Annotated in this window: 152 protein-coding genes (1 of these 152 running past the window's edge); 58 read left to right on the top strand and 94 right to left on the bottom strand. The window is 65.1% G+C overall.

Annotated elements, in window-relative coordinates; translation table 11 throughout:
- Positions 1-484, bottom strand: the 5' portion of a protein-coding gene (gene mobA / locus PF66_RS12810) for a molybdenum cofactor guanylyltransferase MobA (protein ID WP_054062893.1). The gene continues 134 nt to the left of window position 1, outside the view; only the first 484 of its 618 coding nucleotides appear in the window; the start codon lies at positions 482-484; the stop codon falls past the left edge of the window.
- Between the two features lie 121 nt (positions 485-605).
- On the opposite strand from mobA, the gene moaB reads away from it, so the two are divergent.
- The 3 genes from moaB to PF66_RS12795 all read left to right on the top strand — a co-directional run bounded on the left by moaB (position 606) and on the right by PF66_RS12795 (position 3694).
- Positions 606-1145: a molybdenum cofactor biosynthesis protein B gene (moaB, locus tag PF66_RS12805; protein ID WP_054058804.1), complete on the top strand. Its 540-nt coding sequence runs from the start codon at positions 606-608 to the stop codon at positions 1143-1145.
- 22 nt (positions 1146-1167) lie between these two features.
- The gene (glp, locus tag PF66_RS12800) at positions 1168-2355 is read left to right on the top strand and encodes a gephyrin-like molybdotransferase Glp (protein ID WP_162491343.1); all 1188 of its coding nucleotides are present in this window, start codon (positions 1168-1170) and stop codon (positions 2353-2355) included.
- Positions 2356-2545: 190 nt separating this feature from the next.
- Entirely contained in the window at positions 2546-3694 is a 1149-nt protein-coding gene (locus PF66_RS12795; protein ID WP_054061461.1) for an acyl-CoA dehydrogenase family protein, read from the top strand.
- Between the two features lie 12 nt (positions 3695-3706).
- Here PF66_RS12795 and PF66_RS12790 read toward each other — a convergent pair whose 3' ends face one another.
- From PF66_RS12790 to PF66_RS12710, 17 genes are all read right to left on the bottom strand, one after another.
- Positions 3707-4255, bottom strand: a complete 549-nt coding sequence (locus PF66_RS12790; RefSeq protein WP_054061460.1) for an adenine phosphoribosyltransferase — start codon at positions 4253-4255, stop codon at positions 3707-3709.
- A gap of 90 nt (positions 4256-4345) precedes the next feature.
- Positions 4346-5080, bottom strand: coding sequence for a fumarate/nitrate reduction transcriptional regulator Fnr (fnr, locus tag PF66_RS12785; protein ID WP_054061459.1), 735 nt, complete (start codon positions 5078-5080; stop codon positions 4346-4348).
- 107 nt (positions 5081-5187) lie between these two features.
- Positions 5188-6570 (bottom strand): oxygen-independent coproporphyrinogen III oxidase, encoded by a 1383-nt coding sequence (gene hemN / locus PF66_RS12780; RefSeq protein ID WP_054061458.1) that lies wholly within the window; start codon positions 6568-6570, stop codon positions 5188-5190.
- A gap of 91 nt (positions 6571-6661) precedes the next feature.
- Entirely contained in the window at positions 6662-7345 is a 684-nt protein-coding gene (locus PF66_RS12775; RefSeq protein ID WP_054062891.1) for a sulfite exporter TauE/SafE family protein, read from the bottom strand.
- Complete coding sequence (gene ccoS / locus PF66_RS12770) at positions 7338-7556, bottom strand: cbb3-type cytochrome oxidase assembly protein CcoS (RefSeq protein WP_054061543.1); 219 nt, start codon at positions 7554-7556, stop codon at positions 7338-7340. The genes PF66_RS12775 and ccoS overlap by 8 nt, the downstream gene beginning before the upstream one ends.
- 22 nt (positions 7557-7578) lie before the next feature.
- Complete coding sequence (locus PF66_RS12765) at positions 7579-10029, bottom strand: heavy metal translocating P-type ATPase (RefSeq protein WP_054062890.1); 2451 nt, start codon at positions 10027-10029, stop codon at positions 7579-7581.
- Positions 10030-10061: 32 nt separating this feature from the next.
- Positions 10062-10601, bottom strand: coding sequence for a FixH family protein (locus PF66_RS12760; RefSeq protein WP_054062889.1), 540 nt, complete (start codon positions 10599-10601; stop codon positions 10062-10064).
- Positions 10602-10612: 11 nt separating this feature from the next.
- Entirely contained in the window at positions 10613-12028 is a 1416-nt protein-coding gene (gene ccoG / locus PF66_RS12755) for a cytochrome c oxidase accessory protein CcoG (protein ID WP_054061070.1), read from the bottom strand.
- A gap of 312 nt (positions 12029-12340) precedes the next feature.
- A complete protein-coding gene (gene ccoP / locus PF66_RS12750) occupies positions 12341-13315 on the bottom strand; it encodes a cytochrome-c oxidase, cbb3-type subunit III (protein WP_054061069.1) in 975 nt (324 codons plus the stop codon).
- Positions 13312-13497: a CcoQ/FixQ family Cbb3-type cytochrome c oxidase assembly chaperone gene (locus PF66_RS12745; RefSeq protein WP_026145428.1), complete on the bottom strand. Its 186-nt coding sequence runs from the start codon at positions 13495-13497 to the stop codon at positions 13312-13314. The genes ccoP (PF66_RS12750) and PF66_RS12745 overlap by 4 nt, the downstream gene beginning before the upstream one ends.
- Before the next feature lie 6 nt (positions 13498-13503).
- Positions 13504-14112 (bottom strand): cytochrome-c oxidase, cbb3-type subunit II, encoded by a 609-nt coding sequence (ccoO, locus tag PF66_RS12740; RefSeq protein ID WP_017905624.1) that lies wholly within the window; start codon positions 14110-14112, stop codon positions 13504-13506.
- Positions 14112-15554 carry a cytochrome-c oxidase, cbb3-type subunit I gene (gene ccoN, locus PF66_RS12735; RefSeq protein ID WP_054061068.1) on the bottom strand — a complete coding sequence of 481 codons (1443 nt, stop codon included), beginning with the start codon at positions 15552-15554 and terminating at the stop codon, positions 14112-14114. The genes ccoO (PF66_RS12740) and ccoN (PF66_RS12735) overlap by 1 nt, the downstream gene beginning before the upstream one ends.
- Before the next feature lie 334 nt (positions 15555-15888).
- Entirely contained in the window at positions 15889-16827 is a 939-nt protein-coding gene (gene ccoP, locus PF66_RS12730; protein WP_054061067.1) for a cytochrome-c oxidase, cbb3-type subunit III, read from the bottom strand.
- On the bottom strand, positions 16824-17018 hold the full coding sequence (locus tag PF66_RS12725) for a cbb3-type cytochrome oxidase subunit 3 (protein ID WP_337959421.1): 195 nt from the start codon (positions 17016-17018) through the stop codon (positions 16824-16826). The genes ccoP (PF66_RS12730) and PF66_RS12725 overlap by 4 nt, the downstream gene beginning before the upstream one ends.
- A gap of 3 nt (positions 17019-17021) precedes the next feature.
- Entirely contained in the window at positions 17022-17630 is a 609-nt protein-coding gene (gene ccoO / locus PF66_RS12720; protein WP_054061066.1) for a cytochrome-c oxidase, cbb3-type subunit II, read from the bottom strand.
- A gap of 10 nt (positions 17631-17640) precedes the next feature.
- Positions 17641-19065: a cytochrome-c oxidase, cbb3-type subunit I gene (gene ccoN, locus PF66_RS12715; protein WP_054061065.1), complete on the bottom strand. Its 1425-nt coding sequence runs from the start codon at positions 19063-19065 to the stop codon at positions 17641-17643.
- Between the two features lie 210 nt (positions 19066-19275).
- Positions 19276-26703, bottom strand: a complete 7428-nt coding sequence (locus PF66_RS12710; RefSeq protein WP_152973010.1) for an Ig-like domain-containing protein — start codon at positions 26701-26703, stop codon at positions 19276-19278.
- A 157-nt stretch (positions 26704-26860) separates the two neighbouring features.
- On the opposite strand from PF66_RS12710, the gene PF66_RS12705 reads away from it, so the two are divergent.
- Positions 26861-27520, top strand: a complete 660-nt coding sequence (locus tag PF66_RS12705) for an alpha/beta fold hydrolase (protein WP_054062888.1) — start codon at positions 26861-26863, stop codon at positions 27518-27520.
- 39 nt (positions 27521-27559) lie between these two features.
- On the opposite strand, the gene PF66_RS12700 is transcribed toward PF66_RS12705, so the two are convergent.
- The 3 genes from PF66_RS12700 to PF66_RS12690 all read right to left on the bottom strand — a co-directional run bounded on the left by PF66_RS12700 (position 27560) and on the right by PF66_RS12690 (position 32173).
- A complete protein-coding gene (locus tag PF66_RS12700) occupies positions 27560-28291 on the bottom strand; it encodes a hypothetical protein (RefSeq protein WP_054062887.1) in 732 nt (243 codons plus the stop codon).
- A 40-nt stretch (positions 28292-28331) separates the two neighbouring features.
- On the bottom strand, positions 28332-29696 hold the full coding sequence (locus tag PF66_RS12695; protein ID WP_152973009.1) for an addiction module component: 1365 nt from the start codon (positions 29694-29696) through the stop codon (positions 28332-28334).
- Positions 29697-30274: 578 nt separating this feature from the next.
- Positions 30275-32173, bottom strand: a complete 1899-nt coding sequence (locus tag PF66_RS12690) for a hypothetical protein (RefSeq protein WP_054062885.1) — start codon at positions 32171-32173, stop codon at positions 30275-30277.
- Between the two features lie 380 nt (positions 32174-32553).
- Here PF66_RS12690 and PF66_RS12685 point away from each other — a divergent pair, with 380 nt between their 5' ends.
- On the top strand, positions 32554-34773 hold the full coding sequence (locus PF66_RS12685) for an autotransporter outer membrane beta-barrel domain-containing protein (RefSeq protein WP_054062884.1): 2220 nt from the start codon (positions 32554-32556) through the stop codon (positions 34771-34773).
- Positions 34774-34844: 71 nt separating this feature from the next.
- On the opposite strand, the gene PF66_RS12680 is transcribed toward PF66_RS12685, so the two are convergent.
- The 4 genes from PF66_RS12680 to acnA form a co-directional block, all read right to left on the bottom strand.
- The gene (locus PF66_RS12680) at positions 34845-36269 is read right to left on the bottom strand and encodes a hypothetical protein (protein ID WP_241494341.1); all 1425 of its coding nucleotides are present in this window, start codon (positions 36267-36269) and stop codon (positions 34845-34847) included.
- A gap of 768 nt (positions 36270-37037) precedes the next feature.
- Positions 37038-38603, bottom strand: a complete 1566-nt coding sequence (locus tag PF66_RS12675) for a methyl-accepting chemotaxis protein (protein WP_054060390.1) — start codon at positions 38601-38603, stop codon at positions 37038-37040.
- Positions 38604-38817: 214 nt separating this feature from the next.
- Positions 38818-39609: a CPBP family intramembrane glutamic endopeptidase gene (locus PF66_RS12670; protein ID WP_054062882.1), complete on the bottom strand. Its 792-nt coding sequence runs from the start codon at positions 39607-39609 to the stop codon at positions 38818-38820.
- Positions 39610-39728: 119 nt separating this feature from the next.
- On the bottom strand, positions 39729-42470 hold the full coding sequence (gene acnA / locus PF66_RS12665; protein WP_054062881.1) for an aconitate hydratase AcnA: 2742 nt from the start codon (positions 42468-42470) through the stop codon (positions 39729-39731).
- 220 nt (positions 42471-42690) lie between these two features.
- Here acnA and rlmM point away from each other — a divergent pair, with 220 nt between their 5' ends.
- Together rlmM and tusA are read left to right on the top strand one after the other, a co-directional pair.
- Entirely contained in the window at positions 42691-43758 is a 1068-nt protein-coding gene (rlmM, locus tag PF66_RS12660) for a 23S rRNA (cytidine(2498)-2'-O)-methyltransferase RlmM (protein ID WP_054062880.1), read from the top strand.
- Positions 43759-43784: 26 nt separating this feature from the next.
- Positions 43785-44036, top strand: a complete 252-nt coding sequence (tusA, locus tag PF66_RS12655; RefSeq protein ID WP_017905604.1) for a sulfurtransferase TusA — start codon at positions 43785-43787, stop codon at positions 44034-44036.
- A gap of 169 nt (positions 44037-44205) precedes the next feature.
- Here the strand turns inward: tusA and PF66_RS12650 are convergent, their stop codons facing one another.
- Positions 44206-45600: an MATE family efflux transporter gene (locus PF66_RS12650; RefSeq protein ID WP_054062879.1), complete on the bottom strand. Its 1395-nt coding sequence runs from the start codon at positions 45598-45600 to the stop codon at positions 44206-44208.
- 192 nt (positions 45601-45792) lie between these two features.
- Between PF66_RS12650 and pdxB the strand changes: the two genes are divergently transcribed.
- Complete coding sequence (gene pdxB / locus PF66_RS12645; protein WP_054063117.1) at positions 45793-46935, top strand: 4-phosphoerythronate dehydrogenase PdxB; 1143 nt, start codon at positions 45793-45795, stop codon at positions 46933-46935.
- 95 nt (positions 46936-47030) lie between these two features.
- Here the strand turns inward: pdxB and PF66_RS33180 are convergent, their stop codons facing one another.
- A complete protein-coding gene (locus PF66_RS33180) occupies positions 47031-47207 on the bottom strand; it encodes a PA1571 family protein (protein ID WP_054060385.1) in 177 nt (58 codons plus the stop codon).
- Positions 47208-47446: 239 nt separating this feature from the next.
- Between PF66_RS33180 and PF66_RS12635 the strand changes: the two genes are divergently transcribed.
- Entirely contained in the window at positions 47447-49240 is a 1794-nt protein-coding gene (locus PF66_RS12635; protein ID WP_162491342.1) for an ABC transporter transmembrane domain-containing protein, read from the top strand.
- Positions 49241-49299: 59 nt separating this feature from the next.
- Here PF66_RS12635 and PF66_RS12630 read toward each other — a convergent pair whose 3' ends face one another.
- The 8 genes from PF66_RS12630 to PF66_RS12595 form a co-directional block, all read right to left on the bottom strand.
- The gene (locus PF66_RS12630) at positions 49300-49581 is read right to left on the bottom strand and encodes a pyrimidine/purine nucleoside phosphorylase (RefSeq protein ID WP_054058295.1); all 282 of its coding nucleotides are present in this window, start codon (positions 49579-49581) and stop codon (positions 49300-49302) included.
- Positions 49582-49815: 234 nt separating this feature from the next.
- Positions 49816-50358 (bottom strand): exonuclease domain-containing protein, encoded by a 543-nt coding sequence (locus PF66_RS12625; protein ID WP_054058296.1) that lies wholly within the window; start codon positions 50356-50358, stop codon positions 49816-49818.
- A 69-nt stretch (positions 50359-50427) separates the two neighbouring features.
- Complete coding sequence (locus PF66_RS12620) at positions 50428-52389, bottom strand: acetyl/propionyl/methylcrotonyl-CoA carboxylase subunit alpha (RefSeq protein ID WP_054062877.1); 1962 nt, start codon at positions 52387-52389, stop codon at positions 50428-50430.
- Between the two features lie 134 nt (positions 52390-52523).
- Positions 52524-53315 carry an enoyl-CoA hydratase/isomerase family protein gene (locus tag PF66_RS12615; protein ID WP_054062876.1) on the bottom strand — a complete coding sequence of 264 codons (792 nt, stop codon included), beginning with the start codon at positions 53313-53315 and terminating at the stop codon, positions 52524-52526.
- Positions 53312-54469: a citronellyl-CoA dehydrogenase gene (gene atuD / locus PF66_RS12610; RefSeq protein ID WP_054061497.1), complete on the bottom strand. Its 1158-nt coding sequence runs from the start codon at positions 54467-54469 to the stop codon at positions 53312-53314. The genes PF66_RS12615 and atuD overlap by 4 nt, the downstream gene beginning before the upstream one ends.
- Positions 54470-54491: 22 nt before the next feature.
- Positions 54492-56108: a geranyl-CoA carboxylase subunit beta gene (atuC, locus tag PF66_RS12605; protein WP_054062875.1), complete on the bottom strand. Its 1617-nt coding sequence runs from the start codon at positions 56106-56108 to the stop codon at positions 54492-54494.
- Positions 56109-56111: 3 nt separating this feature from the next.
- Complete coding sequence (locus tag PF66_RS12600; RefSeq protein ID WP_054063116.1) at positions 56112-56981, bottom strand: SDR family oxidoreductase; 870 nt, start codon at positions 56979-56981, stop codon at positions 56112-56114.
- Positions 56982-56993: 12 nt separating this feature from the next.
- Positions 56994-58784, bottom strand: a complete 1791-nt coding sequence (locus PF66_RS12595) for an acyclic terpene utilization AtuA family protein (protein WP_054062874.1) — start codon at positions 58782-58784, stop codon at positions 56994-56996.
- Positions 58785-58950: 166 nt separating this feature from the next.
- Between PF66_RS12595 and PF66_RS12590 the strand changes: the two genes are divergently transcribed.
- Positions 58951-59574 carry a TetR/AcrR family transcriptional regulator gene (locus tag PF66_RS12590; RefSeq protein WP_054057585.1) on the top strand — a complete coding sequence of 208 codons (624 nt, stop codon included), beginning with the start codon at positions 58951-58953 and terminating at the stop codon, positions 59572-59574.
- Positions 59575-59737: 163 nt separating this feature from the next.
- The gene (locus PF66_RS12585) at positions 59738-60490 is read left to right on the top strand and encodes a substrate-binding periplasmic protein (protein ID WP_192842677.1); all 753 of its coding nucleotides are present in this window, start codon (positions 59738-59740) and stop codon (positions 60488-60490) included.
- Positions 60491-60523: 33 nt separating this feature from the next.
- On the opposite strand, the gene PF66_RS12580 is transcribed toward PF66_RS12585, so the two are convergent.
- The gene (locus PF66_RS12580; protein ID WP_054057587.1) at positions 60524-61072 is read right to left on the bottom strand and encodes an RNA polymerase factor sigma-70; all 549 of its coding nucleotides are present in this window, start codon (positions 61070-61072) and stop codon (positions 60524-60526) included.
- A 306-nt stretch (positions 61073-61378) separates the two neighbouring features.
- On the opposite strand from PF66_RS12580, the gene PF66_RS12575 reads away from it, so the two are divergent.
- Both PF66_RS12575 and PF66_RS12570 read left to right on the top strand, forming a co-directional pair.
- Entirely contained in the window at positions 61379-62137 is a 759-nt protein-coding gene (locus PF66_RS12575; RefSeq protein ID WP_054062873.1) for a thioesterase II family protein, read from the top strand.
- 211 nt (positions 62138-62348) lie between these two features.
- Entirely contained in the window at positions 62349-75362 is a 13014-nt protein-coding gene (locus PF66_RS12570; RefSeq protein ID WP_054062872.1) for a non-ribosomal peptide synthetase, read from the top strand.
- A gap of 209 nt (positions 75363-75571) precedes the next feature.
- On the opposite strand, the gene dsbG is transcribed toward PF66_RS12570, so the two are convergent.
- From dsbG to dsbD, 3 genes are read right to left on the bottom strand one after another with little or no spacing between them, the layout of a single operon-like run.
- Complete coding sequence (dsbG, locus tag PF66_RS12565) at positions 75572-76348, bottom strand: thiol:disulfide interchange protein DsbG (RefSeq protein ID WP_054062871.1); 777 nt, start codon at positions 76346-76348, stop codon at positions 75572-75574.
- Positions 76324-77193 carry a TlpA disulfide reductase family protein gene (locus tag PF66_RS12560; protein WP_054062870.1) on the bottom strand — a complete coding sequence of 290 codons (870 nt, stop codon included), beginning with the start codon at positions 77191-77193 and terminating at the stop codon, positions 76324-76326. The genes dsbG and PF66_RS12560 overlap by 25 nt, the downstream gene beginning before the upstream one ends.
- Positions 77193-78944, bottom strand: a complete 1752-nt coding sequence (gene dsbD / locus PF66_RS12555) for a protein-disulfide reductase DsbD (protein ID WP_054062869.1) — start codon at positions 78942-78944, stop codon at positions 77193-77195. The genes PF66_RS12560 and dsbD overlap by 1 nt, the downstream gene beginning before the upstream one ends.
- 180 nt (positions 78945-79124) lie before the next feature.
- On the opposite strand from dsbD, the gene PF66_RS12550 reads away from it, so the two are divergent.
- From PF66_RS12550 to PF66_RS12530, 5 genes are all read left to right on the top strand, one after another.
- The gene (locus PF66_RS12550; protein ID WP_054060514.1) at positions 79125-79799 is read left to right on the top strand and encodes a response regulator; all 675 of its coding nucleotides are present in this window, start codon (positions 79125-79127) and stop codon (positions 79797-79799) included.
- Positions 79796-81121: a sensor histidine kinase gene (locus tag PF66_RS12545; protein WP_192842781.1), complete on the top strand. Its 1326-nt coding sequence runs from the start codon at positions 79796-79798 to the stop codon at positions 81119-81121. The genes PF66_RS12550 and PF66_RS12545 overlap by 4 nt, the downstream gene beginning before the upstream one ends.
- Before the next feature lie 98 nt (positions 81122-81219).
- Positions 81220-81696: a GNAT family N-acetyltransferase gene (locus PF66_RS12540; protein WP_054062868.1), complete on the top strand. Its 477-nt coding sequence runs from the start codon at positions 81220-81222 to the stop codon at positions 81694-81696.
- 212 nt (positions 81697-81908) lie between these two features.
- Complete coding sequence (locus PF66_RS12535) at positions 81909-83321, top strand: aspartate aminotransferase family protein (RefSeq protein WP_054062867.1); 1413 nt, start codon at positions 81909-81911, stop codon at positions 83319-83321.
- A gap of 83 nt (positions 83322-83404) precedes the next feature.
- Positions 83405-83623, top strand: coding sequence for an MbtH family protein (locus tag PF66_RS12530; protein ID WP_017905458.1), 219 nt, complete (start codon positions 83405-83407; stop codon positions 83621-83623).
- Between the two features lie 100 nt (positions 83624-83723).
- On the opposite strand, the gene PF66_RS12525 is transcribed toward PF66_RS12530, so the two are convergent.
- From PF66_RS12525 to PF66_RS12490, 8 genes are read right to left on the bottom strand one after another with little or no spacing between them, the layout of a single operon-like run.
- On the bottom strand, positions 83724-84686 hold the full coding sequence (locus PF66_RS12525) for a metal ABC transporter substrate-binding protein (protein WP_054062866.1): 963 nt from the start codon (positions 84684-84686) through the stop codon (positions 83724-83726).
- On the bottom strand, positions 84687-85586 hold the full coding sequence (locus tag PF66_RS12520; protein WP_054060509.1) for a metal ABC transporter permease: 900 nt from the start codon (positions 85584-85586) through the stop codon (positions 84687-84689).
- A complete protein-coding gene (locus PF66_RS12515) occupies positions 85583-86335 on the bottom strand; it encodes a metal ABC transporter ATP-binding protein (RefSeq protein WP_054062865.1) in 753 nt (250 codons plus the stop codon). Before PF66_RS12515 ends, PF66_RS12520 begins: the two co-directional genes overlap by 4 nt.
- Positions 86332-87261 (bottom strand): metal ABC transporter substrate-binding protein, encoded by a 930-nt coding sequence (locus PF66_RS12510; protein WP_054060507.1) that lies wholly within the window; start codon positions 87259-87261, stop codon positions 86332-86334. The genes PF66_RS12515 and PF66_RS12510 overlap by 4 nt, the downstream gene beginning before the upstream one ends.
- A 41-nt stretch (positions 87262-87302) precedes the next feature.
- Entirely contained in the window at positions 87303-87878 is a 576-nt protein-coding gene (locus tag PF66_RS12505) for a DUF6162 family protein (protein ID WP_054060506.1), read from the bottom strand.
- Entirely contained in the window at positions 87875-88231 is a 357-nt protein-coding gene (locus PF66_RS12500; RefSeq protein ID WP_054062864.1) for a hypothetical protein, read from the bottom strand. The genes PF66_RS12505 and PF66_RS12500 overlap by 4 nt, the downstream gene beginning before the upstream one ends.
- Positions 88228-88767: a hypothetical protein gene (locus PF66_RS12495; RefSeq protein ID WP_054060504.1), complete on the bottom strand. Its 540-nt coding sequence runs from the start codon at positions 88765-88767 to the stop codon at positions 88228-88230. Before PF66_RS12495 ends, PF66_RS12500 begins: the two co-directional genes overlap by 4 nt.
- Entirely contained in the window at positions 88764-89972 is a 1209-nt protein-coding gene (locus tag PF66_RS12490; protein ID WP_054060503.1) for a PepSY-associated TM helix domain-containing protein, read from the bottom strand. Before PF66_RS12490 ends, PF66_RS12495 begins: the two co-directional genes overlap by 4 nt.
- A gap of 288 nt (positions 89973-90260) precedes the next feature.
- Here PF66_RS12490 and PF66_RS12485 point away from each other — a divergent pair, with 288 nt between their 5' ends.
- The 6 genes from PF66_RS12485 (at position 90261) to PF66_RS33430 (ending at position 127767) form a co-directional block, all read left to right on the top strand.
- Entirely contained in the window at positions 90261-91244 is a 984-nt protein-coding gene (locus PF66_RS12485) for a TauD/TfdA family dioxygenase (protein ID WP_054060502.1), read from the top strand.
- A 167-nt stretch (positions 91245-91411) separates the two neighbouring features.
- Positions 91412-94825: a non-ribosomal peptide synthetase gene (locus tag PF66_RS12480; protein ID WP_054062863.1), complete on the top strand. Its 3414-nt coding sequence runs from the start codon at positions 91412-91414 to the stop codon at positions 94823-94825.
- Positions 94822-102654 (top strand): non-ribosomal peptide synthetase, encoded by a 7833-nt coding sequence (locus tag PF66_RS12475; RefSeq protein ID WP_054062862.1) that lies wholly within the window; start codon positions 94822-94824, stop codon positions 102652-102654. The genes PF66_RS12480 and PF66_RS12475 overlap by 4 nt, the downstream gene beginning before the upstream one ends.
- 38 nt (positions 102655-102692) lie before the next feature.
- Positions 102693-109250, top strand: coding sequence for an amino acid adenylation domain-containing protein (locus PF66_RS12470; RefSeq protein ID WP_425357895.1), 6558 nt, complete (start codon positions 102693-102695; stop codon positions 109248-109250).
- Position 109251: 1 nt separating this feature from the next.
- Positions 109252-117189: a non-ribosomal peptide synthetase gene (locus PF66_RS12465; protein ID WP_054062860.1), complete on the top strand. Its 7938-nt coding sequence runs from the start codon at positions 109252-109254 to the stop codon at positions 117187-117189.
- Between the two features lie 15 nt (positions 117190-117204).
- Entirely contained in the window at positions 117205-127767 is a 10563-nt protein-coding gene (locus PF66_RS33430) for an amino acid adenylation domain-containing protein (RefSeq protein ID WP_081009840.1), read from the top strand.
- A gap of 294 nt (positions 127768-128061) precedes the next feature.
- On the opposite strand, the gene PF66_RS12455 is transcribed toward PF66_RS33430, so the two are convergent.
- The 5 genes from PF66_RS12455 to pvdM form a co-directional block, all read right to left on the bottom strand.
- Positions 128062-130560: a TonB-dependent siderophore receptor gene (locus PF66_RS12455; protein WP_054062859.1), complete on the bottom strand. Its 2499-nt coding sequence runs from the start codon at positions 130558-130560 to the stop codon at positions 128062-128064.
- 248 nt (positions 130561-130808) lie between these two features.
- Entirely contained in the window at positions 130809-132473 is a 1665-nt protein-coding gene (locus PF66_RS12450) for a cyclic peptide export ABC transporter (protein ID WP_054062858.1), read from the bottom strand.
- An 82-nt stretch (positions 132474-132555) separates the two neighbouring features.
- Complete coding sequence (locus PF66_RS12445; RefSeq protein ID WP_054060706.1) at positions 132556-133455, bottom strand: formylglycine-generating enzyme family protein; 900 nt, start codon at positions 133453-133455, stop codon at positions 132556-132558.
- Positions 133456-133511: 56 nt separating this feature from the next.
- Complete coding sequence (locus PF66_RS12440; protein ID WP_054060705.1) at positions 133512-134801, bottom strand: aminotransferase class V-fold PLP-dependent enzyme; 1290 nt, start codon at positions 134799-134801, stop codon at positions 133512-133514.
- Positions 134802-134890: 89 nt separating this feature from the next.
- On the bottom strand, positions 134891-136222 hold the full coding sequence (gene pvdM, locus PF66_RS12435) for a pyoverdine-tailoring dipeptidase-like protein PvdM (RefSeq protein WP_054060704.1): 1332 nt from the start codon (positions 136220-136222) through the stop codon (positions 134891-134893).
- Between the two features lie 179 nt (positions 136223-136401).
- On the opposite strand from pvdM, the gene PF66_RS12430 reads away from it, so the two are divergent.
- Entirely contained in the window at positions 136402-138021 is a 1620-nt protein-coding gene (locus PF66_RS12430; RefSeq protein ID WP_054062857.1) for a hypothetical protein, read from the top strand.
- A 159-nt stretch (positions 138022-138180) separates the two neighbouring features.
- On the opposite strand, the gene PF66_RS12425 is transcribed toward PF66_RS12430, so the two are convergent.
- The 3 genes from PF66_RS12425 to PF66_RS12415 are packed head-to-tail and all read right to left on the bottom strand — an operon-like array spanning position 138181 to position 142711.
- Positions 138181-139554, bottom strand: a complete 1374-nt coding sequence (locus PF66_RS12425) for an efflux transporter outer membrane subunit (RefSeq protein WP_054062856.1) — start codon at positions 139552-139554, stop codon at positions 138181-138183.
- Between the two features lie 7 nt (positions 139555-139561).
- Positions 139562-141535, bottom strand: coding sequence for a MacB family efflux pump subunit (locus PF66_RS12420; protein WP_054062855.1), 1974 nt, complete (start codon positions 141533-141535; stop codon positions 139562-139564).
- The gene (locus PF66_RS12415) at positions 141536-142711 is read right to left on the bottom strand and encodes an efflux RND transporter periplasmic adaptor subunit (protein ID WP_054062854.1); all 1176 of its coding nucleotides are present in this window, start codon (positions 142709-142711) and stop codon (positions 141536-141538) included.
- Between the two features lie 277 nt (positions 142712-142988).
- Between PF66_RS12415 and PF66_RS12410 the strand changes: the two genes are divergently transcribed.
- From PF66_RS12410 to PF66_RS12395, 4 genes are all read left to right on the top strand, one after another.
- The gene (locus tag PF66_RS12410; protein ID WP_054062853.1) at positions 142989-143471 is read left to right on the top strand and encodes a sigma-70 family RNA polymerase sigma factor; all 483 of its coding nucleotides are present in this window, start codon (positions 142989-142991) and stop codon (positions 143469-143471) included.
- A 497-nt stretch (positions 143472-143968) separates the two neighbouring features.
- A complete protein-coding gene (gene mgtA, locus PF66_RS12405; protein ID WP_054056555.1) occupies positions 143969-146734 on the top strand; it encodes a magnesium-translocating P-type ATPase in 2766 nt (921 codons plus the stop codon).
- Between the two features lie 27 nt (positions 146735-146761).
- Positions 146762-147478 carry an MgtC/SapB family protein gene (locus PF66_RS12400; protein ID WP_054056556.1) on the top strand — a complete coding sequence of 239 codons (717 nt, stop codon included), beginning with the start codon at positions 146762-146764 and terminating at the stop codon, positions 147476-147478.
- A gap of 235 nt (positions 147479-147713) precedes the next feature.
- Positions 147714-148340: a response regulator transcription factor gene (locus PF66_RS12395; RefSeq protein WP_054056557.1), complete on the top strand. Its 627-nt coding sequence runs from the start codon at positions 147714-147716 to the stop codon at positions 148338-148340.
- Positions 148341-148343: 3 nt separating this feature from the next.
- Here PF66_RS12395 and dkgB read toward each other — a convergent pair whose 3' ends face one another.
- The 3 genes from dkgB to PF66_RS12380 all read right to left on the bottom strand — a co-directional run bounded on the left by dkgB (position 148344) and on the right by PF66_RS12380 (position 153626).
- The gene (dkgB, locus tag PF66_RS12390; RefSeq protein WP_054062852.1) at positions 148344-149147 is read right to left on the bottom strand and encodes a 2,5-didehydrogluconate reductase DkgB; all 804 of its coding nucleotides are present in this window, start codon (positions 149145-149147) and stop codon (positions 148344-148346) included.
- A gap of 263 nt (positions 149148-149410) precedes the next feature.
- On the bottom strand, positions 149411-152485 hold the full coding sequence (locus PF66_RS12385) for an efflux RND transporter permease subunit (protein ID WP_054062851.1): 3075 nt from the start codon (positions 152483-152485) through the stop codon (positions 149411-149413).
- A 1-nt stretch (position 152486) separates the two neighbouring features.
- On the bottom strand, positions 152487-153626 hold the full coding sequence (locus tag PF66_RS12380; RefSeq protein WP_239687882.1) for an efflux RND transporter periplasmic adaptor subunit: 1140 nt from the start codon (positions 153624-153626) through the stop codon (positions 152487-152489).
- A 245-nt stretch (positions 153627-153871) separates the two neighbouring features.
- Between PF66_RS12380 and PF66_RS12375 the strand changes: the two genes are divergently transcribed.
- Positions 153872-154738 carry a pirin family protein gene (locus PF66_RS12375; RefSeq protein ID WP_054062850.1) on the top strand — a complete coding sequence of 289 codons (867 nt, stop codon included), beginning with the start codon at positions 153872-153874 and terminating at the stop codon, positions 154736-154738.
- 77 nt (positions 154739-154815) lie between these two features.
- Positions 154816-156279, top strand: a complete 1464-nt coding sequence (locus PF66_RS12370) for a mechanosensitive ion channel domain-containing protein (protein ID WP_054056561.1) — start codon at positions 154816-154818, stop codon at positions 156277-156279.
- Between the two features lie 124 nt (positions 156280-156403).
- Here the strand turns inward: PF66_RS12370 and PF66_RS12365 are convergent, their stop codons facing one another.
- The 3 genes from PF66_RS12365 to PF66_RS12355 all read right to left on the bottom strand — a co-directional run bounded on the left by PF66_RS12365 (position 156404) and on the right by PF66_RS12355 (position 160431).
- Positions 156404-158836, bottom strand: a complete 2433-nt coding sequence (locus PF66_RS12365; RefSeq protein ID WP_054056562.1) for a TonB-dependent receptor — start codon at positions 158834-158836, stop codon at positions 156404-156406.
- Between the two features lie 132 nt (positions 158837-158968).
- Positions 158969-159934 carry a FecR domain-containing protein gene (locus PF66_RS12360; RefSeq protein WP_054062849.1) on the bottom strand — a complete coding sequence of 322 codons (966 nt, stop codon included), beginning with the start codon at positions 159932-159934 and terminating at the stop codon, positions 158969-158971.
- Positions 159934-160431 carry a sigma-70 family RNA polymerase sigma factor gene (locus tag PF66_RS12355; RefSeq protein WP_054056571.1) on the bottom strand — a complete coding sequence of 166 codons (498 nt, stop codon included), beginning with the start codon at positions 160429-160431 and terminating at the stop codon, positions 159934-159936. Before PF66_RS12355 ends, PF66_RS12360 begins: the two co-directional genes overlap by 1 nt.
- A gap of 153 nt (positions 160432-160584) precedes the next feature.
- Here PF66_RS12355 and PF66_RS12350 point away from each other — a divergent pair, with 153 nt between their 5' ends.
- Positions 160585-161850 carry an AAA family ATPase gene (locus PF66_RS12350; protein ID WP_239687883.1) on the top strand — a complete coding sequence of 422 codons (1266 nt, stop codon included), beginning with the start codon at positions 160585-160587 and terminating at the stop codon, positions 161848-161850.
- A 5-nt stretch (positions 161851-161855) separates the two neighbouring features.
- Complete coding sequence (locus PF66_RS12345) at positions 161856-162602, top strand: hypothetical protein (RefSeq protein WP_054056565.1); 747 nt, start codon at positions 161856-161858, stop codon at positions 162600-162602.
- 6 nt (positions 162603-162608) lie between these two features.
- On the opposite strand, the gene PF66_RS12340 is transcribed toward PF66_RS12345, so the two are convergent.
- Positions 162609-164045 carry a PLP-dependent aminotransferase family protein gene (locus PF66_RS12340; RefSeq protein ID WP_054056566.1) on the bottom strand — a complete coding sequence of 479 codons (1437 nt, stop codon included), beginning with the start codon at positions 164043-164045 and terminating at the stop codon, positions 162609-162611.
- Positions 164046-164219: 174 nt separating this feature from the next.
- Between PF66_RS12340 and PF66_RS12335 the strand changes: the two genes are divergently transcribed.
- Both PF66_RS12335 and PF66_RS12330 read left to right on the top strand, forming a co-directional pair.
- The gene (locus tag PF66_RS12335) at positions 164220-164660 is read left to right on the top strand and encodes a carboxymuconolactone decarboxylase family protein (RefSeq protein WP_054062848.1); all 441 of its coding nucleotides are present in this window, start codon (positions 164220-164222) and stop codon (positions 164658-164660) included.
- Between the two features lie 103 nt (positions 164661-164763).
- Positions 164764-165654 carry a hypothetical protein gene (locus PF66_RS12330; protein WP_054062847.1) on the top strand — a complete coding sequence of 297 codons (891 nt, stop codon included), beginning with the start codon at positions 164764-164766 and terminating at the stop codon, positions 165652-165654.
- On the opposite strand, the gene PF66_RS12325 is transcribed toward PF66_RS12330, so the two are convergent.
- The 3 genes from PF66_RS12325 to PF66_RS12315 are packed head-to-tail and all read right to left on the bottom strand — an operon-like array spanning position 165651 to position 168641.
- On the bottom strand, positions 165651-166475 hold the full coding sequence (locus tag PF66_RS12325) for a sulfite exporter TauE/SafE family protein (protein WP_054062846.1): 825 nt from the start codon (positions 166473-166475) through the stop codon (positions 165651-165653). The genes PF66_RS12330 and PF66_RS12325 overlap by 4 nt on opposite strands.
- Positions 166472-167740, bottom strand: a complete 1269-nt coding sequence (locus PF66_RS12320) for an NAD(P)/FAD-dependent oxidoreductase (RefSeq protein ID WP_054062845.1) — start codon at positions 167738-167740, stop codon at positions 166472-166474. The genes PF66_RS12325 and PF66_RS12320 overlap by 4 nt, the downstream gene beginning before the upstream one ends.
- A gap of 16 nt (positions 167741-167756) precedes the next feature.
- Entirely contained in the window at positions 167757-168641 is an 885-nt protein-coding gene (locus PF66_RS12315) for an MBL fold metallo-hydrolase (protein ID WP_054060249.1), read from the bottom strand.
- A gap of 257 nt (positions 168642-168898) precedes the next feature.
- Between PF66_RS12315 and PF66_RS12310 the strand changes: the two genes are divergently transcribed.
- Positions 168899-170230: a sigma-54 interaction domain-containing protein gene (locus tag PF66_RS12310; protein WP_054062844.1), complete on the top strand. Its 1332-nt coding sequence runs from the start codon at positions 168899-168901 to the stop codon at positions 170228-170230.
- Between the two features lie 125 nt (positions 170231-170355).
- A complete protein-coding gene (locus tag PF66_RS12305; RefSeq protein WP_054062843.1) occupies positions 170356-171153 on the top strand; it encodes a GNAT family N-acetyltransferase in 798 nt (265 codons plus the stop codon).
- A gap of 49 nt (positions 171154-171202) precedes the next feature.
- On the opposite strand, the gene PF66_RS12300 is transcribed toward PF66_RS12305, so the two are convergent.
- Together PF66_RS12300 and PF66_RS12295 are read right to left on the bottom strand one after the other, a co-directional pair.
- Complete coding sequence (locus PF66_RS12300) at positions 171203-171658, bottom strand: RES family NAD+ phosphorylase (RefSeq protein WP_054060251.1); 456 nt, start codon at positions 171656-171658, stop codon at positions 171203-171205.
- Positions 171655-172104 (bottom strand): antitoxin Xre/MbcA/ParS toxin-binding domain-containing protein, encoded by a 450-nt coding sequence (locus PF66_RS12295; RefSeq protein WP_054060252.1) that lies wholly within the window; start codon positions 172102-172104, stop codon positions 171655-171657. Before PF66_RS12295 ends, PF66_RS12300 begins: the two co-directional genes overlap by 4 nt.
- Positions 172105-172342: 238 nt before the next feature.
- Between PF66_RS12295 and PF66_RS12290 the strand changes: the two genes are divergently transcribed.
- From PF66_RS12290 to PF66_RS12280, 3 genes are all read left to right on the top strand, one after another.
- A complete protein-coding gene (locus PF66_RS12290; protein ID WP_054062842.1) occupies positions 172343-173284 on the top strand; it encodes a hypothetical protein in 942 nt (313 codons plus the stop codon).
- Positions 173281-174216, top strand: coding sequence for a hypothetical protein (locus tag PF66_RS12285; RefSeq protein ID WP_054062841.1), 936 nt, complete (start codon positions 173281-173283; stop codon positions 174214-174216). Before PF66_RS12290 ends, PF66_RS12285 begins: the two co-directional genes overlap by 4 nt.
- Positions 174217-174600: 384 nt before the next feature.
- Positions 174601-176100 (top strand): sensor domain-containing diguanylate cyclase, encoded by a 1500-nt coding sequence (locus PF66_RS12280; RefSeq protein WP_054060255.1) that lies wholly within the window; start codon positions 174601-174603, stop codon positions 176098-176100.
- 12 nt (positions 176101-176112) lie between these two features.
- On the opposite strand, the gene PF66_RS12275 is transcribed toward PF66_RS12280, so the two are convergent.
- Positions 176113-177579 (bottom strand): MFS transporter, encoded by a 1467-nt coding sequence (locus PF66_RS12275; protein WP_054062840.1) that lies wholly within the window; start codon positions 177577-177579, stop codon positions 176113-176115.
- 214 nt (positions 177580-177793) lie between these two features.
- On the opposite strand from PF66_RS12275, the gene PF66_RS12270 reads away from it, so the two are divergent.
- Positions 177794-178408, top strand: a complete 615-nt coding sequence (locus PF66_RS12270) for a biliverdin-producing heme oxygenase (RefSeq protein WP_054062839.1) — start codon at positions 177794-177796, stop codon at positions 178406-178408.
- On the top strand, positions 178405-180651 hold the full coding sequence (locus PF66_RS12265) for an ATP-binding protein (RefSeq protein WP_054062838.1): 2247 nt from the start codon (positions 178405-178407) through the stop codon (positions 180649-180651). The genes PF66_RS12270 and PF66_RS12265 overlap by 4 nt, the downstream gene beginning before the upstream one ends.
- A 37-nt stretch (positions 180652-180688) precedes the next feature.
- Here PF66_RS12265 and PF66_RS32000 read toward each other — a convergent pair whose 3' ends face one another.
- Complete coding sequence (locus PF66_RS32000; protein ID WP_081006064.1) at positions 180689-180850, bottom strand: DUF2986 domain-containing protein; 162 nt, start codon at positions 180848-180850, stop codon at positions 180689-180691.
- A 104-nt stretch (positions 180851-180954) separates the two neighbouring features.
- Here PF66_RS32000 and PF66_RS12260 point away from each other — a divergent pair, with 104 nt between their 5' ends.
- The gene (locus PF66_RS12260; protein WP_054060259.1) at positions 180955-181671 is read left to right on the top strand and encodes a class I SAM-dependent methyltransferase; all 717 of its coding nucleotides are present in this window, start codon (positions 180955-180957) and stop codon (positions 181669-181671) included.
- A 161-nt stretch (positions 181672-181832) separates the two neighbouring features.
- On the opposite strand, the gene PF66_RS12255 is transcribed toward PF66_RS12260, so the two are convergent.
- From PF66_RS12255 to PF66_RS12245, 3 genes are all read right to left on the bottom strand, one after another.
- Positions 181833-182615 carry a hypothetical protein gene (locus tag PF66_RS12255; protein ID WP_054062837.1) on the bottom strand — a complete coding sequence of 261 codons (783 nt, stop codon included), beginning with the start codon at positions 182613-182615 and terminating at the stop codon, positions 181833-181835.
- Positions 182616-182731: 116 nt separating this feature from the next.
- Positions 182732-183751: an NAD(P)H-quinone oxidoreductase gene (locus PF66_RS12250; protein ID WP_054062836.1), complete on the bottom strand. Its 1020-nt coding sequence runs from the start codon at positions 183749-183751 to the stop codon at positions 182732-182734.
- A 12-nt stretch (positions 183752-183763) separates the two neighbouring features.
- Entirely contained in the window at positions 183764-185200 is a 1437-nt protein-coding gene (locus PF66_RS12245; RefSeq protein WP_054062835.1) for an NAD-dependent succinate-semialdehyde dehydrogenase, read from the bottom strand.
- A 263-nt stretch (positions 185201-185463) separates the two neighbouring features.
- On the opposite strand from PF66_RS12245, the gene PF66_RS12240 reads away from it, so the two are divergent.
- A complete protein-coding gene (locus PF66_RS12240; RefSeq protein ID WP_054062834.1) occupies positions 185464-186393 on the top strand; it encodes a LysR family transcriptional regulator in 930 nt (309 codons plus the stop codon).
- 3 nt (positions 186394-186396) lie between these two features.
- On the opposite strand, the gene PF66_RS12235 is transcribed toward PF66_RS12240, so the two are convergent.
- Positions 186397-187290 (bottom strand): LysR family transcriptional regulator, encoded by an 894-nt coding sequence (locus tag PF66_RS12235; protein ID WP_054062833.1) that lies wholly within the window; start codon positions 187288-187290, stop codon positions 186397-186399.
- A 94-nt stretch (positions 187291-187384) separates the two neighbouring features.
- Here PF66_RS12235 and PF66_RS12230 point away from each other — a divergent pair, with 94 nt between their 5' ends.
- Both PF66_RS12230 and PF66_RS12225 read left to right on the top strand, forming a co-directional pair.
- Positions 187385-188572 (top strand): MFS transporter, encoded by a 1188-nt coding sequence (locus PF66_RS12230; protein WP_054062832.1) that lies wholly within the window; start codon positions 187385-187387, stop codon positions 188570-188572.
- A 63-nt stretch (positions 188573-188635) separates the two neighbouring features.
- Positions 188636-189322 carry a phytanoyl-CoA dioxygenase family protein gene (locus tag PF66_RS12225; RefSeq protein WP_054060266.1) on the top strand — a complete coding sequence of 229 codons (687 nt, stop codon included), beginning with the start codon at positions 188636-188638 and terminating at the stop codon, positions 189320-189322.
- Between the two features lie 48 nt (positions 189323-189370).
- Here the strand turns inward: PF66_RS12225 and PF66_RS12220 are convergent, their stop codons facing one another.
- Both PF66_RS12220 and potE read right to left on the bottom strand, forming a co-directional pair.
- Positions 189371-191656: an Orn/Lys/Arg decarboxylase N-terminal domain-containing protein gene (locus PF66_RS12220; RefSeq protein WP_054062831.1), complete on the bottom strand. Its 2286-nt coding sequence runs from the start codon at positions 191654-191656 to the stop codon at positions 189371-189373.
- On the bottom strand, positions 191649-193049 hold the full coding sequence (gene potE / locus PF66_RS12215; protein ID WP_054060268.1) for a putrescine-ornithine antiporter: 1401 nt from the start codon (positions 193047-193049) through the stop codon (positions 191649-191651). The genes PF66_RS12220 and potE overlap by 8 nt, the downstream gene beginning before the upstream one ends.
- A 223-nt stretch (positions 193050-193272) precedes the next feature.
- Here potE and PF66_RS12210 point away from each other — a divergent pair, with 223 nt between their 5' ends.
- From PF66_RS12210 to PF66_RS12200, 3 genes are all read left to right on the top strand, one after another.
- Positions 193273-193773, top strand: a complete 501-nt coding sequence (locus tag PF66_RS12210) for a sigma-70 family RNA polymerase sigma factor (RefSeq protein ID WP_054060269.1) — start codon at positions 193273-193275, stop codon at positions 193771-193773.
- A gap of 40 nt (positions 193774-193813) precedes the next feature.
- Positions 193814-194797 (top strand): FecR family protein, encoded by a 984-nt coding sequence (locus PF66_RS12205; RefSeq protein ID WP_054062830.1) that lies wholly within the window; start codon positions 193814-193816, stop codon positions 194795-194797.
- Between the two features lie 132 nt (positions 194798-194929).
- Entirely contained in the window at positions 194930-197344 is a 2415-nt protein-coding gene (locus PF66_RS12200; RefSeq protein WP_054063115.1) for a TonB-dependent receptor, read from the top strand.
- A 57-nt stretch (positions 197345-197401) separates the two neighbouring features.
- Here PF66_RS12200 and PF66_RS12195 read toward each other — a convergent pair whose 3' ends face one another.
- The 3 genes from PF66_RS12195 to PF66_RS12185 form a co-directional block, all read right to left on the bottom strand.
- Positions 197402-198553 carry an MFS transporter gene (locus tag PF66_RS12195; RefSeq protein ID WP_054062829.1) on the bottom strand — a complete coding sequence of 384 codons (1152 nt, stop codon included), beginning with the start codon at positions 198551-198553 and terminating at the stop codon, positions 197402-197404.
- 132 nt (positions 198554-198685) lie between these two features.
- Positions 198686-199837, bottom strand: coding sequence for a M14 family metallopeptidase (locus PF66_RS12190; RefSeq protein WP_054062828.1), 1152 nt, complete (start codon positions 199835-199837; stop codon positions 198686-198688).
- A 552-nt stretch (positions 199838-200389) separates the two neighbouring features.
- Entirely contained in the window at positions 200390-200758 is a 369-nt protein-coding gene (locus PF66_RS12185; RefSeq protein ID WP_054062827.1) for a DUF6124 family protein, read from the bottom strand.
- Positions 200759-200886: 128 nt separating this feature from the next.
- Between PF66_RS12185 and PF66_RS12180 the strand changes: the two genes are divergently transcribed.
- The gene (locus PF66_RS12180) at positions 200887-201543 is read left to right on the top strand and encodes a LexA family protein (protein ID WP_054060333.1); all 657 of its coding nucleotides are present in this window, start codon (positions 200887-200889) and stop codon (positions 201541-201543) included.
- Positions 201544-201677: 134 nt separating this feature from the next.
- Here PF66_RS12180 and PF66_RS12175 read toward each other — a convergent pair whose 3' ends face one another.
- The 7 genes from PF66_RS12175 to PF66_RS12145 all read right to left on the bottom strand — a co-directional run bounded on the left by PF66_RS12175 (position 201678) and on the right by PF66_RS12145 (position 210452).
- Positions 201678-203621: an acetyl/propionyl/methylcrotonyl-CoA carboxylase subunit alpha gene (locus tag PF66_RS12175; RefSeq protein WP_054062826.1), complete on the bottom strand. Its 1944-nt coding sequence runs from the start codon at positions 203619-203621 to the stop codon at positions 201678-201680.
- Positions 203621-204433, bottom strand: a complete 813-nt coding sequence (locus PF66_RS12170) for a gamma-carboxygeranoyl-CoA hydratase (protein WP_054060331.1) — start codon at positions 204431-204433, stop codon at positions 203621-203623. Before PF66_RS12170 ends, PF66_RS12175 begins: the two co-directional genes overlap by 1 nt.
- Before the next feature lie 185 nt (positions 204434-204618).
- Entirely contained in the window at positions 204619-206226 is a 1608-nt protein-coding gene (locus PF66_RS12165; RefSeq protein WP_054062825.1) for a carboxyl transferase domain-containing protein, read from the bottom strand.
- Between the two features lie 11 nt (positions 206227-206237).
- Positions 206238-207401: an isovaleryl-CoA dehydrogenase gene (locus tag PF66_RS12160; protein WP_054062824.1), complete on the bottom strand. Its 1164-nt coding sequence runs from the start codon at positions 207399-207401 to the stop codon at positions 206238-206240.
- A gap of 672 nt (positions 207402-208073) precedes the next feature.
- Positions 208074-208973, bottom strand: coding sequence for a hydroxymethylglutaryl-CoA lyase (locus PF66_RS12155; RefSeq protein ID WP_054060328.1), 900 nt, complete (start codon positions 208971-208973; stop codon positions 208074-208076).
- Positions 208974-209021: 48 nt separating this feature from the next.
- Entirely contained in the window at positions 209022-209405 is a 384-nt protein-coding gene (locus PF66_RS12150) for a MerR family transcriptional regulator (RefSeq protein ID WP_054060327.1), read from the bottom strand.
- A gap of 117 nt (positions 209406-209522) precedes the next feature.
- On the bottom strand, positions 209523-210452 hold the full coding sequence (locus PF66_RS12145; protein ID WP_054062823.1) for a LysR family transcriptional regulator: 930 nt from the start codon (positions 210450-210452) through the stop codon (positions 209523-209525).
- Between the two features lie 152 nt (positions 210453-210604).
- Between PF66_RS12145 and PF66_RS12140 the strand changes: the two genes are divergently transcribed.
- Positions 210605-211834, top strand: coding sequence for an acyl-CoA dehydrogenase (locus tag PF66_RS12140; protein WP_054060325.1), 1230 nt, complete (start codon positions 210605-210607; stop codon positions 211832-211834).
- Positions 211835-211928: 94 nt separating this feature from the next.
- Here PF66_RS12140 and PF66_RS12135 read toward each other — a convergent pair whose 3' ends face one another.
- Both PF66_RS12135 and xthA read right to left on the bottom strand, forming a co-directional pair.
- Complete coding sequence (locus PF66_RS12135; RefSeq protein WP_054062822.1) at positions 211929-213263, bottom strand: substrate-binding domain-containing protein; 1335 nt, start codon at positions 213261-213263, stop codon at positions 211929-211931.
- A 135-nt stretch (positions 213264-213398) separates the two neighbouring features.
- Positions 213399-214211, bottom strand: coding sequence for an exodeoxyribonuclease III (xthA, locus tag PF66_RS12130; RefSeq protein ID WP_054060323.1), 813 nt, complete (start codon positions 214209-214211; stop codon positions 213399-213401).
- A 192-nt stretch (positions 214212-214403) separates the two neighbouring features.
- Here xthA and PF66_RS12125 point away from each other — a divergent pair, with 192 nt between their 5' ends.
- The 3 genes from PF66_RS12125 to PF66_RS12115 all read left to right on the top strand — a co-directional run bounded on the left by PF66_RS12125 (position 214404) and on the right by PF66_RS12115 (position 220522).
- Entirely contained in the window at positions 214404-215054 is a 651-nt protein-coding gene (locus tag PF66_RS12125; RefSeq protein ID WP_054060322.1) for a GNAT family N-acetyltransferase, read from the top strand.
- A gap of 66 nt (positions 215055-215120) precedes the next feature.
- Complete coding sequence (locus tag PF66_RS12120) at positions 215121-216848, top strand: autotransporter assembly complex protein TamA (protein ID WP_054060321.1); 1728 nt, start codon at positions 215121-215123, stop codon at positions 216846-216848.
- Complete coding sequence (locus PF66_RS12115) at positions 216845-220522, top strand: translocation/assembly module TamB domain-containing protein (RefSeq protein ID WP_054062821.1); 3678 nt, start codon at positions 216845-216847, stop codon at positions 220520-220522. The genes PF66_RS12120 and PF66_RS12115 overlap by 4 nt, the downstream gene beginning before the upstream one ends.
- A 148-nt stretch (positions 220523-220670) precedes the next feature.
- Here the strand turns inward: PF66_RS12115 and PF66_RS12110 are convergent, their stop codons facing one another.
- Complete coding sequence (locus tag PF66_RS12110; protein WP_054062820.1) at positions 220671-221675, bottom strand: aldo/keto reductase; 1005 nt, start codon at positions 221673-221675, stop codon at positions 220671-220673.
- A gap of 124 nt (positions 221676-221799) precedes the next feature.
- Here PF66_RS12110 and PF66_RS12105 point away from each other — a divergent pair, with 124 nt between their 5' ends.
- Positions 221800-222711: a LysR family transcriptional regulator gene (locus PF66_RS12105; RefSeq protein ID WP_054062819.1), complete on the top strand. Its 912-nt coding sequence runs from the start codon at positions 221800-221802 to the stop codon at positions 222709-222711.
- 54 nt (positions 222712-222765) lie between these two features.
- Here the strand turns inward: PF66_RS12105 and PF66_RS33175 are convergent, their stop codons facing one another.
- Positions 222766-222921, bottom strand: a complete 156-nt coding sequence (locus PF66_RS33175) for a hypothetical protein (protein WP_192842770.1) — start codon at positions 222919-222921, stop codon at positions 222766-222768.
- A gap of 177 nt (positions 222922-223098) precedes the next feature.
- On the opposite strand from PF66_RS33175, the gene PF66_RS12095 reads away from it, so the two are divergent.
- The gene (locus PF66_RS12095; RefSeq protein WP_054060316.1) at positions 223099-223287 is read left to right on the top strand and encodes a hypothetical protein; all 189 of its coding nucleotides are present in this window, start codon (positions 223099-223101) and stop codon (positions 223285-223287) included.
- 83 nt (positions 223288-223370) lie between these two features.
- Here PF66_RS12095 and PF66_RS12090 read toward each other — a convergent pair whose 3' ends face one another.
- The gene (locus tag PF66_RS12090; protein ID WP_054060315.1) at positions 223371-223748 is read right to left on the bottom strand and encodes a fe2+ zn2+ uptake regulation protein; all 378 of its coding nucleotides are present in this window, start codon (positions 223746-223748) and stop codon (positions 223371-223373) included.
- Between the two features lie 299 nt (positions 223749-224047).
- On the opposite strand from PF66_RS12090, the gene PF66_RS12085 reads away from it, so the two are divergent.
- Entirely contained in the window at positions 224048-226375 is a 2328-nt protein-coding gene (locus PF66_RS12085; protein WP_054062818.1) for an acylase, read from the top strand.
- A 52-nt stretch (positions 226376-226427) separates the two neighbouring features.
- On the opposite strand, the gene PF66_RS12080 is transcribed toward PF66_RS12085, so the two are convergent.
- Both PF66_RS12080 and PF66_RS12075 read right to left on the bottom strand, forming a co-directional pair.
- On the bottom strand, positions 226428-227423 hold the full coding sequence (locus PF66_RS12080; protein WP_054062817.1) for a FecR family protein: 996 nt from the start codon (positions 227421-227423) through the stop codon (positions 226428-226430).
- 140 nt (positions 227424-227563) lie between these two features.
- On the bottom strand, positions 227564-228478 hold the full coding sequence (locus PF66_RS12075) for a LysR family transcriptional regulator (protein ID WP_054060312.1): 915 nt from the start codon (positions 228476-228478) through the stop codon (positions 227564-227566).
- 86 nt (positions 228479-228564) lie between these two features.
- On the opposite strand from PF66_RS12075, the gene PF66_RS12070 reads away from it, so the two are divergent.
- Positions 228565-229491, top strand: coding sequence for a carbon-nitrogen hydrolase family protein (locus PF66_RS12070; protein ID WP_054062816.1), 927 nt, complete (start codon positions 228565-228567; stop codon positions 229489-229491).
- On the opposite strand, the gene PF66_RS12065 is transcribed toward PF66_RS12070, so the two are convergent.
- Both PF66_RS12065 and PF66_RS12060 read right to left on the bottom strand, forming a co-directional pair.
- Positions 229482-230039, bottom strand: coding sequence for a GNAT family N-acetyltransferase (locus PF66_RS12065; RefSeq protein ID WP_054060310.1), 558 nt, complete (start codon positions 230037-230039; stop codon positions 229482-229484). The two genes, PF66_RS12070 and PF66_RS12065, sit on opposite strands and share 10 nt — an antisense overlap.
- Before the next feature lie 72 nt (positions 230040-230111).
- Complete coding sequence (locus PF66_RS12060) at positions 230112-230579, bottom strand: LEA type 2 family protein (RefSeq protein WP_054062815.1); 468 nt, start codon at positions 230577-230579, stop codon at positions 230112-230114.
- Positions 230580-230686 lie beyond the last annotated feature (107 nt).

Genomic DNA, 230686 nt, shown 5'->3' with positions numbered 1-230686 from the left:
TGACCTGTCGCGGGCTGCGCTCGCCTGCCGCCCAGGCGCGTTCGAAGGCGTCGGCCAGCGCCACCGGGATCACGCAGAACAGCGGTTCCCAGTATTCGCCCTGGCGCACCATCAGCGGCCGCTGTGGGTGCTCGCCGGCCACCTCGAGCATGCTCTGCAGCAGTGACCGATCGACCTGTGGCACATCGCAGGGCAGCACCAGCAGATGCGGGTGACGTGCCACCGCCAGGCCGGCGCGAATCCCGGCCAGGGGCCCGGGGAAATCGCTGCTGTCGTCGCTGACCAGGCGATCGGCATAGACCGCATAGCGTTCCTGGTTACGGTTGCAGGAAATGATCAGGTCGTCGGTCAGTGGCCGCGCCGTGGCATGCAGATGGGCGATCAATGGCTGGCCTCGCCAGGGCAGCAGGCCCTTGTCCCGGCCGCCCATGCGTTGGCCGCGGCCGCCGGCCAGGAGCAGGATGGAGAAGTCGGTCAGCGGCATGGCGGGTCTCGAAGGCGATGGTCGTGCCACTCAAGGAGCGCACTTGTAACAGGCAACGCTGTGATATAACACCGGCCTGTTTTTCCGACAACGCATTCTTCCATCACATTGGACCGAGCCTATGAAAGCCAAGGCTGATACCCCTTTTGTACCGCTGAATATCGCGGTCCTGACTGTCAGTGATACCCGTACCCTGGAAACCGACACCTCCGGGCAGGTCTTCGTCGATCGCCTGACTGCCGCCGGTCACCACCTGGCCGAGCGGGTGCTGCTCAAGGACGACCTGTATCGGATCCGTGCCCAGGTCGCTACCTGGATCGCCGAGGAGGTGGTCCAGGTCGTGCTGATCACCGGCGGCACCGGCTTCACCGGCCGTGACAGTACCCCGGAGGCGGTAACCTGCCTGCTGGACAAGCAGGTCGACGGTTTCGGCGAATTGTTCCGGCAGATTTCCGTGGCCGATATCGGCACCTCCACCGTGCAGTCGCGGGCCCTGGCCGGCCTGGCCAACGGCACGCTGGTCTGCTGCCTGCCGGGTTCGACCAACGCGGTGCGCACCGGCTGGGACGGCATCCTCGCCGAACAGCTGGACTCGCGTCACCGCCCCTGCAACTTCGTTCCACACCTGAAACAGGCGGCGCCTTGTGAATCCCGCGGGTAAGCCGGGCAAGAGCGGTGCGCTGATGCCGGTCGAAGTCGCCTTGGCCCGGCTGCTCGAACTGGCCGAGGCGGCGCCGATCCGCGAGGTCGAGCGCCTGTCGCTGGCGGCTGTCGAGGGTCGGGTGCTGGCCGAGGACCTGGTCTCCAGCCTCGATCTGCCGCCCTGGCCGAACAGTGCCATGGATGGTTATGCGCTGCGCCTGGCCGACTGGCAGGGCGAGCCGTTGCCGGTCAGCCAGCGGATTTTCGCCGGGCAGGCTCCGCAACCGCTGCTGCCTGGCACCTGTGCGCGGATCTTCACCGGCGCGCCGGTGCCGGCCGGCGCCGACTGCGTGGAAATGCAGGAAAACGCCGAGGTGCAGGACGATCAGCGGGTACGTTTCACCCAGCCGCTCAAGCCACAGCAGAACATCCGGCCCCAGGGCCAGGAAACCACGGTCGGCGAACGGGTCTTGTCGGCGGGCACTCGCCTGGGGCCGGTGGAGCAGGGGCTGGCGGCCTCACTCGGCTGTGCCGAACTGGAGGTGATCCGCCCGGTGCGCGTCGCGGTGCTGTCGACCGGTGATGAACTGGTCGAGCCGGGCCAGCCGCTGGGGGCAGGGCAGATCTACAACAGCAATCGGGTCCTGCTCTGCAGCTGGCTCAAGCGGCTGGGTTGCACCGTGGTCGATGCCGGAATCCTGCCAGACGATCTGCCGGCTACCCGCCAGCGCCTGGCGGAGCTGGGGGATGTCGACCTGATCCTGTCCACCGGCGGCGTGTCGGTCGGTGAAGCGGACTTCCTCGGCATCGCCTTGCGCGAGGCCGGCGAACTGGACCTGTGGAAACTGGCGATCAAGCCGGGCAAGCCGCTGACCTTCGGGCATTTTCGCGGGGTGCCGGTGATCGGCCTGCCGGGTAACCCGGCGTCGACCCTGGTGACCTTTGCGCTGCTGGCGCGCCCCTACCTGCTGCGCCGCCAGGGTGTGCAGGAGGTCGAGCCGTTGCGCTTGCGGGTGCCGGCCGGGTTCGCCTGGCCCAAGCCCGGCAATCGCCGCGAATACCTGCGTGCACGGCTGGAGAAGGGCCGGGCGATCATCTACCGCAACCAGAGCTCCGGTGTCCTGCGCAGTGCGGCGTGGGCCGAAGGGCTGGTGGAAGTGTTGGAGGGGACCACGCTGGTGGAGGGCGATTGGCTGAACTTCATTCCCCTGAGTGAAGTGCTCGGCTGACAGTCGCCAAGCGCTTCGCGGGCAAGCCACGCTCCTACAGGCCCAAGCCGGGCATCAGACTTGCGTACGACTCGGGCCTGTAGGAGCGTGGCTTGCCCGCGAAAGCATCCTCAATATCACCGCATGCAAGGGACTTGAAAACCAAGCAAGCGCTAGGTAAGTTCTCTGGGTCTTCCCAGGGAGCTTGCCCATGTCTGCCTTTCAGGAATACTTCAACCCCGGCCATCAACTGATACGCGACAGCGTCAGGCGTTTCGTCGAGCGGGAAATTCTTCCGGACATCGAGCAATGGGAAGAAGCCGAAGGCTTCCCCCGCGAGCTTTACCTCAAGGCTGGTGCCGCCGGTATCCTCGGTATCGGTTATCCCGAGGTGCTGGGCGGCAGCCATGAAGGCGATCTGTTCGCCAAGGTCGCGGCCAGCGAGGAACTGATGCGCTGCGGCTCCGGCGGCCTGGTGGCGGGCCTCGGCTCCCTGGATATCGGCCTGCCCCCCATCGTCAAATGGGCGCGACCGGAGGTGCGTGAGCGGGTGGTGCCGGCCGTGCTGGCCGGCGAGAAGATCAGTGCCCTCGCAGTGACCGAGCCGGGCGGCGGATCGGATGTCGCCAACCTGCAGACCCGTGCCGTGCGCGATGGCGACTGTTACCGCGTCAGCGGCAGCAAGACCTTCATCACCAGCGGCGTGCGCGCCGACTATTACACCGTGGCGGTACGCACCGGCGAGCCGGGTTTTGGTGGTATCAGCCTGTTGCTGGTCGAGAAGGGCACACCGGGTTTCACCGTCGGCCGGCCGTTGAAGAAGATGGGCTGGTGGGCGTCGGATACCGCCGAACTGTTCTTCGACGATTGCCGGGTACCGCTGGGCAACCTGATCGGTGCCGAGAACATGGGGTTTGCCTGCATCATGGGCAACTTCCAGAACGAACGCCTGGCCCTGGCGATCATGGCCAACATGACCGCCCAGCTGGCGTTGGAGGAAAGCCTGAAATGGGCGCGAGCACGCGAAGCCTTCGGCAAACCCATCGGCAAGTTCCAGGTGATCCGGCACCGCCTGGCCGAGATGGCGACGGCCCTGGAGGTATCACGGGAATTCACCTATCGCCAGGCGGCGAAGATGGCGGCAGGGCAGAGCGTGGTCAAGGAGGTGTCGATGGCGAAGAACTTCGCCACCGATACCGCCGAACGGATCACCCACGATGCGGTGCAGATCCTCGGGGGCCTCGGCTATATGCGCGAGAGCCTGGTGGAGCGGTTGTACCGCGACAACCGCATCCTCTCCATCGGCGGCGGTACCCGCGAAGTGATGAACGAGATCATCGGCAAGCAGATGGGGCTCTGAGCCCACCGGCCGTTACTTTTCCGCCAGCGAGAATTGGGTCAGGCAGTAGGTCGGCACGTTCATGTCGTTCAGCCGCCGGGAGCCGCCCAGCTCCGGCAGGTCGATGATCGCGGCGGCCTCGAAGACCTTGGCGCCCATGCGCCGGACCAGGTTGGCGGCGGCGATCAGGGTGCCGCCGGTGGCGATCAGGTCATCGAAGATCAGCACCGAATCGCCTTCGCACAGGCTGTCGGCATGCACTTCGAGGAAGGCCTCGCCGTATTCGGTCTGGTAGCCCTCGGACAGGACATCCGCTGGCAACTTGCCCTGCTTGCGGAACAGGATCAGCGGCTTGTTCAACTGGTGGGCGATGATCGAGCCGATCAGGAAGCCGCGGGCGTCCATCGCGCCGATGTGGCTGAAGTCGGCTTCGACATAACGGTGGATGAAGCTGTCGGCCACCAGCCGGACCGCCCGTGGCGACTGGAACAGTGGCGTGATGTCGCGGAAAATCACGCCCGGTTTCGGGAAATCGATAACCGGGCGGATCAGGGATTTGATGTCGAAGGTGTCGAAAGCCATCGTCGCAGGTTTCCTGGAGAGCGGTAGGTGCCCAGTATACCTGCGACGGTGCCCAGTGGCCTGTGCGAATTGGTCAGGCCGGCCGCCGGATCAGCTTTCCAGCGAACCGCCGGCGAGGGCACAGAGCTGGATCGGGTCGAGGATGTGCACTTCCTTGCCTTCGGCGGCGATCAGTTCGCTGCCCTGGAAGCGGGTGAACACCCGCGAGACGGTTTCCACCGCAAGGCCCAGGTAGTTGCCGATCTCGTTGCGCGACATGCTCAGGCGGAACTGGTTGGCGGAGAACCCGCGGGCGCGGAAACGGGCCGAAAGGTTGACCAGGAACGTGGCGATCCGCTCGTCGGCGGTCTTTTTCGACAACAGCAGCATCATCTGCTGGTCGTCGCGGATCTCCCGGCTCATCACCCGCATCAGTTGGCGGCGCAACTGCGGCAGTTGCAGGGCCAGTTCGTCCAGGCGCTCGAAGGGAATCTCGCACACCGAAGTGGTTTCCAGGGCCTGGGCCGATACCGGGTAGGTCTCGGTGTCCATCCCCGACAGCCCGACCAGTTCGCTGGGCAGGTGGAAACCGGTGATCTGTTCCTCGCCGCCGTCGCTCAGGCTGAAGGTCTTCAGTGCGCCGGAGCGCACGGCGTAGACGGAGCCGAAGGTATCGCCCTGGCGAAAGAGGAATTCCCCTTTCTTCAGCGGGCGGCCGCGTTTGACGATTTCGTCCAGCGCATCCATGTCCTCCAGATTCAATGAAAGTGGCAGGCAGAGAGGGGCCAGGCTGCAATCCTTGCAGTTGGCCTGGCTGTGGGCGCGCAGCTTCACGGGCTCGGACATTTCTTGAATCCTTGTGGGAAATCACACATAAGCCGTAAGGGTACCCCAGCAGGGCTTGTTCAGGCCAGCCTGCGCCAAAATGGCGCACCCCTACGAAAGTGTAATTTTCAGATCACCCGGGAGAAGCGCTGGCGATTCTGCTGTTCCAGGTAGGCATCGAATACCATGCACACCGAGCGTACCAGCAGGCGCCCGGCGGGCAGAACGGTGAGCCGCTCGTTGTCCAGCTCGATCAGGCCATCGTCGGCCATGCCCATCAGGCGTGGCCAGAGTTCGGCGAAGTAGCCGCGGAAGTCGAGGGTGAACTGCTGCTCGATCCGGGCGAACTCCAGGCTGAAGTTGCAGATGATCTGCTGGATCACTTCCCGGCGCAGCCGGTCGTCGGCGTTGCACAGCAGGCCGCGACTGGTGGCCAGTTGCGCGCTGGCCAGGGTGTTCTGGTACTGGTTCAGGTCGCTGCTGTTCTGGCAGTACAGGTCGCCGATCTGGCTGATGGCCGACACGCCCAAGCCGATCAGGTCGCAGTGGCCATGGGTGGTGTAGCCCTGGAAGTTGCGCTGCAGGGTGGACTCTTCCTGGGCGATCGCCAGTTCGTCGTCCGGCAGGGCGAAGTGATCCATGCCGATGTAGCGATAGCCGGCGGCGGTCAATTGCTCGATGGTGCGATGGAGCATTTCCAGCTTGTCGGCCGGAGCCGGCAGCTCATGGCTGTTGATCCGCCGCTGGGGCAGGAAGCGCTCGGGCAGGTGGGCATAGTTGAACACCGAAAGGCGGTCCGGCTGCAGGTTGATCACTTCGTCCACGGTGCGGGCGAAATGTTCCGGGGTCTGCTTGGGCAGGCCGTAGATCAGGTCGATATTGATCGAGCGGAATTGCAGGGTCCGCGCCGCCTCGATCACCGCACGGGTTTCATCCAGGCTCTGCAGGCGATTGACCGCCCGCTGCACGCTCGGGTCGAGGTCCTGCAGGCCGATGCTGATCCGGTTGAAGCCCAGCTCGCGCAACAGGCCCATGGTCGACCAGTCGGCTTCCCGCGGGTCGATCTCGATGCCGTAGTCGCCGGAGTCGTCATCCAGCAGGTTGAAGTGCTGGCGCAGCCTGGCCATCAACTGGCGCAGTTCGTCATGGCTGAGAAAGGTCGGCGTGCCACCGCCGAAGTGCAACTGCTCGACTTTCTGGTTCGGGTCCAGGTGGCAGGCCACCAGCTGGATTTCCTGTTCCAGGCGCTGCAGATAGGGCTGGGCGCGGCCGCGGTCCTTGGTGATGACCTTGTTGCAGGCGCAGTAGTAGCAGATGTTCGCGCAGAACGGCACATGCACATACAGCGACAGCGGCCGCGAGGCCTTGCGGCTGTCGCGCAGGGCGTGCAACAGGTCGAAGGTGCCGACCTGGCTGTTGAATTGTACGGCGGTGGGGTAGGAGGTGTAACGCGGTCCCGCAAGGTCGTAACGGCGAATAAGATCAGAGTCCCAACGAATGGCGTCGAGCATGCGGGCGTTCCCCCGGATTGGCTGCAATGCCCGGAGTCTAGGGGGATCGCGACGCAGGCATGTTGATTTGTATCAAGGGTCTCGGAGCCGCTCAGTGCCCCATCAACCAGTGCTGGTGCGGTCCCGGCAGGGTCCACAGGCCGAACAGCATCACCAGCAGGCCGCCGCCCAGGCGTACACCGCGTTTGCGCAACAGCGCCGTGACCCGTTCCGCCGCCAGCCCGGTCGCCAGCAGCACCGGCCAGGTGCCCAGGCCGAAGGCGAGCATCAGCAGCGCGCTGTCCAGCGCGTTGCCGCGGCTCGCCGCCCACAGCAGCGTGCTGTAGACCAGGCCACACGGCAGCCAGCCCCAGAGCGTACCCAGCAGCAGCGCACGGGGCAGGCTCGACACCGGCAGCAGGCGATTGGCAACCGGTTGGATATGCCGCCACAGGCCGCGGCCGAGAGCTTCGATGCGGGTCAGGCCACTCCACCAGCCGGCCAGGTACAGGCCCATGCTGATCAGCAGCAGGCCAGCCACGACCCGCAACGCCGCCGCCGCCGGGCTGCTGGCCACCGCCCAGCCGGCCAGCCCGGTGAGCAGGCCGGCCGCTCCGTAGCTGAGCACCCGCCCGAGGTTGTAGGCCAGCAGCAGGCGCAGGCGTCGCGCCCGTTGTTCGCGGGGGATCGCCAGGGTCAGGGCGCCCATCAGGCCGCCGCACATGCCCAGGCAATGACCGCCGCCGAGCAGGCCGAGGATCACCGCGGAAACCAGCAGTGGCACCAGTTCAGGCATGGGGCGGCGTCCGCCGATCGCGCTCGTTGCCCGTACCGTCGGCCTCGTCGATGGCGGCCTTGTGGTTCGGGTCCTGGTCGTCGAACAGGATGCTGTGGGCCGGGCCGTCGAGGTCGTCGTACTGGCCGCTGTCCACCGCCCAGAAGAAAATGTAGACGGCGATGGCGACGATCAGCAGTGCCGCCGGGATCATCACGTAGAGTGCTGGCATCTTTACTCCAGGCCCGCCCGGTTCAGGCCGGTTGCGGGCGGGTTTCGGTCAGGACGTGGTCGCCCTGCGGGCCGGGCAGGCGAGTCAGGCGCAAGGCGTTCAGCACCACCGTCAACGAGCTGATGGACATACCGACCGCCGCCCATATCGGCGTGATCCAGCCGAGGGCGGCGAACGGCAACATGAGCCCATTGTACAGTGCCGCCCAGGCCAGGTTCTCGATGATCACCCGACGGGTCCGGCGGGCCAGGTCGAAGGCCTGCACCAGGGCGTCGAGGCGGTTGGACAGCAGCACGGCGTCGGCACTGGTCTTGGCCAGGTCGGTGGCCGAGCCCATGGCGACGCTGATGTCGGCCGCGGCCAGCACCGGCACGTCGTTGACCCCGTCCCCCAGCATCAGCACCTTGCGGCCCTGCTGCTGCAATTGCCTGAGCACCTGCAACTTGTCATCCGGGCTCAGCCCGCCACGGGCCTCGTCGATCCCCAGTTGCGCAGCCACGTCGGTGACCATCGGCGAACTGTCGCCGGATAGCAGCAGGGTGCGCCAGCCACGGGCACGGCAGGCCGCGAGCAGGTCCGGGGCATCGCCGCGCAGCCGGTCGTCGAGGACGAACCAGGCCAGCGCGCCCTGGCGGTCGCCGAGCAGCAGCCACTGTCCGCTGGCATCCGGCGCTGTCGGCAGGGCGCAGCCGCTGAGTTCACAGACGAACTGCGCCTGGCCGATCCGCAACCACTGCGCGCCGACCCGGCCTTCCAGGCCGCGTCCGGGTGTACTCAGGACGTCTTCGGCGGCTTGCGGGGCACGGCCGAAGGCCCTGGCGATCGGGTGCTCGGAGCGGTTCTCCAGCGCCGCGGCCAAGGCCAGGCAGCGTTCGCTGTCCAGCGCTCCCAGCGGGTGGATGGCGCGCAGCGCCAGGCGGCCTTCGGTGAGGGTGCCGGTCTTGTCGAAAATCACCGTGTCGATCTGGTTCAGCCCTTCGAGCACATGCCCGCGGGTCAGCAGCAGGCCGAGCTTGTGCAGGGTGCCGGTGGCCGCGGTGAGGGCGGTCGGGGTGGCCAGCGACAGGGCGCAGGGGCAGGTCGCCACCAGCATCGCCAGGACGATCCAGAACGCCCGCTGTGGCTCGACCTGCCACCAGAGCAGGCCGATGGCCACGGCGGCGATCAGCGACAGCAGCAGGAACCATTGCGAGGCGCGGTCGGCGATCTCCGCCAGGTGCGGCTTCTCGCTCTGGGCCCGTTCCAGCAGGCGGACGATGGCCGACAGGCGAGTGTCCTGGCCGAGGGCGAGGATCTCGACCGTCAGGGCGCCTTCGACGTTCAGCGTGCCGGCGGTGACCGCCTCGCCCGGGCCACGTGGTTGCGGCAGGTATTCGCCGGTCAGCAGCGATTCGTCGATGCTCGACTGGCCCTGGAGAATCCGGCCGTCCGCGGGTAGCACGGCACCGGGATGCACCAGCACCTGGTCACCCAGGCGCAGTTCATCGAGCAGGATGCGTTCGCTCTGGCCGTCCGCCTGCAGGCGCAGGCAGGACGCCGGCAGCAGGTTGACCAGTTGCGCGGTGGCCGCCGCCGTGCGCTCGCGGGCGCGTCGTTCCAGATAGCGGCCGGCCAGCAGAAACAGGGCGAACATGCCCACCGCATCGAAGTACAGCTCGCCGACGCCGCTGATCGAGGTCCAGATCCCGGCGCAGTAGGCGCTGCCGATCGCCAGCGAGACCGAGACGTCCATGGTCAGGTGGCGGGTACGCAGGTCGCGCAGGGCGCCGCGAAAGAACGGCGCGCAACTGTAGAAGACGATCGGGGTGGTCAGGAACAGCGCGACCCAGCGCAGGATGACATGCAGCTCCGGGCTCAGGTCGATATTGAATTCCGGCCACGTGGCCATGGTCGCCATCATCGCCTGGAACCACAGCAGGCCGGCCACGCCCAGCTGGCGCAGGGACTTGCGGTTCTCGGCGGCCAACTGTTCGCTGGCGCGGTCGGGTCGATAGGGGTGGGCGGCGTAGCCGATCTGCCGCAGTTCGGCCAGCAGGCTGCTCAGCGGCAGCTGGCTGTCGGCCCAGCTGACCTGCAAGCGGTGATTGGACAGGTTCAGCCGTGCCTCGGCCACCGCCGGCAGGTTGCGCAGGTGCCTTTCGATCAGCCAGCCACAGGCCGCGCAACTGATGCCTTCGATCAGCAGGGTGGTTTCGGCCAGTTCGCCGTCGTGACGGACGAAGGGCTGCTGCACATCGGCGCGGTCGTACAGCGCCAGTTCATCCGGCAGTTGCACCGGCAGGACGTCGGGGTTGGCGGAGGTCTCGCTGCGATGGCTGTAGTAGTGCTCCAGGCCGCCGGCGACGATGGCCTCGGCCACGGCCTGGCAGCCCGGGCAGCAGAACTCGCGGGTCTCGCCCAGCACTGCGGCGGTGAAGCGGCTGCCCGAGGGGACGGGCAGGGCGCAGTGGTAACAGGGGAGTGGGGTGGTCATAAGTGATGTGGGTCGATCGATTCCGTGCGCGGTCAGTTGTCGAGGTCTTCGGCACCCTTGAGCGGCTCGTCGCCCAGCAGCAGGTCGCGGTCATGGCTGACCTGCTCTTCCTCGAACATCCGCCAGGTCTTGCCGTCCTGGGTACCCAGCAGTTCGACGAAGCGCCGGCCCTCGACCTTGTCGCTCAACTGGCCGATGTAGCGGCCCTGTTCGGTCTGGCTGCGGTTGAGGCTGATCTTGCGATCCTTCTCCGGCTGGGTCGGCGAGATCAGGTTCAACTCCAGGGTCGCAGGCGTGCTGTCGCCGCTCAGGCGCAGGTCGACCTCACCGGTCACGTCGTCGAAGTGCACGTTGGCGCGCATCTTCAGCGACTGGGCCAGCAACTCGCGGTCCAGGGAACGGTTGATGCCCTTGCCGGCCTCGTAGTAGTTGTCGTTGACCAGGTTGTCCGGGTTCTTCACCGCGATGGTCACCATCGACAGGGTCAGGGCGACCGAGCAGGCCAGGATGCCGATGATGATCCACGGCCAGAGGTGCTTGTACCAGGGGTGGGTGGCAGTTGCGACGGACATTGTGGCTTCCCTTAGCGGATTTGCGGGCCGATGAACCGGCTCTTGGCTTCGACGTGAACGCTGGCGTCATCGGCGTCCCTGAGGATGAATTTCACCTCGTTGGTGCTCGACGGCAGTTGCTCGGGAGAACTGGAGAGTTCCACCGGCATGCTGAAGATCTCCCCGGCCGGCACGCGGATCTCGCGCCGCCCCTGCAGGCGCAGGTCGGGCAGGCCGGCGGCATCGAGCACGTAGGTGTGGTCGCGCTGGTCCTTGTTCATGATCTTCAGGCTGTAGACGTTCTCGATCCGACCCTCGGCATTTTCGCGATAGAGGACGCGGTCCTTGCTGACGTCGAAGCCGACCAGCGAGCGCATGAGGAACGCGGTGATCAACAGACTGATCATCGCCAGCAGCACCACCGCGTAGCCGATCAGGCGAGGGCGCAGGGTGTGGGTCTTCTGCCCGGACAGGTTGTGCTCGGTGGTGTAGCTGATCAGCCCGCGCGGATATTCCATCTTGTCCATGATGCTGTCACAGGCGTCGATGCAGGCGGCGCAGCCGATGCATTCGATCTGCAGGCCATCGCGGATGTCGATGCCGGTGGGGCAGACCTGCACGCACATCGTGCAGTCGATGCAGTCGCCCAGGCCCTGGGCCTTGTAGTCGGCGCCTTTCTTGCGCGGGCCACGGCCTTCGCCACGGCGCGGGTCGTAGGAGACGATCAGGGTGTCCTTGTCGAACATCACGCTCTGGAAGCGCGCGTAGGGGCACATGTAGATGCACACCTGCTCACGCAGCCAGCCGGCGTTGCCATAGGTGGCGAGGGTGAAGAAACCGACCCAGAAATACGACCAGCCATCGGCTTGCCCGGTGAAGAAGTCGATCACCAGTTCGCGGATCGGCGAGAAGTAGCCGACGAAGGTCATGCCGGTGACGAAGCCGATCAGCAGCCACAGGCTGTGCTTGCTGAACTTGCGCAGGAACTTGTTGGCGCTCATCGGCGCCTTGTCGAGCTTGATGCGCTGGTTGCGATCCCCCTCGGTGACTTTCTCGCACCACATGAAGATCCAGGTCCAGACGCTCTGCGGGCAGGTGTAGCCGCACCAGATGCGCCCGGCGTAGACGGTGATGAAGAACAGGCCGAAGGCGGCGATGATCAGCATGCCCGACAGCAGGATGAAGTCCTGGGGCCAGAAGGTCGCGCCGAAGATGAAGAACTTGCGTTCCGGCAGGTTCCACCAGACGGCCTGGTGGCCGCCCCAGTTCAGCCAGACCGTACCGAAGTAGAGCAGGAACAGCACGGCGCCGCCGGCCATCCGCAGGTTGCGGAACAGCCCGGTGAAGGCTCGGGTGTAGATTTTTTCGCGTGAGGCGTAGAGGTCGACGGCGTTGTTCTGTTGCTTGGCAGGCGGAGTGACGTCGTGTACCGGAATCTGATTGCTCATCATTGCATCCCACGGCAGGGGGAAAATGTCGCGGTCAGTACGTGCCGACCGTGATCGGATAGCGTTGAAGCTTAGTGCAGTGGCTTAATGATACGCCTCTGCCCCGGCTCAACGGGTGCGACCTTTGGTCGCGTTGGGTGAAAGCTCGGTATGGTGTAGCGAATGTAACAAAGCATGACTCAGATCAATTGACTATAGGCCAAGGCCGTGGCTGGCATGTGCCGATTCTGGCGGGCGTGAGGGCCCTGCACCATGAAAAAGGCCCCGTCGGTCCATGCCGGCGGGGCCTTTGTCGTTGCGGCAAGCCGGGGCTTATTCGGCGGGCTTGTCGTTACCGTGGGACAGGCTGTAGACGTAGGCCGCCAGCAGGTGGACCTTGTCGTTGCCCTGGGTCTGCTCCTGGGCCGGCATCTGCCCCTGGCGACCGTAACGGATGGTCTGTTGCAACTGCGCGAAGCTCGAACCGTAGATGAACGCGGCCGGGTGCGTCAGGTTCGGTGCGCCCATGGCCGGGGTACCCTTGCCTTCCGGTCCATGGCAGGCCACGCAGTTGGCGGCGAACAGCTTCTGGCCATTGACCGGGTCGGCCTTGGCGCCTTCCGGCAGCTTGCGACCGTCGAGGTTGGTCAGCACGAACGCGGCGACATCGGCCACGCCCTGCTCGCCGATCACCTCGGCCCAGGCCGGCATCACCGCATGGCGACCGCCCATGATGGTCTGCTTGATGGTCTGCGGGTCGCCGCCCCAGCGCCAGTCTTCATCGGTCAGGTTGGGGAAGCCATAGGCCCCCTTGGCGTCTGAACCGTGACACACCGAGCAGTTGGAGGCGAACAGTCGCCCACCCATCTTCAGGGCCTGCGGGTCCTTGGCCACTTCCTCGATGGGCATGGCGGCGTATTTGGCGAAGATCGGCCCGAATTTGGCATCCGACCTGGCCATTTCCTTCTCCCACTCGTGCACGCCGGTCCAGCCGGTCTGGCCGTTGGCGAAGGGGGTCTGCTTCTCGTTGTCCAGGTAGTTGTAACCTGGCAGTACCCCTTTCCAGTTGCCCAGGCCCGGGTACAGCACCAGGTAGCCGAGAGCGAAGATCAGGGTGCCGACGAACAGCATGAACCACCATTTCGGCAGTGGGTTGTCGTACTCCTCGATGCCGTCGAAGGAGTGGCCGACGGTCTCGTCGGTCTGCTCGGCGCGCTGGCCCTTGCGGGTCGACAGCAGCAGCCAGGTCAAGGCGAAGATGGTACCCAGGCTGAGGACTGTGACGTACAGACTCCAGAACGTAGTCATTCTTTGTTACTCCTAGAAGCTTGCTCGACGTGCTTGATGGCTTCGGGATCGTCCGCGAAAGGCAGCAAGGTCGCGTCTTCAAACTCCGCCTTGCGCTTGGGGCTGAAGACCCACAAGGCCAGGCCGACAAAGGCCACCATCACCACGAGGGTGCCAAGGCCACGAATCATCCCGATATCCATGAACAATCACCGTTTGCTTTTGATGATGGTGCCAAGGCCTTGCAGGTAGGCCACCAGCGCGTCCATTTCGGTCTTGCCCTTCACGGCATCCCTGGCACCGGCGATGTCTTCGTCGGTATAGGGCACGCCGAGCGAGCGCAGGACTTCCATCTTCTTCGCGGTGTCCTTGCCGTCGAGCTTGTTTTCCACGAGGAACGGGTACGCCGGCATTTTCGACTCGGGCACCACGTTGCGCGGGTTGTACAGGTGCGCGCGGTGCCAGTCATCGGAGTAACGACCGCCGACACGGGCCAGGTCCGGGCCGGTACGCTTGGAGCCCCACAGGAACGGGTGGTCCCAGACGCTTTCACCGGCTACCGAGTAGTGCCCGTAGCGTTCGGTTTCGGCGCGGAACGGCCGGATCATCTGCGAGTGGCAGCCGACACAACCGTTGGCGATGTAGATGTCGCGGCCTTCCAGTTCCAGGGCGGTACGTGGCTTCATGCCTTCGACCGGCTTGTTGGTGACGTCCTGGAAGAACAGCGGGACGATCTGGGTCAGGCCGCCGATGCTCACGGCGATGACCATGAAGAAGGCCAGCAGGCCGATATTCTTCTCGACTACTTCGTGCTTCATCAGTGGGCTCCAACGACAGCGATCTGAGCGGCGGCTTCAGCTTCAGCCGGGTTCGAGGCGCGAACGGTACGGAAGGTGTTGTAGGCCATCAGCAGCATGCCCGTGGCGAAGAACGCCCCGCCCAGGGCGCGGACGATGAAGCCGGGGTGGCTGGCCTGCAGCGCTTCGACGAAGGAGTAGGTCAGCGTGCCGTCGTCGTTGATCGCCCGCCACATCAGGCCCTGGGTGATGCCGTTGACCCACATCGAGGCGATGTAGAGCACCGTGCCGATGGTCGCCAGCCAGAAGTGCGCGTTGATCAGGCCGACGCTGTGCATCTGCTCGCGGCCGAACAGCTTGGGAATCATGTGATAGACCGCACCGATGGAAATCATCGCCACCCAGCCGAGGGCGCCGGCGTGGACGTGGCCGATGGTCCAGTCGGTGTAGTGCGAGAGCGAGTTGACGGTCTTGATCGCCATCATCGGACCCTCGAAGGTCGACATGCCGTAGAACGCCAGGGAGACGACGAGGAAGCGCAGGATCGGGTCGGTGCGCAGCTTATGCCAGGCGCCGGAGAGGGTCATCATGCCGTTGATCATGCCGCCCCAGCTCGGGGCCAGCAGGATGATCGACATGGCCATGCCCAGCGACTGGGCCCAGTCCGGCAGGGCGGTGTAGTGCAGGTGGTGGGGACCGGCCCAGATGTACAGGGTGATCAGTGCCCAGAAGTGGACGATGGACAGGCGATAGGAGTAGATCGGGCGTTCGGCCTGTTTCGGCACGAAGTAGTACATCATCCCGAGGAAGCCGGTGGTGAGGAAGAAGCCCACCGCGTTATGCCCGTACCACCACTGGATCATCGCGTCGGTCGCGCCGGAGTAGGCCGAGTAGGACTTGAAGAAGCTCACCGGCAGCGAGGCGTGGTTGACGATGTGCAGCATGGCGGTAACGATGATGAACGCACCGTAGAACCAGTTGCCGACATAGATGTGCTTGGTCTTGCGCTTGATGATGGTGCCGAAGAACACCAGGGCGTAGACCACCCAGACGATGGCCAGCAGGATAGCCAGCGGCCATTCCAGTTCCGCGTATTCCTTGGTGGTGGTGTAGCCCAGCGGCAGGGTGACCAGGGCGCCGACGATCACGGCTTGCCAACCCCAGAAGTGGAAGGCCGCGAGGCTGTCGGAGATCAGTCGCACCTGGCAGGTACGCTGCACCACATAGTAGGAGGTGGCAAACAGTGCACAACCACCGAAGGCGAAGATCACCAGGTTGGTGTGCAGCGGGCGCAGGCGTCCAAAACTCGTCCACGGCAGACCGAAATTCAGCTCCGGCCAGACCAGTTGAGAGGCAATGAAGACTCCGAGCCCCATGCCAAGGATCCCCCAGACCACCGTCATGATGGCGAACTGGCGGACTACCTTATAGTTATAAGCAGTCTGACTTATTGCTGTGCTCATTCTAAGGTTCCACGGTTTGGGTATAGTTATTAGGGGTGAAAATCGGCCGCAAGTATGGATAAAGAGTAGGGTCATTGCAACGCGCCATGACCTGGGTCAATACCTTGCGACGCTGATTCTGCGGCCTTTCCATGCTCGGTGTAGGGTCAAAACGCGCGCTCGCGAAAACCGTGACCGACCGGTTGACGAGGGGTTGCGGATTGATCGAGGTTTGGAAAGCTTAGTACCGATTCCCGGGAGTGGGTAGGCAGAGCGAAACCGAGGTGCGACACTCGGTCGCGCAGGGGAGGGGAACTGCCGCATCCTGATCGATGCGGCAGGAAATATCCGGTATTTATTGAGCTTTGTTTTCTCCTTGACTGCCGTGGGAAAGGCTGTACACGTAAGCGGCCAGCAACTGCACCTTGTCGTTGCCGAGCAGTTCGCTCTGGGCCGGCATGTGGCCCTGGCGACCGTGGCGGATGGTCTGCTGCAGTTGCGCCAGGCTGGTGCCGTAGATGAACGCGGCCGGTGTGGTCAGGTCCGGTGCGCCCATGGCCTGGGTACCCTGGCCGGTGGCGCCATGGCAGGCGACGCAGTTGGTGTTGAAGACCTGCTGGCCGGCGGCCAGGTCCGCGCCGTTGCCTTCCGGCAGCGGCAGCTTGCCCAGGCCGTGGCGCACATAGGCGGCGACGTTGCGCACACCGTCCTCACCGAGGATGTCGCCCCAGGCCGGCATCGCCGCGATGCGGCCACCCATGATGGTGGTCTTGATCGTGTCGGCACTGCCGCCCCAACGCCAGCTGTCATCGGCCAGGTTCGGGAAACCGTAGGCGCCCTTGGCGTCCGAGCCGTGGCAGACCGCGCAGTTGGAAGCGAACAGGCGTCCGCCCATTTTCAGCGCCTGTGGATCCTTGGCCACTTCTTCCACGGGCATGGCCGCGAACTTGGCGAAGATCGGCCCGAACCTGGCATCGGCCTTGTCCATTTCCTTTTCCCACTCGTGCACGCCGGTCCAGCCGTTCTCGTAGCCGGGCAGGATGCCTTTCCAGTTGCCCAGGCCGGGGTAGAGGATCAGGTAGCCGACGGAAAACACCAGGGTGCCGGCGAACAGCATGAACCACCACTGCGGCAGCGGGTTATCGTACTCCTCGATGCCGTCGAAGCTGTGGCCCATGGTCTGGTCGACGCTGCCCTTGGTCTCGCCCTTGCGCGTGCCGATCAGCAGCCAGGTCAGGCCGATCAGGCTGCCGATGGTCAGTACGCAGATGTACGTACTCCAGAAGGTGGTCATGGCCGGTTGCTCCTTGTTGCAGGGTCTTGTTCAGGTGTTTCGGGCAATGGATCGTCGGCGAACGGCAGCATGCGTGCCTGGGCGAACTCCGGATTGCGCTTGCCGTTGAACACCCAGATGGCGAGGCCGACGAAGGCGATCATCACCACCAGGGTGCCGAGGCCGCGGATCATTCCGCTACTGATCTCCATGGCTCACCTCTTGCTCTTGATCGCGGTGCCGAGCACCTGCAGGTAGGCGACCAGCGCGTCCATCTCGCTCTTGCCCTTGAGGCTGGCGACGGCGCCGGCGATGTCGTCGTCGCTGTAGGGCACGCCGAGGGTGCGCATGGCGCGCAGCTTGGTTTCGGTGTGGCTGCTGTCCAGGGCGTTGGCGACCAGCCACGGGTAGGCCGGCATCTTCGATTCCGGTACCACGTTGCGCGGGTTGTACAGGTGCGCACGGTGCCAGTCGTCCGAATAGCGGCCGCCGACCCGGGCCAGGTCCGGGCCGGTACGCTTGGAACCCCACAGGAACGGGTGGTCCCAGACGCTTTCACCCGCTACCGAATAGTGCCCGTAGCGTTCGGTCTCGGCGCGGAACGGCCGGATCATCTGCGAGTGGCAACCGACGCAGCCTTCGCGGATGTAGATGTCGCGGCCTTCCAGTTGCAGTGCGGTGTAGGGCTTCATGCCTTCGACCGGCTTGTTGGTGACGTCCTGGAAGAACAGCGGGACGATCTGGGTCAGGCCGCCGATGCTGACGGCGAATACCATCAGCAGCATCAGCAGGCCGACGTTCTTTTCGATCACTTCGTGTTTCATGGCGAACTCCTCAGGCCATCTGCGCGTTGGCGGTGACGGTGGCAGGTGCTGCACCGCGCACGGTGCGCCAGGTGTTGTAGGCCATCAGCAGCATGCCGCTGAGGAAGATGGCACCGCCGATCAGCCGCACGATGAAGCCGGGATGGCTGGCCACCAGGGTTTCGACGAAGGAATAGGTCAGCGTGCCGTCCTCGTTGACCGCGCGCCACATCAGGCCCTGGGCGATACCGTTGACCCACATCGAGGCGATGTAGAGCACGGTGCCGATGGTGGCCAGCCAGAAGTGCGCGTTGATCAGGCCGACGCTGTGCATCTGCTCGCGGCCGAAGACTTTCGGGATCATGTGGTACAGCGCGCCGATGGAGATCATCGCCACCCAGCCCAGCGCCCCGGCGTGCACATGGCCGATGGTCCAGTCGGTGTAGTGGGAGAGAGCGTTGACGGTCTTGATCGCCATCATCGGACCCTCGAAGGTCGACATGCCGTAGAACGCCAGGGACACCACGAGGAAGCGCAGGATCGGGTCGCTGCGCAGCTTATGCCAGGCGCCCGAGAGGGTCATCATGCCGTTGATCATGCCGCCCCAGCTGGGTGCCAGCAGGATCAGCGACATCACCATGCCCAGCGACTGGGCCCAGTCCGGCAGGGCGGTGTAGTGCAGGTGGTGGGGACCGGCCCAGATGTACAGGGTGATCAGCGCCCAGAAGTGCACGATGGACAGGCGATAGGAATACACCGGGCGTTCGGCCTGCTTGGGCACGAAGTAGTACATCATCCCCAGGAAACCGGCGGTCAGGAAGAAGCCCACCGCGTTGTGCCCGTACCACCACTGCACCATGGCGTCGGTGGCACCGGCGTAGAGCGAGTAGGACTTGGTCAGGCTGACCGGGATTTCCAGGTTGTTGACGATATGCAGGATCGCCACGGTGATGATGAATGCGCCGAAGAACCAGTTGCCGACATAGATGTGCTTGGTGGTGCGCTTCATCACCGTGCCGAAGAACACGTAGGCATAGGCGACCCAGACGATGGTGATCAGCAGGTCGATCGGCCATTCCAGCTCGGCGTATTCCTTGGAGCTGGTGTAGCCCAGCGGCAGGCTGATGGCTGCCAGCAGGATCACCAGCTGCCAGCCCCAGAAGGTGAAGGCCGCCACCTTGGGCGAAAACAGCTGGGTCTGGCAGGTGCGCTGCACCGAGTAGTAGGAGCTGGCGAACAGTGCGCAGCCGCCGAAGGCGAAGATCACCGCGTTGGTGTGCAGCGGGCGCAGGCGGCCGAAGCTGGTCCACGGCAGGTTGAAGTTGAGTTCGGGCCAGACCAATTGGGCCGCGAGGAAAACCCCGAGCCCCATACCGACGATGCCCCACACCACCGTCATAATGGCGAATTGGCGGACCACCCGGTAGTTGTAGGCGGTACTGATTGAAGTGTTCATGGTTCCCCATCCACGGTTCGGGCCAACGCGCAGACGGCCTGCCAGGCGGCCTGCATGTCCGGCCCGGAGTTATAGGCAGACTAAAGCAAGCCAAGCATGGGCAAATAGCCAGCGGCGGGTATTGACGGGGGTCAATGGGCTCCGCCATGGAGCCCGGGTGCAGGCGTGGGGCGTCGTCGCAGCGGGCTGCGCGACGCCCGGATCAACGGATCAGGTGCAGGGCAGCAGCCTGCTGCCCAGGCCCAGGCCCGAGGCATGGTGGGTCAGGGTCACCAGGCCGAGGTCGACGGTGAGCCCGGGGTGGGGGATCTCCGCCACGTCCGGCTTGCGCATGTCCAGCACCAGCAGGATCAGGCCCAGCGTGCCTTTCTTCGCGGTCATCGACCAGGTGAACTTCTCCGTGCTGTGCTGCAGTGGCCAGCGATTGCCATAGAGCCTGCGAATGGCCTTGAGCTCGTCGATGTCGGGGAGCCTCAGGCCCTTCATCGTGGCGTTCTCGGTCGTGTCATCGCTGTTGGCGACGCCGAGGTCGTAGCACAGCATCACACCGTACACGTTGACCTGGTATTTCTTGAACTGCCCGGCCTTGTCCCGCACCACGATATGCGTGCTGCCGTTGCTGCGTACCGTTACCCGGCCATTGCGGTCGACTGCGGCGACCTTCGGATTCTCGCTGCTGTAGGTGTAGCCGGGGACTCCGCCGCTGGGCACCCGCTGGACCCAGGTGCCCGGGCCGAATTCGGGCAGCACCTGAGGGTGGCAGGGGATCAGGAATATCTGGCCGTGCAGGTTGACCGGGCTGGTATCGAGCAGCAGTTCAGGCACGCGCATTTTCGCCCGCACCGTCAGGGTCAACCGTGGGAAGAGTACGGCCGTGGTTTCGTCGGCACTGCCATCGAAGCTCGCCTTGAGGGTCAGCGTCAGGCCGCTCAGGTCCCGCAGGCTGTCGAGCCCGCTGCGTGGCAGCTTGCCGTGAATGACGTCGGAGATACTGGTGATTTCCTCCGCCTTCCAGAGCGTGAAACGATAGGGCGTACCATCGTTGCGGGTGCCTTCGACCTGCAGCCAGACCCGTTGCCCGACCTGGATATGCGGCCACTTGCCGACCTCCACGGTGGCATCTGCGCTGAAGGTGTTCAGGTCCAGCAGCCGATCCCTGGCCTCGCGAACCTCGGGGGCCGGCAGGTTTCGCGGCAGCAGCACCGACAGTGGCAGGACCTCGGACGGTGACGCCACACTGCCACGGGTGAGGGTATAGCCGACATCCACGTTTTTGCCGATGTTGGCGCTGACCGCGGTGACCGGGGCGAAGAAGGCCAGGCTGCCGCTGTCGCTGCCCGGTTGCGCCGGCAGCGTCGGCGTGCCGTTGCCCGCAGTCCCGCGCCAGTAGGCCTGGACGCTGTCGCTGCCCTGCATGCCGGCATAGCGCACGTCGATGGTCGCCCCGCGCTGGGCCAGTTCCGGTAGCAGGAACGTGCCGCCGGCTTCACGGACCCTGGGCCTGGGCAGATCGAGCGGGCCGGCACTGACCGGCAGGTAGCGCGGCAGCGACGGGAAGCTGTCCCCGGCGCTGGTGGTGACTTCGTAGTGCAGGGTGACCGAGCCACCGGCCAGCACGCTGACCTTGTCGTCGGGAATCAGGAACTGGATGTCCTTGTCGATGTCCTCCTCGCGCAGGGTGATCGTCCGGTCATACGGCACCTCGCTGCCGCTGGCCGTCCGGCCGAGCCAGGTCAGCTTGACCTGCTGCCCGGCGGCGATGAAGTCGTAGGGCTCGACATGGGCGATCACATTACGGAATGCCGGGTCGAGCACGTTGCCGTTCTGCTCGGCAAGCGGCACCCGCGGCGGCTTGAGGGTGCGTGCCCGGCCGGTGATCCACAGCGGCCGGCTCTTGGAGCGACGGCTGGGCTGGCCGGCGATGTCGACATAGTAATAGAAGCGGGCCAGGCCACGGAGAATGGCAATGAACTGCTCGTAGGGGACCATGAAGGAGACGAAGGGGTCGCTGTCGTGTCCGGGGCTGCTCTGGGTATGGGGCAGCAGCTGCTGGCCCTCGGCATCCTCGCGCTCCACCACCAGGCGCACGGTATGACCGCTGTTCATCCCTTCGTAGCGCAGTACCAGCACCTGCACGTCGGCGCCGTCGAGTTCGTCCAGGTTCAGCATCATGCCCTGGGCCTTGGGAACCACCGGTGCGAGCAGGGACGGATCGCCGATCCCGACCTCGATGAGTGCCGGCCGTGACCATTGCGACCAGTTGCCCACCTCGTCGCGGATCTCGTAGCGCACGATGATCGAATCGGAGTTGCCGGCATCCCGGATGATCTCCGGATCGATGGGGATCACCACTTCGTCGCTCGGCTCCATCAGCTCGGGGTGCTGCACGTGGCGACCATGCCAGGACACCAGGATCCGGTCGCCACGGGCCATGTTCGCATAACGCCTGACCACCACGCTGACGCCCTCGGGGTCCTCGATCACCCCGGGCGGCAGCACCTGGGGCAAGGCGAGTTTTTCGTTCTCGCAGAGGGTGGCGCCGTTGCCGGCCTTGCACGAGCGTTCGGGAGCACCGGGACTGTCGAGCTTGACCCGCACCGTCTGCCGGCCTTCCTCGGGCGTACCGCCGGGAAAGGGGGTGAGCACATAACGCACGGTCGTGGTCCCGGAGGTGATCCAGCGGGTTTCGACTTTCAGGGTGATGTGCCCACTGCTGGGCGTGTTGCCCTGGACATGGGTGGCGACGGGGTTGGGATGAGTGCCCCAGTACAGCTCTATCCTGTCCTTCGGCTGCAGTTGCAGCGGCCCGACCAATACCGGCAGGGCCCGCTGCGGGTCGATGACATCGGTCGCGCCCACGCCCAGTTCATGGAAGCTGTTGATCAGCGGGGGTGTCAGTGCCCGTGCGGTCCTGGACAGGCGGGTGGGGAGACTGGCCAGCGGTTTCCAGCTGGGCTCCACCGGGCCTGCCTGTCGCCACTGCCCGCTGGTGACCAGCACGCTGAGGTTGCCGGTGGCGGCGACCTTCTGCACGAAGGCGGCATCGGGCAGTTCGATCACCTGATGCTCGGCCGAAGAACCGTTCTGCGCGGGCAGGCCCGTGGCGCACAACTGGCGTTGGGCGGCGGAGCCAAGCGGGGTGTACTTGAGCAGCGCACCATCCGCCGCGGAGAGATACAGCCCCCCGAGATAGGTCCCCTGGTTCTCCAGGGTCCGGGTGGCGAAGCAGATAAAGGTGACGGAAAAGAAGTCGAGCACCGCCGTACGCTCGGTGCCCAGGTAGGCCGGGCCCGTGGCATGGGCGATATGCAGGCTGTGCAGGTCATAGGTGTGGTCGAATGTCAGCGGCAGGCGCTCCTGGTCCAGTTCCTGGGCCTTGGTCGCGGCGATGGCGCGAGTGACCTTGACCTCCCGCTCATTGCTGAACGGTTCGATGACCGCGTAGCAGTGACTGGCCTGGCAGCGATAGGTCGCACTGACCACCAGTTGCTGATGCCGACGCTCGATCCGCCGATGGCTGTAGCGTGCGGCGTCGTCGGCGTGATTGAACAGCGGGCCGACTTCATAGCGTTCCGGTTGCCTGGCCGCTTGCAGGGCGGGGTCCCAGTTCGTGCCGATCGGGCCGCGTGCCGACCAGAAGCTGCCGCTGCGCAATACCTGCAGCTTGCCGCCGGCCGCGACCTGGCGCAGGTAGGCCAGCGGAGCCAGGGTGCCCTCCTCCAACTGGCCCTGGGTCGGGATGCCATCCGAGGCGAAGACCGCGCCCTCGGCGGTCTCGTCCTGCTTGGGAAACACCTCGACCTGGTATTGCAGCAGGGCTCCATCAGGGATCGACAGGTAGAGCTTGACGCTCGATTCCAGCCCGGGTGTCTGGGACACGGGGCAGACGCCACGGGCGGTGGCGATCAGGTGGGCAAAGTCGCGTGCACCGATGAAGTGGCGATAGGTCGGGTCGGCCAGCAGTCCGGTCGTACCTTGGCGGACCGGTGGGGCGACATAGACCCCGTCGAAGTCGTAGCCCTGGGCAATCATCTTGAACAGGTCGACATGCTCGGGAAACACCCGGTAGCGGTTGAACCGGGACCCGCCATCGGCGACGGCAGCGGTCGAGACATATTCCTCGCGTCCGGTTTTCCTGAAGATGAAACCGAACAGCGTCTCGTCCGACTGGCCTGCCGCGGCCAGGGCATGGCGCAGGGCATCCTGGGCGTCGATATGCACCGGGCTCAGGTCCGGGAAGGCCGTGGCGTGTCCGTGATTGCTCGCCTGGCGGCTGTTGCCGGCGCGAAAGCCGTCGGCGCTGGCATTCAGGCTGGAGACCACACCCTTGTGGACCCAGATCGCGCCCGGTACCAGCACCAGCAGTTCACCGGCCTGCAGCAGGTCCCGGGCATAGGTGGCCAGCACGCCCTTGTCATCCGCCCTGGCACTGCTGATCCGCCGTTGCAGGGGGTTGTCCATCACCTGCAGCGGGCGGTCGGCGGGCGGTGACAGCTGGTTGAACAACACCTGCTCATGGGCGGAGCCGCTGGCCGTATAGCGAATCAGCGAGCCGTCGCTGCCCGAGAAATAGCGGTAGGGGATCGAGTCGCGTTCCCTGATCGCCTGGTGGAGGTCCCAGGTGCGGAACAGATTGAGGTAGAGCTCGGCTTCGTCCTCGGGCAGGTGGAAGTCGATGGTGCCCAGGCCCGAGTGGTAGACGCCGACCACCTTGTGGTTTTCGGGGAAGAACGCCGCCTTGACGTCCTTGGGGAAAACCCGCTGGTGGTCGAAGACCGCCGTCGGCGACAGCCAGGGTTCGGTGGCGACGAACAGCCCGTCCGGACGCTGCAGCACCAGGCCGCCATGGACTTGGTCGTGACGATGCGGAATCTGCCCATGGGCATGCCGGGCGGCATCGTCGGCGCGGGAGAACACCGGCCCCAGCAGGCGGCGCTGGAAGTGCTGGTAGGGCTTCCAGGTGTCGCTGACCGGCCCTTCGCGATCCCACAGTTCGCTGCTCCTGAGCACGCTCAGGCTGCCGGCACGGGCCAGGCCATGGACGAAATGGCGAACTTCCAGGTTGCCCAGGGTCACCTGTTCGCCGAGGCTCGGCTCGCTGCCCTGGCGCTTGAGCAGCAGGTCGTCGGCCTCGGCATCCCGTGACAGGTACTTGAGCCAGGCGCCCTCGCGGGTGCTCAGGTAGAGGGGCAGCGCTTCGTCGAGCGGATCATCCGGGCGCAGATAGGGCAGGGCGGCGGCAAGATCGATGGGGTTGAAGACATTGCGGTACTGCCAACTGTCCCCGGCAGGGACGGGGTCGGGATACAACGCGGCGCTGTAGCTGATGGCCGCCAGCTCGAAATCGGCCGGCAGGTCGGGATGGCCCATGGCATTCGTGCCGAATACCGCGGCCGGGGAAAACGGCGGCGTGCCGGCCACGACCGGTTCGCAGGCGACGTATCGTGCCCCTTGCCGATGCTTGAGGATGAAGCTGATCCGCTGTTGCGGGTGCTGGCCATCGAGGCGTTGCAGGGTGTGGCGGGCGGCGGCTTCCAGGTTGTCGAACAGCGGCCCCAGGGCCGGCCTCGGCTGATCGAGCGGTGCCACGATGGGATTGGGGGCCCAGTTCGCTGGCAGCTTGCCAGGCTTGCCCCAGTAGCGGTCGCCCCGGACCAGGTAAAGGCCCTGGGTCTTGGCCAGCAGCCTGATGAAATCGCTGGGCAGCAGTTCGCCCTTTTCCAGTTGTTCCTCGATGGCACTGCGGCCAGAACGGGCCTTGGGCAGCAGACGGATGACCAGTTGGTCCTCCTCCTGGCTGTCGCTGGGCAGGTACTTGACCAGGTTGAGGTCGCTCATCAGCACATAGAAGGCCTGCAGGCCCGCGGACCGGCCGGCGATGGTGGCTAGTACTTCCTGGGCGGTGATGCTGCGGTGAGCCAGGCGGAACTCATCCTCGGGCAGGTTCGCCAGTGCTCCGGAACGCTCGACATTCCTCAGGTTGATGTTGGAGCGATACACGGCATGCAGCCGATGCCCCGCCGGGAAGGCGGGAAGGCCGGTTTCCGTGCTGGGATAGAGCTGGCTGGCGTCGAACAGCCGGCCTTCGGTGAAACGCGGTTGTGTGGCGACGAAGCTCTGGTCCGCGCGTTGAAAGATCAAGCCGCCCATTTGCCGGGCGTGGCCGCCCAGAGTGATCTGCTGGGCATAGCGCGCCGCATCATCGGCCGAGAGAAACGCCTGGCCCAGTTCCGGTACGGGGCTGTCGGCGAAGGGTTGCCAGGTATCGGCCGGCACCCTGCCGGCGCGATTCCACAGGCGGCTGCCGACCAGTACCCGCAGGGTCCCGGCTTCGGCCAGGCGGCGTACCCATTGCGAGGTCGACAGCTTGCCATTGAGCAGTTCGCGGTTGAAGCGCTCGGCTCGCGCTTGCCAGTCGGCGCGTTCGGGGAGCAGGGCCCGTTCCAGTTCGCTGTCCCCGGACTGGTAGGACAGCAGGGCGCCATCGGCGGTACCCAGGCACAATGGCAGGGGCGCTCCGCCCTGGGGGCGCAGGCGCCGGGCCTGGTCGAGACCGGCGAGCAGGTCGTGGGGGCGCAGGGTGTTTTCATACAGCCAGTTTTCCTCTGGCGGCGACTGCCCGGGCAGGCCGTCGGCCTGGGCGTACAGGCCGGCCAGCACCACTTGCGCTGGCAGCGCCTGCAGGCCGATGGGGTCGAACAGCGGGCCGGCAACGGCGACCGGCTCGGTGGCGCGGAATTCGTCCTTGTGTGGATGCTTCACGATCAGCGATTGTTGTCGGTGCCGGCCCTTGAGCCCCACCTGGCCATGGATATGCCGCACAGCCTCATCGAAGCTGACGAAGGTTCGGCTCAGGGCCGACGTGGGTTGATCCTTGCGTGCCTGCGTGGTGCGGATCCCGGCAGCGTCGGGTTTCCAGGTGCTGGTGATGCGCTGCGCCGGGCCCCAGAAGGCATCGCCGCTGACGATCGACAGCTCGCCGGCCTCGGCAACCTGGTGAATCAGGGCCAGTGGCGTCAGTGTCCGCTTGTCCAGGGCCGAAACCAGCGGCGCAGGCAACTGCAGCAGATGACCGAGGATGGCCGAGGGGGCCTGCAGGCCGGCCTGGAGTGCCTGCTCGGCTTTCGAGTCGCTGGAAAGGTAACGCAGCAGCACGCCGTCGCCGACGGCCAGATAGCATGTCGCGAACCGCGCACGCAGGCTGATCGCCTGCTGCAGATAACCGATCTTGTCGGAGAAGCCCGAAGCCAGCGCCTGGTGGATCTGCTCGTCCTCGGACAGGCTGGCGGCGGGTGCGGTGTCGCTGTAGGACACATAGCCAGCCTCGATCCGGTGGCCCGGGGGCAGTTCGCTGTCTTGCGGCACGGAGGGCCACAGGCTGGCCGTGCTACCCTGGCGGGCGGTGAACTCCTGCGGGGTGCTGGCGTGAAACAGGCCCTGGGCGTCCCGGGTGAGCAGCCCCCTGAAGCGGATATCGGTGCTGAATTCCGAGGCCTGGTAGGCGGCCCGCAGCTGGATGCACTGGTGCCTGGCATCGAGCATGGCGGCATCGAGGGTCGCGAAAGCGGCGCCGAATGCCGATACAGCCCGGGACGAGGCGGTGGAGCGGGAATCGCTGAGCGACGGTTCTGAGGTCATGACATTACCCGTTGACGGAAAGAGAGGCGGGCATCGGCGCCCAGGGGCGCTGGCCCGAGGCTTCTGAGTGTTCAGAAGGTGGGCGGTCATTCTCGAAAGATCCCCGTTGCGGGGGGCGTTACATATCTAGTGGGTGCAGTGAACGATGAGGAATGAGATGGGCGAACAAGCATGGCCGGGGCACCAGGGCTGGCTGCATGATCGGGCGGCCGCTGGCGAATCGGCGCCGACCCTGATCCTGGCCCATGGGGCCGGGGCACCGATGGACAGCGATTTCATGAGCCTGATGGCCGCGCGCCTGGCTGCGCAGGGTGTCAATGTCCTGCGTTTCGAGTTTCCCTACATGGCGCAACGGCGCCTGGATGGCGGCAAGCGCCCGCCCAATCCCCAGGCCAGGCTGCTGGAGTGCTGGCGCGAGGTCTTCGAAACGGTGCGCCAGCAGGTCCGCGGGCCGCTGTTCATCGGCGGCAAATCCATGGGCGGACGCATGGCCAGCCTGCTGGCTGACGAGCTTGGCGTACAGGGATTGGTCTGCCTCGGCTATCCGTTCTACGCCGCCGGCAAACCGGATAAGCCGCGGGTGGCGCACCTGGCCGACATCGCCACGCCGACCCTGATCGTCCAGGGCGAGCGTGATGCCCTGGGCAACCGTCAGGCGGTGGCGGACTATGTGCTGTCGCCGCGTATCGAGCTGTGCTGGCTGACTGCCGCCGACCACGACCTCAAGCCGCTCAAGGCCAGCGGCTTCAGCCATGCGCAGCATCTGGACAGGGCCGCGCAGCAGGTTTGCGCATTCATTCTGCGCCAGAGCGCATAGGGCCGGCAGCCCCGGGTGGGACTGCCGGCGGCACGGCGGTCAGGCTTCGAGGTCGACCACGACCCGCGTGGCGGGCGAGTGCTTTGACCAGTTGCCGACCACGTCATGGATCTCGTAGCGCACCGGCAGGCTGGGCGAACTGCCGACGGCTTCGACGATCTCAGTCGGGACAGCGATGAGCAGGTTGCGGTTCAAGTGCTCCTCGCCCAGGGGCGGGTAATCGATCCTGCGATCATCCCAGGCCACGCTGATCCGATCGCCCACGCTCATGTTCAGGTAGGGCGCCACGATCACGCTCACACCGTGGGGCGATGTGATCACGCCGGCCGGCTGTATCTGCGGCGCTTGCAGGGCCTCGTTCTCGTAGGGGGTGGCCGGGTCGATGTCGACGCCGCCGGGGATCTCCAGTTTGACCCGGATGAGGGTGATGTCGGAGTCTTGCCAGGTTCCGCCCGGAAACGGTGTGAAGCGAAACCAGACGGGCACGGGCTCCCTGCCGGACTGGATATCCCGGATGTCCACCGCCAGGGTGACGAAGTCGCTGATCGGCGGCTCGTCCATGGGGTGTTCGTAGGTGCTGACGGGACGGGCGGCATCTTTCCAGTACAGGTCGATGCGATCCCCGGGCTCGAGGTCCAGGGGGCCAGCCAGCACTGGCAGCGGTTTCGCCGGATCCTGTGTGTCGACTGTACCGACGCCACCTGGATTGGCACTGAGTACGACCGGTTGATCGAGTTTTTTCAGATTTTGCGGATTGATGTTCACGGACATGATCGTGTCTCCGTAAGTGATGGAATAGGGAGTCAGGGGCTCAGGCACCTGTCGGACAGGCACCGCTCACGCGCATGTCCACGTAGGCACTCTGGCGTTGCGAATGGCCGGTTCCGGTAATGCTGTCGACGCTGAAGGTGGCCTCGGCGTGGCCGTAGCAATGGTTGTCCAGCACTGCCCTGGGCACGCGCAGGTCATAGCCGTTGCGGACCTGCTCCTCGGTCAGCGGGTTGGAGGTGTGCGGCCACCGGATCTTCCTGTTGCCGCCCGCCAGACGGTCGAAACCTTCGTAGAGGAAGTGGATGACATCGCCCTGCCTGATATTGAGATAGGGGGCGATATGCACCGGTGCGCCGTCACGGCCGTTCACCGTATTGATGGCGCCGTGTTCGTTCAGGTCGGTGAACTCCGGCGCGTCGGGCCCCGGCCGGCCACCGGGCAGTTCATCCCAGTTGCGCACGATGATGCCTTGCTCGGCGGATCTTGAGGTGTTCGGATTGCCGGCCTGGACGATGCCGTAGTGGACACGGATATCGGTGCCGGTGCCCAGTGGCCGGAAACGCTCGCCGGGCACCGTCAGGTTCAGGTCGCGGCCGGCGCTGACATCGCTGGCGGTGATGCGATAGGCAGGCTCGAACATCGCCTGCCCGCGCCAGTACAGCTGCAGTTCCTGTCCTTCGATGAAACCGGTGTTCCAGATAATGACGGCCTTGGCATCGCGCTCGAAATCGTCCGGGGAAATGAGGTTGTCCTCCCCATCGGGCGAGGCACCACGGATCAGCGGCTTGCGCAGCTCACCGGGCACCGGCAGTCGGGCCTTGACCACGATATCCTTTGGCCGCGAGTAGCCCATCACATGTCCCTCGCGACTGAGCTCATACTCCAGGCGGATATCCCCATCGCCGGCTTGCTCGATGCTTTTGAAAGGCACGTCGATGTGCAGGATGATCGGTTGTCCAAAGGCATCGAGGGGGAAGGGACCCAGCTCCACGCTGCCCCAGTGCAGGAGAATCCGGTCATCGGCCTGGACCGGTTCCGAGGTAGGAATCGTCACTTCGACACCGGCTTGTGCCTGTTCGTGGTCGATAGGCTCGACGTAGCCGTCGATGATCGGTGCCGGCAGGTCGGTGACCGGCTCGTTGAGCAGCAAGCGGACGTTGACCGCGACCGAGTCCCTGGAGAGGTTTCCGGCCCGGTCGGTGACGCTGTAGTGCACCGGTCCGTTGAAGTCTCCCAGGGATTCGAGAAAGGTGCGGGGAAACTCGACGATCACCTGCCGAGGTTCCATGTCATCGTCCTCGACCAGGGCGTCGGGACCCTCGGTGGCTCCCCAGAAGGTTCTGACCCGGTCGCCGATGGCGAAGCCGGTGTAGCCGTGGACGATGCCCGGTAGTACATCATCCATGTCGGTCAGCTCTTCGGAGGTGAGGCCATCGCGGACCTCGGGCGGGAACTCCAGGGGGGCGAGGGAGGGGAGGCCGGGGGCGGTGGTGTCGATTTCAATCGAGGTAGGAAAAGATGAGGTCGTACTATTGTTGTCGGTATTACGTACCAGATAGGTAAGTTGATATTTTCCTTCTTCCAGTGCGTCGACTGGAAGATAGAGCGTGAGTATCTTTCCGGGGACGTCATCTTCCTTGATCGGAGTTGGTTTGCCTATGGGGGTATTGTTCCAGTATAGCTGATAGTCCTCTTTCGTATCGGCGTTATCCCATACCGGGAAGTTTACAGGAACAGGTGCGTTCAGGACGTCTATGGGCAAGAGGCCTTCACCGTCGTCAAGTGCGGATTCGACCCTGGGTTTTTCCAAGGCTGGTTCAATGGTTTTCTGATCGGATGGATTATTCATATCATTTTATCCTGAGTGGTTTTTAATCAAGTACTGCGTGGTGCAGGCACGGGCAGGTTACGAAACCTGCCGCGTACTCTTGATGGTTCTTTATTTAAGAAAACGGCTGTTCTAGATAACTTGCTGCCTGGCCGTTATCGACAGCCGAGACCTGGGCGGCTCATGTCTACTCGCACGTCGGCAACCGCGGAAGTTGCAGGTCCCTGATTGTGCTCCGGCTTGGGCTCGACACGGAAAATGGCTTCTGCCCGACCTACGCAAAGAGCGCGCAATATTGTGTCTGGTATCTGGAAGCTATAACCGTTGACGATGTCCCATTGGTCCAGTTCGCGTTGAGCGGTATGGTGAGCTTCCGGAATCGGGTTATTGCTCTTGTCATAACCGTCAAAGGTCATGTGGATCGTGTGCCCCTGCTTGATGTTGTCATAAGGGTCGACGTGCAATGGCGTACCATCCGGGTTCTCGATAGGGCCCACGACACCGCCAGGGGTTGTCCGGGTGAAGCGAGGAGGCGGCAGCCCGAGTTCTCCGCCGGGTTGTTCGAGTTTTGAACGCACTGCCACGTTTTGCGTGGGCGCCCCGGCGGGGTTCGGATTGCCAGTGCGGGTCACGGTGTAGCTGACGGGAATGGCGGGGCCGGTGCCCTGATCCTTGAGTATCTGGTTGAGAACCGGGATAGTGAAGTCCACTCCAGCGTCGAAGTCGGACTGCTTGATTTCATACCAGCGCAGAACCTCCTGCTCTCCCCATTTCAGGTTGAGGTAGTCCCCGGCACGTAAACCCGTTACCCAGCGGAAGATGGCTCGCGCATCGAGTTCGTAATCATCCGGGTCGATCAGGTTGTCCTCGACATCAGGGTTGCCGCTGGTGCCCTGGATGGTTAGTGGCCGAAGGTTTTCCTCTGGCACAGGCAAGGTCAGGAATACCTCCACCTGCTTGGTGAGAGAGGTTCCCACCAGTTCGTTCTCGCGACGGACCTCGTACATGACGTTGACCTGTCCTTCCGGAATCAGGTTGATCACATCGAACTGCAGAACGGGCTCCAGAACCGGATCATTGTTTTCGTCGCCCTGGCGCAGTTCCAGTTCCGGCAACGGGTTGCCATCGCCCCAGAACAGCCTGATCCGGTCACCCGGAGCAGCCCCGTCGTAGTGTGGAATGCCTACGGTTACGCCAGTCTTGGCGTCCTGGTAATCAATCAGACCGTCGTCGGCCTGTGCCACAATCGGAGCTGGCAGGTCGTCCGGGATGTCGGCCAGCAGGAGCCTGATATAGGAAGGCTCGGAACGAGGGGAGATATTCAGCGCGCGGTCGGTCACGAAGTAGGTTACTTCGGCTTCGTTGCTGCCAATCTGGGCTTCGACCTGTTCGAGAAAGGCACGGGTGAAGGACAGGGTGACCCGTTCATCTTCCACATCGGCCCAGCGCACCAGGACACTGGGGCCCTCGATATTGCCCCACCAGGTCTGGATGGTATCGCCGTCGGCCATGGTGCTGTAGCTGGTGACCAGAACGTCCAGCTTGTTGCCCAGTGCGGTCAGCTCTGCGGAGGTCAGCCCACCTTCCACTTCCCGCGGAAAGATCATCGGGCCGTGGAAAGGCAAGCCAGGTGCGGTCTGGTCGATCTCCAGCAGGTATTCAAAAGAGGGCTCGGCTAGACCGTTATCGTTGTTCTTGAATTCATATGCCAACCTGTATTTTTTGTCAGTCGGGTTGAACGGATCTCTTTTTTCTACCAGGTATTCCTGTGGGACTTGCAACTTCAAACGTCTTGTTGGGTTGTTAAGGTCATCTTGCGTTACATCTTCCCATTCATCGGTAAGTTCTTTGCCATCCCACAGCAATCTGTAGGAATAGTGTAGTCCTGCATCGTCTGGAAGCGGGAAAGTGACATCCAGCGGAGAGTTCAAGGCAGTGATTGGTAACAGGCCATCCGTAAATGCCAGCGGTACGTCTGGTTGCGGATATCGTTCGAGTTCGCTTCTGGTATAGCCATCGAGGTTCAGGCTGATATGGGTCTTTGTATTGCACATTTTATGTTTCCTTATTAAATGGAAAAGATTTTAATTTTTTGAGCGAAGTCGTGCCGCCCGCCGTAGGTGAGGTTTTTAGGCTTTCCGCAGGTGAGCAGACTTCTCGATGGAGTAAGTAAGGGGGCTCTATGTGGTTTTGAAGTAATCGACTTTTTTGAGGGGTGTCAATGATTTTTTTGCAGAGGGGTGGGTATTTTTATATGAGGATTTTCTGTAGGAACTTGCTTATGTGTTTTCGGGAATTTGCTTGTGAAGTGTGGGGAGAGGTTTCGTGTTAACGCTGTTTTTCCCTGAGCAGAATGCTTCTCTCCAAACTCATGCGAGGGAAGTATATGTTGTATCGGAGAAAAATGAGCACGGGCTTTATTCATAAAACCGGATTGAGGGTCATAGGGTTGTCCTGTGGTGCAAGCCTGAGCTTTCAGGTTCACGCGACCCAAATCGACAATAGCAATGGAACAGACGGTACGGTAAGCAATCGCATTGAAACCCTGAATGCCTCCAGCCCGGTTGAGTCCTGGCAGGTAATCAACCGTGGCGTGTTGCAGATATTCGATGGTGCGGTTACCAACTCGGTCAGCGTCACGGGAAATAGCAGCGGGTTCTCCGATGTCCAGATCAATAATGGGACGGTGAATGGAGCATTATCGTTGTCCCATGGCCGGGCGACGATCGTCAATGGGACGATCAACAATGCCAATGGCAGGGCATTGCAGGTCGGTACCATCATGAATGGTGGATCGCCACTGAGTTCCAGGGCGAGTCTGCGGGACAGCAGCGTCTCCGGCATGGGAATCGGTGCGATCGTATCTCCTCTGGGTGAACTCACGCTGGATCATTCAACGGTGACTGCCGTGGCCGGGGCAGGGAATGATGGCGAGGCTATCAGGCTGGCGGGCAGTACATTGCAGATGACCAATGGCAGCTATGGGCGAGGGGAGTCGGTTGGCCTGCACATCATAGGTGATACCAGCGGCCCTGGAGCACCGATACCGATTGATGCGACGTCCCAGGTTGTCCTCGACAACTCAACGCTGGAGGGGCTGATCGGGCCGGCCATCCGGGTCGTCGATGGGGCGGAGGCAGAGATCGTTGTCCAGAACGGTTCCAGTCTGCTGGCCGGAAACGGCCTATTGCTGGATGTCAGGGAGAACAGCACCGTCGGTTTCAGTGTTGGCAATTCAGTCCTGAGCGGCGACCTGGTCGCCGATGACACCAGCACCCTGGACGTCACCCTGCAGAACAATGCCCAGCTCACCGGCAACCTGGTCAACACCAACAGCGTGGCCATCAACAGTGGCGCGAACTGGACCCTGGTCGCCGATGCCGAGGTCAAGTCGCTGTCCCTGGGCGGCGGTAGCGTGACCCTGGGTTCGGCCGACCAGTTCCGCACTCTGTCGCTGGGCGAGCTGTCAGGTACCGGCATGTTCAACATGCACGTCAATCTGCTGGACAATACCGGCGACCTGCTGAGTGTCAATGGCCAGGCCAATGGCGAGTTCCTGCTCAATATCGAGAACACCGGCCAGGAACCCAACTCGCCGGAGATCACACCATTGCATGTGGTGCATACCGAAGGCGGCGATGCCTGGTTCGATGTGGTCGGCGGCAGTGTCGACCTGGGCGCCTATTCCTACCTGCTGGAAAGGCAGGGCGACGACTGGTTCATCGTTGGCTCAGGCAAGACCATCAGCCCTTCGAGCCAGGCGGCTCTGGGACTGTTCAGCGTCGGACCGACGATCTGGTATGGCGAATTGGCGACCTTGCGCAGCCGCATGGGGGAAATTCGTACCAGCGGCGAGGGCGGCGGCTGGATCCGCGGTTACGGTAACCAGTACAACATCACCGCGGATGCAGGGTTCGGTTACAAGCAGCGTCAGAAGGGCTTGTCCCTCGGCTTCGACCTGCCCGTGCCGGTCAGCAACGGGCAACTGCTGGTCGGTGCCATGGTCGGTCACAGCGAGTCCGACCTCAGTCTCAGCCGGGGGACCGCCGGTTCGGTGGACAGCGGTTATATCGGGGCCTATGGCACCTGGTTGATGGACGAAGGTTATTACCTGGATGCCGTCGCCAAGTTGAACCGCTTGCGCAACAAGGCGGATGTGGCGATGACCAACGGCGTCAAGGCCAAGGGCAGCTACGACAACTTTGCCTATGGCGGCTCGCTGGAGTTCGGCAAACACATCAAGCTGCAGCAGGATGTGTTCATCGAACCCTATGCGCAACTATCGACGGTCATGGTCAAGGGAGAGCGCTATACCCTGGACAACGGCCTGAGAGCGCAGAACGATCATACCCAGTCGGTACTCGGCAAGGCGGGAGCGACGCTGGGGCGCAACCTGCAACTGGCGGATGGCGGCTTGTTGCAGCCCTATCTCAAGGCAGCCCTGGTCCATGAGTTTTCCCGTAGTGGCAATACCGTGAAAATCAACGACGTGTCGTTCGACAACAGCCTGTTCGGCAGCCGCGCCGAGCTGGGGGCGGGTGTTTCCGCCGCCTTGTCGAAGAACCTGCAGTTGCATGCTCATGTCGACTACATGAAGGGCGAGCACATCGAGCAGCCTTGGGGGGTGAGCGTCGGCGTGCGCTACGGATTCTGATTCCTGGCCTCTCCTGACCCATGAAAAAACCCTCGACGACGCCTCGTCGAGGGTTTTTTCATGGCCGACGCTCAGCGCACCTTGACCGGCGTGCGGGACGAGATATACACATCAGCCGGCAACGAGGTGGCTCGTCCCAGGCTGTTGCTCACCTCGTAATGGGCCCGGCCACGGCCGTGCTCCACGGCCATCAGGCGTGCCAGCGGCACCCGGAAGCGATAGCCGTAGCGCAGGTCGCGGCCGGTGACCACGTGTTCGCTGGTGTAGGTGGCCTTGTCGATCGGATTACCGCCCGTCAGGGCATCGAAACCGCAGAAACGCAGGAGGATACGGTCACCTTCCTTCATGTTGCGGTAGGGTGCGACGTGTACCACGGTGCCTTCCGGATCCTTGCGCGGGTCGACCACATTCAACACGCTGGCACCGCTGAACACCGGTTCCATCAGCCCCTCCTCACCGCCCGGCAACTGGATCTGGAAGATCACCGCCACCAACTGCTTGGGGGAGTAGGAGGTATTCGGGTTGCCCTCGCGGGTCACGGTGTATTGCACACGGATATCCACCCCGCAGCCCTGCTCGACGATCAGGCTGTTCGGCACGTTGATCACCAGGTAGCAGCCGCTGTTGACGTCCTGCTGGGTGATGGGGCGAACCAGCGGATGTTCCGCCTTGCCCCAGAACAGGTTGATCCGGTCACCGGCCCGGAAGGCGTCGCGCCAGGCGATGACGACGTCGGCGGCCAAGTGTGCACTGTCTTCGTCCAGGTAGTTGTCCAGGGTCTGGGCGTCCGGATTCTTGCTCTTGACCACCGGTGCGGCCAGGGCCTCGTTGACCAGGGTCTTGGGCGTCGGGTCCTGGGGGCCGGGCAGTTGCAAAAAAACCTCGAGCTCCAGGTCCGGGGAGACGAAGGTCTCGCCATTGCGGCAGACCTGGTAGGTCACCCTGGCCGGACCATCGCCGTGGCGGGAAATGGACAGGTAGGTGACCATGACGTTGAGCAGCAACGGCTTGCCCAGCTCATGGACGCTGATTATCCGCTTGCCGCCGACCGGTTCGCCATTCCACAGCACGCGGATTTCGTCGCCGATGGCGACATGGTCATAGGTCGGCACGCCGATCTTCACCCCCAGGCGCGCATGCAGGTCGTGAATCTGGCCGTCCTCGATCTTCAGCGGTATGGGGGCCGCCAGGTTGGCCGGCAACTCTTGCAGTTGCAGCTTGAGCAGCGCCGATTGCGAACGTACCGAAACGTTCCCGGCCCGGTCGCGAACGCTGTAGCTGATGGCGAACTCGCCGTTGCCCAGTTGCTCGAGGAAGTTTCGCTCGACGGTGAGTTGAACTTTTCCGCTACCGAGTTCCTCGGGCTGGACCGTGTGGCTGGGACCGGCATGTTCGCCCCAATAGCTGTGTATGACATCTCCCCATTTCATATCGAAGTAGCCCGGGACAGTGGCGGTGAGTTGGTCGCCAAGTTCGATCAGTTCGCTGTTGGTCAAGCCATCGAGAGCGATACTGGGTAGGATGACTGATGCAAGAAGTTCACCTCCGGGCGGTGTGCGGTCTATAAGGATCGGAGTGATATGAGAGTCACTTGATAGCTCGCTATAAATATCATACGCCCTATACTGAAGCTCGTTTCTACCCTCTTCGGACAGGTATTCACTTGGTAATGCCAAGGTGAGTTTGTCGCCTGTCTGGTAACCGGGCAGAGGGGTAGGGGTTCCAACCAGCACCCCGTTCCAGATCAATTGGCAGGTTTCGTCGGCACTGACATCGTTCCAGAGAGTCACCGTGACCGCCAGCGGTTTGTCCAGGTCCGTTGCCTGCAAGAGTCCGTCTTCGGGGGCCGCGGCTCCCACGTATGGAGCTTGCAGAAAAATGGGTGAGCTTTGAGTCTCCAAGTCCTTCATTAGGATATTCCTTTTATCTGATTGAGTGTTGTCAGGCATTTCCCACGATCAGACGCGTTACAGATTGTTTTGAGAGTTCTGCGCCGATACGTGTGCTTTTGGCAAATAATGCATTCAGGTCTGAAACGCTATCAGTTGGTTATGCGATATAGTGCCAGGTACTCAACGAATATTAAGTCTTGGGTGTTGTCAAGAGTTTTGAATTTTTTGTTTGATGTGTAGTTTTTCTGTAAGTGCCAAGTTTGTTCCTTTGAGGAAATTTCTTACTTATAAAAGGGAACCATTTAATTTTATTACGGACAATAAAAAACCCGATGCCTTTCGGTCATCGGGTCTTCTCTATTTTACTTGAAACTATCGGTTGAAACGCTCCACCAGCGAATATTGCGTATGGGCCGTGTGGGTCAGTTCCTCGCTCAGTTGCGCCGAGTTGTGCGCCTGCTCCGAAGTCTGGTCCGCTAGTTGCGCGATGGTGCTGATGTTGCGGCTGATCTCCTCGGCCACCGAGCTCTGCTCCTCGGTCGCGGCGGCGATCTGGGTGGTCATGTCGGTGATATTGGCCACCGCTTCGCTGATCCCCACCAGTGCCTCGTCAGCTTCCAGTACCCGTGCCACGCCTTCCTGGGCCTGGCGATGGCCGGCGTCCATGGTCTGCACGGCGGTGTTGGCGGTCTGTTGCAGCTTGGCGATCAGGGCGTGGATCTGCCCGGTGGATTCGCTGGTGCGTTGCGCCAGTTGGCGCACCTCGTCGGCCACCACCGCGAAACCGCGGCCCATCTCGCCGGCACGGGCCGCTTCGATGGCAGCGTTCAGTGCCAGCAGGTTGGTCTGGTCGGCGATGCCCTTGATCACGTCGACCACGCCGCCGATTTCATCGCTGTCCTTGGCCAGTTGGGTCACGGTACCGCCGGTTTCACCGACCACCACCGACAACCGCTCGATGGCTTCGCGGGTTTCTCCGGCGATATCGCGGCCGCGACTGGTCAGGCGGTTGGCTTCCTGGGTGGCGTCGGCCGTGCGCTGGACGTGGCTGGCGACTTCCTGGGTAGTGGCCGCCATCTGGTTGACGGCGGTCGCCACCTGCTCGGTTTCCTGGCGCTGGCGATCGAGGCCGCTGGAGCTCTTCTGGGCCAGGTCGTCGGACTGCCTGGCCTGGGCGTTGAGGTGCTCGGCGGTGTCCTGCAGGCGGGTCAGGCAGGTTTTCAGACGCGCTTCCTGGCTGAGGATCGACATTTCCAGGCGAGCCTGGGCGCCGCGGCTGTCGGTGTACATCTGGGCGATCAGCGGGTCCGAGGTGGTCTGCTCGGCCAGGCGCAGCAGGCGCTTGAGGCCGCGTTGCTGCCAGCTCAGGCCCAGCAGGCCGAGCGGTACCGAGAGCGCGGCGGCAAGAGCGAAGCCCCAGTGGGAGTTGAGCCACACGCCGATCAGGAAGCTGACCTGGCTGACCAGGATGAAGGGCAGCCAGTCCTGGACGATCGGCAGCCACTTGTCCCGGCGTGGAATCGCCGACTTGCCCTGGTTGATGCGCAGGTACAGCGCTTCGGCCCGGCGGACCTGTTCGGCGGTGGGCTTGACCCGCACCGATTCGTAGCCAACCACCTGGTTGCCTTCGAAGACGGGGGTCACATAGGCGTTGACCCAGTAATGGTCACCGCTCTTGCAGCGATTCTTGACAATGCCCATCCATGGCAGGCCTTGTTTCAGAGTGTTCCACATGTGCTCGAACACCGCCGTCGGAACATCCGGGTGCCGCACCAGGTTGTGCGGGGCGCCGATCAGTTCGTCACGGGAGAACCCACTGATTTCGACGAACGCGTCGTTGCAGTAGGTGATCACGCCTTTGGCATTGGTAGTGGAAATCAACCGTTGCTGAGCGGGAAAGGTGCGTTCACGTTGGGTAATGGGTTGGTTATTCCGCATGGTTTTTCAATCCGCAAGGCTTTGACAGGTTGTCGGCATGACAGGGGAAATATTAAATATATTTTTCAACTTTCATGACCGTTTCACAATTTGGCTCTTGCGTACTCGCACTCGTCCTTGAATACGAGTCGAACACGCTGGAAATTAAAGAGTTCAGCCGTTCATCCGGCTTTTCATAGAACGAAAGTACCAGTTGGTACTTTCGTTCTTGTTATCACGGTTGCAACATCGGATAAGTAAAGAATACGAAGTGCACGCTATTAAGCGCGACATGGGCCAGGACGGCTGCGGCCAGGCCCCCATAGCGATAGGCCAGACCATAGCCGATGCCAGCCAGTGTCGCCAGCAGCACCCATTGCCAGCCCGCACCGGCGTGCGCCAGCCCGAAAATCAGCGCAGCCCCCAGTAAGGCCAGGGTTTCGCCCCGTGGAAAGGATTTGAAACAGCGGCTCAGCCCGCCCTGAATATAGCCACGAAACAGGATTTCCTCGACCAGGCTCACCAGCAGCAGGTTGTTCAGCAGCCACCAGCCACCTTGCTCGGGCCATTTCGGCGCCCAGTTGACGATGCCCAACAGGCAGGCGCACCCCAGGGCGAGCAGCGAGGTCATGGCCCAGGCGCTGGTCGCACTGAGCAGCACGCGTCCCGGCGTACGGCGATTGACCAGCCAGGGACAGACCAGCAGCAGCCAGAAGCCGATCAGCGGTTTATCCAGATTGAGGTAGAGGGTGAACGGCACGGCCTCCGGGGTCAGGCGCAGGGCGTTGATCACCCGGCCGTTCTGGAAGCCCGGCAGCCAGTGCAGGGCCAGCGCGACGGCCAGCAGCACGAACAGGCCATGTCCCAGATAACCGGCCACGCGGCTGCGGGTCTGCAGGACGGCCGCGCCGCTGATGAGCAGCAGGGCGAAGGTGAACAGGCTGGGCAGGCCCAACTGGCCGACGCTCAAGGCCAGTGCATAACCCAGGGAAAGCAGGGCCAGATAAGGCCAGGGCAGGACGGACATGCAACTCCTTGTATGTCAGGCGGGCAGGGCGGGTCATGATAACCCGTGCCCCGCCCCTCCTGACCAATGAAAAAGCACTGGCCAGGCCAGTGTTTTTCCAAATGTTGCCTTCGCAGTCCTCAGGCGGCGATCAACTGCCGCAGAACGTAATGCAGGATGCCTCCCGACTTGAAGTATTCGACTTCATTGAGCGTGTCGATGCGGCACAGCACTTCGATCTCGCGCGACCGGCCATCTTCACCCTTGATGACCAGCCTGAGGTTCATGCGCGGTTGCAACGGGGCGCCGCCCAGGCCTTCGATACTCAGGGTTTCCTTGCCGGTCAGTTGCAAGGTCTTGCGGTTTTGCCCGGCCGGAAACTGCAGCGGCAGCACACCCATGCCCACCAGGTTGGAACGGTGGATGCGTTCGAAGCTCTCGGCGATCACTGCCTTGACCCCCAGCAGGTTGGTACCCTTGGCCGCCCAGTCGCGGCTGGAGCCGGTGCCGTATTCCTGGCCGGCGATCACCACCAGCGGCGTACCCTCGGCCTGGTAGCGCATGGCGGCATCGTAGATCGCCAGCCTTTCCCCCGAAGGGATATGCAAGGTATTGCCGCCTTCCTCGCCGCCCAGCATCTCGTTGCGAATACGGATGTTGGCGAAGGTGCCACGCATCATCACCTCATGGTTGCCGCGCCGTGAGCCGTAGGAGTTGAAGTCCCGTGGCTCCACGCCCTGATCGCGCAGGTAGCGTCCGGCCGGGCTGTCGACCTTGATGTTGCCGGCGGGGGAGATGTGGTCGGTGGTCACCGAATCCCCCAGCAATGCCAGCACCCGGGCGTCCCGGATGTCCTCGATCAGCGGCAGCGGGCCGTCGATGCCGTCGAAGAACGGCGGGTGCTGGATATAGGTCGAATCGGCCTGCCAGGCATAGGTGGCGGCCTGCGGCACCTCGATGGCCTGCCACTGGGCGTCACCGGCGAACACTTCGGCGTATTCCTTGTGAAACATGTCGGTGTCGACCCGGGCCACGGCATCGGCGATTTCCTTCTGGCTCGGCCAGATATCGCGCAGGTACACCGGCTGGCCATCGCTGCCGGTGCCCAGCGGCTCACGGCTGAGATCGATGCGCACGCTGCCGGCCAGGGCGTAGGCCACCACCAGCGGTGGCGAGGCCAGCCAGTTGGTCTTGACCAGCGGATGCACCCGGCCCTCGAAGTTGCGGTTGCCCGAGAGCACCGAGGCGACGGTCAGGTCCGATTGCTGGATGGCCTTCTCGATCGGGTCCGGCAGCGGCCCGGAGTTGCCGATGCAGGTGGTGCAGCCGTAGCCGACCAGCGCGAAGCCCAGCTCATCGAGGTAGCGGCTCAGGCCGGCGGCCTGGTAGTAGTCGGTCACCACCTTGGAGCCGGGCGCCAGGGAACTCTTGACCCAGGGTTGGCGCTTGAGGCCCTTTTCCACGGCTTTTTTCGCCAGCAACCCGGCGGCCATCATCACGCTGGGGTTGGAGGTGTTGGTGCAGGAGGTGATGGCGGCGATCACCACGGCACCGTCCTTGAGGCGATGGGTCCGGCCTTCGTAGCTGTAGTCCACGCCGCCGACCAGGTCGGCATTGCCGACCGCCACGCCACCGCCGCCCTCGCTTTCCAGGCGGCCCTCCTCCTTGCTGGCCGGCTTGAGCTGCAGGCCGATGAAGTCGCTGAAGGCCTGTGCCACCTTGGGCAGCGGTACCCGGTCCTGCGGGCGCTTGGGCCCGGCCAGGCTGGCTTCGACGCTGCCCATGTCCAGTTCCAGGCTGTCGCTGAACTGCGGTTCCTGACCCGGCAGGCGCCACAGCCCCTGGGCCTTGCTGTAGGCCTCCACCAGATCGACGGTGGCGGCGGGGCGGCCGGACAGGCGCAGGTACTCCAGGGTGACCTCGTCGACCGGGAAGAAACCGCAGGTGGCCCCGTATTCCGGGGCCATGTTGGCGATGGTCGCCCGGTCCGCCAGAGGCAGTTCGGCCAGGCCGTCGCCGTAGAATTCGACGAACTTGCCGACCACGCCCTTCTTGCGCAGCATCTGGGTGACGGTCAATACCAGGTCGGTGGCGGTGATACCTTCCTTGAGCTTGCCGGTCAGCTTGAAGCCGATCACCTCGGGAATCAGCATCGACACCGGCTGGCCGAGCATCGCCGCCTCCGCCTCGATGCCACCCACGCCCCAGCCGAGTACACCGAGGCCGTTGATCATGGTGGTGTGGGAGTCGGTGCCGACCAGGGTGTCGGGGAAGGCATAGGTGCGGCCGTCCTCGTCACGGGTCCAGACCGTGCGGCCGAGGTATTCGAGGTTCACCTGGTGGCAGATCCCGGTGCCCGGCGGCACCACGCTGAAATTGTCGAAGGCGTTCTGGCCCCAGCGCAGGAAGGCGTAACGCTCGCCGTTGCGCTGCATCTCGATATCGACGTTCTCGCCGAAGGCCGCGGGGCTGGCGAACCGGTCGACCATCACCGAGTGGTCGATCACCAGGTCGACCGGCGACAGCGGGTTGATCCGCTGCGGATCGCCGCCGGCCTTGGCCACGGCGGCGCGCATGGCGGCCAGGTCGACCACTGCTGGCACGCCGGTGAAGTCCTGCATCAGCACCCGGGCCGGGCGGTACTGGATTTCCCGATCGGAACCGCGCGTCTGCAGCCAGGCGGCGAGGGCCTTGATGTCTGTGTCGGTGACGGTCTTGCCGTCCTCCCAGCGCAGCAGGTTTTCCAGCAGGACCTTGAGCGACATCGGCAGCCTGTCCAGGTCGCCCAGTGCGCGGGCGGCCTCCGGCAGGCTGAAATAGTGGTAGGTCTTGGTGCCCACCTGCAGGGTTCTAAGGGTTTTCAGGCTATCGAGAGATGACATGAATGACTCCTTGAGGCCCGCACGGCACGGGCCGGGTGGTACAAGCAGAGCCTTGAATCTAGCCCTGTTCGAGTGATCTGGCTAATCACTGGACTGTCGGGGGGAGTCCAAGGTTCCGAACTCGGCTATCATGCGCGGGTTTGCAGGCGCCGTCGTGCGGCATCCGGGCCTGCCGATCGCCAGGCCTCCTCGTTACAGTTGTCCAGCTCAGGAATTTTTTGTGAACACCCTCTTCATGCACTGCCGGCCCGGCTTCGAAGGCGAAGTCTGTTCCGAAATCGCCGAACAGGCCGCGCGCCTCGATGTGGCCGGTTATGCCAAGGCCAAGCCGAACAGCGCCTGCGCCGAATTCGTCTGCGCCGACGCCGCCGGCGCGGCCCGGCTGATGGCCGGCCTGCGCTTTGCCGAACTGATCTTCCCGCGCCAGTGGGCCCGTGGCCGTTTCCTCGATCTGCCGGAAACCGACCGGATCAGCGTGATTCTGGAAAACCTGGCGGACTATCCGGTGTGTGGCAGCCTTTGGCTGGAAGTGCTCGATACCAACGACGGCAAGGAGTTGTCGAATTTCTGCAAGAAGTTCGAGGCACCGCTGCGCAAGGCCCTGCTCAAGGCCGGCCGGTTGCTGGAGGACGCCGGCAAGCCGCGCCTGCTGCTGACCTTCAAGAGTGGCCGGGAAGTCTTCCTCGGCATGGCCGACGCCGGCAATTCGGCGATGTGGCCCATGGGCATTCCGCGCCTGAAGTTCCCCAAGAATGCGCCAAGCCGCTCGACCCTCAAGCTGGAGGAGGCCTGGCACCACTTCATTCCCCGTGACCAGTGGGAAGAGCGCCTCAACGGCGACATGACCGGCGTCGACCTCGGTGCGGCGCCTGGCGGCTGGACCTGGCAACTGGTCAACCGCGGCATGCTGGTGACCGCCATCGACAACGGCCCGATGGCCGAAAGCCTGATGGACACCGGCCTGGTCCAGCACCTGATGGCCGACGGTTTCACCTACAAGCCGAAGCAGCCGGTGGACTGGATGGTCTGCGACATCGTCGAGAAACCGGCGCGTACCGCGGCCATGCTGGAAAGCTGGGTCGGCGAGGGGCACTGCCGGGAAGCGGTGGTCAACCTCAAGCTGCCGATGAAGCAGCGTTATGCCGAGGTCCGTCGCCTGCTGGACCGCATCGACGAAGGCTTCAGGGCTCGCGGGATCAAGGTGGCGGTCGGTTGCAAGCAGCTCTATCACGACCGCGAGGAAGTGACCTGCCATCTGCGTCGACTGGACGTGAAAAAGCCGCGATAATGCCGCATCGGTTTCAGGAGTTAAGAATGACCCAGCCTTACGACCCCAACGTTGACGGCACCCTCGACGCCACCGGGCTCAACTGCCCCGAGCCGGTGATGATGCTGCACCAGCATATCCGCGACCTGCAGCCGGGCGGCCTGCTCAAGGTGATCGCCACCGACCCGTCGACCCGCCGCGACATCCCCAAGTTCTGTGTGTTTCTCGACCATGAGCTGGTGGAACAGCGGGAAGAGGCGGGCACCTACCTGTACTGGATTCGCAAGAAGGCCGAATGACCCCTGGCCGCTGTGCAGGCGTGAAACCTGCGCAGACCCTTGTAGGAGCCTGGCTTGCCAGCGAAGCCTCCAGCGCCCTTGAGGCCGTGTTCGCTGGCAAGCCAGGCTCCTACAAGGATCGCGCCAGACCGTTGGCTCCCCGTCACAGGCCCTGTCGCGGCCCCGGCATCTACGCCCGGCTCATCCTGATCCGCTTGCGCGAACTGCGCGCCAGGCGGATCGACAGCATCACCGCCGCACACGACAGTCCGACGATCAGCCCCTCCCATAATCCGCTCGGACCGCTCGGTGCGCCGAACCAGTCGGTCAGCCCCAGCGCATAACCCACCGGCAGGCCGATGCCCCAGTAGGCGAACAGGGTCAGGATCATCGTCACCCGGGTGTCCTGGTAGCCGCGCAACGCCCCGGCCGCCGTGACCTGGATCACGTCGGAGAACTGGAACAGCGCCGAATACACGATCAGCATGGTCGCCACCTGGATCACCACCGGATCGCTGGTATAGATGGTCGCGATATGCTCGCGAAATAGCAGCATCAGGCTCGCGGACACGCAGCCATAGGCCAATGCCGTCGCCACCCCGACCCCGGCGGTGAAGCGTGCCGCGCGCGGTTGCTCGCGGCCCAGGGCCTGGCCGACGCGAACGGTGATCGCCATGCCCAGGGAGTAGGGGACCATGAACACCAGCGAACTGATGTTCAGGGCGATCTGGTGTCCGGCCACTACATGGGCACCGAGGCTGCCGATCAGCAGGGCGATCACCGCGAAGATGCTCGATTCGGCGAACACCGCGATACCGATCGGCAGGCCGATGCCCAGCAGGCGCTTGATCACCGTCCAATCCGGCCAGTCGAAACGGCTGAACACCTGGCTCGGTTGATAGACCTTGGCCCAGCGCACCCAGCCGGCCATGCCCAGCAGCATCACCCACATCACGATCGCCGTGGCCCAGCCGCAGCCGGGTCCGCCCAGGGCCGGTACGCCGAGATGGCCGTAGATGAACACGTAGTTCAGCGGAATGTTCAGCGCCAGCCCGCACAGGCCCAGGACCATGCTCGGCCGGGTGCGACCCATGCCGTCGCTGCAGCAGCGCAGCACATGGTAGAGCGCCACCGTCGGCAGGCCGGTGCCGATGCCGCGCAGGTAGTCCATGCACGGCCCGATCAGTTCCGGGTCGACCTTCATCAGGTGCAGGATCGGCTCGGCGTTGTACAGGACCGCCCCGGCGCCGAGGCCGACCACCACGGCCAGCCACAGCGCCTGGCGCACGATCGGGCCGATCTGCTCCGGCGTCCCGGCGCCATGGCGCTGGGCGACCTTGGGCGTGGTGGCGAGCAGGATGCCGGTCATCAGCAGGAACACCGGTACCCAGATCGAGTTGCCCAGCGCCACCGCGGCCAGGTCCCGCGGGCCGACGCGGCCGGCCATCACCGCATCGACGAAGCCCATGGCGGTGTGGGCCAGTTGGGCAATGATGATCGGCAGGGCCAGTCCCAGCAGATTGCGCATTTCCAGCAGGGCTCGTGCCGGGCGGCCGAGGGCAGGGGTATCGGTAACGGTGCTCACCAGTGATGTATCCAAGTATTGCGGGGAAAGCTGCGGAGTTTACGCCTTGACGCAACGGTCAGGAAATTTCCTCTGTAGGGCATTTGTAATGACGCTGACCGTAAGCCGGGATTTTCTCTGCCGATGATCGCCCGCCGACTGGTGGCGGCGGGCGATCTGCGCCAAACTGCCGGCCTGCCAAAGGAGCCCGCCATGCTGATTGTTGCCGACGAGAATATTCCCCTGATCGATGCGTTCTTTGCCGGTTTCGGCGAGATCCGCCGTTATCCGGGGCGCGCCATCGACCGCGCGGCGGTGGCCGAGGCCGATGTACTGCTGGTGCGTTCGGTGACGCCGGTCAGCCGCGAACTGCTCGAAGGCAGCCGGGTGCGCTTCGTCGGTACCTGCACCATCGGCACCGACCACCTGGACCTGGCGTACTTCGACGAGGCCGGCATTCACTGGTCCAGTGCGCCCGGTTGCAACGCCCGCGGGGTGGTCGACTACGTGTTGGGCAGCCTGCTGACCCTGGCGGAAATCGAGGGTCTTCCTTTGGCCAGCCGCACCTATGGCGTCATCGGCGCCGGCGAGGTCGGTGGGCGCCTGGTCAAGGTGCTGCGTGGCCTGGGCTGGAAGGTGCTGGTCTGCGACCCGCCACGCCAGGCGGCCGAAGGTGGCGATTATGTCGACCTGGAGCAGATCCTCGAACACTGTGACGTGATCAGCCTGCACACTCCGCTGACCCGTACCGGTGATCTGGCGACCTGGCACCTGCTCGACCGGGAACGCCTGCAGCGACTGCGCCAGGGGGCCTGGCTGATCAACGCCGCCCGCGGTCCGGTGGTGGACAATGAGGCCCTGCGCGAGGTGCTGCTGGACCGCGAGGACCTGCAGGCGGTCCTCGACGTGTGGGAGGCCGAGCCGCAGGTGGATGTCGAGCTGGCCGCGCTCTGCGTGCTCGGTTCGCCGCATATCGGCGGCTACAGCCTGGATGGCAAGCAGCGTGGCACGGCGCAGATCTACCAGGCCTACTGCGCCTTCAGCGGCCAGCCGCCGGTGGTTCGCCTGGAGGACCTGCTGCCCGCACCGGGCCTGGCGCAAGTCACCCTCAACGCCGACAGCGACCCGGCCTGGGCCATGGCGATGATCTGTCGGGCGGTGTACGACCCGCGCCGCGACGACGCGGATTTCCGCCGCAGCCTGGTCGGCAGCGTCGCCGAACAGCGGGCGGCGTTCGACCTGTTGCGCAAGCATTACCCGCAGCGTCGCGAGATCGAGGGGCTGGCGGTCAGGATCAACGGCGAATCCGAGGAACTGCGGCGCATGGTGCTGGCGCTGGGCGCCGTGCTCGTCTGATCTTGCCCACGACCCCGGAGCGCGGTGCATCTCACCGCCAGGCAGGCAGAAAAAACCCGGCATCAGAGCCGGGTCGATAAAAAGAGTTCGGGCTATCAGTCTTGCTGCGCAGGCTTGACCAATCGCTGTTCCAGTTCGCGGCAGGCGTTCTGGATCATTTCCTCGGTGATCGGGACTTCACGTCCGGCAGCGTCGATAATCGCACAGCCCAGTGCCTCGGGCTTGGGATGACGAATCACCGGGATCTGGTTAGTGCTGTGTTGCAAGTCCATGGCCTGTCTCCTCATCAGGTGCCTATCGAGTTTATATCCGCGGCATGACCAGGCTGTGACACCGTCGACAACAGCGGGCCGCGTGATTTCAGTGCAACAGAAACCACAGGTTCCCGCCAGCCGCACGTTAGACCGATCGTCTCTAGGCCCTAGTATTCCCGGTCATAATTAACCTGACTGATTGCGTTTCACGAAAGTTCACTCGAACTTGGGTGTAGGCTCTGTGCATCGCACAACGGATTCCCATCATGCTTTCTGCTCGTCAACGCCGGGCCATGCGCCTGGCCAGCCAGTTCGTCGCCCCCTATCGCTGGCAGACGGTGGCGGCGCTGCTGGCGCTGATCGTCACCGCCGGCATCACCCTGTCCATGGGCCAGGGCATCCGCCTGCTGGTGGACAAGGGCTTCATGACCCAGTCGCCGCACCTGCTCAATCAGTCCATCGGGCTGTTCCTGCTGCTGGTGCTGGGGCTGGCGGTGGGCACCTTCACCCGGTTCTACCTGGTGTCGTGGATCGGCGAGCGGGTGGTCGCCGATATCCGCCGCCAGGTGTTCAACCACCTGATCTACCTGCATCCGGGCTTCTACGAGAACAACCGCAGTTCGGAGATCCAGTCGCGGCTGACCGCCGACACCACCCTGCTGCAATCGGTGATCGGCTCCTCCCTGTCGCTGTTCCTGCGCAATGCGCTGATGGTGATCGGCGGCGTGGTGCTGCTGTTCGTCACCAACCCCAAGCTGACGAGCATCGTGGTGATCGCCCTGCCGCTGGTGCTGGCACCGATCCTGATCTTCGGCCGGCGGGTGCGCAGCCTGTCACGCCAGAGCCAGGACCGCATCGCCGATGTCGGCAGCTATGTGGCCGAGACCCTCGGCCAGATCAAGACCGTGCAGGCCTACAACCACCAGGCGCAGGATGAACAGCGCTTCGCCGCGACCGTCGAACAGGCCTTCCAGACCGCCCGCAGGCGTATCGTCCAGCGCGCCTGGCTGATCACCCTGGTGATCGTGCTGGTGCTCGGCGCGGTGGGGGTGATGCTCTGGGTGGGCGGCATGGACGTGATCGCCGGGAAGATTTCCGGCGGTGAACTGGCGGCCTTCGTGTTCTACAGCCTGATCGTCGGCAGTGCCTTCGGCACCCTCAGCGAGGTCATCGGCGAACTGCAACGGGCGGCGGGCGCCGCCGAGCGGATTGCCGAACTGCTGCAGTCGAGCAATGCCATCACGGCCCCCGCCGACGGCGGCGTACGCCTGGCCGAGCGGGTCGCCGGCAACCTGGTGCTGGAAAACCTGCGCTTCAGCTACCCGTCGCGTCCGGACAGCCATGCCATCGACGGCCTCGATCTGAGCGTCAGGGCTGGCGAAACCCTGGCGCTGGTCGGGCCGTCGGGGGCAGGCAAGTCGACCCTGTTCGACCTGCTGCTGCGCTTCTACGACCCGCAACAGGGCCGCCTGCTGCTCGACGGCCAGCCGCTGACCCAACTCGACCCGCTGGACCTGCGCCGCTGTTTCGCCCTGGTGTCGCAGAGCCCGGCGCTGTTCTTCGGCAGCGTCGAGGAGAACATCCGCTACGGCGACCCGACGGCCAGCGACGGGCAGGTCCGCGAGGCGGCGCGGATCGCCCATGCCCACGACTTCATCATGCAGATGCCCCAGGGCTACCAGACCCATCTGGGTGATGCCGGGCTCGGCCTGTCCGGCGGCCAGCGCCAGCGCCTGGCGATCGCCCGGGCGTTGCTGGTGGATGCGCCGATCCTGCTGCTGGACGAGGCCACCAGTGCCCTCGACGCCCAGAGCGAACACCTGATCCAGCAGGCGCTGCCGAGCCTGATGCAGGGCCGCACCACCCTGGTGATCGCCCATCGCCTGGCCACGGTGCAGAACGCCGATCGTATCGCGGTGATGGATCAGGGCCGGCTGGTGGCGATCGGTACCCATGCCGAACTGATTGCCAGCAACCCGCTGTATGCGCGGCTGGCGGCGTTGCAGTTCAATGCCCGGGGCACTGAGCCGGGCGTGGTGACCACGCCGTAGCTGAAACCTCCATGAAAAACGGCGCCCTTGGGCGCCGTTTGGGTATTACCCGCCAGAACTCAGCGGTATTCGCACAGGTAGGCGGTTTCCACGGCGACCTTCAGCTGGAACTTGCTGTTGGCCGGCACATTGAACTGGCTGCCGCTGGCGAAGGTTTCCCACTCGTTGCTGTCGGGCAGCTTGACGGTCAGGGCGCCGGAGACCACGTGCATGATTTCGCGCTGGGCGGTGCCGAACTCGTATTCGCCCGGAGCCATGACGCCGATGGTGGCCGCGCCTTCGGCTTGTGCGAAGGCAATCGACTTGACGGTGCCGTCGAAGTACTCGTTGACTTTAAACATGGGCGATTCCTCGAAATGAGCTGAAAAATGGGGCCGGCCAGTATGCCCAAGCCGCCTGCTCCCGTCACCTGCTGCCGATCCGATTGAGCCCTGCGAGCAGGGCTTGTCGGGGCGCCGAACCGCCTGCTCCTACAGGGTGTGTCGTGCGTGAAATGTATATACGCCGCCACCCTGTAGGAGCAGGCGGTGCGGCGACCCGACTTGCCGGCGAACCGCCAACGGCGGCCATTCTCCTCAAACCGGCAGAATCAATGGCAGCAACCGCGCAGTATTACGCGCATCCTCCAGCGCCCGATGCTGTTGCCCGCTGAACTGCAGCCCCGCCAGTTGCAAGGCACCGTTGAGCCCCAGTGGTTTCTGCAACTTGCGCGCCTTGGCGAAACGCTGCTTGAGGTTGGCATGGGGCACCTGGCTCAACAGGCTGGTCAGCCGCAGTTGCTGCCAGTCCTGTTCCAACTGCCGCCGATCATAGTCGCCCCAACTGGCCCAACCCTCCAGTCGCGCCTGATGCTGGCCGAGCCAGCGCTCGAAGGCCTCCCAGACCTCCGCCAGCGGCGCGGCGGTGTCGATACTGGCCTGGCTGATATGCGTCAGCTCGCGGCAGAAGGGGGTCAGCAGCGGCCGGCGCAACGGCCGTACAAAGCGCTGGAAGTGGTCCAGCTCCCGGCCCTCGCGGTTGACCAGGGTGGCACCGATTTCGATGATTTCCATCTCCGCCAGTGGCCAGCCCCCATCATCCGTCGTGGCTTCCAGATCAATCACCAGCCAGTGGGGCATCTCGAGCTCCGAAGACAGCATCCTAGTCCGCCTCAAGCGTAGCCAATGCCAGCCAATCCGCCTAGCCGCTCATTCTACCACCAGCAGAACCTGCCGGCTTTTCACCTGGTCTCCCCGGTTGGCCTGGACCCGCCGCACCACGCCGTCGATAGCGGCCTTCAGCGGATGTTCCATCTTCATCGCCTCCAGCACCATCAGCAATTGGCCCTTGCTGACCGTGCTGCCTTCGCTGACCAGCACGTCGACGATCGCCCCGTCCATCGGTGCCTTCACGGTGCCCGAGCTTGCCGCGGCCTGGCCTTGCGTGACCGCCAGGCTCAGGTCGCGCAGCAGCAGGTTGCCCGGGCGGGTGAACAGCCAGAGCTGTTCGCCGTCCAGCCGATACGCGTAGCGTCGCCTCACGCCGTCGAGTTCGGCCGTGACCCAGCGACCGTCGCATTCCAGCAGCCGGACTTCGACCTGCTGCCCGGCGTGGCTGACCAGCAGCGGTGCGTCGTGCCGGGCGAGCAGTTGCAGGTCGATTGCGGTCTCGCCCAGCGCCAGGCGATAGCGTCGTGGGACACCGGCATTGTTGCGCCAGCCGCCGAGCCCGGCGCCATGTGGCATAGCCCCGGCCTGGTAGAACAGCGCGGTGGCCAGCGCCAGTTCACGGCTCGACGGCTGATAGGCTTGCAGGCTCGGGTCGGCATCCAAGTGCCCGGCGATGAACGCGGTGCTGAAGTCGCCGGCGGCGAACGATGGATGGCGCAGCAGGCTCGCCAGCAGCCGCTGATTGCTCGCCAGACCCAGCAGCACGCAGTCCTCGACCGCACGCAGCAGCCGGCGCCGGGCTTCCTCGCGGGTTGCGCCATGGGCGATCAGCTTGGCCAGCAACGGGTCGTAGAACGGGCTGACCGCCTGGCCCTCGAGCAGGCCATGATCGACCCGCACGCCTTCCGAGCGGGGCGGCTCCCAGCCCAGCACCTGGCCGGTCTGCGGCAGGAAGCCATGGGTCGGGTCTTCGGCGTACAGGCGAACCTCGATGGCATGGCCCTGGAGCGTGACCTGTTCCTGGCGCAGGGGCAGCGGCAGCCCTGCCGCGACGTCGAGCTGCCAGGCCACCAGGTCCAGCCCGGTGACCAGCTCGGTGACCGGATGTTCCACCTGCAGGCGGGTGTTCATCTCCAGGAAGTAGAAGCGCCCGGAGGTATCGAGCAGGAACTCGACGGTCCCGGCGCCGACGTAGTTCACCGCCCGCCCGGCCTGCAACGCCGCCTCGCCCATGGCCTGGCGCAGTTCGGCGGTCATGACCGGGCAGGGCGCTTCTTCGACGATCTTCTGGTGACGGCGCTGGATCGAGCAGTCGCGTTCGCCGAGGTACAACAGGTTGCCATGGCTGTCGCCGAACAGCTGGATCTCCACATGGCGCGGTTCGATCAGTGCCTGTTCGAGAATCAGCTCGTCGCTGCCAAAGGCGTGCAGCGCTTCGGAACGGGCGGTGCGCAGTTGTTCGGCCAGTTGTTCGGGCCCGTGGACCAGGCGCATGCCGCGGCCACCCCCACCGGCGCTGGCCTTGATCATCAGCGGGTAGCCGATCCGTTGCGCCTCGCGGGTGAGCGTCGCTTCATCCTGGGCGGCACCCTGGTAGCCGTCGATACAGGGTACGCCGGCGGCGAGCATGGCGATTTTCGACTGGCGCTTGCTGCCCATCAGCTCGATGGCCGCGGCGTCGGGACCGATGAAGACGATTCCGGCCTGCTGGCAGGCGCGGGCGAAATCGGCGTTTTCCGAGAGAAAGCCGTAACCGGGGTGGATCGCATCGGCACCGCAGCGGTGGGCGGCGTCGAGCAGGGCCTGGCTGTTGAGGTAGGACTCGGACACCTGCGGCGCGCCGATGCACAGGGCTTCATCGGCCAGTTGCACGTGGCGGGCAGCGGCGTCGGCCTGGCTGTAGACGGCGACGGTGCGATAGCCCTGGGCCTGGGCGGTGCGGATGATCCGGCAGGCGATTTCGCCGCGATTGGCGATCAGGATCTTGTTGAAGGCGGGCATGGCGGCTGTCCTTTGGTTAGGTGTTGAACATTCGGGCCTTTTCGCGGGCAAGCCCTGCTCCTACAGGAGTGGAGTTGCCCATGACTTTCGGGTACACCCAGACCTCGTAGGAGCAGGGCTTGCCCGCGAAAGCGTCAACCGGCCCACCGCGGCTCGCGCTTCTGCACGAAGGCCAATGTCCCCTCGACGCCTTCCGCCCCGGTCACCGCCTCGGCGAACCAGTGCGCCGCCTGGTCGAGCGACGCCCCCAGCGGCTGTTCATCCAGCAGCAGCGCCTTGGTCGCCGCGTTGGCCCCCGGCGCGCAGCGCAGCACCTGGGCCAGCACTTCAGCAAGGCGCTCCTCCAGCCCCTGGGCATCGCGCTCGACAACATGCACCAGCCCCAACCGCGCCGCCTCGTTACCGTCGAAACGCGCCGCGGTCAGTGCCAGGCGCCGGGCCTGGGTCAGGCCGATGCGCCGCACCACGAACGGCGCGATCTGCGCCGGCAGCAGGCCGAGGCTGGTCTCCGGCAGGCCGAAGCGGGCGTCATGGGTGGCCAGTGCGATATCGCTGACACAGGCCAGGCCAAGGCCACCCCCCAGTACCGCGCCCTCCAGCAGCGCGATCACCACCTGTGGCTGGCGCTGGGTTTCTTCCAGCAACGCCCCGAAGGCCCGGTTCAGTTCCGCGTAGGCCTGCGCCCCCTGGGCCCGGGCCTCGGCCATGTCCCGGATATCGCCACCGGAACAGAAATGGCCGCCGGCCCCGCGCAGCACCAGGGCGCGTACGCCGCGGTCCTCGCGCACCGCAGCCAGCACGCGGCGCAACTCGGCGACCATCCGCAGGCTCATTGCATTGCGACTGTCCGGGCGGTCGAGGGTGATCTGCAGCACGCCGCCACGAACCTCCAGGCGCAGGGTCTGGCAGTCGGGCAGGGTACTCATGATTTTTTCCCCGGCAGGATGCCCATCAGCTTGCAGATGATGCCCAGCATGATCTCGTCGGCACCGCCACCGATCGACACCAGGCGCACGTCGCGATAGGCGCGGGCCACCGGGTTGTCCCACATGAAACCCATGCCGCCCCAGTACTGCAGGCAACTGTCGGTGACTTCCCGGCCCAGCCGCCCGGCCTTGAGCTTGGCCATCGACGCCAGGCGGGTGACGTCGCGCCCCTTGATGTACTGCTCGGTGGCCTGGTAGACCAGCGCCCGCAGGCACTCGATCTCGGTGGACAGTTCGGCGAGACGGAAATGGATCACCTGGTTGTCGATCAGCGGGCTGCCGAAGGTCCGGCGCTCCCTGCAATAGGCGATGGTGCTGTCGACGCAGTACTCCAGGCCCTTGATCATGTTCGCCGCGCCGAACAGCCGTTCCTCCTGGAACTGCAGCATCTGCATCATGAACCCGGCGCCTTCCTGGCCGATGCGGTTGCGTTGCGGCACGCGCACGTCGTCGAAGAACACCTGGGCGGTTTCCGAGCTGCGCATGCCGAGCTTGTCCAGATGCGGGCTGAGGCTGATACCGGGGCTGTTCATCGGTACCATGATCAGCGACTTGTTCACATGCGGCTTGTCGTCCGAGGTGTTGGCCAGCAGGCAGATGAAGTCGGCGCTCGGCGAGTTGGTGATCCACATCTTGCTGCCGTTGATCACGTAGTCGTCGCCGTCCTTGCGCGCCTGGGTCTTGAGCCCGGCGACGTCGGAGCCGGCGCCGACCTCGGAGACGCCGATGCAGCCGACCTGCTCGCCGCTGATGGCCGGGCGCAGGAATTCCTCGCGCAGTTCATCGGAGCCGAAGCGGGCCAGGGCCGGGGTGCACATGTCGGTCTGTACGCCGATGGACATGGGAATGCCACCGCAATGCACGGTGCCGAACTCTTCGGCGGCGACGATCGAATAGCTGTAGTCCAGGCCCATGCCGCCGAACTTCTCCGGCTTGGAAATGCCCAGCAGGCCGAGTCCGCCGGCCTTGTGAAAGATCTCGTGGATCGGAAAGCGCCCGGCCTTTTCCCATTCCTCGACGTGGGGGTTGATCTCATGGTCGACGAACTGGCGAACGGTACGGCGCAACGCTTCATGTTCCTGGGTAAAGATCATGGTTGTCGTTCTCCTGTGAGCGTTAGAAGCGCGCCACGCCAAAGCTGTTGGCCTGCAACGGCCTGACCTCGGCCTCGTGGCAGATATCCAGCAGATAGCCCAGCAGTGTGCGGCTGTCGCGTGGGTCGATCAGGCCGTCGTCCCACAGGTTGGCGGTGCCATAGAGGGCGGTGGACTGGCTGTCGAGTTTCTGGGCGGTCATCTGTTCGAGCATGTCGAGCATCTTTCCCTCGACGGCCTGGCCTTCCTTGAGCTGCCGGGCCTCGGTGACGATTCGCAGCACCTTGCCGGCCTGGGCTGCGCCCATCACCGCGGTGCGGCTGTTGGGCCAGGCGAAGATGAAGCGCGGGTCGAGGCCGCGGCCGCACATGGCATAGTTGCCGGCGCCATAGGAGCCGCCGACGACGAGGGTGAGCTTGGGCACCCGGGCATTGGCCACCGCCTGGATCATCTTCGCGCCATGCTTGATCACGCCCTGCTGCTCGGATTCGGTGCCGACCATGAAACCGGTGGTGTTGTGCAGGAACAGCAAGGGCGTGTGGCTCTGGTCGCATAGCTGGATGAACTGCGCCGCCTTGGCCGCGCCCTGTGGGGTGATCGGGCCGTTGTTGCCGATCACCCCACAGGGGCGGCCGTGGATCTGCAGGTGGCCGCAGACGGTCTGCGCATCGAACTCGCCCTTGAATTCCAGGAACCGCGAGCCATCGGCCAGGCGGGCGAGAATCTCGCGCACGTCATAGGGCTTTTTCGGGTCATCGGGAATCAGCCCCAGCAGGTCGTCGATCGGGTAGAGCGGTTCGGCGAAAGCCGGTGCGGGCGCCTGCGGCAGCCGCGCATTCCACGGCAGCGCGGCGACGATCTCGCGGGCCAGACGAATGCCGTCGGCATCGTCCTCGGCCAGGTATTCGGCCGTGCCGGCCAACTGGGCATGCATCTGGGCGCCACCCAGCTGCTCGTCGGTGGCGATTTCGCCGGTGGCGGCCTTGAGCAGTGGCGGCCCGGCGAGGAACAGCCTGGCCTTGCCGCGCACCACCACCACGTAGTCCGACAGCCCCGGCTGGTAGGCGCCGCCAGCGGTCGCCGAGCCGTGGACCACGGTGATCTGCGGCAGGCCCATGGCCGACATCCGGGCCTGGTTGGCGAAGCAGCGCGCACCCTCGACGAAAATCTCCGCCGCATAGTTCAGGTTGGCACCGCCGCTTTCGGCCAGGGTGATCACCGGCAGCCGGTTTTCCATGGCGATCTGTTGCAGGCGCAGGGTCTTCTTCAGGCCGCTGGGGGAAATGGTCCCGCCCTTGATCGCACTGTTGTTGGCCACCACCAGCAGGCGTACGCCGCAGACGTAGCCGATCCCGGCGATCAGGCCACCACCGGCCTGGCTGCCGTCCTTGTCGTCATGCAGTTTGTAGCCGGCCAGGCTGGCCAGTTCGAGGAACGGCGCACCGGGGTCGAGCAGCAGGTTCAGGCGTTCACGCGGCAGCAACTGCCCGCGGCTGGCGAACTTGTCGCGGGCCTGTTCGGCCTTGTCCAGCAGCTTGCGCTCCAGTTGGCGGAGCTGTTCGAGGCTGGCAAGCAGGGCGTCGCGGTGGCGGGCGAAATCGGCGCTGTGACGGTCGAGCTGGGATTCGATCACCGGCATGGTTCACTCCTTGTCCTTGAGCACATCCGGCAGGTAGGCCCGATGGAAACCGTTGTACGACTCGCTGTTGCGCGCCGGTGACAAGGGCCAGGCACGGCTGCCGAGGCTGGCGGCGCCGTCGATGCGCAGGGTGGTGCCGCTGATGAAGGCGGCCGCCGGGCTGAGCAGGAAGACGATCGCCGCGCTGACTTCCGATTCGGTGCCGATGCGCTTGAGTGGCACATGCTCGCGCAGGGTCGGGATGATCTGCCTGAACGCTCCCTCGTAGGTGTCCATGCCGCTGGAGGCGATCCAGCCCGGCGCGACGGCATTGACCCGCACCCCGGCGTGGCCCCACTCGAAGGCGGCGGTCTTGGTGAAATTGTCCATGCCGGCGCGGGCGGCACCGGAGTGGCCCATGCCGGGCATGCCGCCCCACATGTCGGCGAGCATGTTCACAATGCTGCCACCCTGGCGGCTCATGGACTGGTTGAAGACCTCCCGGGCCACCAGGAAGCCGCCGACCAGGTTGGTGCGCAGCACGGTCTCGAAGCCTTTCTGGTTGATCGAGGCCAGGGGGGCCGGGTATTGGCCGCCGGCATTGTTGACCAGCCCATGGATCGGGCCATGTTCGGAAATCAGTTCGGCGACCAACCGCTTCACGGCGTCCTCGTCACGGATATCACAGTTTTGCCAGGCCGCGCTGCCGCCATCTTCGACGATCTCGGCGGCGACCTGTTGCAGTTTTTCCGCCTTGCGCCCCACCAGCAGTACGCGGGCGCCGAGGGCCGCCAGTTCGTGGGCGGTGCAGCGGCCGATACCGCTGCCGCCACCGGTGACCAGGATCGTCTGGCCGTTGAATAGATCGGGTTTGAACACGGAAGCATAGGCCACGGTCACGGTCCCTCAGGCAAGTTGGTCGGCAAGCTGTTGCGGTACGGCGATCGGGTATTCCAGCAGTTGCTGGGCAAAGGCCTTGCCCTGCGGGTCGATGCGCAGGCTGGCGACTCCGCCACCGCCCAGGGCGTTTTCCAGGAGGAAATTCAGGCTGTGGCTGCCGGGCAGGTACCAGCGTTCGACGCGCCCGAGCAGAGGGTCGAGCACGTGGCCCATCCAGTCGACGACCGCGGCCGGGGTCAGCGCCGCGGCAATCCACGGCAGGTATTCCGGGCGCCGGGCCATGACGCCGATGTTGCTGTGATTGCCCTTGTCGCCGGAGCGGGCCACCGCCAGCCGGACCAGTGGCACGCTGGTCTCGGCCGGGCCTTGCGGCAGGGGCGGCGGGAGATCTTCGGCAATTCCGGACGGCTCGAAGGCCGGCAGCACGGGCAGGGCGCACGGGTGCGTCTGTTCACCGATACGCACGCCCAGCTCGCAGATCTGCTTGTCGACCAGGAACGAAAACAGCCGGATCAGCGGGTACACCGTCGGCCGGCCACCGACGATCCCGGTCAGGCCCGGCGCCATGCCCGTGGCAGCCTGGGCGATTTCCCGGGAGAACAGGATCAGCGCCTGCTTGCTCGGATGGCGCACGGCGAGCTTGATCACCACTTCGCGGCTGTCCTGGCGTCGGCCATGGGGGCCGTAGCTGGCCTCGCTGCCCAGCAGTTCGATGTTCACCTCGCTGTAGGGGGCCCAACCGCGTAGCTGGAACATCTGCGAGGTCTTGTCGATGATTGCCTGGCTGACGCGGCGGGCCTTGTCCACGGCATCGATGCCGGCGATCAGGCAACTGGCGGTGCAGCGGAAACCATCGGCCCAGGTGGCGCTGACCTTGTACTGCCCGGTGGGCGGCAGGCCCCTGGCACCCTGTACGGCGACGACGTTCTCGGCCCGCTGGACCAGGCTCACCCGGGTGAAGTCGCAGATCACATCCGGCAGCCGGTAGGCCCGTGGGTCGCCGATTTCGTACAGCAGTTGCTCGCCGACGCTCAGCGGTGAAACCAGTCCGCCGGAGCCCTCCGGCTTGCTCACCAGAAAGTCGCCATCGGCACCAACCTCGACGATCGGGAAACCGATATGTTCGTAGTCCGGCACGTCGCGCCAGTCGGTGAAGTTGCCGCCGGTACATTGGGCGCCGCATTCGATGATATGCCCGGCCAGCGCCGCCTGGGCCAGCTTGTCGTAGTCGTCCCAGGCCCAGCCGAATTCATGCACCAGAGCCGCGCTGACCACTGCGCTGTCCACCACCCGTCCGGTGATCACGATGTCCGCGCCCAGGCGCAGGGCCTCGACGATGCCCGGTGCGCCCAGGTAGGCGTTGATGGAGACGCACATCGCTGGCAGGGGCGCGCCGCTGAACATTTCGGTGATGCCATCGGCGGCCAGTTGCCGGGATTTCGTTTGCAGGTCGTCACCCAGCAGCACGGCGATCTTCAAGGGCACACCGGCCTTGTCGCAGGCCTGCTGCAACGCGGCGGCGCAGGCCTGCGGGTTGACCCCGCCAGCGTTGCTGATGACGCGGATCCCCTGTCGGGCGATATCCCCGAGCAGCGGTTCGAGCACCTCGACGAAGTCCGTGGCGTAACCGGCCTGGGGATCCTTCATGCGTGCCCCGGCCAGGATCGACATGGTGATCTCCGCCAGGTAGTCGAACACCAGGTAGTCCAGCCTGCCGTGCTCCACCAGCGGCCGCGCGGCGGTGGAGGTATCGCCCCAGAAGGCACTGGCACAACCGACACGAACCGTCCTGTTCATTCGCACGATCTCCGCAAGAGTTGGAACGAGGCTACCAAGCAAGCGCTTGGTTTGTAAACCCCGTTCGCCAGTTTGCCCCAAGCGCTTGCTTGGGCGCCTCTGTCGGCTTAAATTGCGCGCGCAACCTCCCGGTTTCCGGGCGTGTACCAGAATTGAGGAGAATGCCGTGAACGAGCAACAAGCCCAGCAGGTCATGGGGGATCTGGTGCAGGCGGGGCAACTGACCGATCCGGACAGCGCCCGTGGCAAGCTGCTGCAAACCGCCGCGCATCTGTTTCGCAACAAGGGTTACGAGCGCACCACGGTGCGTGATCTGGCCAGTGCCATCGGTATCCAGTCCGGCAGCATCTTTCATCACTTCAAGAGCAAGGACGAGATCCTGCGGGCGGTGATGGAGGAAACCATCCTCTACAACACCGCGCTGATGCGGGCGTCCCTGGCCGAGGCCGACACCGTGCGCGAGCGGGTCCTGGCGCTGATCCGCTGCGAGTTGCAGTCGATCATGGGCGGTACCGGCGAGGCCATGGCGGTGCTGGTCTACGAGTGGCGCTCACTCTCGCCGCTGGCCCAGGCCAAGGTCCTGGCGCTGCGCGATATCTATGAGCAGATCTGGCTGCAGGTGCTCGGCGAGGCCCGCGATGCCGGCTATATCAAGGGTGATGTGTTCATTGTCCGGCGCTTTCTGACCGGCGCCCTGTCCTGGACCACCACCTGGTTTCGCCCCCAGGGCAGCCTGACCCTGGACCAGCTGGCCGATGAGGCCTTGGCATTGATTCTCAAGGACAGCTAAGTGCGTGTTGTGCAAGTGATTAATTCACCGGCGTGAAGTTGTCTAAGTGAACAAAAGCGCCTAGCTTAGTGATAACAACGATATTTATCCGAGGTGGTTGGTCTTGAAGCTTTCGCCAGTACGGACGGCGTTCCGGGTTCTAGGGTTGGCGCTGGGCTTGCTGATGGTCCAGCCGGTCTCGGCGGCGCAGGAAGTCAGGATCGGCGCCGCCCACTTCCCTCCCTATACCATTCGACCTGAGCAGGGCGTCGATACTGGCGCGCTGCCACTTCTGGCCGAAGCCCTCAATGCCCTGCAGAGTGACTATCACTTCGTGCTGGTGCCGACCTCGATTCCCCGGCGCTTTCGCGATTTCGAGGATGGCCGCACCGACATGGCGATCTTCGAGAATCCGGAGTGGGGCTGGAAGGACATCGCCCATGTCAATGTCGACATGGGGCTGGAGGATGCCGAGGTGTTCGTCGCCCAGCGCAGGCCGGATCGCGGCCAGGGCTATTTCGCCGATCTCAAGGGCAAGCGGCTGGCGTTGTTCAGTGGCTATCACTACGAGTTCGCGCAGTTCAATGCCGATCCCAAGTACCTGGCCGAGACCTACAATGCGACGTTGACCTACTCGCACGACAGCAACCTGTTGATGGTGTTGCGCGGGCGCGCGGACATCGCACTGGTGACGCGCTCGTATCTGTTCGACTACCTGAGCCGCAATCCGGGCACGGCCAAGGAGTTGCTGATTTCCGACCGGATCGATCAGGTCTACCACCACTATGCGTTGTTGCGGCCGAAGGCGCCGATCAGTGGAGAGGCGTTCAGCCAGTTGCTGGAACGCCTGCGCGGCAATGGGGAGTTGCTGAAGATCTTCCAGCCCTATCGGATCGAGGTGATGCCCACGACCAATGCGGTCAATCGCCACCTCTGATGAGGTGGGACTCCCGGGCCGTGGTGGCGCGGGTCAGCGCCGGGCGAGGTGGTCGCTGCGGTGGGCCGAGACCTTGCGGCAATGCACCAGCGCATCGCGAATCATGAAGTTCACCAGGGTTGGCGAGACGCCCAGTTCCTTGGCGATGTCCTTCTGCGGCACGCCGTGCAGGCGATACATCTCGAACGCGTAGCGGGTGCGCTGCGGCAGCTCGGTCAGCGCGTCGGCGATGTGTTCCAGCGTCGAGAAGTTGATGTGCGAGGTTTCTGGCGAAGCACCGTGGATGACCACGTTCAAGCCTTCCTCTTCCGGGCCTGCATACTTCAGTTCCAGAGCCTGCTTGCGATAGTGGTCGATCGCCAGGTTGCGCACGATCTGGAACAGGTAGCTGAGCTGGGCCTTGAACGACGACGTGATCTGCGGTGCCGACTGCAGGCGGAAAAACGCGTCCTGTACCACGTCTTCGGCGCGCGACCGGCAGCCGGTGATGCGCGCGGCGATCTTGACCAGAATCAGGCGGTTGTCGACAAACGCCTGGAGTAACGGTGAATCACACCTGCTTGTGGATACTTGTTCCGTCATGGAAATCACCTTGTTTCGAATAGGTCGTAGGCCGAGCGCCTGTAGGCGTCTGGCTACACATCGAGCGACAAATTATGCTTAATGATAATGATTGTCAATTGAGAAGTAGAACTAATGATGCCTCGTAGTGCGTTACTGGATCATGACGCACCTTTTCGGCCCTGACGTACTCGTCGTCGGCGCAACGCCGGGGACTAATTATTTGCCATTGCCATCCGTTCTCAGTTGACAGGCCGGGCGAGCGACCCGGTCAAGGATCGAGACCCGTGAGGAGGGCGCAATGGTTAATCGCAACGGTGGCTGGGCATGAGCACCTCCCTGAGCCTTCGCCTGTTCTGTCTGCCTTATTCCGGCGCCAGTGCCATGGTCTACAGCCGCTGGCGCCGTCATATGCCGCAGTGGCTGCAGATACGGCCGCTGGAGTTGCCCGGTCGCGGCATGCGCATGAACGAACCGCTGCAGAGCGACATCGTCCGGCTGGCCAACCAGTTGGCGGATGAAATCGCCGCGGAACTGGAGGGTCCCTATGCGTTGTTCGGCCATAGCCTGGGCGGCCTGCTGGCCTTCGAACTGGCTCACGTGCTGCGTTCACGTGGGTTGCCGGCGCCACTGGCGCTGTTCACTTCGGCCACGGCCGGGCCCTCGCGGCGCGATGTCAGCGAATACGCCCAGGCCAGGACCGACGAGCAACTGATGGCGCGCTTGCGCGAGCTCAAGGGGACGACCGAAGAGACGCTGGCCAACCACGACCTGATGCAACTGATGCTGCCGATCCTGCGCGCCGACTTCCTGTTGTGCGGCAGTTTCCGGTACGGCACCCGCGAACCGCTGGCGATGCCGATCCACGTGTTCGGCGGCAGGCAGGACAGTGTGCGGACCGACGAACTGCTCGACTGGCAGGTGGAAACCACCACCGGTTTTTCCCTGGACATGTTCGAGGGGCACCACTTCTACCTGATCGATCAGGAAACCGCCCTGTTGCGTCACTTGCGCCGCTATGCCGATGGGCACCTGTCGCGCTGGCGCAACAGTGCGGCCCGCCAGTTGGCCCAGGCCGCCAGCTGACGCCCCTGCTGCGCCGCGGGCGCAGCCTTTTCCACGAATCCCATTTGCTAGGGCCTGTGGGAAATGTTTTCGAGTGAAGGCCAGGCAAGGCGAAAACCGGCGAGCGCAATTGACTGGAGTCAATGAACACTCCGAGCCGGTTTTCAACGCAGCCTGGGTGAGCGCAGATACATTTCGTACAGAGCCTGGCCGACTCCAGGCAGGAATCCCCATGATTGACGCGTTCGAACTCCCCAACACCCTGGCCCAGGCCCTTCAGCGCCGTGCACTGCAGACCCCGGACCGACTGGCGCTGCGGTTTCTCGCCGAAGACAAGGAGCAGGGCGCGGTCCTCAGTTACCGCGACCTCGACCTGCGGGCACGGACCATCGCCGCCGCCCTGCAGGCCAATGCGCAACTGGGGGATCGGGCGGTCCTGTTGTTTCCCAGCGGCCCGGACTATGTCGCGGCGTTCTTCGGTTGCCTGTACGCCGGAGTGATCGCCGTGCCGGCCTATCCGCCGGAGTCGAGCCGTCGTCATCACCAGGAGCGGCTGCTGTCGATCATCGCCGATGCCGAGCCGCGCCTGGTGCTGACCAGCGCCGACCTGCGCGAACCGTTGCTGCAGATGGACGAGCTGTCGGCCGCCGATGCGCCGCGACTGCTGTGCGTCGACACCCTCGACAGCGCGCTGGCCGACAACTGGCGTGACGCCGGCGTGCAGCCGGACGACATCGCTTTCCTGCAGTACACCTCCGGTTCCACCGCGATGCCCAAGGGCGTGCAGGTCAGCCACGGCAACCTGGTCGCCAACGAGGTGCTGATCCGCCATGGCTTCGGCATCGACCTCAATCCCGACGACGTGATCGTCAGCTGGCTGCCGCTGTATCACGACATGGGCCTGATTGGCGGGCTGCTGCAGCCGATCTTCAGCGGCGTGCCGTGCGTATTGATGTCGCCGGCCTACTTCCTCGGTCGACCGCTGCGCTGGCTGGAGGCGATCAGTGAATACGGCGGCACCATCAGCGGCGGCCCGGACTTCGCCTACCGCCTGTGCAGCGAGCGGGTCAGCGAAACCGCGCTGGCGCGGCTCGACCTCAGCGGCTGGCGGGTGGCCTATTCCGGGTCCGAGCCGATCCGCCTCGATACCCTGGAGCGTTTCGCCGAGAAGTTCGCCCCCTGTGGTTTCAGCGAGCAGAGCTACTTCGCTTCCTACGGCCTGGCCGAAGCCACCCTGTTCGTCGCCGGTGGCCAGCGTGGCCAGGGCATTCCCGCGCTGCGGGTCGATGAAGCGGCGCTGGCGCAGAACCGTGCGCAGCCGGGCGATGGCAGCCCGATCATGAGTTGCGGCACCAGCCAGCCCGAGCATGCGGTGCGGGTGGTCGAACCGGCCAGCCTGCAGGTGCTCGGCGAAAACGCCGTCGGCGAAGTCTGGGCCGCCGGCCCGAGTATCGCCCACGGCTACTGGCGCAACCCCGAGGCCTCGGCCAAGACCTTCGTCCAGCACGAGGGGCGGACCTGGCTGCGCACCGGTGACCTTGGCTTCATGCGCGAGGGCGAGCTGTTCATCACCGGACGCCTGAAGGACATGCTGATCGTGCGTGGGCACAACCTGTACCCGCAGGACATCGAGCAGACCATCGAACGTGAGGTGGACGTGGTGCGCAAGGGCCGCGTCGCCGCCTTTGCCGTGACCCGCGATGGCCAGGACGGCATCGGCATCGCCGCGGAAATCAGCCGCAGCGTGCAGAAGATCCTGCCCGCCGACGCGTTGATCAAGCTCATCCGTCAGGCGGTGGCCGAGGCCTACCAGGAAGCGCCGAGTGTGGTGGTCCTGCTCAATCCGGGCGCCTTGCCGAAAACCTCCAGTGGCAAGCTACAGCGTTCGGCCTGCCGCAACCGGCTGGCTGACGGCAGCCTCGACAGCTACGCACTGTTTCCCGACCAGACTGCTGCGTCGGATGAAGTTTCCGAGACCGTGGTCGATGAGCTGCAGGCGCTCATCGGGCGGATCTGGCAGGAACAGCTGCAAGTGGACAAGGTCGCGGCCGACGACCATTTCTTCCTGCTGGGCGGCAACTCGATCCTCGCCACCCAGGTGGTCGCTCGCCTGCGTGAAGCGCTGGGCATCGAGCTGAACCTGCGCCTGCTGTTCGAGGCGCCGACCCTGGGGGCCTTTGCCGCCCAGGTGGCCCGCCAGCAACAGGATGGCGGCGCGGCCCAAGGTACCATCGTGCAACTGTCGCGCAGCCAGGAGCTGCCGCAGTCCCTGGCGCAGAACCGCCTGTGGTTCCTCTGGCAACTGGACCCGCAGAGCAGCGCCTACACCATTCCCGGTGCCCTGCGCCTGCGTGGCGAGCTGGATGAGGCGGCGCTGCGCAACAGCTTCGAACGCCTGATCGAGCGCCATGAATCCCTGCGTACCCGCTTCTACGAGCGCGATGGCCAGGCCATGCAGCGCATCGACGCCAGCGCCGCGTTCGACCTGCAACTGATCGACCTCGGCGACCTGCCGACGGACCAGCGCGAGGCCCGCGCCCGGCAGATCCGCGAGGATGCGGCGCGTACCCAATTCGACCTGGAGAAGGGCCCGCTGTTGTGGGTGACCCTGGTTCGCCTGGACGACCAGGAGCACCAGTTGCTGGTGACGATGCACCACATCATCGCCGACGGCTGGTCGCTGAATATCCTGATTGACGAATTTGCCCGACTGTACGCGGCCGCTGCCCAGGGCCAGGTGGCCGAACTGGCCCCGTTGCCGTTGCAATACGCCGACTATGGCAGTTGGCAGCGCCAGTGGCTGGCCCAGGGCGAAAGCCGGCGGCAACTGGCGTACTGGAAAGAGCAACTGGACGGTGAGTTGCCGCGCCTCGACCTGGCTACCGACCACCCGCGTTCGGCACAGAAGCGTCACAGTGCAGCGCGCCTGAACCTGCGCCTGGATGCCGCCCTCAGCGCGGCGGTGCGCCAGACCGCCCAGGCCTGCGAGTCGACGCCGTTCATGCTGCTGCTGTCGGCGTTCCAGAGCCTGCTGTTCCGCTACAGCGGCCAGCGCGACATCCGCATCGGTGTGCCGAGCGCCAACCGTCCGCGCCTGGAAACCCAGGGCCTGATCGGTTTCTTCATCAATACCCTGGTACTGCGCGCCGGGCTGGAGGCGCGGTTGCCGTTCGTCGAACTGCTGGCGCAGACCCGCCAGGCCACCCTCGACGCCCAGGCCAACCAGGACCTGCCGTTCGAGCAACTGCTCGAAGCCTTCCCCGAGGCGCGCGAGCAGGGCCTGTTCCAGGTCATGTTCAACCACCAGCAGCGCGACCTGGGCGCCTTGCGTCGGTTGCCGGGGCTGCTCGCCGACGAGTTGCCGTGGCACAGCCGCGAAGCCAAGTTCGACCTGCAACTGCACAGCGAGGAAGATCGCAGCGGCCGCCTGAGCCTGGCCTTCGACTACGCCGACGAGTTGTTCGACGAGGCGACCATCGCCCGTCTGGCCGAGCATTTTGTCAGCCTGCTGCAACAGGTCACCCGCCAGCCGGAGCAGGCTATCGGTGACCTGCAACTGTTGACCGCCACTGAGCGTGAGCAGCAGGCCGCGTGGGGTGTCGCTCCCTGCACCCCGGCCGGCGAGTGGCTGCCGGAACTGCTCAACCGCCAGGCACAACTGACCCCGCAGCGTACCGCCCTGGTCTGGGACGGAGGCCGCCTCGACTTCGCCGAACTGCATGCCCAGGCCAACCGGCTGGCCCACTACCTTCGCGACAAGGGCGTCGGCCCGGATGTGCGGGTGGCCATCGCCGCCGAGCGTTCGCCGCAACTGCTGATCGGCCTGCTGGCGATCATCAAGGCCGGCGGAGCCTATGTGCCGCTGGACCCGGACTACCCGCGCGAGCGCCTGGCCTACATGCTCGTCGACAGCGGCGCCGAACTGCTGCTGACCCAGAGCCACCTGCTTGACAGCCTGCCGGTGGCGGCGGGTGTCAGCGCGGTGGCGATGGACCTGCTCAAGCTCGACAACTGGCCGAGCCAGGCGCCGGGCCTGCACCTGCACGGCGACAACCTCGCCTACGTGATCTACACCTCCGGTTCCACCGGCCAGCCCAAGGGCGTCGGCAATACCCACGCGGCATTGGCCGAGCGCCTGCAATGGATGCAGGCGACCTACGCCCTGGACGCCGGCGACGTGCTGATGCAGAAGGCGCCGATCAGTTTCGACGTCTCGGTCTGGGAGTGCTTCTGGCCGCTGATCACCGGTTGCCAACTGGTCATCGCCGGCCCGGGCGAACATCGCGATCCCTATCGCATCGCGCAACTGGTGCAGACCTTCGGCGTAACCACGCTGCACTTCGTGCCGCCGCTGCTGCAACTGTTCATCAACGAGCCGCAGGTGGCCCGGTGCGCCAGCCTGCGCCGGCTGTTCTGCGGTGGCGAGGCGCTGCCGGCCGAGCTGCGCAACCGGGTACTGGAGCAGTTGCCACAGGTTCAACTGCACAACCGCTATGGCCCGACCGAAACCGCGATCAACGTCACTCACTGGCACTGCCAGGCGAGCGATGGCGAGCGTTCGCCGATCGGCCGGCCGCTGGGCAACGTGACCTGCCGGGTGCTCGATGCCGAACTGAATCCGCTGCCCAACGGTGTGCCGGGAGAACTGTGCATCGGCGGGATCGGCCTGGCCCGTGGCTACCTGGGTCGCGCCGGGCTGACCGCCGAGCGTTTCGTCGCCGACCCGCTGGGCGCTGCCGGCGAACGCCTGTACCGCACCGGCGACCGCGCGCGCTGGGCCGCCGATGGCGTGCTGGAATACCTCGGCCGCCTCGACCAGCAGGTCAAGCTGCGCGGTTTCCGTGTCGAGCCCGAGGAAATCGAGGCGCGCCTGCTGGCGCTGGAAGGCGTGACCCAGGCCGTGGTGCTGGTACGCGACACGCTGGCCGGTGCCCAACTGATCGGCTACTACACCAGCCCGGGCAGCAGGGTGGCTGAACAGCAGCAGAGTGCTGCGCTCAAGGCTGCCCTGGCCGCCGAACTGCCGGAGTACATGGTGCCGGCGCAACTGCTGCGCCTGGATGAAATGCCCCTGAGCCCCAGCGGCAAGCTGGACCGCAAGGCCCTGCCGGAACCGCAGTGGCAGGTGCGCGAACACATCGAACCGGTGACTGCGCTGCAGCAGCAGATCGCTGCGATCTGGCGCGAAGTGCTGGGCCAGCCGCAGGTCGGTCTGGGCGACGATTTTTTTGCCCTTGGCGGTCATTCGCTACTGGCCACCCAGATCATTTCCCGTACCCGCCAGGCCTGCGATGTCGAGCTGCCGCTGCGGGTGCTGTTCGAGGCACCGGAGTTGGGCGCGTTCGCCGAGCAGGTGCAACAGCTCCAGGCATCCGGCCGCCGCAACCAGCAGGCGGCCATCGGCCTGGTCGATCGCAGCCAGACGGTGCCGCTGTCCTACTCCCAGCAACGCATGTGGTTCCTCTGGCAGATGGAGCCGGACAGCCCGGCCTACAACGTTGGCGGCATGGCGCGCTTCACCGGCGTGCTCAATGTTGCCTGCTTCGAGGCCGCGTTGCAGGCGCTGATCCAGCGCCATGAAACCCTGCGCACCACCTTCCCGAGCCGCAACGGTGTGGCCCACCAGCAGGTTTCGGCCGAAACCGCGGTACGCCTGGCCTGGAAGGACTTCTCCACCCTCGACCGTGAAGCGCGTGAGCAACGCCTGCAACAGCTGGCCGACAGCGAGGCGCACCAGCCGTTCAACCTGGAGACCGGGCCGCTGCTGCGGGCCTGCCTGGTCAAGGCCGCAGAGCAGGAGCACTACTTCGTCCTGACCCTGCACCATATCGTCACCGAAGGCTGGGCGATGGACATCTTCGCCCGTGAACTGAGCGCGCTCTACGAGGCCTTCATCGACCAACGCCCGTCGCCGCTGCCACCGTTGCCGGTGCAGTACCTGGACTACAGCGTCTGGCAACGGCAGTGGCTGGAGTCCGGCGAGCGCCAGCGTCAGCTGGACTACTGGACTGCGCAACTGGGCAACGAACACCCGCTGCTCGAACTGCCGAGCGACCGCCCACGGCCGCCCGTGCAAAGCCACCGTGGCGAGCTGTACCGCTTCGACCTCAGCGACGAGCTGGCCGCCCGGGTACGTGCCTTCAACACGCAGCAGGGGCTGACCCTGTTCATGACCATGACCGCTGCGCTGTCGGTGCTGCTCTACCGCTACAGCGGCCAGACTGACCTGCGCATCGGCGCGCCGGTGGCCAACCGCATCCGTCCGGAAAGCGAAGGGCTGATCGGCGCCTTCCTCAACACCCAGGTGCTGCGCTGCCAGCTCGACGGGCAGATGAGCGTCGGCGAGTTGCTCGAACAGGTCCGGCACACCGTGATCGAAGGCCAGTCCCACCAGGACCTGCCGTTCGACCACCTGGTGGAGGCCCTGCAGCCGCCGCGCAGTGCCGCCTACAACCCGCTGTTCCAGGTGATGTGCAACGTCCAGCGCTGGGAGTTCCAGCAGAGCCGGACCCTGGGCGAGATGCGCGTCGAGTACCTGGTCAACGATGCCCGCGCGACCAAGTTCGACCTCAACCTGGAAGTCACCGACCTCGACCATCGCCTGGGCTGCTGCCTGACCTACAGCACCGACCTGTTCGACGAGCCGCGCATTGCCCGCATGGCCGCCCACTGGCGCAACCTGCTGGAGGCGCTGATCGGTGACCCGCAGCAGCGCCTGAGCGAGTTGCCGCTGTTGCAGGCCGACGAGCAGCAGGCGCTGTTCGCCAGCCTGGGGGCGGAAGCCGGCGAGCAGCGGCTCGACCAGTGCATCCATCAGTTGTTCCGGCAACAGGCCGAGGCTCGTCCCGACGCGCCGGCACTGACTTTTGCCGGCCAGACCCTCAGCTATGCCGAGCTCAATGCCCAGGCCAACCGCCTGGCCTGGCGCCTGCGTGAGCAGGGCGTAGGCCCACAGGTGCGGGTCGGCCTGGCGCTGGAGCGCTCGCTGGAGATGGTGGTCGGCCTGCTGGCGATCCTCAAGGCCGGTGGCGCCTATGTGCCGCTGGACCCGGAATACCCGCTGGACCGCCTGCACTACATGATCGCGGACAGCGGCGTCGGCCTGCTGTTGAGCCACCGTGAGCTGCTGGAGGCCCTGGGGCCGCTGCCGGCCGGTGTCGCGCAGTGGTGCCTGGAGCAGGATGGCCCGGCGTTGGCCGGCTATCCCGCCGAGGAACCACCGTTCATCAGCCTGCCGCAGCACCAGGCCTACCTGATCTACACCTCCGGCTCCACCGGCAAGCCCAAGGGCGTGGTGGTATCCCATGGCGAAATCGCCATGCACTGCCAGGCGGTGATCCGTCGTTTCGACATGCAACCGGACGACTGCGAACTGCATTTCTATTCGATCAACTTCGACGCCGCCACCGAGCGCCTGCTGGTGCCGCTGCTCAGTGGCGCCCGGGTGGTGCTGCGGGCCCAGGGCCAGTGGGACGCCGAGGAAATCTGCCAACTGATCCGCCAGCAGCAGGTCAACATCCTCGGTTTCACCCCGAGCTACGGCAGCCAACTGGCCCAGTGGCTGGCGACCCAGGGGCAGATCCTGCCGGTACGCATGTGCATCACCGGCGGCGAGGCGCTGACCGGCGAACACCTGCAACGCATTCGCGCGGCGTTCCAGCCGAGCCTGTTTTTCAACGCCTACGGGCCGACCGAGACCGTGGTCATGCCACTGGCCAGTCTGGCACCGCAGCAGTTGGAAGAGGGCGCGGGCAGCGTGCCGATCGGTACGGTGGTCGGTGCGCGGGTGGCGTACATCCTCGACGCCGACCTGGCCCTGGTCCCGCAGGGGGCCACCGGTGAACTGTATGTGGGCGGGGCCGGCCTGGCCGTCGGTTATCACCAGCGTCCGGCGATCACCGCCGAGCGTTTCGTCGCCGATCCGTTCGGTGCCGAGGGCGCGCGCCTGTATCGCACCGGTGACCTGGTGCGCCAGCGGGCCGATGGCCTGGTGGAATACATGGGCCGGATCGACCACCAGGTGAAGATCCGTGGTTTCCGGATCGAACTGGGGGAAATCGAGAACCGCTTGCTGGAGCATGACGCGATTCGTGAAACCGTGGTGCTGGCGCTGGATGCGCCTGGCGGCAAGCAACTGGCCGCCTACCTGGTCAGCGATGTCGCGGCGCAGGACGACGCACGGCAACTGCAATTGCGCGAAGCGCTCAAGGCGCACCTCAAGAGCCAGTTGCCGGACTACATGGTGCCGACGCACCTGATCCTGCTGGAAAGCATGCCGCTGACCGCCAACGGCAAGCTCGACCGTCGGGCACTGCCAGCACCGGACCCCGAGCTGAACCGCCAGCAGTACGTGGCGCCGAGCAACGAGCTGGAGCAACACCTGGCCGGCATCTGGCGCGAGGTGCTGAACGTCGGCCAGGTCGGCCTGAACGACAACTTCTTCGAACTGGGCGGCGACTCGATCCTGTCGATCCAGGTGGTCAGCCGTGCGCGGCAACTGGGCATTCACTTCAGCCCACGCGATCTGTTCCAGCACCAGACCGTGCAAAGCCTGGCGGCGGTGGCGACCTACAGCGAGCGCATCACGGCCGAACAGGGCCTGCTCGGCGGCGAGTCGAGCCTGACGCCGATCCAGCACTGGTTCCTCGACAGCGACATCCCCGAACGCCAGCACTGGAACCAGGCGCTGGTGCTGGAGCCGGTCCGTGCCCTCGAACCCCGTGCCCTGGAGCAGGCCCTGGCGGCCCTGCTGGAGCATCATGACGCGCTGCGCCTGGGCTTCACCGTCGAGGCGGGCCAATGGCGTGCCGAATACCGCGTGCCGGACCAGGCCACTCTGCTGCAACAGGTGCAGGTCACGGCGCTGAGTCAGTGCACGGCACTGTTCACTGAGGTGCAACGCAGTCTCGATCTGCAACACGGGCCGCTGCTGCGCGCGTTGCTGGTGGATGGCCCGCAGGGCAAGCAACGTCTGCTCCTGGCGATTCACCACCTGGTGGTCGACGGTGTGTCCTGGCGCGTGCTGCTGGAAGACCTGCAGAACGCCTACCGCCAGGTACTGGCTGGCGAAGCGGTGCAACTGCCGGCGAAAACCAGCTCCCTGCGCGACTGGGCGAACCGCCTGCAGGCTTATGCCGGCAGTGAATCGCTGCGTGAGGAGTTGGCGCTGTGGCAGGCGCAATTGGCCGGTCCGGCCCTCGACCTGCCGTGCGAACGCCCTGAGGGCGGCCGGCAGAATCGACATGCCGAAACCGTCAGCGTGCGTCTCGATGCGACGCGCACCCGGGCCCTGCTGCAACAGGCACCGAGCGCCTACCGTACCCAGGTCAACGACCTGCTGCTGACCGCCCTGGCGCGGGTGATCTGCCGCTGGACCGGCCAGCCGTCGGCCCTGGTACAACTGGAAGGCCACGGCCGCGAGACCCTGTTCGACGAGATCGATCTGACCCGCACCGTCGGCTGGTTCACCAGCGCCTACCCGGTGCGCCTGACGCCGCTGAACATCGAGGAAGCGGCCGGGCAGGGCGACTCGATCAAGGCGATCAAGGAGCAACTGCGCGGCGTGCCGCACAAGGGCCTGGGCTACGGCGTGCTACGCTACCTGGCCGAGCCGTCGCTGCGTGAGGCGATGGCGAGCCTGCCGCTGGCGCCAGTCACTTTCAACTACCTGGGACAGTTCGACCAGAGTTTTGGCGACGAGGCGCTGTTCCGGCCGCTGGAAGAGTCGGCGGGCGAAGCCCATGGCGCCGAGGCACCCCTGCCCAACGAACTGAGCATCGACAGCCAGGTCTACGGCGGTGAGCTGGTGCTGCGCTGGACCTTCAGCCGCGAGCGCTTCGACAATACGACCATCGCCGAACTGGCCGAGGCCTACCTGGGCGAACTGGGCAGCCTGGTCGAACACTGCCTGCGCGACGACGCCGGCGGCCTGACTCCGTCCGACTTCCCGCTGGCCCGCCTGACCCAGGCGCAGTTGGATACGCTGCCGGTGGCCGCCGCGCAGATCGAGGACGTCTACCCGCTGACGCCGATGCAGGAAGGCCTGCTGCTGCACACCCTGCTGGAGCCGGGGACCGGCCTGTACTACATGCAGGACCGCTACCGGATCAACAGCGAACTCGACCCGCAGCGTTTCGCCCAGGCCTGGCAGGCGGTGATCGCCCGCCATGAAGCCTTGCGTGCGTCGTTCTGCTGGAACGTCGGCGAGGACATGCTGCAGGTTATCCACAAGCCCGGCGGCACGCCGTTCGAATACCTGGACTGGAGTGCCGAGGCCGAGGAGCAACAGGAACCTCGTCTGCAACATCTGCTCAAGACCGAACGCGAGGCCGGTTTCGATCTGCTGCGCGAGGCGCCGTTCCACCTGCGCCTGATCAAGGTCGGGGAGGCGCGCTACTGGTTCATGATGAGCAACCACCATATCCTGATCGATGCCTGGTGCCGTTCGCTGCTGATGAACGACTTCTTCGAGATCTATACCGCCCTGGGCGAAGGTCGTGAAGCGCAGTTGGCACCGCCGCCGCGCTACCGCGACTACATCGGCTGGCTGCAGCGCCGCGACCTGGCCGAGGCCCGGCGCTGGTGGAAAGGCAACCTGCAGGGCTTCGAGCGTGCCACCCCGATCCCGAGCGACCGACCGTTCCTGCGTGAACACGCCGGCGACAGCGGCGGCATGGTGGTGGGCGACCGCTACACCCGTCTCGACCCGCGTGACGGTGCGCGCCTGCGGGAACTGGCGCAGCAGCACCAGTTGACAGTCAACACCTTCGCCCAGGCGGCCTGGGCCCTGGTCCTGCGCCGGTTCAGCGGCGATCGCGACGTACTGTTCGGCGTCACCGTGGCCGGGCGTCCGGTGGAGATGCCGCAGATGCAGCGCACCGTCGGCCTGTTCATCAACAGCATCGCGCTGCGGGTGAAGTTGCCGGAGGAGGGTGCCGGCTGCAGCGTGCGCGACTGGTTGCACGGACTGCTGGAGCGCAACATGGAGTTGCGCGAGTACGAGTACCTGCCGCTGGTGACCATCCAGGAGCAGAGCGAGCTGCCCAAGGGCCAGCCGCTGTTCGACAGCCTGTTCGTGTTCGAGAACGCGCCGGTGGAAGTCTCGGTGCTGGACCGGGCGCAGAGCCTCAACGCCACCTCGGACTCGGGGCGTACCCACACCAACTTCCCGTTGACCGCGGTCTGCTACCCGGGCGACGACCTGGGGCTGCACCTGTCCTACGACCAGCGTTACTTCGAAGCCGAAAGCGTCGAACGCCTGCTGGGCGAGTTCAAGCGCCTGCTGCTGGCGCTGGTGGAGGGTTTCCATGGCGACATGGACGAGTTGCCGCTGGTGGGGGCCGAGGAGCGCGAGTTCCTGCTCGAGGGTTGCAACCAGAGTGCCCGTGAGTACCCGTTGGAGCACAGCTATGTGGCGTTGTTCGAGGCGCAGGTCGCCGCGCACCCGCAACGCATTGCCGCGACCTGTCTCGACCGGCAGCTCAGCTACGAGCAGTTGAACCAGGCCGCCAACCGCCTGGGCCATGCCCTGGTGGCCGCCGGGGTCGTGGTCGACCAGCCGGTGGCGCTGCTGGCCGAGCGCGGTCTGGATCTGCTGGGAATGATCGTCGGCAGCTTCAAGGCCGGCGCCGGCTACCTGCCGCTGGACCCGGGCCTGCCGAGCCAGCGCCTGAGCCGGATCATCGGGCTGAGCCGCACGCCGTTGCTGGTCTGTACGGCAGCCTGCCGTGCACAGGCCGAGGCGCTGCTACAGGAACTGAACGGCGAACGGCCACGACTGCTGGTCTGGGAAGACGTGCAGCAGGGTGCGTACCCGCTGGTCAACCCGGGCATCCACAGTGGGCCGGACAACCTCGCCTACGTGATCTACACCTCGGGTTCGACCGGCCTGCCCAAGGGCGTGATGGTCGAGCAGCGTGGCATGCTCAACAACCAGTTGAGCAAGGTGCCGTACCTGCAACTGGCCCCGTCGGACGTGATTGCCCAGACCGCTTCGCAGAGTTTCGACATCTCGGTCTGGCAGTTCCTCGCCGCACCGCTGTTCGGGGCGCGGGTGGACATCGTGCCGAATGCGATTGCCCATGATCCGCAAGGGTTGCTCGAGCATGTCCGGCAGCAACGGATCACCGTGCTGGAAAGCGTGCCGTCACTGATCCAGGGCATGCTGGCCCTGGACCACATCAGCCTCGACGGCCTGCGCTGGATGCTGCCGACCGGCGAAGCGATGCCGCCGGAACTGGCGCACCAGTGGCTGCTGCGTTATCCACAGGTCGGGCTGGTCAATGCCTACGGCCCGGCGGAGTGTTCGGACGACGTGGCGTTCTTCCGCGTCGATCTGGCCTCGACCCGTGGCAGCTACCTGCCGATCGGCACGCCGACCGACAACAACCGCCTGTACCTGCTCGACGGTGCCGATGAACTGGTACCGCTGGGGGCGGTGGGTGAGTTGTGCGTGGCCGGCACCGGTGTCGGTCGCGGTTATGTCGGCGATCCGCTGCGCACGGCCCAGGCGTTCATCCCGAACCCGTTCGGTGCGCCGGGCGAGCGGCTGTACCGCACCGGCGACCTGGCACGTCGGCGTAGCGATGGCGTGCTGGAGTACGTCGGCCGGATCGACCATCAGGTGAAGATCCGTGGTTATCGGATCGAGCTGGGGGAAATCGAGGCGCGTCTGCGCGAGCAGCCGGAAGTTCGCGAAGCGGCGGTGGGTGTCCAGGAGGGCGTCAACGGCAAGCATCTGGTCGGCTACCTGGTGGCGACCGACTCGGCGCTGGGCCAGGCCGACTGCCTGGACCGGATCCGGCAGCGCCTGCGCGCCGAACTGCCGGAATACATGGTGCCGCTGCACTGGCTATGGTTGGAGCGCCTGCCGCTCAACGCCAACGGCAAGCTCGACCGCAGGTTGTTGCCGGCGCTGGAGATCGGCCAGTTGCAGGGCCTGGACTACCTGGCACCGCGCAACGAGCTGGAGCAGACGCTGGCGGCGATCTGGGCCGAGGTGCTGAAGGTCGAACGGGTCGGTGTGCGGGACAACTTCTTCGAGCTGGGCGGGCATTCGCTGCTGGCCACGCAGATCGCGTCGCGGGTGCAAAAGACCCTGCAGCGCAATGTGCCGTTGCGGGCGATGTTCGAGTGCAGCACGGTGGAGGAGTTGGCCGGCTATATCGACGGTTTGCAGGCCGATGGGATCAGCGAGGAGAAGGTCGATCGGCTGAGCGACCTGATGGCGGAGCTGGAGGGGTTGTAAAACCCTGAGACACTTGCCGATCGCTCCCATGCTCTGCGTGGGAGCGTCAACTGGCTGCATTCCCGAACGATCGATACTACGGGTTCGGGCACCCCGCGTGCCTGTAGGAGCGTGGCTTGCCCGCGAAAGGGCCCTCGAGGCTGCCAAAAGCTTCGCGGGCAAGCCCTGCTCCTACAGGTGTGGGGTCGTGGCCGATATCGCCGGCAGGGTTACTTCGGCCCGAGAATCTTCACCAGCTTGTCCGGCGACGGCGCGCCCTGTTGCTGTTGCAGGTCGCCATTGGCGTCGAGGTAGAAGATCGACGGCGTGGCCGACAATTCCAGCTCATCCATCAGCTTCGTGTTGGCATCGAGCTTGGCCTGGATATCTGCCGGAATCTTCGCCAGCGGCTTGAGCGAACTGCCCTTGCCGGCCTTCTCATGGTCGTGCAGGGCCTGTTGCGGGTCCTTGGCGGCGAACAGCGCGGCCGCCTTGGCCGGGCTGTCTTCACGGATGATTCCGACCATGATGTGCCGCAACTGCACCTTGCCGGACTCGACCCAGGGCCGGGCCTGCTCCCAGAACATGTTGCAGTAGGGGCAGTTCGGGTCGCTGAACAGATAGACGATGCGCGGTGCATCCTTCTTGCCGTCCTCGATCCAGTTGCTCTTTTCCATCTGGCCCCAGACCTGCCTGGACATCGGCCCGTACACCAGTTTCTGCAGCGGCGCCTGGCTCAGGTCCTTGCCGTCGGCGTCATACAGGTTGCCGGCGATCACATGCTTGCCATCGGCCGTCAGGTACAGGGCCATGCCACGGTTCTGGTACTGGGCGGCATAGCCGCGCAGGCCGGCGGGTGCATCGAAGCTGCCGACGATTTTGGCGCCCTTGGCTTCAATGCTCCTGATCGGCGCGGGCAGTTCCTCGGCCCGGACGGGCGCCTGCAGCAGCAGGGCGCCGATGGCGCTGCCCAGGGTCAGGTTCAGCAGATGGCGGTGGAAGGGCATAGCGGGTTCCTTGCTGTGGCCGGAACGGCCTTGTTGGGGTGTGGCGGACCGAAGTTCTCCAGGGCGCGTGCCAGGCTGGCCTCGGACAATTCGCCCAGGTGGCTGCCGAGCAGTTGGCCTTCGGCGTTGTACATGAGGGTGGTGGGCAGGGCCATGGAACCGACGCTTTGTGCCAGTTGGCCGGTGCCATCGAACAGCACGTTGTCGAGGTTCAGGCCCTGGGTCATGAGGAAGGTGGTTACGCTTTGCATGCTCTCGGCCTGGTTGACGAACAGGAAGGTCACGTCCTGGCGCTCGCGCTGGGCCTTTTGCAATACCGGCATTTCCCGGCGGCAGGGTGGGCACCAGGTGGCCCAGAGGTTGATCACCAGCGGCCCGCCCTGGTAGTCGCTCAAACGCACCGTCTGGCCGTCGGCATTGAGCAGGGTAATGGCCGGCAGGCGGGAGCCTTGCTCGTAGAATGTCGTGGAGAAGCTCGCCAGCAGCCAGAACGCCAGGCCGCTACCCAGGCCGAAGCCCAGCGGCTTGCGCAGCGCCGGCCGGCGCCAGGCCCACGCCACGGCGCCGAGCACGATCGCCAGCAGGCCGGGCCAGGGCAGGAAACCGCCGTCACGGATATCGAGGACCTGCAGCGGATCGTTGCGGAAGTAGCTCCAGTAGGCGATCACGAAACTGCCACGGGCAGCCAGCAGGCCCAGGATGAACAGGCTGAACAGCACCGACTCCGGGTTGTCGCCACCGCGTTTGGCCACCCACCAGCCAACCAGCGTCGCCAGGGCGAGGGCCAGCAGCAACAGCAGATGGTTGATCGACAGGGCGAAGGTTCCGAGGGTCAGGGTCAGCATTAGCGGGCATCCCGTGTGCTATTCCAGTTCTGCAGGAAACCGCCGGCGTCGATTTCGCCGGTGATGCGGCTGGCCCGGCGCTCGCTGCCATCGGGGGCGATCCACAACAGGGTCGGCGGGCCGGGCACTTCGAAGCGGCCCAGCAGTGCCTGGCTGGCGGCGTTGTCGTGGGTCACGTCCAGGCGCACCAGGTGCACATCGCGCAGGGCCGCGATCACCTCGGGCTTGCCGAACACCTGTTTCTCCATGACCTTGCACGACACGCACCAGTCGGCGTAGTAATCCACCAGCGTCCACCGACCGCCGGCCTTGGCCGCGTCCAGTTCACGCTGCAGCGCGGCCGGCTCGCTGACGGTGACGAAGCTGGCAGGGTTCACCGCGCTCTGGCCGCTACCCCCGGTGTAGACCTGCAGCGGACGCCACAGGTCAGTGCCGCCACCGGCGGCGCCGATCACCAGCAGGCTGCCCCACAGGCCCAGCAGCAGGCTGAGGCAGGCAGCCGACAGCGCCAGGCGCCCGGGCTGCCGTGCCAGTACCCAGAGCGAGCGGGCCACCACCAGCGCCAATGCACCCCACAGGCCGAGCCACAGCGATTCGTGCACCACCGGCCGAATCATCACGATCGCGGTGCCGAGGAACAGGAAGCCGAACAGCGCCTTGACCCGGTCCATCCACAGTCCCGGCTTGGGCAGAAAGCGATTGCCCACGGTCACCAGCAGCAACAGTGGCAGGCCCATGCCGATGCCCAGGCTGAACAGCACCAGGCCGCCGAGCAGCACGTTGCCGCTCTGGGCGATGTACAGCAGGGCGCCGGCCAGCGGCGCGGTCATGCACGGACCGACCAGCAGCGCCGACAGCGCGCCGATGATCCCGGCACCGACCAGGCTGCCACCGCGACGACCCTGGCCGGCGCGTTCCAGGCGGTCGCGCACGGCCCCGGGCAACTGCAGTTCGAAGAAACCGAACATCGGCAAGGCCAGCACCACGAACAGGGTGGCAAAGCTGCCCAGCAACCAGGGCTGTTGCAGGAAGGCCTGCAGGTTGCCGCCGAGCAGCGCGGCGAGCACGCCCAGGCCGGCGTAGACCAGCGCCATGCTCAGCACATAGCTGCCGGCGAGGGCGAAACCGCGCCGTGGGCTGGCGCCGCTGCCGACCACGATGCCGGCGAGAATCGGCAACATCGGCAGGGTGCAGGGGGTAAAGGCCAGCAGCAGGCCGAGGCCGAAGAAGGCCAGCAGGCTCCAGCCCAGCGTCTGCTGGCTCAGGCTGCTGGCCAGGGACTGGTCCCGGGCTTGTGCCGGCTGGCTGGACGTTGCCGCTTTCTGTGGTGTTGTCGCCAGGTCGCCGAGATCGACCACCTGGGTCTGGGGCGGGTAACACAGCCCGGCATCGGCGCAACCCTGCCAGCCGACGTTGACCTTGCCACGGGCATCGGCCGGGATCAGCACTTCCAGTTCGGTGCGATACACCGGCTGGTCGCCAAAGAATTCATCGCTGTGCGCCAGGGCCTCGGGCAGCGCGGGGCGGTGCCCCGGGTCCAGGCCGTCGAATTTCAGGCGCTTCTGATACAGGTAGTAACCCTCGCTGATCTGCCAGTACAGGCGGGTCTGACCGGAGGCCAATTTCTCCGAATTGAAGACGAAAACCTGATTGGCCGGGGGGAACTCCGGCTTTTTCACCGCGAACGGATCGTTGCCGGCCTGGGCCAGGCTGGCGAAGATCAGGAAAAAAAGGGGCAACACCCAACGCATAAAAAAGTCCTTGGTGCACAAGCTTGTCCGGCCAAGAGTGCTGGCCAGCGATTAACCGATCATTAACCCGCCCCAGCGGTTGCTGTGGCGGGCGCGAACGTTACTATCTTTACGGAGTCACGGCATAATCGCCGCTTAATCCGTCCGGGTTTCAATGGACATATTTGCACAGGTAACCCCATGCACGTACTGGTTTGCGAAGACGATGAGTTGATTGCCAGCGGCATCGTCGCCGGCCTTGCCGCCCAGGGCATGACCGTGGAGCATGTCGCCACGGCGGCCGCGGCGCGGGCGATGCTGCGTGCGGCGCAGTTCGACGTGATGGTGCTCGATCTCGGCCTGCCCGACGAGGACGGCCTGCGGCTGCTGACCCAGTTGCGCAGCAAGGGGCTGGAACTGCCGGTGCTGATCCTCACTGCCCGCGATTCGGTGACCGACCGGGTCGACGGACTGCAGGCCGGTGCCGACGACTACCTGCTCAAGCCGTTCGACCTGCGCGAACTGTTCGCCCGGCTGCAGACCCTGCTGCGCCGGGTCGCCGGGCGCAGCGTCAACCTCATCGAGCACGGCCCGCTCAGCTACGACCCGAGCAGCCGGGTGACCACCCTGAATGGCCAGTCGGTGGACCTCTCGCGCCGCGAGCAGGCGCTGTTGCAGGCGCTGTTGCACAACCGTGGCCGCGTGCTGTCCAGCGAGCAGCTCAAGGACAGCGTCTATGGTTTCAGCGACGAGCTGGAAAGCAACGCTCTCAACGTGCATATCCATCATCTGCGCCGCAAGCTGGGCAACGGCATCGTCGAGACCGTACGCGGCCTGGGCTACCGCCTCGGGCCGGCGGGTGACGGAGAAGCATGATGAGCCTGCGGCTGCGCCTGAGCCTGACCATCGGTTCGGCGTTCATCCTGATCTGGGCCCTGGCCGCGACCTGGATGCTCAGCGACCTGCGCCACCAGATGATGTTTTCCCTCGACCAGCGCCTGGTGGCTTCGGCACGGATGGTGGCCGGGCTGATGGAGCAGTTGCCGATGATGTCGGGCAGGGGCGATGTCACGCATTTCAGCTCCGAGCAGCTCAATATCACCGGCGGCATGGCCTGCCAGGTCAGTTCCCTGCGGGGGGAAGTGCTGGCCCGCAGCCATAACAACCCCGAGCAGGCCCTGGAGGCCCACAGTGTCGGCTTCCATGACCAGATGATCGATGGCGCGCCATGGCGTACCTTCACCCTGGTACGGGGCGATATCCACATCACCACCGCCGACCGTCAGGTCGAGCGCGAGGCTCTGAACCTGTCGGTGCTGCTGGCGGCCTCGGTGCCGGTGGGTGTTGCGCTGCTGGTCTGCCTGTTCCTGCTCTGGCTGGGGCTCGGCCAGGGGCTGGCGCCGCTCAAGCGCATGCGCGACGCGCTGAAGCGACGCAGCCCGGATTCCCTCGAGCCGTTGCAGATCCATCCGTTGCCCAGCGAGTTGAAACCCCTGCTGGAAACCCAGAACCAGCTGTTGCAGCGCATCGGCAAGGCCATCGAGCGCGAACGCCGGCTGACCGGCGATGCCGCCCATGAGCTGCGCAGTCCGCTGACGGCGATCAAGACCCACCTGCAGGTGGCGCGCATGACCGAAGGTGCGGCCCGCGACCAATCCCTGGCCCATGCCGAGGCGGGGGCCGACCGCCTGCATCGGACCCTGGAACAGTTGCTGCTGCTGGCCCGGGTCGAAGGCAGCCTGTCGTTCGACGACGGCGTGCAATGCACCGCCGAACAGGTGGCGCGCCTGGCGATCCAGGATTCGGCCAACGGCGACCGGCAGCGTATCGAGTTGCACCTGCAGGAGCCTTGTTCCTCGGCACCGCTGGAAATGCCGTCGACCCTGTCGATTGCCGCCTTGCGCAACCTGCTGGACAACGCCCTGCGCCACACGCCGGGGGATGCGCCGGTGGAGTTGAACGTGGAAACCACCGGCAATCGCGTGCGCTTCCAGGTGCGCGACCATGGTCCGGGTATCGCCGAGGATGACCTGCAGCACCTGACCCAGCGCTTCTGGCGTAACGGCAAGAGCACCGGTTGTGGCCTGGGCCTGGCGATCGTCCAGGCGATCGTCCAGCGCTGCGGTTGCGTGCTGCATTTCGACAGCCGGCCGGACGGCCTGCGGGTCGAACTGACCATGCCCCTGCAGGCCACATAGTGGCCTGAAAAATCCTGTCACCGCGCCCGGCTCGCCCGGGCGTGGCCCATGGCAGTATCGTCTGACGCCTGTCGCTCAACGGATTGAGGTCATGCGCCATGGACACTGCTATCGACATTCGCCCGGCCGTCGCCGCCGATGCCGGGATCATCAGCCGGATACTCCTGCGCTCGATCCGGATCGGCTGTTCGCTTGACCATCGCAACGAGCCCGCGCGGGTCGAGGCCTGGACCCGCAGCCGCAGTATCGGGCATGTGCGGCCCTGGCTGGCCGATCCACGCCTGTACCTGAACCTGGCCCATCTGCGGGGCAAGCCGGCGGGCGTGGGCATGGCGCGTGACGATGGGCGCATCCTGTTGTGCTACGTGCAGCCGGAATGGTTTCGGCGTGGCGTCGGACGGGCGCTGGTGGCCGGGCTCGAAGCCTGGCTGGCGACGACAGGGCATGGCACGGCATGGCTCAACAGCACCCTGACCGCCGAGGGTTTCTACCGGCAACTGGGGTATCGGCAGACGGAGCGGGCGTTCAGTGCCATGGGGCTGACCGCGATTCCCATGTGCAAGCCGCTGGTTTGAGGGGCCTGTTCGCGGATTTATTCGAGAACAGGCCAGCAGCAACCCGAGGCAGGATATCTCCCCCAGACGCTGCTTCGACCCACTCAAAAATCCCCCGGCAGGTGTAAATCCCTGCCTCGCTGGTGCGTTTCCAGAACATGCAATCCGCGCGCACGTGTCCGCGCGCGGATCAAGGTTTTGGCCACCCCACCCGCGTATTGAGGGATCGAGAGATGTCAGTCGCTACCAGCCTTATCGAAAAGCCGCCGGTCCATGCCGACCAGCCCACGGCGGAAACACTCTACCAGTTCGACGAATCGCCGCTGCTGGCCCGGCAGAGCCGCCAGGAGTCCAATGCGCGCAGCTACCCGCGGCGCATTCCCCTGGCACTCAAGCGGGCCAAGGGCCTGTATGTCGAGGATGTCGAAGGCCGTCGCTTCATCGATTGCCTGGCGGGTGCCGGCACCCTGGCGCTGGGGCACAACCATCCGGTGGTGATCGAGGCGATCCAGCAGGTGCTGGCCGATGAACTGCCCCTGCACACCCTCGACCTCACCACGCCGGTCAAGGACCAGTTCGTCCAGGACCTGTTCGGCCTGCTGCCCGAAGCCCTGGCCAGGGAAGCGAAGATCCAGTTCTGCGGTCCGACCGGTACCGATGCGGTGGAAGCCGCCCTCAAGCTGGTACGTACCGCCACCGGGCGCAGTACCGTGCTGTCGTTCCAGGGCGCCTACCACGGCATGAGCCAGGGCGCGCTGAGCCTGATGGGCAGCCTGGGCCCGAAGAAACCGCTGGGTGCGCTGCTGGGTAACGGTGTGCAGTTCCTGCCTTATCCGTACGACTACCGCTGTCCGTTCGGCCTCGGTGGTACGGCCGGGGTCAAGGTCAACCTGCATTACCTGGAAAACCTGCTGAACGATCCCGAGGGTGGCGTGCAACTGCCGGCGGCGATCATCGTCGAAGCGGTGCAGGGCGAGGGTGGCATGATCCCGGCGGACCTCGACTGGCTGCGCGGCCTGCGTCGGATCACTGAGAAGGCCGGCGTGGCGCTGATCGTCGACGAGATCCAGAGCGGATTCGGACGTACCGGCAAGATGTTCGCCTTCGAACATGCCGGTATCGTTCCGGACGTGGTAGTGATGTCCAAGGCCATCGGCGGTAGCCTGCCGCTGGCGGTGATGGTCTACCGTGACTGGCTCGACACCTGGGCACCCGGTGCCCATGCCGGGACGTTCCGTGGCAACCAGATGGCCATGGCCGCAGGTTCCGCGGTGATGCGTTATCTCAAGGAGCATGATCTGCCGGCTCACGCGGCGGCCATGGGTGAGCGCCTGGGCGAGCATCTGCGCCTGTTGCAGCGCGATTTCCCGCACCTGGGGGATATTCGTGGACGCGGGCTGATGATGGGGGTCGAACTGGTCGATCCGGATGGCACCCCGGATGCCCAGGGGCATCCACCGGCCTTGCCGCGCCTGGCGCCGTTGCTTCAGCGTGAGTGCCTCAGGCGTGGCCTGATTCTCGAACTGGGCGGGCGGCATGGCGGGGTGGTGCGTTTCCTGCCGCCGCTGGTGATCACTGCCGCGCAGGTCGACGAAGTGGCCCGGATCTTCGGGCAGGCCCTGGAGGCCGCGCTGCTCCAGCTCTAATTTTTTACCGGGGCCGAACGTCTTCAACTACACGAGTGCCACGCAACTGGCGCGGCCTCAACCCACTCTCATGGAGAACCGCAATGACTTCAGTATTCGACCGCGATGACATCGTCTTTCAGGTGGTGGTCAACCACGAGGAGCAGTATTCGATCTGGCCGGACTACAAGGCGATCCCCAATGGCTGGCGAGCCGTGGGCAAGAGCGGCTTCAAGAAGGAGTGCCTGGCCTACATCGAGGAAGTCTGGACGGACATGCGGCCCTTGAGCCTGCGCCAGAAGATGGACGCCCAGGTGGCCTGATTGCCACCCTCGAAAAAGGAAAGGCACCGGTGAAGGTGCCTTTTTTGTTGGGTGCGCGAATGGGCCCTTAAGCCCACCGAAAAACTCACAGGTACCCAGGCTAGATCGGCGCCAGGGTATCCAACACCTGCCTGATCGAGCCTTCAAGCGCCGTCAGCGGGTCAACGCTTTCGGTTTCGAGCACCAGCAGGGTACTGCCGGCCTTGGCTATCGCCGCCTTCACCGTTTCCGGCGGCTGGCGGTGGTCCAGCACCAGCTTCACATCGGCATCCTTGAGGGTTTCGCTCAACTTCGCCAGGGCCTCGGGTGTCCACTGCTCGTCGCTGCGCGCATCGACCTGGATCAGCTCCAGGTTGAGCCCGCCCACCAGGTAGTTGAAGCGCTCGGAGAGGCTGAGCACACTGAGGTTTTCGGCCTTGGCCAGGCGTGTCTCGCTGTCGGCGCTGAGCTTGAGCAGGCGCTGCTTGAAGGTCGCCAGGTTGCTCTCGATCCTTGGCTTGGCGGCGGGCGCCAGGCGCACCAGATCGGCAGCGGTCACGTCGGCCATGCGCCCCAGGTTGTTGCTCGACAGCCACGGCTGGCTGTTCAGACCGTCGGTGCCCTTGCCCGGCTGTACCGCGATGCCCGGCAGACCGCCGTCCACCGGACGTGCGGCGTCGACCTCGACAATGCGCACATTGCTGCGTCGGGCCATGATGTACAGCGGGTCGTCGGGCCACAGCGAGCGCAGGCCGATCACCGCGTCGGCCTGGTTGGCCAGCTTCTGCAGGGCCGGCGCGCCACGGCCGCTGAAGTAGGCGCTCTGGCGGCTGCCCGGCAGGTTGGCGTCGGCGGCACGCTGCAGCTCGACGCCACTGTCCTTGAGCAGGATCTCGCCCAGGCCATAGGTGACCGGCAGGCTGGCCAGAATGCGCACCGGCGGGTTTTCGCTACTGGCGTGCAGGGCTACCGTGCCCAGGCCGTGATTGGCGTTGATCGGCATCGGTGCCTGGCTGGAGAACGATACGCTGCTGTACAGGCCGCCCAGCAGCAGGGCCAGGGCGAGGGGGCGAAAATTCGGCATTTATCCAATATTCCCTTTGAGACTGGGCACGGTGCCACGAGCGATCGCCGCCAGGGCGAAGGCGATACCGGCCATCAGGATGATCGCCGCGCCGGACGGCACGGGCAGGTCGAACAGGATCGGCAGCAGGATGCCGCTCAGGGTGCTGACGGTGGCGATCGCCACGGAAATCCAGAAGAAGCCCTTGAGCGATTGGCTGAGCAGGCGGGCGGCAGCGGCCGGAATCACCAGCAAGGCACCGACCAGGATCGCGCCGATGACCTTGACCGCGGCTACGGTGATCAGGGTCACCAGCACCACGAACAGGTAGTCGAGGGCCTTCACCGCGACGCCGCGCACCGCCGCCAGTTGCGGGTTGAAGCTGGCCAGCATGATGCGGTTGTACAGCGGCAGGCTCAGGCCCAGCACCAGCGCGCCGACCACCAGCAGCACCAGCAGGTCGTTGCCGTTGACCGTCAGCACCGAACCGAACAGCACGTTTTCCAGGATGTGCACGTTGATCTTGCCGGCCAGCACCAGCAGCAGGCTGGCGCCGAGGGCCAGAGACACCGAGAGGAACACTCCGATCAGCGTGTCCGGGGCCAGCCCGGTGCGGTTGCGCAGGTAGTTGAGCAACACGCCGAACAGCAGGCAGTAGCCGAACAGGCTGCCGTAGGGGCCGGTGTAGGGCTCGCCGAGCAGGATACCGATGGCCACACCGGTCAGCGCCGCGTGGCCCACCGACTCGGAGAAGAACGCGAAACGCTTGACCACCACCAGGGTGCCGAGGCCGCCCAGCACCGGGCCGATCAGCAGGCCGGCGAGCAGCGCGTTGATCACGAAACCGTAGGCCAGCGCGGCTGGCAGCAGGCCGTCGGTGGCCCAGCCCTGGATCATCAGGCGAAAGGCTTCATAGCTCATGGTCGGACACCCTCGCTGCGTGGATGGGTGGAAAACAGCGTCAGCAGGCGCTCCGGGGTCAGTGCCTCGGCAGGTGTGGCATCGAACAGGATGCGCCGGTTGAGGCCGGTGACCCGGTCGGCCAGGCGCTTGACCGCCTCCAGGTCGTGTTCGATCCACAGCACGGTGATGCCGGCGCGGCGCCAGTCGCCGAGCAGGCGCTCGAACACCTGAATGCCGGCTTCGTCCAGCGCCGACATCGGCTCGTCAAGCACCAGCAGTTGTGGCGGCGGGATCAAGCCCTGGGCCAGCAGCACCCGCTGGCGCTCGCCACCGGACAGGGCGCCCATGCGCCGCTTGCGCTTGTCCTGCATGCCGACCCGCTCAAGTGCCTCGCCGATGGCCCCGGCGAAATGCCGGGACAGGCCAAGGAATGCCGGGCGACGCTGGCACATGGCAGCCATGAAGTCGTCGACGGTCATCGGCAGGCCGCGGTCGAATTCCAGGGCCTGGGGAACGTAGCCGATGGTGCCCGGTGCGCCTTGCCATTGCAGGCTCAGGCGACCCTGGTGCGGCATCTGCCCGAGCAGGGTCTTGATCAGCGAGCTCTTGCCGCCGCCGTTGGGGCCGACCAGGGCGTGCACGTGGCCGGGACGGACCTGGAAGCTGACGTTGTCGAGAATGGTGGTGCGGCCCAGGGTCAGGCCGATCGTGTCGAAGTCCAGGGTCGGCCCGCTGGCGACGCGCTCGATGCTCTCGGCGGCGGTCATGCGCCAGCCTCCTGGATCGCCCGGACCACGGTGTCGAGGTTGTTGCGCATTTCCTTCTCGTACTTGTCGGCGGTGTAGTCGCCATAGGAAATGTGCGACAGCGGGTAGAGCTTCACCCCGGACTCGCGCTGGATGGTCTCGACATAGGTGGACGGGAAGTCCAGTTCCGAGAAGATCACCTTCACATCCAGCTCGCGCAGTTGGTCGATGGTCTTCTTCAACTGGCTCGGGCTCGGCTCGATGCCATGGGCCGGCTCGACCACCGCGGTGACCTCCAGGCCGAACTCGCGCAGCAGGTAGTCATAGGCCGCATGCACGGTGGCTACCCGCAGGTCGGCGTTGGGCGCCTGGGTCAGCTTGGCCAGGGCGTCGGCGCGCAGCTGGCGCAGGCGCTTGCCGTAGGCGCGGGCGTTGGCGGTATAGAATTTGGCGTTGTCCGGATCGAGCTTGCCCAGCTCGCGGGCGATGTTGTTGACCTGGGCGATGGAGGCGCTGATGGACAGGAAGGTGTGCGGGTTGACCACCTTGCCGGCGCCGCGGGCGGCGATGCCGGTGGCGGCCAGCAACGGCACGTTCTCGTTGGCCTCGATCAGCGGGATCTGCGGTTTTTCACTGGCCTCGATCATGCGATCGGCAAAGTCGTCGTGACCGACTCCGTTGAGCACGATCACGTCCAGGGTACCGATACGCTTGATGTCCTCGGCCCGTGGCTCATAGGCATGGGGGTTGAAACCGGCTGGAATCAGCGGCACCACTTCGGCCTTGTCGCCGACGATGTTGGCGACGTAACTGTAGTAGGGGTGCAGGGTGATGCCGATGCGCAGGCGCTTGGCGGTGTCGGCGTGGACCTGGAAGGTCGACAGGAGCGGTGCGAGCAGCAGGGCCAGGAGCAGGCGACGGCGGCTGAACAGGGCTGAAATGGACATGAGAGGACGATCTTCTCCGGGTTAACGGTCTTTGGAGCGGCTCAGTGCCGGTGCTGGCGGGTCACGCCGGCGTCGAATTGCGCGACCACCTGCTGCCAGCCGGCGGCGATCAGGGCGCTGTCGGTGAGGTCGCCGGGCGCGGCCGGGCCGTTGCCGCGGCTGAGCCAGATATCCGGCGCGGCGTTGGTGTCGTTGCCCACCCGCATCAGGAACGAGCCGGCCGTCGTCGTGACCTGGCTCAGGCCGAGGTAGGCATGCTGCTCCAGCAACTGCCAGGTGTGGCCGCCGCGGCTGACCGAACTGGCATCCTGGACGAAGGGCGCAAAACCTTCTTCGGCCAGTTGTGCGGGGGAGGGCAGTGCCTGCTGGTCCTGCTGCAACAGGCGGATCTCGTCGAGGGTGACCCGCAGGTCGGCGTAGATGCCCTGTTCGCCCGGCGTGAGGTCACGGCGGGCGTCCAGTTGATGGGGCGCGAGCGCGGCGACATCCGGTTTCTCGCCGTGCAGCGCCACCACGGAACCGGCGACCAGCAGCACGATCAGGCAGAACAGCAGCACATAGAGGGTTTCATGGCCGGCACCGGCGGGGCGCACGACCTGGGTGGTGGATGTACTCATGGGGTTTCGATGTCCGCCTTGTCCACTTCCACGACGTGGCCGGGGCCGGCGTCGAACAGCACGTAGAAGTCGCCATCGGGTTTCTTGAAGGTCCGCGTCGAGTCATCGCCCAGCTTGCCGGGCAGCAGCACGGTTTCGTCATAGCCGATCACGTCCAGGGTGACGCCAGCGGCGCCGCTGCCATCGGAAAAACCGCCCTTGCACTGGATCTGCTCGGCGTCGATCTGCTTGCACTCGCACATCGGGTTGTGGGCCCAGGCATTCAGGCTGAAAGCGGCGGCTGCCAGCAGTGCGCTACCGGCCAACGACTGGCGCAGGATGCGTGGGGAGAGGAAGCGAGGTCGTGGGCTCATGGGCGGGCACCTTGTTTTTTCAGCCAGGCAATGGTTTGTGGCGAAGCCTTGCTCAGGGGGACGGAGGCCTGGTGTACCGAGCCGTCCCAGCCTTCGAGGGTGACCCACAGCTCGGCGTCGTCGGCGGTGTTCTGCGGGATCGGCACGACGGCGCCCATGCGGTAGGGGGTGCCGAAGAAAATCACCCCGGCTGCCCGCAGGCTGCGGGGCTTGCCGACGCGCAGGTAGGTGGCCTTGACCTGCCCGACGCACTGGGCGCAGAGCGTGGCATTGAAACTCTTGAAGTAGCCGGCGGGACCATCGCGGCGCGGCGCTTCATCCCACAGCTCGGCCAGTTGCAGGCTCCAGGGCCCGGCCTGCAGCTCGTGGACGTGCTGGCCCAGTCCGGTGTCGCCACGAAACAGCGCCGCGTCCGAGAAGTAGCGCGGCATGAAGCCCAGCGGGATCAGCACCAGCAGAATGTTCAGGTGAAAGCGCCACTTGTGCCAGAGGCGGTTCAGGGGCGAGATCGGATGTGCTGCTTCAGCCTTGCTCACAGGTTGACCTCCGGAGTTTCGGTGCCGAGGGCGCTACGGGGCCTGGCCTTTTCGGCCCGTTCGGCCTTGTTGCCGCGTTTGAGGGCATTGAGCGTGGCCAGGGCGGTACGCTTGCTCCAGATCAGCAGGCCGCTGAGCACCATCATGCTCAGCAGCAGGCCGAAGAAGAACCAGATCAGCTTGACCCACAACCCGCCGAAGTCACCGGTGTGCAGCGGGCGCATCGACTCGGTGACGAACTCCAGGCCCGTACGGTCCGACAGCAGGCGCGACTGCTCGATCTTGCCGGTGTAGGGGTTCAGTTCCAGGGTCTGGTACATCAGCGGGTACCAGCTGCGGCCGCCGACCTCGAAGGCACTGTAGGCATTGCCCGGCAGGCTGATGAAACTGGCGTCCAGCCCGGGAACCCGCTCCTGGGCGATACGCAGGGCCTCGTCGGCACCGAGCCGGGGTGCCGGTCTGCCATCGGGCATCAGTGGCGCACTGTCGTGGGAGATGATGGCCGGGATGGGCCGGGTGGCGATGCTGACCTGGTTGTCGGCGAGAATGGCCTGGATCAGGAACCAGGTGCCGGTGATGGAGATTACCGCGATGAACCAGATCGACCAGATACCGCTCAACCGATGGAAGTCACCCCAGAAGATCCGGGCCCCATGGTTGAAGCGCAGGGTCGGCTTGAAAAAGCCTTTCCAGAAGCGTTTGTACACCACCAGGCCGGTGATCAACGAAGCCAGCATCGGTATCCCCAGCAGCGACACCAGGTACCAGCCCCAGCTGTAGCCGTCGGTGAACGGCACCAGCCACCAGCCGTGCAGGGCGCGGGTGAAGTTCTTGAAGTTGAACGGCGGGCTGATGCCCTGGATCACCCCGGTATAGGGGTTGACGTAGACCGTCACCGAACGTCCGTCCGGGTAGCCGATATCGGCCAGCAGGGCGAAGTGGCTTTCGTCCGGGCGCTGGATCGACTGCACGATCAACTCGGGCTCATTCTTCTTGATGGCGGCCAGTACCTGGTCGTAACTGAGCAAGGGCGCGTCATCGCTAGGCTTGCTGGCGCGGATATCCGGGTTGGCCAGCCAGACGATCTCCTGGCTGACTACGGCCAGGGTGCCGGTGACGCAGACGATCAGGACAAAGAACCAGATGGGTAGCGCCAGCCAGCTATGGACCAGGAACCAGATTTTCGAACGTGACTTCTTGGACATGGAAAGCGGATTCTCGACATCGGAGGAGGGTGCGGGGCCTGAGAGGGAGCCGCGCACCCGAAAAAACCGGTCGTGGCTTTTGCCTACGCGAACGGCTGCATCTTGATGAGACGAATGAGCGGGCAAAAAACGCAGGGCTATATGAAAGTAAATGTTTCAGCGGCCGACAGCCGGCGTCCGGTACCGGCTAATTTTCCCCCTCGACCATCCGTTCCCTCCTGTGAAACCCGCTGTATCCCGCGTTCGGGCGTTGGGGCGGCGGCCGAGGATCAAGGGAGAAGAGTCGTCATGAACAATGCGTTGAGTTTGGATATCCGGCCGTTGCTGACCGGTTCGGGCACCTTGCCCATGCTGATCCAGGCGCCTGAGCCCGGGCTTGACCTGCGCGAGGCATTCGCCGAGTGCAAGGTGCTGATCGACCAGCACCTGTATCGGGCTGGTGGTGTGCTGCTGCGCGGTTTCGAGGTCGGCGGCGCCGAGGCCTTCCGCGAGTTCGCCGCGGCTTTCGGTCACCCGCTGCTCAACTATGAGTTCGGCTCGACTCCGCGCAGCAACGTGACCAAGGGGGTGTACACCTCCACCGAATACCCGGCGCACCAGAGCATCCCGCTGCACAACGAGCAGGCCTACACCCTCGAGTGGCCGATGAAGATCTGGTTCTACAGCATGATCGCGGCCCAGACCGGTGGCGAAACGCCGATCTGTGACAGTCGGGAAGTCTATCGCCGGGTGCCGGCACGGATTCGCGAACGGCTGGTCAGCAAGGGCCTGATGTACGTGCGCAACTACGGCAACGGCCTGGACGTGGACTGGAGCCAGGTGTTCAACACCGAGGACGAGGCGGTGGTCGAGGCCTACTGCCGGGCCCACGCCATCGAATGCGAGTGGAAGGATGACGGCGAGTTGCGTACCCGCCAGCGGTGCCAGGTGGTGGCGCATCACCCGGTGACCCGGGAAATGGTCTGGTTCAACCAGGCGCACCTGTTCCATGTTTCCAACCTGCAGCCCGAGGTGCGCGAGACGCTGCTCGATGTGGTGGACGAGGAGGACCTGCCGCGCAACGTCTACTACGGTGACGGCTCGGCCATCGAGGTCGACCTGCTCGACGAGGTGCGTGGGGTGCTGGACGAATGCACCATCAGCTTCCCCTGGCAGGAAAACGACGTGCTGATGCTCGACAACATGCTCGCCGCCCACGCCCGTTCGCCATTCACCGGCAAGCGCAAGGTGGTGGTGGCGATGGCCGAAGGCTATTCGCAACCCGCCGGTTGACGCCGTTCGTCCCGATTGCCGCATCGATCCGCAGATTTCTACCACTCTCCTTCGCCCTACCCGAGAAACCGCCGGCCGGCACGCTAAATCCTCGGGTTGGCGGTTCGTCCTTGTTGATACGACCAGGCCCCACCGGCCGTGCCGCCGATCAGCAAGGACCCTCTCACATGAAGCCCCAAGACGCACAGAAACTCGCTCGCCGTTTCATCGAGCTGCCCCAGGACAAGCGCAGTCTCTTCCTGGCTGCCATGGATCGGGAGGGGGTCGACTTTTCGCTGCTGCCCATCGCCGCCTGCGAGGGTGTCGCCGAGCGGGACGGCCTGTCCTACGCCCAGCAGCGCATGTGGTTTCTCTGGCAGCTCGATCCCCGCAGCGCGGCCTACAACCTGCCGATGGCGGTGCGCTTGCAGGGGCCGCTGGACCTGGCGGCGCTGGAGCAGGCCTTCAGTGCCCTGATCGCCCGGCACGAATGCCTGCGCACCACCTTCGGCCAGGACGGTGAGCGGGCGTTCCAGCGGGTCGCCCCGGCGAGGGCGGCGACGGTACGGGTTGACGATCTGCAGCAACTGGACGAGGCGCAGCGTCGTGTCCGTGCCCGGCAGATCATGGCCGACGAGGCCGGACAGGCGTTCGACCTGCAGCAGGGACCCCTGCTGAGCATCCGCCTGCTGCGCCTGGCCGAACAGGAACAGGTGTTGTTGCTGACGCTGCACCACATCATCGCCGACGGCTGGTCGATGAACATCCTGATCGAGGAATTCAGCCGTTGCTACGACGCCTGCGTGGCCGGCTCCACGGCCGAGCTGTCGGCCCTGGCCGTGCACTACCGTGACTACGCACTGTGGCAGCGCAGCTGGCTCGAAGCCGGCGAGCAGGCGCGGCAACTGGCCTACTGGCGCGAGCACCTGGGGGAAGAGCATCCGGTGCTCGAACTGCCCACCGACCGGCCGCATCCGGCCCAGGCCAGCCATCGTGGTGCGCGCCTGGAAGTGCGGGTCGACAGCGACCTGCGCCAGCAGCTCAAGGCCCTGGCCCAGCGTCAGGGTGTGTCGCTGTTCGTGGTGCTGCTGGCCTCGTTCAAGAGCCTGCTGCATCGCTACAGCGGCCAGAGCGATATCCGTGTCGGTGGCCTGATCGCCAACCGCACCCGCAGCGAGACCGAAGGCCTGATCGGCTTTTTCGTCAACACCCAGGTGCTGCGCAGTGAAGTCCGTGGCCAGACCCCGTTCGTCGAGTTGCTGCACAGTCTGCGCCAGGCCGCCGCGGGCGCGCAGGCGCATCAGGAACTGCCGTTCGATGCGTTGATCGAGGCCCTGCAGCCGGCCCGTAGCCAGAGCCACAACCCGCTGTTCCAGGTGATGTTCAACCATCAGCCGCTGGTTACCGACGTACAGGGTCGGCAATTGGCGAGTGGGCTGCGGGTTGCCCTTCTGGACGAGGAACAGGGCGTCGGGCAGGGCCGCCAGCATGCGGCCGCCAGCGACCTGATGCTGGAAACCCGCGAGGAGGGCGAGCAACTGTTTGCCGCGTTCACCTATGCCACCGATATTTTCGACGGCGCGACCATCGAACGCCTGGCCGGCCACTGGCGCAACCTGCTGGTCGCCGTGTGCCGCGATCCGCAGCAGCCGATCGGCCAGTTGCCGATGCTGGCGGCAGAGGAAGTCGCCGACCTGCTGGGCCGTGGTGACGAGAGGGAGGTACCCGCGGACAGCCCGTTGTCGATGGTGCAGTTGTTCGAGGCCCAGGCCCGCCGTACTCCCGACGCTACCGCGCTGATCCTGGCCGACGCTGCCCAGGCGCCGAGCCTGAGCTATGCCGAACTGAATCGCCGGGCCAACCGCCTGGCACACCTGCTGCGTGGTCACGGTGTCGGCCCGGAAGTGCTGGTGGGTCTGGCGATCGGCCGCACACTGGACCTGGCCGTGGCCATTCTGGCGGTACTCAAGGCGGGCGGTGCCTATGTACCGCTGGACCCGCAGATGCCGCCGGCGCGTCTGGCCCATGTGCTGCAGGACAGTGGCCTGAAACTGCTGTTGACCCACAGCCAGTGGCTGGATGGGCTGCCACCGCTGGGCGATGTCGAAGCCCTGTGCCTGGACCGGATCAATGATGGCGGTTATGCCCAGGCCGATCTGGAACTGGCGCCGGCCCCGCAGTCGCTGGCCTATGTCATCTACACCTCGGGTTCCACCGGACGGCCCAAGGGCGTCGGTATCAGCCACCAGGCGCTGGCGGAATTCGTCGCCCGGGCTACGGAGTACAGTGAGTTGCTGGCGAGCGACCGGGTTCTACAGTTCGCCACCAGCAGTTTCGACGGTTTTGTCGAGCAGTTCTTCCCGCCGCTGAGCCTGGGCGCCTGCGTGGTGCTGCGTGATGAACGGTTGTGGGACAGCACCACGCTACACGAGGCGATCCTGCGCCATGGCATCACCCTGGCCGACCTGCCGGCCGCCTACTGGCACCTGCTGGTACAGGACTGGGCGGCCCGCCCACCCGCCGGTTATGGCGCCCTGCGCCAGATCCACATCGGCGGCGAGGCCATGGCCGTCGACGGCCTGCGTCTGTGGCCGCAGGCCGGGTTGGGCGGCGTGCGCCTGGTCAATACCTATGGCCCGACCGAGGCGACCGTGGTCTCCAGCACCTATGACTGCACCGGGCTGTCGGCCGAAGCGGTGTCCTGGCGCGGCGTGCCCATCGGTTTCGGCCTGGCCCGGCGGCGCCTGCTGGTGCTCGATGGCGACCTCGAACTGCTGCCCCGGGGTGCTGTCGGCGAGTTGTACATCGGCGGGCCGGGGTTGGCTCGCGGCTACCAGGGCCAGCCGGCCCTCAGTGCCGAGCGTTTCATCGCCGATCCCTTCACCCCGGGTGAACGGCTTTACCGCACCGGCGACCGCGCGCGCCTGCGCGAGGATGGCGCGGTGGAGTACATCGGGCGGGTCGACCATCAGGTCAAGGTCCGCGGTTTTCGTATCGAGCTGGGTGAAGTCGAGTCGCGCCTGCTGCAATGTCCCGGCGTGCGGGAAGCCGCGGTACTGGCCCTGCCTTTGGCCGGAGGCACGCAACTGGTCGGCTACCTGGTGCCCGACCAGGCCCTGGAACCGGCGCAGCAGAGCCTCTGGCGGCTTGAGGTCAAGGCCTCCCTGCAGGGCCGCCTGCCGGACTACATGATCCCCTCGCACCTGCTGGTGTTGCCGCGGATGCCGCTGACCCCCAGCGGCAAGCTGGACCGCAAGGCCCTGCCGGTGCCCGATCCGAGCCAGTTGCAGGCCAGCTACCGCGAGCCGCAGACCGAGACCGAACGTTGCCTGGCGACTATCTGGGAAGAGGTGCTGCAGGTACCCCGGGTCGGGCTCGACGACCACTTCTTCGAGTTGGGTGGCCATTCATTGCTCGCGGCCCAGGTGATCGCCCGGGTCAAGACCCGTCTGGAGGTCAGCCTGCCGCTGCGCAGCCTGTTCGAGAAACCCCTGCTGAGCGAACTGGCCGCCGAGTTGGCGATGCTGGCGCAGGGCGCTGCAGATAACGACTGGGCCGACATGGAACAGTTCATGAGTTCGTTGGAGGAGTTTGGAGCATGAGTGGCAACCCTGCGGTACGTATCGCCAAACGATTCATCGGCCTGCCCCTGGCGCAGCGTCGGCAGTTCCTGGCGAAGCTGAGCGAGGAGGGCAAGGATTTCAGCCTGTTGCCGATGCCGGTCAGCCGCCATGAGGTGGCGCGGATCCCCTTGTCCTATGCCCAGCAGCGCCTGCTGTTCCTCTGGCAGCTCGACCCCGGCAGCGCCGCCTACAACATGGCCGCCGGTCTGCGCCTGCAGGGTCGGCTTGACGAATCGGCCCTGCAGCGCGCCTTCGAGCATATCGCCTTGCGTCATGAAGTCCTGCGCACGGTGTTCCAGGTCGACGGCGAGCAACCCTGCCAGGTGATCCTCGGCCACCTGGGCGTGCCGCTGAGCAGGCTGGACCTGTCGGGTTGCGCCAGCGAGACACGTGAGGCCGAGCTGGCCGAGCGGGTGAGGGCGATCACCGCGCAACCCTTCGACCTGCTCAACGGACCATTGCTGCGGGCCAGCCTGATCCGGCTGGCCGCGGACGAGTGGGTGCTGGTGGTGAGCATGCACCACATCGTTTCCGATGGCTGGTCGATGGACGTGATGGTCAGGGAGTTCGTCCAGGCCTACCAGGCGTTCAGCCAGGGACGCGAGCCGGGCCTGGCGCCCCTGCCGTTGCAGTACGCCGACTATGCGATCTGGCAGCGCAGCTGGCTGGAGGCCGGCGAGGGTGAGCGGCAGTTGGACTACTGGCGTCGGCAACTGGGCGACGAGCAGCCGCTGCTGGACGTTGCCGCCGATTTCCCACGGCCGCCGGCGCAGAGTTTCGAGGGCCGGACCCTGAAGTTCGACTTCGGCGTCGAGCGCTCGCGGCAACTCAATGCCTTCGCCCGCGGCCAGGGCATCAGCCTGTTCATGCTGGTCCTGGGCGGTTATTCGCTGTTTCTTTCGCGCCAGTCCGGCCTGCGCGACATCCGTGTCGGCGTGCCGAACGCGAACCGCGGCCGCCCGGAAGTCGAAGGCCTGATCGGCTTTTTCGTCAACACCCAGGTGCTGCGTTGCGAGGTCGACGAGCGCCAGAGTTTCCTTGAACTGCTGGGCCACCTGCGCGAAAGCAGTTTCGGTGCCCAGGCGCACCAGGAGTTGCCGTTCGAGCAACTGGTGGATGCCCTGGCACCTGAGCGCAACCTGGATCACAACCCGCTGTTCCAGGCCAAGTTCAACCAGAACGTCGGCATGCAGAAGCAGCGCTCGATGCAGTTGCCGGGTCTGAGCGTGGCGGAATACCCACTGCACAAGGACGGTACGCACTTCGACCTGGCCCTGGATATCACCGATGACGGTACGCTGATCCATGGCGAGCTGACCTATGCCAGCGACCTCTACCGGCACGCGACGGTCGAGGGTTTCGTACCGGCGCTGCTGGCGCTGTTCGATGCCTTGCTGCAGGCGCCGCAGGCACCGCTGTTCAGCCTGAATCAGCCGGTTCCATCACTGCCGGCCGCCAGCCCGGAGCCCGCGCCGCTGGTGCTGCGGCACTGGGACGCCCAGGTTCGTCGCCAGCCCGAGGCGCTGGCGGCCCGTTGCCTGGAGCAGACCTTGAGTTTCGCCGAACTGGACCAGGCCGCCAACCGCCTGGCCCACCACCTGCGTGCGCGGGGTGTGGGCATTGGCGAGCCGGTCGCGGTGCTGATGGAGCGTTCGCTGGACTGGCTGACCAGCCTGCTGGCCATTCTCAAGACCGGTGCGGTGTACATGCCGCTCGACACCAAGGCCCCGGATACACGTCTGCGGCAGATGCTCGAACGGGCCGGGACACGTCTGCTGTTGTGCGCCGCAGGCGATGCACGGCTCGCCGACCTGGTACCGTCCGGGTGCGGCGCGCAGGCCTTCACCCCGGCGGACTGGGACGAACAGCCAGCCGCTGCGCCATCGCTGGAGTTGTCGGCGCAGTCCGCGGCCTACGTGATCCACACCTCCGGCTCCACCGGCCAGTCCAAGGGGGTGCTGGTCAGCCATGGCGCATTGGCCAGTTACGTCCAGGGCCTGACGCAACGCCTGGACCTGGCGCCAGGCGCCAGCATGGCACTGGTCTCGACCATCGCCGCCGACCTGGGGCACACCATGCTGTTCGGCGCCCTGTGCGGCGGTCGTACCCTGCATGTGCTGCCCGAGGCCCTGGGCTTTGACCCGGACGGCTTTGCCCAATACATGAGCGAACATCGGGTCGGCATCCTGAAAATCGTTCCCGGGCATCTGTCGGCCCTGCTGCAGGGCGGTCGGCCGGCGGACGTCCTCCCCGAACATGCGCTGATCGTCGGCGGTGAGGCCTGCGCGCCGTCACTGGTGCGCCAAGTGCGCGAACTGAAGCCGGCCTGCCGCTTCATCAACCACTACGGGCCCAGTGAAACCACCGTGGGCGTGCTGACTCACGAAGTGCTCGCCGACGCGTCGCTGGAGCGTGGCATCGCCCTCGGCCAGCCGCTGCCCGCTGCCCGGACCCTGGTACTGGACGACGTGCTCAACATCGCCGCTGCGCAGGTACCGGGCGAGCTGTACATCGGTGGCGCCAGCGTTGCCCTGGGGTATCTCGGGCAGCCGGGGCTGACCGCCGAACGCTTCCTGCCGGATCCTTTTGGCGAGCCGGGCAGCCGGGCCTACCGCAGCGGTGACCGGGTGCGCTGCAACCGCCAGGGCCTGCTGGAGTTCATGGGGCGCAACGACGACCAGGTGAAGATCCGGGGTTACCGTGTCGAGCCCGGGGAAATCGCCCGGTTGCTGCAGGGCTTCGACGCCATCGCCCAGGCGGCGGTGCTGGCGCTGCCGATGGAAGACGACGCCGCGCGCCTGCAACTGGTGGCCTACTGCGTGCCGGCGGCCGGCGTGGTGTTACAGGTCGAAGACCTGCGCCAGCGTCTGCAGGCGTGCCTCAGCGACTACATGGTGCCGACGCAGATCCTGCTGCTGGAACAGCTGCCGTTGACCGCCAACGGCAAGCTGGACAAGCGGGCGCTGCCCAAGCCGGGTCCGGTCAAGCAGCAATACGCTGCTCCGGAGGGGGAGATCGAGGAGAAACTGGCCGCGGTCTGGGCCGATGTGCTCAAGCTCGAGCGCGTCGGTCGCCACGACAACTTCTTCGAGCTGGGCGGCGACTCGATCCTCAGTCTGCAGATCATCGCCCGGGCCAAGCGCCAGGGGCTCAAGCTCAGTCCCAAGCAATTGTTCGAGAAGCAGACCATCGCGCAACTGGCAGCGGTGGCCAAATTGATCGAGAAGAAGACGGCTGCCGAGGCACCGCGGCGGATCAGTGGCGAACAACCGTTGCTGCCGATCCAGGCGCGCTTCTTCGATATGGACATTGCCCAGCGCCAGCACTGGAACCAGTCGGTGATGCTCAAGCCGTTGCTGGCACTGGAGGCCACCCACCTGGAGGCGGCGCTGGCCAGTCTGCTGGAGCATCACGATGCCTTGCGCCTGAGCTTCGTCGAGCAGGCTGGACAATGGCAGGCGCGTTATCGCTCCACCGGCGCCAGTGTCCTGTGGTCGCGGGAGCTGGAGGATGTCGCCGGGCTCGGCGCCTTGGCCGATGAAGTCCAGCGCAGTCTCGACCTCGAAGACGGCCCGCTGTTGCGTGCACTGCTGGTGCACCTGCCCGAGGGGGAGCAACGCCTGCTGCTGGTGATCCATCACTTGGTGGTCGACGGCGTGTCCTGGCGGATACTGCTCGAGGATCTGCAGAGTGCCTACGCCGCCATCGCTACCGGTCGCGCCGTGCAACTGCCGGCCAAGAGCACTGCGTTCCAGCTCTGGGGCGAGCGCCTGCAGGCCCATGCGCGTAGCGAGGCGCTGGCGGCCGAGGCTGATTACTGGCTGGACAACCTGGACGGTGCCGCTGCGCAACTGCCCAACGACCATCTGGAGAACCCGCTCCCCGGCATCGGCCACGCCACCTCGCGGCTGAACAAGGCACTGACCCGGCAACTGCTCAGCGTTGCCCCGGCGGCCTACCGCACCCAGATCAACGACCTGCTGCTGGCCGCCCTGGCCCGGGTGCTTTGTGACTGGAGCCGGCAGCCGTCGGTGCTGATCCAGCTGGAAGGCCACGGTCGCGAGGACCTGTTCGACGACCTCGACCTGAGTCGTACGGTCGGCTGGTTCAGCAGTCTGTTTCCGGTCCGCCTGACTCCGCAGGCCGATCCGGGCGGTTCTATCCGTGCGATCAAGGAGCAACTGCGAGCGGTGCCGAACAAGGGCATTGGCCATGGCCTGCTGCGCTACCTGGCGGACACGGATTTCGCCCGCCAACTGCAGGCCCTGCCCGAAGCCCGGGTGACCTTCAACTACCTCGGCCAGTTCGACGGCAGCTTCGACCAGGCCGAAGGGGCGCTGTTCGTGCCCAGCGGCGAAAGCAGCGGCGCCAACCAGGCCGAGGAACGGCCGGCCAATTGGCTGAGCCTCAACGGCCAGGTGTTCGATGGCGAGCTGGAACTGGACTGGGGCTTCAGTCGTGCGCTGTACCAGCCGTCGACCATCGAGGCCCTGGCCCGGGCCTATGAGCAGGAACTGGCGCGCCTGGTCGAGCATTGCAGCCAGGGCGGCCAATTGGGCGTGACGCCGTCCGACTTCCCGCTGGTGAAGCTGACTTCGGCACAACTGCAGCGCCTGCCGGTGGCCATGGCGGATATCGAGGACATCTACCCGCTGTCGCCGATGCAGCAGGGCATCCTGTTCCATGCGCTCGACGAACCGGACGGCGCGGCCTACACCAACCAGTTACGGGCCGATGTGCGGCACCTGGAGGTCGAGCGGTTCCGCGCTGCCTGGCAGCAGAGTCTGGATGGTCATGAAGTACTGCGCTCGGTGTTCGTCTGGCCGCAGGAGTTGGCAACGCCGCTGCAGATCGTGCGACGCCAGGTCGAAATGCCGCTGGTGGTGCATGACTGGCGCGAGCGCGGTGATCTGTCGGCGGCCCTCGATCAACTGGCGCAAGATGACCTGGCGACCGGTTTTGAACTGGGGCAGGCCCCTCTGTTGCGCGTGACCCTGGTGCGCACCAGTACCAGTGATTATCACCTGATCTACACCAGCCACCACATCCTGATGGACGGTTGGAGTACGTCGCAATTGTTCGGTGAGGTGCTTCAGCGTTATGCGGGAGCCACCATTAGCCGGGGTGCCGGCCGTTACCGTGACTACATCGAATGGCTCGGCCAGCGTGATGCCCGTGTCAGCCAGGCATTCTGGGCATCGGCGCTGGCCGACCTGCAGGAGCCGACCCGACTGGCCAATGCCGTCGTTAGCCGACAGGCGCTGGCTGTCGGGCATGGCGAGCATGAGCATGGTTTCGGTACCGTGCTGACCGCTGACCTGAATCGCTTCGCCCGCGAGCACAAGGTCACCCTCAACACCCTGGTACAGGCCGCCTGGCTGGTGCTGCTGCAGCGTTACACCGGCCAGGACTGCGTGGCCTTCGGGGCCACCGTGGCGGGGCGGCCAACCGATCTGGCCGGGGTGGAGCAGCAGATCGGCCTGTTCATCAACACCCTGCCGGTGGCGGCCTCGCCCTCGGCGCAGATTCCGGTGGTGGCCTGGCTGCAACAGGTACAGGACCTCAACCTGGCGTTGCGTGAGCACGAGCATACGCCGCTGTACGATATCCAGCGCTGGGCCGGGCTCGGTGCGGGCGGGCTGTTCGACAGTCTGCTGGTGTTCGAGAACTACCCGATGGCCGAGGCGCTCGGCCAGGCTTCGGGGACGGGTCTTGCATTCTCGGCCATCAGCCGTCAGGAACAGACCAACTACCCACTGACGCTGGTGGCCGTGACCGGCACCGAGCTGAACCTGGAACTGAGCTATGATCGGGCCTGCTTCGACGCACCGACCGTGGCGCGCCTGGGGCGTGAGCTCGAGCACCTGCTGCGGGCCTTCATGGCCGCGCCGCAGCAGGCACTGGGCAACCTGGAACTGTTGGCCGGCGAGCCACGCCAGGCGGCGCTGGACTGGGGCAAGGGTACCGTCACCGCGGTGGATTCGCGCGACGTGGTCACCCGGATCGATGCCCAGGTACTGGCCCAGCCGCAGGCGCCGGCGATCCTGTTCGCCGGGCGCGAACTGGACTACGCCAGCCTGGATCGCAGTGCCAATCGCCTGGCCCACAAGCTGCGCGAACTCGGCGTAGGGCCGGAAGTGCGGGTCGGTGTCTGCCTGAGCCGCACCCCACGGATGATCGTCAGCCTGCTGGCGATCCTCAAGGCCGGCGGCGCCTATGTGCCACTGGACCCCGAGTATCCGCAGGAGCGTCTGCTGCACATGCTGGAGGACAGCCACGCGACGGTGCTCTTGAGCGAGCCGCGCCTGCTGCAATACCTGCCCCGGAATCTGTCGTCGCAGGTGCTGCTGGTGGAGGAGGGCGAGGACTGGCTGCAGGCCTATCCAGCCCAGGCTCCCGCCGTTTCGCTCCAGCCGCAGAACCTGGCCTATGTCATCTACACCTCCGGCTCCACCGGCAAGCCCAAGGGCGTGGCGATCAGTCACGGCAACCTGGCGGCGCTGATCCAGTGGTCCGTTGGGGTTTATGGCATCGAACAGTTGCGTGGGGTGCTGGCCTCGACGTCGATCTGCTTCGACCTGTCGGTGTGGGAGATCTTCGTCACCCTCGCCGCGGGCGGCTACCTGGTGCTGGCGGACAACGCCCTGGCCCTGGCCGACCTGCCGCAGCGCGAGCGGGTCAGGCTGATCAACACCGTGCCGTCGGCGATCGCCGCGCTGCAGCGTGCCGGGCAGATCCCGGCGTCGGTGCGCACCATCAACCTGGCCGGCGAGCCCCTGAAACAGACGCTGGTGGACAGCCTGTATGCCAGCACGGCGGTCAGCCAGGTCTACGACCTGTACGGGCCCTCGGAAGACACCACCTACTCGACCTTCACCCTGCGCAGCGCCCGGGGCTCGGCGAACATCGGCCGGCCGCTGGACAACACTGACGCCTACCTGCTCGACAGCCAGTTGCTGCCGGTGCCGGCAGGGGTGGCGGGGGAGTTGTACCTGGCCGGTGCCGGGGTGACCCGTGGCTACCTGATGCGGCCGGGGCTGACCGCCGAACGTTATGTGCCGAACCCGTTCGGCGCCGCTGGCGACCGTCTGTACCGCACCGGCGACCTGGTGCGCCAGGGCGAGCGGGAGCAGATCGAATACATCGGGCGGGCCGACCACCAGGTGAAGATCCGTGGCTTCCGTATCGAGCTGAGCGAAGTCGAGGCACGCCTGCTGCAACAGCCGGCAGTGCGCGAGGCGGTGGTCCTGGCCCAGGACGGTGCGGCGGGCAAGCACCTGCACGGCTACGTCGTGGCGACGCAGGCCGGTGATGATGCGCGAGCCTTTGTCGACGGCCTGCGCAATACGTTGGCCGGGCAATTGCCGGCGCACATGGTGCCGAGCCACCTGCACCTGATCGACGCCTTGCCGCTGACCCCCAACGGCAAGCTCGATCGCCAGGCGCTGATCGCCCTGGGCGGCAACCCGTTGCAGACGCACTACCAGGCGCCGCAGACGGAGCTGCAGCGCGAGGTCGCCAAGCTCTGGCAGGAGGTGCTGGAGGTCGAGCGGGTGGGCCTGGGCGACAACTTCTTCCAATTGGGTGGCCATTCGTTGCTGGCGACCCTGGTGGTGACGCGGATTGCCGAGCGCCTGGGTGACAAGGTCGCGCTCAAGGAGTTGTTCGCGGCGCAGACGCTACTTGCCTTCTGCGAACGCATCGAGGCCCTGCGCGGTGGTTTGTCGCCTGCTCAGGATGAATTGGCTAAATCGCTGGAGGCCCTCAAACGTCTATCCCTCGATGATCTGGAAAAACTGGTTTCCTGACCGGTTTCTTGACTGATTTTTGTAAGAGGGAACAACGCGTGCAGGAGTTAATCGAGTCGGTAGGGCAACTTTCGGCGATGCAGCGAAAGGGGTTGGCCGCTCTGCTCAGGCAGAAGGGCATCAACCTGTTCGAGATCGCGCCGGTGTTCAAGCGCGCGGCCGATGAGCCGCTGCGCCTGTCCTACGCTCAGCAGCGCCAGTGGTTCCTCTGGCAATGGGCGCCGCACAGCGCGGCGTACAACATTGCCATGGCCCTGCGCCTGCAGGGTCGGCTCGATGTGACGGCGCTGCAGGGCAGCCTGCAGGCCCTGGTGGCGCGTCACGAGCCCCTGCGCACGGTATTCACCGAGACCGACGGGCAGCCGCTGCAGGTGGTGCTGCCGGCCGGCACCTTCGAGTTGCCGGTCGAGCGCCTGGCGGCCGGCGCGGGCGACGCGCAGGTCCAGGCGTTCGTGCTCGAGCACGGCCAGGCCCCCTTCGACCTGCGCAATGGCCCGCTGATGCGGGCCGCGTTGTTGCGGGTGGCGGACGACGAGCACGTGCTGGTGCTGACGTTGCACCACATCGTCGCCGATGGCTGGTCGCTGCAGGTGATGATCGAAGAGCTGGTGCAGTGCTATCAGAGCCTCAGCCAGGGGTTGACCCTGGAGCTGCCGGCCCTGCCGATCCAGTATGCCGACTATGCGTTGTGGCAACGCCACTGGATGGAGGCGGGGGAGCAGGAGCGTCAACTGGCCTACTGGCAGCAGCAACTCGGCGGCGAACAGCCGGTGCTGGAGTTGCCGACCGATCATCCGCGTCCCGTGTCCCGCAGTTTTGCCGGGGCGAGCTGCAACCTGACCCTGGAACCGGCCCTCGGCGATGGGCTCAAGGCCCTGGCCCGACGCGAGAGCGTCAGCCTGTTCAGCGTGCTGCTCGCCTCGTTCCAGGCCCTGTTGCATCGTTACACCGGCCAGGCCGATATCCGGGTTGGCGTGCCGGTGGCCAATCGCGAGCGGCCGGAGATCGAGCGCCTGATCGGCTTCTTCGTCAACACCCAGGTGCTCAGGGCCGAGGTCGATGGGCAACAGACCTTCGAGCAGCTGCTGCGCCAGGTCTGGCAGACCGTGCAGCAGGCCCAGGCCCACCAGGACCTGCCCTTCGAACAACTGGTCGAGGCCCTGGAGCCGGGCCGCAACCTGAGCCACAGTCCACTGTTCCAGGTGATGTTCAATCACCAGGCGCAGAGTCGGCTCAAGTCCGGCACCGATCTGGACGGCCTGCGGATCGAGCCGCTGCAATGGCAGAGCCAGACCGCCCAGTTCGACCTGGTGCTCGACACCAGCGAGAAGGCCCATGGCATCGAGGCCGTGTTCAAGTACGCCACCGACCTGTTCGAGCCGGCGACCGTCGAGGCCTTGCTACAGCACTGGGCGAGCCTGCTGCGGGCGATCGTCAGCGATCCGCGCCAGCGCATCGCCGAATTGCCGTTGCTCGATGCGGCGCAACAGCAGCAGGTGCTGGCGCGCTGGAATCCGGCCCCGCAGGTGCATCCGGTCGGGCGCTGCCTGCATCAGTTGATCGAGGACCAGGCCGAGCGGCGTCCCGATGCGGTCGCCGTGGTCTGTGCCGGCGAGCGGCTGACCTATGCCGAACTCAATGCCCGGGCCAACCGCTGGGCCCATCGGCTGATCGCCCGTGGCGTGGGCGCCGACGTGCGGGTAGGCGTCGCGGCCGAGCGTTCGCTGGAAATGATCGTGGCCCTGCTCGCGGTGCTCAAGGCCGGTGGTGCCTATGTACCGCTGGACCCGGCCTATCCCGAGGAACGCCTGCGTCACATGATTGATGACAGCGGCCTGAAACTGCTGCTGGCCCAGGGGCATCTGCTGGAGCGTCTGCCGGTGCCGACCGAGGTCGAGTGCCTGGATCTGGGGAGCGCCGGGGCGGATGGTTGCGAGGATAACCCGCAGGTCCGGGTCGATGTCGATAACCTGGCCTATGTGATCTACACCTCCGGTTCCACCGGCAAACCCAAGGGGGCGCTGCTGCCCCACAGCAACGTGCTGCGCCTGTTCGACGCCACCCGGCACTGGTTCGGCTTCGACAGCCAGGACAGCTGGACGCTGTTCCACTCCTACGCCTTCGATTTTTCGGTCTGGGAAATCTTCGGCGCCCTGCTCCATGGTGGCCGGCTGGTGGTGGTGCCGTACGCGGTCAGCCGTTCGCCCGAGGCCTTCCATGCATTGCTGTGCGACGAGCAAGTGACGGTGCTCAACCAGACCCCCTCGGCCTTCAAGTCGCTGATGGCGGTGGCGCTGGCGTCGCCGCGCGAACTGGCGCTGCGCCAGGTGATCTTCGGTGGCGAAGCCCTGGAGGTGCAGAGCCTGCGCCCCTGGTTCGAACGTTTTGGCGAGCGCGCGCCGACCCTGGTCAACATGTACGGCATCACCGAAACCACCGTGCACGTGACCTACCGGCCGTTGTCGCTGGCCGACCTCGACCAGTCGGCGGGCAGCCCGATCGGCGAGCCGATCGTCGACCTGTCCTGGTACCTGCTGGATGATGCCCTGAACCTGACACCGCCGGGTTGCATCGGCGAGCTGTATGTCGCCGGTGCCGGCCTGGCGCGTGGTTACCTGAACCAGGCGGGGCTGACGGCCACGCGTTTCGTCGCCAACCCTTTCGATCCGCAGGGAGGGCGGCTGTATCGCACCGGCGACCTGGCACGCCTGCGCAGCGACGGGGTGGTCGACTATATCGGCCGCCGCGACCAGCAGGTCAAGATCCGCGGCTTCCGCATCGAGCTGGGGGAAATCGAAGCGCGGTTGCAGGGGCATGATCAGGTCCGCGAGGCCGCGGTGCTGGCCCTGGACGGACAACTGGCGGCCTACCTGGTACCGAGCGATGCGACCCTGCTGGCCGATGCCGAGCGCCAGGCCGCGTGGCGAGGGACGCTGCGCGACTACCTGAAACGGCATCTGGCCGACTACATGGTCCCGGCCCACCTGATGCTGTTGCCGGCCTTGCCATTGACCGCCAACGGCAAGCTCGACCGCAAGGCCCTGCCGGCTCCCGACACCGCGCTGTTGCAGCAGGCCTATGTCGCGCCGCGCAGCCTGCTGGAGCAGCAACTGGCGGCGATCTGGAGCGAAGTGCTCAAGGTCGAACGGGTGGGGCTGGGCGACAACTTCTTCGAACTCGGCGGTCACTCGCTGCTGGCGACCCAGGTGATCGCCCGGGCACGGCAGGTGCTGGGTATCGACGTGGAACTGCGCAGCCTGTTCGAGACCCGTGACCTGGCCGCTTTCGCCGAGAGTGCCGGGCAGGGGGGCGGCACCTCTGCGCCGGCGTTTGTCGCCGTCGATCGCCAGACGCCTTTGCGGCTGTCCTATGCCCAGCAGCGCCAGTGGTTCCTCTGGCAACTGGAGCCGGACAACAGCGCCTATCACATTCCGGCCGCCCTGGCCCTGAACGGTCGCCTCGACCCGCAGGCGCTGCGCCGCAGTTTCGAGGCGCTGGTCGAGCGGCACGAGAGCCTGCGCACCACCTTTGCCCAACGCGATGGCGAGGCAGTCCAGGTGGTGCATCCGGCAGCGGCCTTCGATCTGCCGGTCGAGGTGCTGGGCGATATCGATGCCGCGGCCCTGATGACACGCATCGACCGTGAAGTGCTGACACCCTTCGACCTGCAGCAGGGGCCGTTGCTGCGTGCCCGGCTGCTGCGCCTTGGCGACGAACGCCATGTGCTGGTGGTGACCCTGCACCATATCGTCTCCGACGGCTGGTCGATGCCGATCATGGTCGATGAGCTGATCGAGGCCTATGTGGCCTTCAGCCAGGGCCAACGGCCGCAACCCAAGCCGTTGCCCTTCCAGTACGCCGACTATGCCCACTGGCAGCGCGACTGGATGGAAGCTGGCGAGCAGGCCCGGCAACTGGCCTACTGGAGCGATCAGCTGGGCAGTGAGCAGCCGGTGCTGGAACTGCCGACCGATCGGCCACGGCCATCGTTGCAGAGCCATGCCGGTGCCCGTACCCAGGTCGAACTGGATCGTGCGCTGGTCCAGGGGCTCAAGGGCATCGCCCGGCAGCAGGGCGTGACCCTGTTCATGTTGCTGCTGGCCTCGTTCCAGGCCGTGCTGCATCGGCATTCGGGGCAGAACGACATTCGCGTCGGCGTGCCGGTGGCCAACCGCGGCCGGGTGGAAACCGAAGGGCTGATCGGCTTCTTCGTCAACACCCAGGTACTGCGTGCCGAGTTCGACCTGCATACCCGCTTCGACCAGTTGCTGCAGCAGGTCAGGCAGGCGGTTCTGGGTGCCCAGGCTCACCAGGACCTGCCCTTCGAGCACCTGGTGCAGGCCCTGCAGCCGGAGCGCAGCCTGAGCCACAGCCCGCTGTTCCAGGTGATGTACAACCACCAGACCGAACTCAAGGGCGCGGTGCGACCCTTGCCGGGCCTCGAGGTCGAGGCACTGGACAGCGGCAGCCATACCGCCCAGTTCGACCTGACCCTGGACACCTTCGAAAGCGAGGAGGGCCTGCGCGCATCGCTGACCTATGCCACCGCGCTGTTCGACGCGGGCACCATCGAGCGCCTGGCCGGCCATTGGCGCAACCTGTTGCAGGCCCTTGTCAGTGATGGTGTGGAGCAGGCGGTCGCCGAACTGCCGCTGCTCGATGTCCGGGAAACGCAGCGGGTGTTGCAGGACTGGAGCCGGATCGAGGGTCATTACCCGGCCGAGCAGTGCGTGCACCAACTGATCGAGGCCCAGGCAAAACGCACTCCCGAGGCGGTGGCGCTGGTTTTTGGCGAGCAGCAGTTGAGCTATCGCGAACTGGAAGGCCAGGCCAACCGCCTGGCCCGCAAGCTGCGGGACATGGGCGTCGGCCCGGAAGTGGCGGTGGGTATCGCGGTCGATCGCGGGCTGGACATGGTGGTTGGGCTGCTGGCGATCCTCAAGGCCGGCGGCGCCTATGTGCCCCTGGACCCGGAATTCCCCGAGGATCGCCTGGCCTACATGATGCAGGACAGCGACATTCGCCTGCTGCTCAGCCACAGCCCGCTGCTGGCGCGGTTGCCGCTGCCGGCGGGGTTGCCGGTGCTGTGCCTGGACCAGGCCGGGGACTGGCTGCAGGGTTACGACGAGCAGCCGCTGGCGAGCCCGGCCCAACTGCACAACCTGGCCTATGTGATCTATACCTCCGGTTCCACCGGCAAGCCCAAGGGCGTGGCCATCGAACACCACGCCCTGAGCGCCCACTGCCAGGTGGCCATCGAGTACTTCCGCCTGGTGCCGCAGGACCGCGTGCTGCTGTTCTCCACCCTGAACTTCGACGGTTTCGTCGAGCAACTGTTCCCGGCCCTGTGCCGTGGGGCGGGTGTGGTGGTGCGTGGCAACGAGGTCTGGGACAGCACCACCTTCCAGCGCGAGGTGCTGCGTTCGGGCATCACCGTGGCCGACCTGAGCACCGCCTACTGGTACCTGCTGGCCCAGGACTTCTGTCGCCTGGGGTTGCGTGACTTCGGTGCGCTGCGCCAGGTCAGCGCCACCGGCGAGGCGATGCCGGCCGAGGGCATCGGCCTGTGGAAGCAGGCAGGCCTCGAACCTATCCGCCTGCTCAACACCTATGGCCCGACCGAAACCACCATTACCGCCAGTTACCTGGAGTGCGGGCCCTACGTGCGCGGCGAGTTGCCCCGGCCGGTGCTGATGCCGATCGGCCGACCACTGGGCGCACGGCGCATGTACATCCTCGACGCGGCGTTCAATCCGGCGGTGCAGGGCGGCAGTGGCGAACTGCTGATCGGCGGAGCGCTGTTGGCTCGTGGTTACCACCAGCGTCCGGCGCTGACCGCCGAACGCTTCATCCCGGACCCGTTCGACGAGCAGGGTGGTGGTCGGCTGTACCGCACCGGCGATGTCACCCGTTATCGCGACGAGGGCCTGATCGAGTACGTGGGGCGTATCGACCACCAGGTGAAGATCCGTGGCTTCCGCATCGAGCTGGGCGAGATCGAGGCGCGCCTGCAGGAGCATGTGCAGGTGCGCGAGGCCCTGGTGATCGACATCGACGGGCCGTCGGGCAAGCAGCTGGCGGCCTACCTGGTGCCCAACGACCCGGCGCTGGCCCTGGCCGACGCGGCCACCCAGCAGGTTCTGCGCGGGCAATTGCGCGACTACCTCAAGGCCGGCCTGCCGGACTACATGGTCCCGGCGCACCTACTGGTGCTGGCGCAGATGCCCATGACCCCCAACGGTAAGCTCGATCGCAAGGCCCTGCCCAAGCCGGACCCGAGTCTCTGGCAGCAGGACTATGTGGCCCCACGCAGCGAGCGTGAGCAGCAACTGGCGGCGATCTGGGCCGAGGTGCTGCAGGTCGAGCGGGTGGGCCTGCACGACAACTTCTTCGAGCTGGGCGGCCATTCCCTGCTGGCGGCCCAGGTGATCTCCAGGATTCATTCGGGTCTTGGCATCGACATTCCTCTGCGACTTATTTTCGAGAAACCGCAATTGAACGAATTTTCCCAAGCATTTGAAGACGCGGGCCTGGCCTTGACCGATGACGGGCTGTCCGACATCGAACGCATGATGAACGAAATGGCGGAGGCCTGAGATGGACAAGACCACAGCACAACGGATTGCCCGGCGCTTCGTCGGCCTGCCGCTGGAACAGCGCCGCCAGATCCTGCAGAAAATGAGCGAGAGCGGGCAGAGCTTCAGGCTACTGCCGATCACCGAAACCCGTCATGACGTTGCACGGATTCCACTGTCCTACGCCCAGCAGCAGATGTTGATCCTCTGGCAACTGGACCCGGACAACAGCGCCTACAACGTGCCCATGGCGGTGCGCCTGAGCGGCCCCCTGGACGAGGCGGCGATGAGCCGCGCGCTGGCCCTGCTGGTGCATCGCCATGAAGCCCTGCGCACCCGTTTCGTCTCGGTCGAAGGCGAGTTCCACCAGGAGATTCTCGACGAGTCGCAGGTCGTCCTGCAGCGGGTGGACATCGCCGGGGAACCTGCCGGAAACCGTGAGGCGCGCCTGCAGGAGCGGGTGGCCGCCGAACTGGCGACACCATTCGACCTGTTGCAGGGGCCGTTGCTGCGGGTGCGGCTGTGGCGCCTGGACGAGGATGAGCACGTCCTCACCCTGTGCATGCACCACAGCGTCTCGGATGGCTGGTCGGGCGAGCTGCTGGTACAGGAATTCATCCGCTTCTACCTGGCCGAGGTGAACGGCAGCCCGGCGGGGCTGGCGCCGTTGCCGATCCAGTACGCCGACTACGCGATCTGGCAACGTGCCTGGCTGGAAGCCGGCGAGGGCGAGCGCCAACTGGCCTACTGGAAGCGGCAACTGGGCGAGGAACAGCCGCTGCTGGAGCTGCCGCTGGACCATGAACGTCCGGCGGTGGCCAGTCATCGGGGGGCCATCGTCCGCACCAACCTGCCGCCGCAACTCTCGGCACAGCTCAAGGCCCGCGCCCGGCAGAACGGCCAGACCGTGTTCATGCAGGCCCTGGCGGCGCTGGCCGTGGTGCTGGCGCGCAGCAGCGGCCAGGCGGACATTCGCATCGGCGCGCCGAATGCCGGGCGCAACCGCGAGGAACTGGAAGGGCTGATCGGCTTCTTCATCAATACCCAGGTGCTGCGCATCCAGGTGGATGAACGCGACAGCCTCGAACAGTTGCTGGAACAGGTCAAGCAGGTGGTGAGCGGCGCGCAGTCCCATCAGGAACTGCCGTTCGAACAACTGGTCGATGCCCTGGCACCGGAACGCAGCCTGAGCCACAACCCGCTGTTCCAGGTCAAGATCAACCAGAACGTGCTGGCCGCGCGCAGCAGCGCTGCCCCGGTCCAGTCGGCCTTGAGCGTCGAGGCATTCGCCATTGGCGTGGCCGATGCACGTTTCGACCTGGCCCTGGATTTCACCGATGCCCCGGAGGGCATCGAGGCCGAGTTCACCTACGCCACCGACCTGTTCGAGGCCGGCACGATCGAGCGTCTGGCCCGGGCCTGGCAACAGGTGCTGGAGCAGATGGTCGGCGCCGCCCAGGCGCCGCTGCTGGAGCAGCCGGGCGCGGCCGCCGAACACCCGGCTGCCGCCCAGGCACCGTTCCCCTGCGCGGACTTCCTCGCGCTCTGGCAGCAGGGCCTGCAGGCCGGGCGTGGCCAGCCGGCGCTGCGCTGCGGTACGCAACTGATCGACTATGACGAACTGGAGCGCCGCTCCAACCAACTGGCGCGTCTGCTGCTGGCCGAAGGTATCGGCGCCGGGGCTGTGGTTGCACTGTGCCTGGAACGCTCCGTCGACTGGGTGGTGACCTTGCTGGCGGTGCTCAAGACCGGTGCGGTGTACTTGCCGCTGGATAACCGCCAGCCGGCCGAGCGCCTGCAACAATTGCTCAAGGACAGTGCAGCGGCGCTGCTGATCCATGCTCCGGGCGATAGCCTGGCGGCCGGCCTGGGCGTGTGCCCGGCGCTGGCGCCGGTCGCCCAGCAATGGGCCGACCAGGACGATTCGGCACTGGCGCTGCAGGTCGATCCCGAGCAGCCGGCCTACATCATCTACACCTCCGGTTCCACCGGGCAGCCCAAGGGCGTGCTGATCAGCCATCGCGGCCTGGCCAACTACGTGCAGGCGGTGTTGCAGCGCCTGCAACTGGCGCCCGGCGCGAGCCTGGCGCTGGTCTCGACCGTTGCCGCGGACCTGGGCCATACCCAGCTGTTCGGGGCCCTGGCCAGCGGCCGGCTGCTGCACCTGATGTCCCATGAACATGCCTTCGACCCGGACAGCTTCGCCGCCTACATGCACGAACACCAGGTCGATGTGCTGAAGATCGTCCCCAGCCACCTGCAGGGGCTGTTGCAGGCCGCTCGTGCGGCTGATGTGCTGCCACGGCAACTGCTGATCCTCGGTGGCGAGGCCAGCAGTTGGGCGTTGATCGAACAGGTCCGCCAGCTGGCGCCGGATTGCCGGATCATCAACCACTACGGCCCGACCGAGACCACCGTCGGGATCCTCACCCATGAAGTGCGCGAGCGCCTGGACGGCTGCCGCACGGTGCCGGTCGGCCAGCCGCTGGCCAACGACCGGGCGCAGGTGCTGGACGCCTACCTGAACCCGGTGGCCGAGCGTGTGCCGGGCGAGCTGTACCTGGGCGGTGCCGGCCTGGCCCTGGGGTACCTGGGGCAGGCGGCGCTGACCGCCGAGCGTTTCGTGCCCGATCCCGCGGCGCAGCAGGGCGAACGCCTGTACCGGGCCGGCGACCGTGCGCGCTGGGTCGATGGCCGGGTGGAATACCTGGGGCGTGCCGATGACCAGGTGAAGATTCGTGGCTACCGGGTCGAGCCGGGCGAAGTCGCCCAGCTGTTGCTGGGGCTCGACGGCGTGGCTGAGGCGGTGGTGCTCGCGCTGCCTCTGGAGAGCGATGCCACGCGCCTGCAACTGGTGGCCTACTGCGTGGCCACGCAAGGCCTCACCCTGCAAGGCGAGGCGTTGCGCCAGCAACTGCAGGCAGGGTTGCCGGAATACCTGGTACCGGCGCACATCGTGGTGCTGGAGCGCCTGCCGCTGACCGCGAATGGAAAGCTGGACAAGCGCGCCTTGCCCGTGCCGGGCGCGACCCAGCAACGTTATGTCGCACCGATGGGCGAGATCGAGGAGAAACTGGCCGCGGTCTGGGCCGATGTGCTCAAGCTGGAACGGGTCGGCAGCACGGACAACTTCTTCGAACTCGGTGGCGACTCGATTCTCAGCCTGCAGATCATCGCCCGGGCCAAGCGCCAGGGGCTCAAGCTCAGTCCAAAACAACTATTCGAGAAGCAGACCATCGCGCAACTGGCGACGGTGGCCAAGCTGATCGAGAAGAAAACGGCCGTCGAGGCGCCGCAGCAGGTCAGCGGCGAGCAGCCGTTGCTGCCGATCCAGGTGCGGTTCTTCGAAACGGCTATCCCCGAGCGGCATCACTGGAACCAGTCGGTGTTGCTCAAGGCCCGCGAAACCCTGCAGGCCGCTCATGTCGAGCGGGCACTGGCGACGCTGGTCGAGCAGCACGACGGCCTGCGCCTGAGCTTCGAGGCGCAGGCTGATGGCTGGCGGGCCCGCTACCGGTTGGAGCAGCCGGCCGGGATGTTGTGGGTACGCGATCTGTCGTCGACTGCCGAGCTGGCCGCACTGCTGGACGAGGCACAACGCAGTCTGAACCTGACACAGGGGCCGCTGCTGCGTGCGGTGCTGGTCAACCTGCCGGCGGGCGGGCAGCGCCTGCTGCTGGTGATCCACCACCTGGTGGTCGATGGCGTGTCCTGGCGTGTGTTGCTGGAGGACCTGCAATCGGCCTACGTGGCGATCGCCCAGGGCCAGGCGCCGGCCCTGGCGGCCCGCGGCAGTTCGCTCAAGACCTGGGCCGAGCATTTGCACCAACATGCGCAGAGTCCGCTGATGGAGCAGGAACTGGCCTACTGGCAGGAGCAGTTGCGCGGCGTCAGCGACGCCTTGCCCTGTGACCGCCCGGAAGGCGGGCAGCAGCGGCGCCATGCCGCCTCCGTACAGACCCGCCTGGGGAGCGAACTGACCCGGCAGTTGCTCCAGCAGGCGCCCGCCGCCTATCGGACGCAGATCAACGACCTGCTGCTCACCGCCCTGGCGCGGGTCATCGGCCGCTGGACCGGGCAGCCCGACACGCTGATCCGTCTTGAAGGGCACGGCCGTGAAGACCTCTTCGACGGACTGGACCTGAGCCGCACCAGCGGCTGGTTCAGCACCCTCTATCCGGTCCGGCTGAGCCCCGAGGATTCGCTGGGCGGTTCGATCATGGCGATCAAGGAGCAACTGCGTGCGGTGCCGAACAAGGGCATCGGCTACGGCCTGCTGCGCTACCTCGGCACGCCGGCGGCGCGCCAGGCCCTGCAGGGCCTGGCCGAAGGCAGCATCGTCTTCAACTACCTGGGGCAGGTCGAGCAGGGTGTCGACAAGGACAACGGCCTGTTCCAGCTCGCCGGCGAGGACAGCGGCCAGGGCCAGGACGCGGCGGCGCCACTGGGCAGCCTGATCAGCATCAATGGCCAGGTGCAGGACGGCGAGCTGGCATTGCACTGGGAGTTCAGCCGCGAGGTGTTCGACACGTCGACCCTGCAGCGCCTGGCCGACGAGTATGCCCGGGAGCTGGAGGCGCTGATCGTTCACTGTGCCGCGGGCGCCGGCCAGGGCGTGACCCCATCGGACTTCCCGCTGGTTCGCCTGAGCCGCGAGCAATTGCAGCGCCTGCCGGTGGCGGCGCAGGACATCGCCGATATCTATCCGCTGTCGCCTATGCAGGAGGGCCTGCTGCTGCACACCCTGCGTGAAGCCGGCTCGGGTATCTACCTGATGCAGTACTGCTACCTGATCGACCACGATATCGACCGGCAGGCCTTCACCCGGGCCTGGCGCACGGTGGTCGAGCGGCATGAGGTACTGCGCACCTCGTTCTGCTGGGATGTCGGCGACACCCTCGTGCAGATCGTCCGGCGCACGGTCGCCCCGGATATCCGTTTCATGGATTGGCAGGGCGTGGATGCCGCCGACTACGAAGCCCGCCTGAACGCGGAGCTGAGCGCCGAGCTGCAACAGGGCTTTGACCTGGCCGGTGAGGTGCCGTTCCGCCTGCGGTTGATCCAGCTGGGGCCGCAACGCTATGGCTTCGTCCTGAGCAATCACCATATCCTGCTCGATGCCTGGTGCCGCATGGGGATCGTGGCGGAGTTCTTCGAACTGTACGCTGCCGAGGTGGAAGGGCGCGCCATGCAACTGCCGCTGCCACCGCGCTATCGAGACTTCATCGCCTGGCTGCAGGGGCACGACGAGCAGGTTTCCACGACGTTCTGGGAACGCGAGCTGGCCGGTTTCGAGCAGCCGACCGCCTTGCCGTTCGACCGCCTGATCAGCCGCGATGCCGGTACTTCGTCGACCGGCGACTGCCTGACCCGCCTCGGCAGCGAACAGACGCAGCAATTGTCCCGCATCGCCCAGTCCAGCCAGTTGACCCTCAATACGCTGGTGCAGGCGGCCTGGTCGGTGGTGCTGCACCGCTACAGCGGCGAGCGCGACGTGCTGTTCGGTGTCACGGTTTCCGGGCGTCCGGTCGAGCTCCCCGAAATGCAGGCCACGGTCGGGCTGTTCATCAACAGCATTCCGTTGCGCGTACGGATTCCCGGCGCGCACGATCCGCAGACGGTCAAGGCCTGGCTGCAGGGGGTGCAGGCGCACAACCTCGAGCTGCGCGAGCATGAGCATCTGCATCTGGTGACCATCCAGGGGCGCAGCGAGGTCGGTAAGGGCCAGGCGCTGTTCGACAGTCTGTTCGTGTTCGAGAACGCGCCGATCGAAGACAGCATCGGTGAACAGGCCGATAGCCTGAAGATCGAGTCCGGCTCCTCGCGGACCCACACCAACTATCCGCTCACTGTGGTGATCTACCCGGGCTCCAGCCTGGGGCTGCACCTGTCCTATGACCAGCGCCTGTTCGAGCAGGCCACGGTCGAACGCCTGCTGGGCGACCTGCGCGAGGTGCTCCAGGCGTTTGCCGAGGGCATCGACCGGGACTTCCAGGACCTGGTGGCGACCTTGCAGGCGCCGCTGGCGCTGGGCCGCGATACCGACGATGCGCCTGGCGCCGACCTCGACCAGGGTTATGCGCAACTGTTCCGCCGCACCGTACAGCGGGTTCCACAGCAGGTGGCGGCGACTTGCCAGGGGCAGGGCTGGACCTACGCCGAGCTGGATCGGCACAGCGACCGCCTGGCGGTGGCGCTGCAGGCCAGCGGGGTGGTGGCCGACGACCTGGTGGCGGTGCTCGGTGAGCGCGGTCTGCCGCTGCTGGGCATGGTGGTCGCCGGGTTCAAGGCCGGTGCCGGCTACCTGGGCCTGGACCCCTCGCTGCCGGCACAGCGACTGGCGGATATCCTCTCCCTCAGCGGCAGCCGCGTGCTGGTTTGCAGCAGCGCCTGCCGGGCGTTGGCCGAGCAGTTGCTGGCGCGTATCGACGAAGCGGCCCGGCCGCGGCTGCTGGTCTGGGAGCAGGTGCTGGAGCAGCCGGCATCCGCTGCGTTGCCGGCGGCCCTGCCGGCGATCACTGCCCGCCACCTGGCCTACGTGATCTTCACCTCGGGTTCCACCGGCCTGCCCAAGGGCGTGATGGTGGAACAGGGCGGTATGCTCAACAACCAGTTGAGCAAGGTGCCCTACCTGGGGCTGACCGAACAGGATGTGATCGCCCAGACCGCTTCGCAGAGCTTCGACATTTCCGTCTGGCAACTGCTGACCGCCGCACTCTGCGGGGCCCGCGTCGAGATCGTGCCCTCGGTCATCGTCCAGGACCCGGCCGCGTTGCTCAGGCATGTGGAACAGACCGGCATCACCGTCCTTGAAGTGGTGCCGGCGCTGATCCAGGGGCTGCTCGACCAGCCGGTGGCGCGACTGGCGAGCCTGCGTTACCTGCTGACCACGGGCGAGGCGATGGCCCCGGCGCTGGCTGAGCGCTGGTTGCGCCAGTACCCGGACATTCCCTTGATCAACGCCTATGGTCCGGCCGAATGCTCCGATGACGTGGCCCTGCACCGGGTGCAGTTGCAGGACCGTGAGCGCGCCTATCTGCCGATCGGCCTGGACACCGATCACAACCGGCTGAGTGTGCTCAACGATCTGCTCGAACCGATGCCGGAGCGCGCCACGGGCGAACTGCATATCGCTGGCCTGGGGGTTGGCCGCGGCTACCTGGGCGACCCGAAACGTACGGCCCTGAGCTTCGTGCCCAACCCGTTCGGCCAGACGCCGGGCGAGCGGCTGTACCGCACCGGCGACCTGGTTCGGCGCCGGGCTGCCGACGGCGTGCTGGAGTACGTCGGGCGTACGGACTACCAGGTGAAGATCCGTGGCTTCCGTATCGAGCTGGGCGAGATCGAGGTGCGCCTGCAGCAGCATGCCGCGGTGCGCGAGGCGGTGGTGGTCGACATCGATGGCCCGGGCGGCCGGCAACTGGCGGCGTACCTGGTGCCCAGGGACAGCGGCTGGACGGCGGACGATGTCCCGGCCTTGCGTGATGGGCTCAAGGCACACCTCAGGGAGCACCTGCCGGAGTACATGGTGCCGACACACCTGGTGGTGCTGGAGCGGATGCCGCTGACCGCCAACGGCAAGCTCGACCGCCGGGCCTTGCCCAAGCCGGACGCCAGCCAGCTGCAGCATCGCTATGTGGCGCCGCAGACCGAGCAGGAGCGGCAGCTGGCCGATATCTGGGCCGATGTGCTGAAGGTCGAGCGGGTGGGGATGGATGACCACTTCTTCGAGCTGGGCGGGCATTCGCTGCTGGTCATGCAGGTGATGGTGCGCATCCGTGACCAGTTGCAGATCGAGGTGTCGCTCAACGAGTTGTTCGAGCTGCCGGTGCTGGCGGACTTCAGTCGCGCGGTCCGGCAGAAAACCGGCCAAAGTGGCCAGGCCCAGGATGAATTGGCTAAATCGCTGGCCGCCCTCAAACGTCTTACTGCGGAGGAAATCGATAATTTGATCGCATAGCGGGAGAACATCAAAGTGCAAGAGCTGCTCGACTCCGTAAAATCGCTGTCCATCCGCGAGCGCAAGGCGCTCTCGGCGTTGCTCAAGCGACAAGGGGTGAACCTTTACGGGGTGACCCCGATTTTCAGACGGGAGTCAGAGTCGTCTTCGGCGCTGTCCTACGCCCAGCAACGCCAGTGGATTCTCTGGCAACTGGAGCCGGGCAGCGCCGCCTACAACCTCCCCACGGCCTTGCGCCTGAAGGGCAGCCTGGACACCGAAGCCCTGCGCCGCAGTTTCGAGGCGCTGATCCGGCGCCACGAAACCTTGCGCACCACCTTGCGCGAGGACGCCGGGCAGGTGCTGCAGGTGATCCACCCGGCCGATGTTTTCACGCTGGCGCCGGAGCGCCTGGCGTCCCCGCTTTCCGACGATCCCGATGAACAGATCCGCGCCTGCGTGGAGGACGAGGTGCAGCGGCCCTTCGACCTCGAGCGCGGGCCGCTGATGCGGGTTCGCCTGCTGCGGATCGCCGAGCAGGACCATGTGCTGATCCTGACCGTGCACCACATCGTTTCCGACGGCTGGTCGATGCCGATCATGGTCGACGAGCTGGTCCGCCTCTACGACGGTTTCCGCCAGGGCCGCGAGGTCGAACTCCCCGCCCTGCCGATCCAGTACGCCGACTATGCCCAGTGGCAGCGCGACTGGATGGAGGCGGGCGAACAGGAACGCCAGCTCGGCTACTGGAAGGGCCAGCTGGGTGGCGAGCAACCCGTGCTGGAACTGCCCGTCGACCGACCACGTCCGACCCAGCCGAGCCTGGCCGGACAGAGCCTGGCCATCGACCTGCCACCGGCACTGGCCCAGTCCCTCAAGGCGGTTGCCCGGCAACAGGGCGTAACCCTGTTCATGCTGTTGCTGGCCTCGTTCCAGACCCTGTTACACCGTTACTGCGGCCAGACCGACATCCGCGTCGGGGTGGCTATCGCCAACCGTAGCCGTGTGGAAACGGAAGGGCTGATCGGTTTCTTCGTCAACACTCAGGTCCTGCGGGCCGAGATCGACGCCCAGGCCCCCTTCGCCCAGTTGCTGCAGCAGGTGAAGAAAACCGCGCTCGACGCCCAGGCCCACCAGGACCTGCCGTTCGAGCAACTGGTGGAGGCCTTGCAGCCCGAGCGCAGCCTGAACCGCACGCCGTTGTTCCAGGTGATGTTCAACCACCAGACCCAGGTCCGAGGCGAGGCGCGCGAGCTGGCCGGCCTGCGTGTCGAGGGCCTGGCCTGGGAGAAACGCACCGCCCAGTTCGACCTGACCCTGGACACCTTCGAAAGCGACGAGGGCCTGGGGGCGGCGTTCACCTACGCGAGCGACCTGTTCGAGCCCGCCACCATCGAGCGCCTGGCCAGGCATTGGCGCAGCCTGCTGGCAGCCATCGGTGCGGACCCGCAACAACGTATCGCCGCGTTGCCGATGCTGGACCCGGCGGAGCGGCAACGCACCCTCCAGGCCTGGAACCCGGCACCGGCGGCGCACCCCGCCACGGCCTGCGCCCATGAGCTGATCGAAGCCCAGGCCCTGCAGGCACCGGATGCGCTGGCGGTGACCCATGGCACCCGCAGCCTGACCTATGGCGAGCTGAACCGCCGGGCCAACCAGCTGGCGCACTATCTGCGCGCCTGTGGCATCGGCCCGGACGTGCTGGTGGGCCTGGCGGTGGACCGCGGCCTGGAGATGCTGGTCGGCCTGCTGGCGATCCTCAAGGCCGGCGGTGCCTACGTACCGCTGGACCCGGATTACCCCGAGGATCGCCTGGCGTACATGATCCAGGACAGCCACATCCGCCTGCTGCTGACGCAGAGCCACCTGGCGGGCCGCCTGCCGGTTCCCGACAGCGTGCGCAGCCTCTGCCTGGACCAGGAAGGCGACTGGCTGGAAGGTTATCCACAGCAGAACCTGCCGACGCTGACCGACCCCGACAACCTCGCCTATGTGATCTATACCTCCGGCTCCACTGGCAAGCCCAAGGGTACGCTGCTGCCGCACCGCAATATTCTCCGGCTGTTCCAGGCCACTGACGAATGGTTCGGGTTCGGGCCCCAGGACGTCTGGACGATGTTCCACTCCTATGCGTTCGACTTCTCGGTCTGGGAGATCTTCGGGGCGCTGATGCACGGCGGTCGCCTGGTCATCGTGCCGCGCGATGTCAGCCGTTCGCCGCAGGACTTCTACCCGCTGCTGCTCAGTGAGGGGGTCACGGTACTGAACCAGACGCCTTCGGCGTTCAAGCAACTGGCACGGGTGGCCTGCGAGGCGCCGCCGTCGTCTGCGCCGCTGGCCCTGCGCTACGTGGTGTTTGGTGGCGAAGCCCTGGACGTCGGCAGCCTGCAACCCTGGTTCGAGCGTTTTGGCGATCGCTCGCCGCAATTGGTCAACATGTACGGCATCACCGAAACCACGGTGCACGTGACGTACCGGCCGATCGGCCGCGAGGACCTGCTGCAGGCGGGTGTCAGCCCGATTGGCGAGGTTATCCCCGACCTGTCGTGGTATGTGCTGGATGCCGATTTCAACCCCGTCGCCCAGGGCTGCAGCGGTGAGCTGCATGTGGGCCGCGCGGGTCTGGCGCGCGGTTACCACCAGCGTCCGGCGCTGACCGCCGAGCGCTTCGTGCCCGATCCGTTCGACGAGCAGGGCGGTGGCCGCCTGTACCGCGCTGGCGACCTGGCCCGTTATCGGGCCGAGGGCTGTATCGAATACATCGGGCGTCTGGATCATCAGGTGAAGATTCGCGGTTTTCGCATCGAACTGGGCGAAATCGATGCCCGGCTGCGCGAGCAGGTTGCCGTCCAGGAAGTCAGCGTCATCGATATCGACGGCCCGGGCGGCAAGCAACTGGTGGCCTACCTGGTGCCGAGCGACCCGACGCTGCTGGAGGCCGATCCGCAGGTCCAGGGGCAATGGCGGCGTGAGCTGCGCGAGCACCTCAAGGCCGTGCTGCCCGACTACATGGTGCCGGCCCACTGGGTCCTGCTGCGCCAGATGCCGCTGACCGCCAACGGCAAGCTGGACCGCCGGGCCTTGCCGGCACCGGATGCCGCGCAGGCGCAGAGAAGCCATGTCGCCCCGGTGACCGCCGTGCAGCAGCAGGTGGCGCAGATCTGGGCCGAGGTGCTGAAGATCGAGCGGGTCGGGCTGGACGACAACTTCTTCGAGCTGGGTGGGCACTCGCTGCTGGCGACCCAGGTCATCTCGCGGATTCGCCAGAGCCTCGAACTGGAGCTGTCGTTGCGTGACCTGTTCGAAGCCCAGGATTTGGCGGCATTCGTGCGCAAGGCCGAGGGCGCCGCCGCCCCGACTCCGGTCGCGGCCATCGAGCCGGCCGATCGGACGCAACCGCTGCTGCTCTCCCATGCCCAGCAGCGCCAGTGGTTTCTCTGGCAACTGGAGCCGGACAGTGCCGCCTACAATATCCCGGCGGCCCTGCAACTGCGCGGCACACTGGACGTCGAGGCCCTGCGGCGCAGCTTCGAAACGCTGATCGCCCGTCATGAAACCCTGCGCAGCACCTTCCGCGAGGAGGGCGAACTGACCGTCCAGGTCATTCATCCGGCCACCACCTTCGACTTGCCCTTGGAGCGCCTGGTGGACATCCCGGCGGCCGGGCGCGAGGCGGCCATCCGCGCCTACGTCGAGCGTGAGGCCGCCCAGGCGTTCGACCTGGTGCAGGGCCCCCTGCTGCGGGTGCGCCTGCTGCAGGTGGAAGACACCGAGCATGTGCTGGTGCTGACCGTCCACCATATCGTCTCCGATGGCTGGTCCACGCCGATCATGGTCGACGAACTGGTGCGCCTGTATAGCGCCTACCACCAGGGCGTGGCCGTCGATCTGCCGGCCCTGCCGGTGCAATACGCCGATTACGCCCAGTGGCAACGGCGCTGGATGGCCGAGGGCGAGCAGGCCCGCCAGCTGGACTACTGGATCGGACAACTGGGTGGCGAGCAGCCGGTGCTCGAATTGCCCACCGACCGGCCGCGCCCGACGATTCGCAGCCATGCCGGCGAGCGCCTGGCCATCGAGCTGCCGCCGGGGCTGGCCGATGGCCTCAGGGCCGCGGCCCGACAGCAGGGCGTGACCCTGTTCGTGTTGCTGCTGGCCTCGTTCCAGACCCTGTTGCATCGTTACAGCGGTCAGGCCGATATCCGTGTCGGGGTGCCGATCGCCAACCGCAACCGGGTCGAAACCGAACGCCTGATCGGCTTCTTCGTCAATACCCAGGTGCTGCGTGCCGGGTTCACCTCGAGCCTGACCTTCAGCGAATTGCTGCAACAGGTCCGGCAGGCGGCCCTGGAGGCCCAGGCGCACCAGGACCTGCCGTTCGAGCAGTTGGTGGAGGCGTTGCAGCCCGAGCGCAGCCTGAGCCACAGCCCGTTGTTCCAGGTCATGTACAACCACCAGGCCGAAGGGCCTGGCGAGTTGCACACGTTGCCCGGCCTGACGGTCCAGGGGCTGGCCTGGGACAGCCATGTCGCCCAGTTCGACCTGGCCCTGGACACCCATGAGAACGTCGACGGGCTGAGTGCCGCCCTGACGTACTCCAGCGCGCTGTTCGACCCCTCGACCATCGAGCGCATGGCCGGCCACTGGCGCAACCTGCTGGCGGCGATTGCCAGCGGCGCCCATCGCCGCGTGGTCGAACTGCCGATGCTCGACGATGACGAGCGCCAGCGGATCGTCGTCGACTGGAACCGCAGTGAGGCCGACTACCCGGCAGGCCGCTGCATTCATGAGCTGATTGCCGAACAGAGCCGCCTGACGCCGCAGGCGACGGCCCTGCTGTTCGATGATGCGGACATGAGCTACCAGCAACTGGACCGGCATTCCAACCGCCTGGCCCACAAGCTGCGGGAATTGAGCGTGGGGCCGGATGTGCTGGTCGGCGTGGCCGTGGAGCGCGGCCCGCAGATGCTGGTGGGCCTGCTGGCGATCCTCAAGGCCGGTGGCGCCTACGTGCCGCTGGACCCGGACTTTCCGGCCGATCGCCTGGCGTACATGGTGCAGGACAGCGGGCTGGCGTTGTTGCTGACCGAGAGTCACTTGAGTATCCACCAGGCCCTCGGCGCCGAAGTGCGCAGCCTGTTCCTCGACCAGTCGCAGGACTGGCTGCACGGGGTCGACGAGGCACCGCTGGCCAACCTGGCGCAGCCGGACAACCTGGCCTACGTGATCTACACCTCCGGCTCCACCGGCAAGCCCAAGGGCGTGGCGGTGCCGCACGGGGCGCTGGTGAACTTCCTCTTCAGCATGGCCGAACAGCCGGGTGTCGAGCCTTCGGACCGGGTGCTGTCGTTGACCTCGCTGTCCTTCGACATCGCCGGGCTGGAGCTGTACCTGACGCTGATGCGCGGCGCGGCGGTGGTACTGCTGCGCCAACAGCAGAACAAGGATCCGCAGGCCTTGCTGGAGATCATCGGCCGACGCCAGGTCACGGTGATCCAGGCGACGCCGTCGACCTGGCGCATGCTGCTCGACAGCGCGCCGCCGGGCCTGCTGGCCGGCTGCAAGGTGCTCTGCGGGGGTGAAGCCCTGAGCGCCGAGCTGGCGCAGCGGCTGATCGAGCAGGCCGGGCATGTCTGGAACGTCTATGGCCCGACCGAAACCACCATCTGGTCGGCGCGACACTACCTGACCTCGAGCGACGACATCCGGCTCGGCCGGCCGATCGCCAACACCCGCCTGCATATCCTCAGCGACGACTTCGACGTGCTGCCGCCGGGCGCCCGTGGCGAACTGCTGATCGGTGGCGACGGCCTGGCGCGGGGCTATCACCAGCGTCCGGGGTTGACCGCCGAACGCTTCATTCCGGATCCGTTCGACCGCAAGGGCGGTGGCCGCCTGTACCGTACCGGCGACCTGACCCGCTACCATGGCGACGGCGTGATCGAGTACGCCGGACGCCTGGACCACCAGGTGAAGATCCGCGGTTTCCGCATCGAGCTGGGCGAAATCGAGGCGCGGTTGCAGGAGCATGCCGGCGTCCGCGAAGCCGTGGTCATCGATATCGATGGCCCGGCGGGCAAACAACTGGCCGCGTACCTGGTGGCCGAGCAGGCGGGCCAGGATACCGAGGCGGCAAGGGAAGCGTTGCGGCGCGAGCTGAGGGAGTGGTTGAAGGCCGGTCTGCCGGACTACATGGTGCCGTCTCACCTGATCCTGCTGGAGCGACTGCCGCTGACCCCGAACGGCAAGGTCGATCGCAAGGCCCTGCCGGCTCCGCAGGCCAATCTCGCGCAGTTCGAGTATCGGGCCCCGCAGACCGCGCTGGAGCAAGCCCTGGCCGGGATCTGGCAGGACGTGCTGAAGGTCGACCGGGTCGGTCTGGGCGACAACTTCTTCGACCTGGGCGGGCATTCGCTGATGGCGACCCAGGTGATTTCCCGGGTGCGCCAGGGGCTCGATGTCGAGGTGCCCCTGCGTACACTGTTCGAGGCCGACAACCTGGCCGAGTTCGCCGAACGGGTCGCCCAGGGTACGCTCAACCGGGCGCCGGCGCTGCTGCCGATCGGGCGTGACCAGCCGCTGGCGTTGTCCTATGCCCAGCAGCGCCAGTGGTTCCTCTGGCAACTGGAGCCGGACAGTGCCGCCTACAATATCCCGGCTGCCCTGCGGCTTGAGGGGGCCCTGGATGTCGAGGAGCTGCGGCGCAGCTTCGAGGCCCTGTGCGCTCGTCACGAAGTGCTGCGTACCACCTTCCGCCAGGACGGCGAGCGGGCGGTGCAGGTCATTCATCCGGCAACGGCGTTCACGCTGACGGTCGATGCCTGTGCGCAGTCCGCCGGCGAGGCGGAGATCGCCCACTACATCGACGAGGAAATCCGCCAGCCATTCGATCTGGAGCAGGGGCCACTGTTGCGGGTGAAGCTGCTGCGCCTGGCGCCGCAGGCCCATGTCCTGGTCCTGACCGTGCATCATATCGTTGCCGATGGCTGGTCGATGCCGGTCATGGTCGACGAACTGGTGCAGTTGTATGAAGCCGGCAGCCAGGGGCGCGCGGCCGAACTGCCGGAGCTGCCGATCCAGTATGCCGACTATGCCGTGTGGCAGCGGCAATGGATGGAGGCGGGCGAACAGCGTCGCCAGCTGGATTACTGGCAGGCCCAACTGGGCGGCGAGCAGCCGGTCCTCGAACTGCCGCTGGACCGGCCGCGGCCGACCCAGCAGAGCCATGCCGGCGATCGGCTGTCGGTCGAACTGGATTCGCAACTGGTGCAGGCCCTGAAAACCACGGCCCGCGAGCAGGGCGTCACTCTGTTCATGCTGTTGCTGGCCTCGTTCCAGACCTTGCTGCAGCGTTACTCCGGGCAGGCCGATATCCGCGTGGGCGTTCCCGTCGCCAACCGGACGCGGGTCGAGACCGAACGCCTGATCGGCTTCTTCGTCAACACCCAGGTGCTCAAGGCCGAATTCCATGCGGCGCTGACCTTCACCGAACTGCTGCAACAGGTGAAGAGAACCGCCCTGCAGGCCCAGGGTCACCAGGACCTGCCATTCGAACAACTGGTGGAGGCCCTGCAGCCGGAGCGTAGCCTGAGCCACAGCCCGCTGTTCCAGGTGATGTACAACCACCAGAGCCAGGTCAGTGGCGAAGGCCATCAACTGTCCGGGCTGCAGGTGCAGGGCCTGGTGCCGGCCAGCCATACCGCGCAGTTCGACCTGACCCTGGACACCAGCGAGCATGAGCAGGGCCTGGGGGCGACCCTGACCTATGCCACCGCGCTGTTCGACCGCGGCACGATCGAGCGCATGGCGCGTCATTGGCGGGCGTTGCTGGTGGCGATCAGCCGCGATGCGAGCCAGCGGGTTGCCGACCTGCCGTTGCTGAGCGACAGCGAACGGCAGCAGATCGAGCGGGAATGGAACCGGACCGAGGCGGCCTACCCGGTCCAGGCCTGCGTGCATGGCCTGATCGAGGCCCAGGCCGGGCGGACGCCCGAGGATACGGCGCTGATCTGGCACGAGGGGCGCATGAGCTACCGGCAGTTGGACCAGCGTTCCAACCAGCTGGCGCAGACCTTGCGCCAGGCGGGCGTGGGGCCTGACGTGCTGGTGGGGATCGCGGTCGAGCGCGGGCCGGACATGCTGCTGGGCCTGCTGGCGATCCTCAAGGCCGGCGGTGCCTATGTGCCGCTGGACCCGGATTTCCCCGAGGACCGGCTGGCCTACATGATGCAGGACAGCGGCCTGCAACTGCTGCTGACCCAGAGCCCGTTGCTGGAGCGCCTGCCGCTCCCCGAGGGCGTGCGCAGCCTGTGCCTGGACCGCGAGCAGCAGTGGCGTGATGGTGTGGATGAGGCTGCGCTGGCGAACCTGGCACAACCGGACAACCTGGCCTATGTGATCTACACCTCGGGTTCCACCGGCAAGCCCAAGGGCGTCGCGGTGCGCCACGAAGGCTTGAGCAACTTCCTCTTCAGCATGGCCGAACAGCCGGGGATCGATGCCCGCGACCGGGTGCTGTCGCTGACTTCGCTGTCATTCGATATCGCCGGTCTGGAGCTGTACCTGCCATTGATGTGCGGCGCTGCGGTGGTCTTGCTGGACAAGGGCGACAACAAGGATCCGCAACGGCTGGTCGAGTCGATCGAGCGTCACGCGGTCAGCCTGGTCCAGGCGACCCCATCGACCTGGCGCATGCTGCTCGACCAGGCCCCGGCCGGTCTCCTGGCCGGGCGCAAGGTCCTCTGCGGCGGCGAGGCGTTGAGTGCCGAACTGGCGCAGCGGCTGATCGAGCAAGCCGGGCATGTCTGGAACGTCTACGGCCCGACCGAGACGACGATCTGGTCCGCCGCCCACTACCTGACCGCCAGCGACGATGTCTGGCTGGGGCGTCCGATCGCCAATACCCGCCTGCATATCCTCGGGGATGACTTCGATACCCTGCCGCTGGGCGCGCGCGGTGAGCTGCTGATCGGCGGTCACGGCCTGGCCCGCGGCTACCATCAACGCCCGGGATTGACCGCCGAGCGTTTCGTCCCCGATCCGTTCGACGAGCAGGGCGGTGGGCGCCTGTACCGCACGGGGGACCTGACCCGTTATCGCGAACAGGGCGTGATCGAGTACGTCAGTCGTCTCGACCATCAGGTGAAGATCCGCGGCTTCCGTATCGAACTGGGTGAAATCGAGGCCCGCCTGCAGGAACACGCCGCCGTCCGCGAAAGCAGTGTGATCGACCTCGATGGGCCGACCGGCAAGCAGCTGGCCGCCTACCTGGTGCTCAGCGAGGCGGGCGTCGAGCAGCCCTGGGAGTCACTGTATGCACAACTCCGGTCGCATCTGAAGGCCGGCCTGCCGGACTATATGGTGCCTGCGCACCTGGTGGTGCTGGAGCGGATGCCGCTGACGCCGAACGGCAAGCTGGACCGCAAGGCGCTGCCACTGCCGGATGCCAACGCGGTACAGCGCAGCCATGTCGCCCCGCGGACCGAACTGGAACAGCGCCTGGCCGATATCTGGGCCGAGTTGCTGAAGGTCGAGACGGTCGGCCTGAACGATAACTTCTTCGAGCTGGGCGGACATTCGCTGCTGGTGATCTCTCTGGTCGGCCGGCTGCGTGAGGCCTTCGGTGTGACGATCAAGCTGCACGACTTCCTGCTGATGGAGACACTGGCCGACCTCGCCGATTTCATGCGCGAAGGCGAGGCGAAGGTGAAGACGCCGGTCATCAGCATGAACGGTTGCCACGCGGATAATGCTCCGCTGTTCTGCCTGCCACCGGGCGGCGGCGGCACCTACTCCTACTATCCGTTGGCGGGGCAACTGAAGGACGAACGACGGGTCTACGGGCTGGTCAACAAGAGCTATGTGGTGCCGGGCTGGTTCGACCGTTCCTGGGAAGAGATGGTCGGCTACTACGTCCAGCAGATCCGGCAGACCCAGCCCGAGGGGCCATACAACCTGCTGGGCTGGTCCCTGGGCGGGGCCCTGGCGATCGAAGTGGCCCATGTACTGGAGCAGAGCGGCGACCAGGTGAGTTTCCTCGGCCTGGTGGACACCAGCCTGCCGGCGGCACTGGAGGTCTTTGCGCCCGAGCAGGAGCCGGTGCCGGACGCCGCGGCGCCGGAGCAGAGCCTGTTCGCGAACCTGGTGGGCAGCCTCCTGGCCTTCGTTCCCGGCGTCGAGGAGCAGACCATCGTCGGGCTGATCGAGCAGGCGCGGGCGCAGTGGGACGATGAGCAGGTGATTGCCGACTGGGTCATCGACCAGGTTGCGTTGGTCGGCGGTGTCAGCGCCGAGGGCCTGCGTGAGGTCTACCGCGATATCGCCGTGCAGGACGAAATCGAGACCGGCTACCGCCTGTTGCGCACCAACGCGATCCTCAGCGAGGCCTTCACGCTCAAGCCGTTGCAGGTCAAGCCGGATTGCTGGTGGGCGGGGGCGAGCAAGACCGCCGAGGAAATCGGCGCGGCGCAGGCCGTGCTGGTGGAGCAGTGCTCGCGTAATGGGCTGGCCACCTCGATGGCGCTGGAGGAGAACCATGACAGCATCATTCTCTCCCAGGCGTTGTTGACGGCGGTACTGGAGCGTCTGAAGTCAGTCTGACTGAGCCGGCGGGAAATGAAAAAGCCAGGGCCCGCGCCCTGGCTTTTTCATTCCGCGAATCCACGGTTCAGCTACTGCATTCCTGTTCCGGGTGACTGATCGTGTGGCGAGCGGGGTTGCCCGCGCTGGGGCGTGTAGCGGCCCCTGGGCACCCGGCGGATCAGATGAGCCGAGTGCTGCGGTTCCAGGGCCGCTTCGCAGCCGAGCGTGGGCAAGCCCGCCCGCCACAGAAACAGTCGCCCATAAAAAAACCAAGGGTCGCCCCTTGGTTCTTTTGACGCCAACCTTGTGCGATCAGAAGTCGCCGCGCAGGGTGACCATGAAGTTGCGGGGCTCGCCGTAGTAGCTGCCGCGACGCAGTTCGCCGGTCGCCTCGTAGTACTTCTTGTCGAAGACGTTCTTCAGGTCGAACGACAGTTTCCAGTGGTCGTCCAGCTTGTATTGCGTCCGTGCATCCCAGATGGCCCGGCCCGGGTTGGGAATATCCTGGTCGTTGAAGTGCGATACGTAACCACTCTGGGTCGATACGCCGCCGCCCACGCTCAGGCGATTCAGGTCGCCTTGCAGGTTGTACATGGTGGAAACGCGCAGCATGTGTTTCGGCGTTTCCGAGTCGATTGAAGAGCCGTCGTCGTTGCGGGTGATGTTGTAGGTGTAGCCGGCGCTCATCTGCCAGCCGGTGGCGACTTCGCCGCTGGCTTCCAGCTCTACGCCCTTGCTGGTGCTGGGTGGACCGTTTACATAGCAGGAGCCGCTGCTGGGGTTGTTTCGCTGGCAGGCATCGGGGTTTGCGGCGGTCGTGGCGTCGTCTGTCTGGAACAGGTCTTTCTGCTTGATGTAGAACACCGCAGCGGAGACATTCAGGCGGCCATCATACAGCGCACCCTTGATGCCGGTTTCATAGTTCGAGCCCAGGGTCGGTTTCAGGCTCTTGCCGGTTTCGGTCCGGTAATTGCTCTGTGGGCGGAAGATATCGGCATAGCTGGCGTACCACGACCACTGTTCATCCAGGTCGTAGATAAGCCCGGCGAAGGGTGTGAATTTTTTGTCTTCACGGTAGTCGTTGGGGGTGGCCCTGGTGGCCGTTATACCCGTGATGTCGCTGGGATAGTCGTATCGCGTGTTGTCGTTCTTGTACCAGCTCAGTCGGCCACCGAGTACCAGGCTCAAAGGCTCGGCCAGGCGCAGGCGCAAGGTGCTGTAGAGGCCATACTGGCGCTGGGTGATATCGTCCAGGCTCTGCCAGGACGGTTGCTGCGGCTTGGAGATAAGATGGTGGTTGGGGTCGAAGACGTCGATCGGCAGGTCGATCGGTACCAGTGACTGCTTGCTCAGGATATGTTGCTGCGACCAGTTGGCGCCGACCATCAACTCGTGGGTCAGGCCAAAGGCGTCGAAGTTGCCCGAAACATGACCATCGATCCCCTTGCTGGTGACGTATTCACGGCGGAACTGGGTGTTGGAGAGAAAGGTTCCGCTCTGAGTCGCAGGGTCCAAGGCACCCTGTGAATAGGCCACACGCTGGTTGAACATGCTCTGCGACTGGGTCACCGAGACCTTGCTGGTCCAGTTGTCGTTGAGATGGTGTTCCAGGTCGGCGAAGACTTCGTTGACTTCGATTTCGTGGCGGTTCCAGTCCTGGCCCAGCGAGGTGGAGCGTGAAACGTCAATCTCTCGACCGTTGTTGTAGCGCGGCAGGCCGAAAATCGTGTAGCCCTGGTAGAGCGTGCGTTGATGGCGCAGGCCGACGGCCAGGGTCGTGGAGTCGTTCAGATCGGCTTCGACGATGCCGTACAGCAATGGGGTCTGGGAGTTGAGCCCATCCTGGAAATAGCCACGATCCTCATAGGCGACCACGGCACGACCGCGCAGGGTGCCTTGCTCATTGAGCCGGCCGCTGCCGTCCAGGTCCATGCGGTAATTGTCCCAGGAGCCGGCACTGGTGCTGATCGAGAAGCGCGGATCGGAAGTCGGACGCTTGCGCACCAGGTTGACCGCACCACCGGGGTTGCCGGCACCGACCAACAGGCCGGAAGCGCCGCGCAGGACCTCGACGCGATCGAATACCGCCATGTCGGGCCGGATCCAGCCGGTGAGGTTGTAGGCCAACCCTGGAACGCCATCGATCATGTAACTGTCGTCTTCCAGGGTAAAGCCGCGGGAGTTGAAAACGTTACCGCCGAAGTTGCGATTGGAGCGGGTGATACCGGTGGTCTGGGCCATCACCTCGTCGAGCTTGGTGAGGTTCTTGTCATCCATCTGCTGGCGGGTCACCACCGTGACCGACTGCGGTGTTTCCCGCAGCGAATGCGCGGTCTTGCCGATGGTCACCGCGCCGGTGGTGTAGGAGCCGGTGCCGTCGGTGCTGGTGCCCAGGGTCTGGGCCTGCCCGCTGATGGTGGTGGCCGCCAGGTTCAGGCCCGAGCTGGTGGTGGCCGGGGCACTGCTCAGGGTCAGGGTGTCGCCCTGGAAGCTGTAGTTCACACCGGTGTTCTTCAGCAACTCGCTGGCCGCCTGGCCCGGGGTGAGCTTGCCCTTGACCGCTGCCCCCTGCAGGCCCTGCACCCGCTCCGGGTTGTACAGCACCTGGATATTGCCCTGGCGCCCCAGTTCCTGCAGGGCCGCCGCCAGTGGCTGGGCGGCGATGTTGAATTCGAACTCCTGGGCCTGTACCTGTGCAGCCATCGGCAGTGCCAGCGCCATCCCCATGGCGCCGAGCGTGACAGGCGAGCGCAGCATCTTGCGAACCAGCAAGGCCTTGCTCAAGGGGGTCAGTCGATGTGTTGTCGGCATTCTTTCAGCTCTTTCTAAGTGTGGAAAAGCGAGTAGGAATTGTTCTTACTTGAGAAGAAGACGCACCAGCCCGACAAAATCGGAAAACAAAGCGGAAAAATTTCGGTGAGGGGGCGTTCTTCCATGGGCGTTGTGCGCGCAACGCAATGCCGGAGGGACTGTCGGGTCGCTGGCTATAGGAAGAACGAACGGGCGGCGGGGTAATTTAGGCGGGTTCACCCCGCGCCTTGCGCGCGGGGTGGTGGGTGTCAGGCGGGTACGGCCTCGCGTTGCACGCGTTCGACCTGGATCTGCCCGGCCTGCATGCGCACCAGTTGGTCGGCCACCGGGAAATAGCGGTCATCGTGGGAGATGACGATGATGGTCTTGCCCTGGTCGCGCAGCTCGGGCAGCAGCTCGGTGTAGAACACCCGGCGAAACGCCGGATCCTGGTCGGCGGCCCATTCGTCGAACACCAGCACCGGGCGTTGTTCCAGCCAGGCATTGAGCAGCGCCAGGCGCTTGCGCTGGCCGGTGGACAGATCGGTGGTGCTGAAGCTGCCGTCGCGGATGCTGACCTTGTGGGCGATGTCCAGGCGTTCCAGGTACTTGATCGACTCCGGTGGCAGCGGCGTGCCGCCCTGGGCCACTTCGTCGAACAGGTAGTAGTCGGCGAAGATGGTGGTGAACAGCTGGCGATAGTCGTCCAGGCCCTGGGCGCTGACCGGGCTGCCATTGAGGCGGACTTCGCCCTGTTGTGGCGTGTACAGGCCCAGCAGCAGCTTGATCAGGGTGGTCTTGCCGCAACCGTTCTCGCCGACGATGAAGACGATTTCGCCCTGGCGGATGGTCAGGTCGACCGGTCCCAGGTGAAACGGCGGAACGCCTTCGACCGGCGGGTAGTCGTAGCGCAACTGGCGCAGCTCGATGCTCTGCAGCGGCATCGGCCCGATGTCCCGGTCGCTCACCAGCAGGTGCGGTTCCGGCGAGGAGAAGCGCCACGACAGCTCGGCGATGCGGCGGAAGGCGATCTCGGCGCGGCTGATGCTCGGGATGGTGGTGACCAGTCGTTCCAGCGGCCCCTTCATGTACAGCATGACCAGTACGAAGCCGCCGAGTACGGTCTTGTCGGTGTTCGGCCAGAACGCCTGGAAGGTGATGGCGATGCCGATCACCGCGAAGAACAGCATGGAGCCGAACGTCTCGGCACTGACGAAGATGTTCGCCGCCCGGATGTTGGCCTGGCTGATGCGTTCGGTGGTGCCGTGGATCTGCTGGTCGTGCATGAACTGGCGGCGCTGGCGCTGGATGCGCAGTTCCTTGGCCCCGGCGGAAATCGCCTGGTAGTGCTTCTGCAGCTCGTCTTCGCCGTCCCGCGCCCGCAGGATGCTGCGCATGCCGACGCGGTGGGCGAGCCACTGCGCGCCGCTGCCGATGACCACGGTCAACAGGGTCAGGGCCAGAATCTGCCAGGACAGCGCGGCCAGGTAGGCCAGGCAGCCGACGGTGACGGTGAAGGCGATCACCATCGGGGCCACCGACAGGGCGAAGGTGCTGATGGTGCTGACATCGTTGAGCAGCACCGGGATCAGCCGGTGGGCACGGTAACGTTCCAGTTGCTCGATGGGCGCCACCAGCACCTTGGCGGCCAGTTCCTGCCGCAGCCGGGCGACCACCCGCTGGCCCACGTAGTTGGTCAGCAGGTTGGAAAGGGTCGAGCAGGCCAGGGTCAGCACGCACAGGCCGCCAAACAGCAGGGCGATACGGGTGTCCGGGCCACCGCTCGCATTCATGGCGTCGTTGATGGTCGCCAGCAGGGCGGTGACGCTGAGGCCGCTGACAACCCCCAGGGCGGCCGAGAGGACCACCAGCAGCCAGAAGGGCTTGAGGATCCTCAGGGTTTCCTGGGCGAGGCTTTGTGCTTGGAGAGGCATGGGGGCTACTCGTGAAGGTCTTCGGAAGCAGGCGCCGCGCACGGCGCCCTGAACTCTTTAGACGAGCGTTTCGGGGTGGGATTTAGAGTTCGCGCACGACACGAAAACCCAGCCAGTCGCCGCGGGTGTACTCGCTGCGCTCGTTGCGGTTGGCGGAGCGGGAGAAGACCGGCGCTTCGGTCCAGTCGTTGCCGCGGATCGAACGGCGGTCCTCGCATTCCTGGCTGTCCAGGCGCGGGCTGCCGTCGGTCGGTGCCCCCTGGTAGGTGTCGACATAGCAGTCGGCGGTCCATTCCCAGACATTGCCGTGGCCGTCATAGACGCCGAAGGCGTTGGGCGGGAAGCTGCCGGCCGGCGAGGTGTAGCTGAAACCGTCCGCCGGGCCGTAGGTGTTGGCGTGTTTAGCGATGCTGTATTCCTTGCCCTCGTCGAAGGGGAACGGGAAGGGGCCCTTGGTGCCCCCGCGCACGGCGTATTCACGCTGGGCCTCGCTGACCAGGTGATAGGCCTTGCCGGTTTTCTTCGACAGCCACTTCGTATAGGCCTCGGCCTCACGCCAGTCCATGCAGACCGCCGGCTGCCGGTCGCTCATGGGGTAGCGCGGCTCGCCGGCCAGGCACTCGCGGCCCGGGCGGGTATCACCGTCCGGCATCTTGTAGCCGGTGCTGTGCAGGTAGGCTTTCCATTCGCCGGCCAGTACCTGGAAGCGGCTGATGGCGAAAGCCTTCTTGAAGGTGACCTCATGCATCGGCCCTTCGTCCGGCTCGCGGCCGATCTCGTCCTCGGGGCTGCCCATGGTGAAGGTGCCGGCGGGCAGCACCACCATTTCCGGGCAGTCCTTGCAGTCCTTGAACACCTTGCCCGGCAGCGGCGCGCTGGCGGCGAAGGCATTGCCGCACAGCCCGCTGGCGAACAGGGCGGCGAGGGTCAGGGCCGACCGGAGGCCGACACGGGAGCGTGTGCAGGTGGATTGTGCTGTCATGGGATCTCTCGCAGGCAGAAGTCTGAAAACGGTGGGTCGTACCGCCGGGCAGCGGTTCATAGCTGCTGGCCGAGCAGGGTCATGAAGCGGTCCAGTTCGGCTTCGGTATTGAGCAGGCCGGGAGCCGTGCGCACCACTGGCCCTACGTCCCGGTCCACCGCATCGACCACCACCTTGTTCTTGAGCAGGCGGGCGGCGACCTGGTCGCTGTCCTGGCCCTTGACCCGGAAGAAGCTGAAGCCGGCCGACAGTTCCGGGCTCATGGGCGTGACCAGTTCGATGCGTGAGTCGGCCTGCAGACGTTGCTTGAGCTCGCTGTTGAGGGCGTGGATCCGCGCCTGCACATCGGCCTTGCCCAGTTCCAGGTGCAGTTCGAAGGCCTGGTCCAGGGCCCAGCGGTGTTCGAAGGCGTGGTAACCGCCCGGGCTCATCGAGGTGGCGAAGTTGGTGTCCTCGGAAAAGGTCGGTTCCAGCGGCGTGACGTCCCTGACCTCTTCCGAACGGGCGCAGACGATACCGGTGCCGCGTGGGCCGAACATCCACTTGTGGGTGCCGGCGATGAAGAAGTCGCAGTGCATGTCCGGGAAGTCGAGGTTGTCGACACCGAAGCCGTGGACCCCATCGACCACGTAGAGAATGCGGTCCTTGTCGTCACGATTGCGGTTGTGTTCCTCCACCAGCTTGCCGATCTCGCCGATCGGCAGCTTGACTCCGCTGCCGGACTGTACCCAGGTCATGCCCAGTACCCGGGTTTGCGGCTGGATGGCGCGGGCGATGTTGCCCAGCACTTCATCGGCCGAGACCCGGTGAGGGTTCTCGAACAGGCTGATCTTGCGCACGCGGGTGCCTTCGCGTTCGGTGCGCAACCGCAGGGTATTGCGGGTCGAGTAATGCTCGTGCTCGGTGGTGAGGATTTCCTGATCGGGGCGTACATGGATACCGCCGTAGATCATTGCCAGGCCTTCGGTGGTGCTGCCGGTCAGGGCGATCTGGCCCGGCTGGGCCTTCAGGTAGCGCCCGGCGGCATGGCGCACCTGGCTTTCGCGTTTCCAGGTTTCGGCCAGGTCCCAGTCCATCGCCAGGCCCGGGTTGCGGTCGAGGGCCGCGCGGTAGCGCTCGATGGCGTCGCGTACTGGCTTGGGGTGGCTGGTGACCAGGAAGTTCGAGAAGTGCAGGTAGTCCGGGTCCTGGTCGAACAGTTGGCGCAGTTGCGCCCATTTGTCGCCACCCTGGGCAGCTTTGGCGGTCGCTGCGGGAGCAGCGGTGGCCAGGTCCAGGCTGGCCCCGAGCGGTAGGCTGGCAGCGAGCAGGCCGGCCTGTTTGAGAAAGGTTCTGCGGTCAGTCATGAAGGATCACTTGGACGGTCTGGATAATGGATCGGTGCTCAACGGGAACGGTCAAGACCGTTTCCCGTATCAAGAAGGACCGGGGATGCTCAGTGCTTGGCCGCCTTCTGCACCTGGTCCCAGACCCGCAGGAAGTTGCCGCCCCAGAGCTTGGCGATATCGGCTTCGGAATAGCCGCGCTGGAGCAGTTCGGCGGTCACGTTGCGTGCCTCGCTGACGTCCTTGAAACCGTCGATACCGCCGCCGTCGTTGAAGTCCGAGCTGATGCCGACGTGGTCGATGCCGATTTTCTTCACCGCATAGTCGATGGCGTTGCCGAAGTCCTTGAGGTCGGCCTTGGGTTCCTGGTCGAGGATCGCGTACAGCTCGCTGGCGTACTCGCCGAAGCGCTGTTCCGGCCAGACGGTGATGATCGGATCGCCAGGCATCAGCGCCATCGCCTGGTTGGGCAGCGGCGGCAGGTCGAAGCGCTTGCGCAGGGCGTTGAGCTTGTCCTGGGTCGGTTGGCTCAAGGGCCGCAGGTAGGCCGGGAAGGCGACGATCTGGACCACGCCACCGCTGTTCTTGATCAGTTGCATTTCCTGGTCGCTGAGGTTGCGCGGGATATCCACCAGCGCGCGGGGTGCCGAGTGCGACGCGACCATCGGCGTGCGGCTCAACTGGCTGACCTGTTCCAGGGCCTTGGTCGACATCTGCGAGACGTCGATGATCACCCCCAGGTCATTGAGACGATGCACCGCCTGCTTGCCGATATCGGACAAGCCGCCCAGGGCGTCGGGGGTATCGTTGAGAAACGGCAGCGGGCGGGACGAGTCGGCCCAGTCGTTGTTGCCCACGTAGCTGAAGCCGAACATGCGCATGCCGCGCGCGGTCCAGGTGTCCAGCAGGCTGAGGTCGTGGCCCAGCGGGTAGGCGTTGAGCATGCTGATGAAGATCGCGAACTTGCCTTCGCCATGCAGCCGGCGCATGTCATCGGGGGTGTAGGCGATGCCGACGCGGTTGGGGAAGTCGCGGACCATGCCGGTGATGATCTTGTAGCGCACTTCCTGTTGCTTGCGCGCCTCGTCGACGAAGCCCGCTGTCGGGCGATGGGGTGCATTCGGCCCGTTCCAGATCTCCGGCCAGCCGAACACGGTCAGCGCGGCGGCGGACAGGCGCCCGCGGTCGGCCTTGACCAGGTCGAACTGGCCGGAGCCGTCCTTGTCCGCCTCGCGGCCTTCGGCGCCGAAGGTCAGTGGCACGGTGATGTGGCTGTCGAACGAGATGATCCGTTCCTGCAGTTCGTCCGCCTGCTTGACGATATTCAGCGGGTATCCCTGGTTGGGCCAGTACTGCCAGCCCAGCCAGGCCGAGGCGGCGCCGATGGCCAGGGCCAGGGGCAGACCGATGTAGAGAGCCTTTTTCGAACGCGGTTTTGTCATTGCCATCTCATTCTGGTTCGCAGGTCACAGGCAGCCACAAGGGCTTTCGCTATCTGGGAAGAACGAGCGCAGGTGTCGGGAATTTAGCGCTTTCGGGGTTCGCGACAGGCTAAATTTCCCCCGCGGTTCAACGTCCTAGCTGGGATAAGGCCTGCTTCAGGGCCGACACAGGTAGGGCGATGACGATTTCTCGACGAGGATTCATAGCGGGCCTGGCGCTTACCGGCGCCGCCATCCCCGCGGCTTATTACGCACACCGTGAACTGACGCGCGAGGACGAGCCGATCACGCCGGGCGAGGCCACGGTCGATCTGCTCGACACGGCAGGCCAACGCCTGGCCGACAACTTGCGCGGTGTCTGGAACATTCGTTTCGAGGGCCGCGATGCCGGTCTGGCCGGCCTGCCCCTGGAAGGTGTGCAGGTGTTGCTCGACATTGCTCCGCGTGGCCGGGCGGTCTGCGGTTTCATCGACACGGCCGAGGGCCTGCGTGGCGCGGCCGAACCGCGCCTGCGGGTGGTCGGCGACCTGGCGGTGGCCGATGGTGCACGGCTGTTCTGGCGGCTGTTCCGCGGCACCGAGGTGTTCCCCGAATACGAGCTGAGCATGGTCCTCGACGAGGTCTGGGGCACCTATGGCAATGCTGGCAGCGGCACCCTCACCGGACGTATCGAGCGCCTTGACCGGCCACTGGCGCTGACCCAGCTGGACAGTCGCTTCGTCGCCACCAAGCACACCTTTCCCGAAGCCCGCGACCGCATCGGCCTGAGTGCGCCGCTGCTGGCCTGGCTGGTGTCGCCCGAGCATCGGTTGTTCCACCAGCTCTGGCACGCCACCCGGGACAAGTGGCACACCCTGCCCGAAGACAAGCGTGACGGCCTGCGCGGCATCGGCTGGCAGCCCGGACCCCGGAACAAGGAGCGCGATGCCCGTGGGCCGCGCAAGGACCGCAATGGTTCGGGAATCGACTTCTTCTTCATGCATAGGCACATGCTGCAGGCGGCGCGCGCGATCCAGCCGTTGCCGTCCTGGCGCCGCTTCCCGCCGCCGCAGCCGGAGCTGGAGCGTGATCGCCAGGGCTTTGTCCGCTACTTCGACAACCATGACGGCTGGGCCGTGCCGCCGACCTGGCTGGCCGAGGACGATGACGACTACAGTCAATGGGTCAGCGACATCAAGAGCAGCGAGACCTACCACAGCAACTTCCAGGTCTGGGAGTCGCAGTACACCGACCCGCGTTACCTGTCGAAGCTGACCCTGGGCCAGTTCGGCTCGGAACTCGAGCTGGGCCTGCACGACTGGCTGCACATGCGCTGGGCCGCGGTGCCCCGCGATCCGTCCAATGATGCACCGGTGCCGATGGCCCGCGAGTTCACCGATTTCGCCCCGCGCTGGTTCCGGCCGGAAAACGATTTTCTCGGCGACCCGTTCTCCTCCCATGTGCACCCGGTGTTCTGGCTGTTCCATGGCTGGATCGACGATCGGATCGAGGACTGGTTCCGTGCCCACGAGCGTTTTCATCCGGGCCAGGTCACCCGCCTGCAGGTCAATGGCGTGCCGTGGTTCGCCCCCGGGCGCTGGGTCGAGGTGGATGATCCGTGGCTGGGGCCGAGTACCCATGGCTGCAGTACCACGCCGGGCCTGAGTGTCGGCAAGTCGGTGGAGATGGACCCGGAGACCATGAAGTTGGCGCTGCGTATCACCTTCGCCGACGACAAGGGGCTGTCCGACCTGTTGAAGCGCGTGCCGCGACGCCCGTGGTATGCCCGCCACCTGTCGCTGAAAGATCGTTTCTTCTAAGGTTCCTGTGAATGGGCGCGGCGCGCCCTGCGAGGCATTCACACGCGGAGCGTGGGAACGTCGATGGCTATTCGCGAGTGGGCCTGGAGCGTCCGGGGCGGGCGTTGGATCGTGGGAATGCAGCCGATGACGCTGGGCGTCACCGTCAGCGGAACAGCATCAGAACTCGCTCCAGCCCCCACCCACGGCCTTGTACAGGGCGATACTCGCCTGCAGGCGGCTCAGCCGCAACTGCACGTTCAGGTCTTCGGCGGCGTACAGCGTACGTTGGGTTTCCAGCACGGTCAGCAGGTCGGCGGCGCCCGCCCGGTAGCGGCTTTGGGACAGCTCGAAGGCGGCCTTGGCCTGCCGCAGTTCCTCTTCCTGCCACTGGCGTTGCTGGTCCAGGCGCTCGATGCTGTTGAGCGCCTTCTCGACATCGGCAAAGCCATTGATGATCGCCCCGCGATAGCTTTCCAGCAGTTCCTCTTCACGGGCCGTGGCCTTGTCCCGTTGCGCCCGCAGGCGACCGTGGTTGAACACCGGTGCGACCAGTCCGGCGGTCAGGTTGTAGAACGGCGTGCGCAGGGCCTCGGAGGCTTCGCTCGACTCCGAGCCCAGGCGGGCGCTCAAGGTCAGCTTCGGCAGCAGCGCCGCCCGTGCCACCTTGACGTCGGCCTGGGCCGCCGCCAACTGGGCCTCGGCGCGGGCGATGTCCGGACGGCGGCTGAGCAGCTCGCTGGGCAGGCCGGCATCGATCCGCGGCCAGCCCAGGCTGGAGAAGGGCAGGCTGCCGATCTTCAGGGCCTGCACCGGTTGGCCGAGCAGGGCGGCCAGGCTGATCAGCGATTCCCCGGCCTGTTGCTGGATCAGCGGCAACTGGCGCTGCTGGGCGGCAACCAGGCTTTTCTGCTGGGCCAACTCCAGGGCGGTGGCCGAGCCTGAGTCGTAACGGGTCTGCACCAGCTTGAGCACGCTCTGGGCATTGATCAGGTTCAGTTCGGCGATGCGCAGCTGCTCGCGCGCGGACAGGGTGCGGGCGTACTGGTCGGCGACGCCGCCGAGCAGGGTCAGTTCCACCGTGGCCCGGTCGAACTCGCTGGCGCGCAGGCTCTGCAGGGCGCTGTCGCGGCTGGCGGCCAGCCCGCCCCAGAAGTCCACCTCGTAGGTGGCGCTGAGGCCGGCACCGAAGCTCTTGCTGTTGTTGTCGCTGTCGGCGGTGCCGTGCAGCAGCTTGTTGCGGCTGGCGTCCAGGTTCAGGTCGACCTGTGGCAGCAGCGGGGCGCCGGCGATCACCGCGCTGGCCCGGGCCTGGCGCACCCGTGCCGCGGCGGCGGCGATGTCGTGGCTGCCCAGGCGCGCCTGGTCGATCAGTTGGTCGAGTTCGGGGCTGCCAAACTGTCGCCACCATTGGCGATGATCCTGTTGCAGTGCCGAGCGTTGGGCGAACTGCCAGGCGGCGGGCGGCACCAGGCCGCTGTCCGGATGGGGCGCGGGGCCGCTGCAGGCATTGAGCAGCAGGCACACCGTAAGCAGGGAGAGTTGCGGCTTCATAGATCGATCATTCACTGGTAAGGGCTGCCACCGGATCGAGCCGGGCGGCTTTGCGGGCCGGCATGAAGCCGAAGATCACCCCGGTGACCAGGGCACAGGCGAAGGCACCGGTCACGGCGGCCAGGGAGAAGGCCACGGCGACCTTGCTCAGTATCAGGATGCCGCCGACGCCCAGGGCCAGTACCACGCCGGCCAGGCCGCCGACCACCGAGAGCATCACCGCTTCGGTGAGGAACTGGCGCAGGATGTCCCGCTGGCGGGCGCCGGTGGCCATGCGAATGCCGATTTCCCGGGTGCGTTCGCGGACGGTCATGAGCATGATGTTCATCACGCCGATCCCGCCCACCAGCAGCGAGATGGCGGCAATCGAGCCGAGCATCAGCGACAGGGTGTTCTGGGTCCGGGCTTCGGCCTGGATCATTGCCGCGTTATTGGTCAGGCGGAAGTCGCGGCGGCCGTTGTGCAGGGTCATCATCACCTGGTCGATGGCGCGCTCGGCGTCCCTGACGTTGCGTCCGTCGCTGGTGGCGATGGCCACGTACTCCGGGTTGCGGGTGCCGAACAGGCGGACGCTGGCGGCGGAGTAGGGAATCGCCACCCGCTCGTCGCTGTCGGTCTCGCCGGAGGTGGCGCCTTTTTCCTGGAGCACGCCCACCACCTGGAACGGTACGTTCTCGATCAGCAGGTACTGGCCGATGGGTGTGGGCAGGTGGGCGAACAGCTTTTCGCGAATCTTGTGGCCGATCACCGCCACCGCCGCGCCGCTTCTGGCATCGTCCTGGGTGAAATAGCTGCCTTCGACCACCGGCCAGTTGAAGATCGCCGGGAACTGGGTGTCGTTGCCGCCGACATAGGCGTTGTGGTCCAGATTGCCGAAACGGACCGTGGCGTCATTGCCGTTGACCGGCATGATCATTTTCACCTGGGGCAGCGCCGACAGCGCCGCCACGTCGTCCAGGGTGATGATGCCCAGTGGCGCACGGGGCGCGGGCGCGGAACCGCTCAGGTAGATGATGTTGGAACCGAAGGCGCCCATCTGGGCGATGACCTGGCGCTTGCTGCCTTCGCCCACCGCCAGCATGACCACCACCGAGGCGACGCCGATGACGATGCCGAGCAGGGTCAGGGCCGTGCGGAAGCGGTTGATCCACATCACCCGCCAGGCGGCCTGCACAGCCTCGAGCAGTTCGCTTTTCCAGGCACCGTTGTACTCGCTGCCGTCGCTCAGGCGCTGGCGCAGGTCCACGGCCTGCAGGGAGCCGGGGGTGGCAGTGGCTGGGGTGGCGTCGGCCTGGGTGGCGCTGTCGCTGATGATCAGGCCGTCGCGGATTTCGATGATGCGCTTGGCGCGGGCGGCGACCTCCCGGTCGTGGGTGATCAGGATCACCACGTGGCCCTGGCTCGCCAGTTCGTCGAGCAGGGTCATCACCTCGGCCCCGCTATGGCTGTCGAGGGCACCGGTGGGTTCGTCGGCGAGAATGATATGGCCGCCGTTCATCAGGGCACGGGCGATCGACACCCGTTGCTGCTGGCCGCCGGACAACTGGTGCGGGCGATTGCCGCGGCGGCTGGCCAGGCCCAGGCGGTCGAGCAGGGCGGCGGCCCGGGCATGGCGCTCGGCCGCCGGAGTGCCCGCGTAGATGGCCGGCATCTCGACGTTTTCCTGGGCCGAGCCGGAGGGGATCAGGTGATAGCCCTGGAACACGAAGCCGAAGGCCTCGCGGCGCAGCCAGGCCAGTTCGTCGGTGTCGAGTTCGGCCACCGGCTCGCCGGCGAAGCGGTAGCTGCCGGAGGTGGGGCGGTCGAGGCAGCCGAGAATGTTCATCAGGGTCGACTTGCCCGAGCCCGAGGCACCCACGATGGCGACGAACTCGCCGGCATGGATCGACAGGTCGATGCCGCGCAATACGTCCACCCGTGGGCTGTCTTCGCCACCGTAGGATTTACGGATGTCCTGCAGTTCGATCAGTGGCGTTTGCATTCAGCCTCCGCTACCGACGGCCGGGCCGATCAGCAGATGGTCGCCCTCGGCCAGGCCGTCGAGCACCTGTATGCGCAGGCGGTCGCTGATGCCGGTGCGCACTTCACGGGTCTCGATCCGGCCCTCCGGGGTGACGACCCTGGCGGTCTGCCGATGGGGCTCGTCGCCACCCTGCAGGGCGGCGATCGGTGCGGTGAGGACGTTCTGCGCGCGATCTGCGACGAAGAATACCTGGGTGGTCATTTCCGCCATCAGGGCCTGGTCGGCGTTATCGACATCCAGCAGCACGGTATATAGCACCACCCGTGCGGCACCGCTCTTGCTGCTGCCACTGGGGCTGTTGCTGCCGCTCTGGCTGGACTGTTCCAGGGGCTTGGGCGGTACCGGCAGGATCTGCCGCACGGTGCTGCTCCAGCGCCGGTTGCCACCGCTGAGGGTGGTGAAGTAGGCGTTCATGCCCGGTTTGACGTGAGCGATGTCGGCTTCGGAGACTTCGGCCCAGACGGTCATCGGCGACAGCTTGGCGATGCGCAGGATCAGCGGCGTCTGCTGCTGGGCATTGAGGGTCTGGCCCTCGCGGGCATCGAGGGCGACCACGGTGCCGGCCATGGGGGCGTAGATGCGGGTGTAGCCCAGTTCCGCCTCGGCACTGCGCAGGCTGGCCTGGGCCTGGAGGATCTGCGCCTGGAACATGTCGATGCGCGCCTGGGTGGTGCGCATCTCGGCCTGGGCGCTCTGGATGTCCTCGACCCGGGTGGCGCCGCCGGCATTGAGCTGCAACTGGCGCTGGTATTTCTGCCGGGCCAGGTCATGCAGGGCACGCTGCTCCTGGAGCTGGGCCCTGAGGTTTTCGATGGAGTAGCGGCCCGCGTCGAGCCTGGCCTTCTGCGTCGATGGATCGATCTCGACCAGCAACTGGCCCTCCTTGACCGGGTCGCCGACCTCGACGTGAATCTTGTGGATCTGCCCGGAGGCCTGGGCGCCGACATCGACGTAACGGCGCGGTTGCAGGGTGCCAAGGGCGGTCACGCTGCTTTCTATGTCACCACGATTGACCGTGACGGTGGCGAAACTGTCGCGCCCCGGCGGCAGGATCTGCCAGGTGGCGAAGGCAATGACAGGGATCAGGCAGAGCGAGACAAGCAGGGCGCGTCGGGTGCGTCGAGGACGTTTCATGCAGGGTTCCAGCCGATGGAAGATCGATCCGTGATCACGCCAGCGGGCTGTTTCCGGCTGCTGGCAGGGACACGGGAGATTTCAGTTAGACGAGAAGCCCGGTTGCGAATTTAAGTCTTTGTCCGGCCCTGTTTTTCCAGACATTTCAGGCTTTTGCCCAGGAGCACTTTAAATCTATATGAGAATTACTATAAATTACATCTTTTCAAACTGCCATCATCGAGCCCTGGCCGCCGATGGCTCAGGGACAGGCCCGCCGAGCGTGCGGACAGGAGTCATGTTGGAAAACTACTACCGCGAGCTGGTGTGTTTCCTCAATGCGAAACTGGGCAACCGTCAGGTTGTCGAGGATGTGGTGCATGATGCCTATTTACGCGTGCTGGAGCGCTCCAGCGATACTCCGATCGAACAGCCGCGGGCCTTCCTCTATCGCACGGCGATGAACCTGATGATCGACGACCATCGGCGCAATGCCGTGCGCCAGAACGAGCCTTTGGCGGTGCTCGATACCGATGAGCGGTTTTTCAGTCCTTCGCCACAGACCGCACTGGACCATGACCTGCGCCTGCACATGCTGCAACGTGCCCTGGCCGAGCTGCCGCGCCTGTGCCGCGACAGTTTCATGCTGCGCAAGCTGGAGGGCCTGTCGCACCCGGAGATCGCCGAACGCCTGAACATCTCCCGCAGCCTGGTGGAAAAGCACATCGTCAACGCGATGAAACACTGCCGTGCCCGTATGCGCCAGTGGGACTGTGAATGAGGCCGGGCGGCCCGAACCTGAACCCTTCCTGAAGAACTTTCCGGTAGCGCTGCGAAACACTTTGTTACCGTTTACGCTGCAAATGTCGAAGTGTAAGCTTCGCGCGTTTTCATCCATTGCGGAGGCCCATGTGGGTACTTGTTCGAGTGACAGTAGTCGGCCGGTTCCGATGACCGGCATATTCTCGGCAAGATAACGCGCAGTCTCTCCCTGCCGTTGTCTCGCCCGAAAGCGAGAAGCGGCATCCCGATCACGCCCCTGGTGGCGGTATCCCGAAGTCCCTTTTCCCGACACTGAACAGCCTGTGATGCGGCCCCCGTGGCCCGTCGCGACGCTATCGACGCGCCCGGCGTTTGTGCCAGGCGGCCGGCCGTGCCTGTCCCATCCGGGGCAATGCACGCTGGCGGTAACCCGCCTGCGGACTCTGCTCGCAAGATCAACGTCGCCCGTGCTCCTGCCGTTGCAGGAGCCGGGCCGGTGGTACGGGAGGCAGCCCCATGAAACTCACCCTGTTGAAAGAATTCTTTGCCGGTTTCCTGCGGACCCGGCACTTCGCCCGGCACTTCCGCCGCCTGGCCCTGCTCGAAAGCATGACCGACGCGACGGTCAGCCGCGAGGTCCCGCCGACCCTGGCGCAGACCCTGGTGGCGGCGGCCAACGATCATCCCCAGGGACTGATGGAGCGCCTCGGTGCCCATGCCGACGGCTTGAGCGAAGCCCAGGCCCAGGTCCTGCGCGAGCAGTTCGGGCTCAACGAGGTCGAGCATGAGCAGCCGCTGCCGTGGTGGATGCACCTGTGGCACTGCTACAAGAACCCCTTCAACCTGCTGCTGACCCTGCTGGCGCTGATCTCCTGGCTGACCGACGACCTCAAGGCCGCCACGGTGATTTTCTCCATGGTGGTGCTCTCGACCCTGCTGCGCTTCTGGCAGGAAGCCAAGTCGAACAAGGCCGCCGATGCCCTCAAGGCCATGGTCAGCAACACCGCGACGGTCATGCGCCGGGATTTCGCTGCGGACACCACGCCGGTGTTCGGCAAGTTCCATGCGGCCAGCGCACAGGTGCAAGGTGCCCAGCGCATCGAGTTGCCGATCCGCCAACTGGTACCGGGCGACCTGATCGTGCTCTCGGCCGGCGACATGATTCCCGCCGACTGCCGGGTACTGACCGCCAAGGACCTGTTCGTCAGCCAGGCGGCGATGACCGGCGAGTCGATGCCGGTGGAGAAGTTCGTCCGCCAGATCGACCCCAGCGCCACCAACCCGCTGGATCTGGACAACATCCTGTTCATGGGCACCAACGTGGTCTCCGGGGCCGCCACCGCGGTGGTGCTGACCACCGGCAACAATACCTATTTCGGCGCCCTGGCCCAGCGGGTCAGCGCCACCGACCGTGCGCCGACCTCGTTCCAGCACGGGGTCAACAAGGTCAGCTGGCTGCTGATCCGCTTCATGTTCGTGATGGCGCCGCTGGTGCTGTTCATCAATGGCTTCACCAAGGGCGACTGGATGGAGGCGCTGCTGTTCGCGCTGTCGATCGCCGTCGGCCTGACCCCGGAAATGCTGCCGATGATCGTCACTTCGACCCTGGCCAAGGGCGCGGTGTTTCTGTCGCGCAAGAAGGTCATCGTCAAGCGCCTGGACGCGATCCAGAACTTCGGCGCCATGGACGTGCTGTGCACCGACAAGACCGGCACCCTGACCCAGGACAAGATTTTCCTGGCCCGCCATGTCGACGTCTGGGGCGAGGAGTCCGAGGACGTGCTGGAAATGGCCTACCTCAACAGCTACTACCAGACCGGCCTGAAGAACCTGCTGGACGTCGCCGTGCTCGAGCACGTCGAGATCGACCGCGAGCTGCAGGTCGGCACCGCGTTCCAGAAGGTCGATGAGATTCCGTTCGACTTCAACCGCCGGCGCATGTCGGTGGTGGTGGCCGAGCAGAACCGTCCGCACCTGCTGATCTGCAAGGGCGCGGTGGAGGAAGTGTTGTCGGTGTGCACCCGGGTTCGCCACGGCGAAGCCGAGGTGGCGCTGAGCGACGAACTGCTGGCGCGGATTCGCCAGGTCACCGCGGCCTTCAACGAGGAGGGCCTGCGGGTGGTGGCGGTTGCCGCGCGTTCCATGGAAGCCGGGAGCGACGTCTACAGCCTGGCGGACGAGCAGGACCTGACCCTGATCGGCTACGTGGCCTTCCTCGACCCGCCCAAGGAAAGCACCGCGCCGGCCCTGCGCGCGCTGGCCGAACATGGTGTCGCGGTGAAGGTGCTGACCGGTGACAACGAACTGGTCACCGCCAAGATCTGCCGTGAGGTCGGCCTGGAGCAGCAGGGCCTGCTGATGGGCAACGACATCGAGCGCATGAGCGACAAGCAGTTGGCCAAGGCGATCGAGACCACCAACGTGTTCGCCAAGCTGACCCCGTCGCACAAGGAACGCATCGTCCGCCTGCTCAAGGCGAACGGCCATGTGGTCGGTTTCATGGGCGACGGCATCAACGACGCACCGGCCCTGCGCACCGCCGATATCGGGATCTCGGTGGACAGCGCGGTGGACATCGCCAAGGAAGCGGCCGACATCATCCTGCTGGAAAAGAGCCTGATGGTGCTGGAGGAGGGCGTGCTCGAAGGGCGGCGGACCTTCGCCAACATGCTCAAGTACATCAAGATGACCGCCAGCTCGAACTTCGGCAACGTGTTCTCGGTGCTGGTGGCCAGTGCCTTCATTCCGTTCCTGCCGATGCTGCCGATGCACCTGCTGGTACAGAACCTGCTCTACGACATTTCGCAGATCGCCATCCCCTTCGACAATGTCGACGAGGACCTGCTACGCAAGCCGCAGCGCTGGCAGCCGGCGGACGTCGGGCGTTTCATGTTCTTCTTCGGGCCGATCAGTTCGATCTTTGACATCACCACGTTCGCCTTGATGTGGTATGTCTTCGATGCCAACACCCCGGATCACCAGACGCTGTTCCAGTCGGGCTGGTTCGTGGTCGGCCTGCTGACCCAGACGCTGATCGTGCACATGATCCGCACACCGAAGATTCCGTTCCTGCAAAGCCGCGCGGCGATGCCGCTGATGGTGATGACCGGGATCATCATGGCGGTGGGGATCTTCCTGCCGATGGGTCCGCTGGCGCACTACTTCAAACTGCAGGCGTTGCCGTCGCTGTACTTCGTGTTCCTGCCGGCGATCCTGCTGGCGTACATGGCGCTGACGCAGGCGGTGAAGGGCTTCTACAGCCGGCGGTTCGGTTGGCAGTGATCCGCGTATCGACCCTGGAGTGAATGGATGAAGGCCCTCGACAACATCAACCTCGACTCGCTGACCGACACCCTGGTCAGCCTCGGTGCGGCCTTCATCCTCGGCGGCCTGATCGGCTTCGAGCGCCAGTACCGGCAGCGTACCGCCGGCCTGCGCACCAACGTGCTGGTGGCGGTCGGCGCGGCGATCTTCGTCGACATGGCCAACCGTCTCGGCGGCGCCGAAGGCGCGGTGCGGGTGGTCGCCTATGTGGTGTCCGGCATCGGCTTTCTCGGGGCCGGGGTGATCATGCGCGAGGAGGGCAACGTCCGCGGCCTGAACACCGCAGCCACCCTGTGGGGCTCGGCAGCAGTCGGTGCCTGTGCCGGGGCCGACCTGATCCTCGAAGCGCTGCTCGGCACCCTGTTCGTGCTGGCGGCGAACACCCTGCTGCGGCCGATCGTCAACTACATCAACCGCCAGCCGCTGGACGTGGTCTCGGCGGAAGTCACCTACATCCTCTACCTGACCGCCCTGCGGGCCGAGCAGAAGGTCGTGCTGTCGCTGCTGGAGAAGGAACTGGAGCGCAGCAACTACCCGGCCAGCGACGTTGAGGTACGCACGGTCGGCGACGACGAAGTGGAGATCGAGGCGACCCTGGCGGCCACCTCGATCGATGGCGACGAACTGGATGCGCTGGTGGCGCGATTGTCGACCTCCAGCCGGGTGCAGCAGGCGTTCTGGAGTCCAAGCACCACCGATTGAACCGCATCTACCGTTGCGGCAGCCTGGTCTTGGGATTATTCCTACATATCTCGCCGGCCCCGCTCGCTAAAGTGCGCGATCCGTCCGGTTGGCCCTTGAGGTCGCCAGGGGACGTGCCAAGGCAGGTTTTCGAGAACTTTCCTACACTTGAGTTCGTTGGATCCCTTTCTCTTTCGATCGATGCAAGCACGTACCTGTCTCAAGCAGTGGCCGGCGTACTTCTCAAGGATTTGCGATGCGTACAGCACTGATTGTGGACGATCACCCGTTCGTTCGCCTGGCTATCAAGATATTGCTGGAGAAACTCGACTACGAGGTGCTCGCCGAGGCCGACAACGGCGTCGATGCGGTGCAGCGGGCGCGAGAACTGGAACCGCAGTTGATCGTGATGGACCTGAACATTCCCCGCCTCGATGGCCTGGAAGTCATCACCCGTATCAGCGCGCTGGGACTGCCCAGCAGGATCGTGGTGCTGACCGAGCAATCGCCGGAGTTCTACTCCGAGCGCTGCATGCGCGCCGGTGCCCTGGGCTATGTCTCCAAGACCGCCGAACTCGATGAGTTGCAACTGGCGGTGCGGGCGGTGATGCTCAACAAGAGTTTCTTCCCCCGTCTCGAAGATCACGGGCGCATGGCCGCCCATGTCAACGAAACCGAGGCACGCCAGATCGAGAACCTCAGCAATCGCGAACTGAGCATCCTGCGCTACATCGCCCGCGGCATGAAGAACAAGGAGATCAGCGAGCTGATGTTGCTCAGCGACAAGACCGTGAGCACCTACAAGACCCGGCTGATCGACAAGCTGAACCTGAAGTCGGTGGTCGCGCTGGCGGAGTTCGCCAAGCGCAACCAGTTGCTCTGAGGCTCAGTCCCAGGCCGGGGCGAGGCCGGCCGGGCTGGTCAGGCGGTGGCCGCGTTCCAGGCCGGCGATCAGCGCCATGTCGTCGTCGCTCAGGCGCAGCTCGCGGGCCTTGAGGTTGCTGGCCAGGTTCTCGCGTCGGGTCGAGGAGGGGATCACCGCGTAGCCCAGTTGCATGGCCCAGGCCAGGGTTACCTGGGCCGGGGTGGCCTGGTGCCGTTCGGCGATCTGCTGGATGACCGGGTCCTTGAGCACTTCACCGTAGGCCAGGGTCATGTACGAGGTGATCCGGATACCCTGGCTCCGGGCGAACTCGACGACCTTGCGGTTCTGCAGGTAGGGGTGCAGTTCGATCTGGTTGGTGGCGATCTGTTCGGCACCGACGGCGGCGATGGCTTGCTGCATCAGGTCGACGGTGAAGTTGGAGATACCGATCTGGCGGGTCAGGCCCAACTCCTTGGCCTCCAGCAGGGCGGCCATGAATTCGGCGACCGGTACTTCATCCGCGGGCGATGGCCAGTGGATCAGGGTCAGGTCGAGGTAATCGGTACCGAGTTTGCGCAGGCTGTCCCGGAGGCTGGGGATCAGCTTGTCCTGGGCGAAGTTGGCGACCCAGATCTTGCTGGTGATGAACAGCTCGTCGCGGGCCACGCCGCTGGCGGCGATGGCCTGGCCGACTTCGGCTTCGTTCTCGTAGATCTGGGCGGTATCGATGACCCGGTAGTCCAGCTCGAGGGCGGTCTTCACCGAATCGATGACGACCTGGCTCTGCAGGCGGAAGGTACCGAGACCAAAGGCGGGAATGGACATGCTTGACTCCTGGAATGAGGGGGAATGGGCAGGAGTATCCCGATTCCCACTTTTGAGAAAAATACAGGCTGGAGAAAAGGACTCTTTACCTGCCAGCACGAATTCATATGGGCAGATGAGGTGGACGCGGAGCGTCCTTGGATGCATTCCCACGCAAAGCGTGGGAACGATCAGTTGAGTCTAGGTGTGCATCGAGCATTGCCAGCCCGCCAGTGTCAGCAAATCCTTCTGACACCGCCACGGGAGCGGCCCCGCACGCAATCTCAGCCCGGCACCGGCACCTCAACCGCGTGTTCCGTGCGCCCCAGTACCAGGCTGCACAGCGCCGGCAGGAACAGCAGGGTCAGCAGGGTGCCCACCAGCACGCCACCGATCAGCACGTAGGCCAGCGACGACCAGAACACCGAGAGTGTCAGCGGGATGAATGCCAGGGCCGCTGCCAGCGCGGTGAGTACCACCGGCCGCGTCCGGCGCACCGTGGCCTCGACGATCGCCTCGTTGATCGCCATGCCCTGTTCCCGGTTCTGGCGGATCTGGTCGGTGAAGATCAGGGTGTTGCGCATCAGGATCCCGCCAATCCCGATCAATCCGAGGATGGCGTTGAAGCCGAACGGCTGGTTGAACAGCAACAGCGCCGGCATTGCTCCGATCAGCCCCAGGGGCGCCGTGGCGAAGACCATGAACATCACGCCGAACGAGCGCACCTGGAACATGATCACCAGCAGGGTCAGCAGGATCATGATCGGGAACAGGGCCGCCAGGGCCACGTTGGCCTTTACGCTTTCTTCCACGGGTCCGGCGATCACCACCTTGTAGCCGGCCGGCAGTTTCGCCAGCAGCGGCTGCAGGTCGGCCCATACCGCCAGTTCGACGTCCGGCGGCTGGCTGCCATCGACGATATCGGCGCGCACCTCGAAGGTGCTGGCGCGGTTGCGCCGCTTGAGAATCGGGTCTTCCATCACCGCCTGGAAATGCCCGACCTGTGACAGCGGCAGCGACTCGCCGGCACTGTTGGTCAGGGTCATGTTGGCCAGGTTGCCGAGGTCTTCGCGCTGGTCGCCGCGCGAACGCGCCACCACCGACACCACTCGCGTGCCTTCACGTACTTCGGTGATCGGGTTGCCGCGCAGCAGGGCGTTGAGCTGTGATTTCACCTGGTCCGGAGTGAAACCCAGCAGGCGCAGGCGGTCCTGATCCAGCACCAGGCGATAGGCGCTGGTGCGCTCGCCCCAGTCGACGAAGGTATCGCGGGTCAGCCGGTTCGCTGCCACGACCTGCCTGACCTGTTCGGTCACGCCACGCAGCACCTCGATATCGGGTCCCGAGACCCGGAACACCACCGGGAAGGGGACCGGCGGGCCGAACACCAATTGAGTGACCCGTACCCGTGCCGAAGGAAAGGCCCCGGCGGCAATCCGTTCGCGCATCTTCCGTTTCAGCGTCTCTCTGGCATGGGCATCGGCGGTCTGCACGATGAGCTTGGCAAAGGCCGGATCCGGCAACTCGGGGTTCAGCGACAGGAAGAAGCGCGGCGCACCACCCCCGACGTAACTGTCCACCAGCAGGGTTTCCGGTTCGGCCAGCAGGGCCTTCTCCACCTGGGCGGTGACCGCTTCGGTACTCTTGAAGGCGCTGCCCGGCGGCAGATAGACCTCAAGGATCAGCTCCGAACGATCGGAGTTGGGGAAGAACTGCTTTTTCACCACGCCCATGCCCAGTCCGCAGAGGACAAAGGCGCTCACCACCAGCGCGGTAACCCGCCAGCGATGGCGCACGCAATGTTCCACCAGGACACGCAGGTGCCGATACCAGCGGCCGTCGTACAAAGCCTCGTGACCGCCGGTCAGCGGCTTGATGGCCGGCAGCAGTTTGACCCCCAGGTAGGGCGTGAAGACCACTGCCACCAGCCACGAGGCGATGAGCGCGAAGCCGACGATCCAGAAGATGTTGCCGGCGTATTCGCCGGCACCGGAGCGGGCGAAGCCCACCGGCAGGAAGCCGATGATGGTCACCAGGGTCCCGGTCAGCATCGGCGCGGCGGTCGAACTCCAGGCAAAGGTCGCGGCATGCAGGCGGTCGAAGCCTTCCTCGAGCTTCACCACCATCATCTCGATGGCGATGATCGCGTCGTCCACCAGCAGGCCGAGCGAGATGATCAGGGCACCGAGGGTGATCCGGTCGAACTCGCGGCCGGTCAGCAGCATGACCACGAAGACGATCGACAGCGTCAGCGGCACGGCGGCGGCCACCACCAGGCCTACCCGGAAACCCAGGGCCAGCAGGCTGATCAGCATCACCACGGCAAGGGCGACGAAGAACTTCAACATGAACTCATTCACTGCCAGGCGGATGTTCTTCGCCTGGTCGGAGACCTTGTCGAAGCGCACGCCCAAGGGCAGTTCGGCCTTGATCCGGGCTTCCTCGGCCTGCAGGGACTTGTCCAGCTCCAGGCCGTTCCAGTGTTTCTCCATGATCACGCCGAGCATCAGGGCCGGGTCACCCTGGTGGCGAATCCGATAGCCGGGCGGGTCTTCATAGCCCCGGGTCACACTGGCCACATCGGCGATGCGCAGTACCTTGCCGTTCGCCACCAACGGCACGTTCTCGATCAGGGCAAGGCTGTCGAAGGCGCCGTCGACACGGATATAGGCCCGGGCCCCGGCGGTCTCGGCAAAGCCCGCAGGCGTGACAGCGTTCTGCGCGGCGAGGGCGGCGAAGATCTGCTCCGGCTTGACGCCCAGGGTCGCCAGGCGTTCGTAGGAAAATTCCACGAAGATCCGCTGGGCCTGTTCGCCGAGAATATTGACCTTCTTCACCCCTGGCAGGTCGAGCAGGGCCTGGCGCAGGTCCTCGGCCATCCGCACCTGCTGGCGGTGCGGCAGATCGCGGGCTTCGAGGGCGTAGAGGGCGAAGTAGACGTCCGAATACTCGTCGTTGAAGAGCGGTCCGACCACTCCCTTGGGCAGCTTCGCCGCTTCGTCGCCGAGTTTCTTGCGGGCCTGGTAGAACAACTCCTGGATCTGGCTGGGAGGCGTGGAGTCGAGAAAGCTGACTTTCAGCGAGACGAAACCGGGCTGGGCGATGGTCTCGACCCGATCATAGAAGTCCAGTTCCTGCAGGCGCTTCTCCAGGGGATCGGCCACCTGCTCCTGCATTTCCCGGGCGGTGGCGCCAGGCCAGGCGGCGGTCACGGTCATGATCTTGACCGTGAACGAGGGGTCTTCCGAGCGGCCCAGCTTGCCGAAGGCGAAGACGCCGGCGGCCATGATGGCGAGGATCAGAAACAGCGTCACGGCACCGTGACGAACGGCCAGTTGCGAGAGATTGAGGCCACGCATGTCAGTGATCCTGTATCGGGGAGGATGCTCGGTTCAGCGCCAGCGATTGGGCATCCGGGACCCGCACCTGCTCTGCGGGGTGCAGCAGGTGCGCGCCGAGGGCGACGATCAGTTGGCCGGGACTGACTCCGCCGTCGAGCACGGCGTATTCCTGGCCGAGGCTGGCAACCTGTACGGGGACGAAGCTGACCCGGTTGTCGTTGCCGATCAGCCACACTCCGCTGCCGGTACCGGGATCGTGCAGGGCGCCGATGGGGACGCGGGTCTGTTCGGCGGCGGCACTGGACAGGCGAACGGTGATGGTCGAGCCGATGGCGAAACGTTCGGCCTGGCCGTCGAGCACATAGCGGGCCCGAAAGGTTCGGGTGCTGGGATCAGCCGCTGCCGAGAGCTCGCGCAAACGGGCCTCAACCGCCTGTTCCGGAGCACCGAAGGGAAATGCCCGGGCCGGGTTGGCGGCCAGGTTGCGCTGGTTTTCCGGCAGGTTGATCACGGCTTCGCGGGCACCGTCCTGGGCCAGACGGGCGACCACCTGCCCCTCGGCGACCACTTGGCCGCGATCGACGCGAACCTCGGTGATCACCCCGTCGCCGTCTGCCCTGAGCACCGAATAGGTCCGGCGATTTTCGATCTGCCGGGCGTCGGAGTCGGCCGAGGCCATCTCCGCCTCGGCCACCCGCAGGTTGGTCGCGGCCTGGTCGAAGATCTGCCGTGATACGGCCCCGGTGGTAGCCAGGCGCTGATAGCGCTCGGCATCGTCACGGCGCTGGCGCAGTTGCGCCTGGGCGGCGACCACACGGTTCCTCGCGCCCTTGAGCGCCAGATCGAAGTCCTGGACATCCAGCACCAGCAGGGTATCGCCCTTGCGCACACGCTGGCCGGGATCGACGCGGCGCTCCATGACCTTGCCACTCACCCGGAAGCCCAGGTCGCTTTCGGTACGTGCGGCAACCACGCCGGTATAGGCATTGTCCTGCTGGTTGGCCGGCTCCACCCGGGCGGCCAGCACCACCCGTGGAGGGGCCGCGCCGAGCTGAGAGTCGGCCTGGCTGTTGCAGCCGCCGAGCAGGATCAGCAGCACCAGCGCGGGGAGGTGGGAAAACCATCGGGCCAGCATGATGTCGCGAATGGGTGGCTGCATGGTGCACCTCGATCGTGGGAGTAAATATTATGAGTGTAATATTTTATATATTATGAGTGTAATGTAAATAAGGCCAGCCTTGCCTTGTCCATGGCGCAGCCCAAGGCGTTGCGGCCGTGCCGATCCGGCTTGGCGTTCGGCGGTTGCGATCGTTCCATAGTTGGGACGATGAGGTTGATTTTTACGGACTACCGCTAAAAACGCGGCGAATCTAAGCTATGCCCCATGACTTGATGGAGGCGTCCATGAAAAAGATTCTTGGTATTTACACCAGCCCGCGTGGCCACTGGGTCGGCGACGGTTTTCCGGTGCGCACCCTGTTTTCCTACGATGGCCTCGGCCAGAAGATCAGTCCGTTCCTGATGCTCGATCACGCGGGCCCGGCCGAATTCACCCCGACCACCGAACGTCGCGGCGTCGGTCAGCACCCCCACCGCGGTTTCGAAACCGTGACCATCGTCTATGACGGCGAAGTCGAGCACCGCGATTCCACCGGTGCCGGCGGCATCATCGGGCCGGGCGACGTGCAATGGATGACCGCGGCGGCGGGGATCATTCACGAGGAGTTCCATTCCGAAGCCTTTGCCCGCCGTGGCGGCCGGCTGGAAATGGTCCAGCTCTGGGTCAACCTGCCGGCGCGCGACAAGTCGGCACCGGCCGGCTACCAGGGCATCCTCGACCGCGACATTCCGAACATCGCCCTCAGGGACGGTGCCGGTCGCCTGCGTCTGATCGCCGGTGAGTTCGACGGCCAGCGCGGCCCGGCACGGACCTTCACGCCGATCGATGTCTGGGACATTCGCCTGGCGGGCGGCAAGGTGCTGAACCTCGACCTGCACGCCGGCCACAACACGGTGCTGGTGCTGCTGCGCGGCAGTGTGCAGGTCAACGGCGAGGCGCAGGCGGGCGCCGGGCAACTGGTGGTGCTCGAACAGGCCGGCGAACGCCTGCAACTGCAGGCCGATGCCGACGCCATGCTGCTGTTGCTCAGCGGCGAGCCGATCGACGAACCGATCGTCGGCCACGGCCCGTTCGTGATGAACACCGAGGCGGAAATCCACCAGGCCTTCGTCGATTTCCACAGCGGTCGTTTCGGCCGCATGGATGACTGAAGGCAGGCTGTGAGCCGTGGGTGAAAGCGGGCTATCCTTGGCACCTGCAGCTGTCCAGCTGTTTCCGGAGCCGTGCGATGCCTGACCTGTTCACCCAACACCCCCTGCTGTCCGAACACCCGCTGCTGTGCGCGCTGTTCCTGCTGGTGATCGACCTGCTGCTGTGGCGCCTGCTCGGCACGCGCAGCAGCAACTGGAAGCTGGTGGTGCGCCTGACCGTGTTTTCGCTGTACAGCCTGGTGCTGTTCAACGAAGGCATGAATCCGATGCAGATCGCGCCCTGGCCCGAGGATATCTCCCGGCACCTGGCCGCCACCGGCCTGCAGATCGGCTGGTGGCTGTTCGGTGCACGGACCCTGACGGTACTGGTCGGCACGGTGATGATGCAGCGGGTCGGGCATGCCGGGCGACTGCTGCAGGACGTGCTGGGGGCGATCATCTTCCTGATCGCGATCATCGCGGCGGCGGCCTATGTGCTCGATCTGCCGGTCAAGGGCGTGCTGGCGACCTCCGGGGCGTTCGCGATCATCGTCGGCCTGGCGTTGCAGAGCACCCTCAGCGACGTGTTTTCCGGCATCGTGCTCAACACCACCAAGCCCTACCAGGTCGATGACTGGATCTCCATCGACGGCACCGAGGGTCGGGTGGTCGATATCGACTGGCGTGCCACCCGCCTGCAGACCTCCCAGGGCAGCCTGGCGGTGGTGCCCAACTCCCTGGCGGCGAAAGCGCGGATCATCAACTTCAGCCGGCCCAGCGATGTACACGGCCTGGCCATCAGCCTGCAGGTCAGCCCGCATGTGCGGCCCCATGTGGTGATCGACGCCCTGGAGCGGGCGGTGCTCGGTTGTCGGGCGCTGTTGACGACGCCGGCGCCGAGCGTGGCGCTCAAGAGTTCCAGTGCGACGGGCGTCGAATACGAAATCAGCGGTTTCGTCAGCGCCATGGGGCTCAAGCGCGAGGTGCGCAATCAGCTGTTCGACCTGGCGTTCCGCCATTTGCAGGCGTCGGGGGTAAGCCTGCTGTCCACGGTGGAGAGTGCCTTGCCGAGTTCGACGTCGCGCCCGCGGGCGCTGCTGGAAAGTTCGCCGATCTTCTCGACGCTGCGTTCCGAGGAGAAGGAGACCTTCAGCCAGAACATGGTCCCGCAGCTGTTTCGCGCGGGCAGCGTGATCCTGCCGCGGGGCGAGGTCAGCGACCATCTGTTCATTATCGAGTCGGGCGTGGTGTCGGTGACGCTGTTGCGCGGCGACAAGCCCGTGGAGGCGGCGCGGATGGGGCCGGGGGAGGTGATCGGCGAAGCCGGGATCCTCGCCGAGCAGGGGATGCCGGCGGACTTTACGGCCAAGACCGATTGCCTGCTGTACCGGATCGAGAAGGAATACCTCAAGCCGTGCCTGGATGCCCGGCATGATATCGGCGAGGCGATGCGCAGCCTGCTCGATCACCGCCTGCATGCGGCGCAGAACTTTACCCGCGAGGTGCCCAAGCCGGAGGTCAAGCGTGGGTTCATGCAGTGGCTGCGTAGCCGTGGACTTTAGGGGAGAGGGATATCGCTTTCGCGGATGAATCCGGCTCCCACAGGTTCAGGCACAGTTTTCAATATTGTGCATGACACAGACATGTGAGAGCCGGATTTATCCGCGAAGCAGGCGCCGCGGTCGATCAGAAATCCACCGTCGCCGAGACTTTCAGGGTTCGCGGCGTCCCCTGGGTCAGGTACCCGCCGTTGGCCGAAGCCCAGTAGGCGGTATTGGCCACGTTCTCCAGGTTGGCCCGCAGGGTGACTTCCTTCTCATCCAGCTTGAAGCGATAGCGCGAGCCCAGGTCGAAACGGTTCCAGCTCGGCAGGCTCAGTGTGTTGCTGGCGTTCGCATACTGCCCGCCGGTGCGCAGCATCCGTGCGCTCAGAGCCGCGCCCTCGATACCCGGTACGTCCCAGTCGGCGCCCAGGTTGAACTGGAAGCTCGGCACGCCGATCGCGCGGTTGCCATCGTTGGTGCCGTTGAGGGTGCCGGTCAGCTCGGTTTTCATCACCGTTGCACCGCCCAGCAGGCGCAGGCCCGGCAGCGGTTCGCCGAACAGGTTCAGTTCGACGCCCTTGTTGATCTGCTCACCCTCGACCCGGAAGATCCGGTCGGAACCGGTGTAGCTGGACGGCTGTTCGATGCGATAGACGCCGAGGCTGCCACCGTAGCTGTCCATGTCCAGGCGCACACCTGCCTCGACCTGTTTGCTGCGCACCGGCGCAAAGGTCTCGGTGCTGTTGATCGCGGTAGTGGGGGCTGACGGCCCCTTGGCCAGGCCTTCGATACGGTTGGCGTAGAACGACACATGTTCCCAGGGTTTGATCACCAGCCCATAGACCGGTGTCGTGATCGACTCGTCGTAGCTGGCGTTATGCACGCCGGTGACGGTGTTCCAGCCATTGACCACGATGGACTGGCGGCGCGCCCCGACGGTCAACAGCACGCGGTCATCGAGAAAACCCAGGGTGTCGGCCACCGCCGTGCTGCGGATCTGGTTCCTGCCGACCACCCGCGGATCGTGGATGTCGCTGCCGAATGAGGTCGCCACCGGCCGTGGACGCGGCACCGCATCGTAGATGTTGTTGTAGTAGCGCCCGGCGCTGGCGATGTTCTCATAGGCCGAGCGTTGTTCACCCCACATCCCGGCCAGGCCGAAGCTCAGTTGATGACTGACCGGGCCGGTCTGCACGCGGCCGTTGAGCCCGGCCATCAGGCTCCGGTTGTCCTCGGTGTGGGGCGCGTAGAGCATACCGCCGCGGGCGTTGCCGGCGGTGTCGGTGAGGGTCAGCGAGGAGTACACGCCGTTCTCCCGGGTGTACTTGGCGCCACCGGCGACGTAGCCGGTCCAGTTGTCGTTGAAGTCATATTCGGCACGGGCCATGCCGAAGGTGTCTTCCAATTGTGAATAACTCCAGGACTGGGCGTAGTTGTCCTTGGCCGACGGCGCGTGGGGTACCTTGTTCAGGCTGGAGTCGAGGTAGATCACCGGCCGGCCCTGATTGATCACCTGCTTCTGGTAGCCGATATCCGCCGACAGCCGCAGGCGTTCGCCGCGATAGTCCAGGCCGAGGGTGGCGAGGGTCGAGCGTCGGTCTTCGTCGTCGATCCCGGAATCGCCCTCGCGTTGCAACAGGTTCAGGCGTGCGCCGAAACGGTTGTCCTCACCGAAGCGCTGGCCCAGGTCGACATGCGCACCGGCACGCCCCGAGCCGCCGGCATCGAGGGTGACGCTGCGGGTCGGGGTGTCCCCGGCGCGTTTGGGCTGCAGGTTGACCCCGCCGCCGATACCGCTACCTCCGGGGGTGACGCCATTGATGAAAGCGTTCGGGCCCTTGAACAGTTCGACCCGTTCCAGCGCTTCGGTGGCGATGATCTGCCGGGGCAGAACGCCGTACAGGCCGTTATAGGAGATATCGTCGCCGTTGAGCGGCAGGCCGCGGATCATGAACACCTGGGAGAAGTTGCCGAAGCCTGCGGACTGACGCACCGAGGCGTCGTTGAGCAGCACATCGCCGACGGTCTGTGCCTGTTGGTCACGCAGGGTCTGCGCGGTGTAGCTGGTGACGCTGAAGGGCACGTCCTGCACCGACTGGGTGCCGAGCATCCCCAGGCGGGCGCTGCGGGCCACCTGGCCACCGCTGTAGATATCGGCGTCTTCGGCGGACTGGCCGCTGATGTTGGTCGCCCCCAGTTCCAGGGCGCCATTGGCCTCGACATGGGGAGCGAGGGTGTAGCCGTTGCCGCCGCTGCTGATCAGATCGAAGCCGCTGCCTTGCAGCAGGTGCTGGAAGCCTTCGAGCACGCCGTAGCTGCCGTTGAGTCCGGGGCTCTGGCGGTTGCCCAGCAGCGCCGGGTCGAACGACAGCGGCACGCCGGCGCTGACGGCGAACTGCGCCAGCACCTGGTGCAGTGGGCCGGGGGCGATGGCGTAGGGGCGCACGGTATTTTCGGCGGCGACTTCAGCGGCGTGGCTGGCGGAGGGCAGGGTGACACCGAGCGTCAGGCCGAGGGCCAGGGTCAGCGCCTGCAGCGGCAGGCGGGGTGTCAGCGGGTGGTGCCTGGAGGTCATCGAACAGTCCTGTCGGAAGCGTGGAAACGCAAGGGGTTATCCACACACCGGACGAGAGTGGAAAAGGTATCAGTTCAGGGGAGATTTTTTCTGGGGAGGAGCGGTGTTCTGTCCGCGAAGGGACTCTACAGATCAGGCCCGGCCCTCGACCGACACCCAGTACCGGGTCAACCGGCTGACCTTCAAGGGCAGGGTGTTCTGCAGCAATTGCAGGCTCGAATCGGTGTCCTTCAGCGAAAATGCCCCGGATACCCGCAACTCGGCCACCGCCGACTGGCAGCGCAATACGCCTGGCCGGTAACGCCCCAGTTCCTGCAGCACCTGCGCCAGGCGCATGTTGCGCGCCAGCAGCATGCCGCGGTCCCAGGTGAGGCTGGCGATATCGAAGTTCTCCAGCGGTTCGATACGGCTGTGCTGCAGGCCTGCCCGTTGCCCGACCTGCAACGTCGAACCGGGCCCGCCGACCTGGGTCTTCAATTCCACCGCTCCTTCGAGCACCGCAACCTCGCTGCGCTGCCCGTCGATCCTGACGTTGAAACGGGTGCCCAGTGCCCGCGCGGTTCCCTGCGGGGTCTCGACGATGAAGGGGCGATGGGTGGGCGCCGGGTCGCGGGCGGTGCTGACCAGGATCTCGCCGCTCAGCAGGATCAGCCGACGTTCCTGGCTGCTGAAGGCGATATCCAGTGAACTGTCGGTATTGAGCAGCACCTGGCTGCCATCGGCCAGGGTCAGGGTTTTCTGCTCGCCGACGGCGGTGCGCTGGTCGGCGGTCCACTGCTCCCAAGTGCCACGTTGCCAGGCCACGCCGATGGGGGCGGCCAGCAGTAACAGGCCGATGCGGTTCAGCACCTGGCGACGACCAAGGCCCTGCTGGCGCTCGACGCGCTTGAGGGTGTCCCTGACGATCCCGGCCGGCACGTTGCGAAAGTCGCCCAGTACCGCCTCGGCCCGTTGCCAGGCCTGGGCATGCTCGGCACTGCGCTGGCGCCACTGTTCGATGGCCAGGCGATCGGCCGCCGTCGCCGTACCGGAGTGCAACTGCACCAGCCAGTCGGCCGCCTCGCCGAGGATATGCGGGTTGATCGGCGCCTGGCTCATCAGGCGACGCTCAGGCAGGCGATGAACGCATCGCGCATGTAGCGCTTGACGCTGATCAGCGAGACGCCCAGGCGCTCGGCGATCTGTCCGTAGGTCAGGCCCTCGATCTGCGACAGCAGGAACGCCTCACGGGTCTTGCGCGGCATTTCCCGCAGCAGTGCCTCGATCCGCCACAGGGTTTCGAGGATCAGCAGGCGGGTTTCCGGCGAGGGCACCTCCTGGGTTGGCAGGTGGGCGATGGTCTCCAGATAGGCCCGCTCGACTTCCTGGCGGCGCCAGCGATCGATCACCAGGCCCTTGGCGATGTGCGTCAGCAGGGCCCGCGGCTCGCTGCCCAGCGAGCGTGCGGCAGGGCGGCTGAGCAGGCGCAGGAAGGTGTCGTGGGCCAGGTCCGCGGCATCGCAGCTGTTACCCAGCTTGCGCTGGAGCCAGCCATGCAGCCAGCCGTGATGCTCGCTGTAGAGCGTATGAATATGCGGGTGAGGGGCTGACGACATGGCACCGACTGCTCGCAGGGCGGCATCCTGCATGAATGTAATTAAGAATTGATCGCATTCTAGCGGTGTGCACCCGGCGCTGGCAATTGCGCCGTGTCAGCTATTGCCAGGAGCGGCTGTCTTGCGAAAGCCCTGCAACTTGAGTGGTCAGCCATGCTGACCTATATTGGTTCCCTTTTTGCTGCGATATCAGATCAAGGAACAATCATGATGGGTAAGCGCGAAATCGGTGGTGAACGATCCCGGATCGGGCAGCCAGCGGAAGAGGGCATACGCCTCTGTGAGTTCAAGATAGATAATTTCAAATCCCTTGTCGGCTTTGAGATGCATTTGGCGAATTTCACTTGCTTGATCGGGCTGAACGGTGCTGGAAAGTCAACGATCCTGCAGGCACTGGATTTCCTCTCTCAACAAATCAAGGGAGACTTATCCGGCTGGCTGAAAAAGCGCGAGTGGAAACCGATCGACCTGAAATCCAAGTTGAGCAAGAGTAGCAACATAAAATTTGAGGTCGTTTTTGAAGTCGATGGTGAACGTGCGCTGTGGAAAGCAAGTTTTAACCGCACCTTTCTACGCTGCACAGAAGAGTTATGGCAAATCGATGAAAACCTTCTCTTGGTTGAGGATGGGCGCTTGTCTACCCACGAGAAAAAGGGCAATACAGCGACTGGTAGCAGTGGGTCGATCAATTTCGAATACCAGGGGTCGGTCCTTTCCGCTCTGAAGGAGACCAGCTTGCCGCCGGCAATCCTGAAGCTCAAGAAGTTCGTTTCTACCATCACCTCTCTGGATGCGTTGTCTCCCCAGTATCTGCGCAAACAGGCACGAGGAAGCGACGGCGACCTGGGATTTGCTGGAGAGAAACTTTCCGCGTTCATCCATCAGTTGGCGCCCAGCGAACTGGACTCCCTGCTGACAATGTTGAAGAAAAACTATCCGAAACTTCAGTCAATTGAGCTCAAGTCCTTGAACTCTGGCTGGAAGTCCCTGGCTATACAGGAAACCTACAGCACTGGAACATTCAGCACTCACGCCCGGCACATGAACGACGGCATGCTGCGTTTGATGGCGATACTGGCCGAAACTTTGTCCAGTCACGGTTTCATGCTGTTTGACGAAGTAGAGAACGGTATAAATCCGGAACTGATCGAGTTTTTGCTGGATTATCTGGTAAGCATTGATCGGCAGGTCATGGTCACTACCCATAGCCCGATGATTCTCAATTATCTCGAAGATGATGTTGCCCGCGAAGGGGTCCGGTTTATCTATAAGACTGACGATGGCAGAACGCGGACTATCCCTTTCTTTTCCATTCCCTCTGTGGCGGAAAAGCTCACTGTCATGGGGCCTGGAGAGGTATTTGTTGATACCGATCTGGTGCGTCTGCCTCAGGAAATCGGGCGTTTGGTCGCGAGGTAGTAGGGATGTTGCTTCTGGTCAGTGGAGAAGGGCCATCGGATATAGGTCGTCAGTCTCCCGGTGAAGAAGGGTTCGAGTTTTCCCCAGGGCCGATGTGTCTGATTCTGGATCTGCTGATCGAGAGACTGATGGGGTATTCATTGTTCGACTACCAAGGTGTGCAGTTCATCCATAAGTCTCAACTGGTTGCCGTGGAGCCCAAGCATCATGGTCGCCGGTTCTCGGCGCCAGGCAAGGGTAAATCCAAAGAGACGGGCTATTACTACGAAAATGCTCGGCGGCTTGCACTCAAGGCTGTTGCTCTGGCTCAGGAAAGCAGTGACGTGGTCGTCCCGGTTTTGTTTCGAGATGCTGATGGTACGCAGTCTTCAGATCGAGGAGAGTGGTCGGCAAAATGGCAATCCATGATCAAGGGTTTTGAAGCGGGTGGCTCATCACTGGGTGTTCCTATGTTGCCCAAGCCCAAGTCGGAAGCCTGGTTGTTATGCGCATTTCGAGAACCTAACTATCAGCATTGCGCGGCGCTGGAACAGGCATCGGGTAATGATGACTCTCCAGATTCGCTCAAATCTCAGCTTGAACGGGTGCGCAACGGTTTATCGTCGGCCGCTGATATCAATGATGCGATACGTAATGGTGAAGTGGACCCTCACCGGATCGCGATGGATAGCTTCAATCTCTTCCGAAACCGGCTGAGTGAGGTGATCCATCAGGTTATTGCTCCGGCTGTAGCTGGAGCGCCACCTGCATAGCCGTTTTCAATTCTCAGAGCATAGTTGGCGAAGCAGTCCGAGTACCCGGTCCAGGGACGGCTGGATGTCCAGGGTCTCGATCGAGCCGTAGCCCATCAGCAGGCCGGTGCGTGGCGGCGTGCTGTGGTAGAAGGGCGCCAGGGGGTAGAGGCCGACCTCGAAGCGTTTCGCCAGCTCGATCAGTTGCGCGATGTCCACCGTGCCGCGATCGAGGACCGCCATATGGTAGCCGGCGGTGGAGTGGATGCGTTCGAACCAGGGCGACAGGTCGCCGTCCAGCCGTTCGATCAGCTTCTCGCGGCGGCTGGCGTAGGCCTGGTGGCAGCGGCGGATATGCTTGACCAGGCAGCCATCGTTGATGAACTTGGCCAGGGCCCACTGGGCCAGGGTCGCGGTGTGCCAGTCGGTCAGCTGCTTGGCCGAGATCAATGCCTTGAGCAACCCCGGCGGCGCCACCAGGTAGCCCAGGCGCAGCTCCGGCAGCAGGGTCTTGGAGAAGGTCCCGACATAGGCCACCAGGCCATGCCGGTCGAGGCTCTGCAGGCAGTCGGTGGGCCGTCCTTCGTAGCGGAATTCGCAGTCGTAGTCGTCCTCGATGACGATCGCGCCCAGTTCCCTCGCCCGTTCCAGCAGGGCCTGACGCCGCTCCAGGCTCATCGGCATGCCGAGGGGGAACTGGTGCGCCGGGGTCACGTAGATCAGCCGTGTGCCCTCGGGAATCCGGTCGACCCGGATGCCCTGCGCATCCACCGGTACGCCGACCACCCGCGCGCCCTGGGCGGCGAACAGCAATCGCGCCGGCGGGTAGCCGGGGTCCTCGACGGCGACGGTGCAGCCGGGCTCCACCAGCACCCGCGCGACCAGGTCCAGGGCCTGCTGGGCACCATTGGTTATCAAGAGGTCGGTGGCGTTGCAGCGCACGCCGCGAGCAAAGCCGATATGCCGGGCCACCGCCTCGCGCAGCATCGGGATGCCCTCCGGCTGGCTGTACAGGCCACGGGCCTGGGCGGTCTGGCGCAGGGCGAAGAGCACGCAGCGACGCCATTCGTCATGGGGGAACTGGTGCTTGCTGGTGGCCCCGCCGAGGTAGTCGTAGCGCAGGGTGCCAAGCGGATGATGCAGCGGTACCGAGGCCTCGCGCCATTGGCGTACCACTGCCGCACCGGCCAGCTCCTCGCTCTGGGCCGGGGTGCGTTCCTGGGGCGTATGCGAGTTGACGAAGGTCCCGGCGCCGACCCGGCCGACCAGCAGGTTGTCGTAGGTCAGTTGCGCGTAGGCATCGGCCACGGTCTTGCGTGACACCCCCAGTTGCTCGGCCAGCAGGCGGGTGGGTGGCAGTTGCGTGCCGGCCGCCAGTTTTCCGCTGGTGATGGCGTTGCGCAGTTGATCGGTGATCTGCCTGGCCAGGTCGCGACGACCCTCGAGGGTGATGTGCAGTTCCATGTGGGCTCGCTGGAGGGAGGGGGTGGTGCCTGTCAGGCCGCAGTTTAGCCTGCGGTCCCGGCCCATGGCAGTACCGGTCGATTGGCTTACCGATCTTGCCCGGAATTGGCTATTTGGTCTGGAGCCCACTGGGCTTAACGTAGCGCCATCGCCAACCTCCTGAGGAAAACTGCCATGCAACCTCGTATCGACTTCTACACCGCTTCCCCGGATGCCATGAAAGCCATGATGGCGCTGGAAGGCGCGGTGAACAAACTGCCGCTGGAAAAATCCCTGCTGGAACTGGTGAAGATGCGCACCTCGCAGATCAACGGCTGCGCCTTCTGCCTGGACATGCACAGCGCCGATGCGCGCAAGGCCGGTGAAACCGAGCGGCGCCTGTACACCCTCTCGGCCTGGCGTGAAACGCCGTTCTTCAGTGCCCGCGAGCGCGCGGCCCTGGCATGGACCGAAGCACTGACCCGGGTATCCGAAACCCACGCCCCGGACGAAGACTATGCTCTGCTCAACGCCGAGTTCACGCCGGCCGAGCAGGTTAACCTGACCCTGGCGATCAACACCATCAACAGCTGGAACCGCCTGGCGGTGGGTTTCCGCAAGATGCCCACCGAGTGACCGGCTGTACGGTGGTTTTTTTTCGCCACTGAACCTGTTGCCGCCGCGTGCGCCTGTTCTAGAGTGCGGGAACTTGTATCCGCCTGATGGGGAGCGCTATCGGATGTACAGCCAGTTGCAGCCACCGGCCATGCCTGAAGCGTTTCACTCGCGGATTTACGCCGGGGAAGTGTTCGCCCTGGCATTGCCGGCCATGCAGGCGCTGGTCGAGGCTGCTCGCGGCTTGCTGGAAGAGGTGCTGTACCCCTTCGAACCAACCCGGGTCCACCAGCATCTGAACCACGTGCAGCAGGCGCAGTGCTTCACCCGCCTGCAAACGCTGTTCCATCGGCACGACGGCATCCAGCGCCACTGGGCGCAGGTGCTCGACAGCCTCGGCCTGGCTTCCAGCGGCATCGCCTGCGACCGCCTGCACCTGCGCTTCCAGCCGCCGCATCCACCCGGTGAGGCGGCGCCGCGTGACCGCGCCACGGCGACCATCGCCTTCCACCGTGACACCTGGGGTTCGAACCTCTACGCCCAGACCAACTGGTGGGCGCCGATCTACCCGATCAGTGCCGGGCGGACCTTCGCCATCTATCCACAGCTCTGGCAGCGGGCCCTGGCCAACAGCAGCGCCGACTTCGATCTCAGCCGGGTGCTGGAGCGCTCGCACCGTGACGGCCGCAACTCGGTGAATGCCGACCAGGCGATTCCCCACCTGCTGGAATCCATCGACGATGAAGTGGCGGTGCCGGTGGTGATCGACCCTGGCAGCCTGCTGGCGTTCTCCGGCGCTCACGCCCATGCCGGCGTGCCCAATCACACCGAGCTGACGCGGATCTCCTTCGAGACCCGCACGGTGTGGATCGACGACGTGCTGGCCGGCCGTGGCGCACCGAATGTCGATGGCCGCGCGCCGTGGCGTTCGCCGGGGTTCTTCCGCCGGCTAAGCGACGGTCGGCGCCTGCATGAGGTGTTGGGATGCGGTTATCTGGAAGCCTGCAACGCCTAGAGTGACAACCCCAGCGCACGGCTGGCGAGCAGCAGTGCGGCTGTCACGCCGACCACCGCGAACAACTGTTGCAGGCGTGGCCCGGCCAGGCGACCGGCAACCTGGCGTCCGAGCACCAGGCCCAGCACCGCGCCACCGGCAAACGGCGCGCCGACCGACCAGTGCATCACGCCCGAGAGCGTCGCCGTGACCACGCTGGCGGTGGACACCAGGGCGATCACCGCCAGGGAGGTGGCGACGATGCTCCTGCTGTCCAGGTTGGTGTAGCGGGTCAGCGCCGGAATGATGACGAAGCCGCCGCCGACCCCGAGCAACCCGGAGAGCAGCCCGGACACCATCCCGGTGACGGTCAGTGCCCGGGCGCAGGGCAGGGTCCAGCGCAGGCGGCCCTGCAACGGGTTGAGCACGCAGGGCAGGAACTCGGCGCGCGGTGCCGGCTGGCCGTGCCTGAGTTCATGGCGGGCCTTGTTGAAGATCCGCGCGCAGGCGTAGACCATCACCAGGGCGAAGCCCAGCGCCAGCGGTTCGTTCGGCAGTCGATGGGCCAGCCACAGCCCGACGGGGGTGAGCAGGATGCCGATCCCGGCGATAAAGCCGGCGGCGCGATAACGCACGATGCCCTGGCGCAGGCCGAGCAGGGCACCGATCGCTGCCGCCAGGCCCACCGCGAGCAGGCCGATGGGCGCAGCCTGGACCATCGACAGGCCCAGTCCGAACACCAGCAGCGGCACCGCGAGGATGCCACCCCCGGCACCGGTCAGGGCGAGGATGGCACCGATCAATATGCCGAACCCACTGCCCAGCAAGAGATGTTCGTTCATACCGCCGGCTTGTCCGCTTGCAGGATCGGTCGGGCCAGCCATTCGTGGCCCTTGAGCATGCCGCGCCAGTACAGCGGCGGCAGCAGCCGTTCCTTCAGCCACCAGGCCAGGCGGGTCGGCCGACGGCCGTCGAGCAGCCAGGGGGCGAAGGTCGGCGCCAGCTTGCCGCCGTAGGTGAACTCGGCCAGGACGATCTTGCCGCGCTCAACGGTGAGTGGGCAGGAGCCATAACCGTCATAGACCGCCGTGCGGGTCAGTCGTCCCAGGGCCACCAGCACGTTGTTCGCCACCACTGGTGCCTGCTTGCGCGCCGCCGCGGCGGTCTTGGCGTTGCTGGTGTTGGTGACGTCACCCAGGCCGTGGATGTTGGCGAACCGGCGATGGCGCAGGCTGGCCGGGTCGACATCGACCCAGCCGGCGGCATCGGCCAGCGGGCTGCTGCGGATGAAGTCCGGAGCGATCTGTGGCGGCACCACGTGCAGCAGGTCGAAGGCGCGCACCACGGTTTCCCGGCTGCCGTCCGCCAGGGTGCGGGCGAAGGTCGCCTGTCTGGCCGGGCCGTCCACGGCAATCAGGTTATGGCCGAACTGCAGGTCCACGGCGTACTTGTCGATGTATTCCATCAGCGCCGGCACATAGTCGGGAACCCCGAACAGCACCGCGCCGGCGTTGAGAAAACTGGCCTTGACCTGGCCCTGGCGGCCATTTTTCAACCAGTGGTCACAGGACAGGTACAGCGCCTTCTGCGGCGCCCCGGCGCACTTGATCGGCATCGGTGGCTGGCAGAACAGCGCCTGACCTTCCTTGAGCGCCTGCACCTGTTTCCAGGTGTAGGGTGCCAGGTCGTAGCGGTAGTTGGAGGTCACGCCGTTGCGCCCGAGGGTGTCCTCCAGGCCGTCGATGGCGCCCCAGTTCAGTTTCAGGCCGGGGCAGACCACCAGTTGCCGGTAGCCGATGCGACGCTGGTCGGCCAGCACCACGCAGTTGGCGTCCGGTTCGAAGGCGCTGACCGCGGCCTTGATCCATTGCACGCCACGGGGGATCAGCGAGGCCAGTGGGCGGGCGGTCGACTCGGGGCTGAACACCCCGGCACCGACCAGGGTCCAGCCCGGCTGGTAATAGTGGGTGTCGGCCGGGTCGATGATCGCGATATCCAGGCCGGGGGCACGGGCCAGCAGGCTGGCGGCGGTGGCGATGCCGGCGGCGCCGGCGCCGATGATCAGGACCTGGTGCTGGACCGGGGCGTTGCTGCTGTTCGAATTCATGAAGTCGGATCCTGGCTCAAAGGGCGTTCAGCGGGATTTTCAGGTAGCGCACGCCGTTGTCTTCCGGCTCGGGCAACTGGCCGCTGCGCATGTTCACCTGCACCGAGGGCAGCATCAGCACCGGCATGTCGAGGGTGGCGTCACGGGCTTCGCGCATGTTGACGAAGGTGTCCTCGTCGATGCCGTCGTGGATGTGGATATTGCGCGCACGCTGTTCGGCCACGGTGGTCATGTATTGCAGTTCACGCCCGCCTGGCAGGTAGTCGTGGCACATGAACAGCCGGGTCTGCGGCGGCAGCGCCAGCAGGCCCTGGATCGAGCGGTACAGGGTGCGCGCGTCGGCACCGGGGAAGTCGCAGCGGGCGGTGCCGTAGTCGGGCATGAACAGGGTGTCGCCGACGAAGGCGACGGTCTCGTCCCCGTCATGAATCAGGTAGCTCATGCACGCCGGGGTGTGTCCCGGGGTGTGCAGGGCGGTGGCGCGCAGGTGGCCGATGGCGAACTCGCCATTGTCGGCCAGCAGCACGTCGAACTGGCTGCCGTCGCGACGGAACGCGCTGCCCTCGTTGAACAGCTCGCCGAACACCTGTTGCACTTCGGTGATATGGCTGCCGATCGCCACCTTGGCGCCCAACTGTTGCTTGAGGTAAGCCGCCGCCGACAGGTGATCGGCATGCACGTGGGTCTCCAGGATCCACTCCACTTTCGCATCCAGCTCGCGGATGCGTGCCAGCAGGCGGTCGGCGGATTCGGTGCGGGTGCGGCCGGACTTGGGGTCGTAGTCGAGCACGCTGTCGATCAGCGCACAGCAGCGGGTATCGCGATCCAGCACCAGGTAACTGATGGTCCAGGTGTTGGGATCGAAGAAGGCTTCTACGGTCAGCTTGTCGCCGATGTTCATTGCGTACTCCAGGCAAAGAGGGGCGGCGGCCGAGGTTGTCGGGCCATCCCTTGTTCGTCGAGGATTTCAATAAGCATGCCAACGGGCTGTGGTGCATTTTTCCTACAGTTTATTGACCTTTATCAGCGCGATTGACGGACTTTTCTGTATCTGAAAGTCAGTCTGGCAGAAATGGCGGAAATAATGGCAGTCAGTGGCAGTGAAATGGCAGAAGCGTGCGAGCTGTATTAAGCTGCGGCCTTCGCCCCGGAGTCGCCATGAACCTGATTGCCACCGATCTCTCCCAGCCGGACATGCAGGCGCTGGTGTCCTACCTCGAACACGACGTTCAGCCGACCATCGTCCTCGACACCGACTACAACATCGTCGCGGCCAACACCGCCTACCAGCGCCAGTTCGGCGTCGCGGGCCGGCCCCATGTCGGCGCCAAGTGCTACCGGGTGTCCCACCAGTTCGCCGTGCCCTGCGACCAGGCCGGCGAGCACTGCCCGATGCGCAAGGCCTTCGATACGCGCCTGCCCGAACGGGTGTTGCACATCCACCACACGCCGCGCGGACCGGAGCATGTCGACGTGGAACTGCGCCCGTTGCTCGGTCGCCAGGGCGAAGTGGTGGGTTATGTCGAACGGCTGAACAGCGTCGCGGTGGCGGCGGCGCAACCCCAGCATCAGGGCCTGGTGGGGCGCTCGGTGGCGTTCAAGGAGGCACTGACCGCACTGCAACGGGCGGCGCCGTCGCCGATTCCGGTGTTGCTGCAGGGGGAATCGGGCACCGGCAAGGAGCTCTTCGCCCGGGCCTTGCACGAGGGCAGTCCGCGGGCTGGCGGCCCACTCGTGGTGGTCGACTGCACCGGCCTGACCGAAACCCTGTTGGAGAGCGAACTGTTCGGTTACGAGAAGGGCGCCTTTACCGGCGCCCTGCAGCGCAAGATCGGCCTGGCCGAAGCGGCCCACGGCGGCACGCTGTTCCTCGACGAGATCGGCGAGGTGCCGTTGGTGATGCAGGTCAAGCTGCTGCGGCTGATCGAGTCCGGCAGCTTCCGCCCGGTGGGCAGCCTGCGCACCGTGCATTCGGACTTCCGCCTAGTCTGCGCCACCCACAAGCCGCTCAAGGACATGGTGGCAGCCGGCAGTTTCCGCCAGGACCTGTTCTATCGCATCAGTGCCTTCCCGATCCGCCTGCCGGCGTTGCGTGAGCGCAGCGATGACCTGCCGCTGTTGATCGACAGCCTGTTGCAGCGCCTGGCCCCAGGCGCGGTGCCGCGTATCGATCCGCAGGCGCTGCGGGCCCTGACCCTGTATGCCTGGCCGGGGAACATCCGCGAGTTGCGCAATGTGCTGGAACGGGCGCGGTTGTTTACCGACGATGGAGTGATTCGGGTACAGGATCTGCCGGCGGAACTGCGCAACGAGGCTCCCGTGGCTCCCGTGGCTCTCGTGCCGACCCGTCGTCGGGGGCGCAGGGACCTGGAGCAACTGGCCCATGCGCTGGAGGTGTTCGAAGGCTCGCGCAGTGAGCTGGCGAAGGAGTTGGGGATGAGTGAGCGGACGTTGTATCGGCGGTTGCAGGCGTTGGGGGGGAATGCCTGAGCCCGTCTCCAGGCCGGTAACGCAGGGGTATGCCGGGCTCGCCTGGTGGAGCCCGCCTCCCTTACGGGCCCGTCCTGATAGCCCGTCTAAGCTGATGGGTATTCACCTTTCTTGCAGGTAACCAGATGAGCGTGCCCGAAGCCATTGAGTCTGTCGAACAATACATCTCCATGTGGAAAGTGCTGGCCGGCGACCGTTGTGGCGCCGACCTGTCGGAGCAGCCAGGGCTATCGCTGTGCTGGGCCGACAGCCCTTTTTCGTTCTGGAACGCGGTATTTCTCAACGAGCAAATTACTGACGAACAGCTGTTGCGCGAGCGCCTGCGGGCCGGGGCCGCCTACCTGCGTGCCCGGCGCCAGGACGGCCTGGTGTATGTCTGCGAGGATTACCTGGGCGGTTCGGCCCGCCAGGCGCTGGAATCGATTGCCGCTGAGGAGCGATTGTCCTTTGCCCTGGATATCACGGGCATGGTGGGTGACCTCCTGCCATTCGAGCAATCGGCAGGGCACCCGCTGCTGACCTTCGAGCGGGTCCGGGATGAAGTCGCTTTGCAGCATTACGCCGATATCAACAGTGAAGGTTACGGCTCCCCCCTCGACGCCGGGCGCGCGGGGCTGGCAGGCTCGAATTTCTGGAAGCAGGAGGCCTTTGCGTTCATCGGCTACCAGGACGGCCGGCCGGTGTCGACGGCAGCGGCCATCGTCAACCGGGGGCAGCTCTACGTGGCCCTGGTCGCGACCCGGCCCGACGCCCAGCGCCAGGGCTTCGGCGAAGCCACGGTGCGCCACGCCCTGCAGGCGGCCCATGAAGCGACCGGGTTACGGCGTACCACATTGCATGCCACTGATGCGGGACTCCCGGTTTATCTGCGGTTGGGATACCACCGGACCACTCGGTTTATTACCTACGGCTTGGCTCCCTGACGGGACTTGTTGGAGGGAGCCGAGGGAGGCTCCCTGCATGAAAGGCCAATCAGCCTGTATGAAATTTCTTGAGCAGGCGGTTATCCAGCCTGAATGTTTCGCTGCTTAAAGTAGCCTTCGTCGACTCCTGGTGCAGCGGATTGAACAGGTAGTTTTGGGTATGCGGCATGATCACACTGGGGACCGGCATCAGCAGTGCCGGGCTACTCAAGAGAAAGGTATCTCCCAGTTTCTTAGTGTAGCGCAGGTCATCAGCCCATTCTGCCTTCAGCGTCGGTGGCTGCCACTGGCTGGCATCGTCCGCGATCTCCACCTTGAGCAATTGCAGGGTTTGTGGGAAATCCTCCTGATCCACCTCCAGATGGACCAGAATTTCCAACATCGCTCCGGCCGGCGTCCCGGCCAAGTAGACCACCGGCCTGCCGGCTGAGTGCCAACGCCCGCTGGCGAGCAGGCCACCACGACCACTCAGGTCGGCAAACGCACTGATTCTCCAGAGGATCAAAAGCTGAAACCCTCTGCCAGTTGAATCAGCATCTCCTCGACCTGGCGGGTGCCCTGGATGGTCGAGAACATCGCCATGGGACTGCTGCCAGAAAAGCGCTCCTTGGGTTTGGACAACCAGCGCCTGGCCTTCTGGTCATCGCCGAAAATGGCAGAGGCCATTGCGGTGATATGCGCGGCACGGAACAACCGATCACTCTCGTCGACCGTCAACTTCTGTTCCTTGGCGATCCGCGTCTTCAAGGTTTTGAGCGGGATGATCCGGTCGCGCTCCAGCGGCGTGACGTCGCCTTGATCGCAGAGCTTCATCAACCGTTCGGCATCGAAACCGAACTGGATCATCTCGTGAATCTCCAGATCGCTGGCGTCGGTCGGAATCTGCAGCAGGTACTCCAGGCGGCGCCGATAGACCCCATAGGTGGGTTCCCGCATCACTTCGGCCAACATGAAACACCTCCCGAAACTATCGGCATTTGCCATATTGTAGCCGGCAAATGCCGGATATTGGAATGTTTCGGTGATGAGCGTTGATGTCTGGCACTCCAAGGCAGCTTGAGCAATGGGTCACATTCGACGGCCCAGTTTGCAGAAAGCGCTAGGCGCAGCCTCTCCGTGCATTGCACTATCCCCACTGTTTTTGTTATGGGCGCCCATGCGGGCGCCCGGTTTACCGGGAAACCAATCAGTGAACGGGCTTGTTGTCATCACTACCTACTTCAACCCCTGCGGCTACGCCACCCGCCGGAGCAACTACGACCTGTTCATTGCCGGCATGCGCCGGGCCGGGGTGACCTGCATCACCGTCGAATGCGCCTTCGGCGATGAACCCTTCGAGCTGCCACCGAGTCTGGACGTGATCCAGGTCCGCGCCCGCACGCTGCTCTGGCAGAAGGAGCGCCTGCTCAATCTGGCCGCCTCCTGGCTGCCAGGCAGTTGCCGCCATGTCGCCTGGCTCGACTGCGACATCCTCTTCGACAACCCGTCCTGGGCCCGCGACCTGGTATGTGTGCTGCACGAGTATCCGGTGGCCCAGGTCTTCGAAAGCTGCCTGCGCCTGGAGCGTGGCAACGTCGAGGGCGCCACCGCCGATATCGCGCATTCCTTCGCGGCGGTCATGCAGCGCCAGCCCGACAGCCTGGACGCCGGCCGCTATGATCTGCACGGCCACACCGGCTACGGTTGGGCCATGCGCCGCGAGATCTTCGACGAAGTGGGGCTCTACGAGTGCGCCGTCTCCGGCAGCGCCGACCACTTCATGGCCCATGCGATCTTCGACGACTACAACTTCTGCATCCGCAACGCCCTCAAGCACGACCCGCGGCAGATCGATCACCTCAAGGCCTGGGGCCGGCGCTTCCACCAGCGCGTCCAGGGTCGCCTCGGCGTGGTGCCGGGGCGCATCCGCCATCTGTGGCACGGCGATGCCGTGAACCGCCGCTACTTCCTGCGTATGCACGACATCACCGACCTCGGCTTCGACCCCTGGACCGACTTGCAGATCGTCCCCGGCGCCCCGCTGGAATGGGCCGAAGGCATGGACAAGCCGGGGCTGCGGCAATATTTCGCCAACTACTTTGCCAGCCGTCGCGAAGATGGCCATCAGGCGCTTCAGGAGAACCCTGCATGAACGAGTTCCATAACCCGGACCTGGACGATGCCATCGCCGAATTGAGCGACGTGTTGGCAACCCTCGAACAGCGCGCCCGGGACAACGAACGCGCCATCGACAAACTGGCGCGCCAGCGCAAGGCCTACCTGACCCAGGTGACCTATGACCTGCTGCCGAAGCTGTCCGGAGGGGTCTTGGCAAGGCTGCGCGAGCAGGTGCCGGGGTTCGTCACGTTGCAGGTGCAGGAGAGCTTTGACAGCCAGCGCAAGTTTCTCGGGCTGTTTGCCAGCAGGGATTACGCCCACACCCTGGCACTGTTGCAGACCCGGCTGGCCAGCCACCTCGACCAACTCCAGTATGCCGGGCTGCGCGAGCGCGACGACGAGATCGGGCAGGTGGCGGCGCAGCGCGACGGGCTGCAGGCCCAACGCAAGGCGACTGGGGAACTGCTGGCGTTGCTGCGGCAGGCCAGGCAGCAGGGCGCGCCGTTGCCACCGCAGGTACAGGAGCAGGTTCGGCATCTGGCCTCGCTGGCCCGGGCGGCTCGCCGGGATGATGACCGGCCATATACCCCGGATCGGGATTATTCGTCCTCGTCGCGATACGCCAATGAGCCGGGTCGCACGACGACGGTGGACGATCGGTTGCCGGGAAGCCGGGACAATCCGCTGGATCTGCTGATTTACTGGGCGACGGATGTCACGACGAGCTTGCGGACGCTGGTGCTTGATACGGTGGAGGAGGCGAAGCGTGACGTTGAGGCGTTTGGCCGGGAACTCAGTGGAGAGCCGAATGAGTCGGGGCCAGCGGAATCGAGGGATTCAGGTTCGTCGCCGTCCTCTTCGGTGGGGGATTCGGTGGTGCCGGTTGCTGTGGCGGCAGGCGTGACGGCTGCGGCGGTGACGGGGGCGGTGATTGCCACGGATGATAGTTTGGGATTGTTTTCGTGAGTGCAGCTATGGCCGGGAGCAGCTTTTGCGCAAGGCACCTGATACGCGTGACGCCGGAGCGTGGGTGCTCAGGTTGAGATTGAGGTCCTTGCCTGGTGCAAACACGCTGAACAGCCCCCAACGGCCGGCCCCTACGGGGCCGTGATGGCGTCCGGATGGCTGCAATTGAGGCGTGCTTCAGAGGCTTCCTTGTGCGACAGTTGTGATACATGTTTTTGTCATATTTTTGTCAGACAATCCTACGCCGGTCGGTTATAGTTTCAAAAGTATCGAACCAGTTAGTTATTTTAACCATGAATCAACTGATCGCTCAGTGGGAACCTGCCAAGGCCCGAGGGCACAAGCAGCCGGCCAGAGAAATCGGAATTTCCATCGGGTATTGACGTGAAGCGTGACATCCAGCTTGTTGTAGTTCTGTTGTCAGTGATCGGTTGTTCCCTTGCCTCTCTGGCCTTCTGGAAGGTGATCGCTTCCAGGGAACAGGCGCTGGATGAAATCAACGTTCATGGATTGAACCTGGCTCAAGCGCTTTCAACGTATTCGGAGGGCATCGTCAGGCAAAGCTCGCTTCTTTTACTGGGCCTGGTCGAGCGTCTGGAAACCGAGGGGATCGATTCTGCGCAAATTGAGCGATTGAACACCCTGGTCAGTCGGCAATTGCCGCTTATGCCGCAGATGAGCGGTATCACCATCTACGACAGGCAAGGTCGCTGGATGGTGTCATCCAGCCAGCCAATTCCGACCGGCCTCAACAGCAGTGATCGGGCCTTCTTCATTCACCATCGTGACGATCCCTCGCGGGAGCCCTTCATCGGCCCGCCCATTCGCTGCCGGTTGAAACAGGAGTGGGTGATCACCATCAGCCGCCGTTTCAATGATCGCAAAGGCGACTTTGCCGGGGTGGTGGCGGTCACCCTGGGAATTGAAAACTTCCTGCGGCTGTTCGGAGCTATCGATGTAGGGCGGGACGGCGCAATTGGCTTGTCGTATACCGACGGTTCGATACTGGTTCGTTATCCGTTTCGCGAGGAGGACATGGCGCGCAGCTTCTCGAACTCACCCATTCGGGAGAAGTATCTGGCTGATCGGAATGTGGGAAATGCCTCGTTCACTTCCAGCCTGGACGGTGTCGACAGGCTCTACGCTTTCCGTAAAAGCGAAACCCTGCCCCTGGTGACGACAGTCGCCCTTGGCAAGGATGAGGCGTTGGCTGCATGGCGTCTTGAAGCGATGCTGTCATTCATGGTGGTGGCCGGACTGTTGATGCTGACCGGATTCATCGGGGTGCTGCTGATTTGCGACATTCGTCGTCGCAATCACGTCGAGGAAGAGCTGCGGGTCGTGCAAAGCCAGTTGCTGGAGAAAAACCATCAGCTCGCTCGAATGGCGATGGATGACGCGCTGACGGGGCTCGCCAATCGGCGTTGTTTCGATGAAAGGCTGCTGGTGGAAGTCAATCGCGCCCAGCGGGACAGGACGCCGTTGGCGTTGCTGATGATCGATATCGATTACTTCAAGCTGTACAACGACAGGTATGGGCATCCTGCTGGCGACGCATGCCTTCAAACGGTCAGCGCTGTCCTTTCCACGTGCATTCGTCGCCCCTGCGACCTGCTTGCGCGTTATGGCGGCGAGGAGCTGGTGGTCATTCTGCCCAATACGGAGATCGAAGGGGCGTCGGTGGTCGCGCAACTGATGATCGAGCGCTTGAACCAGCACAATATCCCTCACGAAAGCAGCCCTGACGGCCATATCACGATCAGCATGGGGGTCACCGAGCTTCGGCAAGCCGTTGCGGATCCCCTGCAATCGTTACTCAACGCCGCAGACGAGGCGCTCTACAGCGCAAAGGAAGCAGGCCGGAATCGACTGGCGGTCTGTTGAGCTTCTGATCGTTCAATCATTCACCTGCGACAGTGGCCTGGCGACATGCTCCAGCGACCGCCGCTCTGCCGCCACACCCCAGATCGCCTGCACTGCTGCCGCGCCGATCATTAACGCCGCACCGATCAGGTAGCCATACAGCACATTGGTCCGCTGCCCGGTCTCGATCAGCGCGCCGAACAGCGTCGGGCCGATCAGACCGCCCAGGCCGGTGCCGAAGGCGTAGAACACGGCGATGGCCAACGCGCGGATCTCCAGCGGAAAGGTCTCGGCCACCGTGAGGTAGGCCGAACTGGCCGCCGCCGAGGCGAAGAAGAAAATCACCACCCAGGCGATGGTCTGCTGGGTGGCGTCGATCAACTGCTGCTGGAAAAGGTAGCCGCTCAGGCACAGCAACACACCGGAAATCAGGTAGGTGCTGCTGATCATGATGCGCCGGCCCACCACGTCGAACAGCCGTCCGAGCAGCAGTGGCCCGCAGAAATTGCCGAGGGCGAAGGGCAGCAGGTACCAGCCGATATGGGCCGAAGGCACGTCGTAGAAGTCGGTGAGCACCAGCGCATAAGTGAAGAAGATCGCGTTGTAGAAGAACGCCTGGGCGGTCAGCAGGGTCAGGCCGACCAGAGCCCGGCGGCGGTGGTCGACGAACAGGCTGTGGAACACCTCGCGCAACGGCGTGTGATCACGGGCGTGCAGGCGCAGCGGTGGTTCCTGCAGCGGGGGCACCTCGATGCCGCGCTCGCGGTAATGGCGCTCGATCTCGGCGACGATGCGCTCGGCTTCTTCCGGCTGGTTGTGGATCATCAGCCAGCGCGGGCTTTCCGGGACCCACAGGCGCATCAGCATGATGATCAGCCCGAGTGCCGCGCCGATGCCGAAGCACAGCCGCCAGCCGAGTTCGCCGCCGGCCACGGCCGGGTCGAGCAGCACCACCGAGCCGACGGCGCCCAGGGCGGCACCGATCCAGAAGGTGCCGTTGATGGTCAGGTCGACCCAGCCGCGGTAGCGCGCCGGGGTGAATTCCTGGATGGTCGAGTTGATCGCGGTGTATTCGCCGCCGATGCCGGCGCCGGTGAAGAAACGGAACAGCAAAAAGCTCCACAGGTCCCAGGAAAAGGCCGTGGCCGCTGTGGCGCCGATGTACAGGAACAGGGTGATGAAGAACAGCTTGCGCCGGCCGAGGCGGTCGGTCAGCCAGCCGAAGAACAGCGCGCCGAGCACCGCCCCGGCGATGTAGGCGGCACCGGCCACGCCGATCTCGGTATTGCTCATGGCCAGGCTGTCCTTGAGGGCCCCGGAGACGGCCCCGGCCAGGGTCACTTCCAGGCCGTCGAGCAACCAGGTGATGCCCAGCGCCAGGACCAGCAGGGTGTGGAAACGGGTCCACGGCAGGCGGTCGAGGCGCGCGGGGATGTCGGTGCTGTAGCAGCGCTCGTCCACTGAGGCGCCAGCTGTGCCTTGCAGGGCTTGGGTCGTCATGGTCACTCCTGTTCGCTGACGGGGTCTCATAGCGATGGAGTTTTGCGTAGGCGGAGGAGTTCAAAAAAATCGCCTTTGTCCGACTCGGGCGCTGTCAGTTTTTCCGACAGGAAAAACTAACTATTGAGTCAGTGTCGTGGTCTACCGTGATAGATTGATTCGATTCGCCGCCACCTCCCCATGCCTTTCGGCGGTCCCACCAAGAGCGATCTAAATGCAAGCAACGGCCCGCGAAGTTCATGTACCCCCGGTTTTGCAGGAACTGCGAACCGGTACGGCCGAACGACATATCTCACTGGAAAAACGTCTCCCCTTTTTCTCCGATACTTTTGACTCCAATGCCTTTCAACAACTGATGCAGGCCTACTACGGCTTCTATCAGCCGCTGGAACAGGCCCTGCGCAACAGCAGCGCACTCCCTGACGATTTTGATCTCACCCCGCGCCTCAAGGCACAGACCCTGCGCGCTGACCTGCACAGCCTGGGGCTGTCGGCCGAGGCCATCGACCGTTTGCCGATCTGCCAGGCATTGCCGCGGATCGATTCCGGGGCCGCCTGCCTGGGCGTGCTGTACGTCCTGGAGGGGGCCACGCTCGGCGGGCAGATCCTGCGCCGCGAAGTGTCCAGGCGCCTGGGCCTTGAGGCCGACAGCGGCGCGGCGTTTCTGCAGGTCTACGGCGACGCCACGGGGCGGCGCTGGCGCGATTTCATCGAGTACCTGGGCAGCCGTCCCCTGGACGCGGTCGAGCGCGAGGCCGTCGTCACGGCAGCACACTCCACATTCAGCCGTTTCGAGCACTGGCTCGAAAGCCGGGAGGTACTGGCATGAGCCCGCAAGATCAGGAAGCATTCGAAGAGTTGCTGGCCAACTGTGCCAACGAACCGATCCGTTTCCCCGGTGCCATCCAGCCCCACGGCCTGCTGCTGACCCTGGGCGAGCCGGCGCTGGAGATCATCCAGATCAGCGCCAACGTCGAAACCCTGCTCGGCCGTGCGCCGCAGACACTGATCGGCCACCCCCTGGCCAGCCTGATCGGCGACGAGCCCACCGCGGCCGTACGCGAAGCGTTGCAGCAACCGGCCTTCTTCGATGCGCCGCCGTTGTATTTCCACCTCAACGGCACCACGTTCGAGGGCTTGCTGCATCGGCATGATGGCGTGCTGATCCTGGAGCTGGAAATCCACGTCGAGAACTTCCGTTCCCTCAACGTGGCCGGCAACCAGACCCATCTGGGGCGGATGCTGCAACGGCTGCAGGCGGCGACGTCGCTGCAGGCGCTGTACGACATCTGCGTCAAGGAACTGCAGGCAATGACCGGCTACGACCGGGTGCTGATCTACCGTTTCGAGGAAGAAGGCCACGGCCAAGTGATCGCCGAAGCGTCTTCGCCGTCCATGGAACTGTTCAACGGGCTGTTCTTCCCGGCGTCCGACATTCCCCAGCAGGCCCGCGAGCTGTATCGCACCAATTGGCTGCGGATCATTCCCAATGCCGACTATGAACCGGTGCCCTTGGTGCCCAGGCTGCGCCCCGACACGCAAGCGCCGCTGGACCTTAGCTTCGCGACCCTGCGCAGTGTGTCGCCGATCCACTGCCAGTACATGAAGAACATGGGCGTGCTGTCGTCGATGAGCATTTCCCTGCTCAAGGGCGACCAGCTCTGGGGCCTGATCAGTTGCGGCAACCGCCAGCCGCTGCACGTCCCGCACGAACTGCGGGTGGCCTGCCAGACCATCGGCCAGGTGCTATCGTTGCAGATCAGTGCCATGGAAGCGCTGGAGATCAGCCGCCAACGCGAAGCCAAGGTCGAGGCCCTGGCGCGGCTCAACCAGGCGATGGTCGACTCAGCGCAAGACGTTTTCGACGGTCTGGCCCGTGAGCCACAGACCCTGATGAAGCTGGTCGATGCCGGTGGTGTCGCGATCATCGAGGGCAAGCAGTTGCACTGCCATGGCAACTGCCCGCAACCGCAGGAAATCCGTGCCTTGCACCAGTGGTTGCAGGCCGGCGGTGAGCCGGTGTTCGCCAGCCATCATCTGTCCAGTGTCTACCCAGCGGCGGCGGGCTATCAGCAGGTGGCCAGCGGCGTGCTCGCCATGAGCCTGCCCAAACCGGTGGAAAACGGCGTGCTGTGGTTTCGCCCGGAGGTCAAGGAAAGCATCAACTGGAGCGGCAACCCACGCAAGCCGCTGGACCTGGAAAACACCGAGACTGGCCTGCGCCTGCGTCCGCGCACCTCATTCGAGATCTGGAAGGTCGAGATGGCCGGGATCTCCACCAAGTGGAGCCACGGCGACCTGTTCGCGGCCAACGACCTGCGTCGCTCGGCGCTGGAGAACGACCTGGCCCGGCAGGTGCGGCGGGAGCAGGAGGCGGTACGCGCCCGCGATGATCTGGTTGCCGTGGTCTCCCACGACCTGCGCAACCCGATGACGGTGATTTCCATGCTCTGCGGCATGATGCAGAAGACCTTCAGTTCGGACGGCCCGCACACCTCGCGGCGCATCTCCACGGCCATCGACACCATGCAACAGGCCGCCGGACGCATGAACACGCTGCTGGAAGACCTGCTCGACACCTCGAAGATCGACGCCGGACGCTACACCATCAAGCCGCGCAAGCTCGATGTGGGGCAGATGTTCGAGGAGGCGCAATCGCTGCTGGCGCCGCTGGCGCGCGACAAGGACATCAGCATTTCCTTCGAGGCCGACCCCGACCTGCGTATCCATGCCGATCCCGAGCGGCTGTTCCAGGTGCTGTCGAACCTGGTCGGCAATGCGATCAAGTTCACGCCGCGCCTGGGTACGGTCGGGGTGCGCGCGCAGTCGTCCGGCAACGACATCGTCTTCACCGTGCGTGACAGCGGCGAGGGCATTGCCCAGGAACACCTGCCGCATGTGTTCAGCCGGTACTGGACGCTGAAGGAGGGCAATCCGACCGGTACCGGCCTTGGTCTGTACATCACCCAGGGCATCGTCCATGCCCATGGCGGAAAGATCGTTGCCAGCAGCGAGCCGGGGCAGGGCGCCGAGTTCCGCTTCACCCTGCCGATGTTCAAGGAGAGCGCCTGAGATCGGCAGCGGCGCGCTGACGCCCGATTGGCCTGGATCAGCTTTCGGGCGAAAGCGTTTGCGCCTGGCTGGCCTCTTCGGCCAGTTTCAGGCGGTCGGCCTTGCTGATGTATTTCGGCTTGTTCTTCGGCGCCAGCTTGGCGCTGGCCTTTTTCGCGTGGGCTTTGAGCAACTGGCTGATTTTCTTGCGGCGGTTCATGTTTCGGTTTCCTATTCCTTGTGGGAATGAAATGAATAAAAATTATAAATTTCAGTAATTATCTGCGTCAGCATAGAGTGGTTTCAAGATAAACGGAGGCCCTCATGAAACCGCAAACCCACAGCGCCAGTGCGAAGTTCGATGTCTCACGTGCCGCCGAGTATGGCATTCAAAGCCGAGTGGCCCTGGCGGGCTACGATGCCTGTCACGAGTTGAGCGCCTGCATACTGGCTGCGAGCCTTTCGACCGGACGCGCGGCGCGCGTGCTGGTCGTGGGTGTCGGCGGCACGGCCCAGGAAATCATTACCATGGGAGCATTGGAGCCGTCGTGGACCTTCGTGGGTGTGGACCCATCGTCAGCCATGCTGGAGACTGCTGCCGCGAACCTCGGGGCCCACGGGGTGCTTGGGAAGGCGCAGTTGCTCCTGGGTACCGTCGATGATCTCCCGGTCGACGAGCCCTTCGATGCCGCGACATTGATCGGCGTGCTGCATCACGTGCCCGGTGACGAAGCCAAGCAACAGCTGCTGCGTTCGATCCAGGCCCGCCTGAAAGTCGGCGCCCCCTTCGTCGTGGCCTGCAACCACTACGCCTATGCCGAGCAACCCTTGCTGCTCAAGACCTGGGCCGAGCGCTGGCGGCAGCAGGGCGCGAGCCCGGATGAAGTCAAGGCCAAGCTTGCCCGGATCATGCAGGGCGCCGAGCCGCCCCGTTCGGAGGCGGCGGTTTGCGAGCTGCTGCAAGCGTGCGGTTTTGGTGAGAGCCAGCGCTTCTTCAGCAGTCTGTTCTGGGGCGCCTGGGTGACCCAACGACACGGATGAACCGAATGGCTGATCTGGACTGTCTGCCCAGCCAAGTGGTTTTCACTGGAGTGATGGTTTTCAACAACTGTTGAAAACCCTGGAACTGATGAAAATTGATCCGCAGTGGGAGAGACGGACAGCTTGCGGTTGATGTCACCCATGGCGCCCGTCGCCGGCGTTCACTCCACGTAGCGCAACCACAGATGCCGGCGGCCGCAGATCGCCTGGGCGAACACTGGAACCAGGGCTTGCCGTTTCTCTTCAGTGACGTTGTAGAGCGCACAGAAATCCTTCGCCACGGCGCCGGCCACCGCTGCATCGGCCGGCTCTGCCCGGAGGAAGCCGAGGTAGGCCGCGCCCACGCCGATCAGTTCATAGCCCTGCGTGAGGGAGAAATGCCGCGCCACCGCATGGTTCTGTGCCGGGCCCAGGTCGCAGGCGAAATAGCCGTTGGGAAAAGCCGCCAGCGCCTGGGACGAATGTTCGACCGGAACCAGCAGGGCCGAGAGCGGCTGGTCGAGCAGTGCCACAGGGTCGTCCTGATAGGCGACCCATTCCCGGATGGCCTCGTCATCGAGGGTGAGCCCATGGGCGCAAGCGTCTTCGAACGAGCCGTCGGCAACCCGACGAGTGAAGTTGCGCCGGCAGATGGCGAACTCGGCTTTCGTCGTCGGATAGCCCAGGTATTCGCCCTGCTCGAAGCATTCCTCCGGCAGCCCGGCGATGTCCTCTTGCGTGGCCTCGTCCAGGTCGATGTGGTGGCGCGCATGCCCCGAGGTGTAGCGGGCCTGGTGCAGGTCATCGAGCGAGAACAGCGGGAGGAAGCCGGGATGCTGGGCGGCGAGCGTGCGGTAGGCCTCGATCAGTTCGTCGAGGCGGGTTATGGCGCTCACGCTGTACTCGTCGCAGGTACCTGAAGATGGGTTGTGGGGTTGTGTGTGACCGAGAAACTGGATGTCCATCGAATGCCTGCCTGCTCCATGTCGGGATGACGGAGTAGATAACAGGGTCCGTCATCCTGGCAAGGGCCCCATGTGCATGGGGCGCTGCCGCGGCGGTCAAAGGATGAACGCCGCAATCATTGGGCGTTGCGGGTCGGGAGCAGGTCCTCGGGCTGCATCGTCAGGATGATCTTGCCGATATTTTCAGCGGACTCCATGCGGCGGTGGGCATCGGCGGCACGGGACAGCGGGAAGGTGCTGTCGACCACCGGCTCCAGGCTTTCGCCGCCCTCGAAGCGCTCCAGCCAGTGCTCGCGGAAACGCCTGATCATCTCCTGCTTCTCATGCTGGCTACGGGACTTCATCACCGTGCCGATGATCTGCAGATGACGGTAGAGGAGGTCTTCGAGCTTCAGTGCCACGTTGCCGCCACCGCCCAGGATGCCGACCTGGACCAGCCTTCCGCCATTGGCCAGCGAAGCGATGTTGCGCGCGAAGTAGGGTTCGCCGATGAAGTCGATGACCACGTCGACACCCCGGCCGTTGGTCTTTTGCGCGATGACCTCGGCGAAATCCCGGGCCTTGTAGTCGATGGCGAAGTCGGCCCCCAGGTGCTCGACGCGCGACAGCTTGCTGGCGTCGGTCGTCGCGTAAATGGTGGCGCCCGTGGCATAGGCCAGTTGGACCGCAGCGGAGCCCACGCCGCCGGCGGCGGCATGGATCAGCACCGAGTCGCCGGGCTTCAGCCGGCCCAGGTGGAGCATCGCTTCGTGGGCGGTGACGAAGACTTCGGGGATGGCGGCGGCCTGCACATAGTCCAACTGCGCCGGAATCGGCATCGCCATGCGGTAGTGAAGGCGGGCCAGCTCGGCATAGGCGCCACCCCCGACGACGCCCATCACCCGGTCGCCGACCTTGTAGCCGACGACGTCGCTGCCGATCTCGATGACTTCCCCGGCGATTTCAAGGCCGATGAGCGACGAGTCGCCAAAGTCCGGACGGCCGTAGCCGCCCTTGCGGTGGGTCAGGTCGGCGCGGTTGACGCCGGCTGCGTAGACCCGCACCAGCAGGTCCGTGGGACGTACTTCGGGGCGTTGCACGTCGGTCAGTTCCAGGACGTCGGCGTCACCGAAGGTTTCGAAGGTAATGGCTTTCATGGTCGGTTTTCCTCAGATCTGGCTGATGAATTTGTGGGTGAGGTAGTGTTCGATGCCTTCGATTCCTCCTTCCGAACCGTGGCCGCTTTCCTTCAGGCCGCCGAACGGCAGCTCGGTGGCGACGATGCGGTACTGGTTGATGCCGATCATGCCGGCTTCCAGCCCATCGGCGACGTCGATGGCGGTGCGGGCATCGCGGGTGAAGGCGTAGGCGGACAGTCCGTAGGGCAGGCGATTGGCTTCTGCCAGTCCGTCGGCCAACTGATCGAACGGCATCAGGATGGCGATGGGGCCAAAGGGTTCTTCGTGCATGACCCGCGCCTCCATGGGCACATCGACCAGCACCGTGGGTGCGAAGAAGAAACCGGGGCCTGGCAGCGGCTCTCCGCCGGCGAGCACCCGCGCGCCCTTGGCGACCGCATCGGCGACCAGCTCTTCCATCTTGGCCAGTTGCCTCGGGTTGGCGAGCGGCCCGACCTGGGTCCGGGGATCCAGGCCATTGCCGATGCGCAGGGCCTGGGTCGCGGTCACGAATGCATCGACGAACGGCTGGTACACGCCGCGCTGGATCAGGAAGCGGGTGGAGGAAATGCACACCTGGCCGGTGCCGCGAAAGCGGTTCGCCACGCCTTCCAGGGCGGCCTTTTGCACATCGGCGTCGTCGAATACCAGCACCGGCCCGTGGCCGCCCAGTTCGAGGGTGATCGGCTTGACCCCCTCGGCCGCCCGGGCGGACAGCAGGCGGCCGATCGGTACCGAACCGGTGAAGGTCACCTTGCGGATGACCGGCGAGGCGATCAGGTGGCTGGAGACCTGGTCCGGCACGCCGAACACCACCTGCAGCACACCCTTGGGCAGGCCGGCGTCGTCGAGGGCCCGGGCCAGCGCCAGAGCGGTGGAGGGGCTTTCCTCGCCGGGCTTGAGAATGACGCTGCAGCCGGCTGCCAGGGCTGCCGAAAGCTTGCGGGCCGGGGTGATCGCCGGGAAGTTCCACGGGGTGAAGGCGGCCACCGGGCCGATCGCCTGGCGCTTGACCAGTTGCAGCACGCCCGGCCGGTTGGCCGGCACCACACGCCCGTCGATACGCCGGGCGCTTTCGGCGAACCATTCGAAGTACTCGGCGGCCCGGGTGACTTCATCCATCGCCTCGGCAAGCGGCTTGCCTTCCTCCAGGGTCATTTGTGCGGCGATATGCGCGGCCCGCTCCAGGATCAGGTCGGCGGCCCGCTTGAGTACCTTGGCGCGCTGGTCGGGCACGGTCTGGCGCCAGGTGGTGAAACTCTGTTGCGCGACGTCGAGGGCACGATCCAGGTCGGCGAGGGTGGCCAGCGGTACCCGGCCGATTTCGGTTTCGGTGGCCGGGTTGATGACGGCGGCGGTCGCCCGGCCGTCGGTGCCGATCCATTCACCGCCGATGAAAAGGTAGAGCGAGTCGTAGGGCGTATTCATTACTGTGGCCTTCATTAATGTCGGGAATGGACTGCGCGCTGCTGCGGCGGGTCGAGGAGGCCGTTCAGGCGATCCGTGCAATCCAGTCTATGGAGGACCACCCCGTTGATTTAGTCGGGCGGGAGGGAAGCACTGTTGTGCACAGAGGAAATATCCGCCGGGCGATATGCGGTACTCTCAGCCCCAATCGCCGTCACTTGCCGTCCGGGCTTGCTGCATGGCATCGATCGAACACGCCGGGCACGGGCATCGGGAGGTTAGGCATGGACAAGTTTGCGAACATGGTGGTGTACGTGAAGGTGGTCGAGATGGGCAGCTTCACCGCCGTGGCGAACCACCTCGACTCGACGGTGGGCAATGTGTCGCGGGCCGTTTCCGCGCTCGAGTCGCTGCTCAACACCCGCCTGCTGCAGCGTTCGACGCGGCGTCTGTCGGTCACCGATGCCGGTCGCCGGTTCTACGAGCGCTGCACGGCGATCCTGGCCGACCTTGAACACGCGGAGGCGGAGGCCGGCAGTGCGCTGCAGGAGCCCAGGGGCACGTTGCGGGTGCATTGCGTGCCGGGGCTGGCCCGCCACCTGGTGACCCAGGCCGTGCTCGGCTATCGCCAGGACTACCCGCAAGTCTCGGTCGATCTGCTGCTGTCCCAGCGCATGCCCAACCTGCTGGAGGACCAGTTGGACCTGTCGATCCTGATCGCCCGGACGCTGCCGGACTCGGCCTACGTCAGCCAGAAAATCGGGGTCAGCCACTGTGTGCTGGTCGCGTCCCCCGAATACCTGGCGACGCATGGGGTTCCCGCGCAACCGGAGGATCTGGTCGATCACTCATGCCTGCTGCTGGGCACCGTCGATTACGTCCGGGATGAATGGCAGTTGAGCAGCAAGGCCGGCAGCACGACCTTCGTGCCGGCCGGGGCGAGCTTCAGTGTCAACGACATGGAGGCCATGGCGGTGGCGGTGCGCGAAGGCGCGGGCATCGGCCTGCTGGCGGGCTTCTCGGCGATTGACGAGCTGCGTTCGGGCAGGCTGGTGCGGGTGTTGCCGGACTACCATACGCAGGAGCGCAACGTGTATGCCGTCTACTCCTCACGGCAGTTCGTCGACGCGAAAATCACCCGCTTCATCGAGATCCTGAAGACCCGCGTGGGGGGGCAGTTGGCAGCGATTGCCCGGGAACTGGTCGGCGATTGACCCTCACATCCTGTGGTGCTCCAGCAGGAAATCCACGAACACCCGGACCCGGGCCGTCATCGCCGTCCCCCCGACGAACACCGCATGGATCGGCTCGCGGTCCCCGGGGTTGTAAGCCTCCAGCAGCGGTACCAGCCGACCGCTTTTCAACTCGTCGGCTACCGAAAAGGCACCGATGCGCGCGATACCGGCGCCGAGCAGGGCCAGTTGGGTCAATGCCTCGCCGCTGCTGCATTCGATATTGCCGGCGATCTTCAGTGAGAAATGCTGTCCATCGCGCAGAAACGGCCAGTCGGGCTCGGCCCGGCGGAAGCTGAAGCGCAGGCAGTTGTGCTTGAGCAGGTCTTCCGGTTCGCGGGGAACGCCGTGGCGTTCCAGATACTCGGGTGAAGCGACCACGACCTGGCCGGTTTCGCCGATGCAGCGGGCGCTCAGGGGGCTGTCGGGCAGATGGCCGAAGCGCAGGGCGACATCGGCCTGGCCGCCGAGGATGTCGACGACCTCGTCGCCGAGCATGAGGTCGACCAGGATCTTCGGGTAGCGGGCGCTGAAGGCCGCGATCAGCGGTACCACGGTCAGTCGCCCATGGGCCAGTGCCGCACTGACCCGCAGCCGCCCCCTTGGCACGCCCTGGTCGGTGATCGCTTCCTCCACTTCATCCATGTCGGCCAGGATGCGCCGTGCACCGCGCAGGTACGCCTCGCCCTCGGCGGTGAAGGTGATGGCGCGGGTGGTACGCAGCAGCAGGCGGGTGCCGATGCGCTGTTCGGTGCGGGCGATGATCCGGCTCACTGCCGACGGGGTCAGGCCCAGGGCCCGCGCGGCGGCCGACAGGCTGCCGGCCTGCGCCACCTTGACGAACACCTCCATTTCGCCGGATCGGCCGTTGAAATCCATTTGTGCCTCGCAAGCAAAGGTGATTGTCGTGAAGGTGGGCTACTGCCAGGAAGTTACGAATTGTAGCATTTGCGGCACAGATGAGGAGTCAACCATGCGTATCAATCCCCCCCTTGTAGCTCTCTCCATCGGTGCCTTCGGCATCGGTGTCACGGAGTTCGCCCCCATGGGCATGTTGCCGAGCATTGCGGCCGATCTCGGTGTTTCGATTCCCGCGGCCGGGCTGCTGGTCAGTGCCTATGCGATGGGTGTGCTGATCGGTGCGCCGTTGATGACCCTGGCCACGGTCAGGGTGCCGCGGCGTTACCTGCTGATCGGCCTGATGGCGATTTTCGCCCTCGGCAACCTGATGTCGGCGCTGGCCACCAGTTACGAAAGCCTGCTGGTCGCCCGGGTGGTGACCTCGCTCAACCACGGCGCGTTCTTCGGCGTCGGCTCGATCGTCGCGGCCAGCGTGGTCCCGCCGGACAAGCGCGCGGGCGCGGTGGCGGCGATGTTCATGGGGCTGACCCTGGCAACCATCGGTGGCGTGCCGTTGGCGACCTGGTTCGGTGAGCTGATGGGCTGGCGCACGGCGTTCTGGGGCATTGCCGCCCTGGGCCTGGTGGCGATGGTTTCGCTGTGGTTCGCCCTGCCCAACCTGCCGTTGCCGAAGAACGACGGCGTGCTGGCCGAGATTCGCGTGCTGGGGCGAGGGCCGGTGCTGTCGGCGTTGGCGCTGACGGTGGTCGGCTCGGCGGCGATGTTCACCGTGTTCACCTACATCGCGCCGATCCTGAGCAGTGAGACCCATGCATCGACCAGCTTCATTACCGGCATGCTGGTGCTGTTCGGCGTGGGCCTGACCCTGGGCAACATGTGGGGCGGCAAGGCGGCGGATCGCTCGATCGACCGTACGCTGATCGTCTCGCTGATGGTGCTGATCGGTGTGTTGCTGGCGTTCTCGGTGCTGGTGCGTTGGCCGTTGCCGGCCGCAGTGGCTATTCTGGTCTGGGGTATCGCCAGTTTTGCCCTGGTCCCGCCGTTGCAGATGCGCGTGATGGAAGCGGCCAAGGATGCGCCCAACCTGGCCTCCGCGGTGAACATCGGTGCATTCAACTTCGGCAACGCCATCGGTGCCGCGCTGGGTGGGGCGGTGATCAACGCCGGGCTGGGTTATCCGGCGATCTCCCTGGCGGGGGCGGCGATGGCGGTACTGGGCCTGGTGATGGTGCTGGTGTTTGCCTGGCGCTCCCGGGCCGCGGTGGCGCGGCCCGAAGGCGAGGTGGATGCGACCGCTTGACGAGCGCCGCGCAGTTCCGGACATTGCTGGCAATGGAATCGAACTGACGGAGCCCGGACCCTGATGATTGACCGCAAGCAACTGCTTCGGGACGGCCATGTCCTGCTGCGTCAGGCGATCCCGACGCCGTGGCTGGATGAGCTTCGCGTGGTGTTCGACGCGGGTATCATCCCTTCGGCGCAATGGCCGGTGCCGCGAGGCATGGACTGGCGGCATTCGCTGCTGGACCTGGAGCCGAAGGTTCAGGCGGTCTGCCATCTGCCACAGGTGCTGGCGGCCGTTGGCGAGTTGATCGGCGAGCGGTTCTTCCTGTCCCAGGTGGAGGGCCGCGAACCGCTGGCCGGTGGCGGTCAGCAGCAGTTGCACCGCGACCTGTCGGCACTGCGGCCAGGCGACACCGTCAACTTCCTGGCCTATCTGGACGACTACGGCCCGCACAACGGCGCGACGCGGATCGTCCCCGGCAGCCATCGCCCGCAGCCGGCAGCGCCACCGGTCGACTTCAGTGATGAGTCCGGCGCCGTGCAGCTTTGCGGCCGGGCGGGTGACATCCTGGTATTCGATGCCGACCTGGTGCATGCGGGCACTCTGAACATCGGCGGCGGGCACCGTCGCTCGTTGCTGGGCACCTACTTCTCGGAAAAACTGTACGCCTCGCACCTGGAAACCGTGAGGCTGCGCAATGTCCGGATGGACACCCGCGAACGCTTCGAACCCGCGGATTACCCCTGGCAAGGGCCGCTTGCCTGACCGGCGCCTGCCGGCAGCATCGGCTACCGGCAAGCGCCGTCAACTCCCCTACTTGATGACCAGCAGCCGGTACACCCCGCCCTGGCTCTCGATGCCGTGGGTGTCATGGGCTAAGGCCGGGAACGCCCGGTCGAAACTCTCCAGGGCGCGCAGGTAGGTCAGTTGCGGGCCGTCCAGCGGTCCGGCGTTTTCACCGGGCATCAACAGCGGGATGCCGGGCGGGTAGGGCACGATACCGGTGGCGACCACGCGGTTGGTGGCTTCTTCCAGCGTCACCAGCTCCACCTCGTCCTTCACCAGTTTTTCGTAGGCCTCCACCGGGCTGTACACCGCCTTGGGCAAGGCGGCGAAGGCGTTGGCCATGGCGCTGGTGGTGCTGTGCTGCTTCATGGCCTGGAAGATCCGCTCGCACAGGTCCTTCAGGCCCAGGTGCTGGTACTGGTCCGGGTGCGCCTGGGCGAGGTCGGGCAGGCACAGTTCCAGGTCGAGGTTGGTGTCGTAGTCGCGCTTGAAGTCGAGCAGGGCGTTGACCAGCGTGCCCCACTTGCCCTTGGTGATGCCGATGGAGAACAGGAAGAGAATGGTGAAGTCGGTGGTCTTCTCCACCACGATGCCCTGGCGCGACAGGTAGGCGCTGAGCACGCAGGCGGGGATGCCGAACGGCAGCAGCTTGCCGTCGTCGCCCATGCCGGGGGTGAGCACCGACACCTTGATCGGGTCGAGCATGCAGTAGCCGTCCTCGATGTCGCCGAAGCCGTGCCACAGCTCGTTCGGGTGCAGTACCCAATGCTGCGGCTCGCTCTTGAGGCGGGCCGGATCGACCTTGTGGAAGTCCACGGTCTGGCCGTCGACCTTTGCCGACGGTGGCTGCCAGCAGGAGAAGAACCACTGCCCCTGGCTGGCCAGGTCGGCATGCATGCGTGCGATCACCTGGCGGAAGGAGATCGCTTCCTCGATCGATTCGTTGGTGAGGATCTGCCCGCTGGGCGCGCTCATCATCGCCGAGCTGACGTCGCACGAAGCCATGATCGCGTAGTTCGGCGAGGTCGAGGCATGCATCATGAACGACTCGTTGAAGCGTGCGTGGCTGATGGCCTTGCGGCCGTTGCGCACGTGGATCATCGAGGCCTGGGAGAGGGCCGCGAGCAGCTTGTGGGTGGACTGGGTGGCGAACACCGTGGGCTTGTCGGCGTTGTGTTCGTCCGGGTCGCCGTGCATGGCGAAGCGGTCCTTGTACAGCGGATTGAAACGGGCGTAGCCGTACCAGGCCTCGTCGAAATGCAGGCGGTCGACGCTGGCACCGAGCAGTTCCTCGACGCGGGTGACGTTGTAGCACAGGCCGTCGTAGGTGGAGTTGGTGATGATCGCGTGCATCGGCGTCCGGTCGATGCCGGGCTTGACCAGCGGGTTGCGCGCAATGGCCTCGCGGATGGCCCCGGCTTCCAGGGTTTGCGGCAGGATCGGGCCGATGATGCCGTAGCGGTTGCGGGTCGGCTGCAGGTAGGTGGGCAGCGCGCCGGACAGGGTCATGGCGTGCTCGGCGGACTTGTGGCAGTTGCGGTCGCAGAGGGCGATCTGGTTGCGGGTGACGCTGGCCATCAGGATCACCCGGTTCGAGGTCGAGGAACCGTTGGTGACGTAGTAGGTGCGATGCGCGCCGAAGACCTTGGCGGCGTAGCGCTCGCCCTGGCCGATGGGGCCGGAGTGGTCGAGCAGCGAGCCGAGTTCGCCGACCGAGATCGACAGGTCCGAGCGCAGCAGGTTCTCGCCGAAGTACTCGTAGAAGGCCCGGCCCGCGGTGCTCTTGAGGAACGCCGTGCCGCCGGCATGGCCCGGGGTGTGCCAGGAGTATTCGTAGGAGCGCGAGAAGCGCAGCAGCGCCCCGAGCATCGGCGGCAGCACGGCCTGGCGGTAGCGTTCGATGGCCGCCAGGATACGGCCGCTGAGGAAGCGGCTGGTGTCTTCCGGCAGCCAGATGAAATCGTCGGCGTGCTGCATCACCACCAGCGGAATATTGCTGGCGGTGCTGCGGTCGCTGATCAGGAACACCGGTACCCGGGTGTTGCGTTCGCGCAGGTTGTGCAGCAGGTCGATGCACTGCTGGTGGCCTTCGCTGTGGTCCATGCCCCAGTTCAGCAGCAGGCACTGGATGGCCGGGTCCGAACGGAGAATGGCGGTGGCGTCGGGCAGAGACTCGGACAGCAGCACGCTGATCGAGCGTTCTTCCACTTCGGTGATCAGCTGGCCAAGGGCACGGCCGAACACGGTGCGTTTGTCGGGGGCGGTGCTGACCAGCAGGGCCAGCATGCCGAGGTTGCTCCGGGGCTCACTCATGGAGGGTCTCCAGGCGGGACGCGGCCCGCTCTTCATGGCTGATGTGCCGGGCGCTGACCGATTGCACCGGCACGCTGACGCGGCCTTCGGTTTCCAGGCGAATCAGACGGTTGTTGACGAAGCCGAACAGGGTATAGCCGAAGAAGGTCGCCAGCCCGCCCCACATCAGCGCCTGCTCACCGGAGCTGAACAGCGCCAGGTAGCTGTAGGCCGCGGCGATCAGGGCGACGATGTTCGAGGCCAGGGCCTTGCCCGGCGGCACGTTGGCGGCTTTCTGGATGGTCATCAGCGCGGCCATCGACAGGATGTACGGCACCAGGTTGGTCACCACCGCCAGGTTCACCAGCACATCGAATTGCTTGGACAGGTCCGGGCTGATGGTCAGCAGCCCGATGGCGGTCTGCGCCGCCAGCAGGATCAGCATGCCGATGATCGGCGTGCCGGCCTTGTTGACCTTGGCGAACACCGGGATGAAGTAGCCGGTGTCGGCGGAACTCTTGAACACCTGGGCGATGGTGAACTGCCAGCCGAGCAGCGAGCCGACGCAGGCGATCACCATCAGGCCCATCACCACGTTGCCCACCGTCGGCGTGAACAGTTGCGCGAAGGCCAGGCCGAACGGCGCGGTGGAGGAGACCAGCGCGGCATTGTCGACGATGCCGGCGATGGCATTGGTGGAGGCGATGTAGATGACCGCCGCGCCGAGGGTGCCGCCGAGCACGGCGATGGGCACGTTACGCTCGGGGTTTTCCACCGCATCGGTGTTGGCGCAGGCCGACTCCAGGCCGAGGAAGGCCCACAGGGTAATGGCTACCGAGGCATTGGCCGCCTGCCACCAGTTCAGGTCGTGGGGGTTCCAGGCCGCCATGTACCTGGCGCCGTCGAACCAGAACCAGCCCGCGGTGGAAATGAACAGCACCGGCGCGATCACGCCCCACACCGTCACCGCACCGATGCGCCCGGTGATGCTGGCGCCGCCGAAGTTGGCGAAGGTGGTGAGCCAGAGCAGGGCGATGGTGGCCAGGCAGATCTGCACCGGCGTGAGGGTGAGGTGGAACAGGGTCTGGATGTAGCCGACCGCGGTGATCGAGATCGCCACGTTGGCGATCAGCAGCGACAGGCCGTAGGTGTAGTTGGTGATGTAGTTGCCGCCCTTGCCGAAGGTGTATTCGGCGTAGCCGCCCATGCCGCCGGTCTTGCGGCTGAGCATGCCGCAGCGGGCGAAGGCGTAGGCCAGGGCCAGGGAGCCGGTGGCGGTGACCAGCCACGACAGGATCGAGATGCCGCCCACCTCCGCCAGCTTGGTCGGCAGCAGCACGATGCCGGAGCCAAGCATGTTTACCGCGGTGAGCATGGTCAGTTGTATGACACTCATCTTTTTCGCCGTAGCCATTCCATTTCCTCCAGATACGAGGGCGGTGTTTACCGGCAGGTCCCGATCGCTGGCATTCCGTTGCCCTACTAGAAAAGGTGAGTGGGTTTAGCTATAGCAGAGCCGTTGCGCTAAGCAAGAATGTTTCCAATTAACGCCGGCTTGTCCGCTCGGCGTTTGTAATGAATTGCGGGTATTAATAGGAAGCATTATTATTCACGCCCAGCCTTCATCGCCCGTCGCCATGAACCTCCAGCCACCTCGCAGACCCGGCTTTTTCGAGCACTACGAAGAATTGATCGGCACCTGGACCCGCCGACTGCGCAACCGTCAGAAAGCCGAGGACCTGGCTCACGATACGTTCGTGCGGGTATTGGAAAGCCGGGCCGACAGCGTCGAGCAGCCGCGCGCCTACCTGCACCAGACCGCGCGCAACATCGCGGTGGATGCCTATCGCCGCGAAGACCGGCGCGGCGCCCTGGAACTGGACGCGATCGATCACAGTGCGCCGCCCAGCGGCGACCCGGAGCATTTCATGCACGCCATCCAGCTGGCCGACTCCATCGAGCGGGCATTGGCCGAGTTGCCCGTCAACTGTCGCAAGGCGTTTGTCTGGCAGAAGATCGAGGGCCTGAGCCAGGCCGAGATCGCCGAACGCCTGGGGCTGTCCAAGAACATGGTCGAGAAGTATATGATCCGCACCCTGCGGCATCTGCGCGAGCGTCTGGACGAGCCGGGGCAATGATGGGCGAGGCGATGCAAACTTCATTCGGACAGGACTTTCCATGATGGATACCCGTGATTGCACCTGCGATGCCAACACGGTGCGTGAGGAGGCCGCCGCCTGGTTCGTGCGGGTCCAGGAGGCGCCGCTGAGCGCCGTGCAGCAGGCCGAGTTCGATGCCTGGCGTAACCGGCACCCGCTGCACCAGGAGGAGTTCGACCTGCTCCAGGGGCTCTGGAGTGCCACCGACCTGTTGCCCCGGGCACGCCTGCAGGCACTCTGCGAGGTGCCGCCGGAGCGTTCGCGGCGCCGGCCGCTGCTGCGTTATGCGGTGGCCGCCGGAGTGCTGGCGGTCGCCGTCGGGCTGGGCCTGTTCAGCGGGCTGAATCATCCGGCGCCCTACAGTGCGACCTTCGCCACGGTGCTCGGCGAGCGTCGCCAGGTGGCCCTGCCCGATGGTTCGGTGATCGATCTCAACAGCCGCAGCCGGGTGCGGGTGAGCTATGAACGCGATCGGCGTTCCGTCGAGCTGGAGCAGGGCGAGGCGCTGTTCAGCGTCGAGCACGACAGCAGCCGGCCGTTCGTGGTGCAGACCGGCGTCGGCAAGGTGACGGTGACCGGGACCCGCTTCGACGTGCGTCGCGATCCGACGCAGACGCGGGTGGTGGTCGAGGCGGGGACGGTCAGGGTCCAGGGGCGCAACGCCCGGGACGACGAGTTCGTAAGCCTCACCGCAGGCCTCGGGACGCGGGTCGATGCCCAGGGAAATGTCGCGGCGGCCCAGGCGGTCGACCCCGGGGAACTGACCGCCTGGCGCAGCGGCAAGCTGGTGTTCAACAACGCCAGCCTGGCCGACGTGGTCGCCGAGGTCTCGCGCTACCGGGACAGGCCGTTGACGGTGGCGAACCCGGCGGTGGGCAATCTGCGCCTGACCAGCGTGTTCAAGCTCAACGACACCGATGCCTTGCTCAAGGCCCTGCCGAACATCCTGCCGGTGGCCGTGCGCAGCCGTGCCGACGGCTCGCAGGAAATAATTTCAAAATAGATTCAGGTTTTTTTCGAGTTCGTCGTCTTCTGTCCAACTGCAACTGGTTTGCATTAACGCTCGCATCTATTGGCGAACAACAGGACAAGGTCAGACGTGAACAACAATAAACCCAACGCGCTTTACCAGGCGATCCGTAGTGCACTGCCCAGCTCCCAGGCCCTGGCCCTCGTGCTGGCGGTGACCGGCGTGGCGACCCTGAGCCAGGCGGCCCGGGCCGATACCGCCATTCATATCCAGGCCCAGCCGCTGGCGTCGGCCTTGAGCCAGTTGGGTCAGCAGACCTCTTTGCAAGTGTTCTTCAATCCGCAACTGGTGGCCGGCAAGCAGGCCCCTGCGGTGGACGGCAACCTGTCGCCGGAGGAGGCGCTGAACGTGCTCTTGCGCGGCAGCGGCCTGGACTACGACCTGCAGGACGGTTCGGTGACCCTGCGTCCGGCCACCCCGGCCGCCAGCGGCTCGCTGGAACTGGCACCGCTGGACGTCAAGGTGGTGGGTGACTGGCTCGGTGACGCCGACCAGGCGATCGTGCAGAACCATCCGGGCGCGCGCACCGTGGTCCGCCGCCAGGCAATGATCGAGCAGGGCGCGATGAACGTGAAGGACGCGCTCAAGACCGTGCCCGGCGTGCAGGTGCAGGAAAACAACGGCACCGGTGGCAGCGACATTTCCCTCAATGTCGGTGTGCGCGGCCTGACTTCACGGCTGTCGCCACGCTCCACCGTGCTGATCGATGGCGTACCGGCGGCCTTCGCGCCGTATGGCCAGCCACAGCTGTCGATGGCGCCGGTTTCGGTCGGCAACCTGGACAGTATCGATGTGGTGCGAGGGGCCGGCTCCGTGCGCTACGGACCGCAGAACGTCGGCGGGGTGATCAACTTCGTGACCCGGGCGATCCCGCAGAAATTCTCCGGCGAAGTCGGCACCACCCTGGAAACCACCCGCTACGGTGGCGTCAAGCACCTGGACACGGCGTTCCTCGGCGGTACCGCCGATAATGGTTTCGGCGCAGCCTTGCTGTATTCCGGGGTGAAAGGCCAGGGCTACCGCGAGAGCAACAACGGCAACGACATCAACGACGTGCTGCTCAAGACCCACTGGGCGCCGACCGATGTCGACGATTTTTCGCTGAACCTGCACTACTACGATGCCAACGCGGACATGCCCGGCGGCCTGACCCAGCAACAGTACGATGCCAAGCCGTACCAGTCGGTGCGCGACCATGACAATTTCACCGGTCGGCGCAAGGACATCTCCTTCAAGTACAAGCGGCAGGTGGATGACCAGACCCTGGTCGAGGTGCTCACCTACTACACCGACAGTTTCCGTGGCAGCAACATCGCTGCCCGTGACCAGAAGACCCTCGGTTCCTTCCCGCGCAGCTACTACACCCTTGGCGTCGAGCCACGGGCCTCGCGGGTGTTCGAACTGGGCGAGACCAGCCAGGAAGTCAGCGTCGGCTACCGCTACCTGCGCGAAGCGATGCACGAGTCGACCAGCCGGCTGGCGCTGGTCAACAACGTACCGACCGTGACCCCGACGTCCGACGGCCATATCTATCAGGACCGTACCGGTGGCACCGAGGCCAATGCCTTCTACATCGACGACAAGATCGACGTGGGCAAGTGGACCATCACCCCGGGTATCCGTTTCGAGCGGATCAACACCGACTGGCATGATCGTCCGGTGCCGGGCACGAACGGCGTGCGGGTCCAGGAGAAGAACCGCAGTGTCGAGAGCAACGAGCCGCTGCCGGCGCTGAGCGTGATGTACCACCTCTCCGATGCGTGGAAGTTGTTCGCCAACTACGAGACCTCGTTCGGCAGCCTGCAGTACTTCCAGGTGGCCCAGGGCGGCAACGGCGACAGTACCGCCAATGGCCTGCGGCCGGAAAAGGCCAAGACCTACGAGCTGGGCACACGTTATGACAGCGGCATCTGGGGGGGAGAGGTGACGCTGTTCTACATCGACTTCGCCGATGAGCTGCAGTACGTCAGCAACGATGTGGGCTGGACCAACCTGGGGGCGACCAGGCACCAGGGGATCGAGACGTCCGTGCACTACGATCTGTCGGCGCTGAACCCGGCACTCGACGGCCTGACCGCGAATGCCGGCTACACCTACACCAAGGCGACCTCCCAGGGCGACATTCCAGGGTTCAAGGATCGTGACCTGCCGCTGTATTCACGCCAGGTGCTCAACCTCGGACTGCGTTATGCGATCAACCGCTGGACCTACAACCTCGACGGTTTCGCCCAGTCGGCCCAGCGTGCACCGGGGACCGGCACCAATGCCGACGGCAGCTTCAACGGCAACTACATCACCCAGCCGACCGCTGACGGACAGTACGGCAACATTCCCGGCTACATGACCTGGGACGTGCGTGGGGCGTATGACTTCGGTGCACAGTTGTCGAACCTGAAGCTGGGGGCGGGAGTGCGCAACGTGTTCGACCAGCGCTACTTCACCCGCTCCAGCGACAATAACGCGGGGATTTACGCGGGTGAGCCAAGGACGTTCTTCGTGCAGGCGAGCGTCGGCTTCTGACCGGTTCGCCTCCCGGGCCGAGGCCCGGGAGGCGCTGCCCTACAGGATAGGAAAGCCTCAGACCCGCAGGATCCTGCCGCTGATCGCCACGCCCACCAGCATCAGCGCAATCAGCAGGAACGCCAGGTTCAGGCTGCTGGCATGGGCGATGAAGCCGATCGCTGCCGGCCCCGCCAGGATTCCCGCATAGCCCAGGGTGGTGATCGCCGGCACGGCGATACTTTCCGGCATGACCTTCTGCTTGCCCACGGCGGTGTACAGCACCGGCACGATGTTCGAACAGCCGGCACCGACCAGGGCATAACCGACCAGCGCCGCTTCCCAGGCCGGGGTCAGGGTGGCCAGGGCCAGTCCGGCGGCCGCGGTGATGCCGCCCAGCACGATCACCCGTTTCGCCCCCAGGCGCCGGACGATGGCATCGCCGGTCAGCCGGCCGAGCGTCATGGTCAGGGCGAAGGCGGCATAGCCGAGCCCGGCATAGGCGTCCGGTACCTGGCGCTCGGCGCTGAGGAACACCGCGCTCCAGTCCAGCATCGCCCCCTCGGCGAGGAACACGATAAAGCACAGCAGGCCGATGAACAGCACCACGCCGTGGGGTACGGCGAAGGCCGGGCCAGTGCTCTCACTGCCATAGGGCAGCAGGTGAGGGGCGGCCTTGAGCAGCGACAGCAGCAGGAACAGGATGACCACGCTGATGGCACCCAGTGGTGACAGGCCCAGGCCGAGCAGGGCGCTGACCCCGGCCGCACCGGCGATGCCGCCGAGACTGAACAGGCCATGAAAGCCCGACATCATGGTCTTGCCGCTGGCCCGCTCGACGATCACCGCCTGCAGGTTGACGGTAGAGTCCACCGTGCCGAGCCCGGCGCCGAACAGGAACAGGCTGAACACCAGCCAGGGCACCGAGCTGACGGTCGCCAGCAGCGGCAGGGCGGCGCAGATCAGCAACGTGCCGATGGTCAGCACGCGGCGGCAGCCGAAGCGCCCGGCCAGGGCACCGGCCAGCGGCATGGCGATGATCGAACCGACGCCGAGGCACAACAGCAACAGGCCGAGGGTACCTTCGTCGAGCCCGGTGCGGGCCTTGGCATAGGGCACCAGCGGGGCCCAGGCGGCGACGCCGAAGCCGGCGATGAAGAAGGCGATGCGGGTCGACATCTGTTCCAGGCGCCCCGGTCGGGTAAGGGCGTGGGAGGTGAGGGCAGTCATGAGCAATCCTTGTCCGGTACGGCGGCCCACGATGGGCTCTCTTGCTGTGGCCTTTTGCGGGAGTCGGCAGGCCGGCTCCCGCAAGGGCGGCTTCCAGAGTTCGATGGCCGCGCCAGGTAAACAGTTCCAGCGCTAGCGCAGGCGCCCGACGATATCGGCGATGCTGCTCAGCACATCCTTGCCCAGTTGTGCCGAGCGTTTGCCCGACCAGCCGGTACGGGCGTCCGGGGCGTCGTCGTTGTCCTTGAAAGGCATTTCCAGGGTCAGCGACAGGCAGTCGTATTGCTGGCCGACGCTGTTGCAGGCCAGGGTCATGTTGGCTTCGCCGGGCAGGTCGCGGGTGTAGCCGTGGGTGGTCTGGAAGTCCCGGGTGAGGGCACTCAGGTGGCTACGAAAATGCTGTTCCAGCTCGGCGATCCGTGGGGTGTAGCCCGGGTTGCCCTCGCAGCCGGCGGTGAACACATAGGGAATCTCTTCATCGCCGTGAATGTCGAGAAACAGGTCCACGCCATACTGGGCCATCTGCTGCTGGACGAAGAACACTTCCGGGCTGATTTCCGGGCTGGCGTTCTGCCACGCGCGGTTGAGGTCCTGGCCCATGGCGTTGGTGCGCAGGTGGCCGTGGAATGCGCCGTCCGGATTCATGTTCGGCACCAGGTACAGGTCGGCGGCGTCCAGCAGGGCGTTCATCTCTGAATCGTCGCGGTTCTGCAGGCGTTCGATCACGCCCTCCATGAACCATTCGGCCATGTGTTCGCCGGGGTGCTGCTGGGCGATCAGCCAGACCTTGCGCTTGCCCGCGTCGCCGTTGCCCTTGCGCAGCAGCTGGATGTCCCTGCCTTCGGCGCTCTTGCCGATGGCCAGCAGTTCGCTGCCGGCATGGGTCAGGGCCTGTTCGACCAGCCTGTCATGCCGCTCGCGGCTGTAGGGTTCGAAGTAGGCGAACCAGGCCTGTGGCTGTTTCGCCTGGAACTGGATGTGCAGGCTTTCGCCGTCGAAGCGCGTGTCGGTACGAAACCAGTCCTGGTGATCGTGGGAGGCGGCGGCGCGATAGCCGGTCCAGGCCTTGTTGTAGGAGGACTGGCTGGCGTTGGTCAGTTCGAAGGTATAGGACTGGCCAGGTTGCAGGCCCTCGACCTTGAAGTGGAACCACTGGAAGTGCTGGCTGCGGGTGTCCGGCTCGATGGCCAGCAGCAGGTGTTGCGGGTTGCTGGCGTCCAGCACCTGGATGTTGCCACTGTCGAAGTCACTGCTGATTTTGAGTGAGGGCAGAACCACGGTCATAGTCTGTGTACCTGAATATGATGTCTTGTGGTTGCTACTGTACACGGCAAGCGGCTATTGGCCGAGGCATGTCGGATTTGATGCGGGGGAAGGGGGCGTCGTCCCTGACGCTGGGTCAGGGTAGTGTTTATGATATTGATTCTCAAGTACTTCAGGTTTTTTTCCGATCGATTGTCGGGGCTGGCGGTCTTTCATTGGCTGATGGTCCTTTGCTATTATGCGCGCCATCGCGACTGCCCCATCAAGATGGCAGCGCCCCAGTCTTCATTAGCCTGAAGCCGAACCCGTAAAACGGGTGCAAAAAAAGACCCGGCAAAAAGCCGGGTCAAAAACCGTGATTAGCCTGATGAGGAGATAATCCAGGAGTCCGACCTAAGGTCTCCAGGTTTATCGACTGATCTCGCGACCAGTTGCTTGCAATAATAATCATTATCATTTGCAAGTCAAATGTTTTTCTGTCTCTTCTGGAAATTATTTTTCCAGCCCTCTCTCCAGACTTCGATGTTCCTCTGTCATCGGCCCTGTATCGGCCGTCGTTACCGTGCACGCGCGTTATGGCGCCGGGTATTGCACATTCATGGCGCGGTCGACCATGGCTTTGGCCATGTCGATCATGTGCACCACCGAAAAGGCCAGATCGCGGGAAGAGCCCTGCAGGGCGTCGGCTGCTTCATACGCGGTGGCGGCGGCGCAGCGCAGCAGGTCGGAGGCATAGATCATCGCCTCTTCGGCGCTGAGGTTGTGGCGTACGGCGAACAGCCGGTCTTCACAGACACGGCGCGGATTGCCCTCGGCAATCGAGCTTGAAACGGTTGGTTTCAAATAATAGTCGAGCGCCCGTCGGGCCGCGGGCCCGTCCCTGAGCGAATCGTAGGGGGGCGTGGTGTCGATCTCGGTCTTGGTCTTGGTGCTGGAAGTCATGGAGAGCCTGCCTTTGAGGGGAATTCGAAACAGCAGGTGCAGATTAGTACCAATTGTACTCATTCGCTTGTTGGATATAATACATTTTGTGTATTGATCCCCCGAGTACAGCCCGTATTGTGCCGTCCATGGATAAATGGATTGCACTGGTGAGAGCCAAGCTGCGCGAGCTTGACCTCACGCAAGAAAAACTCGGAGAACGCGTTGGGGTATCCCAGGGCGGTGTCGGTCATTGGTTGAACAAGCGCCGCCAGCCGGACCTGGAAACCATGAACAAGGTGTTCCTGGCCCTGGGGCTTGGGCATCTGGAAGTCGCGCTGGTGATCCGCGACCGTTCGGTGGCGGTACAGTTGCCTGCCGAGCGTGATGGGCAGGCCTACGACACCACGTCGGCGTTCCGCTACCCGGTCAGTGACTGGCGCTCGGTGGTGAGAACCCGTGAGCCGGGGACCGATGACGAGGTCGCGCAGTACTACGAAGTGGCCGATCACTACGCCTCGGGCGCGGCGTTCTGGCTGAAGGTGGCGGGTGATGCGATGACCGCGCCGCTGGGCATCAGCGTGCCGGAAGGCATGCTGATCCTGGTGGACCCTGATCTGCAGGCCGAACCGGGCAAGTTGGTGGTGGCCCGACTGCGCGACAGTGAGGAAGCGATCTTCCGGCAGTGGGTGCAGGAGGGGGGCCAGGATTACCTGAAGCCGTTGAATCCGACGTATCCGAAGATCCTGTTTACCGACGACTACAGCATTATCGGTGTAGTCGTACAGGCAACAGCGAAGTTCTGATGGTTTTACACGGATCTTCAGGCGGTTACTTCTGTAGGAGCAGGGCTTGCCCGCGAATGGGCCCGAAAGCTCGCTAAAAGCTTCGCGGGCAAGCCACGCTCCTACAGGGTTGGCGTATGTGTTGGGTAGGTGCCTTATTCCAGCTCCACCAGCGCACTGCCCTCGGCAACCATCTCGCCTTCCTGGCAATACAGCGCCTTGATCACTCCGGCCTGGGGCGCGCGGATGCTGTGTTCCATCTTCATGGCTTCGAGCACCACCAATTGCGTACCCGCCTCGACCGTCTGGCCGACCTCCACCAGGATCCGCACGATACTGCCATTCATCGGCGCCGTGAGGCCGCCCTGGTGGCCGTGGCTGGCCTCGACCGCAGCGATCGGGTCGAACGCGCTGATCGCCAGCAGTTCACCCTGCCACTGCAGGTACAACTCGGTGCCCTGGCGAATCAGCCGATGACGCTGGCCTACGCCCTGGTGCTCGATGGACAGTGTTTCGCCCTGCAAGGTGATGGCCAAGTCCTCTGCCAGCGTCACCGCCCGATCCTCGTTGCGGCAGCTCAGGTGCACCACGATTTCGCTCGGCAGCCCGGCGCGCAAACCGTTGCGCCCGGACCAGGGCGAGGCCGGGTCGTCCTCGCGGCGGGTCTCGGGCAGGCTCAGGACCCAGGCCCGGGCCGCCACCTGCCAGAACTCGTCGCTCAATGGCTCTGCTGGCGGCAGCAGTTGCTCCTGGTAACGAGGGATGAAGCCGGTATCCAGTTCCGCCGCGGCAAACGCCGGGTGACCGATGATCCGCCGCAGGAACGCGACGTTGCTCTTGAGCCCGCCAACCGCGAATTCATCGAGCATCGCCAGCAGACGCAGGCGCGCCTGCTCGCGGCTTTCGCCCCAGGCGATCAGCTTGCCCAGCATCGGGTCGTAGAACGGCGAGATACTGTCGCCCTCGGCTACGCCGCTGTCGACGCGGCGGCCCGGTCCGGCCGCCGATTCACGGTAGACCTCCAGGCGGCCGGTGGCCGGGAGGAAGTCGTTGCCCGGGTCTTCGGCATACAGTCGCACTTCGATGGCATGGCCCAGCAGCGGTACGTCCTGCTGGCTGATCGGCAGGACTTCGCCGCTGGCCACGCGGATCTGCCAGGCCACCAGGTCGAGGCCGGTGATGGCTTCGGTGACCGGGTGCTCGACCTGCAGGCGGGTATTCATCTCCATGAAGAAGAACTCGCCGCGTGAATCCAGCAGGAATTCCACGGTGCCGGCACCGACGTAGCCGATGGCCTGTGCGGCGCGAACCGCGGCTTCTCCCATGGCCTGGCGCAACGCCGGGCTGAGGCCGGGTGCGGGGGCTTCCTCGACGACCTTCTGGTGGCGGCGCTGGATCGAGCAGTCGCGTTCGTTGAGGTACAGGCAATTGCCGTGACGGTCGGCGAACACCTGGATTTCCACGTGGCGTGGCTTGAGCAGGTACTTTTCCACCAGCATCCGCGAGTCGCCGAACGACGATTGCGCTTCGCGTTGCGCCGAGGCCAGGGCTTCGGCCAGTTGGCCGGGCTCCTCGACCACTTTCATGCCCTTGCCACCACCACCGGCGGTGGCCTTGAGCAGCACCGGGTAGCCGATGCGCGCGGCGGCCTCGCGGAAGGTTTCCAGGTCCTGGGCTTCGCCGTGGTAGCCGGGAACCAGTGGCACGCCGGCGGTTTCCATCAGCGCCTTGGCGGCGGACTTGCTGCCCATGGCGTCGATGGCCGTGGCAGGGGGGCCGAGCAAGACCAGCCCGGCGGCTTCGACGGCGCGGGCGAAGTCGGCGTTTTCCGAGAGGAAACCATAGCCGGGGTGAATCGCCTGGGCACCACTGGCCTGGGCGGCGGCGATCAACTTGTCGATCCGCAGGTAGCTTTCGGCGGCCTTGCTGCCGCCCAGGTCGACGCGGATATCGGCTTCGCGGCTGTGGCGGGCGTCACGGTCGATGGCACTGTGCACGGCGACGGTGGTCAGGCCCATGGCCTTGGCGGTACGCATCACCCGGCAGGCGATTTCGCCCCGGTTGGCGACCAGCAGGGTAGTGATCACGGGGGCACTCATCAATTGGACTCCTTGGTAGATCCGCTCTGCCAGGCCGGCGGGCGCTTTTGCAGAAAGGCGCGCAGGCCCTCCTGGCCCTCGGGGCTGACGCGGATGCGGGCAATCGCATTTTCGCAGTAGCGGCGCAGGGACGGGGTGAGGGCACCACTGCCGACTTCGCGCAGCAGGTCCTTGCTCACCCGCATCGCCTGCGGGCTGTTTTGCAGCAGGTTGTCGACCCAGGTCCCGACCTGCTGGTCCAGTTCGCCAGCCGGATAGCACTCGGCCAACAGACCGAGTTCGCGGGCGCGAAGGCCACTGAAGCGTTCGGCGGTGAGGGCGTAGCGGCGGGTGGCGCGTTCGCCGATGGCCTGGACCACGAACGGGCTGATCACCGCCGGGGCCAGGCCGATGCGCACTTCCGACAGGCAGAACTGCGCATCCTCGGCACCGATGGCCATGTCACAGCAACTGATCAGGCCCAGGGCGCCGCCATAGGCCGCGCCCTGCACCACGGCGAGGGTGGGGATTTTCAGGCGGGCGAGGTTGTACATCAGTTCCGCCAGTTCGCGGGCATCGTCGAGGTTGGTGTGGTAGTCCAGCTCGGCCGATTGCTGCATCCAGGCCAGGTCCGCGCCGGCGCTGAAGTGCCGGCCGCGGGCTCGCAGCAGCAGGAAGCGCAGGCTGGCGTTGGCCTGGACCTGGTCCAGGGCGAGGATCAGTTCGCGGATCATTTCGGCGTTGAACGCATTGTTCCTGGCTTCGCGGTTGAGCCAGAGGGTGGCGAAGCCGCGGGGGTCGGTGTGCAGTTCCAGGGTGTTGAAGTCGGTCATGGTGATGGGTCCTGTGCTGCGTGGCTGCAGCCTTGTTTAGGGGGCGACTGCCGTCACACGCTTTTGTAGGAGCCGGGCTTGCCTGCGAATAGACCCGGGAGATCGCTAAAAGCTTCGCGGGTAAGCCCGGCTCCTACCGGGTTGTGTCAAGTCTCCGGACATGTAGGGTTCGGAGGCATTCAGGCCTACATGCGGAACACACCGAACCGGCTCGGCTCGATCGGTGCATTGAGCGCCGCCGAGAGGGCCAGGCCGAGGATGTCGCGCGTCTGTGCCGGATCGATCACGCCGTCATCCCACAGGCGGGCGCTGGAGTAGTAGGGGTGGCCCTGGTGCTCGTACTGGTCGAGGATCGGTTGCCTGATCTCGGCCTCCTGCTGCGCCGTGAAGGCCTGGCCGCTGCGCCCGCTCTGTTCGCGCTTGACCTGTACCAGCACGCCCGCCGCCTGTTCGGCACCCATCACGCCGATTCGCGCGTTCGGCCACATCCACAGAAAGCGTGGATCGTAGGCCCGGCCGCACATGCCATAGTTGCCGGCGCCGAAGCTGCCGCCGATGATCACGGTGAACTTCGGCACCCTGGCGCAGGCCACCGCGGTGACCAGCTTGGCGCCGTGCTTGGCGATGCCGCCGGCCTCGTATTTCTGGCCGACCATGAAGCCGGTGATGTTCTGCAGGAACAGCAGCGGGATGCCGCGCTGGCAGGCCAGTTCGATGAAGTGCGCGCCTTTCTGCGCGGCTTCGGCGAAGAGGATGCCGTTGTTCGCCAGGATCGCCACCGGGTAGCCGTGCAGGTGGGCGAAGCCGCAGACCAGGGTGGTGCCGAACAGCGCCTTGAACTCGTCGAGCACCGAGCCGTCCACCAGCCGGGCGATCACCTCGCGCACGTCGAACGGTTGCTTGGCATCGGCCGGAATCACCCCGTACAGCTCGTCGGCCGGGTAGTTCGGCGCGATCGGCGCGCGCTGCTGCAGTTCGCCGAGCTTGCGCCAGTTGAGGTTGGCGACGCTGCGTCGGGCCAGGGCCAGGGCATGTTCGTCGCTGTCGGCATAGTGGTCGGCCACACCGGAGACCTTGCAGTGCACGTCGGCGCCGCCAAGGTCCTCGGCGCTCACCACCTCACCGGTGGCGGCCTTCACCAGTGGCGGGCCGGCGAGAAAGATGGTCGCCTGCTGGCGGACCATGATGGTTTCGTCCGCCATCGCCGGCACGTAGGCGCCGCCGGCGGTGCAGGAACCCATGACCACGGCGATCTGCGGGATGCCCAGGGCACTCATGTTGGCCTGGTTGAAGAAGATCCGCCCGAAGTGTTCGCGGTCCGGGAACACTTCGTCCTGGCGTGGCAGGTTGGCACCGCCGGAGTCCACCAGGTAAATGCATGGCAGACGGTTCTGCTGGGCGATGGCCTGGGCACGCAGGTGTTTCTTCACCGTCAGCGGGTAATAGGAGCCGCCTTTGACCGTGGCATCGTTGGCCACGATCATGCACTCGACCCCTTCGACACGGCCGATGCCGGCGATCACTCCGGCGGCCGGGACGTCTTCGCCATACACCTCGTGGGCCGCCAGTTGGCTGATTTCCAGGAACGGCGAGCCGGGGTCGAGCAGGCGGTTGATCCGCTCGCGGGGCAGCAGTTTGCCGCGTGAGGTGTGCCGTTCCTGGGCCTTCGGCCCGCCACCCTGGCGGACCTGGGCGAGCAGCGTGCGCAGGGCGTCGACCTGTTCGAGCATGACCGCGCGGTTATCGGCGAACTCGGCCGAGCGCGGGTTGAGTTGCGTGTGCAGGATTGCCATGTGCGCGCCCCTCAGCGGGTTTCGTTGAACAGTTCGCGGCCGATCAGCATCCGGCGGATTTCGCTGGTGCCGGCACCGATTTCATAGAGCTTGGCGTCACGCAGCAGGCGGCCGGCAGGGAATTCGTTGATGTAGCCGTTGCCACCGAGGATCTGGATCGCCTCGAGGGCCATCTGGGTTGCCCGTTCGGCGGTGTAGAGGATCACCCCGGCGGCGTCCTTGCGTGCGGTCTCGCCGCGCTCGCAGGCGCGGGCCACGGCATACAGGTAGGCGCGGCTGGCATTGAGCTGGGTGTACATGTCGGCGACCTTGCCCTGGATCAGCTGGAACTCACCGATGCTCTGGCCGAACTGCTTGCGGTCGTGGATGTAGGGCAGCACCAGGTCCATGCAGGCCTGCATGATCCCGGTCGGGCCGCCGGCCAGTACCACGCGCTCGTAGTCCAGGCCGCTCATCAGCACCTTCACGCCGCCGTTGAGGGTACCGAGGATGTTTTCCTCGGGGACTTCGACGTCATCGAAGAACAACTCGCAGGTGTTGGAGCCACGCATGCCCAGCTTGTCGAACTTGTTGCTGCGGCTGAAGCCCTTCCAGTCGCGTTCGACGATGAACGCGGTGATGCCGTGGGGACCCTTTTCCAGGTCGGTCTTGGCGTAGATCACGTAGGTGTTGGCGTCGGGACCGTTGGTGATCCAGGTCTTGCTGCCGTTGAGCACGAAATGGTCGCCGCGCCTGTCGGCGCGCAGTTTCATCGATACCACGTCGGAACCGGCGTTGGGCTCGCTCATGGCCAGGGCGCCGACATGTTCGCCGCTGATCAGCTTGGGCAGGTACCTGGTTTTCTGCGCGTGATTGCCGTTGCGGTTGATCTGGTTGACACACAGGTTGGAGTGGGCGCCGTAGGAGAGGGCGACCGAGGCCGAACCGCGGCTGATTTCTTCCATCGCCACCACGTGGGCCAGGTAACCCAGGCCGGCACCGCCGTATTCCTCTGCTACGGTGATACCCAGCAGACCCATGTCGCCGAACTTGCGCCACATGTCGGCGGGAAACAGGTTGTCCGTGTCGATCTGCGCGGCCCGCGGCGCCAGTTCCTGGGCGACGAAGCCCTGCACCTGATCACGGAGCATGTCGAGGGTTTCGCCGAGGTCGAAGTTCAGGGTCGGATAGCTCATGGGGTCGCCTTTTGTTATGGGGAGTTGTGCGTTTTGCTTACCTTTACGTTAACGTAAACCTGATGGCGTTGACTGTCAATCGAGCCAGGACGACGAGCGAGGAGGGGGGCAGGCGGGAGTGGGTTGCGAGCAGGGGGGGCAAATGGCAGAAACACGAAGGGGAGCCGAAGCTCCCCTTGAATGCGTTTGCGTGCTCTTTTCTTGTTATTGAGGGGCGGCCTGTTGTTGTTTTTGTCGACCGTGGCCCTGGACCGCTGTTTTTGGCGACCCCCATCCGGGGTCAAAGAGCAAACATATTTTTTTGAGCGCTGATCTGCCTTATCAGGAGATCCAACCAGTTCGGGCGCTACCTTGAGGTAGTTTTATTGTTCTCTGCCCGGTTGCGGGTGACCCGGAGGTTCCCTGAAAGCACACCGACTTCAAAAGAATCTGTTAGCTGCGTCTCTGCCGTGTTGTTCTTGTTATGTCAGAGCCGATACGTCTTATTTTTATGGGTTCGCTGCTTTTTTGTTCTTGTTGTGCCAGAGATATAGCAGGTGGCGTGCCAACTTTTTAAAATCCTTTAAAATCAATGGCTTGATTGTTTTGTAGGACAATCGTCCGTCGGCAAAATCGCCGAATCTGTTTCCGTGTTACTCGTTTGTGTTTCCAGCCGGTAACACCCTGACACACTCAGCCCGCCTGCCGCGCCCTGGCGACCCGCGAACCGGTCGCACGGCCCAGTACCGCGCAGATCTCCTGGCCGGCCAGCAGCAGCCGGTCGAGGTCGACCCCGGTGCCGATACCCAGGCCGTCGAGCATGTAGAGCACGTCTTCGGTGGCGACGTTACCGCTGGCGCCCTTGGCATAGGGGCAACCGCCGAGGCCGGCGATGGAGCTGTCGAACACCTGGATGCCTTCGAGCAGGCTGGCGTAGAGGTTGGCCATGGCCTGACCGTAGGTGTCGTGGAAATGTCCGGCGAGCTTTTCCCGCGGGACGCTGGCGGACACCACTTCGAACATCCGGCGGGTCGCGCCGGGTGTGCCGGTGCCGATGGTGTCGCCCAGGGACACTTCGTAGCAGCCCATGGCATACAGCTCGCGGGCGACCGCGGCGACCTGCTCGGCGGCCACCGCGCCTTCGTACGGACAGCCCAGCACGCAGGAGACGTAGCCGCGCACGGTCACGCCGTGCTGGCGGGCGGCGTCCATGATCGGCGTGAAGCGCTCAAGGCTTTCGCTGATGGAGCAGTTGATGTTGCGTTGGGAGAAGGCCTCGGATGCGGCGGCGAACACGGCCACCTCCTTGACCCCGGCGGCCACGGCATCCTCGAAACCGCGCAGGTTCGGCGCCAGGGCGGCATAGGTGACGCCGGGCTTGCGCTGGATGCCGGCGAAGACCTCGGCGGAGCCGGCCATCTGTGGTACCCATTTGGGCGAGACGAAACTGCCGACTTCGATGTAGTCCAGGCCGGCATCGGTGAGGCGGTCGACCAGGCGCACCTTGTCGGCGACGCTGATGGGCTGGGCTTCGTTCTGCAGGCCGTCGCGGGGACCGACTTCGACCAGGCGTACGTGGGTGGGTAGGGACATGGACGGGTACCTTCTGGAATGTGGTGGGCCACAGGGTAGGGGGGCGATCTATTCGACGGTCTGGGCCAGCGCCTGGATGCAGCGTTCTTCGGCGGTGTCGAGCTCCAGTTGCATCTGTTCGATGTCCAGCAGTTGCTGTTCCAGCTGCGCGCGGCGTTCGGCGATTTTCGCCAGCATGCTGTTGAGCTGTTTCTGGTTGCCGCCGCAAGGGTCGTACAACTCGATCAGTTCGCGGCACTCGGCGAGGGAAAAGCCGATGCGCTTGCCGCGCAGGATCAGTTTCAGGGTCACCTTGTCACGGGCCGAGTAGACGCGCTCCAGGCCGCGGCGCTCGGGGGCGAGCATGCCCTGTTCCTCGTAGAAGCGGATGGCCCGGGTGGTGATGTCGAGCTCGCGGGCGAGGTCGGAGATGCTGTAGGTCTGGCTGCTCATGAAAGCGCTCGGAGAAGATCATGTGGCCCTAAGCTAAAGGCGGCTTGACGTATACGTCAAGCTGAAGGCGGGCAAGCCCGTTCGCCATGGGCCTGCCCGTCGCGCGGCGATGGTCGCTCAGGCCTTGTCGAGCTTCTTCTCGTGGGCGGTGACCTGCTGGCAGAGTTCGATGATCTGCTCGCGCATCCAGCGGTTGGCCGGGTCCTGGTCGGTGCTTTCGTGCCAGTAGAGGTGGGTTTCCACCGGTGGTACGTCGTTGACCGGCAGCGTGAAGTAGTGCAGTTCGTGTCGGCGGGCGAAACGCTCCGGCACGGTCATGACCATGTCGGTCTGCTGCAGGACCTGCGAGGCCATCAGGTAATGCTGCGAGCGCAGGGCGATCTTGCGCTGGATGCCCATCTTGCCCAGGGCCAGGTCGACGTAGCCGAGGCCGTTGCGGCGGCTGGAAATATGGATGTGGGTCAGCCCCAGGTAATCGTCCAGGGTCAGCCTGTCCTTGCCCGCCAGCGGGTGGCCCTTGCGCATGGCGCACACGTAGTGGTCTTCCATCAGGCGTACGTGACGCACCTGCGGGTCGGTGTTGAGCGGGGCGTCGACGGCGAAGTCGATGCGGCCGGCGGCCAGTTCCTTGGTGGTCTCGCGGCGCTTGGACAGGAAACTCTCGATCGCCACGGTCGGCGCCAGGCGGCGCAGGCGCTGGAACAGCGGCGGCAGGATCACCGCCTCGGTGAGGTCGGTCATGCTGATGCGGTAGGTCTTGTTCGCCTGCAGCGGGTTGAAGATGCGGCTTTCCTGGACCGACGTGCGCAGCAGCGACAGGGCGTTGCGGACCGGACCGATGATGTTCTGTGCCATCGGCGTGGGCACCATGCCCTGGGCGGTACGCACGAACAGCGGATCGTTGAAGGTTTCCCGCAGGCGCGCCAGGGCGTTGGACACCGCCGGCTGGGTGATGCCGACGATCTGCCCGGCACGGGTCAGGTTGGCTTCGGTGTAGATGGCGTCGAAGACGATGAAAAGATTGAGGTCGACCTTGCTCAGATTCATTTCGCGGCGCTCTTATTGTCAGTATTCGATCAGCCGATCATATATCGGTGATGAATGTTAATACACGCCGAGAATAGCTTTGGTAAATTTTCGTAGCCGGTACTAGCATCGATCCCATGTCTCCAACCACCTGTTCAAGAAGGTAGCTGCCCATGGATTTCGCCTATTCGCCCAAGGTCCAGGAACTGCGTGAGCGTGTCACCGCGTTCATGGACACCTATGTCTATCCGGCCGAACCGGTGTTCGAGCGTCAGGTCGCCGAGGGCGATCGCTGGCAGCCTACCGCGATCATGGAGGAGCTCAAGGCCAAGGCCCGTGCCGAGGGCCTGTGGAACCTGTTCCTGCCGGAGTCCGAACTGGGCGCGGGGCTGACCAACCTGGAGTACGCGCCGCTGGCGGAGATCATGGGCCGCTCGCTCCTGGGGCCGGAGCCGTTCAACTGCTCGGCGCCGGATACCGGCAACATGGAAGTGTTGGTGCGTTACGCCAATGAGGAGCAGAAGCAGCGCTGGCTGGAGCCGCTGCTGCGGGGCGAGATCCGCTCGGCGTTCGCCATGACCGAACCCGACGTGGCTTCCTCCGATGCCACCAACATGGCCGCCCGTGCGGTACGCGACGGCGACCAATGGGTGATCAACGGCAAGAAATGGTGGACGTCGGGTGCCTGCGACCCGCGCTGCAAGATTCTGATCTTCATGGGCCTGAGCAACCCAGATGCGCCGCGTCATCAGCAGCATTCGATGATTCTGGTGCCGGTCGATACCCCCGGCGTGAAGATTGTCCGGCCGCTGCCGGTGTTCGGTTACGACGATGCGCCGCATGGCCATGCCGAAGTGCTGTTCGAGAATGTGCGGGTGCCTTACGAAAACGTGCTGCTGGGTGAGGGCCGTGGCTTCGAGATTGCCCAGGGGCGCCTGGGCCCGGGGCGGATTCACCACTGCATGCGTTCGATCGGCATGGCCGAGCGCGCGCTGGAGCTGATGTGCAGGCGTTCGGTCAACCGTACCGCGTTCGGCAAACCGCTGGCGCGACTGGGCGGCAATATCGACAAGATCGCCGATTCGCGGATGGAGATCGACATGGCCCGCCTGCTGACCCTGAAGGCGGCGTACATGATGGATACCGTGGGCAACAAGGTGGCGAAAAGCGAGATTGCCCAGATCAAGGTGGTGGCGCCGAACGTGGCCTTGAAGGTCATCGACCGGGCGATCCAGATCCATGGTGGGGCGGGGGTCTCGAATGATTTCCCGCTGGCCTACATGTATGCGATGCAGCGCACCCTGCGCCTGGCCGACGGGCCGGATGAGGTGCACCGGGCGGCGATCGGCAAGTATGAGATCGGCAAGTATGTGCCGCGGGAGATGATGCGCAGCGGGCATTGAGACCGCGTCGCCTTTTTCGCGGATGAGTCCGGCTCCCCAGGGGACGCGTTGCGCCCACGTGCAGGATTGATCCGCGAACCGGGCCCCGAGGTCTTCAGTAGACCCACACCTCCACCCGGCGGTTCTTGATCCGGCCTTCATCGGCGGTATTGGCCGCCACCGGCATCTGTTCGCCGAAGCCGAGGATGTCGCGCAACACCACGCCACCCTTGAGCAGTTCCCGGCGCACCGCCATTGCCCGCAGCCTTGAGAGCAGTTGTGCCCGCTGCGGGTCGCTCTTTGCGTCGCCGAATCCCACCAGGGTCACCCGGTCGTTCAACTTGCCGCGCTCGCGCAGGTAATCGAGTACCCGCTGCAGATCCTGGCGGGCCTTGTTGTCCAGGCTGGCGCTGCCCTCCTCGAAGCGAAAATTCACCGACAGGCGCTGGGCCCGTTTCGCCAGCGCCTGGTAGTCGGCGGGCATCTGCGCGCCGGCCTGCACCGACATGGCCTGTACCTTCTGCGCGATGAAACCGTTGCGGGCGACGATCGCCTGGCCGGCCCGGCTCTGGGCGAATTGCACCAGCGACTGGGCCCAGGGATTGGCGCTGTCCGGCGGCAGGTAGAAGAACAGTCGGCGCGACAGCGGATAGTCCTCGGTAGCGATCAGGCTGGCCAGCGGCAGCATCGGCTGCGAGTCGCCATCGACGATCGCCACGGCCTTGGCCTGGCGCACATAGGGCAGGCCGATGAAACCGATGCCGGCGCGGTCCTGGCTCACCGCATCGGACAACTGCTCGCTGGACTCGAAGCGCCTGGCCGCACTGGCCAGGGCCTTGCCGTGTCGCGCCAGGACCAGTTCGCGGAAGGTGTCCCAGGTACCTGACCGGTCATCGCGGACATACAGATGGATCGGCCCGCCGATGCCGCCCAGTTCCTCCCAGGTTTTCACTTCGCCGCTGAAGATCCGCGCCAGCGTCGCGGTATCGAGCCGGGTCAGCGGGTTCTGCGGGTGCAGGATGATCGCCACGCCATCGATGGCGATCACCTGTTCGGCGTCGGGGCTTTTCAGGTCGCCGAGGTTTTCCAGGGCCTGGCGTTCGCTGTCCTTGATCGGCCGGGACGACGCGACAAGGTCGGCGGTGCCGGCCTTGAGGGCGGCAAAACCGGTGCTGGAACCATGGGCGGCGACTTCCACGCGCACCCGTCGCCCCTGCTCGGTGGTGGCCAGGACCCGCTGTTCGTTGTCCTTGCCGGTGGCGGCGTCATGCACGCCGTGCAGGCCCTGTTCCAGCAGCCAGCCCTTGACCAGAGCGGGGCCGAGGCTGGCGCCGATGGTGTTGGAGCCCTGGATGCGCAGCACCAGACCGTCCTCGGGGGGCGCGGGGAGGGTGGCCTGGGCCAGGGGCGCCAGGGTCCAGAGAAGCAGCAGGGAGAGCGCACGCAACATGGCGGCGGCACCTTCAGAAAACACAAGTGCGGCAAGAATGAGTCAGGGAGGTTGCAGAAAGATGACGAAGCGGTTGGCGCGCTGCGGGAGCCAGGCTTGCCCGCGCGCGGACAAGCCCGTGCTGGAAGGAGCGGATCAGCTCAGTTCCAGCCAGATCGGCGCATGATCGGACGGCTTTTCCATGCCGCGCAGTTCATAGTCGACCCCGCCGGCCTTGACCCGCGACAGCAGGCCGTTGGAGGCCAGGATCACGTCGATGCGCAGCCCGCGCTTGGGCTCGTCCTCGAAGCCGCGGCTGCGGTAGTCGAACCAGCTGAAGCGGTCGTTCACCTCGGGGTGCAGGTGGCGGAAGCTGTCCACCAGCCCCCAGCTCTTCAGGCGCCCCAGCCATTCGCGTTCTTCCGGCAGGAAGCTGCACTTGCCGGTCTTAAGCCAGCGCTTGGCATTGTCGGCACCGATACCGATGTCGCTGTCCTCGGGGGAAATGTTGATGTCGCCCATCACCACCAGCGGCGCGTCGTTGCGGAAGCGGCTCTCCAGCAACTGTTGCAGGTCCTGGTAGAACTTGGCCTTGGCCGGGAACTTGGTCGGGTGGTCGCGGCTTTCGCCCTGGGGGAAGTAGCCGTTCATGATGGTCACCGGGTTGCCGTTCGCGTCGGCGAAGGTGCCCCAGATGAAGCGGCGCTGGGCTTGCTCGTCGTCGCTCTCGAAGCCCTTGTGCAGGCTCAGTGGCGCCTGGCGCGAGAGCAGGGCGACGCCGTAATGGCCCTTCTGCCCGTGGAAGCTGACGTGGTAGCCCAGGGCCTCGATTTCCGCCTGGGGAAACTGGTCGTCGGAGACCTTGGTTTCCTGCAGGCCGATCACGTCCGGCTGGTACTTTTCGATCAGCGCCGCCAGCTGATGGGGTCGGGCGCGCAGGCCGTTGATGTTGAACGAGACGATCTTCATGGGCGGCAGTCCTGGCAAAACAGCGATGCTAGCCGACAAGTCGGATCCGGGCCAGCGTGGCGGTAGGACAAATGCGCTGCTAACGTTCTCTATCAAGCATGGCCGGAGAGGTGATTTGAACTGTCGGACGGCTTCAGCATTCGTAAACGACAGCCAGCCATGCCCACGCAGCGTCCAGGGAGAGTGACCCCAATGCCCGACATTCCAGAAACCACGGCCGCCATTCACCTGCTCGACAGCGGTTATTCGCGCGAAGCCCGCTCCTTGCTGTATCACGCCTATCGCCACGAACCGACCTTCGGCTACCTGTTCGAGTCCGAGCGCGCCGGTTACGAACAGCGCGTGCGGGCCACCGTGCGGGAGCTGGTCAAGCAGCATTTTTTCCAGGAACTGCCGGCCATCGGCCTGCTGGTCAACGACCGGCTGATCGGTATCGCCCTGATCGCGCCGCCGCTACGGCGCCTGGGCATTACCGAAAGCTGGGCCTGGCGCATGCGCATGCTGCTCAGCACCGGTTTCAAGTGCACCCGGCGGTACCTGGACTATCACCAGGCGGTGCTGGCCTGCATCCCTTCGACGGCTGTGCACGTGCTGCCGCTGCTGGGGATTCATCCGCAGTTCCAGGGCCAGCACTACGGCGAGCAACTGTTGACGGCGGTGCACAACTGGTGCGCCGAGGACGAGCATTCCCAGGGGGTGGTCCTCGATACGGGCAACCCGCGTTATCTGGCGTTCTACAAGCGCCAGGGTTATGAGGAAATTGGCGAGGTCGCTGTAGGACCTATCCTTGAGCACGTGTTCTATCACGCCAATCCACAGGTGTTACAAACAGCAACGGCTTGAGTGTCGAACTTTTAAACGCTGTCGGGGTTCTATGACGGTCCCCAGCCCGTGGTAGCATCCGCGCCTATGACGTTTTCAGGAAGAGTTACCAGCGGCCTGCTCCTGCTTCTGTGCAGTACGGCAGCGCTGGCACAGAGTGAACTCGATGTTCGGGTCAAACCGGCCAACGATGAGTTGAAGTCCAATGTGGAAGGTTACATCGGCAGCCTCGGCGATCGTGGCGAGCGTGCGCTCGAACGCTTCAGCCGGGGGGCCGAGGAGCAGGCGCGCAAAGCGGCCCAGGCCCTCGGCTACTACCAGCCGCGCATAGACAGCGAGGTCGAGGGTGGCAAGACGCCGCGGTTGATCCTCAACATCGATCCCGGCGAGCCGGTGCACCTGCGCAATGTCACGGTGCGGATCGACGGGCCCGCCGCCAGTCTCAAGGCCTTCCGTGTTCCCAAAAGCGATGCGCTGCGTCCTGGCGCCGTGCTCAATCACGGTCATTACGAGGACGCCAAGCGGCTGATCCAGAACCAGGCCTCGCGCTACGGCTTCTTCAGCGGGCGTTTCACCTCGCAGAAACTGCTGGTGGACCCGCAGGCCGGCGTAGCCGATATCGAGCTGGTCTACGACAGCGGCCCGCGTTATGTCCTGGGCAAGGTGCAGTTCTCCGGCGACACGCCCTTCGACGAGGACCTGCTGCAACGCATGGTGCCGTTCAAGCCCAATACCCCGTACGACTCCGAGCTGATCGCCGAACTCAACCAGGCCCTGCAATCGAGCGGCTACTTCGAGGGCGTGCGGGTCGACGCCGTGCCGACCGCCGCCACTGCCCAGGTGATTCCGGTGGATGTCCAACTGGACACCCGCAAGCCCCGCACGCTCGGCCTCGGCCTCGGCTTCTCGACCGACGTCGGACCGCGCGGCAAGGCCAGCTGGACGCGGCACTGGGTCAACGGCGAAGGCGACAGCTACGGCATCGAAAGCGAGATTTCCGCGCCGCGGCAGAACATCGGCGTGTGGTACGACCATCCGCTGGACCCGCCGCTGACCGACAAGCTGCGCTGGGCGGCCGGTTACCAGTATGAAGAGCTGGCCAACACCGACAGCCTGAGCAAGCTGCTCACCGTCGGCCCGGAGTGGCACAGCAAGCTGCCCAACGGCTGGCAGCGGGTGATCTCGTTGAAATGGCAGCGCGAGGAATATCGCCTGGGCGACGACTCGGGCCTCAGTACCCTGCTCATGCCCGGCGTCAGCTACTCGTACCTGCGCAGTGACAACCGTATCGACCCGCACAACGGCTACCGCCTGCAGTTCGATGCCAAGGTCGCCAAGGAAGGGCTGGGCTCGGACAACAATCTGTTGTACGGCACCGCCTTGCTCAAGGGCCTGACCACGGTCTGGGACAGGCACCGGTTTCTCGGTCGGGTGCAGTTCGGCGGCAGTGCCACCAACGGCTACAAGTCGGTGCCGCCGTCATTGCGCTTCTTCGCCGGTGGCGACCAGAGCGTACGTGGCTACGAGTACCAGACCCTGTCCCCGGAGAACTCCGAGGGTGACCGGATCGGTGGCCGCTACATGGTCGCCGGCAGCCTCGAGTATCAGTACTCGATTGCCGACAAGTGGCGGGTCGCGACCTTCGTCGACCAGGGCAACTCGTTCAACACCCTGGACTTTCCCAGCCTGAAGACCGGCGTCGGTATCGGCGTGCGCTGGGTTTCGCCGGTCGGGCCGATCCGTCTCGACCTGGCCCATGCCCTGGATGATCCGGGCGGTATTCGTCTGCACTTTTCCATGGGGCCTGAGTTGTGACGCGTGGTTTGAAAATTTTCGGCCTGGTGCTGCTTGCGCTGGTCCTGCTCATGGTCGTGAGTGTGACGACCCTGTTGGGCACCCAGGGTGGCAGCCGTTGGCTGCTGGCGCAGGTGCCGGGGCTGACGGTGGACAACTTCCAGGGGCGCCTGGGCGGCCAGTGGAGTGCCGATCGGTTGCGCTGGGAGCAGGACGGCAGTCGCGTCGAACTGAGCCAGCCACGCTTCGACTGGTCGCTGCCGTGCCTGGCGCAACTGAGCCTGTGTATCGATCAACTGGAGGTCGAGCGGGTCGAGCTGCAGTTTCCACCGGGCGGGCAGGCGGCCGATAGCGGGCCGCTGACCCTGCCGGATCTGCACCTGCCGCTGAGCGTCCGTCTCGGCCAGGTACGGGTCGGCAGCCTGCTGCTCGATGGCAGCGAGCAGTTCCGTGAGCTGCAACTGGCGGCCCACTGGACCGCGGCCGGCCTGCAGATCGACACCCTGCATGTACGCCGCGACGATCTGAGCCTGGAACTGTCCGGCTTGCTGCAACCGGTGGCCCAGTGGCCGCTGACGTTGCAGGGTCGGCTGATATTGCCGGCACCCGGCGATACGCCCTGGGCGCTGGCCCTGGCTATCCAGGGCGACCTGCTCAAGACCCTGAACCTCAAGGCCGACAGCAGCGGCTATCTGCAGGGGCAATTGACCGGCCAGTTGCAGGCCCTGGCGCAGAACCTGCCGGCCCAGGTGAAGATCACCGCCGACGGCTTCAAGGCCAGTGCCGACCTGCCGGATACCCTGCAACTCAACCAGTTGGAACTGACCGGTAATGGCGACCTGAAGAACGGCTACCAGTTGCAGGGCAAGGCCAGCCTGCCGGCCGAGCAGGGCGCGGTCGGCCTGCTGCTGAACGGCCGGGTCGATGCCAAGGGCGCGCAGATCGATGCGCTGGAACTGGATGCCGGCGCCGACCAGCACCTGAAGGTCAGCGGGCAACTGGACTGGCAGAAGGGCTTCAGCGCCGATGGCACGGTCGACTGGCTGGACTTTCCCTGGCATCGCCTCTATCCGCTGGTCGACGAACCGGCGGTCAAGGCGCGGACCTTCGTCGGCGAGGTGCACTACACCGATGGCAACTACCTGGGCAACTTCAAGGCCGACCTCGATGGCCCGGCCGGGCGTTTCAGCCTGCTCAGCCCGTTCAGTGGCGACCTGCAGCAGATCGCCCTGCCCCAGCTCGAACTGACGGCGGGGCAGGGCAAGGCCAGCGGCTCGCTCAAGCTGCATTTTGCCGACGGCGTGGCCTGGGACACGGCGCTGGACCTCAGCGCGCTCAACCCCGCCTACTGGGTGGCGCAGTTGCCCGGTACCCTGGCCGGCCCATTGCGCAGCAAGGGCGAGTTCAGGAATGAACGGCTCGAGCTGAGCGCCGATATCGACCTCAAGGGCAAGTTGCGCGGGCAGCCGGCGGTGCTCCAGGCCAAGGCTGGCGGCAGCGGCGAACAATGGACCCTCGGTGCCCTGGATGTTCGCCTGGGGGACAACCGCATCACTGGCAATGGTCGCCTGCAGCAGCAACTGGCCGGCCAGCTCGATCTCAATCTACCGCGTCTGGGCCAGCTGTGGCCGCAACTGCGGGGCCAGCTCAAGGGCCGCGTCGACGTCGCCGGCAGCCTCAAGGCGCCCCAGGGCAAGCTCAGCCTGCAGGGGCAGCAACTGGCATTCGCCGATAACCGCCTGCAGAGCCTCAGCCTCGATGCCAACCTCGACCAGGCCCAGCGCGCCCGCCTTGAGCTCAAGGGCAACGCGATCCAGCTCGGCGAAACCGACTTGGGAAACCTGCACGTCAGCGGCAACGGTGATCTCAAGCGCCAGCAGGTGCAACTGGACCTGCAAGGCCCGCTGTTGAAGTTGGCGCTGGGTGTCGACGGTACGCTGGACCGGGGCAACTGGCGCGGGCGTCTGGCTTCGGGCGATATCCGCACCGGCGGGCAGGATTGGACGTTGCAGGGGCCGGCGAAGCTTGAGCGCCTGGCCGACGGTCGCCTGACATTCGGTGCCCACTGCTGGGCCTCCGGCGAAGCCAGCCTGTGTGGCGAGGACCAGCGACTGCTGCCCGAACCCAGGTTGCGCATGCACCTCAAGCAATTCCCGCTGGAAAGCCTGGCGCAGTGGATGCCTCGGGATTTCGCCTGGCAGGGCCGGCTCAATGCCGACCTGCAACTGGACCTGCCGGCCAGCGGCCCGAAAGGCCGGATCCTGGTCGATGCCAGCGGCGGCACCTTGCGCGTGCGCGAGAAGCGTCGCCAGTGGCTGGAGTTCCCTTATGAAACCCTCAGGCTGACCAGCGACCTGGCGCCACGGCGGGTCGACACCAGCCTGGATTTTCGCGGTGGCAGGCTGGGCGAACTGACCCTGCAGGCGCAGATCAATCCGCTGGCGAGGAACAAGCCGTTGAGCGGCGATTTTCGTCTCGGCGGCCTCGATATCGCGGTGATCCGGCCGTTCGTGCCGATGGTCGAGAAGCTGGCCGGGCGCCTGGATGGCAGCGGGCGGCTGTCCGGCGGGCTGCTGGCGCCGCAGGTCAACGGCAACCTGCTGCTCAGCGATGGCGCGGTGTCGGGGCCGGAGTTGCCGACCACCCTCAGCGACCTGCGGGTCCAGGCGCAGATCGCCGGGGAAAATGTCCAGCTCAACGGTAGCTGGAAGGGCGGCGAGTCTGGCCAGGGCAGCCTGAGCGGGCATATCGGCTGGGCCGAGGCCCTGGCGGTGGACATCGCGCTCAAGGGCGAGCAGTTGCCGGTGAACGTCGAACCCTACGCGGCGTTGCAGGTGGAGCCGGACCTGCGCATCACGATGCACGGCGACAGGTTGGCGGTGGTCGGCAAGGTACTGGTGCCCAAGGGCGAGATCACCGTACGCGAGCTGCCGCCATCGACGGTGAAGGTCTCGGACGACACGGTGATCGTCGGGCACCAGATCGAGGAGGGCAAGCCGCCACTGGCGATCGCCATGGACATCGATGTCGTGGTGGGCCAGGACAAGCTCAGTTTCAGCGGCTTCGGCCTGACCGCGACCTTGCAGGGGCAGGTGCACATCGGTGACAACCTCGACACCCGGGGCGAACTGCGCCTGAACGATGGGCGGTACCGCGCCTACGGGCAGAAGCTGAGCATTCGCCGTGCGCGCCTGCTGTTCGCCGGCCCGGTCGACCAGCCGTACCTGGATATCGAGGCGATCCGCCAGACTGGTGACGTCATTGCCGGGATTCGCCTCAGCGGCAGCGCCGAGCAGCCGACCACGCAGGTCTTCTCGGAGCCGGCGATGAGCCAGGAACAGGCGCTGTCCTACCTGGTGCTGGGACGGCCGTTGAGCACCACCGGCGAAGACAACAACATGCTCGCCCAGGCGGCACTGGGGCTGGGGTTGATGGGCAGTTCGTCGGTGACCTCGGACTTGGCGAACAAACTTGGCGTGCAGGATTTCGAGCTGGATACCCAGGGCAGCGGCAACAAGACGGCGGTGGTGGCCAGCGGCAAGATCACCGAGAAGCTGAGCCTGCGCTACGGGGTCGGGGTGTTCGAACCGGCCAACACCATTGCCTTGCGTTACCTGTTGAGCAAGCGGGTGTACCTGGAGGCGGCGAGTGGTGTGGCCAGTTCGCTGGATATCTTCTACAAGCGCGATTTCTAGTGTTTGGCTGGGGGCCCGTGTTGGATGCTTCGCGGGCAAGTCCTGCTCCTACAGCGGCGAGTCGCAAACAAACCTTGCGCACGCCTGCGCCCTGTAGGAGCCGGGCTTGCCCGCGAAAGCGACCCCAGGACCGCATGCTGCTCCAGGCCTAGCGATTGAGCCCCTGCATCACCGCCTCCGCATAACGGCTACCGGCCGCCGCGTCCATGGGGAACACCTCGTCCAGCGCCCGCAACTCGGCAGCGCTCAGCCGTACTTGCAGCGCCGCGACATTCTCTTCCAGGTACTTGCGCTGCCGGGTCCCGGGAATCGGGATCAGGTAGTCACCCTGGGCCAGCACCCAGGCCAGCGCCAACTGGCCGGTCGTGACGCCTTTTTCTGCCGCCAACGCGCGGACCTGCTCGACCAGTTGCAGGTTTTTGGCGAAGTTCTCGCCCTGGAAACGCGGGTTGTCGCGGCGGAAGTCGTCGGCGGCAAAGTCCTCCGGAGTTTTCAGCGACCCGGTCAGAAAACCACGCCCCAGCGGGCTGTAGGGCACGAACGCGATTCCCAGCTGTTGGCAGGCCCGCAGGCAGCCATTGTGCTCCGGGTCGCGGCTCCATAACGAGTACTCGCTTTGCAGGGCGCTGATCGGATGGACCTTGTGCGCCCGCTCCAGGGTGCTCGCCGAGGCTTCGCTCAAGCCCAGGTAGCGCACCTTGCCGGCCTTGACCAGCTCGGCCATGGCGCCGACGGTTTCCTCGATGGCCACCTGCGGGTCGACCCGGTGCAGGTAGTACAGGTCCAGGGTGTCGATGCCCAGGCGCTGAAGGGTACCGTCGATAGAGCTGCGCACATACTCCGGCCGCCCGTTGACCCCGCGCAGCGCGGGGTTGGCCGGGTCGCGCAGGATGCCGAACTTGCTCGCCAGGAACACCTGGTCGCGCTTGCCGACCATGGCCCGGCCGATCAGTTCCTCGTTGCGGTAGGGGCCGTACATGTCGGCGGTATCGAACAGGGTCACGCCCAGTTCGAGTGCCCGGTGCAGGGTGGCGATGGCTTCGCGGTTGTCGTTGTCAGTGTTGCCGGTGGTGTAGAAATCGCTCATGCCCATGCAGCCCAGGCCAATGGCGGAAATCTGCGGGCCGTTCTTGCCCAGTTGGCGAGTTTGCATCGCTGACGCTCCGTTGAGGTGAGGTTGGCCCATTTTGGTCCTCGACAAAAAGCCGATAAACCGGCTAAAAGTGTTATCACTGTTTGTATTTTCCAAATAATCTTTGCCAAAGAATGGACGGCCAATGGACCGCTTCAACGCCATGCGCGTGTTCACCCGGATCGTCGAGCTGGGCGGTTTCGCCAAGGCCGCCGACAGCCTGCAACTGCCGCGGGCCTCGGTGACGATCCTGGTCAAGCAGTTGGAGGCGCACCTGGGCGTGCAACTGCTGCACCGCACCACCCGCCAGGTCAGCACCACCCTCGATGGCGAGGCCTACTACCAGCGTTGCGTGCAACTGCTGGCGGACCTGGAGGAGACCGAGGCGGTATTCCGTTCCGCGCGCCTGAATCCCCGTGGCACCCTGCGGGTCGATATGCCGGCGGCCATCGGCCGCTTGATCGTGATCCCGGCCCTGCCGGAGTTCACCGCGCGTTATCCGCTGATCGAGCTGGAGATCGGCCTGAACGATCGCCCCGTCGACCTCATTCGCGATGGGATCGATTGCGTGCTGCGCGGCGGCGCGGTGCTGGATGAGTCGCTGGTGGCGCGACCGCTGGTGACCATCGAGCAACTGCTCTGCGCCAGCCCGGCGTACCTGCGCGAGCAGGGCGTGCCGCAGTCGCTGGAGGCGCTGGCCGGGCATCGCATGGTCGAATACTTCTCCAGCGTCAGCGGCAGGCGTTATGGCCTGGACATTCTGCGCGACGGCCAGGTGGAGGAACTGCACCTGCCCAGGCAGCTCTCGGTGAGCAGTGCCGATGGCTACCTGGCGGCCTGCGAGGCCGGGTTCGGCCTGGTGCAGATTCCCTACTACCATGTGGTCGAGCAATTGCGTGACGGGCGGTTGTGCGAGGTGCTGCCGGGGCTTGCGCAACCCGGTTTGCCGCTGGCGGCGCTGTACCCGCCACACCGACAGTTGTCGCAACGGGTGCGGGTGTTCGTCGACTGGCTGGTGGAGGTGTGTGCCCGGCCGGGCATCGGCTTCAAGCGTTGAGGGCAAGGGCGCAACAGAAACGAAACGGGTGAGCTGTCGGCTCACCCGTGAATGTCAGCGATGGTAGTAGCCTGGGCCGCCACCGTAATAGCCGGGGCCGCCGTAGTAGCGGTGGTCATGCCAGCCACCGTGGTCGCGCGGCATGATGATGCAGCCGCTCAGTGACAACAGGATCAACGCGGGAATCAGCAGTGTGATTCGACGAAACATGGACACATCCTCATGGTTGAAGGCGGGCAGCGAAAACTCCTGCTCGCCTGTATCATGAGACTGCGTTTTGGTCGGCTTATTCGTCGGGCACTGTAGGTGCTTGGCATGAGTGTCGATACAAAGCGGATACATTTCACCCGAAGCCCGGCGTTCCGGGCTTCCTTCAGGATACATGCAATGACCCAGGCACAACGTTTGAAATACTCGATTCTGGTCGTCCTGGTAGTACTGGGGATCATGTTCGGCCTCACCTACCTGCAGAACATCGGCGTGATCAGCGAGAAGCTGTTCCAGTACATCGCGATTGGCGTGGCGGTGGTGGTGGTGATCATCAACGGCGTGATGCGCCGCAAGGTCAAGCCCTGAAGGCCGGCGCCGCCGGCCCGCAACGGGCGGCGTGCCGACGATGAACGATAACGCGGTATATCTCCATGCCGCGTTGTCGAGTTTCAGTCCTGTTGTTCCAGCGCCGTCAGGGCGTCGGGATGCAGGCTGTAGGTCTTGTCCGTGTTCAGCACCACCACGCCCTCGCTGCACAGGCGCTTGAGCACTTCGCGCACGCTGAGAAAGGACAGCGGAATGTCCAGTTCCAGCAGGTGGCCGTGAACGCCGCGTACGCCCAGGCGTCGCTGGCCGTCGCCGACATTGAGCAGGGCATCGATCACCTTCAGCCGGATCAGGCTGGTGCGCAGGCCAAAATGCTTGAGCAGTTGGCGAATGCGCTCGTTGCCATTGCGCTCGGCAGGTTTGGCAAACATGGCGCCCGAGCTGTAGGTGGGATCGCGTTGCAAGGAAATACCGTCCGTTGGCCTGTGCTGGTCGTACATGCGAAAAACTCCTTTTCAGAGCCTGATCAGGAAAGTGATGTCTGCTCTCTTTGGATAAAGACGAACGAGGCGGATAAATCATGAAGCTTCGTATGTAGAAAATTTGTCGACATCAGGTCACAGCCGTGTTGTTGGGCTGAACTGCAGCTGTCTGGCCGGCTAAATTTATGCAGTTCCGTTCGTTTCTAAGGGCAGGCATCGGCTGCCCCGTGCTTTGGCGTGGGCGCCGGTTTTTCCAGGCGTCCGAGAGGGGCGAGCCCCGCGCGGCCTGGTTTTCGACGGTCTTATCAGGAGTCTGCGTGATCATTTCCCGGCCATTTCCCAGGTGCTGTCTTGCAACGTTGTTGATCGGCCTGAGCCTGGGCGCCCATGCCCGTTCCCAGGGAGCCGATACCCAGGGGGGCCAACTGAGTGCCGATATCCGCCGCACCACCTTCGGCGTCCCGCATATCCGGGCCAGCGACGAGCGTGGCCTGGGCTACGGCATCGGTTACGCCTATGCCCAGGACAACCTGTGCCTGCTGGCCAATGAAATCGTCACGGTCAATGGCGAACGGTCGAAGTTTTTCGGCCCGCACGAAACCACGGTCGAACAGCGGGACAACCTCGCCAGCGACCTGTTCTTCAACTGGTTCAACAGCCCGGCGGCGGTCTCCGCGTTCTGGCAGGCGCAGACCCCGCCGATGCAACAGCGGATCGAAGGGTATGTCGCCGGTTACAACCGCCTGTTGCGCGAGCGCCAGGCCGAGGGCCTGCCGGTGCAGTGCCAGGGGGGCTGGGTCCGACCGATCACCGTGCTCGACCAGGTCAAGCTGACCCGCCGTCTGCTGGTCGAAGGTGGCGTCGGGCAGTTCGTCGAGGCCCTGGCCGCGGCGGCGCCGCCGGAGCAGACCGCACAACGGCCGTCGGCGGCGTTCCAGGTGGCTGCCGAGCGCATGCAGCGGTTCGCCCTCGACCGTGGCAGCAACGCGGTGGCGATCGGTGGCCAGCGCTCGTTCAACGGTCGTGGCCTGCTGCTGGGCAACCCGCATTTCCCATGGGTCGGCGGCATGCGTTTCTACCAGATGCACCTGACTATTCCCGGCCAGCTCGATGTGATGGGCGCGGCGCTGCCGGGCCTGCCGTTGGTCAACATCGGTTTCAGCCGACACCTGGCCTGGACCCATACCGTCGATACGTCCAGGCACTTCACCCTGTATCGCCTGCAACTCGACCCCAAGGACCCGACCCGCTACCTGCTCGACGGCAAGTCCAGGGCCATGGACAAGCGCCAGGTGACCGTCCAGGTCAGGCAGGAGGACGGCAGCCTGAAGCCGGTCTCGCGGCTGGTCTACAGCTCGGTGTTCGGCCCGGTGGTGCAATGGCCCGGCAAGCTCGACTGGAATCGCGAGGTGGCGTTCAGCCTGCGTGATGCCAACCAGGATAACGACCGGGTATTGCAGCAGTGGGCTGAAATGAATCGCGCCGACAGCCTCAAGGCGTTCCAGGCGGCGGTGCACAGGATCCAGGGGATTCCATGGGTCAACACCCTGGCGGTGGATGATCGTGGGCAGGCGCTGTACATGAACCTGTCGGTGGTGCCGTACGTGGATGCCGACAAGCTGCGCGAGTGCAGCGATCCGCGGGCTGGCTACGAGATGATCGTGCTCGACGGCTCGCGCCGTGCCTGTGCCTGGCGTGTCGCCGCGAATGCCCCCCAGAAGGGGATTTTCCCGGCGAGCCGCCTGCCGCAACTGGAGCGCGGCGACTATGTGCAGAACTCCAACGACTCGGCGTGGATGGTCAACCCGGCGGCGCCGCTCAAGGGGTTTTCGCCGCTGATCAGCCGCGAGGACCAGCCGTTGAGTCCGCGTGCACGTTTCGCCCTGGAGCGACTGGAGCGCCTGAAGCAGGCCGGGCCGGTCAAGGTCGAGGACTTGCAGGCGATGGTGATGGACAACCAGGTTTATCTCGCCAGCCAGGTGCTGCCGGATCTGCTGCAGTTCTGCAGCGCCGACCTGGGGGCGGACGCCGCGACCCTGGCGCCACTGTGTGCCAGCCTCAAGAGCTGGGACCGGCAGGCCAATCTGCAGAGTGGCGTGGGGTTCGTGCACTTCCAGAACGTCATGGCGCAGTTGCTCGAACAGGAGGATATCTGGCGAATCGGATTCGACCCGGCCAACCCCCGGCATACACCGCGTGGGCTGAACCTCGGGCAGGCGCAGGTGGCCAGTGCCGTGCGCGAGGCGATGCTGGCGTCGGTGGCGAGCGTGGACAAGGCGGGACTGACGGCTGACACGCAGTGGGGCGATGTCCAGCAGGTCGGCCTGGGCGGGCACCCGGTGCCGGTGCATGGCGGGCCGTCGACGCTGGGTGTGTATAACGCGATCCAGAGTGTGCCCGCCGAGGGCGGCAAGCGGGAAGTGATCAGTGGCACCAGCTATCTGCAGGTGGTCAGCTTCGATGAGCAGGGGCCACGGGCGCTGGGGTTGCTGGCACCGTCATTGTCCAGCGATCCGGCGTCGGCGCACTTCCGTGACCAGACCGAGGCGTTCTCGCAGAAGGCCTGGAGTGTGCTGCCGTTTACCGAGGAGCAGATCAGGGCTGACAAGGAATATCGGCTGCAGGTGATTGGCGAGAAGTACTGAGGCAGGCCATTGCCATAAGGGTGGGCTTCCACGGATGGCCTGAGCAGGCTGCTCAGGCCTTGGGCTTTTCCCGCGGGATGGCGTTGAGCACCGGATTGCCGTCCTTGTTCTGGGTCAGGTAGACCGGCAGGACCTTGGGCAGCGAGATGACCAGTTTCTTCACCTCGGCGGTGCTGTAGATCCCGCCGATGCGGATCCCGCCGGTGTCCGCATCGGCCAGCAGCACTGGCATGGCCAGGTAGCGGTTGATCAGCGGCAGGGCGTCGGCCAGGCTCAGGTTGTCGAGGATCAGCTTGCCGTTGCGCCAGGCCAGGGACGTGTCATTGGCATAGGTCTGGCTGATCTGCGGCTCATAGTCGCCGGCCTTGTAGCGCGCCTGCATGCCCGGATCGAGGCGGTAGCCGCCGGGCTGGCTGCTGTCGCTGTTGACCAGCACGGAACCTTGCAGCAAGGTCACCCGCACCTGGTCCTCATACATCCAGACGTTGAAGCGGGTACCGGTGACCCGGATCTGGCCCTTGGCGGCCTTCACCACGAAGGGGTGCTCGGCGTCATGGCTGACGTCGAAAAAGGCTTCGCCCTTCTTCAGCGTGACCCGCCGTTGATCCTTGTAGTTGCTGTAGGTCAGCTGGCTGCCCAGGTTCAGTTCCACCTGGCTGCCATCGGCGAGGGTGATGTGCTCGACCCGGTTGCCGGCTTCGAAGGTCTGGTAGGAGCTGGGTATCCAGCCCAGGCTCCAGCCGATGTAACCGGCCAGGGGAATGGCCAGCAGGCTGCTGGCCGCCACGCCATAACGCGACCAGTGGCGGCGCTTGACGGGCAGTGGAATGACTTCAGCCTGCGGCGGCCGCGGCAGGTGGTCGGCGACCTCCCAGATCTCCAGCATCGCCTCGTATTCGCTGGCATGCAGCGGGTCGGCCTTGAGCCAGGCGGCGAATTGCTCCCGTTCGGCATCCGTACAGTCCTGCTCATGCAGACGCATGCACCAATGCGCGGCGGCATCGGTGATCGCGTCGTACTCGGCTTCTGAGAGGATCTGCTCTGTCATTGACTCTTCCCTATTTCCTACATTCTAACCTTCCCCGGTGCCTGCCGAGAACACTAGATGGCAAATGCATATCAGGTCAGGTTGGATTTTTCCCCCGAATTGTCCTGAAAACCGGCTACGGGTGGGGTGTCCATGATGACTCAGGCAATGTGAAAACATTGAAAAATGGCCGCCTGTACCTTCAACACCGCCGGGTCGAGGGACACGCTGGTGCGCCAGCCCAACTCGATCGGGTAGCGCGGCAGGGGCATGGGGCAGGGTAGCAGGCTCAGCCCGCCGAGTTCGGCGATGGCCTGGGCGGCATGGGCTGGAATGGTGGCGACGGCCTGGCTGCCCTTGAGCAGGTAGGGCAATGCCGCGAAATGGCTGGTGGAGGCGCTGACGTGCCGGCCCAATCCCAGGCCGGCCAGCGCTTCGTCAGTGATGCCGATGAAGCCGCCGGACGACACCAGGATATGTTCACGGGCGACGAACTGCTCCAGGCTCAGCCCGGTCTGGCCGGCCTCCAGGCTCTGCGGGTCGACCAGGCAAAGGTAGTCGCCTTCGCCCAGCACCCGGCGGCTGAGCAGGCGTTCGGCGAAGCCGCCAGCGGTGATGGCCAGGTCGAACTGGCGTTGCATCAGGCCTTCACCGACGATCTGGCTGTGGGTCTGGCGGAAGATCAGGCGCAGACGGGGTGCCTGGATAGCGATCAGTTCCAGCAGACGGCGACCGTAGGCAATCTCGAAATCGTCCGACAGCCCGATGATCACCGAGCGGCCCTCGTAGTGTTGGGCCTGCGGGTCGACCAGCGCCAGGCTCTGCCGGCACTTGTTCAGGGCTTCGCTGATCACCGGCTTGAGCTGGTTGGCGCACAGGGTCGGTGCCAGGCCGCGGCCGGTACGCACGAACAGCGGATCGCCATAGACCTCACGCAACCGGCGCAGGGCGGCGCTGATGGCCGACTGGGTGACGCCCAGGCGCACGGCCGCGCGGCTGGCGCTGGACTCGTCGTGCAGGGCCTCGAAGACCTTGAGCAGGTTCAGATCCAGGGTCTTGATATTCGTGTTGTTCATATCATTCAGTGATGAAGTGGTCTTTATTCATGATCGACTTCGCCGCGACAATCTGCAACACGAACTCACGTCATGGAGAACCGCTCATGTCCAAATCCATCGTTGCCGCCTTGCAGATCGGGTCCTTGCCGGGTGGCAAGGGCGAGACCCTGGAACAGATCCTGTCCTACGAACAGGCGATCATCGACTCCGGCGCCTGCCTGGTGGTGATGCCGGAAGCGCTGCTCGGCGGCTACCCGAAGGGCGAGACCTTCGGCACCCAGCTGGGCTACCGCCTGCCGGAAGGGCGTGAAGCGTTCGCCTGTTATCACGCCAATGCGATCGACGTTCCGGGCCCGGAAACCGAGGCACTGGCCGGGCTGTCGGCCCGCACCGGGGCCAACCTGGTACTTGGCGTGATCGAGCGCAACGGTCACAGCCTGTTCTGCACCGTGCTGTTCTTCGACCCGCAGGCAGGCCTGGTGGCCAGGCACCGCAAGCTGATGCCGACCGGTACCGAGCGGCTGATCTGGGGCAAGGGCGACGGTTCGACCCTGCCGGTGGTGGAAGGCAAGGCCGGGCGGATCGGTTCGGCGGTCTGCTGGGAGAACTACATGCCGTTGCTGCGTACCGCGATGTACGCCAAGGGCGTGGACGTCTGGTGTGCACCGACGGTGGACGAACGGGAAATGTGGCGGGTGACCATGCGTCATGTCGCCTGCGAGGGCCGCTGCTTCGTGGTCACCGCCTGCCAGGTCCAGCCCTCGCCGGCGGCGCTGGGCGGCAGTGTCGAGAACTGGCCGGACGAGCGCCCGCTGATCAACGGTGGCAGCCTGATCGTCGGGCCGATGGGCGATGTGCTGGCCGGGCCGCTGGTGGGCGAAGCCGGCCTGCTGACCGCCGAGATCGATACCGACGAGCTGGTACGGGCCCGCTATGATTTCGACGTGACCGGCCACTATTCGCGTCCGGATGTGTTCGAACTGCGAGTGGACGAGCGGGCCAAGCCGGGCGTGCGTTTCATTCAGGACTGAGGCGTCAGGCCGCGCCGCCATTGCTCACGGGTGATTTCCCAGATATCACAGGGCAGTCGCCCGCTGACGAAGGCGCGCTCCTCGCTACGGATCAGGCGCATGCCCTCACGCTCCGAAACCCGTCGCGAGGCCAGGTTTGGCGCGGCCTTGGGGACGCGCAGCAGTGGCCGGTCGAGGACTTCGAACCAGTAACGGGTGACCACGCGGCTGGCCTCGCTCATCAGCCCCTGGCCCTGCCACTGCGGTGCGAGCCAGAAGCCGCGGTTGTTGTCGGTTTCGTTCATCAGGCTGATGGAGCCGATCATCTGTTCCGGTGCCGTCTTCAGGCGCATCGACCAGTGCCATTCCTCGCCGCGTTCGACGGCGGGCAGCGCGATATCACGCAGATAGCTCAAGGCGCCGTCGTCCGGATAGGGCCAGGGCACCAGGGCGTTGAGATAGCGCACCACTTCCCAGTGCGGGAACAGTTGCTGGACGGCGGGTGCGTCGGCGAGCGTCATCGGTTGCAGGATCAGCCGTTCGCTGTGCAGGGTGGGGTATCTGTCCATGATGCGTGCCGTCCCGGGCGGAGTCGAAAGGCTCCTTATAACAGCCTTTCGTGTCGCCCAGCAGGTGCTGGTTCACCAGCGGCTGGTATTGGAACCCGGCAGGTCCAGGCGGCCCCGCTCGACGAAACGCATCGTGCCGAACGGTCCCCCGGCCAACTTGCCGCGCAGTACGTAGGGCACGCCGTCAAGGCTGCGGGCCTGGCTCAGGCCGAAGGTCTGGCGCAGCATGGAAAAGGCCGAGACACTGACCGGTACCGTCAGCGTTGTTTCGGAAAAGCGCTGCAGCGTGCCCTGCTGGTTGCTGACACCGGAGGCCAGCGGCTGGTCGTTCACCTCCAGGTCGAGGGCTACGCCGTTGTAGGCGATGGCCGTCTCGTTGGGATTCTGCAGGCGCAGGGTCACGGCGAAGCGCATCTCCATGTCCTGGCTGGGCAGTGGCTCGATCCCGACCACGTTGATATTCAACGGGTCGCGACCGGAGAACAGTGCGCAGGCACTGAGGGTCAGCAACAGCAGGCCCAGGCCGAGGAGTTTGCGCATGGTGGAATCCTCTGGATGAATGGCAGGCTCACGATACAGCAAAGCATGGACCCTGCGGCTCCTGACAGTTTCTGACAGGAGTCTCTGCTAGGCTATGTACGAAATCG

The organism is Pseudomonas asplenii, assembly GCF_001293465.1.
GTDB lineage: Bacteria > Pseudomonadota > Gammaproteobacteria > Pseudomonadales > Pseudomonadaceae > Aquipseudomonas > Aquipseudomonas fuscovaginae_B.
Note: the sequence above shows the minus strand (reverse complement) of the source record. Positions and strands in the feature narration are given on the sequence as shown.

Excerpts from the sequence above, each read along its gene's own strand:
- ccoG (WP_054061070.1), bottom strand. The coding sequence starts at position 12,028 with ATGAGCAATCAGATTCCGGTACACGACGTCACTCCGCCTGCCAAGCAA.
- PF66_RS12360 (WP_054062849.1), bottom strand. The coding sequence starts at position 159,934 with ATGAGCCAGGCGCCGATCAACCCGCATATCCTCGGCGAGGCGGCCGAC.
- PF66_RS12410 (WP_054062853.1), top strand. The coding sequence starts at position 142,989 with ATGTTGGAAAACTACTACCGCGAGCTGGTGTGTTTCCTCAATGCGAAA.
- PF66_RS12310 (WP_054062844.1), top strand. The coding sequence starts at position 168,899 with ATGAACCTGATTGCCACCGATCTCTCCCAGCCGGACATGCAGGCGCTG.
- PF66_RS12540 (WP_054062868.1), top strand. The coding sequence starts at position 81,220 with ATGGACACTGCTATCGACATTCGCCCGGCCGTCGCCGCCGATGCCGGG.
- PF66_RS12765 (WP_054062890.1), bottom strand. The coding sequence starts at position 10,029 with ATGACCACCCCACTCCCCTGTTACCACTGCGCCCTGCCCGTCCCCTCG.
- PF66_RS12670 (WP_054062882.1), bottom strand. The coding sequence starts at position 39,609 with ATGTCCGTCCTGCCCTGGCCTTATCTGGCCCTGCTTTCCCTGGGTTAT.
- PF66_RS12465 (WP_054062860.1), top strand. The coding sequence starts at position 109,252 with ATGGACAAGACCACAGCACAACGGATTGCCCGGCGCTTCGTCGGCCTG.
- PF66_RS12190 (WP_054062828.1), bottom strand. The coding sequence starts at position 199,837 with ATGACCGTGGTTCTGCCCTCACTCAAAATCAGCAGTGACTTCGACAGT.
- PF66_RS12625 (WP_054058296.1), bottom strand. The coding sequence starts at position 50,358 with ATGCCCCACTGGCTGGTGATTGATCTGGAAGCCACGACGGATGATGGG.
- PF66_RS12225 (WP_054060266.1), top strand. The coding sequence starts at position 188,636 with ATGATTGACCGCAAGCAACTGCTTCGGGACGGCCATGTCCTGCTGCGT.
- PF66_RS12155 (WP_054060328.1), bottom strand. The coding sequence starts at position 208,973 with ATGTCCCTACCCACCCACGTACGCCTGGTCGAAGTCGGTCCCCGCGAC.
- PF66_RS12575 (WP_054062873.1), top strand. The coding sequence starts at position 61,379 with ATGAGCACCTCCCTGAGCCTTCGCCTGTTCTGTCTGCCTTATTCCGGC.
- PF66_RS12275 (WP_054062840.1), bottom strand. The coding sequence starts at position 177,579 with ATGACGACCCAAGCCCTGCAAGGCACAGCTGGCGCCTCAGTGGACGAG.
- PF66_RS12220 (WP_054062831.1), bottom strand. The coding sequence starts at position 191,656 with ATGAGTGAGCCCCGGAGCAACCTCGGCATGCTGGCCCTGCTGGTCAGC.
- PF66_RS12445 (WP_054060706.1), bottom strand. The coding sequence starts at position 133,455 with ATGACAGCACAATCCACCTGCACACGCTCCCGTGTCGGCCTCCGGTCG.
- glp (WP_162491343.1), top strand. The coding sequence starts at position 1,168 with ATGCCGGTCGAAGTCGCCTTGGCCCGGCTGCTCGAACTGGCCGAGGCG.
- PF66_RS12570 (WP_054062872.1), top strand. The coding sequence starts at position 62,349 with ATGATTGACGCGTTCGAACTCCCCAACACCCTGGCCCAGGCCCTTCAG.
- PF66_RS12230 (WP_054062832.1), top strand. The coding sequence starts at position 187,385 with ATGCGTATCAATCCCCCCCTTGTAGCTCTCTCCATCGGTGCCTTCGGC.
- PF66_RS12795 (WP_054061461.1), top strand. The coding sequence starts at position 2,546 with ATGTCTGCCTTTCAGGAATACTTCAACCCCGGCCATCAACTGATACGC.
- PF66_RS12705 (WP_054062888.1), top strand. The coding sequence starts at position 26,861 with ATGGGCGAACAAGCATGGCCGGGGCACCAGGGCTGGCTGCATGATCGG.
- PF66_RS12385 (WP_054062851.1), bottom strand. The coding sequence starts at position 152,485 with ATGCGTGGCCTCAATCTCTCGCAACTGGCCGTTCGTCACGGTGCCGTG.
- PF66_RS12510 (WP_054060507.1), bottom strand. The coding sequence starts at position 87,261 with ATGTCCATTTCAGCCCTGTTCAGCCGCCGTCGCCTGCTCCTGGCCCTG.
- PF66_RS12725 (WP_337959421.1), bottom strand. The coding sequence starts at position 17,018 with ATGGAGATCAGTAGCGGAATGATCCGCGGCCTCGGCACCCTGGTGGTG.
- PF66_RS12120 (WP_054060321.1), top strand. The coding sequence starts at position 215,121 with ATGACGTTTTCAGGAAGAGTTACCAGCGGCCTGCTCCTGCTTCTGTGC.
- PF66_RS33180 (WP_054060385.1), bottom strand. The coding sequence starts at position 47,207 with ATGGACTTGCAACACAGCACTAACCAGATCCCGGTGATTCGTCATCCC.
- PF66_RS12080 (WP_054062817.1), bottom strand. The coding sequence starts at position 227,423 with ATGACAGAGCAGATCCTCTCAGAAGCCGAGTACGACGCGATCACCGAT.
- PF66_RS12160 (WP_054062824.1), bottom strand. The coding sequence starts at position 207,401 with ATGAGCTATCCGACCCTGAACTTCGACCTCGGCGAAACCCTCGACATG.
- PF66_RS12550 (WP_054060514.1), top strand. The coding sequence starts at position 79,125 with ATGCACGTACTGGTTTGCGAAGACGATGAGTTGATTGCCAGCGGCATC.
- PF66_RS12140 (WP_054060325.1), top strand. The coding sequence starts at position 210,605 with ATGGATTTCGCCTATTCGCCCAAGGTCCAGGAACTGCGTGAGCGTGTC.
- PF66_RS12075 (WP_054060312.1), bottom strand. The coding sequence starts at position 228,478 with ATGAACAACACGAATATCAAGACCCTGGATCTGAACCTGCTCAAGGTC.
- potE (WP_054060268.1), bottom strand. The coding sequence starts at position 193,049 with ATGGCTACGGCGAAAAAGATGAGTGTCATACAACTGACCATGCTCACC.
- PF66_RS12430 (WP_054062857.1), top strand. The coding sequence starts at position 136,402 with ATGACGATTTCTCGACGAGGATTCATAGCGGGCCTGGCGCTTACCGGC.
- PF66_RS12350 (WP_239687883.1), top strand. The coding sequence starts at position 160,585 with ATGCTGACCTATATTGGTTCCCTTTTTGCTGCGATATCAGATCAAGGA.
- PF66_RS33175 (WP_192842770.1), bottom strand. The coding sequence starts at position 222,921 with ATGTTTCGTCGAATCACACTGCTGATTCCCGCGTTGATCCTGTTGTCA.
- PF66_RS12595 (WP_054062874.1), bottom strand. The coding sequence starts at position 58,784 with ATGAACAGGACGGTTCGTGTCGGTTGTGCCAGTGCCTTCTGGGGCGAT.
- PF66_RS12630 (WP_054058295.1), bottom strand. The coding sequence starts at position 49,581 with ATGTTTAAAGTCAACGAGTACTTCGACGGCACCGTCAAGTCGATTGCC.
- PF66_RS12265 (WP_054062838.1), top strand. The coding sequence starts at position 178,405 with ATGAGCCCGCAAGATCAGGAAGCATTCGAAGAGTTGCTGGCCAACTGT.
- PF66_RS12525 (WP_054062866.1), bottom strand. The coding sequence starts at position 84,686 with ATGCCGAATTTTCGCCCCCTCGCCCTGGCCCTGCTGCTGGGCGGCCTG.
- PF66_RS12295 (WP_054060252.1), bottom strand. The coding sequence starts at position 172,104 with ATGTTGGCCGAAGTGATGCGGGAACCCACCTATGGGGTCTATCGGCGC.
- PF66_RS12090 (WP_054060315.1), bottom strand. The coding sequence starts at position 223,748 with ATGTACGACCAGCACAGGCCAACGGACGGTATTTCCTTGCAACGCGAT.
- PF66_RS12560 (WP_054062870.1), bottom strand. The coding sequence starts at position 77,193 with ATGCTGACCCTGACCCTCGGAACCTTCGCCCTGTCGATCAACCATCTG.
- PF66_RS12455 (WP_054062859.1), bottom strand. The coding sequence starts at position 130,560 with ATGCCGACAACACATCGACTGACCCCCTTGAGCAAGGCCTTGCTGGTT.
- PF66_RS12105 (WP_054062819.1), top strand. The coding sequence starts at position 221,800 with ATGGACCGCTTCAACGCCATGCGCGTGTTCACCCGGATCGTCGAGCTG.
- ccoP (WP_054061067.1), bottom strand. The coding sequence starts at position 16,827 with ATGACCACCTTCTGGAGTACGTACATCTGCGTACTGACCATCGGCAGC.
- PF66_RS12530 (WP_017905458.1), top strand. The coding sequence starts at position 83,405 with ATGACTTCAGTATTCGACCGCGATGACATCGTCTTTCAGGTGGTGGTC.
- PF66_RS12420 (WP_054062855.1), bottom strand. The coding sequence starts at position 141,535 with ATGCAAACGCCACTGATCGAACTGCAGGACATCCGTAAATCCTACGGT.
- PF66_RS12700 (WP_054062887.1), bottom strand. The coding sequence starts at position 28,291 with ATGTCCGTGAACATCAATCCGCAAAATCTGAAAAAACTCGATCAACCG.
- PF66_RS12485 (WP_054060502.1), top strand. The coding sequence starts at position 90,261 with ATGAACAATGCGTTGAGTTTGGATATCCGGCCGTTGCTGACCGGTTCG.
- PF66_RS12760 (WP_054062889.1), bottom strand. The coding sequence starts at position 10,601 with ATGTCCGTCGCAACTGCCACCCACCCCTGGTACAAGCACCTCTGGCCG.
- PF66_RS12330 (WP_054062847.1), top strand. The coding sequence starts at position 164,764 with ATGTACAGCCAGTTGCAGCCACCGGCCATGCCTGAAGCGTTTCACTCG.
- PF66_RS12070 (WP_054062816.1), top strand. The coding sequence starts at position 228,565 with ATGTCCAAATCCATCGTTGCCGCCTTGCAGATCGGGTCCTTGCCGGGT.
- PF66_RS12180 (WP_054060333.1), top strand. The coding sequence starts at position 200,887 with ATGGATAAATGGATTGCACTGGTGAGAGCCAAGCTGCGCGAGCTTGAC.
- PF66_RS12425 (WP_054062856.1), bottom strand. The coding sequence starts at position 139,554 with ATGAAGCCGCAACTCTCCCTGCTTACGGTGTGCCTGCTGCTCAATGCC.
- PF66_RS12500 (WP_054062864.1), bottom strand. The coding sequence starts at position 88,231 with ATGAGCCCACGACCTCGCTTCCTCTCCCCACGCATCCTGCGCCAGTCG.
- mgtA (WP_054056555.1), top strand. The coding sequence starts at position 143,969 with ATGAAACTCACCCTGTTGAAAGAATTCTTTGCCGGTTTCCTGCGGACC.
- PF66_RS12170 (WP_054060331.1), bottom strand. The coding sequence starts at position 204,433 with ATGACCGACTTCAACACCCTGGAACTGCACACCGACCCCCGCGGCTTC.
- hemN (WP_054061458.1), bottom strand. The coding sequence starts at position 6,570 with ATGCTCGACGCCATTCGTTGGGACTCTGATCTTATTCGCCGTTACGAC.
- PF66_RS12125 (WP_054060322.1), top strand. The coding sequence starts at position 214,404 with ATGCCCGACATTCCAGAAACCACGGCCGCCATTCACCTGCTCGACAGC.
- PF66_RS12710 (WP_152973010.1), bottom strand. The coding sequence starts at position 26,703 with ATGACCTCAGAACCGTCGCTCAGCGATTCCCGCTCCACCGCCTCGTCC.
- PF66_RS12060 (WP_054062815.1), bottom strand. The coding sequence starts at position 230,579 with ATGCGCAAACTCCTCGGCCTGGGCCTGCTGTTGCTGACCCTCAGTGCC.
- PF66_RS12450 (WP_054062858.1), bottom strand. The coding sequence starts at position 132,473 with ATGCCTCTCCAAGCACAAAGCCTCGCCCAGGAAACCCTGAGGATCCTC.
- PF66_RS12150 (WP_054060327.1), bottom strand. The coding sequence starts at position 209,405 with ATGAGCAGCCAGACCTACAGCATCTCCGACCTCGCCCGCGAGCTCGAC.
- PF66_RS12505 (WP_054060506.1), bottom strand. The coding sequence starts at position 87,878 with ATGAGTACATCCACCACCCAGGTCGTGCGCCCCGCCGGTGCCGGCCAT.
- PF66_RS12210 (WP_054060269.1), top strand. The coding sequence starts at position 193,273 with ATGAACCTCCAGCCACCTCGCAGACCCGGCTTTTTCGAGCACTACGAA.
- PF66_RS12475 (WP_054062862.1), top strand. The coding sequence starts at position 94,822 with ATGAGTGGCAACCCTGCGGTACGTATCGCCAAACGATTCATCGGCCTG.
- PF66_RS12515 (WP_054062865.1), bottom strand. The coding sequence starts at position 86,335 with ATGACCGCCGCCGAGAGCATCGAGCGCGTCGCCAGCGGGCCGACCCTG.
- PF66_RS12165 (WP_054062825.1), bottom strand. The coding sequence starts at position 206,226 with ATGGCAATCCTGCACACGCAACTCAACCCGCGCTCGGCCGAGTTCGCC.
- PF66_RS12325 (WP_054062846.1), bottom strand. The coding sequence starts at position 166,475 with ATGAACGAACATCTCTTGCTGGGCAGTGGGTTCGGCATATTGATCGGT.
- PF66_RS12260 (WP_054060259.1), top strand. The coding sequence starts at position 180,955 with ATGAAACCGCAAACCCACAGCGCCAGTGCGAAGTTCGATGTCTCACGT.
- PF66_RS12415 (WP_054062854.1), bottom strand. The coding sequence starts at position 142,711 with ATGAAACGTCCTCGACGCACCCGACGCGCCCTGCTTGTCTCGCTCTGC.
- PF66_RS12380 (WP_239687882.1), bottom strand. The coding sequence starts at position 153,626 with ATGCAGCCACCCATTCGCGACATCATGCTGGCCCGATGGTTTTCCCAC.
- PF66_RS12545 (WP_192842781.1), top strand. The coding sequence starts at position 79,796 with ATGATGAGCCTGCGGCTGCGCCTGAGCCTGACCATCGGTTCGGCGTTC.
- PF66_RS12135 (WP_054062822.1), bottom strand. The coding sequence starts at position 213,263 with ATGTTGCGTGCGCTCTCCCTGCTGCTTCTCTGGACCCTGGCGCCCCTG.
- PF66_RS12440 (WP_054060705.1), bottom strand. The coding sequence starts at position 134,801 with ATGACTGACCGCAGAACCTTTCTCAAACAGGCCGGCCTGCTCGCTGCC.
- PF66_RS12335 (WP_054062848.1), top strand. The coding sequence starts at position 164,220 with ATGCAACCTCGTATCGACTTCTACACCGCTTCCCCGGATGCCATGAAA.
- PF66_RS12520 (WP_054060509.1), bottom strand. The coding sequence starts at position 85,586 with ATGAGCTATGAAGCCTTTCGCCTGATGATCCAGGGCTGGGCCACCGAC.
- ccoO (WP_017905624.1), bottom strand. The coding sequence starts at position 14,112 with ATGAAGCACGAAGTAGTCGAGAAGAATATCGGCCTGCTGGCCTTCTTC.
- PF66_RS12175 (WP_054062826.1), bottom strand. The coding sequence starts at position 203,621 with ATGAGTGCCCCCGTGATCACTACCCTGCTGGTCGCCAACCGGGGCGAA.
- PF66_RS12285 (WP_054062841.1), top strand. The coding sequence starts at position 173,281 with ATGAACGAGTTCCATAACCCGGACCTGGACGATGCCATCGCCGAATTG.
- PF66_RS12790 (WP_054061460.1), bottom strand. The coding sequence starts at position 4,255 with ATGGCTTTCGACACCTTCGACATCAAATCCCTGATCCGCCCGGTTATC.
- ccoN (WP_054061068.1), bottom strand. The coding sequence starts at position 15,554 with ATGAGCACAGCAATAAGTCAGACTGCTTATAACTATAAGGTAGTCCGC.
- atuC (WP_054062875.1), bottom strand. The coding sequence starts at position 56,108 with ATGCCGGTGATCGAATCCCAGCTCGACCGTCACAGCGCCGATTTCGCC.
- ccoO (WP_054061066.1), bottom strand. The coding sequence starts at position 17,630 with ATGAAACACGAAGTGATCGAAAAGAACGTCGGCCTGCTGATGCTGCTG.
- pvdM (WP_054060704.1), bottom strand. The coding sequence starts at position 136,222 with ATGACAAAACCGCGTTCGAAAAAGGCTCTCTACATCGGTCTGCCCCTG.
- PF66_RS12620 (WP_054062877.1), bottom strand. The coding sequence starts at position 52,389 with ATGCCCGCCTTCAACAAGATCCTGATCGCCAATCGCGGCGAAATCGCC.
- PF66_RS12145 (WP_054062823.1), bottom strand. The coding sequence starts at position 210,452 with ATGAATCTGAGCAAGGTCGACCTCAATCTTTTCATCGTCTTCGACGCC.
- PF66_RS12775 (WP_054062891.1), bottom strand. The coding sequence starts at position 7,345 with ATGCCTGAACTGGTGCCACTGCTGGTTTCCGCGGTGATCCTCGGCCTG.
- PF66_RS12315 (WP_054060249.1), bottom strand. The coding sequence starts at position 168,641 with ATGAACATCGGCGACAAGCTGACCGTAGAAGCCTTCTTCGATCCCAAC.
- PF66_RS32000 (WP_081006064.1), bottom strand. The coding sequence starts at position 180,850 with ATGAACCGCCGCAAGAAAATCAGCCAGTTGCTCAAAGCCCACGCGAAA.
- PF66_RS12585 (WP_192842677.1), top strand. The coding sequence starts at position 59,738 with ATGGTCCAGCCGGTCTCGGCGGCGCAGGAAGTCAGGATCGGCGCCGCC.
- ccoP (WP_054061069.1), bottom strand. The coding sequence starts at position 13,315 with ATGACTACGTTCTGGAGTCTGTACGTCACAGTCCTCAGCCTGGGTACC.
- PF66_RS12065 (WP_054060310.1), bottom strand. The coding sequence starts at position 230,039 with ATGGACAGATACCCCACCCTGCACAGCGAACGGCTGATCCTGCAACCG.
- PF66_RS12395 (WP_054056557.1), top strand. The coding sequence starts at position 147,714 with ATGCGTACAGCACTGATTGTGGACGATCACCCGTTCGTTCGCCTGGCT.
- PF66_RS12270 (WP_054062839.1), top strand. The coding sequence starts at position 177,794 with ATGCAAGCAACGGCCCGCGAAGTTCATGTACCCCCGGTTTTGCAGGAA.
- moaB (WP_054058804.1), top strand. The coding sequence starts at position 606 with ATGAAAGCCAAGGCTGATACCCCTTTTGTACCGCTGAATATCGCGGTC.
- PF66_RS12490 (WP_054060503.1), bottom strand. The coding sequence starts at position 89,972 with ATGTCCAAGAAGTCACGTTCGAAAATCTGGTTCCTGGTCCATAGCTGG.
- PF66_RS12695 (WP_152973009.1), bottom strand. The coding sequence starts at position 29,696 with ATGGATGATGTACTACCGGGCATCGTCCACGGCTACACCGGCTTCGCC.
- PF66_RS12365 (WP_054056562.1), bottom strand. The coding sequence starts at position 158,836 with ATGACCTCCAGGCACCACCCGCTGACACCCCGCCTGCCGCTGCAGGCG.
- PF66_RS12095 (WP_054060316.1), top strand. The coding sequence starts at position 223,099 with ATGACCCAGGCACAACGTTTGAAATACTCGATTCTGGTCGTCCTGGTA.
- PF66_RS12110 (WP_054062820.1), bottom strand. The coding sequence starts at position 221,675 with ATGCAAACTCGCCAACTGGGCAAGAACGGCCCGCAGATTTCCGCCATT.
- PF66_RS12675 (WP_054060390.1), bottom strand. The coding sequence starts at position 38,603 with ATGCGGAATAACCAACCCATTACCCAACGTGAACGCACCTTTCCCGCT.
- dsbD (WP_054062869.1), bottom strand. The coding sequence starts at position 78,944 with ATGCGTTGGGTGTTGCCCCTTTTTTTCCTGATCTTCGCCAGCCTGGCC.
- PF66_RS12235 (WP_054062833.1), bottom strand. The coding sequence starts at position 187,290 with ATGGATTTCAACGGCCGATCCGGCGAAATGGAGGTGTTCGTCAAGGTG.
- PF66_RS12355 (WP_054056571.1), bottom strand. The coding sequence starts at position 160,431 with ATGTCGTCAGCCCCTCACCCGCATATTCATACGCTCTACAGCGAGCAT.
- PF66_RS12255 (WP_054062837.1), bottom strand. The coding sequence starts at position 182,615 with ATGGACATCCAGTTTCTCGGTCACACACAACCCCACAACCCATCTTCA.
- PF66_RS12185 (WP_054062827.1), bottom strand. The coding sequence starts at position 200,758 with ATGACTTCCAGCACCAAGACCAAGACCGAGATCGACACCACGCCCCCC.
- PF66_RS12580 (WP_054057587.1), bottom strand. The coding sequence starts at position 61,072 with ATGACGGAACAAGTATCCACAAGCAGGTGTGATTCACCGTTACTCCAG.
- xthA (WP_054060323.1), bottom strand. The coding sequence starts at position 214,211 with ATGAAGATCGTCTCGTTCAACATCAACGGCCTGCGCGCCCGACCCCAT.
- PF66_RS12345 (WP_054056565.1), top strand. The coding sequence starts at position 161,856 with ATGTTGCTTCTGGTCAGTGGAGAAGGGCCATCGGATATAGGTCGTCAG.
- PF66_RS12690 (WP_054062885.1), bottom strand. The coding sequence starts at position 32,173 with ATGTGCAATACAAAGACCCATATCAGCCTGAACCTCGATGGCTATACC.
- ccoN (WP_054061065.1), bottom strand. The coding sequence starts at position 19,065 with ATGAACACTTCAATCAGTACCGCCTACAACTACCGGGTGGTCCGCCAA.
- PF66_RS12480 (WP_054062863.1), top strand. The coding sequence starts at position 91,412 with ATGAAGCCCCAAGACGCACAGAAACTCGCTCGCCGTTTCATCGAGCTG.
- PF66_RS12320 (WP_054062845.1), bottom strand. The coding sequence starts at position 167,740 with ATGAATTCGAACAGCAGCAACGCCCCGGTCCAGCACCAGGTCCTGATC.
- dkgB (WP_054062852.1), bottom strand. The coding sequence starts at position 149,147 with ATGTCCATTCCCGCCTTTGGTCTCGGTACCTTCCGCCTGCAGAGCCAG.
- pdxB (WP_054063117.1), top strand. The coding sequence starts at position 45,793 with ATGCTGATTGTTGCCGACGAGAATATTCCCCTGATCGATGCGTTCTTT.
- PF66_RS12370 (WP_054056561.1), top strand. The coding sequence starts at position 154,816 with ATGCCTGACCTGTTCACCCAACACCCCCTGCTGTCCGAACACCCGCTG.
- atuD (WP_054061497.1), bottom strand. The coding sequence starts at position 54,469 with ATGATCTTTACCCAGGAACATGAAGCGTTGCGCCGTACCGTTCGCCAG.
- PF66_RS12305 (WP_054062843.1), top strand. The coding sequence starts at position 170,356 with ATGAGCGTGCCCGAAGCCATTGAGTCTGTCGAACAATACATCTCCATG.
- dsbG (WP_054062871.1), bottom strand. The coding sequence starts at position 76,348 with ATGCCCTTCCACCGCCATCTGCTGAACCTGACCCTGGGCAGCGCCATC.
- PF66_RS12615 (WP_054062876.1), bottom strand. The coding sequence starts at position 53,315 with ATGAGTACCCTGCCCGACTGCCAGACCCTGCGCCTGGAGGTTCGTGGC.
- PF66_RS12375 (WP_054062850.1), top strand. The coding sequence starts at position 153,872 with ATGAAAAAGATTCTTGGTATTTACACCAGCCCGCGTGGCCACTGGGTC.
- PF66_RS12340 (WP_054056566.1), bottom strand. The coding sequence starts at position 164,045 with ATGGAACTGCACATCACCCTCGAGGGTCGTCGCGACCTGGCCAGGCAG.
- PF66_RS12240 (WP_054062834.1), top strand. The coding sequence starts at position 185,464 with ATGGACAAGTTTGCGAACATGGTGGTGTACGTGAAGGTGGTCGAGATG.
- fnr (WP_054061459.1), bottom strand. The coding sequence starts at position 5,080 with ATGTCCGAGCCCGTGAAGCTGCGCGCCCACAGCCAGGCCAACTGCAAG.
- PF66_RS12205 (WP_054062830.1), top strand. The coding sequence starts at position 193,814 with ATGATGGATACCCGTGATTGCACCTGCGATGCCAACACGGTGCGTGAG.
- PF66_RS12745 (WP_026145428.1), bottom strand. The coding sequence starts at position 13,497 with ATGGATATCGGGATGATTCGTGGCCTTGGCACCCTCGTGGTGATGGTG.
- PF66_RS12250 (WP_054062836.1), bottom strand. The coding sequence starts at position 183,751 with ATGAAAGCCATTACCTTCGAAACCTTCGGTGACGCCGACGTCCTGGAA.
- PF66_RS12245 (WP_054062835.1), bottom strand. The coding sequence starts at position 185,200 with ATGAATACGCCCTACGACTCGCTCTACCTTTTCATCGGCGGTGAATGG.
- PF66_RS12195 (WP_054062829.1), bottom strand. The coding sequence starts at position 198,553 with ATGACTGCCCTCACCTCCCACGCCCTTACCCGACCGGGGCGCCTGGAA.
- ccoS (WP_054061543.1), bottom strand. The coding sequence starts at position 7,556 with ATGCCAGCACTCTACGTGATGATCCCGGCGGCACTGCTGATCGTCGCC.
- acnA (WP_054062881.1), bottom strand. The coding sequence starts at position 42,470 with ATGTCATCTCTCGATAGCCTGAAAACCCTTAGAACCCTGCAGGTGGGC.
- PF66_RS12400 (WP_054056556.1), top strand. The coding sequence starts at position 146,762 with ATGAAGGCCCTCGACAACATCAACCTCGACTCGCTGACCGACACCCTG.
- PF66_RS12535 (WP_054062867.1), top strand. The coding sequence starts at position 81,909 with ATGTCAGTCGCTACCAGCCTTATCGAAAAGCCGCCGGTCCATGCCGAC.
- tusA (WP_017905604.1), top strand. The coding sequence starts at position 43,785 with ATGACCCAGCCTTACGACCCCAACGTTGACGGCACCCTCGACGCCACC.